This is a genomic window from Aerolutibacter ruishenii (assembly GCF_007830115.1).
Classification (GTDB): Bacteria; Pseudomonadota; Gammaproteobacteria; order Xanthomonadales; family Xanthomonadaceae; genus Aerolutibacter; species Aerolutibacter ruishenii.
Genome location: NZ_VLKP01000008.1, coordinates 1 through 193,433, shown reverse-complemented (window position 1 = coordinate 193,433; position 193,433 = coordinate 1). Strand labels below are relative to the sequence as shown.

187 protein-coding genes, 2 pseudogenes and 1 riboswitch are annotated in these 193,433 nt (G+C 67.1%); of the genes and pseudogenes, 99 read left to right on the top strand and 90 right to left on the bottom strand.

Features of this window, described 5'->3' with window-relative positions; genetic code table 11:
• The 4 genes from IP93_RS10770 to grxD form a co-directional block, all read right to left on the bottom strand.
• On the bottom strand, window positions 1–227 hold a 227-nt coding region (locus IP93_RS10770; RefSeq protein WP_144815540.1), incomplete at its 3' end, for a transposase family protein.
• A gap of 246 nt (window positions 228–473) precedes the next feature.
• Window positions 474–1,070 (bottom strand): MarC family protein, encoded by a 597-nt coding sequence (locus IP93_RS10765; protein ID WP_144815538.1) that lies wholly within the window; start codon window positions 1,068–1,070, stop codon window positions 474–476.
• Window positions 1,071–1,150: 80 nt separating this feature from the next.
• Window positions 1,151–1,873: an SDR family NAD(P)-dependent oxidoreductase gene (locus IP93_RS10760; protein WP_144815536.1), complete on the bottom strand. Its 723-nt coding sequence runs from the start codon at window positions 1,871–1,873 to the stop codon at window positions 1,151–1,153.
• 11 nt (window positions 1,874–1,884) lie between these two features.
• Entirely contained in the window at window positions 1,885–2,205 is a 321-nt protein-coding gene (grxD, locus tag IP93_RS10755) for a Grx4 family monothiol glutaredoxin (protein WP_144815533.1), read from the bottom strand.
• 157 nt (window positions 2,206–2,362) lie between these two features.
• Between grxD and sodB the strand changes: the two genes are divergently transcribed.
• A complete protein-coding gene (gene sodB, locus IP93_RS10750; RefSeq protein WP_144815532.1) occupies window positions 2,363–2,941 on the top strand; it encodes a superoxide dismutase [Fe] in 579 nt (192 codons plus the stop codon).
• A 124-nt stretch (window positions 2,942–3,065) separates the two neighbouring features.
• Here the strand turns inward: sodB and IP93_RS10745 are convergent, their stop codons facing one another.
• From IP93_RS10745 to purE, 4 genes are all read right to left on the bottom strand, one after another.
• Window positions 3,066–3,422: a HepT-like ribonuclease domain-containing protein gene (locus tag IP93_RS10745; RefSeq protein WP_144815529.1), complete on the bottom strand. Its 357-nt coding sequence runs from the start codon at window positions 3,420–3,422 to the stop codon at window positions 3,066–3,068.
• Entirely contained in the window at window positions 3,419–3,709 is a 291-nt protein-coding gene (locus tag IP93_RS15935) for a nucleotidyltransferase family protein (protein WP_144815527.1), read from the bottom strand. Before IP93_RS15935 ends, IP93_RS10745 begins: the two co-directional genes overlap by 4 nt.
• Window positions 3,710–3,792: 83 nt before the next feature.
• A complete protein-coding gene (locus IP93_RS10735) occupies window positions 3,793–4,935 on the bottom strand; it encodes a 5-(carboxyamino)imidazole ribonucleotide synthase (RefSeq protein ID WP_144815573.1) in 1,143 nt (380 codons plus the stop codon).
• An 88-nt stretch (window positions 4,936–5,023) separates the two neighbouring features.
• A complete protein-coding gene (purE, locus tag IP93_RS10730) occupies window positions 5,024–5,533 on the bottom strand; it encodes a 5-(carboxyamino)imidazole ribonucleotide mutase (protein ID WP_144815524.1) in 510 nt (169 codons plus the stop codon).
• 56 nt (window positions 5,534–5,589) lie between these two features.
• Between purE and IP93_RS10725 the strand changes: the two genes are divergently transcribed.
• Both IP93_RS10725 and nadC read left to right on the top strand, forming a co-directional pair.
• Window positions 5,590–5,859, top strand: a complete 270-nt coding sequence (locus tag IP93_RS10725; protein WP_144815522.1) for a Trm112 family protein — start codon at window positions 5,590–5,592, stop codon at window positions 5,857–5,859.
• Entirely contained in the window at window positions 5,856–6,773 is a 918-nt protein-coding gene (gene nadC, locus IP93_RS10720) for a carboxylating nicotinate-nucleotide diphosphorylase (RefSeq protein WP_144815520.1), read from the top strand. Before IP93_RS10725 ends, nadC begins: the two co-directional genes overlap by 4 nt.
• Window positions 6,774–6,815: 42 nt before the next feature.
• Here the strand turns inward: nadC and IP93_RS10715 are convergent, their stop codons facing one another.
• Entirely contained in the window at window positions 6,816–7,592 is a 777-nt protein-coding gene (locus tag IP93_RS10715; protein WP_144815517.1) for an FHA domain-containing protein, read from the bottom strand.
• A 75-nt stretch (window positions 7,593–7,667) separates the two neighbouring features.
• Between IP93_RS10715 and IP93_RS10710 the strand changes: the two genes are divergently transcribed.
• Window positions 7,668–8,003, top strand: coding sequence for a DUF3301 domain-containing protein (locus tag IP93_RS10710; RefSeq protein ID WP_144815514.1), 336 nt, complete (start codon window positions 7,668–7,670; stop codon window positions 8,001–8,003).
• A gap of 7 nt (window positions 8,004–8,010) precedes the next feature.
• Here the strand turns inward: IP93_RS10710 and IP93_RS10705 are convergent, their stop codons facing one another.
• From IP93_RS10705 to IP93_RS10680, 6 genes are all read right to left on the bottom strand, one after another.
• The gene (locus IP93_RS10705) at window positions 8,011–8,541 is read right to left on the bottom strand and encodes a ClpXP protease specificity-enhancing factor (protein ID WP_144815513.1); all 531 of its coding nucleotides are present in this window, start codon (window positions 8,539–8,541) and stop codon (window positions 8,011–8,013) included.
• Window positions 8,542–8,603: 62 nt separating this feature from the next.
• Complete coding sequence (locus IP93_RS10700) at window positions 8,604–9,239, bottom strand: glutathione S-transferase N-terminal domain-containing protein (RefSeq protein WP_144815510.1); 636 nt, start codon at window positions 9,237–9,239, stop codon at window positions 8,604–8,606.
• A gap of 169 nt (window positions 9,240–9,408) precedes the next feature.
• Window positions 9,409–10,176 (bottom strand): cytochrome c1, encoded by a 768-nt coding sequence (locus tag IP93_RS10695; protein WP_144815507.1) that lies wholly within the window; start codon window positions 10,174–10,176, stop codon window positions 9,409–9,411.
• Window positions 10,169–11,428 carry a cytochrome b gene (locus IP93_RS10690; protein ID WP_144815505.1) on the bottom strand — a complete coding sequence of 420 codons (1,260 nt, stop codon included), beginning with the start codon at window positions 11,426–11,428 and terminating at the stop codon, window positions 10,169–10,171. The genes IP93_RS10695 and IP93_RS10690 overlap by 8 nt, the downstream gene beginning before the upstream one ends.
• 3 nt (window positions 11,429–11,431) lie before the next feature.
• Window positions 11,432–12,058 (bottom strand): ubiquinol-cytochrome c reductase iron-sulfur subunit, encoded by a 627-nt coding sequence (gene petA, locus IP93_RS10685; RefSeq protein ID WP_144815503.1) that lies wholly within the window; start codon window positions 12,056–12,058, stop codon window positions 11,432–11,434.
• Window positions 12,059–12,261: 203 nt separating this feature from the next.
• Window positions 12,262–13,188 carry a lytic transglycosylase domain-containing protein gene (locus tag IP93_RS10680; RefSeq protein WP_144815500.1) on the bottom strand — a complete coding sequence of 309 codons (927 nt, stop codon included), beginning with the start codon at window positions 13,186–13,188 and terminating at the stop codon, window positions 12,262–12,264.
• Window positions 13,189–13,345: 157 nt separating this feature from the next.
• Between IP93_RS10680 and miaB the strand changes: the two genes are divergently transcribed.
• Window positions 13,346–14,764 (top strand): tRNA (N6-isopentenyl adenosine(37)-C2)-methylthiotransferase MiaB, encoded by a 1,419-nt coding sequence (gene miaB, locus IP93_RS10675; protein ID WP_144815497.1) that lies wholly within the window; start codon window positions 13,346–13,348, stop codon window positions 14,762–14,764.
• Between the two features lie 175 nt (window positions 14,765–14,939).
• Here the strand turns inward: miaB and IP93_RS10670 are convergent, their stop codons facing one another.
• Window positions 14,940–16,586 carry an amidohydrolase gene (locus tag IP93_RS10670; RefSeq protein WP_242006842.1) on the bottom strand — a complete coding sequence of 549 codons (1,647 nt, stop codon included), beginning with the start codon at window positions 16,584–16,586 and terminating at the stop codon, window positions 14,940–14,942.
• Between the two features lie 148 nt (window positions 16,587–16,734).
• On the opposite strand from IP93_RS10670, the gene IP93_RS10665 reads away from it, so the two are divergent.
• The 7 genes from IP93_RS10665 (at window position 16,735) to IP93_RS10635 (ending at window position 24,155) form a co-directional block, all read left to right on the top strand.
• Window positions 16,735–17,721: a PhoH family protein gene (locus tag IP93_RS10665; protein ID WP_144815492.1), complete on the top strand. Its 987-nt coding sequence runs from the start codon at window positions 16,735–16,737 to the stop codon at window positions 17,719–17,721.
• Window positions 17,722–17,749: 28 nt separating this feature from the next.
• The gene (gene ybeY / locus IP93_RS10660) at window positions 17,750–18,235 is read left to right on the top strand and encodes an rRNA maturation RNase YbeY (protein WP_144815490.1); all 486 of its coding nucleotides are present in this window, start codon (window positions 17,750–17,752) and stop codon (window positions 18,233–18,235) included.
• Window positions 18,236–18,367: 132 nt separating this feature from the next.
• Complete coding sequence (locus tag IP93_RS10655) at window positions 18,368–19,225, top strand: CorC family transporter (RefSeq protein ID WP_144815488.1); 858 nt, start codon at window positions 18,368–18,370, stop codon at window positions 19,223–19,225.
• 166 nt (window positions 19,226–19,391) lie between these two features.
• Window positions 19,392–20,654, top strand: a complete 1,263-nt coding sequence (locus tag IP93_RS10650) for a lipoprotein N-acyltransferase Lnb domain-containing protein (protein ID WP_144815485.1) — start codon at window positions 19,392–19,394, stop codon at window positions 20,652–20,654.
• A gap of 88 nt (window positions 20,655–20,742) precedes the next feature.
• A complete protein-coding gene (locus IP93_RS10645; protein WP_144815483.1) occupies window positions 20,743–21,735 on the top strand; it encodes a magnesium and cobalt transport protein CorA in 993 nt (330 codons plus the stop codon).
• Between the two features lie 120 nt (window positions 21,736–21,855).
• On the top strand, window positions 21,856–23,925 hold the full coding sequence (locus IP93_RS10640) for a carbon starvation CstA family protein (RefSeq protein ID WP_144815480.1): 2,070 nt from the start codon (window positions 21,856–21,858) through the stop codon (window positions 23,923–23,925).
• A complete protein-coding gene (locus IP93_RS10635) occupies window positions 23,925–24,155 on the top strand; it encodes a YbdD/YjiX family protein (protein WP_144815478.1) in 231 nt (76 codons plus the stop codon). The genes IP93_RS10640 and IP93_RS10635 overlap by 1 nt, the downstream gene beginning before the upstream one ends.
• Window positions 24,156–24,195: 40 nt before the next feature.
• Here the strand turns inward: IP93_RS10635 and IP93_RS10630 are convergent, their stop codons facing one another.
• On the bottom strand, window positions 24,196–25,467 hold the full coding sequence (locus IP93_RS10630) for a diguanylate cyclase (RefSeq protein WP_144815476.1): 1,272 nt from the start codon (window positions 25,465–25,467) through the stop codon (window positions 24,196–24,198).
• Window positions 25,468–25,601: 134 nt separating this feature from the next.
• The gene (locus IP93_RS10625; protein ID WP_144815473.1) at window positions 25,602–27,668 is read right to left on the bottom strand and encodes a S9 family peptidase; all 2,067 of its coding nucleotides are present in this window, start codon (window positions 27,666–27,668) and stop codon (window positions 25,602–25,604) included.
• Between the two features lie 176 nt (window positions 27,669–27,844).
• Between IP93_RS10625 and IP93_RS10620 the strand changes: the two genes are divergently transcribed.
• A complete protein-coding gene (locus IP93_RS10620; protein ID WP_425480045.1) occupies window positions 27,845–29,422 on the top strand; it encodes a peptide MFS transporter in 1,578 nt (525 codons plus the stop codon).
• 104 nt (window positions 29,423–29,526) lie between these two features.
• Here IP93_RS10620 and ssb read toward each other — a convergent pair whose 3' ends face one another.
• The gene (gene ssb / locus IP93_RS10615; protein WP_144815469.1) at window positions 29,527–30,006 is read right to left on the bottom strand and encodes a single-stranded DNA-binding protein; all 480 of its coding nucleotides are present in this window, start codon (window positions 30,004–30,006) and stop codon (window positions 29,527–29,529) included.
• 175 nt (window positions 30,007–30,181) lie between these two features.
• On the opposite strand from ssb, the gene IP93_RS10610 reads away from it, so the two are divergent.
• Window positions 30,182–31,183 (top strand): polyprenyl synthetase family protein, encoded by a 1,002-nt coding sequence (locus IP93_RS10610; protein ID WP_144815466.1) that lies wholly within the window; start codon window positions 30,182–30,184, stop codon window positions 31,181–31,183.
• Between the two features lie 24 nt (window positions 31,184–31,207).
• Here the strand turns inward: IP93_RS10610 and IP93_RS10605 are convergent, their stop codons facing one another.
• From IP93_RS10605 to IP93_RS10590, 4 genes are all read right to left on the bottom strand, one after another.
• Entirely contained in the window at window positions 31,208–31,990 is a 783-nt protein-coding gene (locus IP93_RS10605) for a dienelactone hydrolase family protein (protein ID WP_144815464.1), read from the bottom strand.
• A 63-nt stretch (window positions 31,991–32,053) separates the two neighbouring features.
• Window positions 32,054–33,454 (bottom strand): UDP-N-acetylmuramoyl-L-alanine--D-glutamate ligase, encoded by a 1,401-nt coding sequence (gene murD / locus IP93_RS10600; protein WP_144815462.1) that lies wholly within the window; start codon window positions 33,452–33,454, stop codon window positions 32,054–32,056.
• On the bottom strand, window positions 33,435–34,874 hold the full coding sequence (murL, locus tag IP93_RS10595) for a UDP-N-acetyl-alpha-D-muramoyl-L-alanyl-L-glutamate epimerase (RefSeq protein ID WP_144815567.1): 1,440 nt from the start codon (window positions 34,872–34,874) through the stop codon (window positions 33,435–33,437). Before murL ends, murD begins: the two co-directional genes overlap by 20 nt.
• 11 nt (window positions 34,875–34,885) lie before the next feature.
• Window positions 34,886–37,480 (bottom strand): bifunctional aspartate kinase/diaminopimelate decarboxylase, encoded by a 2,595-nt coding sequence (locus tag IP93_RS10590; protein ID WP_144815459.1) that lies wholly within the window; start codon window positions 37,478–37,480, stop codon window positions 34,886–34,888.
• A gap of 166 nt (window positions 37,481–37,646) precedes the next feature.
• Between IP93_RS10590 and IP93_RS10585 the strand changes: the two genes are divergently transcribed.
• Window positions 37,647–38,528: a PhzF family phenazine biosynthesis protein gene (locus IP93_RS10585; protein ID WP_144815457.1), complete on the top strand. Its 882-nt coding sequence runs from the start codon at window positions 37,647–37,649 to the stop codon at window positions 38,526–38,528.
• 3 nt (window positions 38,529–38,531) lie between these two features.
• Here the strand turns inward: IP93_RS10585 and IP93_RS10580 are convergent, their stop codons facing one another.
• Entirely contained in the window at window positions 38,532–39,206 is a 675-nt protein-coding gene (locus tag IP93_RS10580) for a glycine zipper 2TM domain-containing protein (RefSeq protein ID WP_144815454.1), read from the bottom strand.
• Between the two features lie 128 nt (window positions 39,207–39,334).
• A complete protein-coding gene (locus IP93_RS10575; protein WP_144815453.1) occupies window positions 39,335–39,772 on the bottom strand; it encodes an OsmC family protein in 438 nt (145 codons plus the stop codon).
• Between the two features lie 222 nt (window positions 39,773–39,994).
• On the opposite strand from IP93_RS10575, the gene fusA reads away from it, so the two are divergent.
• On the top strand, window positions 39,995–42,058 hold the full coding sequence (gene fusA / locus IP93_RS10570; RefSeq protein WP_144815450.1) for an elongation factor G: 2,064 nt from the start codon (window positions 39,995–39,997) through the stop codon (window positions 42,056–42,058).
• Between the two features lie 64 nt (window positions 42,059–42,122).
• On the opposite strand, the gene IP93_RS10565 is transcribed toward fusA, so the two are convergent.
• Both IP93_RS10565 and IP93_RS10560 read right to left on the bottom strand, forming a co-directional pair.
• Window positions 42,123–42,584, bottom strand: a complete 462-nt coding sequence (locus IP93_RS10565) for a GNAT family N-acetyltransferase (protein WP_158636327.1) — start codon at window positions 42,582–42,584, stop codon at window positions 42,123–42,125.
• Window positions 42,585–42,624: 40 nt separating this feature from the next.
• Entirely contained in the window at window positions 42,625–43,635 is a 1,011-nt protein-coding gene (locus IP93_RS10560) for a hypothetical protein (RefSeq protein ID WP_144815446.1), read from the bottom strand.
• A 110-nt stretch (window positions 43,636–43,745) separates the two neighbouring features.
• On the opposite strand from IP93_RS10560, the gene IP93_RS10555 reads away from it, so the two are divergent.
• From IP93_RS10555 to IP93_RS10540, 4 genes are read left to right on the top strand one after another with little or no spacing between them, the layout of a single operon-like run.
• Window positions 43,746–44,087 carry a helix-hairpin-helix domain-containing protein gene (locus IP93_RS10555; protein ID WP_144815445.1) on the top strand — a complete coding sequence of 114 codons (342 nt, stop codon included), beginning with the start codon at window positions 43,746–43,748 and terminating at the stop codon, window positions 44,085–44,087.
• Between the two features lie 56 nt (window positions 44,088–44,143).
• Window positions 44,144–44,710: a YceB family lipoprotein gene (locus IP93_RS10550; protein ID WP_144815442.1), complete on the top strand. Its 567-nt coding sequence runs from the start codon at window positions 44,144–44,146 to the stop codon at window positions 44,708–44,710.
• A gap of 1 nt (window position 44,711) precedes the next feature.
• Window positions 44,712–45,398: a hypothetical protein gene (locus IP93_RS10545; RefSeq protein ID WP_144815441.1), complete on the top strand. Its 687-nt coding sequence runs from the start codon at window positions 44,712–44,714 to the stop codon at window positions 45,396–45,398.
• A 6-nt stretch (window positions 45,399–45,404) separates the two neighbouring features.
• Window positions 45,405–45,920, top strand: a complete 516-nt coding sequence (locus tag IP93_RS10540; protein WP_242006841.1) for a PIN domain-containing protein — start codon at window positions 45,405–45,407, stop codon at window positions 45,918–45,920.
• 14 nt (window positions 45,921–45,934) lie between these two features.
• On the opposite strand, the gene IP93_RS10535 is transcribed toward IP93_RS10540, so the two are convergent.
• The 3 genes from IP93_RS10535 to IP93_RS10525 all read right to left on the bottom strand — a co-directional run bounded on the left by IP93_RS10535 (window position 45,935) and on the right by IP93_RS10525 (window position 49,941).
• Window positions 45,935–48,205, bottom strand: coding sequence for a DUF5916 domain-containing protein (locus IP93_RS10535; RefSeq protein ID WP_144815563.1), 2,271 nt, complete (start codon window positions 48,203–48,205; stop codon window positions 45,935–45,937).
• Window positions 48,206–48,450: 245 nt separating this feature from the next.
• Entirely contained in the window at window positions 48,451–49,281 is an 831-nt protein-coding gene (locus IP93_RS10530) for a 3-hydroxybutyrate dehydrogenase (protein ID WP_144815438.1), read from the bottom strand.
• A 126-nt stretch (window positions 49,282–49,407) separates the two neighbouring features.
• On the bottom strand, window positions 49,408–49,941 hold the full coding sequence (locus IP93_RS10525; RefSeq protein ID WP_144815436.1) for an SET domain-containing protein: 534 nt from the start codon (window positions 49,939–49,941) through the stop codon (window positions 49,408–49,410).
• 88 nt (window positions 49,942–50,029) lie between these two features.
• On the opposite strand from IP93_RS10525, the gene IP93_RS10520 reads away from it, so the two are divergent.
• From IP93_RS10520 to IP93_RS10475, 10 genes are all read left to right on the top strand, one after another.
• Window positions 50,030–51,046: a VIT1/CCC1 transporter family protein gene (locus IP93_RS10520; RefSeq protein ID WP_144815433.1), complete on the top strand. Its 1,017-nt coding sequence runs from the start codon at window positions 50,030–50,032 to the stop codon at window positions 51,044–51,046.
• 76 nt (window positions 51,047–51,122) lie between these two features.
• Complete coding sequence (locus IP93_RS10515) at window positions 51,123–51,737, top strand: cytochrome C (RefSeq protein WP_144815431.1); 615 nt, start codon at window positions 51,123–51,125, stop codon at window positions 51,735–51,737.
• 168 nt (window positions 51,738–51,905) lie between these two features.
• Complete coding sequence (locus tag IP93_RS10510; RefSeq protein ID WP_144815428.1) at window positions 51,906–52,364, top strand: SUF system Fe-S cluster assembly regulator; 459 nt, start codon at window positions 51,906–51,908, stop codon at window positions 52,362–52,364.
• Between the two features lie 16 nt (window positions 52,365–52,380).
• Window positions 52,381–53,847 carry a Fe-S cluster assembly protein SufB gene (sufB, locus tag IP93_RS10505; protein WP_144815425.1) on the top strand — a complete coding sequence of 489 codons (1,467 nt, stop codon included), beginning with the start codon at window positions 52,381–52,383 and terminating at the stop codon, window positions 53,845–53,847.
• Window positions 53,848–53,849: 2 nt separating this feature from the next.
• Window positions 53,850–54,044: a tautomerase family protein gene (locus tag IP93_RS10500; RefSeq protein WP_144815423.1), complete on the top strand. Its 195-nt coding sequence runs from the start codon at window positions 53,850–53,852 to the stop codon at window positions 54,042–54,044.
• A gap of 10 nt (window positions 54,045–54,054) precedes the next feature.
• A complete protein-coding gene (sufC, locus tag IP93_RS10495) occupies window positions 54,055–54,819 on the top strand; it encodes a Fe-S cluster assembly ATPase SufC (RefSeq protein ID WP_144815420.1) in 765 nt (254 codons plus the stop codon).
• Between the two features lies 1 nt (window position 54,820).
• Window positions 54,821–56,122 carry a Fe-S cluster assembly protein SufD gene (gene sufD / locus IP93_RS10490; protein WP_144815418.1) on the top strand — a complete coding sequence of 434 codons (1,302 nt, stop codon included), beginning with the start codon at window positions 54,821–54,823 and terminating at the stop codon, window positions 56,120–56,122.
• Between the two features lie 2 nt (window positions 56,123–56,124).
• The gene (locus tag IP93_RS10485; protein ID WP_144815415.1) at window positions 56,125–57,399 is read left to right on the top strand and encodes a cysteine desulfurase; all 1,275 of its coding nucleotides are present in this window, start codon (window positions 56,125–56,127) and stop codon (window positions 57,397–57,399) included.
• Between the two features lie 82 nt (window positions 57,400–57,481).
• Window positions 57,482–58,129 (top strand): GNAT family N-acetyltransferase, encoded by a 648-nt coding sequence (locus tag IP93_RS10480; protein WP_242006840.1) that lies wholly within the window; start codon window positions 57,482–57,484, stop codon window positions 58,127–58,129.
• A gap of 162 nt (window positions 58,130–58,291) precedes the next feature.
• Window positions 58,292–58,615 carry a Rieske (2Fe-2S) protein gene (locus IP93_RS10475; RefSeq protein WP_144815413.1) on the top strand — a complete coding sequence of 108 codons (324 nt, stop codon included), beginning with the start codon at window positions 58,292–58,294 and terminating at the stop codon, window positions 58,613–58,615.
• Window positions 58,616–58,681: 66 nt separating this feature from the next.
• Here the strand turns inward: IP93_RS10475 and IP93_RS10470 are convergent, their stop codons facing one another.
• The gene (locus tag IP93_RS10470; protein WP_144815410.1) at window positions 58,682–59,449 is read right to left on the bottom strand and encodes an oxygen-binding di-iron domain-containing protein; all 768 of its coding nucleotides are present in this window, start codon (window positions 59,447–59,449) and stop codon (window positions 58,682–58,684) included.
• Between the two features lie 281 nt (window positions 59,450–59,730).
• Between IP93_RS10470 and IP93_RS10465 the strand changes: the two genes are divergently transcribed.
• Complete coding sequence (locus IP93_RS10465) at window positions 59,731–61,926, top strand: TonB-dependent receptor (RefSeq protein WP_144815407.1); 2,196 nt, start codon at window positions 59,731–59,733, stop codon at window positions 61,924–61,926.
• Window positions 61,927–61,995: 69 nt separating this feature from the next.
• Window positions 61,996–62,664 carry a PepSY-associated TM helix domain-containing protein gene (locus IP93_RS10460; protein WP_158636326.1) on the top strand — a complete coding sequence of 223 codons (669 nt, stop codon included), beginning with the start codon at window positions 61,996–61,998 and terminating at the stop codon, window positions 62,662–62,664.
• Window positions 62,665–62,714: 50 nt separating this feature from the next.
• Here the strand turns inward: IP93_RS10460 and IP93_RS10455 are convergent, their stop codons facing one another.
• A complete protein-coding gene (locus tag IP93_RS10455; RefSeq protein WP_144815403.1) occupies window positions 62,715–63,365 on the bottom strand; it encodes a HutD/Ves family protein in 651 nt (216 codons plus the stop codon).
• 155 nt (window positions 63,366–63,520) lie between these two features.
• A complete protein-coding gene (locus tag IP93_RS10450) occupies window positions 63,521–63,820 on the bottom strand; it encodes a ComEA family DNA-binding protein (RefSeq protein ID WP_144815400.1) in 300 nt (99 codons plus the stop codon).
• Between the two features lie 193 nt (window positions 63,821–64,013).
• On the opposite strand from IP93_RS10450, the gene IP93_RS10445 reads away from it, so the two are divergent.
• Complete coding sequence (locus IP93_RS10445; RefSeq protein ID WP_144815398.1) at window positions 64,014–65,507, top strand: M20 family metallopeptidase; 1,494 nt, start codon at window positions 64,014–64,016, stop codon at window positions 65,505–65,507.
• Window positions 65,508–65,640: 133 nt separating this feature from the next.
• Here IP93_RS10445 and cysN read toward each other — a convergent pair whose 3' ends face one another.
• Genes cysN through IP93_RS10430 form a run of 3 tightly spaced genes read right to left on the bottom strand, consistent with a single transcriptional unit; the run spans window position 65,641 to window position 69,323 of the window.
• Window positions 65,641–67,545 (bottom strand): sulfate adenylyltransferase subunit CysN, encoded by a 1,905-nt coding sequence (gene cysN / locus IP93_RS10440; RefSeq protein WP_144815396.1) that lies wholly within the window; start codon window positions 67,543–67,545, stop codon window positions 65,641–65,643.
• A gap of 56 nt (window positions 67,546–67,601) precedes the next feature.
• Window positions 67,602–68,510 (bottom strand): sulfate adenylyltransferase subunit CysD, encoded by a 909-nt coding sequence (gene cysD, locus IP93_RS10435; RefSeq protein WP_144815557.1) that lies wholly within the window; start codon window positions 68,508–68,510, stop codon window positions 67,602–67,604.
• Window positions 68,511–68,570: 60 nt separating this feature from the next.
• Entirely contained in the window at window positions 68,571–69,323 is a 753-nt protein-coding gene (locus tag IP93_RS10430) for a sulfite exporter TauE/SafE family protein (protein WP_144815394.1), read from the bottom strand.
• Window positions 69,324–69,482: 159 nt separating this feature from the next.
• Here IP93_RS10430 and IP93_RS10425 point away from each other — a divergent pair, with 159 nt between their 5' ends.
• Genes IP93_RS10425 through IP93_RS10415 form a run of 3 tightly spaced genes read left to right on the top strand, consistent with a single transcriptional unit; the run spans window position 69,483 to window position 73,895 of the window.
• Complete coding sequence (locus IP93_RS10425; RefSeq protein ID WP_144815391.1) at window positions 69,483–71,378, top strand: assimilatory sulfite reductase (NADPH) flavoprotein subunit; 1,896 nt, start codon at window positions 69,483–69,485, stop codon at window positions 71,376–71,378.
• Window positions 71,379–71,391: 13 nt separating this feature from the next.
• On the top strand, window positions 71,392–73,143 hold the full coding sequence (cysI, locus tag IP93_RS10420) for an assimilatory sulfite reductase (NADPH) hemoprotein subunit (RefSeq protein WP_144815388.1): 1,752 nt from the start codon (window positions 71,392–71,394) through the stop codon (window positions 73,141–73,143).
• Window positions 73,140–73,895: a phosphoadenylyl-sulfate reductase gene (locus tag IP93_RS10415; protein WP_144815386.1), complete on the top strand. Its 756-nt coding sequence runs from the start codon at window positions 73,140–73,142 to the stop codon at window positions 73,893–73,895. Before cysI ends, IP93_RS10415 begins: the two co-directional genes overlap by 4 nt.
• Window positions 73,896–74,008: 113 nt before the next feature.
• Here IP93_RS10415 and IP93_RS10410 read toward each other — a convergent pair whose 3' ends face one another.
• A complete protein-coding gene (locus IP93_RS10410) occupies window positions 74,009–74,992 on the bottom strand; it encodes a LysR family transcriptional regulator (RefSeq protein WP_144815383.1) in 984 nt (327 codons plus the stop codon).
• 246 nt (window positions 74,993–75,238) lie between these two features.
• Between IP93_RS10410 and cysG the strand changes: the two genes are divergently transcribed.
• The 4 genes from cysG to murU all read left to right on the top strand — a co-directional run bounded on the left by cysG (window position 75,239) and on the right by murU (window position 79,719).
• Window positions 75,239–76,699 (top strand): siroheme synthase CysG, encoded by a 1,461-nt coding sequence (gene cysG / locus IP93_RS10405; protein ID WP_144815381.1) that lies wholly within the window; start codon window positions 75,239–75,241, stop codon window positions 76,697–76,699.
• Window positions 76,700–76,800: 101 nt separating this feature from the next.
• Window positions 76,801–77,784: a cysteine synthase A gene (gene cysK, locus IP93_RS10400; RefSeq protein WP_144815379.1), complete on the top strand. Its 984-nt coding sequence runs from the start codon at window positions 76,801–76,803 to the stop codon at window positions 77,782–77,784.
• Between the two features lie 154 nt (window positions 77,785–77,938).
• Complete coding sequence (locus IP93_RS10395; protein ID WP_144815376.1) at window positions 77,939–78,994, top strand: aminoglycoside phosphotransferase family protein; 1,056 nt, start codon at window positions 77,939–77,941, stop codon at window positions 78,992–78,994.
• Window positions 78,991–79,719, top strand: a complete 729-nt coding sequence (gene murU, locus IP93_RS10390; protein ID WP_144815374.1) for an N-acetylmuramate alpha-1-phosphate uridylyltransferase MurU — start codon at window positions 78,991–78,993, stop codon at window positions 79,717–79,719. Before IP93_RS10395 ends, murU begins: the two co-directional genes overlap by 4 nt.
• Window positions 79,720–79,764: 45 nt before the next feature.
• Here murU and hda read toward each other — a convergent pair whose 3' ends face one another.
• The 3 genes from hda to IP93_RS10375 are packed head-to-tail and all read right to left on the bottom strand — an operon-like array spanning window position 79,765 to window position 82,703.
• Complete coding sequence (hda, locus tag IP93_RS10385; protein WP_242006839.1) at window positions 79,765–80,451, bottom strand: DnaA regulatory inactivator Hda; 687 nt, start codon at window positions 80,449–80,451, stop codon at window positions 79,765–79,767.
• Window positions 80,452–80,477: 26 nt separating this feature from the next.
• Window positions 80,478–81,620 (bottom strand): AI-2E family transporter, encoded by a 1,143-nt coding sequence (locus IP93_RS10380; protein WP_425480044.1) that lies wholly within the window; start codon window positions 81,618–81,620, stop codon window positions 80,478–80,480.
• 12 nt (window positions 81,621–81,632) lie between these two features.
• A complete protein-coding gene (locus tag IP93_RS10375) occupies window positions 81,633–82,703 on the bottom strand; it encodes a DUF2066 domain-containing protein (protein WP_144815367.1) in 1,071 nt (356 codons plus the stop codon).
• A gap of 186 nt (window positions 82,704–82,889) precedes the next feature.
• On the opposite strand from IP93_RS10375, the gene purM reads away from it, so the two are divergent.
• From purM to IP93_RS10355, 4 genes are all read left to right on the top strand, one after another.
• A complete protein-coding gene (gene purM / locus IP93_RS10370) occupies window positions 82,890–83,963 on the top strand; it encodes a phosphoribosylformylglycinamidine cyclo-ligase (protein WP_144815365.1) in 1,074 nt (357 codons plus the stop codon).
• Window positions 83,964–84,045: 82 nt separating this feature from the next.
• Window positions 84,046–84,711 (top strand): phosphoribosylglycinamide formyltransferase, encoded by a 666-nt coding sequence (purN, locus tag IP93_RS10365; RefSeq protein WP_144815362.1) that lies wholly within the window; start codon window positions 84,046–84,048, stop codon window positions 84,709–84,711.
• Entirely contained in the window at window positions 84,708–85,478 is a 771-nt protein-coding gene (locus IP93_RS10360; RefSeq protein ID WP_242006838.1) for a DUF3108 domain-containing protein, read from the top strand. The genes purN and IP93_RS10360 overlap by 4 nt, the downstream gene beginning before the upstream one ends.
• Window positions 85,479–86,171: a DUF3108 domain-containing protein gene (locus IP93_RS10355; protein WP_144815360.1), complete on the top strand. Its 693-nt coding sequence runs from the start codon at window positions 85,479–85,481 to the stop codon at window positions 86,169–86,171.
• 214 nt (window positions 86,172–86,385) lie between these two features.
• Here IP93_RS10355 and murA read toward each other — a convergent pair whose 3' ends face one another.
• The gene (gene murA, locus IP93_RS10350) at window positions 86,386–87,663 is read right to left on the bottom strand and encodes a UDP-N-acetylglucosamine 1-carboxyvinyltransferase (RefSeq protein WP_144815358.1); all 1,278 of its coding nucleotides are present in this window, start codon (window positions 87,661–87,663) and stop codon (window positions 86,386–86,388) included.
• A gap of 110 nt (window positions 87,664–87,773) precedes the next feature.
• A complete protein-coding gene (locus IP93_RS10345) occupies window positions 87,774–88,013 on the bottom strand; it encodes a BolA family protein (protein WP_144815356.1) in 240 nt (79 codons plus the stop codon).
• Window positions 88,014–88,175: 162 nt separating this feature from the next.
• Between IP93_RS10345 and IP93_RS10340 the strand changes: the two genes are divergently transcribed.
• From IP93_RS10340 to IP93_RS10265, 16 genes are all read left to right on the top strand, one after another.
• On the top strand, window positions 88,176–89,192 hold the full coding sequence (locus IP93_RS10340; RefSeq protein ID WP_144815353.1) for a KpsF/GutQ family sugar-phosphate isomerase: 1,017 nt from the start codon (window positions 88,176–88,178) through the stop codon (window positions 89,190–89,192).
• 27 nt (window positions 89,193–89,219) lie between these two features.
• Complete coding sequence (locus IP93_RS10335; protein ID WP_144815351.1) at window positions 89,220–89,801, top strand: KdsC family phosphatase; 582 nt, start codon at window positions 89,220–89,222, stop codon at window positions 89,799–89,801.
• Entirely contained in the window at window positions 89,798–90,367 is a 570-nt protein-coding gene (lptC, locus tag IP93_RS10330) for an LPS export ABC transporter periplasmic protein LptC (RefSeq protein ID WP_144815348.1), read from the top strand. The genes IP93_RS10335 and lptC overlap by 4 nt, the downstream gene beginning before the upstream one ends.
• Window positions 90,348–90,881, top strand: a complete 534-nt coding sequence (lptA, locus tag IP93_RS10325; RefSeq protein ID WP_144815346.1) for a lipopolysaccharide transport periplasmic protein LptA — start codon at window positions 90,348–90,350, stop codon at window positions 90,879–90,881. Before lptC ends, lptA begins: the two co-directional genes overlap by 20 nt.
• Entirely contained in the window at window positions 90,881–91,600 is a 720-nt protein-coding gene (lptB, locus tag IP93_RS10320) for an LPS export ABC transporter ATP-binding protein (RefSeq protein WP_144815343.1), read from the top strand. Before lptA ends, lptB begins: the two co-directional genes overlap by 1 nt.
• 50 nt (window positions 91,601–91,650) lie before the next feature.
• Window positions 91,651–93,060 carry an RNA polymerase factor sigma-54 gene (locus IP93_RS10315; protein ID WP_144815341.1) on the top strand — a complete coding sequence of 470 codons (1,410 nt, stop codon included), beginning with the start codon at window positions 91,651–91,653 and terminating at the stop codon, window positions 93,058–93,060.
• A 148-nt stretch (window positions 93,061–93,208) separates the two neighbouring features.
• Window positions 93,209–93,538, top strand: coding sequence for a ribosome hibernation-promoting factor, HPF/YfiA family (gene hpf, locus IP93_RS10310; protein ID WP_144815339.1), 330 nt, complete (start codon window positions 93,209–93,211; stop codon window positions 93,536–93,538).
• A gap of 3 nt (window positions 93,539–93,541) precedes the next feature.
• Entirely contained in the window at window positions 93,542–94,018 is a 477-nt protein-coding gene (locus IP93_RS10305) for a PTS sugar transporter subunit IIA (RefSeq protein WP_144815336.1), read from the top strand.
• Between the two features lie 9 nt (window positions 94,019–94,027).
• Window positions 94,028–94,978 carry an HPr(Ser) kinase/phosphatase gene (hprK, locus tag IP93_RS10300; protein ID WP_144815334.1) on the top strand — a complete coding sequence of 317 codons (951 nt, stop codon included), beginning with the start codon at window positions 94,028–94,030 and terminating at the stop codon, window positions 94,976–94,978.
• Entirely contained in the window at window positions 94,975–95,853 is an 879-nt protein-coding gene (gene rapZ / locus IP93_RS10295) for an RNase adapter RapZ (protein WP_144815331.1), read from the top strand. The genes hprK and rapZ overlap by 4 nt, the downstream gene beginning before the upstream one ends.
• 92 nt (window positions 95,854–95,945) lie before the next feature.
• Complete coding sequence (locus IP93_RS10290) at window positions 95,946–96,338, top strand: PTS sugar transporter subunit IIA (RefSeq protein WP_144815329.1); 393 nt, start codon at window positions 95,946–95,948, stop codon at window positions 96,336–96,338.
• Between the two features lie 10 nt (window positions 96,339–96,348).
• Window positions 96,349–96,618 carry an HPr family phosphocarrier protein gene (locus IP93_RS10285; protein WP_144815326.1) on the top strand — a complete coding sequence of 90 codons (270 nt, stop codon included), beginning with the start codon at window positions 96,349–96,351 and terminating at the stop codon, window positions 96,616–96,618.
• A 13-nt stretch (window positions 96,619–96,631) separates the two neighbouring features.
• Entirely contained in the window at window positions 96,632–98,341 is a 1,710-nt protein-coding gene (ptsP, locus tag IP93_RS10280) for a phosphoenolpyruvate--protein phosphotransferase (protein WP_144815324.1), read from the top strand.
• Window positions 98,342–98,353: 12 nt separating this feature from the next.
• Window positions 98,354–99,286, top strand: coding sequence for a 2OG-Fe(II) oxygenase (locus IP93_RS10275; RefSeq protein ID WP_144815322.1), 933 nt, complete (start codon window positions 98,354–98,356; stop codon window positions 99,284–99,286).
• Window positions 99,287–99,441: 155 nt separating this feature from the next.
• Entirely contained in the window at window positions 99,442–100,803 is a 1,362-nt protein-coding gene (mgtE, locus tag IP93_RS10270) for a magnesium transporter (RefSeq protein WP_144815319.1), read from the top strand.
• 80 nt (window positions 100,804–100,883) lie between these two features.
• Window positions 100,884–101,258 (top strand): DUF488 domain-containing protein, encoded by a 375-nt coding sequence (locus tag IP93_RS10265; protein ID WP_144815317.1) that lies wholly within the window; start codon window positions 100,884–100,886, stop codon window positions 101,256–101,258.
• Window positions 101,259–101,267: 9 nt separating this feature from the next.
• Here IP93_RS10265 and IP93_RS10260 read toward each other — a convergent pair whose 3' ends face one another.
• Genes IP93_RS10260 through IP93_RS10250 form a run of 3 tightly spaced genes read right to left on the bottom strand, consistent with a single transcriptional unit; the run spans window position 101,268 to window position 103,257 of the window.
• A complete protein-coding gene (locus IP93_RS10260) occupies window positions 101,268–102,218 on the bottom strand; it encodes an aspartate carbamoyltransferase catalytic subunit (RefSeq protein ID WP_144815314.1) in 951 nt (316 codons plus the stop codon).
• Window positions 102,215–102,694 carry a Holliday junction resolvase RuvX gene (gene ruvX / locus IP93_RS10255; protein ID WP_144815311.1) on the bottom strand — a complete coding sequence of 160 codons (480 nt, stop codon included), beginning with the start codon at window positions 102,692–102,694 and terminating at the stop codon, window positions 102,215–102,217. The genes IP93_RS10260 and ruvX overlap by 4 nt, the downstream gene beginning before the upstream one ends.
• A complete protein-coding gene (locus IP93_RS10250; RefSeq protein WP_144815308.1) occupies window positions 102,691–103,257 on the bottom strand; it encodes a YqgE/AlgH family protein in 567 nt (188 codons plus the stop codon). The genes ruvX and IP93_RS10250 overlap by 4 nt, the downstream gene beginning before the upstream one ends.
• A gap of 40 nt (window positions 103,258–103,297) precedes the next feature.
• Here IP93_RS10250 and IP93_RS15930 point away from each other — a divergent pair.
• Window positions 103,298–103,477, top strand: a pseudogene (locus IP93_RS15930) (DNA-3-methyladenine glycosylase I); the annotation flags it as partial.
• A gap of 7 nt (window positions 103,478–103,484) precedes the next feature.
• On the opposite strand, the gene IP93_RS10240 reads toward IP93_RS15930, so the two are convergent.
• Window positions 103,485–104,615: a PilT/PilU family type 4a pilus ATPase gene (locus IP93_RS10240; protein ID WP_144815304.1), complete on the bottom strand. Its 1,131-nt coding sequence runs from the start codon at window positions 104,613–104,615 to the stop codon at window positions 103,485–103,487.
• 75 nt (window positions 104,616–104,690) lie between these two features.
• Window positions 104,691–105,728, bottom strand: coding sequence for a type IV pilus twitching motility protein PilT (locus tag IP93_RS10235; RefSeq protein WP_036136993.1), 1,038 nt, complete (start codon window positions 105,726–105,728; stop codon window positions 104,691–104,693).
• A gap of 162 nt (window positions 105,729–105,890) precedes the next feature.
• Between IP93_RS10235 and IP93_RS10230 the strand changes: the two genes are divergently transcribed.
• The 3 genes from IP93_RS10230 to IP93_RS10220 all read left to right on the top strand — a co-directional run bounded on the left by IP93_RS10230 (window position 105,891) and on the right by IP93_RS10220 (window position 108,007).
• Window positions 105,891–106,553, top strand: a complete 663-nt coding sequence (locus IP93_RS10230) for a YggS family pyridoxal phosphate-dependent enzyme (RefSeq protein WP_242006843.1) — start codon at window positions 105,891–105,893, stop codon at window positions 106,551–106,553.
• Window positions 106,550–107,380, top strand: a complete 831-nt coding sequence (proC, locus tag IP93_RS10225; protein WP_144815302.1) for a pyrroline-5-carboxylate reductase — start codon at window positions 106,550–106,552, stop codon at window positions 107,378–107,380. Before IP93_RS10230 ends, proC begins: the two co-directional genes overlap by 4 nt.
• A gap of 132 nt (window positions 107,381–107,512) precedes the next feature.
• Window positions 107,513–108,007 (top strand): DUF4426 domain-containing protein, encoded by a 495-nt coding sequence (locus IP93_RS10220; RefSeq protein ID WP_144815300.1) that lies wholly within the window; start codon window positions 107,513–107,515, stop codon window positions 108,005–108,007.
• Here the strand turns inward: IP93_RS10220 and IP93_RS10215 are convergent.
• From IP93_RS10215 to IP93_RS10205, 3 genes are all read right to left on the bottom strand, one after another.
• Entirely contained in the window at window positions 107,982–108,809 is an 828-nt protein-coding gene (locus IP93_RS10215) for a cobalamin-binding protein (protein ID WP_144815298.1), read from the bottom strand. The two genes, IP93_RS10220 and IP93_RS10215, sit on opposite strands and share 26 nt — an antisense overlap.
• Before the next feature lie 120 nt (window positions 108,810–108,929).
• Window positions 108,930–109,526: a pyridoxamine 5'-phosphate oxidase gene (pdxH, locus tag IP93_RS10210; protein ID WP_144815550.1), complete on the bottom strand. Its 597-nt coding sequence runs from the start codon at window positions 109,524–109,526 to the stop codon at window positions 108,930–108,932.
• 97 nt (window positions 109,527–109,623) lie between these two features.
• Window positions 109,624–109,827, bottom strand: a complete 204-nt coding sequence (locus tag IP93_RS10205; RefSeq protein ID WP_144815296.1) for a dodecin family protein — start codon at window positions 109,825–109,827, stop codon at window positions 109,624–109,626.
• Window positions 109,828–109,962: 135 nt separating this feature from the next.
• Here IP93_RS10205 and IP93_RS10200 point away from each other — a divergent pair, with 135 nt between their 5' ends.
• From IP93_RS10200 to hemE, 4 genes are all read left to right on the top strand, one after another.
• On the top strand, window positions 109,963–110,505 hold the full coding sequence (locus IP93_RS10200; RefSeq protein WP_144815293.1) for a shikimate kinase: 543 nt from the start codon (window positions 109,963–109,965) through the stop codon (window positions 110,503–110,505).
• Window positions 110,502–111,608: a 3-dehydroquinate synthase gene (gene aroB, locus IP93_RS10195; protein WP_144815290.1), complete on the top strand. Its 1,107-nt coding sequence runs from the start codon at window positions 110,502–110,504 to the stop codon at window positions 111,606–111,608. The genes IP93_RS10200 and aroB overlap by 4 nt, the downstream gene beginning before the upstream one ends.
• A 27-nt stretch (window positions 111,609–111,635) precedes the next feature.
• Window positions 111,636–111,890 carry a WGR domain-containing protein gene (locus IP93_RS10190; RefSeq protein ID WP_144815288.1) on the top strand — a complete coding sequence of 85 codons (255 nt, stop codon included), beginning with the start codon at window positions 111,636–111,638 and terminating at the stop codon, window positions 111,888–111,890.
• 166 nt (window positions 111,891–112,056) lie between these two features.
• Window positions 112,057–113,136, top strand: coding sequence for a uroporphyrinogen decarboxylase (gene hemE / locus IP93_RS10185; protein ID WP_144815286.1), 1,080 nt, complete (start codon window positions 112,057–112,059; stop codon window positions 113,134–113,136).
• 45 nt (window positions 113,137–113,181) lie between these two features.
• Here the strand turns inward: hemE and IP93_RS10180 are convergent, their stop codons facing one another.
• Window positions 113,182–116,736 carry a hybrid sensor histidine kinase/response regulator gene (locus IP93_RS10180; RefSeq protein ID WP_144815284.1) on the bottom strand — a complete coding sequence of 1,185 codons (3,555 nt, stop codon included), beginning with the start codon at window positions 116,734–116,736 and terminating at the stop codon, window positions 113,182–113,184.
• A gap of 193 nt (window positions 116,737–116,929) precedes the next feature.
• Between IP93_RS10180 and IP93_RS10175 the strand changes: the two genes are divergently transcribed.
• The gene (locus IP93_RS10175) at window positions 116,930–117,616 is read left to right on the top strand and encodes a YceI family protein (protein ID WP_144815282.1); all 687 of its coding nucleotides are present in this window, start codon (window positions 116,930–116,932) and stop codon (window positions 117,614–117,616) included.
• Window positions 117,613–118,164, top strand: coding sequence for a cytochrome b (locus IP93_RS10170; RefSeq protein ID WP_144815280.1), 552 nt, complete (start codon window positions 117,613–117,615; stop codon window positions 118,162–118,164). Before IP93_RS10175 ends, IP93_RS10170 begins: the two co-directional genes overlap by 4 nt.
• Here the strand turns inward: IP93_RS10170 and IP93_RS10165 are convergent.
• A complete protein-coding gene (locus tag IP93_RS10165) occupies window positions 118,161–118,400 on the bottom strand; it encodes a glutaredoxin family protein (RefSeq protein WP_144815277.1) in 240 nt (79 codons plus the stop codon). The two genes, IP93_RS10170 and IP93_RS10165, sit on opposite strands and share 4 nt — an antisense overlap.
• Window positions 118,401–118,526: 126 nt before the next feature.
• Between IP93_RS10165 and IP93_RS10160 the strand changes: the two genes are divergently transcribed.
• Complete coding sequence (locus IP93_RS10160; RefSeq protein ID WP_144815274.1) at window positions 118,527–119,909, top strand: L-serine ammonia-lyase; 1,383 nt, start codon at window positions 118,527–118,529, stop codon at window positions 119,907–119,909.
• Window positions 119,910–120,208: 299 nt separating this feature from the next.
• Here the strand turns inward: IP93_RS10160 and IP93_RS10155 are convergent, their stop codons facing one another.
• From IP93_RS10155 to metX, 3 genes are read right to left on the bottom strand one after another with little or no spacing between them, the layout of a single operon-like run.
• A complete protein-coding gene (locus tag IP93_RS10155) occupies window positions 120,209–121,303 on the bottom strand; it encodes a homoserine dehydrogenase family protein (protein WP_144815272.1) in 1,095 nt (364 codons plus the stop codon).
• A complete protein-coding gene (locus IP93_RS10150; protein WP_144815270.1) occupies window positions 121,300–122,490 on the bottom strand; it encodes an O-succinylhomoserine (thiol)-lyase in 1,191 nt (396 codons plus the stop codon). The genes IP93_RS10155 and IP93_RS10150 overlap by 4 nt, the downstream gene beginning before the upstream one ends.
• Entirely contained in the window at window positions 122,487–123,527 is a 1,041-nt protein-coding gene (gene metX, locus IP93_RS10145) for a homoserine O-succinyltransferase MetX (protein ID WP_144815268.1), read from the bottom strand. Before metX ends, IP93_RS10150 begins: the two co-directional genes overlap by 4 nt.
• A 76-nt stretch (window positions 123,528–123,603) precedes the next feature.
• A riboswitch (SAM riboswitch) is annotated at window positions 123,604–123,719 on the bottom strand.
• 118 nt (window positions 123,720–123,837) lie between these two features.
• Between metX and IP93_RS10140 the strand changes: the two genes are divergently transcribed.
• Both IP93_RS10140 and IP93_RS10135 read left to right on the top strand, forming a co-directional pair.
• Window positions 123,838–124,947, top strand: a complete 1,110-nt coding sequence (locus IP93_RS10140; RefSeq protein ID WP_144815265.1) for an NHL repeat-containing protein — start codon at window positions 123,838–123,840, stop codon at window positions 124,945–124,947.
• A 2-nt stretch (window positions 124,948–124,949) separates the two neighbouring features.
• Window positions 124,950–125,882: a peptidoglycan DD-metalloendopeptidase family protein gene (locus IP93_RS10135; protein WP_144815264.1), complete on the top strand. Its 933-nt coding sequence runs from the start codon at window positions 124,950–124,952 to the stop codon at window positions 125,880–125,882.
• 27 nt (window positions 125,883–125,909) lie between these two features.
• On the opposite strand, the gene IP93_RS10130 is transcribed toward IP93_RS10135, so the two are convergent.
• Entirely contained in the window at window positions 125,910–126,788 is an 879-nt protein-coding gene (locus tag IP93_RS10130) for an HDOD domain-containing protein (protein WP_242006837.1), read from the bottom strand.
• Between the two features lie 9 nt (window positions 126,789–126,797).
• On the opposite strand from IP93_RS10130, the gene IP93_RS15925 reads away from it, so the two are divergent.
• The 3 genes from IP93_RS15925 (at window position 126,798) to trhA (ending at window position 129,688) form a co-directional block, all read left to right on the top strand.
• A complete protein-coding gene (locus IP93_RS15925; RefSeq protein WP_242006836.1) occupies window positions 126,798–127,034 on the top strand; it encodes a hypothetical protein in 237 nt (78 codons plus the stop codon).
• Between the two features lie 215 nt (window positions 127,035–127,249).
• Window positions 127,250–128,854 (top strand): peptide chain release factor 3, encoded by a 1,605-nt coding sequence (locus tag IP93_RS10125; protein WP_144815259.1) that lies wholly within the window; start codon window positions 127,250–127,252, stop codon window positions 128,852–128,854.
• 132 nt (window positions 128,855–128,986) lie between these two features.
• Window positions 128,987–129,688, top strand: coding sequence for a PAQR family membrane homeostasis protein TrhA (trhA, locus tag IP93_RS10120; RefSeq protein ID WP_242006835.1), 702 nt, complete (start codon window positions 128,987–128,989; stop codon window positions 129,686–129,688).
• Window positions 129,689–129,705: 17 nt separating this feature from the next.
• On the opposite strand, the gene IP93_RS10115 is transcribed toward trhA, so the two are convergent.
• The 3 genes from IP93_RS10115 to mtgA all read right to left on the bottom strand — a co-directional run bounded on the left by IP93_RS10115 (window position 129,706) and on the right by mtgA (window position 131,936).
• Window positions 129,706–130,134 carry a CBS domain-containing protein gene (locus tag IP93_RS10115; RefSeq protein WP_144815257.1) on the bottom strand — a complete coding sequence of 143 codons (429 nt, stop codon included), beginning with the start codon at window positions 130,132–130,134 and terminating at the stop codon, window positions 129,706–129,708.
• Window positions 130,094–131,119: a glycosyltransferase family 2 protein gene (locus IP93_RS10110; protein WP_144815255.1), complete on the bottom strand. Its 1,026-nt coding sequence runs from the start codon at window positions 131,117–131,119 to the stop codon at window positions 130,094–130,096. Before IP93_RS10110 ends, IP93_RS10115 begins: the two co-directional genes overlap by 41 nt.
• Before the next feature lie 82 nt (window positions 131,120–131,201).
• Window positions 131,202–131,936 (bottom strand): monofunctional biosynthetic peptidoglycan transglycosylase, encoded by a 735-nt coding sequence (mtgA, locus tag IP93_RS10105; protein WP_242006834.1) that lies wholly within the window; start codon window positions 131,934–131,936, stop codon window positions 131,202–131,204.
• Window positions 131,937–132,046: 110 nt separating this feature from the next.
• Here mtgA and hslO point away from each other — a divergent pair, with 110 nt between their 5' ends.
• The 4 genes from hslO to IP93_RS10085 all read left to right on the top strand — a co-directional run bounded on the left by hslO (window position 132,047) and on the right by IP93_RS10085 (window position 137,850).
• Window positions 132,047–132,979, top strand: a complete 933-nt coding sequence (gene hslO, locus IP93_RS10100) for an Hsp33 family molecular chaperone HslO (RefSeq protein ID WP_242006833.1) — start codon at window positions 132,047–132,049, stop codon at window positions 132,977–132,979.
• A gap of 161 nt (window positions 132,980–133,140) precedes the next feature.
• Window positions 133,141–133,980, top strand: a complete 840-nt coding sequence (locus IP93_RS10095) for an XOO1806 family protein (RefSeq protein ID WP_144815545.1) — start codon at window positions 133,141–133,143, stop codon at window positions 133,978–133,980.
• A 253-nt stretch (window positions 133,981–134,233) separates the two neighbouring features.
• Window positions 134,234–137,110 (top strand): TonB-dependent receptor plug domain-containing protein, encoded by a 2,877-nt coding sequence (locus IP93_RS10090; protein WP_144815246.1) that lies wholly within the window; start codon window positions 134,234–134,236, stop codon window positions 137,108–137,110.
• A gap of 80 nt (window positions 137,111–137,190) precedes the next feature.
• Window positions 137,191–137,850 carry a putative 2OG-Fe(II) oxygenase gene (locus IP93_RS10085; RefSeq protein ID WP_144815244.1) on the top strand — a complete coding sequence of 220 codons (660 nt, stop codon included), beginning with the start codon at window positions 137,191–137,193 and terminating at the stop codon, window positions 137,848–137,850.
• On the opposite strand, the gene IP93_RS10080 is transcribed toward IP93_RS10085, so the two are convergent.
• The 5 genes from IP93_RS10080 to IP93_RS10060 are packed head-to-tail and all read right to left on the bottom strand — an operon-like array spanning window position 137,819 to window position 143,457.
• Window positions 137,819–139,396 carry a tetratricopeptide repeat-containing sulfotransferase family protein gene (locus tag IP93_RS10080; protein WP_144815241.1) on the bottom strand — a complete coding sequence of 526 codons (1,578 nt, stop codon included), beginning with the start codon at window positions 139,394–139,396 and terminating at the stop codon, window positions 137,819–137,821. The two genes, IP93_RS10085 and IP93_RS10080, sit on opposite strands and share 32 nt — an antisense overlap.
• Entirely contained in the window at window positions 139,393–140,427 is a 1,035-nt protein-coding gene (locus IP93_RS10075; protein ID WP_144815239.1) for a hypothetical protein, read from the bottom strand. The genes IP93_RS10080 and IP93_RS10075 overlap by 4 nt, the downstream gene beginning before the upstream one ends.
• Complete coding sequence (locus tag IP93_RS10070; RefSeq protein WP_144815237.1) at window positions 140,424–141,011, bottom strand: 2OG-Fe(II) oxygenase; 588 nt, start codon at window positions 141,009–141,011, stop codon at window positions 140,424–140,426. Before IP93_RS10070 ends, IP93_RS10075 begins: the two co-directional genes overlap by 4 nt.
• Window positions 141,012–141,014: 3 nt before the next feature.
• On the bottom strand, window positions 141,015–142,823 hold the full coding sequence (locus tag IP93_RS10065) for a phosphoenolpyruvate carboxykinase (GTP) (RefSeq protein WP_144815234.1): 1,809 nt from the start codon (window positions 142,821–142,823) through the stop codon (window positions 141,015–141,017).
• A 43-nt stretch (window positions 142,824–142,866) separates the two neighbouring features.
• Window positions 142,867–143,457, bottom strand: coding sequence for a TetR/AcrR family transcriptional regulator (locus IP93_RS10060; protein ID WP_144815233.1), 591 nt, complete (start codon window positions 143,455–143,457; stop codon window positions 142,867–142,869).
• A gap of 247 nt (window positions 143,458–143,704) precedes the next feature.
• Between IP93_RS10060 and IP93_RS10055 the strand changes: the two genes are divergently transcribed.
• Window positions 143,705–146,173, top strand: coding sequence for an acyl-CoA dehydrogenase (locus IP93_RS10055; protein ID WP_144815230.1), 2,469 nt, complete (start codon window positions 143,705–143,707; stop codon window positions 146,171–146,173).
• Between the two features lie 82 nt (window positions 146,174–146,255).
• Window positions 146,256–146,744 carry a hotdog fold domain-containing protein gene (locus IP93_RS10050; RefSeq protein ID WP_144815228.1) on the top strand — a complete coding sequence of 163 codons (489 nt, stop codon included), beginning with the start codon at window positions 146,256–146,258 and terminating at the stop codon, window positions 146,742–146,744.
• Window positions 146,745–146,749: 5 nt separating this feature from the next.
• Here IP93_RS10050 and IP93_RS10045 read toward each other — a convergent pair whose 3' ends face one another.
• Window positions 146,750–148,087, bottom strand: coding sequence for an NTP/NDP exchange transporter (locus IP93_RS10045; RefSeq protein ID WP_242006832.1), 1,338 nt, complete (start codon window positions 148,085–148,087; stop codon window positions 146,750–146,752).
• A gap of 130 nt (window positions 148,088–148,217) precedes the next feature.
• Here IP93_RS10045 and IP93_RS10040 point away from each other — a divergent pair, with 130 nt between their 5' ends.
• Both IP93_RS10040 and chrA read left to right on the top strand, forming a co-directional pair.
• Window positions 148,218–149,810 (top strand): GMC family oxidoreductase, encoded by a 1,593-nt coding sequence (locus tag IP93_RS10040; protein ID WP_144815543.1) that lies wholly within the window; start codon window positions 148,218–148,220, stop codon window positions 149,808–149,810.
• A gap of 345 nt (window positions 149,811–150,155) precedes the next feature.
• The gene (gene chrA / locus IP93_RS10035; RefSeq protein ID WP_144815222.1) at window positions 150,156–151,412 is read left to right on the top strand and encodes a chromate efflux transporter; all 1,257 of its coding nucleotides are present in this window, start codon (window positions 150,156–150,158) and stop codon (window positions 151,410–151,412) included.
• Window positions 151,413–151,443: 31 nt separating this feature from the next.
• On the opposite strand, the gene IP93_RS10030 is transcribed toward chrA, so the two are convergent.
• Window positions 151,444–151,674 carry a hypothetical protein gene (locus IP93_RS10030; protein WP_144815220.1) on the bottom strand — a complete coding sequence of 77 codons (231 nt, stop codon included), beginning with the start codon at window positions 151,672–151,674 and terminating at the stop codon, window positions 151,444–151,446.
• A gap of 339 nt (window positions 151,675–152,013) precedes the next feature.
• Between IP93_RS10030 and IP93_RS10025 the strand changes: the two genes are divergently transcribed.
• From IP93_RS10025 to IP93_RS09970, 12 genes are all read left to right on the top strand, one after another.
• A complete protein-coding gene (locus IP93_RS10025) occupies window positions 152,014–153,156 on the top strand; it encodes a TolC family protein (RefSeq protein WP_484456014.1) in 1,143 nt (380 codons plus the stop codon).
• Entirely contained in the window at window positions 153,153–154,391 is a 1,239-nt protein-coding gene (locus IP93_RS10020) for an efflux RND transporter periplasmic adaptor subunit (protein ID WP_144815215.1), read from the top strand. Before IP93_RS10025 ends, IP93_RS10020 begins: the two co-directional genes overlap by 4 nt.
• 10 nt (window positions 154,392–154,401) lie before the next feature.
• Window positions 154,402–157,611, top strand: coding sequence for an efflux RND transporter permease subunit (locus tag IP93_RS10015; RefSeq protein ID WP_144815212.1), 3,210 nt, complete (start codon window positions 154,402–154,404; stop codon window positions 157,609–157,611).
• Between the two features lie 98 nt (window positions 157,612–157,709).
• Window positions 157,710–158,375 carry a HupE/UreJ family protein gene (locus IP93_RS10010; RefSeq protein WP_484456015.1) on the top strand — a complete coding sequence of 222 codons (666 nt, stop codon included), beginning with the start codon at window positions 157,710–157,712 and terminating at the stop codon, window positions 158,373–158,375.
• A gap of 18 nt (window positions 158,376–158,393) precedes the next feature.
• Window positions 158,394–159,053: a transmembrane anchor protein gene (locus IP93_RS10005; protein ID WP_144815208.1), complete on the top strand. Its 660-nt coding sequence runs from the start codon at window positions 158,394–158,396 to the stop codon at window positions 159,051–159,053.
• Window positions 159,054–159,130: 77 nt separating this feature from the next.
• Window positions 159,131–159,373, top strand: coding sequence for a hypothetical protein (locus tag IP93_RS10000; RefSeq protein WP_144815205.1), 243 nt, complete (start codon window positions 159,131–159,133; stop codon window positions 159,371–159,373).
• 61 nt (window positions 159,374–159,434) lie between these two features.
• A complete protein-coding gene (locus IP93_RS09995) occupies window positions 159,435–160,772 on the top strand; it encodes an MFS transporter (protein WP_144815202.1) in 1,338 nt (445 codons plus the stop codon).
• A 97-nt stretch (window positions 160,773–160,869) separates the two neighbouring features.
• Window positions 160,870–161,514, top strand: coding sequence for a hypothetical protein (locus tag IP93_RS09990; protein WP_144815200.1), 645 nt, complete (start codon window positions 160,870–160,872; stop codon window positions 161,512–161,514).
• Window positions 161,515–161,775: 261 nt separating this feature from the next.
• Complete coding sequence (locus IP93_RS09985) at window positions 161,776–162,381, top strand: hypothetical protein (RefSeq protein ID WP_144815198.1); 606 nt, start codon at window positions 161,776–161,778, stop codon at window positions 162,379–162,381.
• A complete protein-coding gene (locus IP93_RS09980) occupies window positions 162,371–163,696 on the top strand; it encodes a 7-cyano-7-deazaguanine synthase (RefSeq protein WP_144815194.1) in 1,326 nt (441 codons plus the stop codon). Before IP93_RS09985 ends, IP93_RS09980 begins: the two co-directional genes overlap by 11 nt.
• A gap of 33 nt (window positions 163,697–163,729) precedes the next feature.
• Window positions 163,730–164,920: an XRE family transcriptional regulator gene (locus tag IP93_RS09975; RefSeq protein ID WP_144815191.1), complete on the top strand. Its 1,191-nt coding sequence runs from the start codon at window positions 163,730–163,732 to the stop codon at window positions 164,918–164,920.
• Complete coding sequence (locus tag IP93_RS09970; protein WP_144815188.1) at window positions 164,917–165,453, top strand: hypothetical protein; 537 nt, start codon at window positions 164,917–164,919, stop codon at window positions 165,451–165,453. The genes IP93_RS09975 and IP93_RS09970 overlap by 4 nt, the downstream gene beginning before the upstream one ends.
• Window positions 165,454–165,469: 16 nt before the next feature.
• Here the strand turns inward: IP93_RS09970 and mobF are convergent, their stop codons facing one another.
• From mobF to IP93_RS09955, 3 genes are read right to left on the bottom strand one after another with little or no spacing between them, the layout of a single operon-like run.
• Complete coding sequence (gene mobF, locus IP93_RS09965; RefSeq protein ID WP_144815185.1) at window positions 165,470–168,160, bottom strand: MobF family relaxase; 2,691 nt, start codon at window positions 168,158–168,160, stop codon at window positions 165,470–165,472.
• Between the two features lie 3 nt (window positions 168,161–168,163).
• A complete protein-coding gene (locus tag IP93_RS09960) occupies window positions 168,164–169,927 on the bottom strand; it encodes a type IV secretion system DNA-binding domain-containing protein (protein ID WP_144815182.1) in 1,764 nt (587 codons plus the stop codon).
• Window positions 169,924–170,331, bottom strand: a complete 408-nt coding sequence (locus IP93_RS09955; protein WP_144815180.1) for a hypothetical protein — start codon at window positions 170,329–170,331, stop codon at window positions 169,924–169,926. Before IP93_RS09955 ends, IP93_RS09960 begins: the two co-directional genes overlap by 4 nt.
• A 293-nt stretch (window positions 170,332–170,624) precedes the next feature.
• Here IP93_RS09955 and IP93_RS09950 point away from each other — a divergent pair, with 293 nt between their 5' ends.
• Window positions 170,625–171,692, top strand: coding sequence for a hypothetical protein (locus IP93_RS09950; RefSeq protein ID WP_144815178.1), 1,068 nt, complete (start codon window positions 170,625–170,627; stop codon window positions 171,690–171,692).
• Window positions 171,693–172,068: 376 nt separating this feature from the next.
• The gene (locus IP93_RS09945; protein WP_062351793.1) at window positions 172,069–173,406 is read left to right on the top strand and encodes an ISL3 family transposase; all 1,338 of its coding nucleotides are present in this window, start codon (window positions 172,069–172,071) and stop codon (window positions 173,404–173,406) included.
• 94 nt (window positions 173,407–173,500) lie between these two features.
• Here IP93_RS09945 and merA read toward each other — a convergent pair whose 3' ends face one another.
• The 3 genes from merA to merT are packed head-to-tail and all read right to left on the bottom strand — an operon-like array spanning window position 173,501 to window position 175,843.
• Window positions 173,501–175,195 (bottom strand): mercury(II) reductase, encoded by a 1,695-nt coding sequence (gene merA, locus IP93_RS09940; protein ID WP_144815175.1) that lies wholly within the window; start codon window positions 175,193–175,195, stop codon window positions 173,501–173,503.
• A 7-nt stretch (window positions 175,196–175,202) separates the two neighbouring features.
• Window positions 175,203–175,481 carry a mercury resistance system periplasmic binding protein MerP gene (gene merP, locus IP93_RS09935; RefSeq protein WP_028839823.1) on the bottom strand — a complete coding sequence of 93 codons (279 nt, stop codon included), beginning with the start codon at window positions 175,479–175,481 and terminating at the stop codon, window positions 175,203–175,205.
• 11 nt (window positions 175,482–175,492) lie between these two features.
• Window positions 175,493–175,843 (bottom strand): mercuric ion transporter MerT, encoded by a 351-nt coding sequence (gene merT / locus IP93_RS09930; RefSeq protein ID WP_144815173.1) that lies wholly within the window; start codon window positions 175,841–175,843, stop codon window positions 175,493–175,495.
• Between the two features lie 71 nt (window positions 175,844–175,914).
• On the opposite strand from merT, the gene merR reads away from it, so the two are divergent.
• Window positions 175,915–176,376, top strand: a complete 462-nt coding sequence (gene merR / locus IP93_RS09925; protein ID WP_062351790.1) for a mercury resistance transcriptional regulator MerR — start codon at window positions 175,915–175,917, stop codon at window positions 176,374–176,376.
• A 54-nt stretch (window positions 176,377–176,430) separates the two neighbouring features.
• Here merR and IP93_RS09920 read toward each other — a convergent pair whose 3' ends face one another.
• The 18 genes and pseudogenes from IP93_RS09920 to IP93_RS09850 form a co-directional block, all read right to left on the bottom strand.
• Entirely contained in the window at window positions 176,431–176,721 is a 291-nt protein-coding gene (locus tag IP93_RS09920) for a hypothetical protein (RefSeq protein WP_144815171.1), read from the bottom strand.
• Window positions 176,718–177,053 carry a hypothetical protein gene (locus tag IP93_RS09915; protein WP_144815168.1) on the bottom strand — a complete coding sequence of 112 codons (336 nt, stop codon included), beginning with the start codon at window positions 177,051–177,053 and terminating at the stop codon, window positions 176,718–176,720. The genes IP93_RS09920 and IP93_RS09915 overlap by 4 nt, the downstream gene beginning before the upstream one ends.
• 299 nt (window positions 177,054–177,352) lie before the next feature.
• The gene (locus tag IP93_RS09910) at window positions 177,353–178,303 is read right to left on the bottom strand and encodes an ArdC family protein (RefSeq protein WP_158636325.1); all 951 of its coding nucleotides are present in this window, start codon (window positions 178,301–178,303) and stop codon (window positions 177,353–177,355) included.
• Window positions 178,304–178,355: 52 nt separating this feature from the next.
• Window positions 178,356–178,577 (bottom strand): hypothetical protein, encoded by a 222-nt coding sequence (locus IP93_RS15660; protein WP_158636324.1) that lies wholly within the window; start codon window positions 178,575–178,577, stop codon window positions 178,356–178,358.
• 92 nt (window positions 178,578–178,669) lie between these two features.
• Window positions 178,670–179,140 carry a JAB domain-containing protein gene (locus tag IP93_RS15920; RefSeq protein WP_144815162.1) on the bottom strand — a complete coding sequence of 157 codons (471 nt, stop codon included), beginning with the start codon at window positions 179,138–179,140 and terminating at the stop codon, window positions 178,670–178,672.
• A gap of 170 nt (window positions 179,141–179,310) precedes the next feature.
• Window positions 179,311–180,177 carry an ArdC-like ssDNA-binding domain-containing protein gene (locus IP93_RS09900; RefSeq protein WP_158636323.1) on the bottom strand — a complete coding sequence of 289 codons (867 nt, stop codon included), beginning with the start codon at window positions 180,175–180,177 and terminating at the stop codon, window positions 179,311–179,313.
• Entirely contained in the window at window positions 180,140–180,376 is a 237-nt protein-coding gene (locus IP93_RS15655; protein ID WP_158636322.1) for a hypothetical protein, read from the bottom strand. The genes IP93_RS09900 and IP93_RS15655 overlap by 38 nt, the downstream gene beginning before the upstream one ends.
• Before the next feature lie 91 nt (window positions 180,377–180,467).
• Complete coding sequence (locus IP93_RS09895; protein ID WP_144815157.1) at window positions 180,468–182,090, bottom strand: DUF5906 domain-containing protein; 1,623 nt, start codon at window positions 182,088–182,090, stop codon at window positions 180,468–180,470.
• A gap of 696 nt (window positions 182,091–182,786) precedes the next feature.
• On the bottom strand, window positions 182,787–183,308 hold the full coding sequence (locus IP93_RS09890) for a hypothetical protein (RefSeq protein WP_144815156.1): 522 nt from the start codon (window positions 183,306–183,308) through the stop codon (window positions 182,787–182,789).
• A 114-nt stretch (window positions 183,309–183,422) separates the two neighbouring features.
• Window positions 183,423–184,085: an ankyrin repeat domain-containing protein gene (locus IP93_RS09885; protein WP_144815153.1), complete on the bottom strand. Its 663-nt coding sequence runs from the start codon at window positions 184,083–184,085 to the stop codon at window positions 183,423–183,425.
• A gap of 136 nt (window positions 184,086–184,221) precedes the next feature.
• Entirely contained in the window at window positions 184,222–184,476 is a 255-nt protein-coding gene (locus IP93_RS09880) for a hypothetical protein (protein WP_144815150.1), read from the bottom strand.
• The gene (locus IP93_RS15650; RefSeq protein ID WP_158636321.1) at window positions 184,473–184,628 is read right to left on the bottom strand and encodes a hypothetical protein; all 156 of its coding nucleotides are present in this window, start codon (window positions 184,626–184,628) and stop codon (window positions 184,473–184,475) included. The genes IP93_RS09880 and IP93_RS15650 overlap by 4 nt, the downstream gene beginning before the upstream one ends.
• Window positions 184,629–184,742: 114 nt before the next feature.
• Window positions 184,743–185,513 carry a hypothetical protein gene (locus IP93_RS09875; RefSeq protein ID WP_144815147.1) on the bottom strand — a complete coding sequence of 257 codons (771 nt, stop codon included), beginning with the start codon at window positions 185,511–185,513 and terminating at the stop codon, window positions 184,743–184,745.
• Between the two features lie 11 nt (window positions 185,514–185,524).
• A complete protein-coding gene (locus IP93_RS09870; RefSeq protein ID WP_144815145.1) occupies window positions 185,525–188,317 on the bottom strand; it encodes an ATP-binding protein in 2,793 nt (930 codons plus the stop codon).
• The gene (locus IP93_RS09865) at window positions 188,295–190,025 is read right to left on the bottom strand and encodes a DUF262 domain-containing protein (RefSeq protein WP_144815142.1); all 1,731 of its coding nucleotides are present in this window, start codon (window positions 190,023–190,025) and stop codon (window positions 188,295–188,297) included. Before IP93_RS09865 ends, IP93_RS09870 begins: the two co-directional genes overlap by 23 nt.
• A gap of 54 nt (window positions 190,026–190,079) precedes the next feature.
• On the bottom strand, window positions 190,080–191,408 hold the full coding sequence (locus tag IP93_RS09860) for a coiled-coil domain-containing protein (protein ID WP_144815139.1): 1,329 nt from the start codon (window positions 191,406–191,408) through the stop codon (window positions 190,080–190,082).
• A gap of 24 nt (window positions 191,409–191,432) precedes the next feature.
• Window positions 191,433–192,803 (bottom strand): DUF1156 domain-containing protein, encoded by a 1,371-nt coding sequence (locus IP93_RS09855; protein ID WP_144815136.1) that lies wholly within the window; start codon window positions 192,801–192,803, stop codon window positions 191,433–191,435.
• Window positions 192,804–193,133: 330 nt separating this feature from the next.
• Window positions 193,134–193,433, bottom strand: a pseudogene (locus tag IP93_RS09850) (hypothetical protein); the annotation flags it as partial.

Below are 193,433 nucleotides of genomic sequence, written 5' to 3'. Positions count from 1 at the left end.
CGCAGGCGCGGTAGCCGCAACTCAACCGGATCTCCGAACACCGGCAGATCCCGAACCCGGCGCATTGTGCGGTCGTGGATCGCTTCAACCCGGCCGCCACACCCCATGCAGGTTCGCGCCACTCCAGGTTCTGGTGCCAGCTCCACCACCAGCCAGCGCAGCGCCCCACGCATCTCGTGACGCCACTCCCCAACCCGGTAGCCCACCCAGCCACCCAGCTGGGCCATACAATCCCCTTCGGCCACGGCCGACCCCTGTTTGTAGTCTCGACAACCACAAATTAGCCGGGTCGGCCGTGCGCCTCTCCCTCAGTTGGGAGAAGAACCATTGATTGGCTGCCCCACCCCGCACGCGAACGCACGGGTTAATGACAGATTAACATACTGATCCGCATGTGTTTCTGTTTCATGACTTGCGTCAAGAAAGTTGCATGACCGTCTCGCGAACCGGCGCGATGGCTGGGATCAAGGCGTTCAGGGCGCCGAAATCTGCAGGTAGGTGCCCAGCCCGTCCAGGAACATCTGCACCGAGATGGCCACCAGCAACATGCCCATCAGCCGCTCCACCGCGGTCAGCACCCTCGACCCCAGCCACTTGTACAGGTAGGTGGCCGACATCAGGATCGCCGCCGTCGCGCCCCAGGCGATGATCAATGCGAGGCTCCAGTCGCCCAGCCGCGCGGGCTCGTTGCTGCCCATCAGCATCACCGCCGCCATGCCGGAGGGCCCGGCCACCAGCGGGATGGCCATCGGCACGATGAAGGGTTCGCCCTCGGGGATCTCGCCCATGAGGCCTTCCGGCGGGGGGAAGATCATGCGGATGCCGATCAGGAACAGCACGATGCCACCGGCGATGGAGACCGACTCCTGGCGCAGGTGCATCAGTTCCAGGGCGTACTTGCCGCCCCACAGGAACGCCATCAGCACGCCCAGCGCGATCAGCAGTTCGCGCGCCACGATGATCCGCTGCCGGCGCGCCGGGAGCCCGCGCAGCAGGCTCAGGAACACCGGTACGTTGCCCAGCGGGTCCAGGATCAGGAACAGCAGCAGCGCGGCGGAGGCGATCGTCATCGGCGGGTGGCTCGTGCTGTCGGGTCGGGAGGTTCAACGCCGCGCCTGGCGCAGGCGGGCGGGTGCGGCTGGGGTCCCTTTCAGGGCCGGGGAGCCCAGACCGTGCCTCGGTGGGCCGCCCCTTCGGCCGACAACAGCGTGACACACGCATCGGCATAGGCAACCGGGTCGCGGGCCAGGCGGTCGTTTTCCTCCACGTAGGCCTTGCTGCGCAGCGGCGTGCGCATCGGGCCAGGCTGCAGGCCTGCCACGCGCACCGGGGAGTTCGCCAACTCGGCGTGCAGCATGCCCACCAGCGCCGAGAGGCCATGCTGGGCCAGGCCGTAACCGCCCCAGTAGGCCTGGCCGACGCGGGACAGGTCATCGACGGTGAACACCAGTGCCGCATCGGGCGCCTGGGCCAGCAGCGGCAGGCAGGCCTGGGACAGCCACCAGCGCGCGGTCAGGTTGACGTGCAGGGCACGGGCGAAGGCGGCCGGGTCGGTCTGCAGCAACGGTGTCAGGCCGCGGAACTCGGCGGCGCAGTGCAGCACGCCGTCGAGGCGGCCCAGTTCCGACTCGATGCGCCCGGCCATCTCGGCATAGTCATCGGGCGAGGCGCCTTCCAGGTCCAGCGGGTACAGCAGCGGCTCCGGGCCTTCGGCGGCAAGTGCGTCGTACAGGCGGTTGAGCTTGGGCACCTTGCGGCCCAGCAGCACGACGGTGGCACCCGCGCGTGCGCAGGCCAGCGAGGCGGCGCTGCCCAGCCCACCATGCGCACCTGCGACCAGCGCTACGCGGCCGGCCAGGGCGGCTTCGGTCATGGGGGCGGCACTCACTGGGTTTGGGTTTCGCTGACCATGCGCGCCAGCTCACCCGACTCGGCCAGTTCCAGGGTGATGTCGCAGCCGCCGATCAGCTCGCCGTTGATGAAGAGCTGCGGAAACGTGGGCCAGTTGGAGTAGCGCGGCAGGTTGGCGCGGATTTCCGGATCTTCCAGCACGTTGACGGTGTGCAGGTGGGTGGCGCCGGCGGCCTGCAGCGCCTGCACGGCGCGGCTGGAAAAGCCGCACATCGGGAACTGCGCGGTGCCCTTCATGAAGAGCACGATCGGGTGGCCTTCGACTTCCGCCTTGATGCGGTCCATCACGGACATGGTGCGACTCCTGCAAAGGTGCGTTGCCGGATTTTGACGTTCAGGCAACGATGCATGGGGATAGAATGCCCATTCTAATCGTTCTCACCCCTGCGGACCCGGGCCTCGCCCGCTCCGCGTCCCCAACCGCCAGCCCCTGCTGCAAGGAGCAAGCCCCATGGCCATCGAACTGCCTGCCCTCCCCTACGATCGCACCGCGCTCGAGCCGCACATCTCGGCCGAGACGATCGATTTCCACTACGGCAAGCATCACCAGACCTACGTGACCAACCTCAACAACATGATCGCGGGCACCGAGTTCGCCGACATGTCGCTGGAGGACATCATCCGCAAGTCGCAGGGCGGCATGTTCAATAACGCGGCGCAGATCTGGAACCACACCTTCTACTGGAACTGCCTGTCGCCCAATGGCGGCGGCGAGCCGGTGGGCAAGCTGGCCGACGCCATCAACAAGGCGTTCGGTGATTTCGCCAAGTTCAAGGAAGAGTTCACCAAGGTGTCGGTCGGCACCTTCGGCTCGGGTTGGGGCTGGCTGGTGCAGCGCGCGGACGGTTCGCTGGCGCTGGTGAGCACGTCCAATGCCGCCACCCCGCTGACCGGTGAAGACACGCCACTGCTGACCTGCGATGTGTGGGAGCACGCCTACTACATCGATTACCGCAATGCCCGCCCGAAGTACGTCGAGGCGTTCTGGAACCTGGTCAACTGGGACTTCGTCGCGTCGCAGATGAAGTAAGCGAAGGCGGATGTCCGATGCGCGAACGGCCGGTTTCCCCGGCCGTTTGCATTTGTATGGGTGTCTGACTCCAGCTTCCATCGCCCGGCACACGCGCCAATGAAGTTGGGCCCAGCGGGCCGTTCTACGGCGTGAATCCCCTGGCGGTGTCATCCAACTGCACCCGCAAGCCTGGCAAGGCCGACTGCACCGTCTCCCACACCACTTCAAGGTCCACCTCGAAGTAGCCGTGGGCGATCCTGTTTCGCATCCCTTTCATGCTGCGCCATGGGACCGCACCATGCTGCCTTGCAAACTCACCGTGGTCCTGCAGCACCTTGGCTGCAATCTCACCCAGCACCATGAGGTTGAGGATGACGGCTTGCTGGGTACGCTTGTCCGCCATGAAGGCGTCCTTGGTCATGCCATCCACATATGACATGGCCAATCGGATGGCTTCACTGGACTGCGCAAGGTAGTCCGCCAGCCGATCTTGGGTCATACCGGAACCGCCTCCGCAAGCACCTCAGCACGGAATTTCGGGGGGAGGTCACCCGGGGTTCGCACATCCACAGGAACGCCAAGGAGTTCCTCCAACTCCACCTGCAACCCTCCCAGGTCGAGCAAAGTCGCCCCAGGCAATGGGTCGACGAGTAGGTCGAGATCACTGCCGTCGGCGTCGACCCTGTGCAACACCGATCCGAACACACGCGGATTTGCGACACGAAAGCGGTGCGCTGCCAACCGTATCGCAACGCGGTGGTTGTCCAATACCGCGGAGGGCTTCATGGCGCTGCCATTGGCGAGTGGGTCATGGGGATATCCTGCGGCCGCGGCCACCGAAGGTCAAAAGCTGGGCGATGCAACGCTACTCACCCCTGGAGGCGTACCACCACCGGCGCAACCTGGGTCTCGCGCCCTAGCGCCACACCAGCCCGTTCCAACACCGCAATCAACTCCTGCGCCGAATCCGCGCGCAGCGTGGCATGGCCCACCTTGCGGCCTTCGCGCGGCTGCTTGCCGTAGTCGTGCCAGTGTCCGCCGGGCTCGCGCAGCACCGCGTTGGCATCGGGCATGGCGCCAATCCAGTTGAGCATGCAGGCCTGGCCGACCATGCGGGTATCACCCAACGGCAGCCCGAGCACGGCTCGCAGGTGGTTCTGGAACTGGCTGGTCTCGCTGCCTTCGATGGTCCAGTGACCGGAGTTGTGCACGCGCGGCGCCAGCTCGTTGGCCAGCAGTTCGCCGTCGCGGCAGAACAGCTCCAGCGCGAGGACGCCGACGTAGTCCAGTGCCTCAGCCAGCTTGCGCGCATGGCTGATGGCGGTGGCGGCCATCGCGTCGTCCACTGTTGCCGGGGCGAGGCTGGCGGACAGCACGCCGTCCACGTGCCAGTTCTCGGTCAGCGGCCAGGCGCGGAACTCGCCATCGCGGCCGCGCACGGCCACCACGCTCAACTCGCGCTCGAACGCGACGAAGCCTTCCAGGATCAGCCCGACCTTGGCGGCCTGCGCACCGAGCGCGTCCCATGCCGCCGCGATGTCGGCCGGTGACTTGATGCGGAACTGGCCCTTGCCGTCGTAGCCCAGGCGACGGGTCTTGAGGATGCACGGCGTGCCGATCTCCGCCACGGCCGCGTCCAGCTGCTCGCGGGTGTCGATGACGGCGAACGGCGGCACGGGGATGCCCAGGTCGCGGAACAGGGTCTTTTCGGCGAGGCGGTCCTGCGCCGTGGCCAGCGCGCGCGGGTTGGGGAACACCGGCACGCGGCTGGTCAGCCACTGCGCCGACTCGGCAGGGACGTTTTCGAAATCGAAGGTGGCCACGTCCACGCGCGAGGCGAACTCGGCCAGCGCGGATTCGTCGGTGTAGTCCCCCACCACCATCGGCGCGAACTGGCCGGCGCAGGCGTCGGCCACGCTGTCCATGACCAGGAAGCGCAGGCCCAGCGGCGCACCGGCCAAGGCCATCATGCGCGCCAGTTGACCGCCTCCGAGGATGCCAACGGTGGTCATGCGGGAATCGGGAGTGCTCATCGATTGGAATTCGGGTTTGCGGTTGGGGCGCGGGGGGCGTGGCGGCCATGACGGCCGCACGGGCCCGTCAGCGGCGCGGGTCGTCGTTGCCGGCGACGTCGTCGGTCTGCTTCTGGCGGAAGGCGGCCAGCGCGGCGCCGATACCCGGGTGTTCATGGGCCAGCATGGCCGCGGCGAACAGCGCCGCGTTGGCCGCGCCGGCATTGCCGATGGCGAAGGTGCCCACCGGGATGCCGGCCGGCATCTGCACGATCGACAGCAGCGAGTCCATGCCGTTGAGCGCCTTGCTCTGCACCGGCACGCCCAGCACCGGCACGGCGGTCTTGGACGCCAGCATGCCCGGCAGGTGGGCGGCGCCGCCGGCCCCGGCGATGATCGCGCGCAGGCCACGCCCGGCGGCGCTTTCAGCGTAGGAGAACAGTACGTCGGGCGTACGATGCGCGGATACCACGCGCACCTCGTGGGGCACGCCAAGCGCTTCGAGCTTGGCCGCCGCATGCTGCATCGTCTCCCAGTCGGAGCGCGAGCCCATCACGATGCCGACCAGCGGCGCGGAAGCGTTCTCAGGGGGGGTCATGGCTGGCCCTTGCGGCAAAACGGTATTCTACCGGCCTTCCGCCAGAGCTTCACCGTATGGACCGCAAACTGCTCGACCTGCTCGTCTGCCCGGCCACCCGCCAGCCGCTCGCCCTGCTCGACAGCCGTGGGCTGCAGGCACTCAATGCCGCCATCCAGGCCGGCGGTGTCGTCCGCGGCGACGGCGCCCCGCAGGCCGAGGCCGTGCGCGAGGCGCTGGTGACGCGCGACCACAAGACCGTTTACCGGGTGGATGACGGCATCCCGGTGCTGCTGGTGGAGGAAGCCATCGCCACGGCGCAGGTCCCGGACTTCCCGGCGGCATGACCGTGTCGCCATCCGGCCACGACACGCGCCACGACGCCGCGGGCCCGGCAGGCGCAACGAGCATCGTGCCGCCGCCGGCCACTGCGGTGGAGGCCGACGTGGCCGCTGCCCTGGCCGAGGACCTGGGCCAGGGCGACGCCACCGCCGCGCTGCTGCCCGATGCCGCCGACCATGCGTACCTGCTGTGCAAGGAGGACGCCGTGGTGTGCGGGCGCCCGTGGTTCGATGCCTGCCATCGCGCCCTGGACCCGGACGTGCGCATCCACTGGTACGTGGCCGAAGGCGACCGTGTGCGCAAGGGCACGGTGCTGGCCACCCTGCAGGGCCGGGCGCGCGCGCTGGTGAGTGCGGAACGCGCCTCGTTGAACTTCCTGCAGACCCTGTCGGGAACCGCAACGGTCACCGCGCGCTACGTGGATGCGGTGCGGGGCACGCGTGCGCGCATCCTGGATACCCGCAAGACCCTTCCCGGCCTGCGCCAGGCCCAGAAGTACGCGGTGCGCGTGGGCGGCGGCAGCAACCACCGCATGGGCCTGTACGACGCGGTGATGCTGAAGGAAAACCATGTCCGCGCCGCGGGCTCGCTGACCGCGGCGGTGCACGCCGCACGCGCGATGCATCCGGCCCTGCCCCTGATCGTGGAAGTGGAAACGCTGGCGCAACTGGAAGAAGCCCTGGCCGTGGGCTGCGACCGCATCCTGATCGATGACTTCGACGCGGCCACGCGACGCGAGGCGGTACGCATCAATGCGGGCCGCATCCCGCTGGAGGTCTCGGGCGGCGTGGACCTGGAAGGCCTGCGGGCGATCGCCGAGGACGGCGTGGACTGCATCTCCATCGGCGCGCTGACCAAGCACCTGCACGCGATCGACCTGTCGCTCAAGCTCGGGCCGCCCCCCGGCGCCATCGCCTGAGGCGATGGCGTCGCAGGCGCCGCACGCTCCCTGGTCGCGCCCTCAGCGGAGTGCGAACGCGACGGCCACCGCGGCCACCACCAGGACGATCGCCGCCACGACCCATCCACGGCGCGAGGGCGCCGCCGTCGACTTCGCTTCGTGGCTGGCCTCCGGCTGCCCGTAGGCGACCAGTTGGAAGCGCATCGTGTCGAAGCCGATCTCGTCGCCCACCCGTGCCTCGCCGCGCAGCACGCGGTTGCCATTGATGAAGGTGCCGTTGCTGGACCCGACATCCTCGACCTGGACCTCGTGTTCGGTGGCCAGCAGGCGCGCATGCGCGCGCGAAAGCCCCGGCTCGTCCAGGCGCAGCGAGCATTCCGGGCCACGGCCCACGGTGACGGTGCCGGCCAGCGGAATGCTGCGGCCGAAGGCGCGACCCGCGGTGCCGCGCAGGACGAACTTCGGCGTCACCGGACGCACGGCCGTAACGCCCGGGTCATCGTTGGCGGACGATCCGGCGTGCCAGGGGTCGGAAAGCTTCCGCACGGCCGCCGCCGGTTCGATCGCCGCCAGGCGCGCCTGCACGCCATGGAAGGCCACTGCGTCGCCGGCACGCAGTGAGATGAGACCATCCACCGCCCGGCCATTGACGGTGACCTCGCCCGATTGGGGCACCTCAAGCATCACGCCGGTGCCGGTGACGTGCAGCAGGCAATGCTGCGGCCGGACACCGGGCACGTTGATCACCACATTCGCTTCTGGATCCGAGCCTACCCGGTTGACCCCGGGCCCCAACAACACCTGTGGGTGCTCCCCTCCTGGAAAGACCAGCTTCATCGCGTTGCAGTCCCCTCTCTGTCGATTGCCGTGCGGTGCTTGCGACGCGGTCGCCACGGCTGCACATTAGTGCACATGCCGACTCTAGTCATCCTGATGATCGCGACTGCGATTGTCGTCTCACTCTGGAATGCGAACCGCGCGGCCGCCGAGCGCGCCGAGGCCGCGGGTCGCGACGCTTGCCGCGCTGCCGGCGTGCAATGGCTGGACCAGAGCGTCCATGCCATCGGCTGGCGGCTCTACCGCCGGGAGAGCGGCTGGCTGGGCATGGAGCGCACGTTCCGCTTTGATTACTCGATCCACGGGGACGACCGCCACATCGGTCGCATGGTGCTGCGTGGCGACCGCCTGGTGTCTTTCACCGGCCCGGTGAGCGCGACCCCGGTTGCGATGCCGCCACAACGCAACTGAGCGCGGCTTACTTCACCACGCGCAGGAACGGACCGCCGGGACGCGGTTTGGGCGCATCCGGCCCCCTCGGGCCGTCGTCGTCGCCTTCGTCATCCGCGGCGCCATGGTCGGGCACGGCGCTCAGGCCAGGACGTCCCGCCGTCGTCGAGCGCGGTGACGCCTGCTGGTCGCCGGACTCCTCTGTGACCTCGTCGGCATCGTCCGGCAGCATGTCTTCCGGCAAGGCCATGCCCTGCCCGGTTTCGCGCGCGTAGATCGCCAGCACGGCACTGACCGGCACGGAGACCGCTTGGCTCACGCCGCCAAAGCGGGCGCTGAAGCGGATCGTTTCGTTGTTCATCTCAAGCCGCGCCACTGCCCGTTCGGCCACGTTGAGCACGATGCGTCCGTCCTTCACCGCATGCTGCGGCACCTGCACGCCGGTGCGCGTCGCGTCCACCAGGAGGTGGGGCGTCATGCCGTTGTCCGCGATCCATTCGTACAGAGCCCGCAACAGGTACGGGCGGTGGCTGGTCATTGGCGGAAACTGATCGGTCATGCATGCAGTGTAACGTCGCGGCCCCGGAGCGGCGACGCCTGCCTGCCACACAAGCCTTCGCGTCAGCCCGGCAGGTCGCGCAGCCGGCGCTCCTGCTCCGTCAGGCTGCGGGCGAAACCAGGACCGCGGAAGATGCGGTTGCCGTAATCCTCGATGGCCTTGCCATCCTTCGGTAGCGGCACACCCAGCGCATTCAGGCGCCAGATGATCGGCGCCATGGCGCAGTCGGCCAGGCTCATTTCGGGGTTGAGGAAGAACTTGGAGGCCTTGAACAGCGGCACCGAGGCGGTGAGCAGTTCCTTCAGGCGTTTGCGGCCTGCGTCGGCCTGCGCCTTGTTGCCCAACTGGATGGCCTGCACCTGCGGCACCCAGTCAACTTCCAGCCGAAGCATCGCCAGGCGCAGACGTGCGCGCGACAACGGGTCCACCGGCATCAGCGGCGGGTGGGGGTAACGCTCGTCGAGGTACTCACTGACGACGCTGGCGGCATACAGCACCAGCTCGCGCTCCACCAGCGTGGGCACCGAGTGGTATGGATTGAGGTCGACCAGGTCTTCGGGCGGGTTCTGCGGGTCGACCGGCACCAGGTCGTAGGTGACGCCCTTGGCGGCCAGGACCAGGCGCACGCGGTGGGACAGCACGCAATCCGTCGCTGAGAACAGGGTGAGGGCATTACGCATTCGTGGGCTAGCCGCCATCATCGACCTCGCTGTGGACCGGGTTCCACCGGTCTCAGGACGCCACCCACCCCGTGTGGGCAGTCATCAGCCCTTGAGACTAACGCTTTTTCCACATTTGCCACATCCCCCTCCCTTGGCGCCAGATGTGCAAAGGCCCGCTCGAGGCGGGCCTTTGCGCTGGACGGCGTCAGTGCTCGACGTCTCGCCAGTATTCCTTCTTGACCAGCCAGAACAGGAAGGTGAGGACCGCCAGGAACAGGATCACCCACACGCCGAGCTTCTCGCGCTTGAGGGCGGCCGGCTCGCCGGCGTACTCCAGGAACGCGGAAATGTCACGGGCGGTCTGGTCGAACTGTGCGGCATCCTGCACGCCCGCCTGGGTGACGGCCAGGCCCAGCACCGGGCGCTCGCCGGTGGCGTCGGGCTTGCCGAACTCGGCATGCTGCAGGCCCTGCAGCTCCCACAGCACGTTGGGCATGGAGGCGTTGGGGAACAGCTTGTTGTTCCAGCCCAGCGGACGGGTCTCGTCCAGGTAGAACGACTTGAGGTAGGTGTACACCCAGTCGCTGCCGCGCACGCGGCTGACCAGACTCAGGTCCGGCGGCAGTTTGCCGAACCACTGGTTGCCCTGCGCCTCGGTCATGCTGACCTGGATCTGCTCGCCGAACTTGGCGCCGGTGAAGTTGAGGTTCTTCATCACCTCGTCTTCGGTCAGGCCCAGGTCCTCGGCCATGCGCGAGTAGCGCAGGTACTTGAGCGAATGGCAGCCCGAGCAGTAGTTCATGTACAGCTGGGCACCACGCTGCAGCGAGGCACGGTCGTTGAGGTCGGTACCCGCCTGCTGCAGGTCACCGCCGGCGGCCGCGAAGGCCGAGACCGAGACCAGCAGGCCGGCGGCGAACACCGCCAGCTTGTGCAACGGGTTCACCCGCTTGGAAACAGTTGCGTTAGTCATGCATCGTCACCCGTTCCGGCACCGGCTTGGTCTTGTCGAGCTTGGTCCACAGCGGCATCGTGATGAAGAAAGCGAAGTAGTAGAAGGTCAGCACGCGACCCACCTGGGTCTCGACCGGGTCGGTACCCGGGCCGGCGCCGATCTTGCCCAGCCAGATGAAGCTGAAGGCGAAGGCCAGCAGCAGGGCCCAGGACAGCAGGCCGCGGTAGCGATAGGACTTGACCTTGGAGCGGTCCAGCCACGGCACCGCGAACAGGATGGCGATGGCCGAGAACATCACGATCACGCCGCCCAGCTTGTCCGGGATCACGCGGAGCATCGCGTAGTACGGGGTGTAGTACCACACCGGCTTGATGTGGGCCGGGGTCACCAGGCGGTTGGCCTCGGTGAAGTTGTCATGCTCCAGGAACCAGCCACCGAACGCCGGCGCGAAGAAGATGACGAACGCGGCCAGCATCAGGAAGAAGCCGACGCCCACCAGGTCCTTGACCGTGTAGTACGGGTGGAACGGAATGGCGTCCTTGGGCTTGTTGGCATCCCAACGGTTGCCCTTCGGGCCCTTCTTGATGTCCACGCCGTCCGGGTTGTTGGAACCCACTTCGTGCAGCGCGCCCAGGTGCAGCACGACCAGCAGCAGCAGGACCAGCGGCAGCGCGATGACGTGCAGCGCGAAGAAGCGGTTGAGCGTGGCGTCGCCGGGCAGGTAGTCGCCCATGATCCACTCGACCAGGCCGTTGCCGATGACCGGGATCGCGCCGAACAGCGAGATGATCACCTTGGCGCCCCAGAACGACATCTGGCCCCACGGCAGCACGTAGCCCATGAAGGCTTCGGCCATCAGCACCAGGTAGATCAGCATGCCGAGGATCCACACCAGCTCGCGCGGCTTCTGGTACGAGCCGTACATCAGGCCGCGGAACATGTGCAGGTACACGACGATGAAGAACAACGACGCACCGGTGCTGTGCATGTAGCGGATCAGCCAGCCCCACTCCACATCACGCATGATGTATTCGACCGACGAGAACGCTTCGGCCGCGGACGGCTTGAAGTGCATCGTCAGGAAGATGCCGGTGACGATCTGGTTGACCAGCACCAGCAGCGCGAGCGAGCCGAAGTAGTACCAGAGGTTGAAGTTCTTCGGCGCGTAGTACTCGGTCATGTGCTTGCGGTACGCCGGCATCATCCCCGGCGCGCGCTCGTTGACCCAGTCCATCACGCCGCACGCGGCGCGTGTAATCATGTTAGCCATGGCTTATGCGGCCCCCGTGCTGTTTGACTGCGAGGGATCGACGCCGATGATGATGGTGTTGTCATCGGCGTAGTGGTGCGGCGGCACGACCAGGTTGGTCGGCGCGGGCACGCCCTGGTAGACGCGGCCAGCCATGTCGAACTTGGACTTGTGGCACGGGCAGAAGTAACCACCCTTCCACTCGGTGTCGAACGGCTCGGGGCGGATCTCGGCCTTCATCTCCGGCGAGCAGCCCAGGTGGGTGCACAGGCCGACCAGCACGGAGATGTCCGGCTTGATGGAGCGCAGCTCGCCCTTGATGTACGCCGGCTGCTGGTCCAGGTTGTCCGACTTGGGGTCGCGCAGGTGGCTGTCGAGGGTCGGCAACGCATCCAGGATCGCCTTGGAACGCTTGACGATCCAGATGGGCTGGCCGCGCCACTCGAAGATCAGGCGCTGGCCTTCGGCCAGGGCGCTGATATCGGCGGTCACCGGGGCACCGGCCAGCTTGGCACGGGCGCTCGGGTTCCAGGACTTGATGAACGGCACCGCCGCAAAGCCGACCCCGACCGCACCGACCACTGCCGTGGTCGCGGTCAGGAAGCGGCGGCGTCCCGTGTTTACAGGATCGTTGACCCCTTGGTTGGCCATTCGGCACTCCGCAAAGCTTAGTAACGAAGTTTCACCACAGGGCCGCCGCCACTGGCGACGGCTCGCGGCTCAAAAGACGGGGAAGTGTAACGGAACGGTGAACGGCAGGACAATCGGCGGCGGACCTGCGGGTCTCATCGGGGCGAACGCCATCACATATCCCGGGCCACGGGACCCTGTCGCCCGAGGCTCCGGGCACTGGATTATTGCAGGCCGCCCGCGCTCCGATAGCGGTCGGCGAGCACTCCGACCCGCTGCACGTAGCGTTGGGTCTCGCTGTAGGGGGGCACGCCCTTGTACTTGTCGACCGCGCCCTCGCCGGCGTTGTAGCCCGCCGCCGCCAGGGTCAGGTCGCCCTTGAAACGCTTGAGCAGCCAGGCCAGGTACTGGACCCCACCGTGGATGTTCTGCGATGCATCGAAGGCATTGCCCACCCCGAAACGGCGCGCCGTGGCGGGCATCAGCTGCATCAGGCCCTGCGCGCCCACGCGCGACAGCGCATTGGGGTTGAAGGCGGACTCAGCATGGATGATGGCCCTGACCACGGCTTCGTCCACCCCGAACTTGCTGGCTGCCGCGCGGATCTCGTCACGGTAGGCCTGGGTGTTGAGCCGGACCGAGCCGAAGTTCACGCCCGGCTTTGCGCCGCAGGCGTAGCACGTCTCGATATAGCTGTACTTGATCGTGCGGACCGCCAAGGCCTGCGTGTCGCCGCGGGGGGGGCGGCTGGAGTAATGGCGAACGCCGTCCTGGACATAGGCGTAGACCTGCCCGCGGACCACCCGGCCACCCCCGGAAGACGACCGCTTCGAGGCCACCGGCGGCGGGGGCGAGGACAAGGTGGAGCTGGCAATGGCGATTTCGGCGGGGGTTGCCACCTTGGCCGGAGACCCGATGACGGGGTTGGCTGGCGTCGCACTGCCGACCGAGACCGGCTGTGGCGCTGGTGTGCGCCGGCCCCGCGCCCGGGCGGAGTGGGAGCCCACGGCGGTGCATGCGGCGCCTGGAATGCGCTTGCTGACGTAGCTGCGGCCGCCGTCGGCGGTCTCGCAGCGATACACGGTGCCGGCCACCGCAGGCGCGGTCGCAAGCAAAGTGATCGTCCCCAGTGTCAGGAAAATCCCCTTCATCGGTGTGAGTGTCCCCCGTCCAGTGGGTATTTGCCAAGTCATTGATCCGAAAACGGGATGCAGTGCCGGTTCAGGCCGCCGGGCGGGTCCGACGGCAACCGGCTAAACTGATCGACCCTCCGGCGCGGATTAACCGCCGCCCCTCCCGGACCTGACCATGACCGACACCGCCCTCCCCGACCCGCCCACGGCCGTCGCTGCCCCGACCGCTTCCGCCCCCGCCCTGCCGGCCCGCGGCAAGCTGTTCATCGAAACCCACGGCTGCCAGATGAACGAGTACGACTCGGCGCGCATGGCCGACGTGCTGGCCGCCGCCGAGGGCCTGGAACTGACCGACGACCCGGCCGAGGCCGACGTGGTGCTGGTCAACACCTGCTCTATCCGCGAGAAGGCGCAGGACAAGGTGTTCAGCCTGCTGGGCCGCTGGAAGCAGCTCAAGCAGGGCGACAAGCCGGTGCTGATCGGCGTGGGCGGCTGCGTGGCGTCGCAGGAAGGCGAGGCCATCGTCAAGCGCGCGCCCTACGTGGACCTGGTGTTCGGCCCGCAGACCCTGCACCGCCTGCCCGAGCTGATCCAGGCCAAGCGCGAGACCGGCAAGCCGCAGGTCGACATCTCCTTCCCGGAGATCGAGAAATTCGACCGGCTGCCGGAGCCGCGGGCCGAAGGCCCGAGCGCGTTCGTGTCGATCATGGAAGGTTGCAGCAAGTACTGTTCGTTCTGCGTGGTGCCCTATACCCGCGGCGAGGAGATCAGCCGACCGTTCGAGGCCGTGCTGGTGGAGGTGGCGGAACTAGCCGCGCAGGGCGTGCGCGAGGTGACGCTGCTCGGGCAGAACGTCAATGCCTACCGCGGCCCGATCGCGACCGAGGACGGCGCCGAACCGGAGCTGGCCGACCTGGGCCTGCTGATCCGCGCCATCGCCGAGATCGAGGGGCTGGACCGCATCCGCTTCACCACCTCGCACCCACTGGAGTTCAGCGATTCGCTGATCGAGGCCTACCGCGACGTGCCCAAGCTGGCCAACTTCCTGCACCTGCCGGTGCAGGCGGGCAGTGACCGCATCCTGTCGGCGATGAAGCGCGGTTACACGGCGCTGGAGTTCAAGCAGAAGATCCGCAAGCTCCGCGCGGTGCGGCCGGACATCTCGATCTCGTCGGACTTCATCGTCGGCTTCCCGGGCGAGACCGAGGCGGACTTCGAGAAGACGATGAAGCTGATCGAGGACGTGGGCTTCGACCAGTCGTTCTCGTTCATCTACTCGCGCCGCCCGGGCACGCCGGCGGCGGACCTGGAAGACACGGTGACCAGCGAGGAGAAGCATGCGCGCCTGTCGCGCCTGCAGGCGACGATCAATGCCCATGCGGCGAAGATCTCGCAGGCGATGGTGGGCAGCACGCAGCGGGTGCTGGTGGAAGGGCCGTCGAAGAAGAATCCGAACGAGTTGACTGGCAAGACGGAGAACATGCGTTCGGTGAACTTCCCGGCGCCTTCGCGGCTGGTGGGGCAATTCGTGGATGTGGTGATTACCGAGGCGCTGAGCAATTCGCTGCGGGGGCGGGTGGTGTTGGCGGATTGAGTCTCGGGCCCGGGGCTGGGCTCACGGGGACGTTGCTTTTCCCTCGGTCGGGGCTCCTGCCCCGACTCGGGCGCGCGCCATCCATGGCGCGCTTGTCGCAACGCCCCCGTGAGCCCATCCCCTCGGAGACTCAATCAACGGTGGATGAGATCAAAAGCAGCAGCGCGAGCGCCTGTCAGCGCGTGGCCTGGTAGACGGGGCGGCCATCCACGTACGTGGCCTGCACGTCCAGGGTGCGCAGTCCGGCAGGTGGGATGGCCAGCGGATCCTGCTTCAGCACGATGAAGTCGGCGCGCTTGCCCGGCACCAGGCTGCCCACGCGCGCTTCGGCAAAGCCGGCATAGGCGGCGTCCAGGGTGAAGCCGCGCAGCGCCTCGAAGGCGGTCAGCTTGTCTTCGGGGTGCCAACCGCCCACGGGCAAGCCGTCGCCATCCGCACGGGTCGTGGCGGCATACAGTCCCAGCCGCGGGTCCACCGATTCCACCGGAAAATCCGAACCGAGCGCCAGGCGTGTGCCGCTGTCCCGCAACTGGCGCCATGCGTAGGCACCCACGATGCGGGCGGGGCCGACACGGTCCTCCGCCCATGGCATGTCGCTGGTGGCGTGGGTGGGCTGCATCGAGGCGATGACGCCCAGTGGCGCCAGCCGCGGCAGGTCCGTCGGCGACAGGATCTGGGCATGCTCGATGCGCCAGCGATATTCGGCGGGTTGGGTGCTGCCCAGTGCCTTGGCGTAGGCATCGAGCACCTCGCGGTTGCCGCGATCGCCGATGGCGTGGGTGGCGACCTGCACGCCGCAGTCGCGGGCCTTGGTCGTGACCCGGTCGAGCTCTTCCGGCTTCATCAGCAGCAGGCCGCTATTGGCGTGGTCGTCGCTGTACGGCTCCAGCATGGCGGCGCCGCGACTGCCCAGCGCGCCGTCGGCAAACAGCTTGAGTGCGCGCATTTCGAGCCGGCCACCCGCGTGCCGATACAGGCCGTTCCTGCACAAGGCGTCCAGGGCGGCGCCATCGCCGTCGGCCATGGCGTATACCCGCAACGGCATGGCCTTGCGGTCAGCCAGGCGCTGGTAGGCCTGCAACTGGGTCAACGACACGCCAGCGTCATGCACGCCGGTGAGGCCGTGCTCCACCGCGGACTGCATGCCGAGCACCAGCGCGCGCTCGGTGGTGGTGGCGTCCATCGCCGGCATGGCCGACTCGACCAGGTCCATGGCGGCATCGATGAACAAGCCCGTGGGCGCACCCTGGGCGTCACGCAGGATCTGGCCACCGTCGGGCTGCCAATCACCGCGCAGGTCACGCTTCACGATGCGCATCGCCGCGGTGTTGCCCCATGCGGCATGGCCATCGACTCGGCTCAGCCACACCGGGCGATCGGGGAAGGCCGCGTCCAGGTCGGCGGCGGTCGGGAAATGCTTCTCCGGCCAATCGTTCTGGTCCCAGCCACGACCGAGCAGCCAGGCGCCCGGGGGCAGATCGCGGGCGAAATCACGCAGGCGCTGCAGCACGTCGGCCTTGCTGCGGGTGTCGACCAGGTCGGCGCGGAGCCTGGCCAGGCCCAGGCCGGCCACGTGGCCATGCGCGTCGATCAGGCCGGGCGCCACGGTGGCGTTGCCGACATCGATCCGCGTTGCCTTGGGGTATTGCTTGAGCAGGGCCGCGGTTTCGCCCAGGGCGAGGATGGCGCCACCGTCGTCGAATGCCATCGCTTGCGCACGCGGGCGCGCGGTGTCCATCGTGTGGATCCGGCTGGCGGTCAGCACGGTGACCTTGGCCGCCTGTACCGGCATCGACGCCGCGACGATCGACAAGGCGATCACTTGCCCGAGCCGTGAGTGCCTGAATCCGTGCATTGCCACACCCCGCTGAACAGTAAGATCGCCGCACTTTGCGAAAAACCCGCGACAGGCGCAAGCTGACCGCCTGCGGGCGCCGCCCCACGCGCCCGCTCCCCCTTCTGCATCGACGATGTCCTCGCGAACCACTTCCGAATTCACCTTGGACCCGCCCGAGGCCGAGCGCCTGGCCAATCTCAGCGGGCCGTTCGACGGCCACCTGCGCATGATCGAGTTGCGCCTGGGCGTGGAGATCGCCAACCGCGGCAACGTGTTTCGCGTGGTCGGCCCGCAGGCCGCGGTAGGCAAGGCCGAGCGCCTGCTGCGCGAGCTGTGGACCGATGCCGCCAACGAGACGCTGGACGAGCCCGCGATCCACCTGCGCCTGGCCGAGGCCGACGCCGACCGCATCGCCGAGCAGGACATCGAGCCGCAGGAAGTAGCCATCCGCACCAAGCGCGGCACCATCCGCGGACGCGGCGCCAACCAGGCCAAGTACCTGCACGCGATTGCCGTGCACGACATCAATTTCGGCATCGGCCCGGCCGGCACCGGCAAGACCTACCTGGCCGTGGCCAGCGCGGTGGAAGCGTTGAACGAAGGCCGCGTGCAGCGCCTGATCCTGGTGCGTCCGGCGGTGGAGGCCGGCGAGAAGCTCGGCTTCCTGCCCGGCGACCTGACGCAGAAGGTGGACCCCTACCTGCGCCCCCTGTACGACGCGCTGTACGAGATGCTGGGCGTGGAGAAGGTGGTCAAGCTGCTGGAGAAGAGCGTCATCGAGATCGCGCCGCTGGCATACATGCGCGGACGCACGCTTAACGATGCGTTTGTCATCCTCGACGAGGCGCAGAACACCACGATCGAGCAGATGAAGATGTTCCTGACCCGCATCGGCTATGGCAGCACCGCCGTGGTCACGGGTGACATGACCCAGATCGACCTGCCCCGCCACCAGAAGTCGGGACTGAAGGACGCGCTGGACGTGCTGCACCACGTCAAGGGCATCAGTTTCACCTTCTTCGAGGCGCGCGACGTGGTGCGCCATCCGCTGGTCGCGCGGATCGTGGAGGCCTACGATTCGCGCGACGAGAAGAACGCGCAATCCGGCACTTCGCCCTGACCCCCTCCGCTGATCCCGGATCGATGCCATGACTGTTGGTCCCACCCGTCTCGACGTTTCCATCAGCTACGGTCTGCCGCGTGCCGGCATCCCGTCCGCCACCAGCTTCCGCAAGTGGGTGGCCGCGGCGCTGGAAGGGCGCATCCGCGAAGCCGACCTGGCCATCCGCGTGGTCGACACCAAGGAGGGGCAGTCGATGAACCACCATTACCGGGGCAAGGACTACGCCACCAACGTGCTCAGTTTCCCTGCGGAGCTGCCCGAAGGCCTGCCCGAAGGCGTGAAGCTGCCATTGCTGGGCGATCTGGTGATCTGTGCGCCGGTGGTGGCTCGGGAAGCCCGTGAACAGGGCAAGGCGTTGGCGGCCCACTACGCCCACATGACCGTGCATGGCGTGCTGCACCTGCTGGGCTGGGACCATGACGACGAGCGCGAGGCCGAATGCATGGAGCAGTTGGAGCGCGAAATCCTGGCCGCCCTGGGCATCGAGGACCCGTACGCGGTCGCCGGCTGAATTCGCCGCCCACGACGGCGTCAGGGCCACGGCCCGGCAATGGCGACCCTTGGGGTTTCACCGATTCGCCCACCAACCGGGGTAGACTTCCTGAACGACCCCCACCCCCCAGGGGGCGCCTGACCATGCCCCATGTCCGAGGACGACAGTAGTCATTCCCACGCGCCGGAGCGGCGCTCCTGGCTCGAACGCATCAGCTCCGCGCTGTCCGGCGAACCCACCACCCGCGAAGACCTGGTCGAACTGCTGCGCGATGCCCAGGCCGACGGCCTGATCGCCGCCGACGCGCTGCGGATGATGGAGGGCGCCATCGCCATGTCGGACCTGACCGTGGGCGACGTGATGATCCCGCGCTCGCAGATGGTCTCGCTGCCTGCGGAGGCGCCGCTGCTGGACATGATGAAGCTGGTGGTGGAGTCCGGGCACTCCCGCTTCCCGGTGCACGGCGAGGAAAAGGACGAGATCCTCGGCATCCTGCTGGCCAAGGACCTGCTGCGCGGGGTGGTGACCGACCACGGGCCGCGCACGATCCACGAGCTGCTGCGGCCGGCGGTGCTGATACCCGAATCCAAGCGCCTGGACGTGTTGCTGCGCGAGTTCCGCCAGTCGCGCAACCACATGGCCATCGTCATCGACGAGCATGGCGGCGTGGCCGGCCTGGTGACCATCGAGGATGTCCTGGAGCAGATCGTCGGCGACATCGACGACGAGCACGACGATGCCGAGGACCCCAACGCGCTGATCGCGGCGCAGGCCGACGGCCAGTTCGTGGTGGATGCGCTGACGCCCATCGGGGATTTCAACGAGCGCTTCAAGGCCGAGTTCAACGATGACGAGTACGACACCATCGGCGGGCTGGTGGTGGCCGCCATTGGCCACCTGCCGGAGGCGGGCGAGGAACTGACGCTGGGCCGCTTTGCGTTCCGCGTGGCCAGTGCCGACGCGCGCCGCATCCATGCCTTCCACGTGGGCGTGCTGGGTGGTGACTGATGTGGGTGCCCGCGTCGCGGGCCACCGGGCGATCACAGGGTGGGCTGTACGCCTGCGCGCGGGGCTCGTCGCCGCGCTGCTGGGGTTGGCCATGCACGGGGCTACTGTGGCGACACCGACAGGGGGACGCACTGACGCGCCCGCGCTGAATGCGTCGAATGCCCCGATGGCCAGCACCGATGACCAGGGTCGGGCCGCCGTGCCATACCCCGCGTTGACGGGCGACGTTGCGGGCTCGCCTGGTGACGACGGCACCTCGGGCCGCCCTGCCCCGCCGCAACCATCCGGCACGCCCTCCGCCGCCGGGATTGCGCTGCCCCATGGTGGTCCGGCACCGGAGATCGGCGTGATGACGATGCTCCCGGGCGAGATCTTCTGGGAACGTTTCGGACACGACGCCATCGTCGTGGTCGACCCGGCCACACGGGAGGCCACGTCGTACAACTTCGGCTTCTTCGACCTGGACGAACCTGATTTCACCTCGCGCTTCATCCGCGGTGACATGCGCTACCGGCTGGTCGCGCTACCGGTCGACCAGGACCTTGCGGTCTACGAAGCCGAAGGCCGCGGCGTCAGCATCCAGTGGCTGGACCTGACGGCGGAGGATGCCCGGCAGTTGGCCGTCGCATTGGCCGAAAACGCGCGTCCGGAAAACGCGCGCTACCGCTACGACTACTTCCTCGACAACTGCTCCACCCGCGTGCGCGACGCGATTGACCGGGCCTTGCACGGTCGCCTGCGGAGCCAGTTGGAAGGCCGTTCGCAGGGCAATACCCATCGCGGCGAGGCCATGCGCCTGGCGTCGCCGGATTTCTGGATGTGGCTCGGGTTCGATGTCGGCCTTGGCCCGGCGGCGGACAAGCCATTGCCGTTGTGGGATGAGGCCTTCGTGCCCATGCGCCTGTCGACGGCGCTGCGCGACGTTACCCACCCCGATGGGCGGCCCGTGGTGCGACGCGAACACGAAGTGCTGCCCCACCGGCTGCAGCCGGAGCCACGGGAACGGCCGCAACGCTGGTGGTTGTGGGCACTTTGCGGACTGGCCATCGGTGGCGCGCTTGCGTGGGCCGGGCGGCGCCATCCACGCGTCACGACGGCGTTGGCGGTGCCCTTCTGGACCCTGTGCGGCGTGGTGGGAACACTGTTGCTGTTCCTGTGGTTCGGCACCGCGCATCGCTTCGCGTGGGGTAACCACAACCTGTTCCTGCTCAGTCCGCTGGCGTGGCTGCTGTTGCCCGGTGCCGTTCGCCTGCTCCGCGGGCGCCCGCCCGGCACCTGGTTCAACCGGGCATTGGCGCTGGTGGCCGCAGTAGCCGCCATCGGCCTGTTTGCCCATTGGCTGCCCTTGGCTCCGCAGCGCAACGCGCATTGGATCGCCCTGCTGCTGCCGGTCCACCTCGGGCTCCTGGCGGGGCTGCGGCGACGCTAGGGCCCTTGCGAAGGGGGCCCAGGCCAAGTCGACCATTTCGGGTTGCGCGCAACTTGTATGAGCGCGCGACAACCGCCACCATCCGGCCATGAGCCGTGCCGACCTGCCCAAGTGCGTCATCAATTGCGTCGCCTACGACCGTGAAGGTGCGCGCCGCGACATTACGCTGGACGCCATCAGCGAGGTGCTGGCCGTCGATGACGGCAGCTTTGTCTGGGTGGGACTCTACGAGCCCAGCGAGGACATCCTCGACAAACTGCAGGAAGAATTCGACCTGCATGACCTGGCCGTGGAGGACGCGCACAAGGCGCACCAGCGTCCCAAGCTGGAGGCCTACGGCAGTTCGCTGTTCATCGCCATCCACACCGCGCAGACGGTGGACAACCGCATCCGCTTCGGCGAAACACATCTGTTCGTGGGGCCGCGCTACCTGGTGACCGTGCGCCATGGCGCCTCGTCCAGCTATGCGGCGGCGCGCGCGCGCATGGAGCGCGAACCGGACCTGCTGCGCCACGGTCCCGGCGCGGGGCTGTATGCCGTGCTCGACATGGTGGTCGACAACTTCATGCCGATCATCGATGGCTTCAACCACGAGCTCAACGAGCTGGAGCAGGACATCTTCGCCAACGAGTTCCATCCCAATACGGTGCGCGAGCTGTACGAACTCAAGCGTGAGCTGACCCGGCTGCGCATGGCGGTGTCGCCACTGCAGGACATCCTTGGCCAGCTGGCCCGGTCGCGCGGCGGCCTGGTCGACGACGAGATCCAACTGTACATGCGCGATGTGCTCGACCACGCCGTGCGCATCAACGAGAGTACCGACACCCTGCGCGAGATGCTGACCGCGGCGCTGAGCGTGAACCTGTCGCTGGTCACCGTGCACCAGGGCGAAGTGGTGAAGCGGCTGGGTGCGTGGGCCGCGCTGCTGGCCGCGCCGACGTTGATCGCGAGCTGGTATGGCATGAACTTCGTTCACATGCCTGAATTGGGTGGCCGCTGGAGCTACGCGATCCTGATCGGCGTGGTGGCGGTGACCTGCCTGGTGCTGTACCGGATGTTCAAGCGCGCGCGCTGGCTGTGACAGCGCTCCCTCCGACATTGGTCGGCGGGTAGACCAAAGTTGCACGGTTTATGCCGCAGTGCGGATTGACCCCTCGCGCGCACGGGGTGACCCTTCCGGGGTCCATTGGGAGACTTTTGCATGAAGGGTGGAATCGCCAGGTTGGCCTGGGCGGCGTTGGCCGTGCTGGGTGCCGTGTGTCTGGGAGTAGTCGCGCTTCGGCGCGGGGAGCAGATCAACGCGCTGTGGATCGTGGTTGCGGCGATGTCGATCTATCTGGTCGCATACCGCTACTACAGCCTGTTCATCGCCAACAAGGTGTTTGGGCTGGACCCGACCCGTGCCACCCCGGCGGTGATCCACAACGACGGCCTGGACTACGTGCCCACCAACAAGCACGTGCTGTTTGGCCACCACTTCGCCGCGATCGCCGGCGCGGGCCCGCTGGTCGGACCGGTGCTGGCCGCGCAGATGGGCTACCTGCCCGGCACGCTGTGGCTGATCGCCGGCGTGGTGCTGGCCGGCGCGGTGCAGGACTTCATGGTGCTGGTGGTGTCCAGCCGCCGCGACGGCCGCTCGCTGGGTGAACTGGTGCGAGAGGAAATGGGTCAGGTGCCGGGCACCATCGCGCTGTTCGGTGCGTTCCTGATCATGATCATCATCCTGGCGGTGCTGGCGATGATCGTGGTGAAGGCGCTGCAGGGCAGCCCCTGGGGCATGTTCACGGTGATCGCGACGATCCCGATCGCGATCTTCATGGGCATCTACATGCGCTATATCCGCCCGGGCAAGATCGGCGAGATATCGATCGTCGGCCTGGTCCTGCTGCTGGCCGCGATCTGGTACGGCGGCGTGGTCGCCGCGCACCCGGTCTGGGGCCCGGCGTTCACCTTCACCGGCACCCAGATCACCTGGATGCTGATCGGCTACGGCTTCGTCGCCGCGGTGCTGCCGGTGTGGCTGCTGCTGGCCCCGCGCGACTACCTGTCGACCTTCCTCAAGATCGGCACGATCCTCGGCCTGGCGGTGGGCATCTTCATCACCATGCCGGAGCTGAAGATGCCGGCGCTGACCCAGTTCACCGACGGCACCGGCCCGGTGTGGAAGGGGTCGATGTTCCCGTTCCTGTTCATCACCATCGCCTGCGGCGCGGTGTCCGGCTTCCACGCGCTGATCAGTTCGGGCACCACGCCCAAGCTGCTGGCCAACGAGGGCCACGCTCGCTACATCGGCTACGGCGGCATGCTGATGGAGTCGTTCGTGGCGATCATGGCGATGGTCGCGGCGTCGATCGTCGATCCGGGCGTGTACTTCGCGATGAACAGCCCGGCCGCGGTGATCGGCACCGACGTGGCCAACGCCGCAAAGGTCGTCTCGGAGTGGGGCTTCGTGGTCACCCCGGAGATGCTGACCACGGTGGCCGCCGACATCGGCGAGAGCAGCATCCTGTCGCGCGCCGGCGGCGCACCGACGCTGGCGGTCGGCATCGCCCAGATCTTCCATTCGGTGATCCCGGGCGAAGGCATGATGGCTTTCTGGTACCACTTCGCGATCCTGTTCGAAGCGCTGTTCATCCTCACCGCGGTCGACGCGGGCACACGCTCGGGCCGCTTCATGCTGCAGGACCTGCTCGGCAACTTCGTGCCGGTGATGCGCAAGACCGACTCGTGGGGACCGAACCTGATCGCCACCGGCGGCTGCGTGGCGCTGTGGGGCTACTTCCTGTACCAGGGCGTGACCGATCCGCTGGGCGGCATCAACATGCTGTGGCCGCTGTTCGGCATCGCCAACCAGATGCTGGCCGGCATCGCGCTGATGCTGTGCACCGTGGTGCTGTTCAAGATGAAGAAGGACCGCTTCGCCTGGGTGTCGATCGTGCCGACAGTGTGGCTGCTGGTGTGCACCATCTCGGCCGGCTTCATCAAGATCTTCGACGCCAACCCGGGCGTGGGCTTCCTGGCCCAGGCCAACAAGTACCGGGCCGCGATCAACGCCGGCGAACTGATCGCGCCGTCCAAGGATTTCGGCGGCATGCAGCAGATCATGGTCAACAACTACATCAACGCCGGCCTGACGGCGCTGTTCCTGTTCGTGGTGCTGGCGATCCTGGTGTATTCGGTCAAGTCGATCATGGTCGCCCGCCGCAACCCGGCACGCACCGACCGCGAGACCCCGTACGTCGCCCTCAAGCCGCACGAGATGAACCTGTGATGGCCACCACCGGCACCGCCCTGGTCCCCGCCGGCGAGCACCAGCAGCTGCGCCGCGTGTGGCGGCGACTGGTGCAGACCGCGCGGCTGTGCTGTGGAATCCCGGACTACGACAACTACGTGCGGCACTTGATGGAGAAGCATCCGGAACGCCCCATCCCCGACTACGCCACGTTCTTCCGGCAACGGCAGGACGCGCGCTATGGAGGCGGCGGATTCCGCTGCTGTTGAGACACACGGGGCCCGGGAAACCGGGCCCTTCTCATGGCGGTCAGCCCGGGCAGTCCACGGGGAGTCGTACCTCGACCCGGTTGCGTCCGCTGGCCTTGGCGACGTACAGGCAGCGATCCGCCTCGGACATCATCGCCGACAGGCTTTCTCCGCTCAGGCATACTCCGATGCTCACCGTCACGGTGATGTGGCGGCCGTCCGGCAAGGGAATGCACGTGGCCTCGATCGAGGCGCGCAACCGTTCGAGCGATGCCACGGCCTCGTCGGCGGACAGGCCCGGTGCGATCAGCACGAACTCCTCGCCACCGAAACGCGCCGGCAAGTCCTGGGCTCGCGCATGGCGCGTGACCGCGCCGGCCACGGCCTGGATCGCGATGTCACCCACATCGTGGCCGTAGGTGTCGTTGACGTGCTTGAAGTGGTCGATGTCCAGCATTGCCACGACAAGCCCCTGCTTGCGCGCGCCGGAAAACATCTGGACGCCGCGATCGAAGAAGTGGCGCCGGTTGGGCAGGCCCGTGAGGAAGTCCCTGGTGGCAAGGTCGTGCAGCGTGCCGATCAACTCAAGGTTGTCCACGTTCTGCGAAACGCGGCAAAAGAACTCCTCGCGCGACCAGGGTTTGTGCAGGAAATCATTGGCGCCGTTTTTCAGGAACTGCGCCACCAACGACTGGCTGTCGCTGCCGGACACGCCAATGATCGCCAGGTGGTCGCGGGCATGCAGGGCGCGGATGCGCCGCACCAGTTCCAGTCCGTTCATGCCCGGCATTTCGAAGTCGGTGATGAGCATGCGGACGCGGGGATTGCTGGCGATGACACGCAACGCGGACTCGCCGTCGGCCGCCTCCAGGACATCGAAGCCATACAGCTTCAGCATCGACGTCGCCAGCGCGCGCGCCGCCTGCGAGTCGTCAACCACCAGTGCGGCGATGTGCCGATTGCGCTCAAGGCGTCGCGCAAGCCACACCAGGTAATCGACGCTGTCCGGCGTGTTCTTCAGTACGCAGTCGACGATGTTGCGTCCCAGCACGCGCTGGCGGACTTCATCGTCATACACGCCGGACACCACGACGGTCGGGACACCGGTCCCGGCAAAGTAGTCGAGGATGGCATCCGAATCGGCGTCCGCCAGCACCAGGCCGGTGAGCGCAAGGAAATAGCGCCCCGGGTCAAGCAAGTGCCGTTGCGCCTCGGCCAGCGTACCCGCGACCGTCACGGGCAGGCCCAGGCGCTCGCCCACCCGCGTCGCGACCATCCGTGCAAAGGACGGTGAGTTGTCCACCAGCAGGATGCCCGGGGCGGCCAGGGGCATGGGCTGGGTGTCGGGGGCGACGGGCACGATCACGTGGCGTCCGGGGCAGCGGGGGGCTTGGCCCCATCAACGGCCGACGCGGCGAAAACTGAAGCCTGGCCCGGGCGACCGCCCGGACCAGGCTTTTCAATGGATTACTGGCCGAGGTGCTTCTTCAGCCAGGCATTGACCGTGTCATGCCACTGGATGCTGTTCTGCGGCTTCAGCACCCAGTGGTTCTCATCGGGGAAATACAGGAACTGCGAGTCGATGCCCTGGCGCTGCAGCGCGGTGAAGGCGGCGATGCCCTGCTCCACCGGGATGCGGAAGTCCTGCTGGCCGTGGATCACCAGCATCGGCTTCTTCCAGTCCTTGACGTGGTTGACCGGGTTGAACTGCTCATAGCTCTTCGGCACGTCGTACGGCGTACCGCCCTGCTCCCATTCGGTGAACCACAGCTCCTCGGTGGCGTAGCCCATCATGCGCTGGTCGAACACGCCGTCGTGGTTGACCAGGCACTTCCACGGCTGGTTCCAGTTGCCGGCGATCCAGTTGACCATGAAGCCGCCGTAGCTGGCGCCCAGCGCGCAGGCCTTGTCGCCGTCGATGAAGTCATACTTCTTCTGCGCGGCGGCCCAGCCCTTCTGCAGGTCTTCCAGCGGGCGGTCACCCCAGTGCTGGCTGATGGAATCGGTGAAGGCCTGGCCGTAGCCGGTGGAGCCGTGGAAGTCGATCATCACCGCCACGTAGCCCTGGCCGGTGTAGGTCTGCGGGTTCCAGCGGTAACTCCAGCCGTTGCCGAAGCTGCCCTGCGGGCCACCGTGGATCAGGAACGCCACCGGGTACTTCTTGCCTTCCTCGTAATTCCACGGCTTGACCACATAGCCGTAAACGGTGTCGCCGTTCCAGCCCTTGAAGCTGAACTGCTCGAAGTCGCCGAAGGTCACGTCCTTGAGCATCTCGCCCGCGCTGGGCGTGACGGCGCGCAGTGGTGCGCCGTTGATGCCGCCGGTCATGACCTGGTCGCCGCTCTTGAGGCTGTTGCGGGTGAAGGCCAGGGTCGGGCCGGCCAGCTGCACCGAGCCGATGGAGCCGTCGCCGACCAGTTGGGTCACGCCGCCGCTCGCCACGTGCACCGCGAACAGGGGATGCTGGCCCATGTCACCGGCCGGCGTGTAGATGGTCTGGCCATCGGCGGAGAGCGTGATGCTGTCGGCCGAGCGGTCCCACTTGGGTGCGATCTCCCTACGCTTGCCGCTGGCCAGGTCCAGTTCCATCAGCGCGAAGCGGTCGGCCTCGAAGCCGGGTCGCTTCATGGCGCGGTAGTACAGCTTGTGTCCGTTGCGCGCGAACACGGCACCGGTGTCCCATGCCGGGTTCCCGGCGGTGAGGTTGCGCGCCTTGCCGCTGCCATCGGCGTTGACCTGGTACAGGTCGAAGTTGGTGGACCATGGCTCGGCACGATCGGCCACGCGCGCGCTCAGCACCAGCGTCTTGCCGTTGGGCGCCCAGGTGTATTCGCTGCTGTCGCCAAACGGACGCGACGGCACGTCGCCCAGCACATCGCCCCCCACCAGGGTCGCAGCGGTCACCGCCGACTTGCCCGCCGCCGGCAGCGCGGCCACGAACACGCGGTTGAGGCGACCGTCGTTCCACGCATCCCAGTGGCGGATGAACATGCGGTCGAACACCTGCCCGGTGCTCTTGCGCTCGCCGGCCTTGTCCATGCGCTGCCTGGTGCACGCCAGGTCCGTACCGCAATCCACGAACGCCTCGGTGTTGAACGCCACGCGCTTGCCGTCAGGCGAGAGCTGGAACCCACCCACGTCGGCCGGAATGTCGGTGACCTGGCGGGGCGTGCCACCCGCGGCAGGAATCGCATACAGCTGCGATGAGCCGGACTTGCCGCTGAGGAAGTAGACGGTCTTGCCATCCGGCGAGAAGGCCGGGGAATTGACGTTCCATCCGTCCGGCGTCAGCTGCTTGGGCGGGGCGGCATCGCGTGCAAACAGGTCCTCGATCCACAGCGAGGTGGAGGACTTGTTGGCCGGCAGGTCGGCCACGCGCTTGGCGAATACCACCATGCGGCCGTTGGGGGACAGGGCTGGGGAGGACACCCGGTCCATGGCCGCGAGGTCGCGGACATCGAGACCACGCGGGGCGGCGTTGGCGGACAGGGCGGTTGCGACCAGCAACGGCAGGAGTGCGTGGCGAAGCTTCATGGGGCGTGGGTCCCAGACAGGCGAAAACGCGATGGTAGGCCCTCGCGACCCGCCTTCGCAAAGCGGACACACGATGCTGCAACTGCAGCAAAGCGGCGCGCGCGAGGACTGGGCAGCGCGCGGAGCGCCAGTAGCCTCCGGCTATACTCGCGCGATTGCCTGGCCCGGAGTTCCGCGTGACCGCCACCACCGCCGCATCCCTGCCCTCAACGGGCGAGTTCATGGGCCATCCCAAGGGCCTGTACGTGTGCTTCCTCACCGAGATGTGGGAGCGCTTTGCCTTCTATGGCATGAAGGCGTTGCTGTTCCTGTACCTCACCAAGCACCACCTGTTCTCCGACACCGATGGCTACCTGCTGCTGGGCACCTATGCCGGCCTGGCGTACGCATTGCCGTTACTGGGCGGCCTGCTGGCGGACAAATACCTGGGCATGCGCAAGGCCGTGGTGTTCGGCGGCGTGCTGCTGGTGCTGGGGCAACTGGGCATGGCGTACACCGGCCATGCGGCTGCCGGCGTGCAGGGGGCGGGACAACAGGATGCATTCGCGGTGCAGGTGATGTACTTCTCGCTGGCGCTGATCGGCGTGGGCGTGGGCTTCCTCAAGCCGAACATCTCCACCATCGTCGGCCGGCTGTACGCCCCCAACGACCCGCGGCGCGACTCGGGGTTCACCATCTTCTACATGGGCATCAACGTCGGCGCGTTCCTGTCGTCGCTGATCGTGGCGTGGATCGGTGAGAAGATCGGCTGGGGCTACGGCTTCGCCCTGGCAGGCGTGATGATGGCGCTGGGGCTGGTCCAGTTCATGTGGGGCCGCAAGCACCTGCTGGGCCATGCAGAGCCGGCAGACCCGGAACTGCTCAGGGCACCGGTGTTTGGCGGCCTGTCGCGCGAATGGGTGATCTACCTTGGCGGCCTGCTGCTGACCGTGGTGGTGTGGCAGGTGCTGCAGACCCGCATCGACTTCGGTCCGTTGTCGGCGCTGTTCGGCGGCCATGAGGTCACCCTGACCGAAGTCGTGGCCGTGCTGCTGGGCGCGGCGTTGTACATCTGGTTCATCCGCCTGCTGTTTTCCGGCATCAGCCATGCCGAGAAGGGTCGGATGATCATGCTGATGACCCTGATCACGGTCAGCGCGCTGTTCTGGGGCCTGTACGAGCAGACCTACGGGCCGTGGGTGGCGATGGCCGACCGCGTGATGGACCGCACCACCTTCGGCATCGAATGGACCGCCGGCCAGACCACGGCCATTGGCGCGCTGTTCGTGATCGCGCTGAGTCCGGTTTTCGCCTGGATCTGGCCGCGCCTGGACAAGGTCGGCCTGAATCCGAGCTACCCGGCGAAGTTCGCATGGGGTCTTGTGTTCTGCGGCCTGGCGTTTGGCGTGCTGGCGTTCGCCGCGGGCAACGCCGGGGATAGCGCGACGGTCAGCCTGTGGTGGATGATCCTGGCCTACTTCGTACTGGTGCTGGGCGAGATGGTGCTGTCGCCGGTGGGCCTGGCGGCGGTGACGTCGCTGTCCATCCCGCGCGCCGTGGGCATGATGATGGGGGCATGGTTCCTGTTCTCGGCCTTTGGCGAAATCATCGCCGGCCGCATGGGCACGTGGGCGCAGATCGCCCCCGAGGCCAGCCGTGCGGAGGCGCTGGCGGTGTACGGCGGTGTCTTCAGCAAGATGATGTGGATCGGTTTGGGCGCGGGCGTGCTGTTGTTCCTCGCCACGCCGCTGCTGAAGCGGCTGGTGCGGGACTGAGCACCGCTTCGACTGCGATGACTGATGTGAAAACGGCGCCTGTCACGGCGCCGTTTTCCATTGGAACTCCTTGTTACCGGAGTCCACGTATTCAGACGTAGCTTTTAAAAAGGAATATCGTCGTCCGCGAAATCATCGGCGAAGTTGGCCTCGCGGGCCGGCGGGGCCTCGCGGCGCGGCGCGGACTCCTGGCGCATCGGCGGACGCGACGGGCGCTCGCTGCGCTCCGCACGTGGTTCACCACGGCCTTCGCCAGTGCCGCCGAGCATCTGCATCTCATCGGCCACCACGTCGGTGGTGTAGTGCTTTACCCCGTCCTTCTCGTAGGAGCCGTACTCAAGCCGGCCCTCGATATAGACCTGGCGTCCCTTGCGCAGGTATTCGCCGGCGATCTCGCCCAACCGGCCCATCAGCTTGACCCGATGCCATTCGGTCTTTTCCTGCTGGTTGCCGTCCTTGTCCTTCCACGCGCGGGACGTGGCCAGGCTGATCGTGGTGATGGCCATGCCGCCCTGGGTGTACTTGGTTTCGGGATCGTTACCGAGGTTGCCGACCAGGATGACCTTGTTGATGCCACGTGCCATGAATGTTGTCCTGTTATCTGGTTGTCACCGGCATGCCCGGTGACCGCCATTGCAGTATACCCGTCGGTCCGGCGCCATCGGACGGCATCCCGGTACTGGGTAGGAATCGGGCGCGACCGGCCCGGGACCCTGCCCACGGCCTATAATTGGCGCCCCATTCCCGCCACCAGATTCCATGCACGCAGACACTCCGGCCCCCACTCCCGCCCTCGACCTGAATGGCGTCCAGGCCCTGGCGCGGGAGGACATGGCCGCGGTGGACGCGTTGATCAGGCAACGGCTGGCGTCGGACGTGGTGCTGATCAACCAGGTGGCCGAGTACATCGTCAGTGCCGGCGGCAAGCGCCTGCGGCCGATGCTGCTGCTGTTGGCGGCGGGCGCGTTGGGCCATCGCGGGCCGGACGCCCACCAGCTGGCGGCAGTGGTGGAGTTCATCCACACCTCGACCCTGCTGCATGACGACGTGGTGGACGAATCCGACCTGCGCCGCGGCCGCAAGACCGCCAACGCGGTGTGGGGCAACGCGGCCAGCGTGCTGGTGGGCGACTTCCTGTACTCGCGCAGCTTCCAGCTGATGGTGGAACTTGAGAGCATGCCGGTGCAGCGCATCCTGGCCGACACCACCAACCGCATTGCCGAGGGCGAGGTGCTGCAACTGTTGCACGTGCGCAACCCCGACACCGACGAGCCCGCGTACCTGCGGGTGATCGAGCGCAAGACGGCGGTGCTGTTCGCCGCGGCGACGCGCCTGGGGGCATTGTTGGCCGGCGCGGACGAGGCGATGCAACAGAGGCTGCACGACTATGGACTCAACCTGGGCCATGCGTTCCAGATCGCCGACGACGTGCTCGACTACGCCTCCGATGCCGAGACGCTGGGCAAGAACCTGGGCGACGACCTGGCCGAAGGCAAGGCCACGCTGCCGCTCATCCACGCCATCCGCCACAGTGACGAAGCCACCCGCCAGGTGCTGCGTGCCGCCATCGAGAACGGCGACACCTCGGCGATGCCGGCGGTGATGGCGGCGATCCACGCCACCGATGGGCTGGGTTACAGCCGCCAGCGCGCCCGCGACTATGCGGCCCTGGCCGAGCAGTCACTCGACGGGCTGGACGACAACGATTACGTCGCCGCGCTGCGCGGGTTGGCCCGCTACGCGGTCAGCCGCGACCACTGAGGCGTCACGGGCGGACCCGGTACCTCACCGCGCCACTGAGAACCGTTCGACCAGGAAGTCGCGCATCATCCGCTCCGAGCGGGTGGCCGCACGGGGGTTGTACATGCAGCCCGGCCGGTTGGCATGCGGCAGCGCGAAGCAGTGCACCGCACCGCTGAAGTTGACGAACTGCCAGTCGGCGCCGGCGGCATTCATTTCCTTCTCGAAGCCGGCGATGTCGCCCGCCGTGCCCTTGTCGTCGGCCCCGTTGAGCACCAGCACGCTGGCCTTCAGCGTGCCGGGCGCCGCGGGGAGCGACGTGGAGAGGCCACCGTGGAAGCTCACCACGCCGGCAAGATCGGCGCCGCTGCGCGCGAGTTCCAACACCGTGGAGCCGCCGAAGCAGTAGCCGAATGCGGCCATGCGCGCTGTATCCATCGGCGCCTTGCCGGCCTGCGCGCGCAAGACCTCCAGCGCCCTGGTGGCGCGCGCCCTCAGCGTACCCGGGTCGGCATAGAGCCGGGTCACCAGCTCACGGGCCTCGGCGTCATCCTTGGGCCGCACGCCCTTGCCGTACATGTCGGCCACCAGCACCACGTAATCACGCCCGGCGATGTCGCGGGCCTTGGCCACGTTGGGCGGGGTGATGCCACGCCAGTCCGGCACCATCAGCAATCCTGGGCGTTTGGTGGCCACTGCGTCGTCGTATACGAGCACACCGCTGAAGCGGTCCTTGCCCACGCTCCATTCCACCGGCTCCTCGACCATGGCGGCACGTGCAGCGGGCATCAGCAGCAGCGCAAGGACAGCAGCGGCAAGGCGGGACATGGCGGCACTCCGGCTGGACGGTGCGCCGAGCATACGCCGCGGCGCATTCGCGCGCCGTTGACGTCAGGCGATGCCCAACCCCGGAATCGTGCTGATGCTGTCCGGGTCGAACCCGCCCAGTTGTGCGAAATGGCGGCCGCGGGCCACGTAGTCGCGGTACGGACCAAAGCTGGGTGCGCCCGGGGACAGCAGCAACACGCCGTCATTGCCCAATACGGTCCGGGCCTGCGTGATCGCCATGGCCAGATCGTCAGCGGCGGACAGCGCAAAGCGGCCCTCACCGGACAGCGGCGCCAGCAACTCGTGGATGCGCGGGCCGTTCTGCCCCATCGTCACGATCGCCTGTGGCGCGCCATGTCGCATCGCCTCGGCGAAGGCGTGCCAGTCCACGCCGCGGTCATGGCCGCCGACCAGGATCGCCACGCGGCGGCTTCGGAAACAATCCAGTGCCGCCAGGCTGGCGAAGGGCGTGGTGCTGATCGAATCGTTGACCCAGGTGAGGCCATCGCGCACGCCCAGGGTCTGCAGGCGGTGCGGCAGTGGCTTGAAGTCGGCGGCATGCGGCGCGAGCGCTACCGCATCCAGGCCCAGCGCCTCGATCGCCGCCAGCACCGCGCACAGGTTGCCGCGGTTGTGGCGCCCCGGCAGCGGCAGCGCGGCAGTGTCCATCACCTGCCGGTCACCGCGGTACAGCACGTCTTCGCGCAGGTGCCAGCCCTCGGCGTGGCCGAAGCAGCGCACGTCGCTGTCGGGCAGTGACAACCCCGCCAGATGCGGGTCGTTGGCGTTGATGATTGCGATCCTGGGCCGCGCGCCGGTCAGCAGGCGCAGCTTGTCCTCGACATAGCGCGCTTCGCCGCCGTGCCAGTCCAGATGTTCGGGGAAAATGTTGAGCACCACCGCCACGTCCGGGCGCGCGCCGCTGTCGGCCACGTCGCCGGTCTGGTAGCTGGACAGTTCGATGGCCCGGTAGGCCGGCACCGGCGACTCTGGCAGCTCCAGCAGCGGCAGGCCGATGTTGCCGGCCAGTGCGGTGACATGCCCGCCGGCGCGCAGCAGGTGCGCCAGCAGCGAAGTCGTGGTGCTCTTGCCCTTGGTGCCGGTGACGCAGACCGTGTTGGTCACGATGCCATCGGGCCCGGCGTGCTCGGCAAACCACAGCGCGGTGCCGCCGATGAAGCGGGTGCCGCGCGCGCGTGCGGCCACCGCTTCGGGCTTGTAGGGACTGATGCCGGGCGATTTCACCACCACGTCGAAGGCCGACAGGCGCTCGGCGGTCGCGGCGGTTTCAACCGCCAGCCTCGGGTCGCCCAAGGCCTGGGCGTTGGCGACTTCCTCGTCGGCGCAGAACAGGGTCAGCGGCAGGTGCGGCAAACGCCCGCGCAGCGCGCGGTAGGCGGAGTGGCCTTCACGGCCCCAGCCCCACAGCGCGACGCGTTGGCCATCAAGCTGCGAGATGCGCACGCAGGCGGCCCCACAGCTTGGCGGGGATGCGGTGCTCGTCGTCGATCACGAGCAGCGGCTCGATCGCCAGTTCGGTGGCGTCGAGCTGCGGCAGGATCTCGCGCGCGAAACGCTTGACCAGTGCGTCCTCCCGCCATTCGGGACGCGCCGCCAGCGCGGCCATCGCCGCACGCGACTCCTTGCCCTCGCCCACGCACTCGAACGGCTTGTGGTCCTGGTACTCCAGCAGCGCGTCGTAACCCGCGGTCTGCGCCGGATCGTCGAGCAGGTTGCGGCCAAAGATGCCCACCAGCCGCGGCTTGGGCATGAACGGCGCCAGCGCCAGGAACACGAAGTGGCACTTGGGGCACACGCCGCACCAGCGGTTGGCCGGGCGTTCGCCGAGGATGTGGAAATTGCGGTTGCAGCTGCTGAAGTGCGCGTCGTAGCGGTCGGTGCGGGCGAACTGCCGCGCCACCGCAAGCTCACTGAGCGGACGCAGCAGCGAGTAGTAGTGCAGGTCGGCGGCGACGTGCTGCTCGATGTACCCGCCGAAGGCCGACTCGAACGCCCAGCCCTTGGACCACTGGTGGTTCACCTCGCCGGTGCCTTCGATCAGGCTGCCGTAGCTGGCCGAGCGCTCGTTGGAGAACACCACCTGGTCCACGCCGTGCAGCAGCGCGGCCAGCACCAGGATCGCGGAGTTCACCGCGGTCACCGGGATGTGGCCGTTCCAGGCGCCTTCGCGGTTGTAGTCGAACAGTTGCGGCGCCAGCGCTCGGCCGAGGTTGAGCGTGGGCAGACCGGTGCGTTCGGCGCAGGCCTTGATCAACTGCGAGCCGCCGATCCAGGTCACCGTCTGGTCGATGCCCAGCGCACGCAGCGCCTCGATGCTGACCAGCGAGTCTTTGCCGCCGCCGATGGCGACCAGGGCGTGTTCGCGCAGGCCCAGCGCGGGCGCTCCAGCGGACGAAGCCGCAGCATCATCGGCGACTGCGGCTTGGGATGCTGCTGCGGACGCGGACGCGGGTCCGGACGCATCGCCAGTCGCCAACACCGCATGCGGGAAACGAATCTTCCCGTGCAGGTTAAGCCCATTGCGGTAGGCGAACTCGCCCAGCCCATGCACATACACCGACTCCAGCAGTGCCGCGGTATCGGCATCGATCGCGTACGACTCGATGCGGATCTCCTCCGGCACCGCCGCCTTGTAATAGCTCACGCCGGTGATCAGGTGCAGCAACTGCAGCGCGCGCTGCACCGCCGTGGCGCGGGCGCCATCGAGGGTGAATGGCGCGCCCGGAATGGTGACGGTCTCCACCAGCTCCGGACCATCGTCGAAGGCGTACACCAGCCGCGCGACGCCCGTCGCCGCATCCAGTTCGCAACGCACGAACCGGAACGCCTTGATGCCGTCACGCTGGAACCGCCACTCGCCCATGTCCACACCCATCACTCGGTTTTTCCCAACACCTGCTCGGCCGGCAGGGCCCGCAGATTGTAAGTGTTCGCCATCGCCATACCGTAGGCGCCCGCGTCGGCCACCAGCAGCACGTCGCCTTCGGCGGTCGCGGCCGGCAGCAGGCGGGCGCGGCCCAGCACGTCGCCGGTCTCGCAGATCGGGCCGACCACGTCGAACACCTGCCTGGCCCCGTCATCGAGGCGGCTGAGGTTGTGGATGCCGTGGTAGGCCTCGTACATGGCCGGCCGCACCAGCGCGTTCATGCCGCCATCGGCGCCCACCCGGCGCACGCCGTCCTTCTCCACCACCTGGGTGACGGACAGCAGCAGCACGCCGGCCTCGGCCACCAGGTAGCGGCCCGGCTCGATCACCAGGCCGAAACGCGGGTATTCGGCCTTGATCTCGTCCAGTCCGGTGCGCCACGCGCCCAGGTCGAACACCTCGGCATTGGGCGTGTACGGAATCGGCAGGCCACCGCCGATGTCGATGAACTCGATGGTGCCCACGCTGTCGGCCAGCCCGGCGAGGTTGGCGTACACGTCGCGCCAGTGGCGCGGGTCGTCGATGCCGCTGCCCAGGTGCGCGTGCAGTCCGCCGATGCGCACGCCCAGCTTGTTGGCCTCGCTGACGAACGCGTCGAAGCGCGCCACCGGCAGGCCGAACTTGGCGGCGACGCCGCCGGTGCGCACCTTCTCGTGGTGGCCTTCACCGTGGCCCAGGTCCAGGCGCAGCCACAGCGTGCGACCGCGGAACGCCTCGGGCCAGCGCTGCAGCGCCTCGATGTTGTCCAGGGTGACATTCACCCCGCGCGCGAACGCCGCTTCGTACTCGCGGCGCGGCGCGAAGCTGGGCGTGAACAGCACGCGCTGCGGCGCCATGTTGGGCACCACGCTGAACACGTGGTCGAGCTCGGCCTGCGACACGCATTCCAGGCCGAAGCCTTCCGCCACCACCGCCTTGAGGATGGCCGGGTGCGGGTTGGCCTTGATCGCATAGAAGCAGCGGTCGATGGCGGTGATCGACGCCAGCGCGCGGGCACGGGCACGCACGGTGTCCAGGTCGTACACGTAGCGCGGCGTCCCCGCCTGCGCGGCCTGCAGCAGCGCCTCGCGCTGCCTGGACCACCACGGCGTCTCGCGTAACGGCTTGCCGTGCGCGATCTCCTTCCAGCTGGGGCCGAACACATTGGCGTCCTGCACCGGCATCGCGCCGCAGCGGATCAGCTCGGCATGCAGCTGCGGCAGCAGGCCGTCGGCATCGGCCTCGTCGATGACGAAGGTCAGGTTGAGGTCGTTGGACGACTGCGAGATCAGGTGCACGCGCTCGCGGCCGAAGGTGGCCCAGATGTCGGACAGCTTGTGCAGCAGCGAACGCATGCCGCGGCCGACCAGGGTGATGGCCGCGCACGGCGCGATCACCTTGACCCGGCACACTTCGGCCAGGTCCTCGGAAAGCGCGGCCAGCACGTTGCTGTTGACCAGGTTCTCGCTGGGGTCCAGCGACACCGTGACGTTGGTCTCGGACGAACCGATCAGGTCGATCGACAACCCGTGGCGCTTGAAGCGCTCGAACACATCGGCCAGGAAGCCGACCTGCTGCCACATGCCGATGCTTTCCATCGACACCAGCACGATGCCGTTGCGGCGGCTGATGGCCTTGACGCCCGGCACGGTCGCGGCCAGCGCGTCGATGCGCGTGCCCAGTTCGTCGGGGCGCTCGGTGTCGAGGATGGCCATCGGCACGCCGGCGTCGCGGCACGGCGCGATGGAGCGCGGATGCAACACCTTGGCGCCGGTGGTGGCGATTTCCTGCGCCTCGGCATAGTGCAGGCGCGAGAGCAGGCGCGCATCGGGCACGTCGCGCGGGTTGGCGCTGAACATGCCCGGCACGTCGGTCCAGATCTCCACGCGCGCGGCCTTGAGCAGCGCGCCGAAATACGCGGCCGACGTATCCGAACCGCCACGACCGAGGATGGCGGTGCCGCCATCGCCATGCCGCGCGATGAAACCCTGGGTGATCAGCATGGCCGTGGGCTGCGCGGCGAAGCGCTCGGCGAAGCCCGCATCGGCCTGCGTGCGGCAATTCACCGACAGCCGCCCCGACCATTCGCTCTGGTTGGGTAGCGCGACGGCGTCCAGCCACTGGCGCGCGTCGCACCAGCCGAAGTCGTGGCCCTGCGCGCGCAGGTAGGCCGCACCGATGGTGGACGACAGCAGCTCGCCCTGCCCCAGCACCTCGGCCTGCCAGTCCAGCGCACGGCGGGCCGCGCGCGGATCGGCGGCCAGCGCCTGCAACGCCGCAAGGCGCTCGCCCAGTACCGCGTCCGGGTCCAGTTCCAGCTCGGTGCAGAACGCGCGGTGGCGCTCCACCAGTCCGGCGATGCGGCCGTCGATGCCGTCGCCATTGGCAATGGCCTGCAGCTCGTTGGTCACGCCCGACAGCGCCGACACCACCACCAGCACCCGCGCGTCGTCCCCGGCCATCCGTTTGGCGGCAATGCGGCCGATGTTGTCCCAACGGTTGCGGCGGGACACCGAGGTGCCACCGAACTTGAGTACAACCCAACGCTGCGATTGCGCCAACACGGTCTTTCGATCTCCGGGGAAAGGGCGCGTATTGTCCCCCGAAACCGCCGGGCGATGTTGGGCGGTTGCACCGGCAACCGCGGCGGCAAGTCCTGCGGCGAAAGCCTAGAATGCCCCGCTCGCCCGGCTGTTGCGGGCGGGCGCCCTCCCCCAGGATGTTCCCCCGATGACGCTTCGCCGCTACGTCCAGTTGGACGTGTTCGCCGACCGGCCCGGTGCCGGCAACCCGCTCGCCGTGGTGCTCGACGCCGAGGGCCTGGACGACGCCACCATGCAGGCCATCGCCCGCTGGACCCGGCTGCCGGAAACCACCTTCGTGTTCCCGCCCACCCAGCCGGGCGCCAACTACCGGGTACGGATGTTCAGCCCGCGCCGCGAAGTGCCGTTCGCCGGCCACCCCAGCGTCGGCACCGCGCACGCGGTGATGCAGGCCGGCCTGGCCGCGCCGAAGGACGGCCTGCTATGGCAGGAAGGCATCGCCGGCGTGCTGCCGTTGCGCGTGGTGGGCGAGGGCCGCCGCCGCAGCATCGCGGTGCGCACGCCGCGGGCACGCGTGGTGGAAGTAGCCGACGCGACCGATCCGCGCCTCGCGCCGGCCCTGCGCGGCCTGCCGCTGGGCACGCTGCCGCCCGCGCTGGTGGATGGCGGCCGCCGCTGGTGGCTGGCCGAACTTGCCAACGAAACCGCGCTGCGTGCCGCAACCCCCGACTGGGACGCCATCAGCGCCCTCGCCCAGGCCACCGAGTCGATGGGCCTGTTCGCCTATGCCCGCAGCGACGACCCGGTCTACTACTACGCCGTGCGCGCCTTCGTCGGCGCTCCCGCCCGCTTCGAGGATGCCGCCTCGGGCGCGGCCAACGCCACGCTGGCGGCGTGGCTGGCGGCGCGCGACGCCCTGCCCGGCACCGAAGGCCGCTACCGCGTCAGCCAGGGCCGCGAGGTCGGCCACGACGCCATCATCGACCTGCAGGTGGATGCCGAAGGCGAAGTCTGGTCCGGCGGCCGCGTGTGCGACGTGGTCAGCGGCCACATCGCCTGGGAGCACTGAACATCAGTCCGGCCGCACGTCCACGCGCACGCGGATACGGTCGCCGGGGTGGTAGTGGGTGCGGCTGGTGTAGCGGCGGCCACCGTACTCGTACGTCACGTCATACGCGTTGACCGCACGGTCGGTGCTGGCATAGCGCCCGTCCACCGGCTCCGGATCGCAGACCCGGGTGGTGGCGGTGCGCTGGCGATGGCTCTGGTCGTAGATCTGCTTGCCGGCCAGGCCGCCCACCATCGAGCCGATGGCCGAGGTCGCGTAGCGCGCCGAGCCGCCGCCCACCTGGCTGCCGACCACCGCGCCCACCACGCCGCCGATCACCGTGGCCATGGTGCTGCCGGCCTGGGTGCCGCCCTGGCTGCCGGTACGGTAGTTGCCGTACTGGTCGTAATAGCCGTCGCGGCGCTGGTCGCGATAGCCGTCATAGGCGCGATCGTTGCGGTACGGGTCGTAGCTGCCACCGGCGTACACCGGGCTGTCGTAGCAACGCTGGCCGCGCGCCGGGGTGTAGCCGGACTCGAACACCGGATCGACGCGGATCACCCGCGCGTAGTCGGACTGCGACGTGCCCGCATAGCTGTCCGGGTAGTCGCCACGGCCGGCGTCGTAGGACTGGGCCGACGCGGTGCCGACGGTGGCCGCGAGCGCGAAGGCGAGGGACGAGGCGAGAAGGCGGTTCATCATGGCTCCCACACGCCGGGATGGCGTGGAGTGATCCTCGGGCGCGTGCGGTTAAACCCGGCTGAATCCGCCTCACGGCGGCGCGACGCATTCAGGCCTGCGACAGCCAGTCCGCACCGCGCTCCGCGTCAGCTGACCAGCATCGCCGACAGCGTCACCGGTACCGCCAGCGTGCGCGAGATCACGCAGCCGGCCTTGGCCGATTCGGCGATCTCCTCGAACTGCTCGGGGCTGATGCCGGGCACCTTGGCGTTGACCACCAGGTTGACCCCGGTGATCGTCGGGCCGGGGTCCTTGCCCGGTTCCATCGTCACCTCGGCACGGGTCTGCACGTTGTCGGCGGTGAACCCCGCCTTCTCCAGCGTGGCCGACAGCGCCATGCTGAAGCAGCCCGCGTGCGCCGCCGCCAGCAGTTCCTCGGGATTGGTCCCCTTCTCATCGCCGAAGCGGGTCTTGAACGAGAAGTTCTGATGGGCGAACAGCCCGCTCTGCGGCGTGCTCATGTTGCCCTTGCCCGCCTGCAGCCCGCCCTGCCACATCGCTTCCGCGTAACGCTTGAAGGCCATTTCGCCACTCCTTGTCGTGAGGGACACACAGCCTACCGCCGCGAGTGTTAAGCCCGCGCCCCGCCGCCCGACTTGACCCCAGGCCCCCACGGCGTGATCTTTGCCTCCCGGCCCCCGCGCCGGCACCCCGCCATGACCGCCCGCCGAGCGCCCACCGCTCCGGCGCGAAGCGCGGACAGCCATGACGGCCTTCCCACCCTTGTCACAGGGAGAAGTCCGCTCATGTCCTACAGCACAACCTCCATCCGCAACGTGGCCCTCGCAGGCCACCCCGCCGCCGGCAAAACCACCCTGTTCGAAGCCCTGCTGCAGACCGGCGGCACCCTCCAGACGGCAGGTACGGTCGAGCGCGGCAGCACCGTCTCCGACTTCGACCCGATGGAGAAACAGCGCGGCCATTCCATGGATGCCGCCATCGCCAGCATCGACCACGGGGCCGCTTCCGGGCAGCACGTGCACCTCAACCTGATCGACACCCCCGGCTACCCTGACTTCCGCGGCCCCGCACTGTCCGCGCTTGCAGCGGTGGAGACCGTGCTGGTGGTGGTCGACGCCGACCTCGGCGTGGAGTACGGCACGCGGCGCATGCTGGAGTACGCCAAGGCGCGCAACCTGTGCCGCGCCATCGTGATCAACAAGATCGACCACGCCGATGCCGACCCCGCTGGCGTGCTGGCAGTATTGCGCGAGGGCATCGGTGCCGAATGCCTGCCGCTGAACCTGCCCGCCGAGGGCGGCAAGCGCGTGGTGGACTGCTTCGGCAGCAATGCGGGCGACAGCGACCTCGGCCCGGTCGCCGAGTGGCACCAGAAGATCATCGACCAGGTGGTGGAGATCAACGAGACGGTGATGGAACACTACCTGGACCTGGGCGAAGGCGGCCTGTCCGGGCAGGAGTTGCACGACGCGTTCGAGCAGTGCCTGCGTGAAGGCCACCTGGTGCCGGTGCTGTTCTGCTCTGCGCGCAGCGGCGTAGGTGTGAAGGAACTGCTGGACGTAGCCGAGCGCCTGTTCCCCAACCCGGCCGAGGCCAACCCGCCGGCGTTCCACAAGCTCAACGGCCACGGCCCCGAACCGGTCGACGCCCACCCCGATCCGGACGCGCACGTCATCGCCGACGTGTTCAAGATCGTCAACGACCCCTTCGTCGGCAAGCTGGGCGTGTTCCGCGTGTACCAGGGCACGGTGAAGAAGGACACGCAGCTGTTCGTCGATGACGGCAAGAAGCCGTTCAAGGTCGGCCACCTGTTCAAGCTCAAGGGCAAGGAGCACGTGGAGATCGACGAAGCGGTGCCCGGCGACATCGCCGCGGTGGCCAAGGTCGACGAACTGCACTTTGACGCGGTGCTGCACGACAGCTTTGATGCGGACCGGATCCACCTGGCGCCGCTGGACTTCCCCAAGCCGATGTTCGGCCTGGCCATCGAGGCGGCGAGCAAGGGCCAGGAGCAGAAACTCGCCAACGCCCTGCACAAGCTGGCCGAGGAAGATCCGTGCTTCCACGTGGAGCACGAGACCGAAACCAACGAGACCGTGGTGCGCGGCCTGTCCGACCTGCACCTGCGCGTCAACCTGGATCGGCTGAAGGAGCGCTACGGCGTGGAGGTGAAGTCACGCCCGCCGCGCATCGCCTACCGCGAGACCGTGAGCAGCAAGGCCGAGGGCCACCACCGGCACAAGAAGCAGACCGGCGGCGCGGGCCAGTTCGGCGAGGTGTTCCTGCGCATCGAGCCGCTGCCGCGCGGCAGCGGCTTCGAATTCGTCGACGAGGTCAAGGGCGGGACGATTCCCGGACAGTTCCTGCCGGCGGTGGAGAAAGGCGTGCGCCAGGTGCTGCAGCATGGCGCGATTGCCGGCTACCCGATGCAGGACATCCGCGTGATCGTGTACGACGGCAAGCACCACCCGGTGGACAGCAAGGAAGTGGCGTTCGTGGCCGCGGGCAAGAAGGCGTTCCTCGATGCGATCGCCAAGGCGCGGCCGCAGGTGCTTGAGCCGATCGTGGACCTGGAGGTCAGCGCCGCGGAGCAGCACATGGGCGACATCAGCGGCGGACTGGCGGGCAAGCGCGCGCGCATCAATGGGACCGACGCCGCGCGCGGCCACGAGATCGTGGTCAAGGCGCAGGTGCCGCTATCGGAGTTGGAGGGCTACGCCGCGGAACTGAAGTCGGTGACGGCGGGGCGTGGGCGCTACTCGCTGGATTTCAGCCACTACGAGCCGGTGCCGGCGCAGGTGCAGAAGAAGCTCACCGAAGCCTACAAGCCGAGGGTGGAAGAGGACTAGCCGACGTGTGTACTGCCGCCGCCCAAGCGGTGGCAGCACAAGCGATTGCGGCGAGCTGGATGCGTCAACCGACGACATCCGGATCGAACGCCATGGGCAGGAACTGCAGCCCATCGACGGACTGCACCTCAGCCGTGGCCTCGAACCCAAGGCGGCGGTACACCGGAACCGCGGACAAGGTTGCGTTCACCGTGATGCGAGGGCCATCTGCTTCGGCCTGTATCCATTGCCACAACAACCGGCCGATGCCCTGCTGGTGCGCTGATTCACGCACGAACCAGTGGTACAGATGGCTGCGGTCACGCAACGCGGCCACGCCCAGCAGATCGCTGCCACGCACGGCCACGACGTAGCTGAAACGCGGCAATCCGATGCGGTCACGGGTGGCCGCTGGCCCCAGGGCCTCGACAAACGCCACGACGGCCGGTGCGTCCGGATCCGCCACGATATGGTGCAGCAACCCGCGGACCAGGCCACTGATGGCGTCGGCGTCAGCCGCTGTTGCGCGCCGCAACGTCACGTCCACGCCGGCCCCTGGGCGCTGCGTCGCGGGAGGCCGGCACGCGTCAACCATCCGTCCGGCTTCCGAGCGCCTCGCGGAAGCGCGCAGGCTCATCGATCGCCAGATGCACCCGCTCCACGCGCCGGGCGCCAAACAGGGTCTGCAGTTCAGCGCCGTCGCGCAGCACCAGGGTCAGGTTGGCCGACGCCGTGCCCACGAAGCGCATCGCGTGTTTCGCGCGGCGCGGGCGCTGGTTGGAATTCTCGATCGACGCGATGGCCGCGTACGGCACCACCACGTCACCCAGCACGCCGCTGCGGATGTGCAGGCCGTCGCCTTCAAAGGTGGTCGCGCGCAGCAACGTGGCTCGGTATTCGGCATACAGGAAAGCCAACCCGTAGACACTCAGCGCCGACACCACCAGTGCCAGCGTGGGGTTGTACAGGTGCAGCAGCACGTGGGCGATGGGAATCTCGGCGGCCACCAGCACCACGAACGCCAGCTGGTTGGCGGCATTGGCATCATGCCGGGCACCGAGGAACGCCGGCTGCGTAAACTGGAACCGGTCCTGTTTGTGGACGAACAGGTACATCCACATGCGCGCGTCGGCCTGCAGCAGGCGCGCGATGCCTGCGTCCTTGACGCGCTTGAGGATGACGGCATTGACCGCCGTCTCCAGGTTGGGTGCCGCGCGGGCCCTGGCGATGTCCGCCAACACGGTGGTGAGCAGCGTCAGTTGCACGATGACCAGCGCCGCCAGGTAACCCCAGCGCACCTGTTCCAGCCAGCGCCAGGCGTCCTTTTCGCCATCGGGAATGATCCACGCGCCAGCCAGCACGCCGAACGACAGCAGCGCGAACACCGCCAACACCGCCTTCTTCAAGGGCGGCCGGACCAGCAGCAGGTACAGCGCCGGCACCAGCAGGAACACGTCCACCGCCACGGCCCACTCCGGGAACGGCCCGGCGGCCCGTGCCGGGTACTGCGACGCGATCAGGTAGTTGCCGAGGTACACCAGCAGCGCCGAGGCCGCGAACCACGGCAAGGCATGGGGATTGCGCGCGTCTGCGTTCATTGACCGTCCTTGTGGGGGCGTGCCGCCGCCGCATGGCGAAGGCACGCGGGCATTATCGCGCGGTGTCGTGGGCGTAAGCTTGCACCACAGGTCATGCCTCCCCGCCCCCTATGCCCAAAGCCACCCGTGCCGCCGAGGCCCGCCACCTCACCGACATCCCCAACATCGGCCCGGCCATGGCGGGCGACCTGCGCCTGCTGGGCATCGAGTCGCCGATGCAGCTGGACGGGCAGGACCCGGTGGCGCTGTACCTGCGCCTGTGCCGGCTGACCGAGGTGCGCCACGACCCGTGCGTGCTGGACACGCTGATGGCGGCAGTGGCCTTCATCGAGCGCGATGACGCGCGGCCGTGGTGGGCGTTCACCGAGGCGCGCAAGCGCGACTGGCCGGCTGTGGAAGCGCAATTACCCCACCACCTGCGCCGCCCCACCTTGCCCTCTCCGCGCCGCTAACCCACCATTCCCCCCTTCCGCCTAAGGCGGGGACTCCACCTCATCGGGAAATCTCCATGCGCCGTCCGCTGCTTGCCGCCCTGTTCGCCCTGCTCGCCGCCGTGGGCATTGCCGGCTGCTCCACGATCAACGCGGTGGGCGCGCTGCTGGGCAACCAGCTCACCTTCACCCCGCTGCAGTTGCAGGGGTCGCTGGACCGCAACTTTCCCAAGCGTTACGACAAGCTGGGCGGGCTGGTGTCGATGACGCTGATGAACCCGCGCCTGTCCATCCCCCAGGGCAGCAACCGGTTGCGCGTGGACTTCGACGTGGGCGTCGGGGCACTGGGCAGCGACAGTTCGCGCCCCAGTGGTCGCTTCGGCCTGTCCAGTGCGCTGCGCTTTGACCCGTCCACCCGCGGGCTGCACCTGGAACAGCCGGCGCTGGAAAACGTGGACGTGCCTGCGTTTGGCGGCGTGATGAACACCAGCACGCGCCAGATGCTCAATACCTGGCTCACCGACTACGCGCGCACCGAGCCGGTCTACCGCTTCGACAACACCCTGCTGGACCGCCTGGGCTCCCGTCGCGTCGGCACGACGCAGATCCAGAACGGCCTGGTCGTGGTCAACCTGGACAACTGACATGCCCCTGCTCCGCCCCGTTTACCTGCTGCTGGCCTGCGCCCTGCTATCCGCGTGCGGCGGTGACGATGCCGCAAACGCCAAGGGCGCCAACGGTGCGGCGGACGAGGCGCTACCCGCTCCGGCTGGCACGTCCGGCAGCGTCACCGGCATGCCCGACCAGCCCGGCCCTGGCCCGGTGGGTGCGCAGGGGGTGGAACCTGCGCCCGTCTCCGTGGACGCCGACGGCAACCCGCTGCTGCCGGCCGACGCACCGGTGGACGGCGTGCCTGCCGACGGCCTGGCGGTGGACGGTGTACCGGCCGAAACTGCCACCGAACCCGGCCCCACCGAGGCGGTGGGCCTGGTCCGCGACTACTACGCGGCGATCAACCGCGGCGATTTCGCCCGCGCCTATGCGCTGTGGTCCGACGGCGGCCGCGCCAGCGGGCAATCGCCACAGGATTTTGCGGCCGGATTCACCGACACCGTGGGCGTGTCGGTGCAGATCGGTACGCCGGGCGCAGTGGAAGGCGCGGCCGGCTCGCGCTACGTGCAGGTGCCGGTGACGCTGGTCGCCCGGCAGCGCGACGGCAGCGAACGTGCCTTCGCTGGCAGCTTCACGCTGCGTCGCGCCGTGATCGATGGCGCGACCGACGAACAGCGCGCTTGGCGCATTGCCAGCGCGAACCTGCGCGAAGGCGGCTGAGCCGGCGTGGGCACGACCCCGCGCGTGGTGCTGGACACCAACGTCTGCCTGGATCTGTTCGTGTTCGACGACCCACGCGTGGCACCGCTACGCGCGGCGTTGCGCGCTGGCAACGTGGTCGCGGTGACCGATGCCGCCTGCCGCGAGGAATGGCAGCGGGTATTGGAGTACCCCGCACTGGGGCTGGATGCGGCGCGGCGCGAAGTCGCCAGCATGGCGTTTGATGCAGTGGTGCAACTGTGGTCGCAATGCAATGGCACAGGCGAAAGCGCTTGCAGCACCGTCGGCACCATCTCTGCCCCCGGCCGTGACCCCACCGCTGCCGCCTCGCCACGTCTGCCCCGCTGCGCCGACCCCGACGACCAGAAGTTCCTGCAGCTGGCCCACGCCTGTGGCGCACGCTGGCTGCTCAGCCGCGACGACGCGCTGCTGGCGCTGGCCCGCCGCTGCGAGCGCGACGGGCTGTTCGCGATCCTCGCGCCACAGGCGTGGTCGGCCGACGTCCTGATCACGCCGTGCTGATCAGGACACGCTGATCACAGCTCAAAACGGTACGACAACTTCACCAGCAACTGCTCGCTGTCACGCAGGCTGAAGCTGTCACGCCACTGCTCGTCCGTACCGGCGGAGAACTCATCCAACATGTAGCCGCCACGGCCGTACACCACGTACAGGTGCGACAGCGGCGCCAGCTCGTAGCGGTAGCGCACCTGGAATCCGAGGTTGCGCAGGCTGAAATCGGTGACCGGCGCGCCGGTCGGCTCCACCGCCTGCGCGCGGCCGCCGGGCTGCACTTCCACCGCCTGCTTGAGCTCGGCGTCCAGGCCGATGGCCTGCAACTTCACCCGCAGTTCCTGGCGCTGGCCGATCGCCCAGTTCATGCCCGCCGACAGCGACAGCGCGCGCTCGCGATAGCGGCCGACGATGTTGTCGTACTGCCACACCAGCCAGTCGGGGGTCAGCTCCGTCGACAGGCCGGCGAACACGTTGAGCGCGTCGCTGACGTAATAGGTCGGTTCGATGTAGGTGTCCAGGCCCAGCTGCCGATTGCCCGAGAGGCCACCACCGCTCACCGACGCCTCGGCCTTCCATGACCAGTCCCCCTTGCGCGGACGGAAACGCTCCCAGTTGAGGCTGGCGTTGGGCGGGCGATACAACGCGTTGCCGCCGCGGGTCAGCAGGTCATCGTACGAGGCACTGTTGACGTTGAGCTGCGCGAACTCATCACCGCCATCGCGGCGCTGGCTCTGCGCGATGGCGCGGAACTGCCTCTGCAGGCGCAGGCCATCATCGTTGTCGATGCCGATCGCGCGCAGGCGCAGGTCGACGGAGGAATAGGCGCTGTTGGCCGGCAGGTTGGAGAAGCGCCGGCTGACTTGCCAATGACCGTAATTGAGGTCGTTGCGCGACAGGTAGCCGAAATCGTTGATCTCGAACGCGCCGCCGAAGTGCATCGCCAACCACTGCTGGCGCCAGCGCGGGTTCATCTCGTAGTTGACCACCAGCGTGGCGCCGACATCGCGGCTGTCGTCGGCCACCACTGTCGGCACGCCGCCCACTTCCAGCGTGTTGTCATCGCGGATGTCGCTGACCACCGCGTTGGCCACCACCGTGACCTTGTCGCCCGCCTTCCAGCGGTGGTCCACGCCCACCACGCTGGCCTCGCGCTGCAGCCACGGCCGGTCCACGTGGGTGGCCAGCAGCCCCATCGAATGCGCGCCCAGCTCGCGCTGCAGGCGCAGCGCACTGAACGAGCGCCCCGCGTCACCTTTTTCCTCGGCAAGCATCAGGCCGTAATTGGTCGCGCCCAGGCTGCCGTTGAGCTTGACCGCCGCGGCAATCTCGGCCGGGCCATCGCCATCATCCGAGTGGCCGCCGACGCGGCGGGTGTAGATCAGCTGGCTGTTGTCCAGCAGCAGACCGAAGTCGAACACGCCCTGGTTTTCGGTGAAGAACGGGCGCTTGTCGCTGAAGAAGCTCTCCTCGGCACCGAAGTTGATCACCAGGTCGTCGCTCTCCACCTGGCCAAAGTCCGGGTTGACGGTGGCGGTGAGCTGGGTCTGGCCGTTGGGCTTCCAGAAGATGTCGGCGCCGGCATCGAACTGCTGGCCGCCGCCCACCTGGTCGTGCACGCCCACCACGTAAGGGGTCACCGCCAACAGCGACTGGGTGTACGTGGCCACCTCCACCTTCTCGAAATCGGACAGATAACGCGGCCGCACCCAGTTGGCGTTGACCGAGGCCACGCGCTCGCCGGTGGCGCCGATCACCCGGTCCATGTATAGGCCGATGGTCCGGGTGTCGCCGTCGGCCTTGCGCATGGGCGCGATGTACCACGGGATCAGGATCTCCACGCTCCAGCCCGCGTCGTCCTCGGTCACCGCGTGCTGCCAGTTGCCGTCCCAGTCGTTGCGGAAGCTGTTCTCGTTGGTGACGATCTCGTCGGCGATGCCATCGGCCAGCGTGACCATGAAGTTGTAGCCGGTGCGGCCGTCGCCATCGAAGTCCACCCCTACGTTGACCCGGTCCATCGGTGCGCTCTCGTCGCGGCGCGTGCGGTGGCGCGTGCGGGGTGCGTCGGCCGACTGCTGGTTGCGGAAGGCGATGGCCAGCCCTTCGGGGGTGGCCTTCACCCAGGCCTCGGTGGGCTGCGGCGCCGAGCCCCACGACAGCGGTTGGGTCAGGCGGAATTCGGTGACGTGGCGGGCATCCGCCCATTCTGCCGGGTCGATGCGACCATCGATCTCCAGCGCCTGGGCGGGTAATGCGAGGGCGGAGAGGATGGCGAGGGCAAGGCTTGAGCGCATGGCGTGCGGCGGGCCGTCAATGGCAGGAGTGGTGCGCATCGTACCGGTCACTTCGCGTGCTGCCGTCTGGCACAAGTCACGGCAACCTTTTGCCGTTCCGGCGCATCGGACCCGCCCTGCGTGCCGCCAAAACCGCCACGGGCCCGAGCGACGGGTCATTCCCCGCCCTTGCCTCCTTCAGCCCGTACCGGCAGAAGAAGCGTGGCGGGCGTCACCCGCGGTGGGGCAACGTCCCGCCCAAGGGGCTACTGCATGTGCCAGCCGTGGCTGATCACGAAGCTCTGCCCGGTCAGCGCCGCGCTGGGGAATTCGGTGAGGAAGCGCACCGTCTGCGCCACGTCCTCCACCGTGGTGAAGATGCCGTCCACGGTACCGCCCAGCATCACCCGGCTGACTACTTCCTCCTCGCTGATGCCCAGCTCGCGTGCCTGCTCCGGGATCTGCTTGTCCACCAGCGGCGTGCGCACGAAGCCCGGGCACACTACGTGGCTTCGCACGCCACGCTTGCCGCCTTCCTTGGCCAGCGTGCGCGACAGGCCCAGCAGGCCGTGCTTGGCGGTCACATAGGCCGACTTCAGCGGCGAGGCCAGGTGCGAGTGCACCGAGCCCATGTAGATAACCGTGCCGCCGCGCGGCTTGCCGTCGGCGTCCTCGGCGTACATGTACGGCAGCGCCGCCTTGGTGGTCAGGAACGCGCCGTCGAGGTGGATGGCCAGCATCTTCTTCCAGTCGGCGTATGCGAACTGCTCGACGGGATTGACGATCTGGATGCCGGCATTGGAGACGAGGATGTCAATGCCGCCGAACTGCGCGGCCACGCCATTGATGCCGTTGTTGACCGCGTCCTCGTCGGTGACATCCATCGCCAGGCCGACGGCGCGGCCGCCGGCAGCGGCGATCTCGGCAGCGACCGCGTCAGCGCCCGTCTGGTTGAGGTCAGCGATGGCCACGATGGCGCCACCACGCGCCAGTTCCTGCGCGATCGCCTTGCCGATGCCGCTGGCCGCGCCGGTGACGACGGCGACCTTGCCTTCGATCGAACGCGATCCGGTCGAACTCATTCCAACAGAACCCATGGGGGACTCCTCGTGCCGTCCGCCGCGTGGCGGACCCGGTGATGACGGCGCCCATGCTGGCAGGCGCGTGTTACGCCAGTGTCGCGTGTCCGCCCGGCAACGACCATCGCCCTTTGGTACGTGGGCTCAGCCCTGCATCGCATGGCGACGCAGCTTCTCCGCCTTCTCCGCTTCCTGGCGTGCCTTCTTCTTCTCGGACTTGGGCTGCAGCATGGTGCCAGTGCATGCCGGCGAGCCACAGCGGCACGCCCAGATTTCCTTCAGCCGTTTGGTGTGCTTCTCGGCCAGGGTGATGCCGTAGTTGTACGACAGCTCCTCGCCCTTGGCGATGTCGCGGATGGCCTCGATGAACACCCGGTCCTTGCGCCGGTCGTCGCCCTCGTCCTCTTCCAGCACCGCCTCGCAGTTGGGGTCGCAGCTGTGGTTGATCCACTTCGCGGTGCCGCCTTCGAAGTTGGCGTCGATCACGTACTCGTCGTTGATCGTGAACAGGAACGTGTGGCCGGAGTCGGCATCACCGGTGTCGCCGGCATCCACCTCCTCGTGCGTGCGGCGGCGGCCCTTGTACTCGACGACGCGCTCGCCCTTCTTGATGGCGGCGGTGGCGAACACCCCGTTGCCGTGGATGGCGGAACGGCGGGCGGCGATCTTGCTCGGCATGGGCGGGTCCGGTGGGGTAATGGGTTGATTCTCGCCTACGCAAGGCATTTGCCCAAGTCATACACTGCAGCCAGCACAAGGAGGCCCCATGGACGCACGCGCGCACTGGCAGGAAGAGATGCAGTCGGCCTGGCTGTACCGGCAACTGGCGAAGGCCGAGCCGGAGCGGCGGGTCGGCGAATTGTTCACCCAACTCGCCGCCGAGGCCGAAACCCAGGCACGGCAATGGTGGCCCGAAGGCGATCCGGCCAGCCTGCAGCCCGAAGCGCGCGCGAAGCTGGCGGCCGCGCTGGCGCGCAAGGTCGGCCCGCGCCGGATCAAGCCGTTGCTGGTCTCGCTCAAGGTGCGCGGCCTGTCCGCCTATGGCATGGCGCCGCCCGGCCATGCCATGCCGCAAAGCCTGGACGACGTGGGCCGCGGCCACCGCCAGTTCGGCGGCGGCAACCTGCGCGCGGCGGTGTTCGGGATCAACGATGGGCTGGTGTCCAACGCCAGCCTGATCCTGGGCATGGTCGGCGCATCGGCGAGCACCAGCACGGTGCTGACCACCGGCATCGCCGGCCTGCTGGCGGGCGCGATGTCGATGGCGGCCGGCGAGTTCGTGTCAGTGCGTTCGCAACGCGAGTTGTTCGAACACCAGATCGCGCTGGAGCGCGACGAACTGGAGAAATACCCCGAAGCCGAAGCCGAGGAACTGGCGCTGATCTACCAGGCGCGCGGGGTGTCGCTGGACGAGGCGCGCGCCTTCGCCAAGCGGCTGGTGGCCGACCCCAAACACGCGCTGGACGTGCTGGCGCGCGAGGAACTCGGGCTCAACCCGGACGAACTGGGCTCGCCGTTGGGCGCCGCGCTGTTCTCGTTCGGCGCGTTCACCGTGGGCGCGCTGGTGCCGCTGGTGCCGTTCTTCCTCGGCCGGCAACTCCCCTCGGCCGCCTTCGTCGGCGCGGCGCTGGCCGCCGTCGGCCTGTTCGCCACCGGCGCGGCGATGAGCCTGCTGTCCGGGCGCGGGCCGCTGCTGGGTGGGCTGCGGATGCTGGCCATTGGCGGCGGCGCGGGGCTGCTCACCTACTTCATCGGGTCGCTGGTGGGCGGCGGGGCTGGCTGAATGCCCGCTTTGCGCGGCATGTCCGGTACGGCAGAGGCAACGCGTTACCCCGGGTTCACTCCCAGCCTCGTCGCACATGAACAAATACGCTTTCCCTGGCGTCGCGCTCGCCACCACCCTGATCCTGTCGGGCTGCCAGCAGGCGCCCTCCGCCGTGGCCGCCCCGGTCACATCGGCCGCCACCCACACGGCCCCGACCGACGCGGAGCTGCTCGCCCGCGGCGAGTACCTGATCCGCACCTCCGGCTGCAACGACTGCCACACCCCCGATTACGGCCCGCGCCAGGGCCAGGTGCCCACTTCGGAATGGCTGGTGGGCTCGCCGCTGGGCTACAAGGGCCCGTGGGGCACCACCTACGCCACCAACCTGCGCCTGCGCCTGGCGGACATGGACGAAACCCAATGGCTGGACTACAGCGCCACATTGAAGACCCGGCCGATCATGCCGGACTTCGCGGTGCGCGCGATGACTGCCGAGGACCGTCGCGCCCTGTACCGGTTTGTCCGTTCGCTAGGCCCGGGCGGTCAACCGGCGCCTGAATTCGTGCCGCCGGACCAGCCGGTGCAGCCGCCGTACTTCGAACTGGTGATGCCAACCCCGCCGGCCGGTGTCCCTGCCAACACCGCGGCTCCTGCGGTGGGTAGCGTTCCGGCAACCGACGCCGCACCCAAGGCCCCGTCCCGGGGTTGATCCGGCCCGCAATGCCGCATCGGGCCGGCTCCAGGCATTCGCCTGACCGGCCAAGCTGAACCCCATACCGCCCGAGAATGCTCCCTCAGGGCAACCGGCGTCCCCGTGCTTGGCCCCGGGGCGGATAAAACGTACAATTCCGGTACGGATTACTCTTCCCAACCGGCCATGCTCCGCGTCACCAAGCTCACCGACTACGCGACGGTCGTCCTGACCGTCCTCGCCGCCCAGTCCGATGCCGTGCTCAGCGCATCGGAACTGGCCGAGCGCGCGGGCCTGGAGCCGCCCACCGTCAGCAAGCTGCTCAAGCCGCTGGCGCAGGCCGGGCTGGTGGAAGGCTTCCGTGGCGCCAATGGCGGCTACCGCCTGGCCCACCCCGCCGACGCCATCACCCTGTTCGATGTCGTCGAGGCCATGGAAGGACCGCTCGGCATGACCGAGTGCAGCGTCCACGAAGGCAACTGCGGCATCGAAGAGCACTGCGGCATTCGCGCCAACTGGCGGCGGATCAACGATGTCGTGGCCGATGCCCTGCGTGCCGTGACCCTGGCGCAGATGCTGCAACCGCCCACGCCCCCCGCCCCCAATCCAGCGAAGCGCATCGACCTGCGCCTCGCCACCGCTTGAAACAGTAGGCAGCCCCATGGCCACCGAACTCACCGCCACCGCCCCGCTCGAGAATCGTGAGATCCACGAGCAGCTGGGCCGCAAATACTCCGCCGGTTTTGTCACCGATATCGAATCCGATTCGCTGCCCCCGGGCCTGAGCGAGGACATCATCCGCGCGCTCTCCGCCAAGAAGGAAGAGCCGGAGTGGATGACCGAGTGGCGCCTGGCCGCCTACCGGCACTTCCTCACCATGCCCATGCCCAACTGGGCCAAGCTCAACATCGGGCCGATCGACCTGCAGGCGCTGAGTTACTACAGCGCGCCCAAGGGCCCCAAGTACAAGTCGCTGGACGAAGTGCCGAAGGAGCTGATCGACACCTACGACAAGCTGGGCGTGCCGCTGCACGAGCGCGCCAAGCTGGCCGGCGTGGCGGTGGATGCGGTGTTCGACTCGGTGTCAGTGGGCACCACGTTCCGCAAGGAACTGGCCGAGAAGGGCGTGATCTTCTGCTCCATGTCCGAGGCCATCAAGGAGCACCCGGAACTGGTCAGGCAGTACCTGGGCAGCGTGGTCCCGGTGGGCGACAACTACTTCGCCGCACTGAACTCCGCGGTGTTCTCCGACGGCTCGTTCGTGTTCATTCCCAGGGGCGTGCGCTGCCCGATGGAGCTGAGCACCTACTTCCGCATCAATGCCGGCCACACCGGACAGTTCGAGCGCACGCTGATCATCTGCGAGGACAAGGGCCACGTGTCCTACCTCGAAGGCTGCACCGCGCCGCAGCGCGACGAGAACCAGCTGCACGCCGCGGTGGTCGAGCTGGTGGCGCTGGAAGACGCCGAGATCAAGTATTCGACGGTGCAGAACTGGTACCCGGGCGACGAGAACGGCGTCGGTGGCATCTACAACTTCGTGACCAAGCGTGCCGAGTGCCGCGGTGCGCGCAGCAAGGTCAGCTGGACCCAGGTGGAGACCGGCTCGGCCATCACCTGGAAGTACCCCTCCTGCGTGCTGGTCGGCGATGACTCGGTCGGCGAATTCTATTCGGTGGCGCTGACCCACCACCGCCAACAGGCGGACACCGGCACCAAGATGATCCACCTGGGCAAGCGCACCAAGAGCAAGATCATCAGCAAGGGCATCAGCGCCGGGCGCGGGCAGAACACCTACCGCGGCCTGGTCAAGGTCGGCAGCCATGCCGAGGGCGCGCGCAACCACACCCAGTGCGACAGCCTGCTGATCGGCAAGAAGTGCGGCGCGCACACCTTCCCCTACATCGAGGTCAAGCACCCCACCGCCACGGTGGAGCACGAGGCCACCACCTCCAAGATCAGCGACGACCAGATGTTCTACTGCCGTTCGCGCGGGATCAGCGAGGAAGACGCGGTGTCGATGATCGTCGACGGCTTCTGCAAGAGCGTGTTCCGCGAGCTGCCGATGGAGTTCGCGGTGGAGGCCAAGAAGCTGCTCGAGGTCTCGCTCGAAGGCTCGGTGGGCTGACCATGCCGATCGTCCGCATCGAAATGATCGAAGGCCGCGACCTCACGCAGAAGCGCGAGCTGGCCGAGGTGTTCACGCGCGAGATGGCGCGCATCTGCGGCTGCAGCGAAGCCGCCATCCACATCGTCTTCGACGACATCCAGAAGCAGGACTGGGCCATCGGCGGCCAGCTGCTCCACGACAAGATTCCGGGTTGAAACCAACGCCATGCTGAAGATCGAAAACCTCCACGTCTCCGTTGCCGGCAAGGAAATCCTCAAGGGCCTCACGCTGGACGTGCAGCCCGGCCAGGTGCACGCCATCATGGGCCCCAACGGCGCGGGCAAGTCCACGCTGGGCAACATCCTCGCCGGTCGTGACGGCTATGAAGTGACCGCCGGTTCGGTGAGCTTTGAGGGCCGCGACCTGCTGGCACTGGAGCCGGAAGATCGCGCCGCCGCGGGCGTGTTCCTCGCCTTCCAGTACCCGGTCGAGATCCCGGGCGTGAACAACACCTACTTCCTGCGCGCGGCACTCAATGCCCAGCGCAAGGCGCGCGGCGAGGACGAACTGGACTCGATGCAGTTCCTCAAGCTGGTGCGGCAGAAGCTGGCCGTGCTGCACCTGAAGGACGAACTGCTGCACCGCGGCGTCAACGAAGGCTTCAGCGGCGGCGAGAAGAAGCGCAACGAGATCTTCCAGCTGGCGCTGCTGGAACCCAAGCTGGCGATCCTCGACGAGACCGACTCGGGCCTGGACATCGATGCGCTGAAGGCCGTGGCCGACGGTGTCAACGCGCTGCGCACCCCCGACCGTGCGTTCCTGGTCATCACCCACTACCAGCGCCTGCTGGACTACATCAAGCCGGACGTGGTGCACGTACTGGCCGACGGCCGCATCGTCGAGACCGGCGGGCCGGAGCTGGCGCTGGCGCTGGAGGAGCACGGCTACGCGTGGATCAAGGAGCGCATTGCACCGGAGGCGGCGGCCTGACATGAGCGCACTGCTCGACTCCTTTGCCACCGCATTCGACGCGCTGCCCGCGCGCGACGCCGCCGGGCTTGGCGACAGCCGCCGCGCCGCGCTCGACGCCGTGCTGCGCGACGGCCTGCCCCACGCGCGCGCGGAGGCATGGAAGTACACGCCGTTGCGCTCGCTGGAGCGCCGCGCGTTCGCCGCGCCAGCGGAAACCCTCGCAACCTTCGATCCGGCACTGCTGGAAAGCATTCCCGCGCCGCGGCTGGTGTTCGTCAACGGTCGCCTCGACGGCGTGAACAGTGATACCTCGGGCCTGCCGGAAGGCGTGAGCCTGCAGCCACTGTCGGACGTGCTGGCCGGCAACGATGTGCGTGAGGCCAACTTCCTTGCCCGCCGCTTCGACCGTGGCGACGAGATATTCGCCCGACTCAATGCCGCGCTGGCCGACGAGGGCGTGGTGCTTCGCGCGGACACCGATGTCCGCAGCGACACACCGATCCACCTGGTGTTCATCGGCAGCGCACGCGGTGCCGCGGCTGACCAGGCGTGGCACCTGCGCCACCTGATCGAACTGCGCGAAGGCGCGGCACTGACCGTGGTCGAACACGTGCTCGGCGATGGCGCACACAACCACCTCGCCAACAGTCTCACCCACGTGCACCTGGCCAAGGGCGCCAAGCTGCGCCATGCCCGTGTGCAGGACGAGGCCACCGGTGCCACCCTGCTGGCCCGCACCGACGCGGTGCTGGCACGCGACACCGACTACCAGCGCCTGGACCTGGAGCTCGGCGCTGGCCTGTCGCGCCACGAACTCAACGTCGCGCTGCAGGGCGAATCGGCGCAGCTGCACGCCAACGGCGTGCTGCTGGCCAACGGCAAGCGCCACCTCGACACCCGCCTGGGCATCGACCACGTCGCCCGCGACACCGCTTGCGAGCTGACCTGGCGCGGCCTCGGCGCCGGCCGCTCGCGCGCGGTGTTCCACGGCGGCATCCTGATCCGCGAAGGCGCCGACGGCACCGCGGCCATGCTGTCAAACAAGAACCTGCTGCTCAGCGAAGGCGCGGAGATCGACAGCCAGCCGGTACTCGAGATCCACGCCGACGAAGTGCAGGCCGCACACGGCGCCACCGTCGGCCAGCTGGACCAGAACGCACTCTTCTACCTGCGCTCGCGTGGCGTTCCCGCCGAGCAGGCGCGCGCGCTGCTGACCGCCGCGTTCTGCCGCGAGACGCTCGCCGTGTTCGAAGATGCCGTGCTGCGCGAGACGCTTACCGCACGTCTCGACGCCGCACTGGCCCGGATGGAGGCCGCCTGAACATGGGCACGCTGACCGCCCCCGCCGCCATCGCTCCGGTGCACCCGGCCATCGCCGGCGACCACATCGACTGGGCCCGCATCCGCGCCGACTTCCCGCTGCTGCAGCGCGAAGTGCACGGCAAGCCGCTGGTCTACCTCGACTCGGCCAACACCGGGCAGAAACCCGCGGCGGTGATCGACGCGGTGGACGACTTCTACCGGCGTCACAACGCCAACGTCAGCCGCGCCGTGCACGCACTCGGCAGCGAGGCCACCGAGGCCTACGAGGCCTCGCGCCGCAAGCTGGCGAAGTTCCTCAACGTGCGCCACGACGAGCTGGTGCTGTGCAGCGGCACCACCTTCGCGATCAACCTGGTCGCGTACTCGTGGGCACTGCCGCGACTCAAGGCCGGCGACGTGATCGTGGTCACGCGCATGGAGCACCACGCCAACATCGTGCCGTGGCAACTGGTCGCCCAGCGTACCGGCTGCACGATCAAGGTCGCCGAGATCCGCGACAACGGCGAACTCGACCTCGACGCGCTGTACGCCCAGCTCACCCCCGAGGTGAAGCTGCTGGCCGTCACCCACGTCTCCAACGTGCTCGGCACGGTCAACCCGGTGCGCGAGATCTGCCGCGAGGCCCGCAAGCGCGGCATCACCACCGTCGTTGACGGCTCGCAGGCCGCGCCGCACCGCCCGCTGGACATCGCTGCCATCGGCTGCGACTTCTACGCCCTCACCGGCCACAAGATGGCCGGCCCCACCGGCACCGGCGTGCTGTGGGCCCGCAAGGAAACGCTGGACGCCATGCCGCCCTTCCTCGGCGGCGGCGAGATGATCAAGGAAGTGCGCTTCGACGGCACCGTGTTCAATGACGCCCCGCACAAGTTCGAGGCCGGCACGCCCAACATCGCCGGTTTCATCGGCCTGGGCGCCGCGGTGGATTACCTGTCCTCCATCGGCATGGCCAACATCGAGGCGCGCGAGCAGGCGCTGCTAGCCCACGCCACCGAGGAACTGTCGAAGATCGACGGCCTGCGCATCTTCGGCCGTGCCCGCGAGAAGGCGGCTGTGATCAGCTTCCAGATCGAAGGCGCGCATTCGCACGACCTCGCCACGCTGCTCGACCTGGAAGGCGTGGCGGTGCGCTCCGGCCAGCATTGCGCGCACCCGCTGCTGCAGTTCCTGGGCGTGGCCGCCACCTGCCGGGCCTCGTTCGCGTTCTACAACACCCACGATGAAGTGGACGCACTGGTGGCCGCCATCCACAAGACCCGACGCCTGCTCGGCTGACGCCAGCGCCAGTTTCCCCTGCAACTTGCGGGCCAGCCTACCCTCTGCCCTCTTGTCCCCCACTTGTTCAGACGGCTCCACCATGGAATCCAGCAGCGCCAGATCAGACCGCGACACGCAGACATCGGATCACCCGAACAAGCCGATGGCGGGTGGCGACGACACCGCCACGGTGGGCGCCACCGGACTGACACCGTTACCCGCAACGGGCGCACTGACCTTCCGCGCCGCCACGCCTGCCGACGTCGAGGCGCTGGTCGGACTGGTCGAATCCGCCTACCGCGGCGACAGCAGCAAGCAGGGCTGGACCACGGAGGCCGACATCCTGGGTGGGCGGCGCACCGGGGCCGACGACGTGGGCGCCTGCATCGACCGGCCCGAAAGCGTGGTACTCATCGCACAGCGCGATGGCGAACTCCTCGCCTGCGCGCACATCGCCATCGAGGACGGCGCCGGCTACTTCGGCATGTTCTCGGTATCGCCGACCCTGCAGGGCGGTGGCATCGGCAAGGCACTGATGGCCGAAGCCGAGCGCGTGGTGCGCGACGAATGGCAACTACCGGTCATGCGCATGACCGTGATCGACATCCGCGATGAACTGATCGCCTTCTACGAGCGTCGCGGCTACGTGCGTACCGGCATCAAGAAGCCCTTCCCCTACGGCGACGCGCGTTTCGGCGAACCCAAGCGCGACGACCTGCGCTTCGAAGTGCTGGAAAAGTCTCTATAGCTTCCGCACGGGCGCGCATCACGGCCTGAAGGCGGCTACCGGGCGTCCCGGGCACCGAGCGGGTATCGGGGAGCGAATGCCCGGGACACCCGGTAGCCGCCGCCCTGCTGAAGTCGCCCCTGAAGTACCCTTCCCATCAATTCGAATCAGGAACACCACCCCATGGGCGACTGGACCTTCGTTTGCGCCACCTCCCAACTGCTCCCCGGCGAATCGACGGTCGCCTGGGACGGCGACACGCCCATCCTGGTGGTCAACTACGACGGCGATTTCTACGCCATGGAAGACAGGTGCTCGCACGAGGACTTCGAACTGTCCGCGGGCAAGTTCGATGGCGAGGACGCCACCATCGAATGCGTGCTGCACGGCGCCAAGTTCGACGTGCGCGACGGGCGTGCGTTGTGCGCACCCGCCTACGAACCCGTGGTGAAGTTCCCGGTCAAGGTGGACGACGTCGGCATCTGGACCCGCGACGACCGCGAGTGATCGCGGCCCCCGCGCACGCCATGGCTTGAGTTGCTTCGCGACTCGCGTTGCCGCAAGGCCGGCGGATCACACCCTGTAGTCGGCCGGCCCCAGCAGGTCGATGCCGCATTCCAGCCGCTCCAACCAGGCGAGGAACTGGCCGATGGCCTCGCCACGGAAAGGCAGGCCGTGCTGCGGCACGATCATCTGCGGGTCCAGCTTGCGCACCATTTCCACCCACAGGCGCAGCACCCGGTTGGACCCCATGTAACGACGGTGGAAGCCGTCCATCTTCGCCACATGCGTGCCGAAGTCGCGGACGAACCCGTACGCCTCGCCACTGGGAATCAATGACGCGCCCACGTCACCCGAGAACAGGATCCGTGCCTGCGGGTCGTAGAAGCCAAAATTTCCCACCGAATGCAGGAAGTGAGCCGGCACTGCGCGAATCACCGCATTGCCCAACGGGATCAGCCCCCCTTCGTCCGGCAACAGCAGGTAGCGGTCCGCGCCGGTGTTCTTCATGTAGCCCGGCACGATGTGCGGCACGAACCGTCCCCACAGCTTGGAACACACCACCGTGGCCTGGCTGTACAGCAGCCACTTGTCCACCGCACCGATGATGTCCGGGTCCTGGTGCGAGCACAACACCAGGTCCACCTCATTGGGCTTCACGTACGCGGCCAGCGCCAGCATCAACGGGTTGTAGACCAGCGCACCGCCCGGATCGATCACCGCCGAATGCCTGCCGTCCTGGACCAGGAACTGGTTGGCCTGCACGCCGTCGTCGCCGCGCACAAGGTCGCTGAAGGCCACGCAGCGGTGGTCTCCGGACTCGAAAAGCACAAACGCCATGGGGGGGATCGCTACCGGATTTGTGAAAGGGGGCACTCTAGGTGGCGGTGGCGCGCGGCACTTTGATCATTCGCAAATTGCCTCCCGCGACCTTCGTCGCGCCCGACCTCGGCCCCGAGCGGTTTCAAGGCCACCCATCCCGCGATGCATGCCGGTTCGTCGGCCCGTCCAACGGCAAACCAGGTTGACTTGATCGAAATCACGTGCAATTCGTGTTGCGAATCATTATCATTCCGATCGAAACCTGACCCGGCCATCCCGGCCGATACCTGCTCAGAGCAATGAAGCCGCAACTCCTGAAAGGATCTCCCCTCGCCGTCGCCCTCTCGCTCGCCATCGCGTTCCCGGCTGCCGCCGCCGACGAGGGCGAAGGCCACGTCACCGTCGCGACCGCCGCCTCGGCCAACCTGGCCGCCCCCACCGACCTGGACAAGGTGGAAGTGCGTGGCTACCGCGCCGGCTACAACATCGAGGAAACCCGCACCGCGACCAAGACCAACACCGCGCTGATCAACGTGCCGCAGTCGATCACCGTGGTCACCGAGGACATGATCGACGACACGGGCATGCGCGGCCTGGCCGACGTCGTGCAGTACGTGCCCGGTGCAGGCATGGCCCAGGGCGAAGGCCACCGTGACGCGCCGGTGCTGCGCGGCAACACCTCCACCGCCGACATGTTCGTCGATGGCATGCGCGACGACGTGCAGTACTTCCGCGACCTGTACAACAGCGAACGCGTCGAGGTGCTCAAGGGTCCCAACGCCATGATCTTCGGCCGAGGCGGCACCGGCGGCGTGATCAATCGCGTGACCAAGCAGGCCGAGTGGGTCCCGACGCACGAAGCCTCCCTGCAGTTGGGCTCCTGGAACCGCCGCCGCCTGACCGGCGACTTCGGCCAGGCCGTCAATGAGGCCTTCGCCTTCCGCGTGACCGGCCTGTACGAGGACAGCGAAAGCTTCCGCGACGGCTTCGAGCTCAAGCGCTGGGGCATCAATCCAAGCTTTGCCATCAATGCCGGCGAGAACACCCAGATCCGTTTCGACCTGGAGCACTTCGAAGACGAGCGTGTGACCGACCGCGGCCTGCCGGCGTACGCCACGCCGTTCAACGGCCGCCGCTTGCCGGTGGACGCGGACCGTTCCACCTTCTTCGGTAGCGCCGCCAACAGCCCGACCACCCTTGAGCTGGATGCGCTCAACTTGATGGTCGAACACGACTTCGGCAACGCCGTGCTGCGCAACCGCACCCGCTATGCCGACTATGGCAAGTTCTACCAGAACGTGTTCCCAAACGGCGGCGCCCGCGTGTTCCCGGCGACGGGCGAACGGATGGTCGCCATCGCCGCCTACAGCAACGACACCCAGCGCGAAAACCTGTTCAACCAGACCGACCTGACATTTGACCTGCAGACGGGTGCAGTCAGGCACGGCTTCCTCGTCGGCCTCGAGTTCGGTCGCCAGGAGACCGACAACTTCCGCAAGACCGGCGCGTTCCCGTCCAACACCTGCTACAACAGTGCAGGCGCGTTCATCGCCACGACCTCCGCGTTCTGCGTGCCGCTGTCCAACCCGGGCTACAACGGGCCGGTGACCTTTGCCCAGAGCGCCACCGACGCTGACAACCACAGCGTGGCCAAGATCGCCGCGGCTTACGTGCAGGACCAGATCGAGTTCTCGCCGAAGTGGCAGGCCGTGGTCGGCGTCCGTTTTGACCGTTTCAAGGTCGACTTCCGCAACAATCGCAACGGCGCAACGCTCTCCACCACCGACAACCTGTGGTCGCCGCGCACCGGGCTGGTGTTCAAGCCGGTCGAAGACCTCTCGCTGTACGCCAGCTACGGCCTGACCTACCTGCCGCGCGCGGGCGAACAACTGAGCTCGATAACTGTCAGCAATGCCACCTTCGAACCGGAAGAGTTCAAGAACTACGAAATCGGCGCCAAGTGGAACGTGCTGCCACGCCTGGAGCTGAGCGCCGCCGCCTTCCGCCTTGACCACAGCAATGTGATCGTCCCCGGCGCCACCGCGGGCACCTCCATCCTTGTCGACGGCGAGCGTATCGAAGGCGTGGAAATTGGCCTGGCCGGCAACATCACCGACGCCTGGAGCGTGATGGGCGGCTACGCCTGGCAGGACGGCGAGATCCTCACGGCCACCAGCCGCGGCAACCGTCCGGCCAACCTTGCCGAACAGACCGCGTCGCTGTGGAACCGCTACAACTTCAATCAGCGCTGGGGAGCTGGCCTGGGCGCCATCCATCGCGGCGAAGTGTTCGCGCAGACCACCAACGCGGTCACCCTGAAGAGCTTCACCCGGTACGACGCGGCGCTGTTCTACTCGCCGACCGACTACCTCGATCTGCAGCTCAACATCGAGAACGTGTTCGACAAGAAGTACTTCGCGTCCGCGCACAACGACAACAACATCACCCCGGGCGCGCCGCGTGGTTACTACGTCACGGCCAACTTCAAGTTCTGACGGTCGCCACGCCATAGCCGCAGGGCCCGCACCGGCATGCGGGCCCTTTTTCTGATGCCCGGGAATCCGATGAACACCTCCACCTTCACCGCCAGCCTTGCAGCGCCCACTGCCCGCCGCCGCGGCAACACCGCCTACCGCTGGGTCCGCCAGCTACACCTGTGGATCGGCGCCTGGGGTGCATTGGCGGCGGTGATCTACGGGCTGACGGGCCTGGTGATGAACCACCGTTTCGGCGACGACGCGTGGCCGCAAGGCGAAACCCTGGAAAGCGGGCGGGTGGTGCTGGTGGTGCCGGCCGGGGCGCGCGACACCCCGGAGGCCCTGGCCGCATGGCTGGGCTCGGCCCATGGGCTGCAGCCGCAGGTCATCCGCAAGGGCAAGCCGGAGGCGGCGCGCCTGGGCGGCAACGAGGTCCGGCAACCGGCCAAGTGGAACCTGTCCGGCGGCACCGCGTCCAAGTCGTGGTCGCTGGAATACATGCCGGGCAACGCCACCGCGGAAGTGAAACAGTCTCGCCACGCGTTGCTGGCCGGCCTCAACCGCCTGCACAAGGGTGTCGGCGGCGGCTGGGCATGGATCGCACTTGCCGACAGCTTCGCCATCGGCATGCTGCTGCTGGGCCTTTCCGGCATCTGGATGTGGGCCCGCGGCCGAAGTGCCCGGCAGATGGCGGCCAGCGTGATGGGCCTGTCGGTGCTGGTGCTGCTGGTGGTGCTGGGGCCGGCGTTGCTCTGATCCCGGAGGGACGGGGCCACGCGGGCCCCGGGGTTGCCGGCGAAGTGCGGTCAGCCGTCCGCGCGCGGCGACAGGCGGATCATCAGGGCCTCGCCACCGCCATGCAGTACATGGCGCACGCGCGCGTCGCCGGCGCGGATGAGCGCCGTGTCGCCCATTGACAGCGTCGGCAGCTCAGGGGCGCGGTCAAAGGCGGCCTGCCCGGACAGCAGATGCACCGCCCACAGCCCGTGAGGCTCGGTGAAGATCACCATCGGCCCCACCAGCGGGCGATGCCACAGCCCGGCCTCGATGCGGTCACGCCGCCACATCAGGTTGAAGTCGTGGGTGGGGCCGTCGAGCAGTTCGCCGGTCAAGTTGCGTTCACCGGCAAACCGCAGCCGTTCATGCGGTGGGCGCAGTTCGTGGGTTTCGCCATCGTCGAAACGCAGGCGAACGCCGTTGCCGGATAGCAGCACCAGTTCCCGGTCGATGCCCGGAAACGAGGAGAACGCCGCGTCCTGCTCGATCTCGGCAATGGACAAGCGCCAGTCCCACTCGCTCACCGAGTCGCCTGGATCGACGCGAAAGCCTTCATTGGACAGGCCTCCGCGCGCGATCTCCCGCGTCCAGCCGAGCCGGTTGCGCCAACGCTCCCGTCGGTATTCGTTGGCGGGAATAACCAGCACGTGCCCACCCGCCTGCCTGCTGTCGGCCGCCATCCTTCCACTCCACATCGCCAGCCTGCCAGTCTAGCCAACCCCGACAGGACAAACGAACACGAAGATGTCGCCCGGCCGCACGTCCTGTGCGACCGGGCGATGCACTTCCTTGTCCGGGGCGCGCCCCGTTTCCCACACTCCTGTGGCTGGCGGAGTCAACGGCGCCGTGGAGGGGCGACGCCGACAACGATCCGGTCGCGGTTCTTCTCGATGGTCTTCAGGCCGATGCCCTTGACCAGGGCCAGTTGTTCGACGCTGCGAAACGGGCCGTTGGCGGTGCGGTAGGCCACGATGGCTTCCGCCTTGGCCGGACCGATATTGACCAGCACCCGGTCCAGCGTGCCCACGTCCGCGGTGTTGATGTCGACCTGTTCCGTCGCAAGGGCAGGCTGGCAGGCGAGTGCCAGCAGCACCGCCAACAGCAGGCCACGCAGCCGTCCGGTGATGTTCGTCATGCCTCGTCTCCTTTGACCCGCCAGTGCCGGGCTCGAACCTGCGGCGACATGGGCACAGTCTCCGGACCGCCGCACGCGGGCGGAATCGGGGACCGGCGCGGCGCGACCCGGAATCGGGCGCACCGCGCTGTAGGAAAATTCCTACCCCGGCCTGGCGGGTTAAAATGCCCGTTCATCACGCACGAGGGCCGTCATGGACGCCAAGCAGGTAGACCGCTTCGTCTCGAAGAAGTGGGACGACGAGATCGTTCCGCAGCTGGTCGAGTACATCCGCATCCCCAACAAGTCGCCGATGTTCGACGAGCAGTGGGTGGAGCACGGCTACATGGACCAGGCCGTCACGCTGATGGCCAACTGGGCCAACGCACAGGCCATCCCGGGGATGAGGCTGGAGGTGGTGCGCCTGGAAGGCCGCACCCCGCTCATCTTCGTCGAGATCCCGGCGGCCAACGGCGGCAGCGACGAGGACTGCGTGCTGCTCTACGGCCACCTGGACAAGCAGCCCGAAATGACCGGTTGGGACGAAGACCTCGGCCCGTGGAAGCCGGTGCTCAAGGGTGACAAGCTTTACGGCCGCGGCGGTGCCGACGACGGCTACGCGATCTTCGGCTCGCTGGCCGCGATCATGGCGCTGCAGGAGCAGAAGCTGCCGCACTCGCGCTGCGTGATCCTGATCGAAGCCTGTGAAGAGTCCGGCAGCTACGACCTGCCCGCCTACGTCGACCACCTGGCCGACCGCATCGGCAAGCCGTCGCTGGTGGTGTGCCTGGACTCGGGCTGCGGCAACTATGACCAGCTGTGGTGCACCACTTCGCTGCGCGGCCTGACCGGCGGCAACCTGTCGGTGAAGGTGCTCAACGAGGGCGTGCACTCGGGTGATGCCTCCGGCGTGGTGCCGTCCAGCTTCCGCCTGCTGCGCCAGATCCTGTCGCGGATCGAGGACGAGAATACCGGCCGCATCCTGCTGGACAAGCTGCATGCCGAAGTGCCCGCCGAGCGCCTGGCGCAGGCCAGGCGCGCCGCCGAAGTGCTCGATACCGCGGTGTTCGACAAGTTCCCGCTGGTCGACGGCCTCAAGCCGATGGCCGAAGCGCTGGACGAGCTGGTGCTCAACCGTACCTGGCGCCCGGCGTTGTCGGTGACCGGCGTGGACGGGATGCCGCCGCTGGCCTCGGCCGGCAACGTGCTGCGCCCGCACACCGCGGTGAAGCTGTCGTTGCGCCTGCCGCCGACCACCGACGGCAAGACCGCCGGCGAGGTGCTGATGGCGGAGCTGCTGCGCGATCCGCCCAACGGCGCGCAGGTGACGATGGAGCTGGAGAAGGCTTCCACCGGCTGGAACGCACCGGCCATGTCACCCTGGCTGGAGACTGCCATCGACGAGGCCAGCCAGGCGTATTTCGGCAAGCCGGCGATGTACATGGGCGAAGGCGGTTCGATCCCGTTCATGGGCATGCTGGGCGAGAAGTTCCCGGGTGCGCAGTTCATGATCACCGGCGTGCTGGGTCCGCACTCCAACGCGCACGGCCCGAACGAGTTCCTGCACATCCCGATGGGCAAGCGCGTGACCGCGTGCGTGGCGCACGTGGTCGCGGCGCACCATGGCGCCAGCCAGCGCGGCGAGACCAGCGGCGCCGGCGTGGTGGCTGACAGTGGTACGCGCCACGGCGGGCACGGCTGCTGCTGATGCCGTAGTTCCCCGGCTGACCGCTCGTGCAACGCCCGGCTTTCGCCGGGCGTCGTCGATCCGGGACCAAGCGCTCCAACCGCGGCCCAAGCTGCGCCGCAACGCCGGGCGGCAGGCTTGATGAAGCGGAGTCCTAGGCCAGCAGGCGCGCCACCACCAGGTCGGCCAGCGCGTCGGCGCTGGCGGTCGTCGTATCCAGCCGCAGTTCCGGCGCCTGCGGGGCCTCGTATGGCGAGTCGATACCGGTGAAGTTGGGGATCTTGCCTGCGCGCGCCTTGGCATACAGCCCCTTGACGTCGCGCGCTTCGGCCACCGGCAACGGTGTATCCACGAACACTTCGATGAAGTCGCCTTCGGCAAACAGCTCCCGTGCCATGCGCCGCTCGGCACGGAACGGCGAGATGAAGCTGACCAGCACCAGCAAGCCGGCATCGGTCATCAGTCGCGCCACTTCGGCAACGCGGCGGATGTTCTCCACGCGGTCCTCGTCGGTGAATCCCAGGTCCTTGTTGAGGCCGTGCCGCACGTTGTCGCCATCAAGGACGTACGTGTGGCGGCCCATCGCGTGCAGCTTCTTCTCCACGAGGTTGGCGATGGTCGACTTGCCCGAACCGGACAGGCCGGTGAACCACGCGCAGCGCGGGGCCTGGCCCAGGCTGAGCGCCCGTGCGGATTGGTCGATGTCGGCGGGGTGCCAGTGGATGTTGCCGGCTCGGCGCAGGGCGAAATCCAGCGTTCCGGCCGCTACCGTGGCGTTGGTCTGGCGGTCGATCAGGATGAAGGCACCCAGCTCGCAGTTGTCGCGATAGGCCTCGAACGGAATGGGCTGGTCGAGACCGATGTTGCAGTAGGCAACCTCATTCAGCTCCAGATGCTTGGCGGCCAGTCGCGCCTGCGTGTTCACGTCGACCTTGTGCTTGATCTCGGTGACGGTGGCGGTGACGGTACGCGTACCGATCTTCAGCCAGTACGGGCGTCCAGGCAGCAGGCGCTGCTCTCCCATCCACAGCAGGTGCGCTGCGAACTGGTCGGCGACCTCGCACGGGTTCGCTGCGACGGCGATCACGTCACCGCGGCTGATATCAAGCTCGTCGGCGAGGGTCAGGGTGATGGCCTGCCCGGGACCGGCCACTGCCAGATCGCCGTCGGCGGTGACGATGCGCTCCACCACGCTGCGGCGACCGGAAGGCAGCGCGACGACAGCATCGCCGCGACGCACCTCGCCCGCGGCAACGGTGCCGCAAAAACCGCGGAAGTCCTGATTGGGACGATTGACCCATTGCACCGGCAGGCGGAAGCCCACGTCGCCGCGGTCGCGGCTGACATCCACGCCCTCCAGGAACTCGACCACGCTCGGCCCGGTGTACCAGGGCATGGTGCTGGCGTGCGACAGCAGGTTGTCGCCCTTCAGCGCCGACAGCGGCACCGCGGTGACGTGCCCGATGCCCAGCTGCGCAGCCAGTTCGCGGTAGCCCTCCACGATGCGCTCGAACACGCCTTCGTCGTAGCCGACGAGGTCCATCTTGTTCACCGCCAGCAGCACGTGGCGGATGCCCAGCAGCGAGACGATGTAGCTGTGCCGGCGGGTCTGGGTCAGCACGCCCTTGCGTGCGTCGACCAACACGACGGCGACGTCGGCCGTTGAGGCGCCGGTCGCCATGTTGCGGGTGTACTGCTCGTGGCCCGGGCAATCGGCGACGATGAACTTGCGCTTGTCGGTGGTGAAGAACCGGTACGCCACGTCGATGGTGATGCCCTGCTCGCGCTCGGCGGCCAGGCCATCGACCAGCAGCGCGAAGTCGATGTCGTCGCCCTGGGTGCCATGGCGGCGGCTGTCCGAGGCCAACGCGGACAACTGGTCGTCGAACAGGCGCCTGGTGTCGTGCAGCAGGCGGCCGATCAGGGTGCTCTTGCCATCATCCACGCTGCCGCAGGTGATGAAGCGCAGCAGGCCCTTGGTCTCGTGCTGGTGCAGATAGGCGGCGACGGCGGCCGCGGCGTCGGTGTTGGTGTTGGTGTCGTGGTCGATAAGGGGCATGGCACGTGGCATCTGCAGGATCGTCGCGGTGCCCGGAACGGGCGGTTTGCGTCGACTCAGAAGTAGCCCTCCTGTTTTTTCTTTTCCATCGAGGCCGACGGGTCGTGGTCGATGACGCGCCCCTGGCGTTCGGAGGTGGTCGCAACCAGCATCTCGGCGATGATCTTCTCCAGCGTGTCGGCCTCGGACTCGATGGCGCCGGTGAGCGGGTAGCAGCCCAAGGTGCGGAAGCGCACCATTCGCGTCTGCGGCACCTCGCCTTCGCGCAGGGGCAGGCGCTCGTCATCGACCAGGATCAGGGCGCCGTCGCGCTCCACCACGGGCCGCTCGGCGGCGAAATACAGCGAGGGCACCGGGATCCGTTCGCGGTAGATGTACAGCCAGACGTCGAGCTCGGTCCAGTTGGAAATCGGGAACACACGCACCGACTCGCCCTTGTGCACCCGGGTGTTGTACAGGTTCCACAGCTCCGGGCGCTGGTTCTTCGGGTCCCAGCGGTGCTGCGCGGTGCGGAACGAGAAGATGCGCTCCTTGGCACGCGACTTCTCCTCGTCGCGGCGTGCGCCGCCGATGGCGGCATCGAAGGCGTGGAGTTCCAGCGCCTGCTTCAGGCCCTGGGTCTTCATCACGTCGGTGTGCACGGTGGCGCCGTGGGTGATCGGGCCGATGCCCTGGGCCACGCCTTCGGGGTTGATGTGCACGCGCAGGTCGATGCCGGTCTCCGCGGCGCGGCGGTCGCGGAACGCGATCATCTCGCGGAACTTCCAGCCGGTGTCCACGTGCAACAGCGAGATCGGCGGCTTGCCGGGGGCGAACGCCTTGAGCAGCAGGTGCAGCAGCACGGAGCTGTCCTTGCCGATGGAATACAGCATCACCGGGTTGCGGAACTCGGCCGCGACTTCGCGCAGGATGTGGATGCTTTCCGCCTCGAGGCGGTCGAGGTGGCTGAGCGCAGGCGGCGACAGGGATGGCAGGGACATCGGGAGGTTCAAGGGGCAACTCGCGGGATTGGCGTCAATCGTGACTCAAAACAGGCCAAAGTGCTTGAGCAGGGTGCGGGTGCTGAGACCGATGACCAGCAGACCCACCAGCACCAGCAGCGGGCGGGGGTGCACGTGCCGGACCAGGATCGCGCCCAGCGGCGCCGCGGCGACGCCCCCGATGGCCAGGCCGAAGATGATGTCCCAGTGGCCCAGCCCGAGCGTGAGCAGGAACACCAGCGAGGCGGTGAGGGTGACGAAGAACTCCACCGCATTCACCGTGCCCACGGTCAGGCGCAGGGCGTTACCGCGCGCGAGCAGGTTGCTGGAGACGATGGGCCCCCAACCGCCGCCGCCAATGGCATCGATCAGCGCACCGAAGAAGCCCAGCGGCGCCACGTGCGAGGCCACTTCCGCGGGCGGGAAATCGCGGAAGGCCTTGTAGATGATGATTGCGCCCATCAGCACCAGATAGCCGGCAATCCAGGGGCGCAGTGCGTCACCGGGGAGGCTTGCCAGCAGGTAGGCGCCGACGCCGGCCCCCACCACACCCGGCAACAGCAGGCGCTTGAACAGCTTGCGGTCGATGTTGCCGAAGGCGTGGTGCGACGCGGCCGACGCGCCGGTGGTAAAGCACTCGGCGGCATGCACGGTGGCGCTGGATATCGCGGGCGGCACGCCGAATCCCAGCAGCAGGCTGGACGCGGTGACGCCATAGGCCATGCCCAGCGCGCCGTCCACCAACTGGGCGGCGAAACCGATCGCAATGAACAGCAGCAGGTCGGGGGGCAGTTCCATTCCTGGATGTGGGCGTCGGTTCGAGGTGTCCGGCAGTATCGAAGCACACTTCGCCGGCCGGAAATACAGCGAGGGCATAAGCGCATAACCCGTCTTCCTTTCCGCCCGGACAAGCACGTCCCTAGGCTGGCAGCGTCGAAATCCCCCCGCGGTGCCTCCATGTCCGCCTTGCCCGCTTTCTCCGCTCCGCCTTCGCTGTTGTCGCCAGCACAGTCCGATCTGGTCGAAACGCTCACCACCAGCCTCGACGGTGCTGGCCTGTGGTGGCTTTCCGGCTATGCGGCCGGACTGGCGCGCGCCCAGGCCCTGCCCACGACGCGCCCCATGGCCGTGCCCGCGGCCGACGCGCAGCCAGCGCCGACACTGACCATTGTCTACGGCAGCCAGACCGGCAACGCCAGGCGCGCGGCCGAATCGCTGGCGCAGCAGGTCGAAGCGGCTGGCCTGGGCGTGCGCGTGCTGCGCGCGGACACCTACGCCACGCGCGAGCTGAAGCAGGAACGACACCTGATCGTGGTGATCAGCACCCAGGGCGACGGCGATCCGCCGGATGACGCGCGCGGTTTCGTCGAGTTCATCACCGGCAAGCGCGCACCCAGGCTGCCCGAGCTGCAGTTCGCGGTGTTGGGCCTGGGCGATTCCAGCTACCCGCAGTTCTGCGCGGTCGGTCGCGTGCTGGACGAGCGCTTCGCCGCGCTGGGTGCCAAGCGCTGGCTGCCGCGTGGCGATGCCGATCTCGACATCGAAACCGTGGCGACACCGTGGCTGGCGAACGCGCTCACCGTCGCCAGGGAGTCACTGAAGCCCCAGGCGCCACTGGCCACGGTCACGCCCCTGCGCCCGCTCGCGGCGGCCACCAGTGCCTACACCCGCGACAACCCGTTCCACGCCGAGCTGCTGGCCAACCAGCGCATCACTGGCCGCAATCGCGACGGCGCCTGGTCCGACAAGGACATCCGCCATATCGAACTGTCGCTGGAAGGCTCCGGCCTGCATTACCAGGCCGGCGATGCACTGGGCGTGTGGCCGCATAATCCGCCGCAGCTGGTGGATGCGGTGCTCACCACCCTGGCGCTGGATGGTGAGCAGCCCGTCGCCCATGGCGGCACGGACCTCCCGCTGCGTGAATGGCTGTCCAGCCGCCGCGAGCTGACCCGGTTGTCCCGCCCGTTCGTCGTCTCCCACGCGGCACGGGCGAAGGACGCGGCGCTGGATGCGCGTCTCGTACCCGACAACGCGGCCGGCCTCGCCGACCTGCTCGCCCATCACCAGCTGATCGACCTGCTGCGCGCGCATCCAGCGCCGTGGTCGGCCGAAGCGCTGGTGGCCAGCCTGCGCCCGCTGGTGCCGCGGCTGTATTCCATCGCGTCCAGCAGCAAGGCGGTGGGCGATGAAGCCCATCTCACCGTCGCGCACATCGAGTACCGCGTGGAAACGGGTACAGATGACGATGGCACCGACGGCCTGCGCTGGGGGGCGGCGTCCAGCTTCCTCGCGCGGGCCGCGGAAGGCGAGCGCATCCGGGTATTCATCGAACCCAACGAGCGCTTCCGCCTGCCGACCGACGGCAGCCGCGACGTGATCATGATCGGTCCCGGCACCGGCGTGGCGCCGTTCCGTGGCTTCCTGCAGGAACGCGACACCACCGGCGCCACTGGCCGCAACTGGCTGTTCTTCGGCAACCCGCACGCACGCACCGACTTCCTGTACCAGTCGGAATGGCAGGACGCGCTCCGGCGCGGGCGGTTGCATCGACTGGACCTGGCGTTCTCGCGTGATGCGCTCCGCGCCATCACCGCCGACGACGCCAGCGCCGCGCCCGCCCGCAAGACCTACGTGCAGGACCGTCTGCGCGAACACGGCGCGGAGGTCTTCGCCTGGCTGGAGGGCGGCGCGCACCTGTACGTCTGCGGTGACGCCACCCGCATGGCCAAGGATGTGCATGCCGCGCTGCTTGCCCTCATTGCCGAACACGGTGGCCGCTCGGCCGAGGACGCTGCCGAGTACCTCAACGCGCTGCAGGCGCAGGGCCGCTACGCCCGGGACGTTTATTGATGAGCACGTACTGATGAGCACGCATTCGGTTGAAGACATCAAGCTCGCCAGCCGCCGGCTGCGGGGATCGCTGCTGGAATCGTTGGCCAACCCGGTCACCGGGGCGCTGGCCGACGACGACACCGCGCTGATCAAGTTCCACGGCAGCTACCAGCAGGACGACCGCGACATCCGCGAGGAGCGCCGCCTGCAGAAGCTGGAACCGGCGTACTCGTTCATGATCCGCACCCGCACGCCAGGAGGCGTGGTCACGCCGGAGCAATGGCTCCAACTTGACCGGGTCGCCACCACCTACGCCGAACGCGGGCTGCGCATCACCACCCGCCAGGCCTTCCAGTTCCATGGCGTGATCAAGTCCGAGCTGAAGCCGACCCTGCAGGCGATCAACGCGGCGATGATCAACACCATCGCCGCCTGCGGCGACATCAACCGCAACGTGGTGGCCGCGGCCAACCCGCACCTGTCGCGCGCGCATGCCGCGGTGCACGCGCAGGCCGCGGCGATTTCGACCGCGCTGCTGCCGCGCTCACGCGCCTACTACGAGATCTGGCTGGACGAGGAGAAGGTCGCCGGCAGTGGTGAAGAGGAGGAGCCGGTCTACGGGCCGACCTACCTGCCGCGCAAGTTCAAGATCGGCTTCGCCATACCGCCCTTCAACGACATCGACGTCTTCGCCCAGGACCTCGGGTTCACCGCCGTCCTCGAGCAGGGTGAGTTGCTGGGCTACAACGTCAGCGTGGGCGGCGGACTGGGCGCGACCCACGGCGATCCCGACACCTATCCGCGACTGGCCAGCGTGCTCGGCTTCGTTCCCGCCGACCGCGTCCAAGCGGTAACGGAAGCCGTGGTCACCACACAGCGCGACTGGGGCGACCGCACGCAGCGCAAGCGCGCACGACTCAAGTACACGCTGGACGAGCGCGGCGTGGATGCCTTCAAGGCCGAAGTGGAACGGCGCGCCGGACTCGCGTTCGAACCGGCACGGTTGGCCCACTTCCAGCACAACGGCGATCGCTTCGGCTGGGTCCAGTCCGAAGACGATCCCGCGCGCTGGCACCTTACCTTGCGCATCATCGCCGGCCGGATCTGGGACCGCCACGGCGCGAGCCACCTCACCGGGCTGCGCGAGATCGCCACGCTGTTGCGCGATGCCGTGGCAGGCAGCGAGGCGACGACCAGCGCATCCCTGCCGCCGCCGGAATTCCGCATGACCGCCAACCAGAACCTGGTCATCGCCAACGTGCCCGACGCATTGCGCGAGAAGCTGGCGGCACTGGTGGCGCGACATCGGCTGGACATTCATGCCACTGCATCGCCCACCCGGCTCAATGCCGTGGCGTGCGTCGCGCTGCCCACGTGCGGCTTGGCGATGGCCGAGGCCGAGCGCTACCTTCCCGATTTCATCGACCGGCTGGAAGCGCTGCTAGACCGCCATGGCCTGCGCGGGATGCCCATCAACGTGCGCATCAGCGGCTGCCCCAACGGTTGCTCCCGCCCTTACCTGGGCGAGATCGCGCTGGTGGGCAAGGCCCCGGGCCGCTACAACCTGATGCTCGGTGCCGATCACCGCGGCCAGCGCCTGAACACGCTGTACCGTGAGAACGTCGACGAGGCCACCATGCTCGCCGCGCTGGACCCGCTGCTGGGCGACTTCGCCGCGCAGCGCGCGCCGGGCGAACACTTCGGCGACTACCTGCTGCGTGCCGCCGTGGTCTCGGTGCCCGCCAGGGACATCCGCACCATCGACGTCGCGGTGGTCGCATGAGCCCGCCAGATCCGATCACCGCCGCCGAGTCCCCGCGCGCGCTGGACGAACTCAACCGCTGGCTGGGCACGCAGAGTGCGCAGGCGCGCGTGGCGTGGGCGCTGGACGCGCAGGCTGGCGAGCATGCGCTGTCATCGAGCTTTGGAGCGCAGGCGGCCGTTTCGCTGCATCTGGTGACGCGGCAGAAGCCTGGCATCCCGGTGATCCTGGTGGATACCGGCTACCTGTTCCCGGAGACCCACGCCTTCGCCGATGAACTGACGCAGCGGTTGGACCTCAACCTCAAGGTCTATCGCCCGCGGCCGGACGCCGCGTGGGATCACGCGCGGGTGACCCGCCTGGCGGAGTTGGGCGTGGATGGCATCAGCCGTTACAACCAGGCGCACAAAGTGGAACCAATGCAGCGCGCGTTGCGTGAGTTGGGCGTGCGCACCTGGATCGCCGGGTTGCGCCGGCAACAATCGGCCAGCCGCGGGCGCATCGACTTCCTCGAACTGCGCGATGGGCGCTGGAAGCTGCACCCGTTGGCCGACTGGACCGACCGCGACGTGTGGCAGTACCTGCAACGCCACGACCTGCCCTACCACCCACTGTGGCACGACGGCTATGTCTCCATCGGCGACACGCACTCCACGCGCCGCTTGGAGGCCGGCATGAGCGAGGAGGACACGCGCTTCTTCGGACTCAAGCGCGAATGCGGGCTGCATGAAAGCTGGGACACGGACCAGGCGCTCACCAGCCAGGCGGCATGAGGGCTGCGTGTGGCTGGCAACACAGCCACGCGCAATGTATCCGTACGTTGGCTCCAGCAAGTCCCGGCGGCGGGCAGCCCCGCTTGGCTGCACCGGGTACGGCATGGCCGGCGTCACACCGTGATCGGCTGGCTCAGCTCGGTCCAGGTGGGCGGCGTCGGCCAGTGCGCTTCCTGGTTGCCAGCGAGCACTCGACGCAAGTCATGGCGATCCAGCTGCGGCGCCAGCGCATGCAGCAGTTCCAGCGTGTAGTCGCGCAACACGCGTTCGCGCGGCAGCACCGCCCATGCGACGCACTCGGGTATGGCCGCTGGTGCGGTCAACGCGCGCAGGTCGGCATCGTCCTGCGCGCTGACGGCCATCTCCGCCAGCAGGCCCACGCCGAGGCCAGCCCTGACGTAGGTCTTGATCAGGTCCGCATCGCGCGCGGTCATCGCCAGTTGCAGCTCCAGTCCGGCTGCGACGAACGCGCGGCGCAGCGACGACTCGGGGCGGATCGAGGATTCATAGCTCACGAGCGGATAGGCCGCCAGCTGCGCCAGCCCTGGCGCGGACTGTTCGGCCAACGGGTGGTCCTTGGGCACCAGCACCTGGCGGTGCCAGCGGAACAGCGGCACCGCGATGCCGCCTTCGGGCACGTCGCCGGCGGTGCTGATCAGCGCCAGGTCGGCCTCGCCGCTGGCCAGCAGCGCAAGCACTTCGCCGTCGGCGGTGGGCTGCAGGTGCACACTGACCTGCGGATAGGCCTGCTTCACCTGCGCGATGGCCGGTGGCAGCACGAAGCGCGCCTGGGTGTGGGTGGTGGCCAGCACCAGCCGGCCCTGGCCGTCGCGACGCTGGTTGGCCGCGTACGAGCGGATGTTGTTGGCCTCGGCCAGCAGCCGGCGCGCGTGCTTGATCACCTGCTCGCCACCGGGCGTTACCGCGTCCAGGCTGCGCCCCTTGCGCGCGAACAGCAGGAAACCGAGTTCGTCCTCGAGCTGCTTGAGCTGCTTCGACAGCCCCGGCTGGGTGGCATGCACGCGTTCGGCCGCGAGGGTGATGTTGAGCCCCGAGTCGGCGATGGCGACCAGGTAGCGGAGCTGGGTGAGGGTCATGAGAGCGGTGTCCTGGCAGATCGTGGATCGGAACGGGGAGCAGACGACGGCCACGGGCGACACGGCAGGAGGGCTGGGCGGTTCATAATTCATCTCTTCATTTTGATGAAACGATTCTAACCCTACGCCGCCAACGCCATCCGGTCCAATGCTTATGCATTTGAGGAATAAGGCAAGACTCGGATGTCATTTCCCCCCACGGACGCGGGTGCTTAGCGTCGAAGACCCCGCTTCCACCCTGTTGCCATGGCCACCCCGCTGTTTCCGCTGTTCATCGATTTGTCCGGACGCACCGCCGTGGTGGTCGGCGGCGGCAGCGTGGCGCGGCGCAAGGTGGGTGCCCTGTTGGAGGCCGGCGCCAAGGTCGTCGTGGGCGCCCCCGTGCTCGAGCCGGGCCTGGCCGAACTGGCCCGGCAGGGAACCATCCGTCACCTCGCCGGCACGTTCGACCCCAACTGGCTCGACGGTGCCTGGCTGGCCTTCGCGGCCACCGACCTGCCGGCAGTGAACCGTGCGGTGGCCGTGGCCGGCGAAGCACGCCGCATCTGGGTCAACGTGGTCGACGACGCGGCGCTGTCCAGCGTGCAGGTACCGTCGCGGGTGGAGCGAGGCCCGCTGCAGATCGCAATTTCCAGCGGTGGCGGCGCGCCCATGCTGGCCCGCCACGTACGCGAGCAGCTGGAGACGCAGTTCGACGAGTCGCTCGGTGCATTGGCCCATCTGCTTACCCGCCTACGCAGCACCATCCGCGAACGGTTGACCGACCTCGGCACGCGCCGCCGCTTCTTCGAGCGCCTGTTGAAGGGCGATGTACCCACCCTGCTGCGTCGTGGCGACACCGTGGCCGCCGAACGCAGCCTGCTAGCACAGCTGACCGAAAGCGCTCGCCAGGCCGAAGGCGTTCCCCCGGCGGGCCGCGTCGCCCTGGTTGGGGCCGGCCCCGGCGACGCCGGTTTGTTGACCTTGCGCGGCCTGCGCCTGCTCAACGAGGCCGATGTGATCCTGCACGACCGGCTGGTCAGCCACGACGTGCTCGCACTCGCCCGCCGCGACGCCGAGCGCATCGAAGTGGGCAAGCAGGCCGGCCACCACCATGTCACCCAGGATGGCATTCACGCGCTGATGCTGGAACATGCGCGCGCCGGCAAGCGCGTGGTGCGACTCAAGGGCGGCGATGGCTTCGTGTTCGGCCGCGGCGGTGAAGAGTTGGAGTTCCTGCATTCGCACGGCATCGCCTTCGAAGTGGTGCCGGGCATCACCGCGGCATTGGCCTGCGGTGCCTACGCCGGCATCCCGCTGACGCACCGCGACCACGCGCAATCGGTGCGTTTCGTCACCGCACATGCCAAGGACTCCGCCGACGCCATCGACTGGGCGTCGCTGGCCGCCGAGCGGCAGACGCTGGCGGTCTACATGGGCGTCGCTGGCCTGCCGCAACTTCGCGAGCGATTGCTGACCCACGGGCGCGATGCCGCCACGCCCTTCGCGCTAATCGAAAACGGCTCGCGCCCTGAACAGCGCGTCATCGTTGGCACACTCGAACGCCTGCCGCACCTGGCCGAAGAACATGCCGTGCAATCGCCCGCGTTACTGGTGCTGGGCGAAGTAGCCGCACTGGCAATCCGTCTGCACTGGTTCGGTGCCGCGCCGGTGGGCGATCAGCTGGGTGCCGGCCATCTCGACGAACAGCTGGAGCGGGCCGCGTGAATCCCCAGCCTCCCCGCCTCCGATGTTGAGCGCGAACCGTATTTCGCCGCCGCATACGCCAGTACGCCGCTGACCCCACAGCCTCTTTCGAAGGACACCCCATGGCCCTCTACGACAGCATCCTCGACACCGTCGGCAACACGCCGATCGTCCGCCTCAACCGCATCGCGCCCAAGCACGCCGCCCTCTATGCCAAGGTCGAAGCGTTCAATCCGGCCGGCTCGGTCAAGGACCGCCTGGCACTTGCGGTCGTACTCGACGCCGAGCGCCGCGGCGTGCTCAAGCCCGGCCAGACCATCGTCGAAGCCACCTCCGGCAACACCGGCATCGCCCTGGCCATGGTCGCCGCCGCGCGCGGTTACCCGTTCGTCGCGGTGATGACCGAGACGTTCTCGATCGAACGGCGCAAGCTGATGCGCGCCTACGGCGCCAGGGTCATTCTCACCCCCGCTGCCGAGCGCGGCACCGGCATGGTGCGCAAGGCCGCCGAACTGGCCGAGAAGCACGGCTGGTTCCTCGCCAACCAGTTCGAGAACCCGGCCAACCCCGCCTACCACCGCAGCACCACCGGCCCGGAAATCCTGCGCGACTTCGCCGGCAAGCGTCTGGATTATTTCGTCAGCGGCTGGGGCACCGGCGGCACCATCACCGGCGCCGGCGAAGTGCTCAAGCTGGCCCGCCCGGAGCTGAAGATCATCGCCACCGAGCCAGCCGGCGCGGCACTGCTCTCCGGCAAGGAATGGCAGCCACACAAGATCCAGGGCTGGACCCCGGACTTCATCCCCGGCGTGCTCAACCGCGGCATCGCCGACGAGATCCTGCCGGTGGACGACACCCTGGCGCGCGACACCGCCCGCCGCCTCGCCGCGGAAGAAGGCCTGTTCGTCGGCATCTCCGCCGGAGCCACCGTGGCCGCCGCGCTGCGCGTGGCCGAGTCCGCGCCGGAAGGCTCGGTGCTGTTGGCGATGCTGCCCGACACCGGCGAGCGCTACCTGTCCACGGTGTTGTTCGAAGGCGTCAACGAAGGCTCGGACGACGAGTGGCTGGCGTCGCTGGAATCGACCGCTCCCGCGAAGGCTGCCTGATTGCGCCAAACCCGCCTGAATCCGCCCCGGCCCGCCCGGGGCGATTGCATCTGGCTCCCTGACGCCGCTCCCGCGTGAAGGCCGACAGCCCGCATCCCGCGCCGGCTGCGCTACGCTTTGCAGTTGTGCAGCCCCCGCTGCCGCCGGAGCCTTCATGAGCCATACCGACAGCGCGCCCATCGCGCGCGACACCGCCCGCCTCGACTGGGCCTGCACCGTCACCGGCGACGCCAACTTCGACCTGCACCGCGCCTCCATGGACGCCGGCTTCCGCAGCTACTGGCGCGGCGCCGTCGCGCCCGGCAGCATGCCCGGCACCAATGCCGCCAGCGTCATCGTCATGGACTCGCCGCCGGACAAGGAAGACGTGCGCCCCTGGCTGCGCGTCCGCGACCTGCTGCAATCAGGCGGCGTGCGCGTGCCCAACGTGCTGGCGCGCGACGAGGACGCCGGTTTCCTGCTGCTGGAAGACCTCGGCGCCGACACCTACCTGCATGTGATCGGCCTGCACAACGCCGACGCGCTGTTCGACGATGCCATCACCCAGTTGCTCAAGCTGCAAGCCATTCCCTGCCCGCCCGGACTGCCCGTCTACGACGAGGCCCTGCTCGCGCGCGAGCTGCGGCTGTTCGACGGGTGGTACCTCGGCCACCACCTCGGCCTGTCGCTGGACTGCGGCGACATGGACCGGCTCGACCTGGTCTACCGCCGCCTGATCGACGTCGCCCTGGCGCAGCCGCAGGTACTGGTGCACCGCGACTTCATGCCGCGCAACCTGATGCCCGTCGCCAACGGTCCCGCCGTGCTCGACTTCCAGGACGCGGTGCGCGGCCCGATTGCCTACGACGCGCTCAGCCTGTTCAAGGACGCCTTCCTCAGCTGGCCCGAGGCCAAGGTCGATGGCTGGCTGGACCACTACCACGCCCGCGCCACCGCCGCCGGCCTGCCGGTTCCAGACCGCGCCCGCTTCCGTCGCGACGCCGACTGGATCGGCGTGCAGCGCCACCTCAAGGTCATCGGCATCTTCGCCCGCCTCTGGCACCGCGACGGCAAACCCAAGTACCTCGCCGACGTGCCGCGTTTCTTCACCTACCTCGACGCCGTGCTGCCGCGCTATCCGGAACTGGCGCCGCTGGCCGAAGTCATCGAACAACGCGTCAAGCCGGCCCTGGTCGAACTGGCGCGCGGCCAGGAAGGCATGGGCGGATGAAGGCGCTGATCCTCGCCGCCGGACTGGGCGAGCGGATGCGCCCGCTGACCAACACCACGCCCAAGCCGCTGCTGCTGGCCGGCGGCAAACCACTGATCGCCTGGCATATCGAGAAGCTCGCGGCGATGGGCGTGCGCGACATCGTGGTCAACACCAGCTGGCTGGCCGAACGGTTCCCGGAAACGCTGGGCGACGGCGCGCACTGGGGCGTGCGCCTGCATTACTCCTACGAAGGCCCGACGCCGCTCGAAACCGGCGGCGGCATGTGGCACGCGCGTACGCTGCTGGGCGATGCCCCGTTCCTTGCTGTCAACGGCGACATCTGGACCGATATCGACTTCGCCGCCCTGCCGCGCGAACCGGCCGGCGATGCGCACCTGGTGCTGGTCGACAACCCTACGCACCACCCAAACGGAGATTTCATCCTGCGCGACGATGGCCATGTGCACGACCACGTCGAAGGCAGCTCCTCCCTGGCTGCACGCCTTACGTTTGCGGGGATTGGCGTCTACCGCGCCTCTCTCTTCGACGACTGGCGCACCACCATCGGCGATGAGCCTGGTGCGGACGAAACGCCGCCGCGCTTCAAGCTCGCACCGCTGCTTCGAAATGCCATGCAGGCCGGCCGTGTCAGCGGCTGCCACCACCGCGGCCCGTGGACCGACGTCGGCACGCCGGAGCGGTTGGCGCAGCTCGATGCGGCGTTGCGGGCAACCGCCACCTGAGCACGTTCTGGCGCGGCCCCGCTCCGTGCAGCGCCGTCGCCGTGCTCAGTCCGCGCCCAGCACCTGCCGCAGGAACGGCACCGTCAAACGCCGCTGGGCCGCCAGCGATGCGCGGTCCAGGCGGTCCAACACACCGGTCAGCCCCACCAGGTCGCGGTCCACGCGCTTGAGCAGCCAGTCCAGCGCCGCCTCCTCCAGCACCAGTCCCCGGCGCTGCGCGCGCTGGCGCAGCACCTCGCGACGGCCGGTGTCGTCCAGCGGTGCCAGCACGAGGCGCGTGCACTGCTGCAGGCGTGACCGCAAGTCAGGCAACGCCAGCCCCAGCGCATCGGGATGGCCCTGCGCCGCGTACAGCACCGTGGTGCCCGCAGCCCGCGCGCGGTTGTGGGCATCGAACAGCGCCACCTCGTCGTCGCGATTGCCGGCAATGCGCTCCAGCCCGTCCAGCGCCAGCAGATCGTTGCCTTCCAGCGCCTGCAACGCCTCGCGCAGGCGCCCGGCCGCCGCCCCCAGCGGCAGGTAGGCCGCTCGGCGCCCGACACCTTCGGCCGCGGCACAGGCCGCCAGCAGCAAATGGGTCTTGCCCACGCCCGGCGGCCCCGACAGGTACAGCCAGTCACCGCCCTCGGTCGCTGCAGCCTGCACCAGCGCGGTCACGCCCGGCTCGGCCGTCACGTAGGTGTCCAACCGCTGGTCCGGCGGGTAGCGCAGGGCCAATGGCAATTGCGGCACGGCGGGCCCACTTCCTCCGGACACGCTCACCCCTGGCCGTGCTCCGGCGGATGCGTGTGGTGCGCCGTCGCCTCCAGCACGATGGCCGACTGCGTGCCGGCATACAGCCGGCTGGCCACGTAACGCTCATGCGCGAAGCGCAGCAGCACGTTGATCACCGCCGCCAACGGCAGCGCCAGCAGCATGCCCAGGAAGCCGAACAACTGGCCACCGGCCATCACCGCGAAGATCACCGCCACCGGATGCAGCCCTATGCGGTCGCCCACCAGCTTGGGCGTCAGCCCGTAGGTCTCGATCACCTGGCCGATGCCGAACACCGCCAGCACCCCGGCGACATGCTGCCAGTCGCCGTATTGCACCAGCGCCGCGATGCTGCCAAGGATGATGCCGCTGGTCGGCCCCAGGTAGGGAATGAAGGTGAACAGGCCCGCGACGATACCGATCAGGATGCCCAGGTCCAGCCCGACCGCCCACAGCCCCAGGCCATACATCACGCCCAGGATCAGCATCACCAGGAACTGACCGCGCAGGAACGCGCCGAGGACGTCGCTGGTGTCGCGCGCAAGGCGCGAGGCCGTGCCCAGGTGGTCACGCGGAATCAGCGCCGCGATGCGTTCCACCAGCACGTCCCAGTCGCGCAGGAAGAAGAAGGTCAGCACCGGCAGCAGTGCCGCATTGGCCACCATCGTCAGCAGCGCGAAGCCCGATCGCGACATGTAGCCCAGCAGCGTGGTCGCCACGCCGCCCGCGCGCTCCCAGTTGCCGCGGATCAGCTCGAACAGGTGGCTCAGGTCCAGCCACTGGGTGATTTCCAGCCCGGTACGCGCCTCCACCCACGGCAACGCGGTCAGCATCAGCCAGTCGCGATAGGTTGGAAGCGACTCCCACAGCGTCAGCACCTGGCGCTCGATGGTGGGCACCAGCAGCACCAGCGCCACCAGCAGCAGCACGATCATGCCAGTGAACACCAGCCCGACCGCGAAGTTGCGCGAACGGCCGCGCGCCTGCAGCTTGTCCACCAGCGGATCGCCCAGCCAGCCCAGCAACGCGGCCAGCACGAACGGAGTCAGTACCGGCGCCAGCAGCCACAGCAGCCAGCACACGACCGCGGCCATCGCCGTCCACTTCAGGCGACGGAAGAACTGCGCGATTTCCTGGATCGGATCCATGTCAGTCATCGGTCAGCGCACCCGGTACGCGGCTTCATCGCCTTCCTCGGCGAGCAGCACGTCGTCGCGGGCCACCGCGCGGCGGAGCCCCGGCAGGCCGGTCGACAGCTCGAGGTCGAAGGCCACGCTGCCCGGCACGGCGCGCACGGGCGTGATCCGCCCCACCACCGTCAGCTTCTCCAGGTAGCCCACCAGACGGATGTAGGCATCGGCACTGCCAATTCCATTGAAGGTCACCTGATAGGTGCCCGCCGGCCCCATGCCCTTGCCGGTGCCTCGTTTGGCGTAGCGCCGCACCAGCGCGTTGGCCGCACCGTCGGCACCCGCGGCCATTACCCGGCGTGCGTCGGCATGCTTCTCGGTCCAGCGCGACAGGACCTTGCCGCCGTCGACGAAGATCCAGTCGGCCTGCCAGCCTTCCTTCACCCGGTACAGCTTGCCCACCAGTTGCATCGGCGGGCTGTAGCGCGCCGACGCACGGGCCACCGCAGCGGTGTCGCCACGCCAGATCGCGCCCACCACGGCCTGTTCGGCGGCGGTGGCGGCCGGCAGGCCCAGCGCGAAGCCACGATCCTTGGCGCGATCCAGCGCCGGACGCGTCGCGTTGGCCTGCGGCAGGCCGGCCAATCGCGGCCCCGACCCGTCGTCGATCGCCAGCCACAGCACCGGCTTGGGCCGCGGCATCGGCCAGATCGGCAGGCCAACGATGGCCGCCAGTTCATCCACTGCTTCCGGGTCGAAGCGCACCACCAGCACCGTGCCGAAGGTGGGCGCGCCACGCGCGGATACCCCTTCGTCCTGTCGGTAGTCGTAGCTCTCCACCAGGTCCCTGGCCGAGGCCAGCTCCTGGCGCATGCCCGGGCGCGAGGCCACCGCGTTGTCGCCCGACAGCCGCGCCAGCACCTGCACCAGCGCGCGCACGAAGGCGTTGTTGCGCTCGGGCTCACCCTGGCCATTGACCCTGACCTCGGCGGCATACGGTCCTTCGGCCCGCGCACGGTCGCCTTCCACGCGCTGCGCGGCGGCACCGAACGCCATCGCCAGCAACGCGATGGCCCAAAACAGTCGGATTGCGCGGAGCATCGCCTTCCCTAGGTGGCTGGAATCGTCGGGAAATGGTGCCCCACGCCGGGTGATCCGTCCATTGACGGCAGTCGAGGGCCCAGGGGAGCCGCCAACCGGGTACTCCCGCACTGGCTACGCTCCACCAACCCGGCGCCGCACCCGAGTGACGCTTATCCGCCAATCCCGGCCCAGCCGGCTGCTAAAATGCCCGACTTCCCCACCGCCACCGCCGAGCCCGCCGTGACGAGCCCCACCCCGCTTACCTACCGTGACGCCGGCGTCGACATCGACGCGGGCAACGAAGTCGTCGAACGCATCAAACCAGCCATCAAGCGCACCCTGCGCCCTGAAGTGCTGGGCGGCGGCATCGGTGGCTTCGGCGGCCTGTTCGACCTGTCGGGCAAGTACAAGGAGCCGGTCATGGTTTCCGGCACGGACGGCGTGGGCACCAAGCTGATCCTGGCCAAGCAGTTGGGCCGCCACGACACCATCGGGCAGGACCTGGTCGCCATGTGCGTCAACGACGTGCTGGTGCAGGGCGCCGAGCCGCTGTTTTTCCTCGACTACTTCGCCACCGGCAAGCTCGACGTGGCCACCACGGTGGACGTGGTCGGCGGCATCGCCAAGGGCTGCGAGATCGCCGGTTGCGCGCTGATCGGCGGCGAGACCGCCGAAATGCCCGACATGTACCCGCCGGGCGAGTACGACCTGGCCGGCTTCACCGTCGGCGCGGTGGAGAAGTCCCGCCTCATCGACGGCAGCAAGGTGCGAGAGGGCGACGTGCTGGTCGGCATCGCCTCCAGCGGCCCGCACTCCAACGGCTACTCGCTGGTCCGCAAGATCCTCGCCCGCGCCGGCAACCCGTTCGACCTCGACGTCGGCGGCGTGAAGCTGGCCGACGCGCTGATGGAACCCACCCGCATCTACGTCAAGCCGGTGCTGGAACTGCTCGCCCGGCACGACATCCACGCCATGGCCCACGTCACCGGCGGTGCCCTGGTCGAAAAGATCATCCGCGTGGTGCCGCAGCCGCTGGGCCTGGCGATCGACACGTCGGCCTGGCCGCTGCCGCCGGTGTTCGACTGGCTGCAGCGCGAAGGCAACGTGCCGCGCGAGGAGATGTGGCGCACCTTCAACTGCGGCATCGGCTTCGTGCTGATGGTCGCGCCCGGTGACGTCGCGGCGATCGGTGCCGACCTCGACCGCCTCGGCCTGGCGCATTGGCAGATCGGCCAGGTCACCGCAGCGGGTACCGGCGAGCGCCTGCGCATCCGCTGATGCCTGGGCCCAGGACCTGCTGCCGGGCCGCGGACGGTCGCCCCGCACGCGCGCCCATCACCGCTTCCAGGGAGGCGGGTTGATGTCCGCTTTGCGACTGGCCGTGCTGGCCTCCGGCCGCGGCAGCAACCTGCGCGCCATCCTTGAGGCGATCGCGCGCGGCGAGCTCGATGCCCACGTGGCCGGCGTGTTTTCCGACCGGGCCAAAGCCACCGCGCTGGAACACGCGCGCGCCACCTGCGTGCCCGCCACCGCAATCAGCGCCAAGGACTACCCCACCCGCGAGGCGTTCGATGAAGCGATGTTCAGCCTCGTCGACGCCGTTCATCCCGACCTCATCGTCTGTGCGGGATACATGCGGCTCATGAGCGCCGACGCCGTCACCCCCCGTGCAGGGCGGATCATCAACATCCACCCCTCCCTGCTGCCCGCCTTCAAGGGCCTGCACACGCACCAGCAGGCGCTGGACGCGGGCGTGGCCGAACATGGTGCCAGCGTGCATTTCGTCACCGCCGAACTGGATGGCGGTCCGGTGATCGCCCAGGCCCGCGTGCCGGTGGTGCCCGGCGACGATGCCGAACGCCTTGCCGCGCGCGTGCTGGAACGCGAGCACCCGCTGCTGCTGGCCACGCTGCGCGAACTGGCCGCCGGCAGGATCGGACTCGGCCCCGACGGCGTGCAACATGACGGTGCGATCCTGGCATCCCCCCTGCAACTGACCGCCGACGGCCACCTCGCCCCGCCATGACCCGGATCCGACCGATCACCGTCTTCGCGGCCCTGATCGTCCCGCTGTCCAGCGCCATCGCGCAGCCCGCCACACCTGCCGCCGCTCCTGCCGCCAGCGAAGCCCAGGCCCCACTGGAACCCTTCGTCGCCCAGTACAAGGTCTACAAGGGCACCCGCGAACTCGGCGACGCCACCCTGCAACTGGTGCGCCAACCCGGTGACCGCTGGCGCGTGGACCTGTTGATGCGCGGTGCCGGCGTGTTCAGGATCGCCGGCGTCCATGCCGACCAGAGCACCGTTTTCGACGTGTCTGCCACGGGCAAGACTTACCGCCCGCTGACCCAGGCCACGGTGCGCCGGCTTGCGTTCACGCGCCGGCAAACCATCGGACTCTACGATTGGAATTCACGCAGCGCCCATTGGACGGGCGACGTGAAAGCGTCCCGCTCACGTCCCGTGGCCTTGCAGCCCGGTGACATGAGCGGCCTGTTGATCAACCTCGCGGTGATCCGCGACGCAGCCCCCGGCAAGGCCCTGCACTACCGCTTTGTCGACGATGGCCGCGTGCGCGACCACCAGTACCAGGTCGCCGGCGACGTGGAGAGCATGGGCGCGGGCGACATGCGGTTCGACACGCTGCGGGTGGGCCGCACCGGCCACGCCCACGGCGATGAAACGTTGCTATGGGTGGCCGACGGGGTTCCAACGCCGGTCCGCATCCTGCAACGCGAGAACGGCCAGGACACCTACGACCTGCGCCTGGTGGAGTACAAGGGAATCCAATAGATGACCAAGACGTTTGCCAAGTCGAAGCTGTACCGGATCACGCTGGCGGTGGCCGCCCTGCTCGCCAGCGCGTCCGCATGGGCGCTCGAGCCGTTCACCGCCGAGTACGAGGCCAGCTACATGGGCATGCAGGCCAACGGCCGCATGACCCTCACCCAGGCCGGCGAAGGCAAGTGGCGCTACAACCTCAGCATCCAGAACCCGCTGGCCAACCTCAGCCAGACCACGGTGTTCCAGGACGTGGGCGGGCAGTGGCGCCCGCTGTCGGGCACCGACAGCAGCAAGGTGCTGGTCAAGAGCTCGGTCAAGAACGCCGCCTATGACTGGTCGCGCGGCGTGGCCACCTGGTCGGGCGACGTCAAGCCCGAGCGCGCCGGCCCGGTGAAACTGCAGGCCGGCGACATGGACGCGCTGCTGGTCAACCTGGCGCTGGTGCGCGACGTGCTGGCCGGCAAGCCGCTGGTCTACCGGCTGGTGGAGAACGGCAAGGCCAAGGTCATGAAGTACACCGTGGCCGGCAAGGAGCAGATCACCGTGGGCGGCAAGCCGCAGCAGGCCACCAAGGTGGTCAACACCAGCGGCGAGCGCCAGACGATCGCCTGGGTGGTGGATGGCATGCCGGTGCCGGCGCGCATCCTGCAGCGCGAGAAGGGCTCGGATGCGATGGACCTGCGGGTGAGTGCGGTGCGGTAAGTCGGGTCTGGGGCGGAGCGGGGCTGCGCTGTATTGCTCCCGCGCTCCGTCCGCGCAATCCTGCGCGGAGTCGCGCCGCGGGCCATCCTTGGCCCGCTTGTCCGCAATACAGCGCAGCCCCGCTCCTTTCTCCATCGCACCGGCGCATGGAGCAACAAGAGCCAAAACAAAAAGCCCCGAAACCGGGGCTTTTTGCGTTCGCTGCCGTGGTGTCTCAGCCGATGCGGCGGATCTTCGCCCCCAGCCCCGACAGCTTCTCCTCGATGTTCTCGTAGCCGCGATCGAGGTGGTAGATGCGGTCGATGGTGGTCTCACCCTCGGCCACCAGCCCGGCCAGGATCAGCGACGCCGAGGCGCGCAGGTCGGTGGCCATCACCGGCGCACCGCTCAGTTTCTCCACCCCCCGCACCACCGCGCTGTGCCCGTCCACGTGGATGTCCGCGCCCAGGCGCACCAGCTCGTTCACGTGCATGAAGCGGTTCTCGAAGATCGTTTCCTTGATCACGCCCACGCCCTCGGCCACGCAGTTCATCGCCATGAACTGCGCCTGCATGTCGGTGGGGAACGCCGGGTGCGGCGCGGTGGTGAGGTTCACCGCCCTGGGCCGCTTGCCGTGCATGTCCAGGGTGATGCGGTCGCCGTCGCAGGTGATCTCCGCACCGGCTTCGCGCAGCTTGTCCAGCACCGCATCCAGGGTGTCGGGGCGCGCCTTGCGCGCCGTGATGCGCCCGCCGGTCATCGCCGCGGCCACCAGGAAGGTGCCGGTCTCGATGCGGTCGGCCACCACCGCGTGCTTGCCACCATGCAGGCGCTCCACGCCGTGGACCACGATGCGCGGCGTGCCCTCGCCCTCGATCTGCGCCCCCATCGCGCGCAGGCATTCGGCCAGGTCCACGATCTCCGGCTCCATCGCCGCGTTCTCGAGGATGGTGGTGCCTTCGGCCAGGGTCGCCGCCATCAGCACGTTCTCGGTGGCCCCCACGCTGACGATGTCGAACACGTGGCGCGCGCCCTTCAGGCGTGCGGCCTTGGCCTTGATGAAGCCGTGCTCGACCACGATGTCCGCGCCCAGCGCCTGCAGGCCCTTGATGTGCAGGTCCACCGGCCGCGAGCCGATGGCGCAGCCGCCGGGCAGCGACACCTCGGCCTCGCCGTACCTGGCCAGCAGCGGCCCCAGCACCAGCACCGACGCGCGCATGGTCTTGACCAGTTCGTAAGGCGCGACGTGGCTGTTGACCGTGCGCGGATCGACCACGATGCCGCTCTCGCTGCCGGTGCCGATGGTGCCCTGGTCGATGGTGATGCCAGCGCCCAGCCCCGCCAGCAGCTTGGCGGTGGTGACCACGTCGTGCAGGTGCGGCACGTTGCTGATCTCCACCGGCTCGTCGGCCAGCAGGGTGGCGCACAGGATGGGCAGCACGGCGTTCTTGGCGCCGGAGATCTGCACCTCACCGTTCAGCGGGCGTCCGCCCTCGACAACAATCTTCTGCATGGATTCCTCGACTCGCGGAACAGGTGGGGACGGACGGCCAATGGAGGTGGGCCGGAGCAGCCAGGGAGGCCGCGCGGATCCCGCGCAACCGCCCCGGGCCGCAACACGACTCAGCCCGATGCGCCGGCCTCGTCCGGCGTCATCGTCTTCAGCGCCAGCGCATGGATCTCGCCGCCCATGCGCTCGCCCAGCGTGGCGTAGACCAGGCGGTGGCGGGCCAGCGGCAGCTTGCCGCGGAACGCCTCGCACACCACGGTCGCCTCGAAGTGCACGCCGTCGTCGCCGCGGACATCGGCACGGGCGCCGGGCAGGCCTTGTTCGATCAGGGCGCGGATGGTGTCGGGATTCATGGGGGAGCCACCTCGGACTAATCAAAAGGGCGGTCGCATGGCACGGAACGCAGGTCCCGGCCATGTCGCCCCAAGGTCGGCCCCGGAGCGTGCGCCGGGCGTTTCCCGGCCAGACCGCATAGAATGAACCGATTAGCCTAGCGGAAAGGCCCCCACTCCGAAATGGCAACCGTGCCTTCGTCCAGCCCCACCCCCACCGACGCCCCCGAGGCCAGCTCCCTCGCCGCCAGCGGCCGTCGAGTCTTCGCCGTGGAGATCGACGCGCTTGCCGCCGTCGCCGCGCGCCTGGACGGCGAGTTCAGTGCCGCCTGCCGGCTGATGCTGGAGGCGCGCGGCCGCGTGGTCTGCACCGGCATGGGCAAGTCCGGGCACATCGCGCGCAAGATCGCCGCCACCCTGGCCTCCACCGGTACGCCATCGTTCTACGTGCACCCGGGCGAAGCCGCGCACGGCGACCTGGGCATGATCACCGACGCCGACGTGGTGCTGGCGCTGTCCTACTCGGGCGAAAGCGACGAGATCCTGCTGCTGCTGCCGGTGCTCAAGCGCCAGGGCAACAAGCTGATCGCCATGACCGGCCGCGCGCAGTCGTCCATGGCGCGCGAATCCGACGTGCACCTGGATGTCAGCGTCCCCGCCGAGGCCTGCCCACTGGCCCTGGCCCCCACCTCCAGCACCACCGCCTCGCTGGCGATGGGCGATGCGCTGGCCGTGGCCCTGCTGGAGGCGCGCGGCTTCACCGCCGAGGACTTCGCCCGCTCGCATCCGGCCGGTGCGCTGGGGCGGCGCCTGCTGCTGCACATCACCGACGTGATGCACATCGGCGATGACATTCCGGCCGTCGGACCCGATGCCACCATCACCGAGGCCCTGGTCGAGATCAGCCAGAAGCGCCTGGGCATGACCGCGGTGGTCGACGCCGAACGGCACCTGTTGGGCCTGTACACCGACGGCGACCTGCGACGCAGCCTCGACGACCCGGGCCTGGACATCCGCACCACCCGCATCGCCGAGGTCATGACCCGCTCGCCCAGGACCATCGATGCCGGCGCACTGGCGGTGGAAGCCGCACAACTCATGGAAACCCACAAGATCAGCGGGCTGCTGGTGGTCGACGCCGACCAGCGCGTGGTCGGCGCCCTCAACATTCACGACCTGTTGCGCGCACGGGTGGTCTGATCCCGACGACGCCGGACACCCACCCCCATGCCCTATTCCCACCTCAACGACTACCCCGCCCCAGTGCGTGAACACGCGGCACGGGTCAAGCTGGCCTGCTTCGACATCGACGGCACCCTGACCGACGGCCGCCTGTTCTTCGACAGCGAAGGCCGCGAACTCAAGGCGTTCCACGTGCACGACGGCCAGGGCCTGGTGCTGCTGCGCAAGGCCGGTATAGCAGTAGCCTTCGTCACCGCGCGCGCCAGCACGATTGCCGAGCATCGCGCGCGCGAGCTGGGCATCGTCGAAGTGCATACCGCGGTGGCCGACAAGCTGGCCTGCGTGCGCGACATCGCCGCGCGGCTGGGCATCGGCCTGGACGACGTGGCCTTCATGGGCGACGACCTGCCCGACCTGCGCGTGATGCAGCAGGTGGGTTTTTCCGTGGCCCCCGGCAGTGCGCACCCGTGGGTGCGTGAACGCGCGCACTGGCGCACCAGCGCCCCGGCGGGCAACGGCGCGGCACGCGAGTTCTGCGACCTGGTGCTGGCCGCCCAGGGCAAGGCCGAGGCGTTGCTGTCCACCGTGGTTCGCGTGGACGGCCTTCGCGTCGAGGGCAATGCGTGAGTTGGCGTACCGCCGCCACCTGGGTGTTGCTGGTCGCCGCCATCCTCAGCACGTGGATGGTCTGGCGCCAGCGTGACACGGACTCCGGGCCCATCCGGACACAGTTCCGCCCGGATTACGTCCTCAAAGGCCTGGAGCTGGTCGCCCTGGACGACCAGGGGCGCGAGGCTTTCGCCATGCGCGCCCCGCGATTGACCCGGGACCCGTCGGCCCGTTCGATGGACATCCAGACGCCGATCTTCGTGATTCCCTCGCGACCGGGCCAGGGCGGCACACCATGGGAAATACGCTCGGTGAGTGCCTGGGTAGCCCCCAAGGGCGAGGAGATCCGCCTGCGCGGCCAGGTCCGCGCCGACACCCAGGACAAGCAGGGTCGTCCGGTAAGCATCGCCACCGAAGAGCTGAACGTCTTCCCCGGCACGAAACGTGCCACGTCCGACGCGAAGGTCGCCATGACCCAGCCCGGATTTATACTGAGCGGCCGTGGGCTCGACGCCCAACTTGATGCCAAGCGCATCGTTCTCGAATCCGACGTCAAGGCCCGATATGAAAGGACTGCCCGCTAACCGGCTGGCCACCCTGCCGGCATTCGTGCTGGCCGCCGCGCTTGCCTTGCCGCAGGCGGCCCTGGCGCGCTCGTCCGACCGCAACCAGCCGATGGACATCGACGCCGGCCATGTCGACCACAGCCTGGACGACAGCAAGCCGGCCACGCTGTCGGGCGGCGTCACCATCACCCAGGGCACGCTGGACATCCGCGCCAGCACCGCCGTGATCACGCAGCGCGGCGGCGACCCCACCCGCGTGCTGCTCACCGGTGCCCCGGTCACGCTCAAGCAGCAGATGGACGATGGCACGCCGATGACGGCCACGGCCAACAGGATCGACTACGATCTCACCACCGAGATCGTGGTGTTCACCGGCAACGTCGACATCCGCCAGCCGCGAGGGACGCTGGGCGGGCAGCGCGTGGTGTACAACATGCGCACCAACCAGGTCACCGGCGGCGAACCCGGCAAGAGCCGGGTCAAGATGCGGATCCTGCCCAGGGGCGCACGCGGCAACGGGAGCGGCACCTGATGCTGGTTGTCAGCGGACTGCGCAAGTCCTACCGCTCGCGCCAGGTGGTCAAGGACTTCAGCCTGACCCTGGATGCCGGCGAGGTCGTCGGCCTGCTGGGCCCCAACGGCGCAGGCAAGACCACCTGCTTCTACATGATCGTCGGCCTGGTGCCGGCCGATGCCGGCGAGATCAAGCTCGACGGCCGCGACATCACCCACGAGCCGATGTACGTGCGCGCCAAATACGGCGTGGGTTACCTGCCGCAGGAACCGTCGGTGTTCCGCAAGCTGACCGTGGCCGACAACATCATGCTGGTGCTGGAGCTGCGCGATGACCTGGACCGTGCCGGCCGCGAGCGCGAACTGGCCAACCTCCTGGACGAATTGCAGATCAGCCACGTCGCCGACCAGCGGGGCGCCAGCCTGTCTGGCGGCGAGCGCCGCCGCGTGGAGATCGCGCGCGCGCTGGCCGGCCGCCCACGCCTGATCCTGCTGGACGAACCGTTTGCCGGGGTCGACCCGATCTCGGTCGGCGAGATCCAGCGCATCGTCACCCACCTCAAGAACCGCGGCATCGGCGTGCTCATCACCGACCACAACGTGCGCGAGACCTTGGGCATCTGCGACCGTGCGTATATCCTCAGCGATGGCGGCGTGCTCGCGCAGGGGGCTCCGGACGCGCTGCTGGCCAACCCCGACGTGCGTCGCGTCTATCTGGGCGAAACCTTCCGCCTGTGACCGGATTGCCAGCGACCGTCGGCCCTGCCGCGGTATGTTGGTGATCAACCATGAAGCCTCGCCTCCAAGCCTCCCTCGGACAGCACCTGGTGATGACGCCGCAGTTGCGGCAGGCCATCCACCTGCTGCAGCTGTCGACCGCGGAACTGGAGGCCGAACTGGCCGCGGCGGTGGAAAGCAACCCGCTGCTGGACTGGACCGACGACCAGGCCCCCACCCCGGACGCGGGTGCGAACGATGGCGCTCCGGAGCCTGCGGAGCCGCCCAACCCCGCGGATGACTGGGGCATGGCCGAAGGCGAGACCTGGTACGAGCGCATCGGCCCTTCCGACATCGACGACGACTCGCCTGCCGCCGAACAGGTGGCCGGCAACGAGAGCCTGCACGACCACCTGCTGTGGCAACTGCACCTGAGCCCGCTGCCCCCGCGTGACCGCCGCATCGGCGTCGCGCTGATCGACGCGATCGATGACGACGGCTACCTGCGCGAAGACCTGGAGGCCTTCGTCCAGTCGCTGGCCCCTGGAATGGACGCCAGCGTTACCGAAGTGACCACGGTCCTGCACCAGATCCAGCGCTTCGACCCGGTGGGCGTGGGTTGCCGCTCCCTGGGCGAATGCCTGCTGCTGCAATTGCAGAACCTGCCCGACGACACCCCGGGCATGGCCCTGGCCCGCCAACTGGCCGAAGGCCCGCTGGAACGCCTGCCCAGGATCGGCATCGAGGGCCTGGCCGCCGAACTCAGGCTGGACACGGCCGACGTGGAACTGGCCGTGCAGCTGCTGCGCTCGCTGGACCCCAAGCCGGGCGCGCAGATCGGTGGCGTCGACAACGACACCTACGTCAGTCCGGACGTGGTGATCTGGCGCCACCAAGGCATCTGGCGCACCGCGCTGGCATCGGGCACGCGCCCCGGCCTGGCCATCCACCGAGGCTACGAATCCATGATCCGCCACGCCAGTTCTGCCGACGCCAGCTACCTGCGCGGCCGGCTGCAGGAAGCGCGCTGGCTGCTGCGGAGCGTGGAGGCGCGGGGCGACACCCTGCTCAAGGTCACCCGCTGCCTGATCCACCAGCAGGCGGCCTTCCTGGAGTTCGGCGACAGCGCCCTGCGTCCGCTGACCCTGCGGGAAGTGGCCCAGGAGGTGGGATTGCACGAATCCACCGTGTCGCGCGCCATCGCCCGCAAGTACGCGCGCACGCCCCGCGGCACCATCGCGCTGCGGGCCTTTTTCGCGTCGGGCATCGAGACCGACGCCGGCGGCGAGGCCTCCAGCACCGCCAGCCAGGCCAGGATCCGCCAGCTGATCGAGGCGGAGAACCCGCGCAAGCCGCTCTCCGACGCCCGCCTGGCCGAATCGCTGAAAGCCGGCGGCATGCCGGTCGCGCGACGCACCATCGCCAAGTACCGTGAAGCGATGAACATTCCCTCCTCGCAGGATCGCGTGCGGGTCTGCTGATCCGCCGCATGCCACCATGCTGTCGCCGCTTGGCGGCCCGCCAATTGACGGCAATCAAGGCACGCACCGGCCAAAGCTTGAAACTGGGGCCAACACATCCCAGACATGAGATGCTGTCCCCACCGTTCCACTGTGAAGGAGGTTCCCTATGCGCATCGAAGTCCACGGTCAGCAGATCGAAGTCACCCAGGCCCTGCGTGACTACGTGGAATCAAAGCTGGAACGGCTCCCGCGCCATTTCGAACAGCCGCTCGAGGTGCGCGTGCTGCTGAATGTCGACAAGGTCGAACACTGTGCGGAAGCGACCATCAACATCGCCGGCAAGGCCCTGCACGCCGATGCCACCGGCGTGGACATGTATGGTGCGATCGACCTGTTGGCCGACAAGCTCGACCGGCTGCTGATGAAGCACAAGGAAAAGCAGGTCGACAACCACCGCCGCGCCGAGGGCATCGCCCGCAGTGCCGATTTCGGCTGACGGATGCCGCTGCATGACATGCTCACCGTTGACCGCGTCGCACGGCTGGCCTCGGCCGGCAGTCGCGATGCGGTGATCGAAGCCGCCGCACGGCTCCTGGCCGGTGCGGCGGCCTCCTCCGGCGAGATCACCCTGATCCGCGACAGCCTGCGGGCCCGGGAAGCCCTGGCGAGCACGGCTATCGGCCATGGCGTTGCCCTGCCGCATGGGCGCCTGGCCAACCTCGAGGACACGCGCTGCGCGTTCCTGCAATTGACCCCTCCCGTCGAGTTCGGCGCCCTGGACGGCCAGCCGGTCGACCTGGTGGTGGCCATGGCGGTCCCCGAACATTTCGTGCAGGAACACCTGCACCGCCTGGCCGAAGTGGCCCAGCGTTTCTCCGACCCGGCCTTCCGCCAGACCCTGCGCGCGGCCGGCTCCCCCGAGGCGCTTTACCGGCTGCTGGTGGCCGACCGCCCCGTGGCGCCTGAGTGCCGTTAGGATGGGCTGATGACCACCCGCATCAGCGCCAACGAACTCTTCGACCAGCAGCGCGAGCGCCTGGGCCTGCGCTGGATCGCCGGCCAGTCCGGTGGCGGCCGCGTGCTGGAAGCCGGCGATACCGTGGCCCGACGCCCGTCGCTGGCGGGCTACCTCAATGCCATCTACCCCAACAAGGTGCAGATCCTGGGCACCGAGGAACTGGCGTGGCTGGACGGGCTGGACCCGCGCCAGCGCTGGGAGACCATCGAGAAGATCATCCACTTCCGACCGCTGGCGCTGGTGGTGAGCAAGAGCCAGGACTGTCCGGATGACCTGCGGCTGGCCGCCGAGGAGTCGGAGACGCCGCTGTGGTGCTCGCCGCGCCGCGGACATGAACTGCTCAACCTGCTGCAGTACCACCTGGCGCGCGCACTTGCGCCGCGGATCACCATGCACGGCGTGTTCATGGAGATCTACTCCATCGGCGTGCTGATCACCGGCGAATCCGGTTCGGGCAAGAGCGAACTGGCGCTGGAGCTGATCACCCGTGGCCACCGCCTGGTCGCCGACGACGCACCGGAGTTCACCCAGATCGCCCCCGACGTGCTCGACGGCACTTGTCCGGACATGCTGCAGGACCTGCTGGAAGTGCGTGGCCTGGGCGTGCTCAACATCCGGCAGATGTTCGGTGACACGGCGGTCAAGAAGAACAAGTACCTTCGGCTCATCGTCCACCTGACCAAGCCGATGACCGACCCGCTGCCCAGCGGCCTGGAACGCCTGACCGGCGACAACAGCACCCGCCGCATCCTCGACCTGGACGTGCCGACCACCACCCTGCCGGTGATGCCCGGCCGCAACCTGGCGGTGCTGACCGAGGCCGCCACGCGCCTGCACAGCCTGCGGATGAAGGGCATGGACCCGGCGGCGGCCTTCATCGCCCGGCACAGCAATTTCCTGGAACGGGGCGAGGCATGAACGCGGTGGCGGCGCCGATGCTGGTCATCGTCAGCGGCCTGTCCGGCTCGGGCAAGTCGGTGGCGCTGCGCACCTTCGAGGACCTGGGCTACTACTGCGTCGACAACCTGCCCATCGAGATGCTGCCGCAGTTCGTGCGCAGCGTCAGCAGCGGCGAGGATGCCCCGCCCAAGCTGGCGGTGGGGATCGACGTGCGCAACCGCGGCGGCGAGCTGGCCAAGGTGTCCGGCTGGCTGTCGGCCGTGGGCGAGCTGGGCCTGGACCCGCGCCTGATATTCTTCGAATGCCGCGACGAGGTGCTGCTGCGGCGCTACGCCGACACCCGCCGCCGCCACCCGCTCAGCCACCTGGGCCTGCCGCTGGCCGAGGCCATCGACCGCGAGCGCGACCTGCTGCGCCCACTGCGCCAGATCGCCGACCGGGTGATCGACACCAGCGACCTGAACGTGCACCAGTTGCGCCGGCATGTCATCACCGAATTCGAGATGGGTGACGACAAGAAGCTGTCGCTGCTGTTCGAATCCTTTGCCTACCGCCACGGCGTGCCGGCCGATGCCGACTTCGTGTTCGACGCGCGCGCCCTGCCCAACCCGCACTGGGACGCAGTGCTGCGGCCCTTGTCCGGTCGCGACGCGGGGGTGCGTGACTATCTGGACCGGCAGGCCGACGTGGAAACGTTCTTCGGACAGGTCAGCCAGTTCCTCGACACCTGGCTGCCGCGCATGAACGCCGACACCACCCGCAGCTACGTCACCGTCGCATTCGGCTGCACGGGCGGCCGCCACCGCTCGGTGTACCTGGCCGAACGCATGGCCGCACGCGCGCGCGCCAACGGCTGGGACGAAGTCGCCGTGCACCACCGCGAACTGGATTAGTCCCACCCGCGTCACACCCGCCGGGGACAATGCATCCCGGATCCACGCTGCCCGCTTTCGGGCCGCGCCCCTGCTCTGTTAAGTTTCCAGCCATGGCCGTCGGAATCCTGCTCATCACCCACCCCGGCATTGGCAGCGCGCTCGTCGCGGTGGCCACCGGACTGCTGCGCACGCTGCCGCTGCGCACCGAGGCCTTCGAGGTGCCCTTTGGCGGCGACCCGGACGAACTGCTGCCGCAGGCCAGCGCGGCGCTGCGTCGCGTGGATGGCGGCGCCGGCGTGCTGGTGCTGACCGACCTGTACGGCGCCACGCCCAGCAACCTGGCGGCCAGGGTCGCGCGGCTGGGCACGCCGGTGCGCCGGGTGTCGGCGGTCAGCCTGCCGATGCTGTTGCGGGTGATGAACTGTGCCGAGCTTGAGCTGGACGAATTGCCCGCGGTGGCATCCGCGGGCGCCCGCAACGGCGTGATCCTGGACGACGCGTGAGGCCCCCCGCATGATCGAGCGCGAACTGACCGTCAGCAACCGCCTGGGCCTGCATGCCCGCGCCACCGCCAAGCTGGTGCAGCTGCTGTCGGCCTACAAGAGCAACGTGACCCTCACCGCCAAGGGCCGCGAGGTCAACGCCAAGAGCATCATGGGGGTGATGCTGCTGGCTGCCGGCCAGGGCACGCTGGTCAAGTTGCGCGTGGACGGCGAGGACGAAGGCACCGCGTGCGACGCAGTCGCCTCGCTGTTCGAACGCCGTTTCGACGAAGACAGCTGAGCGGAGGCCGCGGATGAGGCAGGTGTTCCAAGGACTGGGGGCGTCGCGCGGCAGCGCACTGGGACGCGCCCGGGTCCGCCTGCCGCACGCACTGGAAGTCGCCGAGGAGCACGTCGGCGCCGACGAGGTCGAGGGCGAACTGGCGCGACTGCATGGCGCCATCGACCAGGTGCGCACCGGGATGCACGCCCTGCGCGAACGCCTGCACGGCGCGCTGGCCCATGAAGTGGGCGAGTTCCTCGACCTGCACACCCTGCTGCTCGACGACCCCGAACTGCTGCAGGGCCTGGATGCGCTGATCCGCACCGGCCGCTACACCGCCGACTACGCCCTCCGCCTGCAACGCGACCGCATCGTCAGCGTGTTCGAGGCGATGGACGATGACTACTTCCGGACCCGCGTGGATGACATCGACCAGGTCATCGGCCGCATCCATGCCGCGCTGCACCGCCACGTGACCGACATGGCGGGCGTGGCCGGCGAGATCCTGATCACCGACAACGTCGCCCCGGCCGAGTTGGCGCAACTGCAGGCACAGGGCGTGGTGGCGATCGTCACCGCCGGCGGCAGCACGCTGTCGCACAGCGCCATCCTCGCCCGCAGCCTGCACCTGCCGCTGGTGGTGGGCGCGACACAGGCGCTGCAGAAGGCCAACGACGGCGACGCGCTGATCGTCGATGGCGGCAGCGGCCTGGTCGTGCTGGAGCCCGGCCCGGACGACCTGCGCGAGCACCGCACCCGCGAACGCAGTTACATCCGCGAGCGCAAGGAGCTGCATCGCCTGCGCCGCGAGCCCACGCGCACGCGCGACGGCCATGACATCCAGCTGCAGGCCAACGCCGAATCGCGCGAGGACGTGGCCGAGGCGCATGCACTGGGCGCGACCGGCATCGGCCTGTACCGCACCGAGTTCCTGTTCCTGCAGCGCCATGAGCTGCCCGACGAGGAAGAGCAGTTCCGCGCCTACCGCGACGTGGTCTTGGGCATGAGCGGGCGACCGGTGACCATCCGCACGCTGGACCTGGGCGCGGACAAGGCCGACCGCACCGGGCTGGCATTGCGCGACGAACCCAACCCGGCGCTGGGCCTGCGCGGCGTGCGCCTGTCGATGGCGCGCACCGGCCTGCTCGACACCCAGCTGCGCGCCGCACTTCGCGCCTCGGGCTATGGTCCGCTCCGCATCCTGGTGCCGATGGTGACCTCGCGCGAGGAGATCGCCGCGGTGCGCACGCGCATCAAGCTGCTTGGCCGCGAACTGCGCACGCAGGGCTACGAGATCGCCGACTACGTGCCGCTGGGCGCGATGATCGAAGTGCCGGCCGCCGCGCTCGCACTGCCGGGCTACATCGGCAAGGTCGATTTCCTGTCCATCGGCACCAACGACCTGGTGCAGTACCTGCTGGCCGCCGACCGCAACAACGAGGCGCTGGTCGACCTGTACACGCCGCTGCATCCGGCCGTGATCCGGCTGCTGCGCGACGTGATCCGCCTGGCCCACGCACGCGGCAAGTCCGTGGCGGTGTGCGGCGAGATGGCCGGCGACCCCGCGTTCACCCCGCTGCTGCTCGCGTTGGGGCTGACGGAGTTCAGCCTGCACCCGGGTACGCTGCTGGAAGTGCGGCGCCGCATCCGCGAGTGCGACCTGGCGGGGCTCAAGGCGCGCGCGCCTTCGTTGATGCGCGCCCGTGACCGGGCCGACATCGAAGCCTGGCTTTCCACCTGACACCGGAACCCAATGCCCGCTCCCGCATCGCCGAATCCCGCCTTGGTCAACCCGCATGCCTGCCTTCAGGCCGATGCGATCCGCAACACCTTCGAGCACGCCCGCCCATTCGCGCACTGTGTCATCGACGACTTCCTCACCGAGGACTTCGCGCGGTCGCTTGTGGATGCGTTCCCTGCGTTTTCGGACGGCAACGCGACCAGCGAGAATGGCACGGTCGGCGGCAAGGCCACCATCGAACGGATCGCCGGCCTCGCAGAGCCTTTCGCCGAGCTTGATCGCCTCGTCCAGTCACGCCCGTTCCTGGACTTGGCCAGCCGGTTGACCGGAATCCCCGACCTGCTCTACGACGTCGATTATTTCGGTGGCGGTACGCATGAGAATCGCCACGGCCAGAGCCTCGACACCCACATCGACTTCAACCGGCACCCGCGCACGGGCTGGCACCGGCGCCTGAACCTGATCGTCTATCTCAATACGGACTGGAAGCCCGAGTGGGGCGGCACGCTGCAGCTTCGCGGTGATCCACATGGCGCATCGCCCACGGAAACCGTCAATATCGTGCCGACGTTCAACCGCTGCGTGATCTTCGAGACCACCGAACACAGCTGGCATGGGTTCGACCCGATCACCCTTCCGGCGGAACATCGCGAGCTGGGGCGAAAGTCGGTCGCGCTGTACTTCTACACGAAGGAGCGTCCGGCGGAGCAGACGGCCCCCCGGCATTCGACCGTTTACGTCGATCGGCCACTGCCGCCACACATCGTGCCCGGTCGCACGTTGTCCGACCGCGACCATGCGGAGCTGCAGGAACTGCTGGCGCGCCGCGACGGCCACATCCGTCGCCTCTATCGGGACATTTCGGATCTCCAGGCAAACCTGGACAGGACGTTCGTGGGGCAGATCGGCGGCCTGGCCCGCAGGGTCCTCGGTCGCCTGCGGTGAAGGTGGGCTAGGCAGTCCACCCCACCCGAGCGATAATGCGCGCATGAACGCATGACGCCCGGTCGCATCCGTCGTCGCCCACCCAGGGCGATGGTTGCGGCTCCGCGCCGGAACCGGCCACGGCCGCCTCCCCGAGACCGCCCACGGAGCGCCGCATGGCCGAAGCCATCCGCCACGACAAGACCGCACGCCAGCTGCGACTGCTGTCGGACGCACTCGACAGTGGCCGCCTGGGTCCGGTCAAGCGGCTGGTCAACACCCTATCCCCCGCCGAGATCGGCAACCTGCTGGAGTCGCTGCCGCCCGGCAAGCGCACGGTCGTCTGGGGCCTGGTCGACCCGGAGGACGACGGCGAGGTGCTGCTGCACGTGGGCGAGGACGTCCGCGAGAACCTCATCGCCGACATGGACCCGGACGAAATTGTCGCGGCGGTCGAAGACCTGGACATCGACGACCTAGCCGACCTGGTCGAGGACCTGCCCGACACCGTCATCGACGAAGTGCTCAAGTCGATGGACCGCGAGAACCGCGAGCGGCTGGAGCAGGTGCTGTCGTACCCGGAGGACACCGCCGGCCGCCTGATGAACCCGGACGTGGTGACGGTGCGCACCGACACCACCGTGGACGTGGTGCTGCGCTACCTGCGCCTGCGCGGCGAGCTGCCCGACCACACCGACCACCTGTACGTGGTCAGCCGGCGCCACCAGTACCTGGGCCGGCTGGCGGTGACCGCGCTGCTGACCCACGAGCCCGGCACCCCGATCAACAAGCTGATCGACGACGAGCAGCCGGCCATCGACGTGGGCGAGACCGCCACCGAAGTCGCACGCCAGTTCTCCGACCACGACTGGATCAGTGCGCCGGTGGTGGACGACAACAACATCCTGCTCGGCCGCATCACCATCGACGACGTGGTCGACATCATCCGCGAGCAGGCCGAGCACCAGGCGCTGGGCGCCGCCGGCCTGGACGAGGACGAGGACCTGTTCAGCCCGGTGCCGCGCGCGTGGCGCCGGCGCCTGATGTGGCTGAGCATCAACCTGGGCACGGCGTTCCTGGCCGCCAAGGTGGTGGGTGTCTTTGCCGACACCATCGACCAGCTGGTCGCGCTGGCGGTGCTGATGCCGATTGTCGCGGGCATGGGTGGCAACGCCGGCACGCAGGTGCTGGCGCTGATGGTGCGTGGCCTGGCGCTGGGCCAGGTGGGCGCGTCCAACATCCGCACCTTGCTGTGGAAGGAGGCGCGCGTGGCCCTGCTCAACGGCCTGGTGCTGGGCACGGTGCTGGCGCTGATCGTGCTGGCCTGGTTCCGGGACATCGGCCTGGCGCTGGTGATCTTCATCGCCTTGACCGCCAACCTGCTGTTCGCCGCGCTGGCCGGGGTGATGGTACCGGTCACGCTCAAGCGCGCGGGTTACGATCCCGCGCTGGCCAGCAGCATCTTCCTCACCACCGTAACCGACGTGATGGGGTTCTTCACCTTCCTCGGGTTGGCGACGCTGCTGCTGGTGCGTTGAAGCGTCCTCCGCCATCACGCCACCTTCCCGCGTAACCCGTACGCTGGAGGCAGGCCCGTGCAGGGCTGGAGGTACCCACGATGGACGTCAGGACGAAACGGGTCTACGAGCCCGCCGCGCACGATGACGGCGTGCGGGTGCTGGTGGACCGGGTGTGGCCGCGCGGCATCCGCAAGGAGGATGCCCATGTCGTTGAATGGCTCAAGGACGTGGCGCCGAGTACCGCGCTGCGGCAATGGTTCAACCATGATCCGGAGCGCTGGGACGCGTTTCGCGAGCGCTACGCCGAAGAGTTGGAAAGCCACCCGGAGGATCTTGCCGCGTTGCGGGCACTGGCACATGGCAAGCGCCTGACGCTGGTGTATTCGGCGCGCGACACCGAGCACAACCAGGCGGTGGTGTTGCAGCAGCTGCTCACGGGCAGGCGCGGTGCGGCGCGGAAACGCCTGCACTGATCCGGGCTGTCAGCCCGCCAGCAGCGCCTCCAGCACCGCCATGCGCGCCGCCACGCCGTTGCGCACCTGCGTGAGGATCAGCGATTGCGGGCCATCGGCAACCTCGTCGGTGATCTCCACGCCGCGGTTCATCGGCCCCGGGTGCATCACCACCGCGTCGGACGCGGCGCGGCGCAGGCGCGCGGCGGTCAGGCCGTAATCGCGGTGGTAATCGTCCAGCGAAGCGACCAGACCTTCCTCCATCCGCTCGCGCTGCAGGCGCAACATCATCGCCACGTCCACGCCTTCCAGCGCGGCATCCAGGTCATGGGTGACGGTGCAGCCGGCCAGCGTGCCGTCATCGGGCAGCAATGACGCGGGGCCGCAGACGCGGATGTCGATCGACTGGCCTTCGCCCACACCCAGCGTGCGCAGTGCATGCAGGTCCGAGCGCGCCACGCGCGAATGCTTCACGTCGCCGACGATGGCGACCTTCAGTCGTGAGAAATCCGCGCCCTTGGCCTGGCGCAGGGTCAGCATGTCCAGCAGCCCCTGCGTGGGGTGGTTGCTGCGGCCATCGCCGGCGTTGAGCAGCGCGGTGCCGGGGTTGGCGGCGGCGGCCAGTTCGGCCACGGCGCCGTCCTGCTTGTGGCGCACGATGAAGCCGCGCACGCCCATCGCCTCCAGGTTCTTCAGCGTGTCGCGCGCGGTCTCGCCCTTGCTGGTGGACGAGGACGAGGCGTCGAAGCTGAGCACGTCCGCACCCAGCCGCTGCGCCGCCAGGGTGAAGCTCATGCGGGTGCGGGTGGAGGGCTCGAAGAACAACGTGCACACCGCGATGCCGGCCAGCGCACCGCGTGCGTCATGGCCTTCGGCGAAATGCTGGGCGCGGTCGAGCAGCGCGGTGAACTGCGCGCGCGGCATGCCATCAAGGGTCAGCAGGTGGCGCAGTGCGCCGGCAGCATCGGTCTGTGCAGTCATGCGGAAGGCAGGTCGGAAATCGGGGTGGCGTCGTCCGGTGCGGCGAGCCAGCGTTCAATGATGACGGCCGCGGCCACCGCGTCGAGCGCCTCGGCGTCGCGGCGGCGCTTGCGGCCTTCGGCGCGGTCGCTGGCGAAGCGCTGGGCGGCCTCGATGGAGCTCAGGCGCTCGTCCACCAGCGCGACCGGCAGCTTGCTGCGCACCTGTATCTCACGGGCGAATGCGTGCGCACGCTGGCGGATGGGCTGGTCGCCGCCGTCGAGTGTCATCGGGTCGCCGACCACGAGGCCATCGGGCCTCCACTCCTTGAGCAAACGTTCAATCGCCGGCCAGTCCGGACCGTTGGCATGCACGTCCACCACCGCCAGGGCACGCGCACCGTGGCCAAACGCGCTGCCCACGGCCACGCCGATGCGGCGGGCACCCACGTCGAAGCCCAGCACCGTGCCATCGCGGCGGATGCCAGCGTCGCTCATGCGTGCCCGGCGTAATCGGCCAGGTGGGCGAAATCGACGCCGATGCGGCCCGCGGCCGCGTGCCAGCGCGCTTCCAGCGGCAGCGTGAACAGCAGTTCAGCGTCCACCGGACCGGTCAGCCACTCGTTATCGGTGAGTTCCTGCTCCAGCTGACCCTGGCCCCAGCCGGCGCAACCCAGGGCGACGAGCGCGTGCGCCGGACCTTCCCCCTTGGCCATCGCCTCGAGGATGTCGCGCGAGGTGGTGAGGAACAGCGTGTCACTGACCTGTAGCGAGGAATCCCATCGCATCCCACCGTCGTGCAGCACGAAACCGCGCTCCGGGTGCACCGGGCCGCCGGCCAGCACGATCTGCTCGGCCATATCCGGGTCGTGGGCCTCCAGGCCCATCTGCCCGAGCACGTCGCCGAGCGTGTACTCGGACGCCTTGTTGACCATGATGCCCATCGCGCCGTCGTCGTCATGCTGGCACACCAGCGTGATGCTGCGCGCGAAGTTGCCGTCGGCCAGCGCCGGCAACGCGATCAGCAGCTGGTTGGTAAGGGGCGTGGGCATCAGCGACATGCGCCTATTCTAACTCGGGGCGACATTCCGGTCGCGCGCCATGTCCAGCTACTGCGATTTCGCTCCGCGCCACCCCCTGCATGGCCCCTGCCACGACACCGGGCATGACGTTCCGCATCGCGACAAAGCGGTGCTGTTCGAACGCCTGGTGCTGGAGACCAACCAGGCTGGCCTGAGCTGGGAAACGATCCTCGGGAAGCGCGACGGTTTCCGCGTGAACGGGCGCCTCAGCGCACCTCGGCCAGGTCCACGCCATCCAGGCCGGCGGACAGGGTCTTGGCGTCGCCACCCTGGGCCAGCTTGATGCGCAGGCGCACCTCGTTCTGGCTGTCGGCGTAGCGCAACGCATCCTCGTAAGTGATCTCCCCGGCCTGGTACAGCTCGAACAGCGCCTGGTCGAAGGTCTTCATGCCCAGCTGCACGGACTCCTTCATCACTTCCTTGAGCTTGTGGATCTCGCCGTCGCGGATGTAGTCCTGCACCAGCGGAGTGCCCAGCAGGATCTCCATCGCCACCCGGCGGCCCTTGCCGTCCGGGGTCGGGATCAGCTGCTGCGCGACCACGCCCTTGAGGTTCAGCGACAGGTCCATCAGCAGCTGGCTGCGGCGGTCCTCGGGGAAGAAGTTGATGATGCGGTCCATCGCCTGGTTGGCGTTGTTGGCGTGCAGCGTGCACAACACCAGGTGGCCGGTTTCGGCGAAGGCGATGGCGTGGTCCATGCCCTCGCGGGTACGCACCTCGCCGATCATGATCACGTCCGGCGCCTGGCGCAGGGTGTTCTTCAGCGCCGCCTCCCAGCTGTCGGTGTCGATGCCGACCTCGCGCTGGGTGATGATGCAGCCCTCGTGCTTGTGCACGAACTCGATCGGATCCTCGATGGTGATGATGTGTCCGGTCGAGTTCATGTTGCGGTAGCCGATCATCGCCGCCAGCGACGTAGATTTGCCGGTACCGGTGGCGCCGACGAAGATGATGATGCCGCGCTTGGTCATCGCCAGCGTCTTGATGATCGGCGGCAGGTTGAGCTCCTCCACCGTCGGGATCTTGGTCTCGATGCGACGCAGCACCATGCCGACCTGGTTGCGCTGGTAGAAGCACGACACGCGGAAGCGGCCCACGCCCGACACGCCAATGGCGAAGTTGCACTCGTGGGTCTTCTCGAACTCCTCGCGCTGCTGCGGGGTCATCACGTTCAACACCAGGTCGCGGCTCTGCTGCGGCGTCAGCGCGGTCTGGGTGATAGGCGACAACTTGCCGTGCACCTTCATCGACGGCGGCATGCCGGCGGTGATGAACAGGTCCGAGGCCTTCTGGTGGGCCATCAGCTTGAGGAACGAGGTGAAATCGATGGTGCTCATGCGGTACTCCCCCGCCGCGCGCCCCGCGGGCGCCACGGCCTAGAAATCAATCGATCGCGGCGGCAATGCACGCAATCACTCGAACAGTCGCTTGTCCTTGGCGTACTCGCGCGCCTGCGGGCGCAGGATCAGGCCGCGCTTGACCAGGTCCTGCAGGTGCTGGTCCAGGGTCATCATGCCCGCGGCCTGGCCGGTCTGGATGGCCGAGTACATCTGCGCCACCTTGTCCTCACGGATCAGGTTGCGGATGGCCGGGGTGCCGACCATGATCTCCCACGCCGCGGTACGGCCACCGCCCACCTTCTTCAGCAGCGCCTGGCTGATCACCGCGCGCAGCGACTCCGACAGCATCGAGCGCACCATCGGCTTCTCGCCGGCGGGGAACACGTCGATGATGCGGTCGATGGTCTTGGCCGCCGACGAGGTGTGCAGGGTGGCGAACACCAGGTGGCCGGTCTCGGCTGCGGTCAGCGCCAGGCGGATCGTCTCGATGTCGCGCATTTCGCCGACCAGGATGTAGTCCGGGTCCTCACGCAGCGCGCTGCGCAGCGCCTCGTTGAAGCCGTGCGTGTCGCGGTGCACCTCGCGCTGGTTGATCAGGCACTTCTGCGAGGTGTGCACGAATTCGATCGGATCCTCGACCGACAGCACGTGGCCATATTCGTTCTTGTTGATATGGTCGATCATCGCCGCCAGCGTGGTCGACTTGCCCGAACCGGTCGGGCCGGTCACCAGGATCAGCCCCTGCGGCTGGTCGATCAGGTCCTTGAAGATCTTCGGGCAATTCAGATCCTCCAGGGTCAGCACCTCGGAGGGAATGGTACGGAACACCGCACCCGCACCGCGATTCTGGTTGAAGGCGTTGACGCGGAAGCGCGCCAGCCCGGGGATCTCGAACGAGAAGTCGACCTCGAGGAACTCCTCGTAGTCACGGCGCTGCTTGTCCGACATGATGTCGTACACCAGCGCGTGCACCTGCTTGTGCTCCAGCGCCGGGATGTTGATGCGGCGGACGTCGCCGTCCACCCGGATCATGGGCGGAAGGCCCGCGGACAGGTGAAGGTCCGATGCCTTGTTCTTGACCGAAAACGCCAACAGTTCGGCGATATCCATGCGTGCTCCCCCGCACTGCTTTGGAACCGGTCGCGCGACCGGCAAGTTGGAACGATACTACCCCTTGCGAAGCAGTATAGACCTGTACCTGTGTCGCCAATTCATCCCTTGGACGAAACCACCGACGCGCTGGCGCATGCCCTCCGGGATGTGCGCCAGCAAGTGGACAACGCGGCCCGTTCAGCAAACCGGCCAACACCACGGCTGCTGGCGGTCAGCAAGACCCAGCCCGCTGCCCGGATTGCCGCACTGGCGGCCGCCGGCCAGCATGCGTTTGGCGAGAACTACGTGCAGGAAGCGGCGACCAAGATCGCGGAACTGGGGCCATTGGGGCTGGAATGGCACCTCATCGGCCATCTGCAGTCGAACAAGGCCAAGGATGCGGCGACGCTGTTCGACTGGGTGCAGACCGTGGACCGGGACAAGCTGGTCACCGCACTGGCCCGCCATCGCGACGCCGCGCGTCCGCCGCTGAACGTGCTGGTGCAGGTCAACATCGATGACGAAGCCAGCAAGCACGGCTGCCAGCCGGACGAAGTTGCGCCACTCGCCGCAGCCATTGCCGCCGAGCCGCGGCTGCGCCTGCGCGGACTGATGGCCATCCCCACGCCCTGGCCGGACCTGGAGCGCCGCCGCTCGGCCTTCGCCCAGGTGCGCCGGCTGTATGACGGCATGCAGGCCACCCACCCCGGAGTGGATACGCTGTCGATGGGGATGAGCGAGGACCTGACCGTGGCCATCGCCGAAGGTGCGACCATGGTGCGCGTGGGCACCGCGTTGTTCGGGCGCCGACCGGCCACAACCCAACCGCAGGATGCCCCATGAACCAGCCCGACACCTCCACCCTCGCCTTCATCGGTGGCGGCAACATGGCCCGCAGCCTGATCGGCGGCCTGGTGGCACGCGGCACCGATCCGGCCACGATCCGCGTCGCCGAGCCGGTGGATGCACTGCGCCACGCGCTGCAGCAGGCCTTTGGCGTGCACACTTTCGACCAGGCCGCGGATGCGGTGCAAGGGGCCGACACCTGGGTGCTGGCGGTGAAGCCGCAGGTCATGCGCGGCGTGTGCGAAAGCCTGGCGGCGCAAGCCCAAGCCACCCGGCCGCTGCTGGTGTCGATCGCCGCCGGCATCACCACGGTGCAGCTGGATCGCTGGCTGGGCGGCGACCTGGCCGTGGTGCGCACCATGCCCAACACCCCGGCGCTGCTTGGCGCGGGCGCCACCGGGCTGTTCGCCAATGCCGCCACCGGCTACGGCGGTCGCGCGCGTGCCGCCGCCCTGCTCGGCGCGGTGGGCGCCACCGTGTGGATCGATGACGAGGCATTGATGGATGCGGTGACCGCGGTGTCCGGCAGTGGCCCGGCCTACGTGTTCCTGCTGGCCGATGCCATGCAGCAGGCTGGCGAGGCGCAGGGGCTGGACCCCGCCGCGGCCCGCGTGCTGGCAACCCAGACCCTGCTCGGCGCGGCGCGCATGCTGACCGAAGGCGAGGAGCCGGCCGATGTGCTGCGTGCCCGCGTCACCTCGCCGGGCGGCACGACCCAGGCCGCCATCGAGAGCTTCGAGGCCGGCGGCTTCCGTGCGCTGGTGGCGCGGGCGATCGCCGCGGCGACCGAACGCGGGCGGCAGTTGTCAGCCGCCAACGACTGAGAGCGGCGTTCCTTCACGACACCCGTTCCACGGGGCCCCCACCGCCGGCACCCTTACCTGCCACCCAGCGCCCGCGCCCGCGTCCGCTGGCCCTACCATCTGCCAAGCCATCGCCCCGCGCAGGAATCCATCATGAGCCCGTTCGCTCCACGCATCGCCCTCGCCACCTGCCTGTTGGCCCTTGGGCTGTCGGCCTGTGGCGGCGGTGGTGGCACCGGCCAGCCATCCGCGCCCTCACCACCGAATGCACCGCAGGAGGCGATCAGCCGCATCGGCGACGTCACCATCCGCGCCAGCGTCGTGCAGACCTCGACCCTGCCCGAAGCCGTGGCCATGCAGTACGGCATCGCCCGCAGTGATCGCGTGGCGTTGCTGCTGGTGGGCGTGCGCCAAGGGCCGGAGGCGCAGGAAACCGCGCTGCCGGCCACGATCACCGCGACCGCCGTCGACCTGCGCGGCCGGCGCCAGGACATCCCCATGCGCGAGCTGCGCACCGGTGACCTGTTGGACTACGTGGGCACCACCGATATCGACCTGCCGGACACGGTGCGCTTCGAACTGGCCATCGTGCGCGAAGGCGGCGCGCAGTCGACCATGCAGTTCAGCCGCGAGTTCTACCCGCGCTGACCGCAGCGGGCGCGTCTCCACGCGCCCACGCCTGGATCACGGCCGCGATCTCGCGCACGCCGTCGGTCAGCGCCGCCGGGCCCGGCTGCAGGATCGCGGGCGACTTGATCTCGTGCAGCCAGCCGTCGCGTACGGCGGGGATGGCGTCCCAACCGGGGCGCGCGGCAACCTTCTCCGGGCGGAACTTCTTGCCGCACCACGAGCCCAGCACGATGTCCGGCGCACGCGCCACCACGTCGCCGCCATCGGCCAGGATCCGGCCCTTCGCCAGCGGCTCGGCGGCGCGTTCGGGGAAGATGTCGTCGCCACCTGCGACCCGGACCAGCTCGGACACCCAACGAATGCCGGTGATCAGCGGCTCGTCCCATTCCTCGAAGTACACCTTGGGCCGGCACGGCAAACGCGCGGCCTCGTCGGCGATGGCGTCCAAGCCGCGCTGCAGTTCATCGGCATAGGCATTGGCACGCTCACTGGCGCCGACCAGCGCGCCCAGCCGGCGGATGTACTCGAGGATGCCGTCCACGCTGCGGTGGTTGCTGATCCACACCTCCACGCCATGACGGATCAGCTCGGCGGCGATGTCGGCCTGGATGTCGGAGAAGCCGACGACGAAGTCCGGCTGCAGATTCAATATCTCGCCGATCTTCGCGCTGGTGAAGGCGCTGACCTTGGGCTTTTCCTTGCGCGCGATCGCCGGGCGCACGGTGAAGCCACTGATGCCGACGATGCGGTGCTGCTCACCGAGCGCGTACAGCGTCTCGGTGGGTTCCTCGGTCAGGCAGACGATGCGTTGCGGTCCCATCGCACCATTGTGCCGAAGGCCTCGGCGGCGTGATAGCGCAAGGATCAGGATCGCACCCGGCCGACAGGTGCAAACCACGAAAGGGCGCGGGCATGAGGCCCCGTCTTCCGCGTCCCTTGATCAGGGATACAACATCCGCTTCGACCACTGCCCGGCGGCATCGACTTCGTACTGCTGACGCTCGTGCAGGCGGAAATCGGCGCCGTACCAGAACTCGATGGCCTCGGGCTTGACCCGGAACCCGCTCCAGCGTGGCGGACGCGGTACGTCGCGGCCGGCGAACTCGCGCTCGGCGTCGGCCAGGCGCTGCTCGAAGGTGTCGCGGTCGGGCAGGATCTGCGACTGCTTCGACGCCCATGCGCCCAGTTGGCTGCCGCGCGGCCGCGAGGCGAAGTACGCATCGGCCTCGGCGTCGCTGACGACCTCGACCGCACCTTCGATCCGCACCTGCACGCCATTGCGCACCCGCGGCCAGTGGAACAGCAGCGCCGCGTGCAGGTTGGCCTGCAGTTCGCGGCCCTTGCGACCGTCCATATGGGTGTAGAACACGAACCCGCGGCGGTCGCGCGCCTTGAGCAGCACCACCCGCGCCGACGGCCGCCCGTCCGGCGTGGCGGTGGCCATGGTCATGGCCGTGGGGTCCGGTTCGCCGGCCGCGGTGGCCTCGGCGAACAGGGTGTCGAAGGTGGCAAGGGCTTCGTCGAGCAGATCAGGCATGTCCATGGCGTGCATTGTGCGGCATCCCTGCCGGCCCGCGCCTGATCCGGATCAACCTGCGGCGGGCGGCGCGCCGGGGCGTCGCCCGCGCCGGGCGTCATTCGACCACGAACGAAACGCGCAGGTTCACCCGCCATTCGGTGACGTTGCCGTCGTTGTCGGTCACCACCTTGATCTCGTTGACCCAGGCGCCCTTGATGTTCTTGACCGACTCGGCGCACTTCTTCAGTCCGCTCTTGACCGCGTCCTCCATGCTGCTCTTGGACGAGGCGTTGAGTTCGATGACCTTGGCGACGGACATGGCATTGCTCCTTTGTAACCCGCGATCGGGATGACACGGGGACTTCGACCCTAGGAGCGGGCGCGTTAAGACGGCGCAGTCGGTTTCGACCGCAACCGGTCCGCCAGCGTCACTGCAGGCGCCTACAATGCAGGCATGAATCCCGCCGCCAACCTCGTCCTCGTCGGCCCAATGGGCGCGGGCAAGACCACGCTGGGCCGCGCCTTGGCCGCACGCCTGGGCCTGCGCCTGCAGGACGTGGACAGCGCGGTGGAACAGGAGGCCGGGGCCAGCGTGACCGAATTGTTCGCGCGCGAAGGCGAAGCGGGCTTTCGCGCCCGCGAGAAGGCGATGCTGGCCCGGCTGCTGAAGGGCGAAGGCGTGTTGATCGCCACCGGTGGCGGCGCGGTACTGGACGCCGACAACCGCCAGGCGATGCGGGCGCGCGCATTCGTGGTCTACCTGCCCGTGGACGTGGCCACGCAGCTGGTGCGGTTGACCGGCGACGGCAGCCGCCCACTGCTGGCCCGCCCCGATCGCGAGCAGGTACTGCACGACCTCGCCACCGCGCGCTCCCCGTTGTACCGGGAGGTGGCGGACCTCGTTTTCGACACCCACGGGCTTGCGGCTGACACGGCCGCCAACCGGCTGGTCGACCGGTTGGCCAACCACTGGACACGCCAGGGAGCAACCGCATGAACACGGTCCGCACGGTCAAGGTAGGCGGCGACTACCACTACACCATCGCCATCGGCGCGGACCTGCTGGCCGATGGCGCCCGGCTGGCCCACATGCTGCGCGGCCGCCACGCGCTGGTGGTCAGTGACGGCAACATCGCGCCGCTGTATGCCGACCGGGTGGAAGCCGCGCTGCGTGCCGCGCGCCCGGACCTGGTGCTCCAGCGCTTCGTGATTCCGCCTGGCGAGCAGGAAAAGACCCTGGCCCGCTTCGGTGAATGCCTCGAGGCACTGGCCTCCCTGGGTGCCACGCGGGACGCCACGGTGCTGGCGCTGGGCGGCGGCGTGGTCGGCGACCTCGCCGGTTTCGCCGCCGCGTGCTGGATGCGCGGCATCGACTGCGTGCAGTTGCCCACCTCGCTGCTGGCCATGGTCGACTCGTCGGTGGGTGGCAAGACCGCAGTGGACCTGCCGGCAGGCAAGAACCTGGTCGGCGCGTTCCACCCGCCCCGCGCGGTGATTGCCGACACCAGCACGCTGCGCACCCTGCCCGACCGCGAACTGCGCGCGGGCCTGGCGGAGGTGGTGAAGTACGGCGCGATCTTCGACGCGCATTTCCTGCATTGGATCGAGGGCCACGCCGAAGCCCTGCTGGCGCGGGACGAGGCCGCGCTGGCGCACGCCATTGCCCTGTCGTGCGAATACAAGGCCGATGTAGTGGCGCGCGACCCGTTCGAGCACGGCGATCGTGCGATGCTCAACTTCGGCCATACCTTCGGCCACGCCATCGAATCCGAACAGGGCTATGCCGGCACCACCGGCGAAGGCCTCAACCACGGCGAAGCGGTGGCCGTGGGCATGGTGCTGGCGGCGCGGCTGGCCACGGCACTGGGCATGGCGCCCACCGAGGACGCGGACCGGCTGCAGGCACTGCTGCAAAGGCTGGGCCTGCCCACCGCGATACCAGTGGGATTGGCACCGGAGTCCCTGCTGGCCCGCATGCGCCTGGACAAGAAGGCCGATGCGCGCGGCCTGCGCTTCGTGCTCTGGACCGGTGCGGGCAAGGCCTGCATCACGTCAGGTGTGGACGAGGGCGCCGTGCTGCGCGTGCTGACCCACGGCTGAGCCAAGCTGCGGCTACAATGGCAGGCCATGCGCCTGCTCCTGCAACAACGGCCCGACGGCCACGAAGCCCCGCGCTACGTGCAACTGATGCTGCAACCCGACCTGCTGGGCGGGTGGACGCTGGTGCGTGAGTCCGGCCAGATCGGCGGGCGCAGCCAGCTGCGCCGGGACCAGTTCCTGGACCAGGACAGCGCGCTGGCGGCACTGGAGAAGGCGCGCGACCAGCACCTCAAGCGCGGCTACCAGCTGATGTTCACCCAAGGCGCGGACGCGCCGCGGTGAGCCTTGCGGTGACGACCCGAACCACCGCGGACGCCATGTCTGGCACCGCCCACCTACTGCATGCCGCTGTGCACGCAACGCGCCGGCTTCGCTCCCCCGTTTCCCGCGCAGGTGCTGCCCGCACCTCGCCACCACCCGTGCGCCCCAAGCGCCTGAGGATCCCCGCATGACCGTTTTTGCCACGCTGACCAACGACCGCTTCCTCCGCGCACTGCGCCGCGAGCCGGTCGATTGCACGCCGGTGTGGCTGATGCGCCAGGCCGGGCGCTACCTGCCGGAGTACCGCGCCAGCCGCGCTGCCGCCGGCAGCTTCCTCGGCATGGCCAAGAACCCGGAACTGGCCTGCGAGGTCACGCTGCAGCCGCTGCGCCGCTTCCCGCTGGACGCGGCGATCCTGTTCTCCGACATCCTCACCGTGCCCGACGCGATGGGCCTGGGCCTGTACTTCGTCGACGGCGAAGGCCCCAGGTTCGAGCGTCCGGTGCGCAGCGCCGCCGACATCGCCCGACTGGCCGTGCCCGACATGGGCACGGAACTGCGCTACGTGATGGACGCAGTCAGCCTGATCCGCCGCGAACTCAACGGCAGCGTGCCGCTGATCGGCTTCTCCGGCAGCCCGTGGACGCTGGCCTGCTACATGGTCGAAGGTGGTGGCAGCGACAACTACGCCAAGGTGAAGTCGTTGGCGCTCAACGACCCTGCCGCGATGCACCGGCTGCTGGAGATCACCACCGACGCGGTGATCGCCTACCTGTCGGCACAGCGCGCGGCCGGTGCACAGGCGCTGCAGGTGTTCGACACCTGGGGCGGCGTGCTGTCGCCGGCGATGTACCGCGAATTCTCGCTGCGCTATCTCAAGCGCATCGCGCAGGAACTGCCGCGTGGCGAAGGCGTCGACCGCACCCCGCTGATCCTGTTCGGCAAGGGCAATGGCGCCTACGTCGAGGAACTGGCCGCCACCGGCACCGAGGGCGTGGGCATCGACTGGACCGTGGACCTGGGCGATGCCGCGCGTCGCACCGGCGGCAGGGTCGCGCTGCAGGGCAACCTGGACCCGGTGACCCTGTACGCCTCGCCCGAGGCCATCCGCGGCGAAGTTGGCCACGCCCTGGACAGTTACCGCGACGGCAACAATGGGTCGCGCGAAGGCCACGTGTTCAACCTTGGCCACGGCATGTCGCCGGACATGGACCCGGAGCACGTGGCGGTGCTGGTCGACGCGGTGCACGAACTCAGCCGCCGCTGAGCGAACGCGGACAAGGCGACGGGCGGCCCCGCCTGCCGCCCGCGCTCAGGCGACAACGGCCGACCGGGGCGCCACCTCCGCCAGTACCGTGGCAAGCATCGCGCCGGTTACCGGCTTGCGCAGGAAACGACTGAAGCCCGCTTCCATCGCCTGTGCAACCGCGGCCTCATCGGAGCGCGCCGTTACGGCGACCAATGGCAAACCGAACCCCTGCTCGCGCAACTGGTGCGCCAGGCTCAGCCCGTCCATGCCGGGCAGATCCAGGTCCAGCAGCGCGACATCGAAGGCATGCGCCAGCGTGGCGGTGAGCGCGGCCAATGCGTGCGGTGCGTGCAACACGCGGTGGCCTTGCGCCTGCAGCAGGCCCGTCATCACCTCCGCCACGGTGGCGTCGTCCTCCACCAGCAGGATGTGCAGCGCCCCTGAAGCAGCGGGCAAGGCGGCAGCCCCCGGGAGTGGATCCAGGCTTGCCGCAGCCGTCAGGACGACAGTCTGCAATGGCAGTTCCACCGTGAAGCGCGCCCCCTCTCCCAGCGCACCGGAGACACTGATCCGCCCACCCATCTCGGCCGCCAGTTCCTGGCAGATGGCCAGACCCAGGCCACTGCCGCCGTAACGTGCCGCCGTGCGTGCGCCATCGGCCTGCTCGAACCGCCGGAACAACCGTGCGGCCTGCTCTTCACTCAGGCCCGGCCCGGTGTCCCAAACCTCCAGCACCAGGCCAGACGGGGACAGCATCCCCACGCCCAGCGTCACGCTGCCGCGCTCGGTGAACTTGATCGCGTTGGCCAACAGATTGGTGAGAATCTGGGCGATGCGATTGGCATCGCCCAGCAGTGCGGCGGGCAGATCCGCGGCCACGCGGAGGTTGAAAGCCAACCCCTTCTGCCTCGCCAGTGGCGCCATCAGGGCCACGGTCTCGTCCACCAGTGCGCGTGGATCGAATGGCTGCGGGTCCAGCGCCAGTTTGCCGGACTCGATCCGCGCCAGGTCCAGCGCATCGTTGACCAGTCGCAGCAGGCGCTCGCCCGCACGCCGGATGGCGTCGGCGTAACCACGCTGCTGCGGGTCAAGTGCGGTGCCCAACAGCAATTCGCTCATGCCAAGCACGCCGGTCATCGGCGTGCGGACCTCGTGCCCCAGCGTGGCAAGGAAGCGGGTCTTGGCCAGCGATGCCTGTTGCGCAAGTTCGCGCTCCTGCCGGGCCAGTTGCCATTCATGGCGCCGACGCACGCGACCGCGGTAGGCGGCGGCAATCCACCACAGCAGCAACCCCGCCAGGCCCAGCCCACCCGCCAGGGCAGCGGGAGTCCTCCACCAGGGCGGAGCCACGCCAAAGGCGATCCGCTGCACCGGCGACCACAGGTTGTCCGCATTGCGCGCCTGCATTTCCAGTTCGTACTCGCCCGGTTCCAGCGAGCTGAACACGCGTTCACCGCGCATGTCCACTTCGACCCAATCGCGGTCGTAACCACGGAGCCGGAAACGGTAGACATGGGTCTGTGCATTGTTGAACGAGAGCAGGCGCGCGGCGACGCGCAGGTCGCGATCATCGTGGGCCAGCCCGAAGCCGCCTTGGCTGGGCAACCGGTGCAGCCCGGCGTCGTTGCGCACGTCGATGCCTTCCAGCACCAGGCGCGGCGGCAACGTGGACGGCCGCACCACGGCCGGATCGAACAGCACCAGGCCCTCGGGCGTACCCGCCATGATGCGCCCGTCACCCGGACGCGGGACCGGGGGGCTGCTGAACTCCTGGCTGGGCAGGCCATCGGCAACGCCAAAGACACGTGCGCTGCGCGCCTGGGGATCGACACGGATGATGCCGCGCATGCTGGTCAACCAGACGATGCCGGCGGCATCCAGGGTGATGCCGTTGGTCACCACCTGCGGCAATCCACCGCGCGCATCCAGGCGCCACGTACGTTCGTAACCCCCCGCGGTTTTTCGATAGCGTTCGACGGCATCGTTCCGGGCAACCCAGAGCTGCCCATCGGCCGCCCACGCCACGTGGCGCGTGTCGGCGGGCATGCCTGCGACGCGCTCAAGCCGCTTGCCCCCGGCATTCCACGCAAGCACACCGTGCCTGCCCAGCAGCCACGGACGCCGATCCGGGTCCAATGCCAGCGAAACAAGCTGGACGTCGGCAGGCAGCCCCTGGCCGTCGCCGGGAAGCAGGGTGTGCACCACGCGTCCTTGCGCATCACGCGCCTGCACGCCAGCGGCCTCGGTCGCGATCCAGAGGGTGCCTTCGCCATCTTCCACCATGGCGATGGGTTCGGAGGCCAGTGGCGCCACCGCCGGGGACGAAGCACCATCCCAGCGTTGCAGCGTTCGCGTTTCCGGATCGTATCGGACAAGCCCCGCGAAGTAGCTGACCCAGACCCGCCCATCCCCAGCCTCGAGCACTGATCCCAGGATCAGGCCCTTGCCCACGTCCGTGAGCACATGCTCGACCCGCCCGGTTTCAGGATCGAACCAGTCCAGCACGCCACCCGTGCCCACCAGCCACATGTGTCCATCACGCGAAGGCGCGACACCCAGCACGCTCGCGTTGGCCAGCGAGGCGGGATCCTCCAGGCGGCGCGGCAGCACCGAGAATTGGCGCCAGTTGGGCGACAGGTACCACATACCGTTGCTGCTGCTGGCAAACCACAGCCCCCCCTCATGGTCCTCGTAGGTCTTCACCCATGGCGGACGCACGCTGCCTCGGCTGGAAAGGCTGTAGAGCGGCACCACGGACAACGCACCATCATTGTCGCGGCCCAATCCTTGCGGAATGTCGAGCCAACGGCTCCCGTCGCGATCGCGATGCAGTACGTGCAGCACCTGGTCGCGGCCGTAAGGGCGGCTGTCCACCCGGCCGTCGGGGTGCCTCACCGCCACCCCCTGGCTGGTGCCGACCCAGAGCGTGCCGTCTGGCTCCACGGTCATCGCATTCACCCGCGAAGAACCGAGCGATGCCTCCGCGAGCCGCACGAAGCCCCGCCCGGTCCAACGCGCGACGCCGGCCTTCGTCCCGACCCACAGCGTCCCATCCGGCGCCACCAGCACTTTCGATACGCTCTGGTGCGGCACGCTGCGCGGATCGCCTGCAACCGGCATGAATCGCACGGCGCGTCCCGCTCCGTCCAGCCGGTACAGCCCGTGGTCGGCGGTGCCGAACCACACGTCTCCGTTGGCGGTGGACGTGACCGTCCAGATGTCGTTGCTGGCCATCCCCGGGGTGTTGCCCGTGTCGAAGTAGCGGAACTCCTGCCGTGCCTCGTCCAGCAGGGCCAGCCCCGCCATGCGCGTGGCCACCCACACGCGGTTCCGGGCATCCACGTGGATGCTCCAGACGAAGTTGTCGCGCAGGCCCTGTTCGATGCGCCAGACCTGGTAATCCAGTCCGTCAAACCGCGCCAGGCCGTCACTGGTCGCGATCCACAGGTAGCCGTGGTGATCCTCGGCAATGTCGTTGATCCGGTTGGACGGCAATCCGTCGGCCACGGTCAGCTGGCGCAGTCGAGGCGTCTCGGGGAGTCCGGCGACCGCCGCAGGCGTGGCCATCGCCAACAGCAGCCACAGTGCCGCCCACAGCCCTTTGCCACGTCCCTGCATTGCCCCACCTCCGTTCGCGCCACGGTCTCGTCGCCACCCCGGCGGCATGCCACCGCGATTCCCCGTCGCAAGGCTGGGCGATCCACGCACGGCATGCAAGTCCGCACCCGCCCGGCGGCGGTCACCCCGGGGTGCCCCCGACTCCGGCGCACGCGCCTACAATCAGCCTTCCACCGCGACCACTGGACTGCCCATGCCGCTGACCAGACCCTGTTTTGTCGCCGCCGTGGCGGGAACCCTGATGGCTGCCAGCAGTGCGCGCGCCGCGGAACCGGAGGCGTACTCCCTTGACCCGGTGCACACCCGGGTGATGGTGGCGGTCGAGCACGCGGGGTTCTCGCGGGCACTGGGCATCGCGTCAGGCAGCACGGGCAGCGTCTGGTTCGATCCGGAGGATCTTGCCGCCACGCGTTGGGACATCTCGCTGCCGCTCACCCGCCTGGACTTTGGCGACGCGAAGTGGAACTCGGCCGTCCAGGCGGCCAACCTCCTCGATGCCAGCCGCCATCCCGAAGCGCGCTTCGTATCGACCGGCGTCACGCCGGTGGATGCGCGGCATGCGCGCGCGTGCGGCGACCTGACCGTGCGGGGAACCACGACGCCGCTCTGCCTGGACGTCACCGTGAACGCGGTCAAGCGGCATCCGCTGCCACCGTTCCGACGGACCGCAGGTTTCTCGGCCACCGGCACGCTCAGTCGCAGCGCGCTGGGGATGGCGGCATGGCCCAGCCTCATCGGCGACAGCATCGAACTGCGCATCGAAGCCGAGGCCGTGCGCGCGCGCAATGACGAACCTGCCTCCGCGCCCGATGCCGCAGCTCCGCCGAAGGCGACCGGTGGCACCCCCAGCCCCATCGGCCCCCCGGAGCCGCGCCCATGAGCCTGGGGAACACGCCCGAACGCTGGGGATGGGTCAGCCAGATGCTGCACTGGGTGATCGCGTTGTTGATCGTGGCGATCGCCATCATCGGCCTGACCATGGTCGACCTGCCCAATTCACCGCGGAAGATCTCGGTCTACGCCCTGCACAAGTCGCTGGGTTTGACCGTGCTCGCGCTGGCCACCGTGCGCCTGGCATGGCGCCTGTATGCGGGCGCGCCGCGCCCCGTGCCGGGCGTGCCCGCCTGGCAACACAGGACCGCTTCGGTCACGCACACCGCACTGTACCTGCTGATGTTCGCCATGCCGCTGACGGGCTGGTGGTTCAACTCGGCGGCCGGCTACCCGCTGCAATGGTTCGAGGCCTTCAACCTGCCCCCACTCGTGCCGGAGGATAAAGTCCAGCGGGCCTTGGCGGGGCAACTGCACGAGGCCGGCTTCTGGTTGTTGCTGCTGCTGGTGCTGGCCCATGCCGGTGCGGCGCTCGTCCACCACGTCGTCCAGCGCGACGACACCCTGCGGCGCATGCTGCCGCGACGCCGTCGCTAGCCCAGGAATCGCCGCAGCCCGTCCTGGTCGAAGGGCCAGTCCAGTTCGGTGCCACGCGCATCCCGCAGCACCGGAACGCGGTCGCCGTAGCGTGCCTCCAGCAAGTCGTCGCCATCGATGAACACGCTGTCGAACTCGGGCACGCGCGCCTGCGCCAGCTCCGCCAGCGCCAGATCGCAGAGGTGGCAGTCGTCACGCTGGAACAAGGTCAATCCATGCAAGGCGGGCGTGTTCATTTCGATGCGAGTCCGTATGGGCCAAACAGGACGCCGCAGCCCTCGAGGCAGCCCCGGCCCGCGTAGCATAATGGGTTGCCTGCGGCCGGAGGCCGCCCCCCATGCACCGTTGGTTTGGAGATTCCCGTGGCAGTCAGCAGTTTCGACCTGTTCAAGATCGGCATTGGCCCCAGTTCCTCGCATACGGTGGGGCCGATGCGCGCCGCGGCGCGCTTCGTCGAGCGCTGGCTGGTCGAGAATGGCGATCTCCCGCGTACCACCCGCATACGAGCCGAGGTATTTGGTTCGCTGGCCCTGACCGGTCGCGGCCACGGTACCGACAAGGCGGTGCTGATGGGGCTGGAAGGCCACATGCCGAACCTGATCGACCCTGACATCATTCCCCCTGCGCTGGAACGCATCCGCGCAAGCAAGCGCATCCGCCTGCACGGCGAGCATGAGATCGGCTTCGACGAGAAGCACGACATGATCATGAACAAGCGGCAGAAGTTGCCATTCCACACCAATGGCATGCGCTTCACCGCCTACGACGCCGCCGGCGAAGTGATCGCCACGCGCGACTATTACTCGGTGGGCGGTGGTTTCGTGGTCAACCAGGACGAGGCCGCCGAAGACCGCATCGTCGCCGACGAAACCGAACTGCCCTACCCGTTCCACTCGGGAGACGAACTGCTGGCACGTTGCGCCGAGAGCGGGCTGAGCATCGCCGAGCTGATGTTCGCCAACGAGCAGGCCTGGCGCACCCCGGACGAGATCAATGCCGGGCTGGACGAACTCTGGGCGGCGATGTCCGCGTGCGTGGCACGCGGCATCCGCGAGGGCGGCACCCTGCCCGGCGGCCTCCACGTGGTTCGCCGTGCGCCGGGCCTGCACGCCGAGTTGTCCTCACGCCCGGAAGCGGCGATGCGCGACCCGTTGACCACGCTGGACTGGGTCAACCTCTACGCGCTGGCGGTGAACGAGGAAAACGCCGCCGGCGGCCGAGTGGTGACCGCGCCCACCAACGGTGCGGCGGGCATCATCCCATCGGTGCTGCACTACTACGACCGCTTCTGTCCCGGCGCCAACATCCAGGGCGTACGCACGTTCCTGCTGACGGCCGCGGCCGTGGGCATCCTCTACAAGGAAAACGCCTCCATTTCCGGCGCCGAAGTCGGCTGCCAGGGCGAAGTGGGCGTCGCATGCTCGATGGCCGCCGCGGGCCTGACCGCGGCGATTGGTGGCACCTGCAGCCAGATCGAGAACGCGGCCGAAATCGGCATGGAACACAACCTCGGCCTGACCTGCGACCCGATCGGCGGTCTGGTGCAGATTCCGTGCATCGAACGCAATGCCATGGGCTCGGTGAAGGCGATCAACGCCAGCCGCATGGCGATGCGCGGCGATGGCAAGCACAAGGTGTCGCTGGACAAGGTCATCAAGACCATGCGCGACACGGGGCGCGATATGCAGGACAAGTACAAGGAAACGTCGCGTGGCGGGTTGGCGGTGAACGTTATCGAGTGCTGAGGTTGTTGGGCAATGCTTCGTTGTGGGGCCCGTGTCCTGCGGGGGCATTGCTCCAGCGCTCCGTCGCGGCATCCTGCCGCGAGTCGCGCCGCCGGCCATCCATGGCCGGCTTTTCCGCAATACCCCCGCAGGGCACGGGCCTCGGCTCTTCATTGCCCGGGTTTCGGAGGGAGAAGCAAGGCCGGGAAAAATGCGAAGGCACTCGGCGCATGCGACGAGTGCCTTTCTGTTTTGCGGCGTGGGCAGGGGATCGTCTGGGGATGGTGCGTCACTCAGAGGCTCGGACCCAGTCCAGGGCATCAACCCAGAATGCGTAGCACGTCGTCCAGCAAACCTGCGGCAGTCACTTCGGCGCCCGCGCCCGGCCCCTGGATCACCAGCGGCTGGCGGCTGTAGCGGTCCGACCAGATCGCCACGCGGTTGTCGGTGCCGGCACCACCCGCCAGCGGGTGGTCGCCAGGCAGGGATTCCAGGCCTACGCGCACCTTGCCATTCTCCAGGCGGGCGATGAAACGTAATTTCTCGCCATTCCGGTATGCCACGGCAAAGTGGTCGCGTAGTGGCTGATCGAGCTGTGGCAGCGCGGCGTCCACGTCCGCCTTGGGTAGCTGCGCCAGCGCGGCGGGCACCAGCGAGCTCACGTCCACGTCATGCGATTCCAGTTCCACGCCAGCGGCGCGGGCGAGGATCACGATCTTGCGGCGCACGTCCTCGCCGGACAGATCATCGCGGGGATCGGGCTCGGTGTAGCCCGCTTCGCGCGCCTCGCGGACGAAACCGGAAAACGCACGCAAGCCGTCGTAGTGGTTGAACAGCCACGCGAGCGAACCGGACAGCACGCCGGCGATGGCATGGATGCGGTCACCACCCGCGCGCAGCTCACGGATCGAGCGGATCAAGGGCAAACCCGCTCCCACGGTGGCACTGTCGCCGTAACACGTGCCGCCTTCGGCACAGGCGGCACGAATGGCCTGCCAACGCGCCAATGACGTGCCCTGCCCCAGCTTGCACGCAGTGACCACGTGGATGCCTTGCGAGAGCCAACGTGCATGGTGCGCCGCCACGTCTTCGCTGGCGGTGGCGTCGACCACGAGCCGCGGGCCGTAGCCGCCCTGCAGCACTGCCTCCACGGCCGACAAACGACCGGGCTGGCCCTCGTGCTGCAACAGGTCGGCCACGCCTTCCGGCAACAGCCCGAACCGACCGCCCAGCGCATGGCGTGAATTGGCTGCGTACACCAGCGACAAGCGGGCACCCAGCGGCGTGCCGGACCACGAGGCCAGACGCTCCAGCACCGCACGCCCGACCGTGCCGGTGCCGAGCAACGCGACACGGGCCGGCGCACGGGCCGCCTGCGGCGAAACAGCTGCCAACTCAGCGACGACGGCGCTCATCGCGCGGCGCGTTTGTCGATGTCGGCCACGGCCAGCGCGCGGTCGAGCGCAGCCGCAATGTCGGCCACCAGGTCATCGGCATGCTCGATGCCCACCGACAGGCGCAGCAGGCCATCGCCAATACCCGCAGCCGCACGCGCTTCCGCGGTCATCGCCGCATGGGTCATGGTCGCCGGGTGCGCGATAAGGCTCTCCACGCCGCCCAGCGATTCGGCCAGGGTGAAGCACTGCAGGCCATCGATGAACGCGCGCACCGCGGCCTCCCCACCTTCGATCTCCACGCTGAGCATGGCGCCGAAGCCGTGCTGCTGGCGCGCTGCCAACGCATGGCCCGGATGCGACGCCAGCCCCGGGTAGTGCACGGTGCGCACCGCGGGGTGGGCGTCCAGCAGCGCGACCAGCGCCTGGGTGTTCTCCTGGTGCACGCGCAGGCGCGCATCCAGCGTGCGCAGGCCACGCAGGGTGAGGAAGCTGTCGAACGGCGAGCCGGTAATGCCCAGTGCGTTGGCCCACCACGTCAGCTGCTGGTGCAGCTCGGCCTCGCGCGCGACCACGGCACCGCCGACCACGTCGCTGTGGCCATTGATGTACTTGGTGGTCGAGTGCACCACCAGGTCCGCGCCGAACTGGATCGGCCGCTGCAGCGCCGGCGAGAGGAAGGTGTTGTCGACCACCGCAATCGCACCGGCCGCGTGTGCGGACTCGATCACGAAGCGCAGGTCGGTGATGCGTAGCAGCGGGTTGGACGGCGTCTCGATCCACACCACCGCCGGGCCCTGCGCCAATGCATCGATCAGCGCGCGCGCGTTGGTCAGGTCCACCGTCAGCAGCTCGAACAGGCCCTTCTGCGCCAGCGCGTTGAACAGGCGCCAGCTGCCACCGTACGCGTCGTGCGGCACCACCAGCTTGTCGCCCGGCTTCAGGCATGCGTGCAGTACCAGGGTGATCGCGGCCATGCCGGTGGCGGTGATCACTCCGCCCGCACCGCCTTCCAGCTCGGCCAATGCCTCGCCCAGCAGGTCGCGGGTGGGGTTGCCGCTGCGGGTGTAGTCGTAGGTGCGCTTCTCGTTGAAGCCGGCGAAGCTGAAATTGGACGACAGCACGATCGGCGGGGTCACCGCGCCAAAGGCCACGTCACGGTCGATGCCGGCGCGCACGGCCGAGGTACACACGTTGCGGTTGCTCATGCTGCTTGCTCCAGTTGTTCGGCCAGCGTGGTGCGGAGGATCCGGGCGATCTCACCCTCCTCCTTCAGGAATGCGTCGTGGCCGTACACCGAACGCAGCACGCAAAGACGGGTTTCGCCACGGAGTTGCTCGACCAGCGCATGGGCGTCCTGCAACGGCACCAGGCGGTCTTCCGCCACGGCCACCACCGTCACCGGCAGGGCGATGCGCCGGGGATCGACCGCCTGCAGGTCGATGGACTCCGACAGGCGCAGGAAGGCGGTGGCCGAAGTGCGCTCCACATACTTCTGCCCGCAGTGCGCCAGATACGCCTCCGCGCCGACGCGCACGCGGCCGTCGACGACCTGCGGCGCGCCAAAGCGCGCGTCGAACTCCTCCGGGCTTCGATAGCTCAGCACCGCCAGCTGGCGTGCCAGGGCCACGCCATGGGCCTCGTCGCACTGCAACGCTCCCAGCGCCACGGCCTGCCGCTGCAGCGCGCGCCAAGCGCTGGAGAACGGATGCGCCCGATGCACGCCGCTGATCGCCACCAGTTGGCCCAGACGCGCCCCATGGCGCTCTGCGAACTGCAGCCCCACCATCGCGCCGTAGGAGGCGCCCACGAACGTCTCCACGCGCTCGATCTGCAGCGCCTCCAGCAGCGCTGCGATGGCATCGGCCTGGTCGACCGGGTCGATGACCGTGTCAAGGTCGCCCGCCGCGCCGATCCAGTCGAAGGACAGCACGCGATGCTGTTCCGGATCGATGGCCCGGCCCGGACCGACCTGTTCCTGCCACCAGCCCGCTTCGGGAAATGCCGCGCTGGCGGCCACATGCCGGTGCGCGGAAATACCGCCAGCAACGAACACCACTGGCAAGCCCGCCTCACCCAGCAACTCGTAACGCACGGTCACGTCGCGCGTGCCGGCATGGCGCATCGCCAGCCGCAGCGCGAACTCGCCGCGCACGGCCGGGATGGCCACGGGGGAAGGGACAAAGGTGATCGCGGCGGTATTGCAGGCGATCGGGACAGTCGTGGCGGCTGTGGTCAGGCTCATGGCGGCATCCAGGGAATCAGGGCCATCGAGCTGACAGTGCTGCCGGCCATCCGCGGGAATCCACGGGGACTGGACGCAACCATCTTCCGGCGACGCAGGGTCACCGCAGGAATTGGCACCTTCGCACTGCTCGCACAGTGCTGGGTTGCCCCGGCTTCTAAGGGCCTGTCCCTCAGCCGGTCTCGATGGATGGCGCCATTCTGGTTCCCGGCCAGATGCTTGTCAATCGCTTTATCCGCATAGAGCGATTTTTCATAAGGATGCGCGAGGGGCACCCCGAACCAGCCCGTCCACGCTTACACTCCGGCGCATGCATCGACGTACATTCCTGACCGCCCTGCTGGCGGCCACACTCACTGCCTGTTCAACCACGCCGGTCCGCACTTCGTCCGCCACCAGCGACACGGCGCGGCACGTAGCCACGCCCGAGGCGAAAGTGATTCCCGAATCCTTCGTTTCCGCGGAAATCCGTGGCGAGGAGCTCGATTCGCTGGCGACCTGGCCGGCCGAGGATGGCCACACCTGGCTCATCGCCACCGCCAAGACCTCGCACCGCCTGCTGGTGTTCGACGCCGACAGTGGCGCGCTGCTGCGCACCTTTGGTTTCCTGGGAAAGGGTACCGGGGAGTTCCGTCGACCCAATGGCGTCGCCGTGCATGGCGACCTGCTGTTCGTGGTGGAACGCGACAACCGTCGCGTGCAGACGTTCCGCCTGCCGGGCTTCACGCCCGCCGGCACGTTCGGCACCGGCCAACTGCGAAGCCCGTATGGGCTGTGGGTGCAGGAAATCGCCCCGGGTGAGCTGGAAGTCTTCGTCACCGACAGTTTCATGTACGGCGAGCGCTATGACGTGGTGCCGCCCTTCGAGGAGCTGGACCAGCGCGTCCGTCGCTTCCGCGTCACCGTGCCAGAGGACCGGCCGGTCCAGGCCCGCTATGCCGGTTCCTTCGGCGACACACACCCGGACACGGCACTGCGCATGGTCGAATCCATCGCCGGCGATCCCGCCAACGGCCGCCTGCTGATCGCCGACGAGGATCGCCGCCACCATTCCACGCTGCGCGAGTACACGCTGGAGGGCCGCTACACGGGCCGGCAGTTGCCCGAGTCAAGCTTTGGCGCCGAAGCCGAGGGCATCGCGCTGTGGCAGTGCCAGGGCGACGCGGGCTACTGGATCGTCGTCGACCAGTTGGCGCCGCGCGCGGTGTTCCACGTGTTTGACCGCAACACGCTCAGGCCCGTGGGCAGCTTCCGCGGCGAAGTGACCGCCTACACCGACGGCATCGCGCTCCACGCCGCGACCACCGCCGCATTCCCTACGGGTGCATTGTTCGCCGTACACGACGACAAGGCCGTCGCCGCGTTTGACCTGCAGGAGGTCGCACGGGTGTTCGACCTGCCTGCAGGCTGCACACGCTGACCATGGGCGGCCTGCGCAGCCTGCTGCTCTTTGCATCGGGCCTGGCACTCGCCAGCGGCACCTGCCCGGTGCACGCCGCCAAGGTCTACAAGTGGACCGACCGCAATGGCGTCACCCATTACGGCGACCATGTGCCGCAGAACGCCGCGGCAACGCAGTCATCGCGGATCAGCGTGATCCCGGTGCGGGCCGAGCCGTCGGCCATCGCGCGCCTGCGCGTGGAGCGTGCGGGCGAGCGCTACCTGGCATGGGCAGACAACACCCTGAGCGGCCCGATCGAAGTGGCACTGGACTTCAACCGGGCCGACAACGTCGCCGGCAGCCCCCACCTGCCCATGCGCAAGGTGATCCCGCCGCGCGGCACGTTACTGGTCAGCACCCTCAGCGTGAGCGACCCGTCCCGCGGTGGCGACTTCGAACTGGCCATGGAGAGCGTGCCGGGGGATCCCGCCGCGCGACCGCGAAACGTGGACTACCTGCTGCCCCTGCGCCAGAGCCAGTTCCGCATCGACCAGGGCTTTGGCGGCAGCTTCAGCCACTCCGACCCGCAGAACCGCTACGCCGTGGATTTCGCCGCGCCTGTGGGCACCCCGGTGCTGGCCGCGCGTGCGGGCCTGGTCATGCAGGTGGAGTCGGATTTCGAGAGGGCAGGCCTGAACCAGGAAAAATATGGCGGCCGAGCCAACTTCGTCCGCATACTGCACGAGGACGGCAGCATGGGCCTGTATGCCCACCTCAAGAGCGAGGGCGTGCAGGCAAGGGTCGGCCAACGCGTGGTCGCCGGCCAGCAGATCGGGCTGTCGGGCAACACCGGTTTCACCACTGGACCGCACCTGCACTTCGTCATCCAGGTCAATCGTGGGATGCGCCTGGAATCGATTCCTTTCAGGATGACCGGGCCGCAAGGGCCTTTGCGCATTGCCGGCAACCGGTGACGCGCCTCGCGGCGACGACCGAACGCATCACCCAACCGCCTGCTGCGCCGGAGGCTCGACCAGGTCACGCCACTGCGGCAATCGTTCGAGCATGCCCACCGATCGCAGGTATTGCTCGTCGACTTCAGTCTCCGCCACCAGCGCCGCGGCGACATGTACCGCGCCCGCCACCCAGAAGCCCGTTGCACGCAGCTTGGCCGGTCGGTGGTGGTAAGCCACCGCCTCCACGATCGGCATCGGCAGGCCCCACAGGCCCAGCAGGTATGCACCTGCCTCGGCATAATGCGGTCCGGCCTCGCCGCCTGCCGCCGACGAGATCCCCGGAAGCAGGCGCCCCACCTCGGCCAGCAGGCCTGCGGTCGCGGCCAGTTCCGCGCTGGGGCCAGGCAACAGGCGCCTTGCCACGTTGGATGTGCGCAACGCCCGGTCCTGCATCGCCTCTCGCGTTGCACTGTTGCCGAACTGCGGCACGCCGAACGCTTCGCTGGCCAGAACCAGGCGCAACAGCGTCTGGTGTCCCAGGCGCACAACCGCCGAGCGCATGTCGCTGATCTCGCGCCCGCCTGAGAAATATGCCGAATTGCACAGCCGCAACACCTTCGCGGCGACCGCCGGGTCCTGCGAAAGTACCTGGGCGATCGCGTTGTTGCTGGCATCCGGATCGCGCAGCATGCGCGTCAGTTCCAGATAGAGCTTCGGCGGTGGAGGCAACGAACTGACCCGCCCCACCGCTTGCATCAACGCTTCGTTGCCCAGCAGTTCGCGAAGCTCGTCCACGCTTTCCACTGCAGCGACCAGCTCGCCGGGATCGAGCGGGCGACCCAGCACGCGATGCGCCACGTCCATTTCCTCCACGACCTGCAGTCCCGTTCCCCCCGGCACCGCATCGAGCAACAGGATCCGCACCGCCTTGGGATGCTGGGCAGCAACCTGATGGAGCAACTGGAGCCCGTCAACACCGCCTGGATTCAGACCGCACACAAAGGCATCAACCTGCTGGCCGGCGGGTTCCACCGGGGAGCCCGCCGGTTGCCACTCAACCTGCCACTCCAGGCCGAAGTCACCCAGGACTTCATTGAACTCCTGCGCTCGCCCCGCATCCTCACCGACAATCACAATGCGCACTTCGGTCCCTCTCTTCTGCAGGCATGATGCGTACGATAACGGTAACGGCGAAGCCGCATCCGACTTGAACGCCCGAACCGGCTGGATGCCGGAACTGGGCTGGCGCCCACAGTTCCGCGCTCGCACCCTTGACGGGCCAGCTCCACATCCGCCCGGGGCCAATCCCGCCTGCCCGGTTATACTTTGGCGCTTTCAGCCCATTCTGCTTGCGCCCCCCATTCGGCGGCGCGCCCATGCCCGCCATGTCCGAAGTTTCCCTCGAAGCCCTGCGTCGCCGCACCTTCGCGATCATCTCGCACCCCGACGCCGGCAAGACCACCCTGACCGAAAAGCTGCTGCTGTTCGGCGGCGCGATCCAGATGGCCGGCTCGGTCAAGGGCCGCAAGGCCGCGCGCCACGCCACCTCGGACTGGATGGCGCTGGAGAAGGAGCGCGGCATCTCGGTGACCTCGTCGGTCATGCAGTTCCCCTACGAGGGCCGCATCGTCAACCTGCTCGACACCCCCGGCCACGCCGACTTCGGCGAGGACACCTACCGCGTGCTCACCGCGGTTGACAGCGCGCTGATGGTCATCGACGTGGCCAAGGGCGTCGAGGAGCGCACCATCAAGCTGATGGAGGTGTGCCGCCTGCGCGACACGCCGATCATGACCTTCATCAACAAGCTCGACCGCGAGGGCAAGGACCCGATCGAGCTGCTGGATGAAGTCGAGAGCGTGCTGAAGATCCAGTGCGCGCCCATCACCTGGCCAATCGGCATGGGCCAGCGCCTGAAGGGCGTGGTGCACCTGGTCACCGGCGAAGTGCACCTGTACGAACAGGGCCGCAACTTCACCCGCCAGGACTCCACCATCTTCCCGTCCATCGACGACCCGCGCGTGGAGGCGGCGATCGGCGCGCCGGCCATGGCTGAGCTGCGCGAGCAGCTCGAACTGGTCGAAGGCGCCAGCCACCCCTTCGACATGGACGCCTACCTGCGCGGCGAACAGACCCCGGTGTTCTTCGGCTCGGCGGTGAACAACTTCGGCGTGCAACTGCTGCTGGACTTCTTCGTCGAGCACGCGCCGGCGCCCAAGCCGCGCGCCACCACCACCCGCGAAGTGCAGCCGACCGAGGACAAGCTCACCGGTTTCGTCTTCAAGATCCAGGCCAACATGGACCCGCAGCATCGCGACCGCGTGGCGTTCATACGCATCTGCTCGGGCAAGTTCACCGCCGGCATGAAGGCCTTCCACCCGCGCAGCGGCAAGGAAGTGAAGCTGGCCAATGCCCTGACCTTCATGGCCAGCGACCGCGAGATCGCCGAGAGCGCGTTCCCGGGTGACGTGATCGGCATCCACAACCACGGCACCATCTCCATCGGCGACACCTTCACCGAGGGTGAGAACATCGCCTTTACCGGCATCCCCAACTTCGCCCCCGAACTGTTCCGCCGCGCCCGCCTGCGCGACCCGCTCAAGCTCAAGCAGCTGCAGAAGGGCCTGGCCCAGCTCAGCGAGGAAGGCGCAACCCAGTTCTTCAAGCCGATCATGAGCAACGACCTCATTCTCGGCGCCGTGGGCGTGCTGCAGTTCGACGTGGTCGCCTACCGGCTGAAGGACGAGTACGGCGTGGATGCCAGCTTCGAGCAGGTGCAGGTGGCCACCGCGCGCTGGATCCGCTGCGACGACGCCAAGAAGCTGGAGGAGTTCCGCGACAAGAACGCCCTCAACCTCGCGCTCGATGCCGCTGGGCAACTGGTGTACCTCGCGCCGACACGGGTGAACCTGCAACTGGCGCAGGAACGTGCACCCGCGGTGACGTTCATGGCCACGCGCGAGCACGCGCACGCGGTTGGCATCGACTGATATCGAGTTGGAAACGGGCGCCCGGTCCACGCGGCGGGCGCCTTCGGCGGTATGCTGCGCGGAACCCCACGATGGCGCCCAAGGCGTCGCGATTGGAGCCACTGCTCCTGCGCTTTCCGGAACGCTGCTCCCATGATGCCCAGCCACATCCATTCAGCCTCGCCGCCACAGGCGTCGGCCAGTGATGAACTGCTGGCCCGCCAGCGCCACCTGCGCGAGGAACTGGCCAACGCCTGGACCCACGGCGTGGGCGCCGCGGCGTCACTGGCGGCCGGCGGCATCCTGATCACCTTGGCCGCGATGCGCGGCGACGGCTGGCAACTGGCCAGCGCGATCGTATTCGGCGTGGCGCTCCTGCTGCTGTACACCGCCTCCACCCTTTATCACGCCATCCAGCACCCGGTGGCGAAGGGGCGGCTGAAGGTCTTCGACCACTGCGCCATCTACCTGCTGATCGCCGGCACCTACACCCCGTTCACCCTCATTGGTTTGCGCGGCCCGTGGGGATGGGCACTGTTCAGCACGATCTGGGCCCTGGCGATCGGGGGCGTGGTGTTCAAGCTGTTCTTCACCGGCCGGTTCAAGCTGCTTTCGACCGCGCTCTACGTCGCGATGGGCTGGCTCGTGATCGTGGCGATCAAGCCTCTGCTGCAGGCCCTGGACGACTGGACGTTCGGCTGGCTGATCGCCGGCGGCGTCGCCTATACCCTGGGTACGGTGTTCTACCACCGGCCCAACGTGCGCTTCTCGCACGCGATCTGGCACCTGTTCGTCATCGCCGGCAGCGTCTGCCATTTCATCGCGGTGACGGCGCAGGTGCTGCCGCACGGCTAAATGCGTGGGGACACGCGTCAGGACGTGATGTACCGCTGCAGCTGGTCCAGCTCGACCTGCTGGTCCTCGATCACGGCCTTCACCAGATCTCCGATTGACACCAGCCCCACGAGGTCCTGTCCGCGCATCACCGGCAAGTGGCGGATGCGACGGTCCGTCACGATCGCCATGCAGTAGTCGACCGTGTCCTCTGGACGGACAGTGACCAGTTGCGAGGTCATGATCGCCGATACCGGCGTGTCGGCGGACGCGCGCCCCTGCAACACGACCTTTCGCGCGTAGTCGCGCTCGGACACGATCCCCACCAGCCGCGCCCCCTCCATGACCAGCAGCGCGCCGATGCTGCGCTCGGCCATCAGCCGCACCGCGTCAATGACCGGTGCGTGGGGCGCAATGGAATAGATGTCAGCCGATTTCGCTTCCAGCAGGTGCCGAACGGTACGCATGACCGACTCCTCCGACGGGGCTTGGCTCCGAGGATACTCCTGTCTCCGGTCGCCAGCTGTCCACCAGGTACAGCGGCCGCTGCTTGGACTCGTCGTAAAGGCGCCCGAGGTACTCGCCGATCACGCCCAGCGCGATCAGTTGCACCCCGCCCAGGAACAGGATGACCGCCATCATGCTGGGCCAACCGGTGACCGGATCACCCCATAGCAACGCCTTCGCCACCACCCAGAGGCCATAACAGAAGGCCACCAGCGCAGTGAGCAGACCCAGGTAGGTCGCCAACCGCAGCGGCGCGGTGGTGAAGCTCGTGATCCCCTCCAGCGCCAGGTTCCACAGCCGCCAGAAATTGAACTTGCTTTGCCCCGCATTGCGCGCCTCCCGGTGGTACGGCAGCGCGAAACGGTTGTAACCCACCCACCCGAACAGGCCTTTCATGAAACGGTTGCGCTCGCGCAACTGCTGCAATGCGGCCAGTGCGCGCGGCGACAACAGGCGGAAGTCGCCCGTGTCGGCCGGGATCGGCGTCCTCGAAAGCCGGCCGATTACCCGATAGAAAAGGTGCGCGGTGGCGCGCTTGAGCCAGCCCTCGCCGTCCCGCTCCAGGCGCGTGCCATGCACGTCGTCGTACCCCTCGCGCCACTTGGCCACGAACTCGGGAATCAGCTCCGGCGGGTCCTGCCCGTCGGCGTCCAGGATCAGTGCCGCCCCCCGCTCCACCCGGTCCAGGCCTGCGGTGAGCGCCAGTTCCTTGCCGAAGTTGCGTGACAGCCGCAGCAGCGCCACCCGACCGTCGGCAGCTGCAAGCTGCTGCATCACCGCCCACGTACCGTCACGGCTGCCATCGTCGACGTACAGCACGCGGCAGGCGAGGTTGGCATCCGCCTCCAGCGCATCCATCACCGCCAGCAGGCGTGGGTGCAGCAATGGCAGGCTCTCGGCCTCGTTGTAGGCCGCGACGACGATGGTCAGATGATCCCGGGTCATGCGGGGATGTTACCCGCGCCTCCCGGCAAACGCCCATTGCGAAAACCGCGACCCGCGTCGGGACGCGACGACCACCCCGGCTTCAATCCAATTCACGCAGGTACGCGGCACCACCGATGTAGCGCATCTGCCGCTGGATCGCCCGGCTCCGCCGCTGCACGTAGGGTCCCGGCCGGGCAATGCTGTAGCGGCGCGGACTCGGCAACACCGCCGCCATGCGCGCTGCTTCTGCCGGCGCCAACCGCGATGCGTTCTTGTTGAAGAAGGTGCGCGCCGCTGCCTGGGCGCCATACACGCCATCGCCCAGTTCGACGATGTTGACGTACACCTCCAGGATGCGGTGCTTGGGCCACAGGGCCTCGATCAACAAGGTGTACCAGGCCTCCACGCCCTTGCGCACCCAGCGGGAAGGCCGGCTGCTGCCCTGCCACAGGAACAGGTTCTTGGCTGCCTGCTGGGTGATGGTGCTGCCACCGCGCACCCTGCGCCCACGCGCATTGCTCTTGTGCGCTTTTTCGATGGCTTTGAGGTCGAAGCCGAAGTGCTCAGCGAACCGCTGATCCTCCGCCGCCACCATGGCCAGGGGCACATGTGCGGAGATGTCCTCCAGGTCTCGCCAGTCGTACGCGACGCGGAACCGCCAGTCGCCCTCGCCCCAAGCCTCCAGTTGCCTGGCCACCATGAACGCACTGAAGGGCGGGTCCACGAACCGCAGCACCACTACCTGCAACACGGTTGCCAGCACGAACAACAGCGGCAACGCGACCAGCCAGCGCCGCCACCGCAACCGCCTCGGTCGCGTCGACGTTCCTTTCACCGCACCCCCCACATCTTGCACAACCAAGGCATCGCCCCCATGTCCGCGCCATCTGTCCCGCGCGCCAATCCGCATTATCCGCGATGCGCGCCCCCAGCATGAGCGCCCCCATGACCGACCCCGCTTCCTCCCCCGACGACCGCGACCAGCTCACCCGCTTCCTGATCGAGGATGCCGGGGTCCGCGGCGTGCTCGTGCACCTGGACGAAACCTGGCAGCAGATCCGCCAGCGCGCCACCGGCAGCCCGCAGGAAGGGGTGATACCGCCCGCCTCGGCAGTGGCGCTGCTGGGCGAAGCATCCGCGGCCGCCGCACTGTTCACCGGCCATGCCAAAGTCGAAGGCCGCCTCTCCGTGCAGTTGCGCAGCCAGACCGTGCTACGCACGCTGTTCGCCGAATGCACGGCGGCGGGCACCCTGCGCGGCATTGCCCAACTAAGTGGCGACGGCCCGGTCTCGCGCGACCTGCGCGCGTTGGGTGACGACGCGATCCTGGCCATCACGATCGAGAACCCCGCGTTTGGCAACCGCGAGCCAATTCGCTACCAGGGCCTGGTGGCGCTGGACACCGACTCGCTGGCCGGTGCGTTCGAAGGTTACTTCCGCCAGTCCGAACAGCTGCCCACGCGCCTGCTGTTGGCCGTCGACGACCAGCGCGCGGCGGGGCTGATGCTGCAAAAGCTGCCCGGGGACGAGGGAGACGCCGAGGGCTGGAACCACGTGGGCGCCCTGTTCGACACCCTGGGGCCGGACGAACTGCTGGCGTGCGACACGTCGACGCTGCTCACCCGCCTCTTCCACCAGGAGGACGTCCGCCTGCTGGGCTCGCGACCTTTGCGGTTCGCCTGCTCCTGCTCCCGCGAACGGGTGGAGTCGATGCTGGTCTCGCTGGGCGCCGACGAGGCCCGCGCGGCCGCGGCCGATGGTGAGGCCAAGGTACGTTGCGAGTTCTGCGGGGAAGAGTATCGTCTCAGCTCCCACGAGATCGAGAACCTGCTGGACGCGGCCCAAGGCACCCATGAGGCGCCCGAACGCCCCCAGTAGTGTGCCGCAGCGGCAGCAAGTGCCCATTCTGTGACGGCGTGATTGTTAAGGAAGTATAAATTCGTTAAAGTCTGGCTCCAGACTTAGGGGAACTTCGTCGATCCGCACCGGTCGATACGTACACCATGTATCCGCGCCTGCTGCCACTGTCGCTGACCCTGATGCTCGCCTTGGGCGTGGCCACGGGCGCGCACGCGCAGTCCAAGGCCCGCACCCCGGCCCAGGGTGAAAAGGCCGCGGTCCTCCCCGTATTGAACAATGCTAGCGGCAAGGTCGAGGCTTACCTGCTGCTGGAGCCTACGACGACTCCCGTCGCCGGTGCCCGGTGGCGCGTTGGCCAATCCTCGCTGGACGCCGCATTTGGCCTGGAGACCGGCGATACGCTCGGGCTGGTCTGCGACCGCAAGACCGGCCTATCCAACGCCATCGGCAACCTGGCCAACCATTGCATGCTGGCGTCCCTCGACCAGGACCGCAGCGGGCGTGGCAGCCGCCAAGGCACCGTGGGAGCCACCCTGACCCGCGCGGCGGGCCGCATTGGCGTGGCGCTGGGCACCGGGCGCGACTCGCTCCCGGCGTGGCTGACGCCCAATGCCCGGTCCAGCAAACTCGAGCAGAACACCCTGACGGTCTACGGCCAGAAGCACATCGGGTCGGAAGCCACGGTCTCCATTGGCGGCACGTGGGCACGCGCCACGCTCATTCCGGTCGGCCAGGCCAGCACGGAACTGGCCGACCAGTGGACCACCCGGTCGTTGACGATCGGCGCGGGCAAGGGCGCCTTCAGCGCCAACATCATCGGCCGCGTGGTTGAAACCCCAAGCCAGCCCGGCCATTGGGAAGGGCTCGGCGTGGGCCTGACCTGGCGCACCCCATGGAGCGGCCAGCTGACCGTCGGTGCCGAGAACGTGGTGACCCGCGGCCGGAATCCGTTTGCCCCCCGCAACCAGGGCGACAATGAAGGTACCGTGCCGTATGTGCGGTACGAGCAGGACCTCTGACGAGATTTTCACGCTGGCGGCACCGCGATAAATTGCCAGACGGGCATGGTGAGGGTGCGCACACACCCTTAAGCCATTGAATTTCAAAGCAAACAAGGCCGCCCGTGAGGGCGGCCTTCGCATTTGTTAACGACACTTTAATTTTCGCTCCAAGGGGGCTACTATCCGGACGGCCTTGCCGGATTTGGTGTCTTTCTTGACTCCACTGGTGAGGTTCCCATGGGAATTACCAAGCCTTCACTTGGAGAGAGAGATGACCTTTAAGACCAACAAGCTGCGCGACGCGATTTCCTTCGCGCTCGTCGTCGGCACTGCGGGCACCGGCGTTGCGTTTGCGCAGGAAGCCCAGCAGGAAGAGACCACCACCCTGGATCGCATCGAAGTGACCGGCTCGCGCATCAAGCGCGCCGAAGTCGAAACCTCGCAGCCGATCTTCACCCTCGACCGCGCCGACATCCAGGCCCAGGGCCTGACCTCGGTCGGTGACGTGATCCAGAACATCACGTCCAACGGCTCGACCCTCAACACCACCTACAACAACGGCGGCAACGGCGAAACCCGCGTCAGCCTGCGCAACCTCGGCTCGAACCGCACCCTGGTGCTGGTCAACGGCCGTCGTTGGGTCGGCGGCACCGGTCTCGGTGGCGCGGTCGACCTGAACACCATCCCGACCGCCATGGTCGAGCGCATCGAAGTCCTGAAGGACGGCGCCTCGGTCATCTACGGATCGGACGCCATCGCCGGCGTGGTCAACGTGATCCTGCGCGACAAGTACCAGGGCGCGGAAGCCAATGCGCACTTCGGTCAGTTCGACAAGGGTGACGGCACCCGCCAGTCGTACGACATCACCATCGGCACCGCCGACGACCGCTTCAGCGCCATGTTCGGCGCCGGTTACGTCAAGGAAGAGCCGGTCATGGCCGGCGACCGCGAGATTTCCTCGGTTCCCGTGTATGGCACCGGCACCTCGTTCGGCAGCTCCACCTCGCCGGACGGCCGCTTCGCGGTCTGTAACGGCACGGTGAACCCGGTCTCGGGCGCGTGCTCGGGCACCCAGACCCGTCCGGACGGCTCGGCCGGTCAGTTCACGTACAACTCGGGCTCCACGCCCAATGCGTGGCGTCCGTTCCTGATCCCGGCGGACATCTACAACTTCGCCCCGGACAACTATCTGGTCACCCCGCAGGAGCGCATCTCGATCTTCGGTCGCGCTTCGCTCAACCTGACCGACGACGTCAGCGCCTTCGTCCAGGCGACCTACAACAACCGCAAGTCGGAGCAGCTGCTCGCCGCAATGCCGATCGTGCTGGGCACCGGCCCGGGCGCTGGCGTCCAGGCCCGCACCGTGCACATCAGCGCGGACAGCATCTACAACCCGTTCGGCCGTCCGGTGTCGCGCATCCAGCGCCGCGCCGTGGAGACCGGTGGTCGCTCCTTCAACCAGAACATCGACACCTACGCGTTCACCGGTGGCCTGGAAGGCAGCTTCGAGTTCGCCGACCGCTTCTTCTCGTGGGATGCGGGCATGGTGTACGGCCGCAATGACCAGTCCGACACCACGTTCGGCCTGTTCAACGTTGCCGCGCTGAAGGCCGCTCTCGGCCCGTCCGAGATCCGCAACGGCGTGCCGGTGTGCGTCACCTCGCTGGGTGGCAGCATCATCCCGGGCTGCGTCCCGATGAACCTGCTGGGCGGCGTCGGCTCGATCACGCCGGAAATGCTGGCCTACACCTCGTTCGAAGCGCACGACAACTTCGGCTACGAGATGAAGCAGTACTTCGCCAACGTGAGCGGCGAGATCTTCGAACTGCCGGGCGGCATGTTCTCGTTCGCGGCTGGTGTCGAGCGCCGCGAGGAGTCGGGCTTTGACGCTCCGGACGCCCTGATCTCGGCCGGCCAGACCACGGGCAACGCCCGTACCCCGACGGCTGGCGGTTACAGCGTCGAGGAAGCCTACCTCGAGTTCGCGATCCCGCTGCTGCGTGACGTCGTGCTGGCCAAGGAGCTGGAGTTCAGCATCGCCGGCCGTTACTCGGACTACAGCAACTTCGGCGACACCACCAATGCCAAGTTCGGCTTCAAGTGGCGTCCGATCGAAGACCTGATGATCCGCGGTAACTGGTCGGAAGGCTTCCGCGCCCCGTCCATCGCCGAGCTGTACCAGGGCGTGTCCGACTCGTTCCCGCAGATTGCCGACCCGTGCTCGACCACCTTCGGTGGCGGCTACAACGGCCTGACCGCGGAACAGAAGGCCCGCTGCCACGCGCAGGGTGTGCCGGTCGGTGGCTATGACCAGGGCAACTCGCAGATCCGCATCAGCACCGGCGGTAACCCGAACCTGCAGCCGGAGAAGTCCGAGACCCGCACCCTGGGTCTGGTGTGGAACCCGGGCTTCATCGAAGGCTTCGACATGTCGCTGGACTGGTGGAAGATCGAGCTGACCGACGCCATCTCCGGCTTCGGTGGCCAGACGATCCTCAACCGCTGCATCCGTGACGGTGAGACCGCGTTCTGCGGCAACTACACCCGCGGCGCCGGTGGCAACATCGACTTCCTGCTGTCCTCGGGCGTGAACTTCGCCACCACCGAGGTGGAAGGCTACGACATGACGGTCAACTACCGTCTGCCGGAAACCTCCTTCGGCAAGTTCAGCTTCACCTGGGACAGCACCTACATGTCCCACTTCGAGAACAACAGCGACGGCAACAACCTGGTCGGCGAGTACTACGACCGTGACAACTACTGGCGCATCCGCAGCAACCTGATGGCCCGTTGGGAAATGGGCGACTTCGGTGCCACCTGGGCTTCGCGTTTCTACTCGAACCAGACCGAAGACTGCCAGTTCATGGTTGACTACGGCTTCGGCGACCTGTGCTCGGATCCGGACCGCTACGTCGAGGACGAAGATGGCAACCCGGTGAACGCCGCCGAGAACCGCATCGGCAGCGTCACGTACCACGACATCACCGGTTACTGGAAGGCGCCGTGGAACGCCCGCATCACCCTGGGCGTGAACAACGCGTTCGACAAGCAGCCGCCGGTGTCGTTCTCGACGTTCGCCAACAGCTTCGACCCGCAGTATGAAATCCCGGGTCGTTACATCTACCTGCAGTACAACCAGAAGTTCTAATCTGGCTGAACGAGGTATTCTGCTACGGCCCCGAAAGGGGCCGTAGTTTTTTCCGGACCCCCGCCACGTCAGTCACCACCATGACCGTCGAGATCTACCCTGCCTTTTCCGTCCCCTTCGGCCAACGGCGACATCCGAACGCCGAAGCGCTCAATGGGGAACTCAAGCAGCTCCTGCTGGCCCGGGAAGCGGAGGGCACGCGCTATGCCAATCCCCATCCGTCCCTGAAACAGCAACGCGGCGTGTTCGAGAGCGACTTCGAGCTGTTCTCCTGGCCGGAGGCGTGCGTGCAGGAACTGAAGCGCTTCTGCTGGGAGTCCCTGGGCCAGGCCATTGCCGAGCTCAACGGTTACGGCGCGCGTGAAATGGCAGCGCTGCAGATCTACTCACACACCTGGTATCACGTCACCCGCAAGGGCGGGTTCACGATCCTGCACACCCATCCCATGGCGTCGTGGTCGGGGGTGTACTGCGTGGATCCCGGCACGACGCCAGAGGACTATCCCGAATCGGGCGTGCTGCGCTTCCACAACCCGCATCATTACAGCAACTATTTCATGGATGCCGGCAACGCCAAGCTGCGTGCACCGTACCACCACGGCACCTGGAGCATCCGCCTTCAGCCGGGGCAGCTGGTGCTGTTCCCCTCCTGGGTGCAGCACGAGGTGCTGCCCTTCCATGGGGACGACGAGCGCATCACCGTCGCATTCAATTGCTGGTTTGGCAGCAAGGATCCCTGAGGCCTTCGATCATGGGGCCCAGCCAGGCTTCGTAGGGCCTCCAGGCCTCGCGTCGCTGCGTACTGATCCCACCACGAACCTGTGCAACGCTGGCGGTCGCCACGTCGCCGCCTTCACGCTGCACCTCGACCATGGCCGGACGGTAGTCCAGCCCACAGAAATCCGCGATCCGACGGGCCTGCACTTCGGGCTCAAGCACCAGTTTCCGGTAGTCCACGTCCAGCATCCGCCCGGGTAGGACGTCGCGCCAGTGATCCATCAGGCGACGGTAGCCCTTGTAGTACCCCACCAGTTCATCCTGGCGGTAGGAATACGCGGCGGCATCCGAGAACAGGGTGCGCAGATTCGAGAAGCACGTATCCATCGGGTCGCGCTGCATGTGCAGGAACCGGGCCGACGGCACCGCCTTGGCGATGAACCCCATCAGCAGGAAGTTGGCCGGCAATTTCTCGGTGAACCATCCCTTGCCCCGCGACAGCCATCGCGACGCGTCGGCGTATCCGCGCCCGACGGCGGCGTAATCGCACTCCCGGGCCCGGCGCAGCAGCTCGCCGTCCAGCGGACCGCTCGTGGCATGGTCAGTGGCCCGACGCATCTGCTCTGCGAAGGCGTAGGTCTCACCCGCGTCCGCAACCTCGTCATGGCCGGCCAGGATACGCTCGAGCAGCGTCGTGCCCGAACGGTACATGCCTACGATGAAGATGGGCGTCGCGCCCTGCGAGGCCTGCCCGCCCGAAGTACAGAAGGTGCGATCGCAGAGCTCGGCCAGCCCAGCGAGAAGACGCTCGCTCTCGCCGGCATCAAACTTCACCAGGCTGCGTTTGATCGCATTGCCCTTTTCCAGGGCTATCCATGCCTCGGCGTAGTCGCCCAGGTCATGCAACTCCTTGTGGAGGGCGTACTGGAGGTAGACCTCGCCCATCCCGCCGGGCGTCGCGGACCGCAGCTGTCGTCGAAGCAGGTCGACATGGTTGGAGGTCGCGGTCTGGGTGCGCAGACCCGCGCGCATCCACGAGCACTGGAACAGGCGCGGGTCCAGTGTCAGGCCGCGCGCATAGTCCTCGTCCGCCAATTCGAACTCACCGGCAAAGGCCCGCAGGTTGCCACGGACGTAATGGGAGGCCGCGTGCCCGGGAGCCTTCTGGATCGCCTTTTCCACAAGCGCCCTGGCCTGGGAATTCGCACCGATGGAGCTGAGCATGACCGCGGCCTCGGCCATCGCCTGGGCCGGCGCATCCGCCGCGAACCGTGGGTGAGCGAGGCATTCGCAAAGCGCTTCGTATTCGTTGAAGTGCCGAAGCCGGCGGGCCAACCCGAACAGGAGCGGAGCGGCCTGTGGGGAGGCATGGAATGCGGCCATCGTGGCCGCAAGCGCTTCCCGGTGGCTGCCAAGTCGCCCTGCAACTTGCGACATTCCCAGCAGCGAGGGCACATGTCTCGGCGCCTCGGCCAGCGCTGCGGCATAGGCACGCCGGGCCATCGCGAGGTTGCCCGACGCCACCGCGCGCTCACCCTCCTGCCAGTGCCGGTCGGCCTGTCCGCTCACAACGCGAACTCGGCCGATGCGAGGTCGACGGCGCCGGGGCGCACATGCGGCAGGATCTGGGCTTCCACCCACTGCATAGCGGCGGCCAGTTCGCCGGCATACGCGTGCCTGAGCATCTGTGACTCCTTTTCCCGGTCCCGCGCGTTGAACGCTCGCCCCGGCGCCTTGGCATGCTGGCCGGCGATCTGGATGGCGCGAGACCGCACGGTTCCGGCGTCATGCCCGATTCGCGTCCACGCAAGGAATGCTTGCGCCACTTCCGGCAACGATTCGAGCAGCCGATGCATGTCCACGATGCGAAGCCGATCTGGATGGGCCAACGCAATATCCAGCAGCACTTCGCGCTGCAGCGCCCACTGCAGCCCGACCGCGGCCAGCAGCGACGGCGGAGCAAGCGCCGCTTCGGGATAGTTCGGCGCGGTACTGGCCACGCCCAGCAGCCGTTTGCACAGCTCCGGCACCATGAACAGCGTTTCGCGGGGCTTCTTGAAATGGGAGACCAGGAAATCCTCGAGCGAGGACGTAACCGCGACGGCCCGCGCGCCCGGAACCGCGGTCATCAGGTCTGCCGCGATGTTCAGCGCACCATGCGTGGGCTTGACCACGATCCCGCCACCCGGCATCCACGGGCGCGCGAGCAGCTCCGTGCACGTCTTGACCCATGAGCCCAGCGTCAGCCCCTCTTGGCGGGCATCGGCCAAGCGTCGCAACACCAGCGGCTCACGGTAGACCATGGTGCGCGGGTGATCGTGCAGTGCGCGGGACAGCAGCGTCGAGCCACAGAACGACGTATGGAAGAGCCAGGCAGGCGGCGGCACTTCGTCCAAGTGGCTTGGGACGTCTGCCGCACCAAACGGCAGGGATTGCCTCAGGTCTGCCGCGATACGCGTGTCCATGAAGGTGGAGCGCTCCACCACGTCCGGCTCGATCCGCAGCATCGCGATCCGCCCACCGCGAACGTCCAGGTCAGCGGCGAACCATGCCGGGTTCGACCAGTCGACCGCGGCCCGCACTGCGCCCACCGCCGTCATCGGGTGATCCGCTCGAACTTGATCGCAAAGGTGTAGCGCGGCTTGTAGCAGATCCGGCTGGGAGGACGCCCCGCATGGAGGATCGCCCCATCGAACACCACCAGGCGCCCCGGACGTGGCCGCGCCGCCGCTACCAGTTCGCCGTGCTGGTCATAGAAGACCGTCTCGCCGCCCCACTCGATGTCCCACTCATCGCAGATGTACCAGAGGGCCGTCAGGTCGCCCATGCCCGGCAGGCAGTCAGTGTGGGTGAACAGCATGTCACCGTAACTGGCGACATTGGTGTAGGCCCGGTAAGGCCGGAAGGTTTCCCCGGTCTGGGCGAAAGATTGCGTGGCCCGCATGCTGAGCTCGAAGATCGGCTGGCGCACCAGGGCCTCCAACCTCACTTCGTTGACCCAGTGCTTGTATCCCACCGTGTCCGGGCGGGCCACCTCGGTCCGGGTGAAGCCCGCCTTGGAAAGCGCTTCAAAATGCGCGCCCGCGCTTTCCAGGTAGCCGTCGAACACCTTCAGGCGCAGGCCGTCGATCAGCACCTCGCGCGAGGGCACCAGCGGCGGCGAAGCGGCGTCCGAGCCTTGCATGCGTCAGTCGGCCAACAGTCCTGCGATGCGCTGCTGCTCATCCTTCAGCGCCTGCGGCATGCGCGGGCCGTACTCGTCCAGGTATTCGCCGATGCTGGCGAATTCAGCCTCCCACGCGGCGCGGTCGAAGCCGAACAGCTTGGCCTTGGCCTCCTCGTCCAGCGTGATGCCGTCCAGATTGAGCGCGCCTTCCGCAGGCAGCGCGCCGATCGGCGTCTCGACCGCGTCGGCCTCGCCCTTCACGCGCTGGATCATCCACTCCAGTACGCGCAGGTTGTCGCCAAAGCCCGGCCACAGGAATTTGCCGTTGTCGCCCTTGCGGAACCAGTTGACGTGGAAGACCTTCGGCAGCTGGGCGCCTTCCTTGTCGAACGACAGCCAATGGCTGAAATAGTCGGCGAAGTTGTAGCCGCAGAACGGCTTCATCGCCATCGGGTCGCGGCGCATCACGCCAACCGCACCGGTGGCGGCGGCGGTCGTTTCGGAGCCCATCGCGGCACCGACGAGAACGCCGTGGGTCCAGTCACGGGCCTCGAACACCAGCGGCACCAGCGATGCGCGGCGCCCGCCGAACACGATCGCCGAGATCGGCACACCCTGCGGGTCCTCGGCCATCGGGGAGTACGACGGGCACTGCTTGGCACTCACGGTGAAACGCGAGTTGGGGTGCGCCGCGGGACCCTTGGCCGGGTCGTACGGGTTGCCGCGCCAGTCGATCACCGGCGTCTGGCCATTCTCAAGACCTTCCCACCACGGCTGGTTGTCGGCGGTGACGCCCACGTTGGTGAAGATGGTGCTGCTCTGGATCGACGCCAGCGCGTTGGCGTTGGAGTTACGCGACGTGCCCGGGGCCACGCCGAAGAAGCCGGCCTCCGGGTTGATCGCGTACAGGCGGCCGTCGGCGCCCGGGCGCATCCAGCAGATGTCGTCGCCGATGGTCCACACCTTCCAGCCGGCGTTGCGGTAGCCCTCCGGCGGGATCAGCATGGCCAGGTTGGTCTTGCCGCAGGCCGACGGGAAGGCCGCGGCAACGTAGTGGGTTTCGCCCTGCGGGTTCTCGATGCCGAGGATCAGCATGTGTTCGGCCAGCCAGCCTTCCGACTTGGCCTGGTGCGACGCGATGCGCAGTGCGTGGCACTTCTTGCCCAGCAGCGCATTGCCGCCGTAGCCCGAGCCGTACGACTTGATCGTCAGTTCCTCGGGGAAATGCATGATGAAGCGGCGGTTCGGGTCCAGCTCGCCGATGGAGTGCAGGCCCTTCACGAACGTGCCCTCGCGCTCGATGCGCGCCAGCGCCGGGGCGCCCATGCGGGTCATGATGCGCATGTTGGCGACCACGTACGGGCTGTCGGTGATCTCGACGCCGCAACGCGACAGCGGCGAATCGATCGGGCCCATGCAGTACGGGATCACGTACATGGTGCGGCCCTGCATGCAGCCATCGAACAGCGCGTCCATCTCGGCATGGCCCTCTTCCGGCGCCATCCAGTTGTTGTTCGGGCCCGCGTCCTCGTGGTGCGTGGTGCAGACAAAGGTCAGGTGCTCCACGCGGGCGACGTCATCCGGGTGCGAGCGGTGCAGGTAGCTGCCCGGATGGGTCTCTTCGTTGAGTTTGTGCAGGGTGCCATCGGCCAGCATCCGGGCGGTGAGCGCCTCGTTCTCGGCATCGCTGCCATCGCACCAGTGGATCGCGGCCGGACGGGTCAGCGCCGCGACCTGGGCCACCCAGTCGTTCAACGCCGGCAGGCGGCTGCCGCCGGCCCCTCCTTCGACGGTTGCGGAGAAGGAAAGGTCTTGGGTGGATGCGTTCACGGATACTCCTCCGGCCCTTGCGGGCGGAACTAACAGGAAAAATTCAGGCGGCGGGGATGAGCGTGGCCATCATGTGCTCGACATAGGCCTCGAACTCATCGTGTTGCATGCGGGTCTGGTGCAGCTGCAGGTTGAGCTGCAGGAACCCGACGTAGGCCGAATAGGCCAGGCGCGCGCGGTGCTGGGCGTCCGTTCGGGCCAATCCGGCCTGGCGGAACGCGGCGGTCAGGTAGTCCAGGCGGCGCTCGGACACCCGGCCGATGACCGGCTGGACGGCAGGGTTGTCCGCCGCCTTGAGCAGTTCGGAATAGATGACGTGCGACTTGAACTCGTGCGCGACCATTTCGAACAGGGCACGCAGGCGCTGGCGCGGGTCCGGCACCGCTTCCAGCTGGCCCCAGACGGTCTCCAGTTCCAGCTTTTCCCAACGCTCCAGCGCGGCGACCAGCAACGCATCCCTCGACGGGAAGTGCCAGTAGAAGCTGCCCTTGGTGACGCCAAGGCGACGGGCCAGCGGTTCCACCGCCACGGCTGCGACACCCTGCTCGGCAATCATGTCCAGCGCGGCCTGGGCCCAGTCGTCGGCGCTCAGGCGCCCGCTGCGCTCGGGCTTGCTCAATTCAGCATCGTTCATCTGACAATTCTAAACGGTCGGCTTGGGCCAAAGCAGTATTGCAGTGCACCATCGGACCAGTTGACAGGGGTAAATCGGCGATTCCATACTCGGTCGTATGGTACTTGTTTGATGCCAGCGTTTGAATGAGTGAGGGCGGCCTGCGGTTGCACCCCTCTCCTTTCGGACCCACATTGGACCTGTGCCGCCGGACCTTCACATCGACCCTGTCTGAAGCAGCGGGCCAGCCGCCCGCCGGAGCACCACGATGAGCATCGCCGTACCTTTCCTCGCCTTCCTGCTGGTTGGCGCGATCGCGGCCTACCACCGCCTTCGCCTGGCTGTCTGGGCGGCACTGACCGCCGCGGTCCTCGTGGCCTGCTGGTTGCTGGGTGCCAACGGCACCGCCACCGTGGTCGCGGGTGCCCTCGTCGCGCTGATCGCGGTGCCACTGCTGCTGCCGCAGATCCGCCTGCCCTTCATCACCAAGCCGCTGCTGGGCTTCTACACCAAGATCCTGCCGCCGCTTTCGGAAACCGAGCGCGTGGCGCTGGAAGCCGGCACGGTGGGCTGGGAAGGCCAGCTGTTCTCCGGCAAACCGGACTGGGACGTGCTCGCCAACCAGCCCAAGCCGACACTGCGCCCGGACGAACAGGCCTTCCTCGATGGCCCGGTGGAAGAGCTGTGCCGGATGACCAATGACTGGCAGATCACCCACGTCGACGCCGACCTGTCGCCGGCGATGTGGGACTACATGAAGAAGAACAAGTTCTTCGGCATGATCGTGCCCAAGGAGTACGGCGGGCTGGGCTTCACCGCGCTGGGCAACCACAAGGTGATCCAGAAGCTGGCCTCGATCTCGTCGGTGGTCAGTTCCACGGTGGGCGTGCCCAACTCGCTGGGCCCGGCCGAGCTGCTGATGCACTACGGCACCAAGGAGCAGAAGGACTACTACCTGCCACGCCTGGCCGATGGCCGCGAGGTGCCGTGCTTCGCGCTGACCGGCCCGTGGGCCGGCTCGGATGCGACCTCGATCCCGGACTACGGCATCGTCTGCATGGGCGACTGGAACGGCGCGCGCGTGGTCGGCGTGAAGCTGACCTTCGACAAGCGCTATATCACCCTGGCCCCGGTCGCTTCGCTGATAGGCATGGCCTTCCGCATGTACGACCCGGACGGGCTGGTTGGCGACAAACAGGACATCGGCATCTCGTTGGCCCTGCTGCCGCGCGACACCGCCGGTGTCGAGGTCGGTCGCCGCGCAATGCCGCTCAACAGCCCGTTCCAGAACGGCCCGGTGCGCGGCAAGGACGTGTTCATCCCGCTGAGCCAGCTGATTGGCGGCGAGGCGATGGCCGGCAAGGGCTGGCAGATGCTGGTGGAGTGCCTGTCGATCGGCCGCTCGATCACCCTGCCCTCCACCGCCAGTGGCGGCTCGAAGATCGGCGCGATCGCGACCGGCGCCTACGCGCGCATCCGCAAGCAGTTCGGCCTGTCGATCGGCCGTTTCGAAGGCGTGGAGGAAGCGCTGGCGCGCATCGGCGGCAACGCCTACACGGTCAGTGCGCTGGCCGAAGCCTCGGCGGCGGCGGTGACGCGCGGCGAGCTGCCGGCGGTGCCGTCGACCATTTCCAAATACCACTGCACCGAGATGGGCCGCGAGCTCGCCAAGGACGTCATGGACGTCATCGGCGGCAAGGGCATCATCCTGGGGCCACGCAACTTCGCGGGCCGTGCGTGGCAGGCATCGCCGATCGCGATCACCGTGGAAGGCGCGAACATCATGACGCGCTCGCTGATGATCTTCGGCCAGGGCGCGATCCTGTGCCATCCGTGGGTGCTGAAGGAGATGAAGGCGGCGACCAACCCGGATGCGTCGGCGCGCCTGCGCGATTTCGATTCGGCGCTGTTTGGCCATATTGGTTTCGCCATCTCCAACGCGGTGCGTTCGCTGTGGTTCGGCCTGAGCGACGCCAAGGTCGGTGCGGCGCCGGGCGATGCCTACACCCGTCGCTACTACCGCAAGCTCAACCGCTACTCGGCGGCGCTGGCGTTGATGGCCGACACCTCGATGCTGCTGCTGGGCGGCAAGCTCAAGTTCAAGGAGTCGCTGTCGGGCCGCCTGGGCGACGTGCTCAGCAACCTGTACATCGCCAGCGCGCTGCTCAAGCGCTACGAGGACGAAGGCCGTCCGGCCTCCGACCAGCCGCTGCTGGCGTGGTCGATCCACAATGCGGTGTTCAAGATCGAGAACGCGTTCTCCGGCGCGTTGCGCAACTTCCCGATCCGCCCGGTCGGCTGGCTGCTGTGGGCGCTGGTGTTCCCGCTCGGCCGCCGTGCGCAGTACCCGAGCGACCGCCTTTGCCACAAGGTGGCCTCGTTGCTGATGTCGCCCAACGAGGCGCGGGACCGTCTGGCGGTGGGCGTGTTCACCACGCCGTGCGAGAACAACCCGGCCGGCCGCATCAACAGCTACCTGCCCAAGGCCATCCTGGCCGAGCCGGTGGAGCGCAAGTTCATCAAGGCACTGAAGAACAGCGACATCGAGGCCCACGACTTCGCCACGCAGCTGGACGAAGGCGTGCGCGAAGGCTGGATCACCGCCGAGGAACGCAAGCTGCTGGAGGAACTGCGCGAGCTGACCATCGACACGATCAGCGTCGATGACTTCGATGCGGAGGAATTGCGGTCGGCGGGTTACCGGCCACAGCACGAGCCGGGACGCGCGGCGGCGTAAACGGTCGCGCCACTTGCACAACGGCGGGCTCTGACCCGCCGTTGTTGCGTCAGATCGCTGCTAATCAGAAAAGGCCCTGGACATGCCGCCAGTACTCGCCCTGTTCCGCCGCATCACCCGTTGGCCGGGGGGCCACTGGCTGTTCTCCCGCGCGGTCTGCCTCAAGGCACCGTATTTCGCCACCATCGCGCCTCGTTTCGTGACGCTGGAGCCCGGGCGCTGCGAGGTGCGCATGCGCGACCGCCGGCGCGTGCACAACCACCTGGGAACCGTGCACGCGATCGCGCTGTGCAACCTGGCGGAGCTGTCGGCAGGCGTGATGACCGACGCCTCGCTGCCGACCGGCATGCGCTGGATTCCCAAGGGCATGAGCGTGGAATACCTGAAAAAAGCCAAGGGCACGATGCATGCAGTGGCCATACCCGACCGACCGCTGGTCGACGCGGACACCGGCTACGACGCGCCGGTGACGGTGGCGATCCGGGATGAGGCGGGCGACACGGTGTTCCGCGCGCGCATCGCCATGTGGGTGTCACCCCGTCCGCCGCGTACCGAAGCGCGGGCTGGCTGATTCCCTCAGGTGGCCGTAGGCGCGCCCACCACGGCCGGGGGCTGCTCCCGGACCACCCGCCATGCGCTGAACAGGAACAGGCCCGCCACGCCGACGCCGGCGGCGAACACGGTCGCCGAGCCGAATGCCGCCAACCCCTTGTGCAGCCACACGAAACTGAGGTCTCCACCGCGATACACCACCGTGTCGATCACCGCCTTGGCCTTGTAGCGCGACTCCCGGTCCACCCGGGTGTAGATGGTTTCCCGCGCCGGCTTGCCAAGTGAGAACTCACTGGACCGCGTCAGCACCTGCACCGCAGCCACCAGCATGGGCAACGGCGATGCCGCCAACAAGGCGAATCCGAACATGATGGCGATGCCCGGCAACAACAGCGCCGGCGCGATGCCGTACCGACGCAGCAGCCAGCGGGTAACCAGCAGCTGCGTGATGATGGTCAGCGTATTGATGGCCAGGTCGATGTTGGCGTAATAGGCCGTACGGGCCTCGTCGGCGATGAAATTCGCCTTCGCGATGGCCGCCTGCTCGTTGTACAGCAGCGTGCCCACGCCCACGCCGAAGAACATCAGCATCGCCAGGGCGCGCAGCAGCGGATCGGACAGGACCAGCCGGATGCCCGCCATTACCGAGCCGCCCATCGCGGCCTCGCCGCTCGCCTCGCCGCGCGCCTGTTCGCTGCGCAGGGCCCAGGGTCGCAACTTCATGATGCACAGCAGGCAGGCCGCCAGGAAACCGGCGGAAATCAGCAGCAGGTTGTCCACGCCGACGCGCTCGGCCAGCACGCGCGTCAGCACCGGGCCAACCAGCGCACCGATGGTGCCGCCCGCGCCGATGTAGCCGTAGTAGAGCTTGGCCTGCGCGTTGTCGAACACGTCGGCCATGAAGCTCCAGAACACGCTCACCGCGAACAGGTTGAACACCGCGGTCCAGACGAAGAAGGCGGCGCCGCGGCCGCTCCATTCCCGGTCGAACATCCAATGGAAGCCGAGCAGGCAGGCGATGAACACCAGGTACACCGCCGGCAGGAACACACGCCGGGGAAAACGCGAGACCAGCGCGCCATACAGCGGCTGCAGCACCACCATCGCCACGAAGGTGATGGAGAACAGCACCTGCAGGGTCAGGCCGGCCAGGTCCCAGCCAGCGCCCGCGGCCCAGGACACGAACCACTGCGGAAACACGTCGGCGACGTTTCCCGAGGCTCCCATCGCGTCGCGCACGGGCCTCAGCACGTAATACCCGCACAGCAGGCAGAAGAAATAGAGCAGCGACCACCACAGCGGCGGCGATTCGGCCAGTGCGGCACGGAACCGACCGGGAGCCGAAGGTTGGGCAGGACGCACGGGGGGGATGACCTTGGAGTGGCTGGCGCCACGGTAGCGGATCAGGGCAGCATGAGGAACCCCTGCCGCGCCGAGCATTTGCTCTACCCCCGGCACCTAGCCTCGTGTGAAGACGCCTGCGGACCTGCGTGTGTACGACTACATCATCATTGGCGCCGGCTCGGCCGGCTGCGTGCTTGCCAACCGCTTGAGCGAGGACCCGCAGGTGAAGGTCCTGCTGCTGGAAGCGGGCCCCCGCGACTGGCATCCCTTCATCCACATGCCGGCGGGTTTGGCCAAGCTGGTGGGCAAGAAGGGCGTCAACTGGGACTACGACACCGCAGCGGTGCCTGCGCTGGACAACCGGACCCTGTGGTGGCCCCGCGGCAAGGTCCTGGGCGGATCCAGCTCGATCAACGCCATGTGCTACATCCGCGGCTTGCCGCTCGACTATGACGAGTGGGCCGCCGCGGGCGCCACTGGCTGGGACTGGGCGTCGGTTCTGCCCTACTTCCGCCGGTCGGAACACAACGAACGCGGCGCCGACGCGCTGCATGGCGGCGACGGGCCATTGCATGTGTCCGACCTGCGCTACGCCAACCCGCTGTCGCGCGCCTTCATCGAGGCCGGGGGCCAGGCGGGGCATCCGCTCAACCGTGACTTCAACGGTCCGCGGCAGGAGGGCTTCGGGCTCTACCAGGTGACGCAGAAGGATGGCGCTCGTTGCTCCAGCGCGGTGGCCTACCTGCATCCGGTACGCACGCGGCAGAACCTGCGCGTGGTGACTGGCGCACTGGTCAACCGCATCACCTTCGACCCCGGCAGCGGGGCGCCGCGCGCGAATGGCGTGACCTACACCGCGCACGGCAAGGCGTTCCACCAGGCAGCCGGCCGTGAAGTACTGCTGTCAGGTGGCGCGATCAACTCACCGCAATTGCTCATGCTCTCGGGTATTGGTCCCGCTGGCGAACTGCGCCGCCATGGCATCGACGTGCGCGTGGACGTACCCGACGTGGGCGGCAACCTGCAGGACCATCTGGACGTCTGCACGCTGCGCCACGCCACCCAGCGCATCACCTATGACCGACTCAGCGACCTGAAGGTCGCCTTCGACTACTACCTGCGCGGCCACAGCGGTCCGGGCAGCAGCAACATCGCCGAGGCGGGTGCCTTCATCCGGTCGCGGCATGCGCCCGACGAGCGCCCGGACATCCAGATGCACTTCGTGCCGGCGATGCTGGACGACCATGGCCGCCATCGGCTGCAGGGCGATGGCTACACGGTGCATGCGTGCTTCCTGCGACCGCGCAGCCGTGGCCGCTTGACTTTGGCCAGCGGCTGGGCCGGAGACAAGCCACGCATCGATCCCAACTACCTTGGCGATGCCGACGGCTTCGACCTGAAGATGATGGTGGAATGCGCACGCGTGTCGCGTGACGTGTTGGCCCAGTCGGCGTTCGATGCCTATCGCGGCGCGCCCATCTTCCCTGCACGGGACGACCTGGACGATGCGGGGCTGGAGGCCTTCATCAGGGCGAAGGCCGAGAGCGTCTACCACCCGGTGGGCACATGCCGGATGGGCAGCGATGCCAGGTCGGTGGTGGATCCGCGGTTGCGCGTGCGTGGCGTGGACGGGTTGCGCGTGGTGGACGCCTCGGTGATGCCAACACTGGTCGGTGGCAATACCAATGCGCCCACCATCATGATCGCGGAGCGCGCTGCGGACCTCATCAAAGCAGGTTGAATCTGCATTATCCTGCCATTTCTTCGCTTTTTCTGTAGCTGACAGATAGGCACCGGCCACCTTTTCAACCCCGGCAAAACCCCAAGAAACGCACACCTGTCTTCCAATAATCTTCCAACGCATCTTCCAATCAGTCGAAGTCGCTTGGCCTCCTGTCTGTGAGACCAGGTCGACTCGGGCAAGCCCGAACGAATGCACCGCAGGGCGAAATACCGTGAAGCAGGCAGCGATTGCGTCCGATCACGCCCGTGCCGTGCTGGGATACCAAACCAGATCAGTCTCTTGTCGGATCACCGACTATGCGCAGACTGGTAGCATCCGCTTGCCTCATGCGGATTGGCCGCGATGCAGCCTTCGCCTTCCAAGAACGAAAGCGCCTCTGTTGAGACGGTAAGCGGGGTTCCATATCTGCCGCTCACTGGCTTGTTCTTGCGCTTCCTACGCTTCGGCGCCCTGGCATGGGGTGGCCCGGTCGCCCAGATCGGAATGATCCGCCACGAGTTGGTCGAGCAGGAACACTGGATCAGTAAAGAACAGTTCAACCGGGTGTTGGCCGTGTACCAAGTACTACCAGGCCCGGAAGCACACGAACTGTGCGTGTATTTTGGATATCGGTCGCGCGGACGGCTCGGTGGTCTGCTGGCCGGTCTGGGCTTCATGCTGCCCGGCTTCTTCCTGATGTTCGCGTTGTCCTGGCTGTATGTCCGGCACGGTCTGCAGCTGGAAGGATGGACTTCGGTGTTCAACACCGTGCAGGCGGCGGTAGCAGCCCTGATCGTCCGCGCCATTGTCCGTATCGGCGGTCATGTGCTGGAAGACCGATGGCTGTGGATGGTCGCTGCGGTGGCAATGCTGGCGCAACTCGCCAACGTGCATTTCGCCATCGTCCTGGCCGCGGGTGGGCTGGTCTATCTGTGCGCGCGCGAGCACCGCAAGGCGCTTGCCGGATGGCTTCTGAGCGCCGCAGTGGCGCTTGTGCTGGTGAAGGTGTGGAACGAAGACGCCCTGACGGGCCTGCATGCGTTAGCGAGCCGCGAGGATGAAAGTTCGGCATTGGTCGCGGGCACCGTGGGGGCTCCTGCGTTGTTCTGGTCCGGGTTGAAAGCCGGGTTGCTGACCTTCGGTGGGGCCTACACGGTGATCCCGTTCCTGCAGCGTGATGCCGTCAGTCAAGGGGCTTGGATGAGCAATGGCCAGTTCCTGGATGGCTTGGCGCTGTCCGGTCTGCTGCCCGCACCGCTGGTGATCTTCGCCACCTTCGTTGGCTATGTCGGTGGTGGGCCATGGGGTGCGGTCGCGGTGACCGCTGGGGTATTCCTGCCTGCGTTTGCTTTCACGTTACTCGGGCATGACGCCATGGAACGCTGGGTGCACCGTCCCCGCGTAACCGAGTTCCTCGCAGGGGTGACGGCCGCGGTGGTGGGCCTGATCTCAGGTACCACACTTGCGTTGTTGCTTGGCAGCATCCGGAGCATGCATGGAGTGCTAATCTTCGCAGTCGTTCTGGGACTGTTGTTCTGGTCCAAGGCGCGCTGGCTCGTTCCGGCAGTGATTCTCGGCGCAGCGTTGTTCGGCTGGGCGATACGCGCCCTGGGCGGTTAGCCGTTGGCGCGGCAGCCGCCATGCCTGTAGGCTAATAAGTACCATGCACCGCATTCGCCGCCACCGCAGCCTTCTGCGCATCGCCTTGTTGGCGCTGGTGGCGTTGGGCGTACTGATGCAGCCGGTGCTGCGTTCCGTGGGCGATCTCCATGACCTGGAGCACACCATGGCCCTGCAGTCCGATCATGGGCATTCGCATCATGACGGACACGAAGCGCCCCCGGGAGAGGACGAAGCGCCCGGCAACCCACAGGGTCTGCATGGCTTGCTGCACCAATACGGTACCGTCGGCTCCATGGCATTGCTGGAACCGGCGTCGCTGCTAGCCTCGGCCCCAGTGACGGGTGAGCCGCCTGATCGCACTCATGTGCCCGGACCACCTGCTTCCCGCCTGACGTCGCCCTTCCGACCTCCGATCGCCTGACAACGCCCGCAGCCGCATGGCTGCGACATGCCTTGCGTTGTCTTTCGATCCTTTCGGAGGTTTACCGTGAACTTGCGTTGTCTGCTGGTTCTGGCCGTAGCCGGAGCCTGCGGCGCTGTCCCCTTGTCGGGGAGCGCCGCCGAACCCTTGCGCCTGCAAGACGCCATTGCTCGTGCGATGGCAGGAAATCCCACTCTGGTCGCCGAACAGGCACAACTGCAGGCCATCCAGGCCAGGGCGCAGCGTGAAGCCTTGCCCACGCCCTATACGGTGGGCGCTGATCTGGAAAACGTGGTCGGTACAGGTGCCCTCAGCGGCCTCAAATCAGCCGAGACCACCCTGCGCATAGGGCGCGTGCTGGAACTGGGGGGCAAGCGCCAGGCACGCGAATCCCTCGGCGCTGCGGAGATCGACCAGCAGCAGAACCAGGCCGAGTCCGCCAGGATCGCGTTGGCCAGCCGCACCGCCGAACGCTTCATCGAAGTCATTGCCGACCAACACCGACTCGCTTTCGCCCAGGATCGGGTGAAACAGGCCGAACGCACGCGTCGCGAAGTCGCCACCTGGGTCAAGGCAGCGCGCAATCCGGAGTCCGACCTGCGCGCCGCCGAGATCGCCGTGGCCGAGGCCGAGCTGGAACGCGAGCATGCCGAGCACGAGCTGCTGAGTGCGCGGATGACACTCGCTTCGAGTTGGGGATCGCTCGACCCCGACTTCGGGGAAGCACTCGGTAACTTCGATGCCCTGCCGGCTGTGGAGCCGTTCGAGTCGCTGGCCAGCAAGCTGCCGATGACGCCAGAACAGCGGGCGAGCCTGTTCGAGGCACGCACAATCGAGGCGCGTCGCCGAGTCGCCGAAGCCGCGGCCAAGCCGGACATCACCGTCAATCTTGGCGTGCGTCGGCTGGACGCGCTGGACGATCAGGGCCTGGTCCTGTCGGTGTCGATGCCGCTGGGCAATCGCAAACGCTCGGCCTACTCGGTGGCCGAAGCGGACGCCCAACTTGCCGCGTTGAATGCGCGCCGGGATGCGCAGCGCTACGAGCGCCATCAGGAACTGTTCGAACGCTACCAGGAACTCGGGCACGCACGGCTGGAAGCCGACAGCCTGCGCAAGTCGATGATCCCGAAGGCCGAACAAGCGGTGGCCTTCACCCGCCGCGGTTTCGAGGCCGGGAACTTCTCCTTCCTCGCTCTGACGCAGGCCCAACGCACCCTGTTCGAGCTGCGCGAGCGCAGCACCGAGGCCCTCGCCCGTTACCACACCCTGCTGGTTGAGGTTGAACGCCTCACCGCCGTTGCCCAGGACGCCACGCCATGATCCGTATCGCAACTGTCACGTTGTTCCTCGCACTGCTGGCCGCCTGCGGCCGTGGCGAGAACGCCCCATCACCCGCATCCGAAGGCGAGGCCGCCGCACCCGCAACCGGCGAATACGAACGCGGTCCGCACCGCGGGCGCATGCTGCGCGATGGCGACTTCGCGCTTGAAGTGACCATCTTCGAGACGAACGTGCCCCCGCAGTACCGCCTCTACGCCTACCAGCACGACAAGCCGCTACCCGCTGCCAGCGTGCAGGCCACGATCCAGCTCAAGCGCCTGGACGGTGAGGTCAATGACTTCACCTTCAAGCCGGAGAACGATTACCTCACCGGCAACGGCGAGGTCACCGAACCGCATTCGTTCGATGTGGAGGTGAAGGCAGAGCATGCCGGCAAGCCGCATCGCTGGGCGTTCGCCTCGTACGAAGGCCGCACCACGATCCCGGCAGCGGCCGCGACCGAAGCAGGCGTCAAGGTCGAGCCTGCGGGGCCGGCTGTTGTCCGCGACACGATCCGGCTGATGGGCACGGTGGCACTCGATGAGAACCGTCATGCGGAGGTCAAGGCGCGCTTTCCCGGCATCGTTCGCTCGGTGCATGTCCAGCAAGGTCAGCGCGTGCGCCGCGGCCAGACCCTGGTGGTAGTGGAAGGCAACGACAGCATGCGCAGTTATCCGGTGACTGCCCCCTTCGACGGCGTAATCCTGGCGCGCAACACCAATGTCGGCGACGTGGCCGGCAGCAACACGCTGGTGGAACTGGCCAACCTGTCCGAGGTCTGGGTGGAACTGCGCGCGATCGGCGCGGATGCCGAGAAGCTCGCGGTCGGCCAGGAGGTCGACATCAACTCGGCCACCGGTGACAGCAAGACCAATGGGAAGATCCAGACCTTGCTGCCGTTGGCGTCAGGCCAGAGCGTGGTGGCCCGCGCCACCATCGACAACGCCGAAGGCCGCTGGCGCCCGGGTATGACCGTGTCGGCTGAGGTCATCGTCGGTGCGCGCGACGTGCCGTTGGCGGTGAAGGAATCCGGCCTGCAGCGTTTCCGCGACTTCACCGTCGTCTTCGCCCAGGTCGGCGAGACCTACGAGGTGCGGATGCTGGAACTGGGCGAGCGCGACGGCGTGTACGCCGAAGTGCTGGGCGGGCTCAAGCCGGGGACACGCTACGTCGCCGAGCAGAGCTTCCTGATCAAGGCCGACGTCGACAAGTCCGGCGCCAGCCACGACCACTGAGGAGACCGCCATGCTTGAACGCATCATTCGCGCGGCGATCGCACATCGCTGGCTGGTCCTGCTGCTGGTCCTGGGAGTCTCCGCGCTCGGGTTCTGGAGCTATGGCCGCCTGCCAATCGACGCGGTGCCCGACATCACCAACGTCCAGGTGCAGGTCAACACCGAAGCGCCCGGTTACTCGCCACTGGAAGCCGAGCAGCGGGTGACCTTCCCGGTCGAAACCGCCCTAGCCGGCATGGCCCGGTTGCAGTACACGCGATCGATCTCGCGCTACGGCCTGTCGCAGGTGACCGTCGTGTTCGAGGACGGCACCGACATCTACTTTGCCCGGCAACAGGTGGCCGAACGCCTGCAGGCGGCCAGCTCGCAATTGCCAGAAGGCATCGAGCCCACGCTCGGGCCGGTGGCAACGGGTCTTGGCGAGATCTTCATGTACACCGTCGAGGCTGAGGAAGGCGCGACGAAGGACGACGGCCAGCCATGGACACCCACCGACCTGCGCACGTTGCAGGACTGGGTCATCCGCCCGCAGCTGCGCAACCTCAAGGGCGTCACCGAGGTCAACACGATCGGTGGCAATGTCCAGCAGTACCACGTCACGCCGGATCCGGCGAAGCTCATCGCCTACAACCTGACGCTGAACGACCTGTTGCGCGCCATCGAACGCAACAACGCCAGCACCGGCGCCGGCTACATCGAACGCGGCGGCGAGCAGAACCTGATCCGCATTCCCGGCCAGGTCGGCGACGAGGAAGGGCTGCGCGGGATCACCGTGGCGATGCGCGATGGTTTGCCGTTGCGCATCAGCGATGTAGCCGAAGTCCACATCGGCTCCGAACTGCGCACCGGCGCGGCCACCAAGGATGGGCACGAAGTCGTGCTCGGCACTGTGTTCATGCTGATCGGCGAGAACAGCCGCGAGGTGGCGGTCCGCGCCGCCGACCGGCTGAAGGAGATCGACGCCACCTTGCCCGAAGGCGTGAGCGCTCGCTCGATCTACGACCGCACGCGGCTGGTCGATCGCAGCATCGCCACGGTCCAGAAGAACCTGCTGGAAGGCGCGCTGCTGGTCATCGCCGTGCTGTTCCTGCTGTTGGGCAACATCCGCGCCGCCCTGATCACCGCCGCGGTGATCCCGGTGGCAATGCTGATGACGATTACCGGCATGGTGCAGAACCGGGTCTCGGCCAACCTGATGAGCCTGGGCGCGCTCGACTTCGGCCTGATCGTCGATGGCGCGGTGATCATCGTGGAGAACTGCCTGCGCCGCTTCGGTGAACGCCAGCACACACTCGGGCGCCTGCTGACCCGTGAGGAGCGCTTCGATCTGGCAGCCACCGCCAGCGCGGAGGTGATCAAGCCCAGCCTGTTCGGCCTGTTCATCATCGCGGCGGTGTACCTGCCGATCTTCGCTTTGAGCGGGATCGAGGGCAAAACCTTCCACCCGATGGCCATCACGGTGGTCATGGCGCTGACCGCGGCCATGGTGTTGTCGCTCACCTTCGTGCCGGCGGCGGTAGCCCAGTTCGTCTCGGGCAAGGTGGAGGAGAAGGAGACCCGCGTAATGCGGGCGATGAACAGGATCTACGCACCCTTGCTGCAGAAGGCGCTTGCGATGCGGGCCCTGGTCGTGGCCTGCGCGGCTGTTCTGGTTGTGCTTTGTGGGTTGCTAGCCACGCGCCTGGGCACCGAGTTCATCCCTAACCTGGATGAAGGCGATATCGCCTTGCATGCGCTGCGCATTCCGGGCACCAGCCTGACCCAGGCCATCGGGATGCAGGAGCAGCTCGAATCGCGGATCAAGCAGTTCCCGGAAGTCGACAAGGTGGTCGGCAAGCTCGGCACCGCCGAGGTCGCCACTGACCCGATGCCGCCCTCGGTGGCCGACACCTTCGTGCTGCTCAAAGATCGCAAGGACTGGCCGGATCCGCGCAAACCGAAGGAGGTCTTTGTCGCCGAGCTTGAGCAGGCCGTACGCGCGATCCCCGGCAACAACTACGAGTTCACCCAGCCGGTGCAGATGCGCATGAACGAGCTGATCGCCGGCGTCCGCGCGGAGGTGGCGATCAAGGTATTCGGCGACGATCTGGAAGAACTCGCTGGCATCGGCGATCAAATCGAGGCGGTGGCCAAGACGATCCCCGGCAACGCCGACGTCAAGCTTGAACAGGTGACCGGTTTGCCGCTGATGGTGATCACCCCGGATCGCGCGGCCTTGGCGCGTTACGGCCTTGCGGTCGCCGATATCCAGGAGACCGTGGCCGCTGCCATGGGCGGTGCGAACGCCGGGCAGCTGTTTGATGGCGACCGGCGCTTCGACATCGTGGTACGGCTGCCGGAAGCCGAACGCCAGGATCCTAAGGCCCTGGCCGCCTTGCCCATCGCGCTGCCAGCAGGCAGTGGCGGCGTGGACGAGGCATCGGTCGCACATATCCCGGGCGTCGTACCCCTGAGCGCGGTGGCGAAGATCGAGGTCGAGCTGGGCCCGAACCAGGTCAGCCGCGAGAACGGCAAGCGGCGCGTGGTGATCACCGCCAACGTACGCGGCCGCGACCTGGGTTCGTTTGTGGAGGAACTGCGCGCGAAGGTCGCCGACGAGATCGAGTTGCCGTCCGGCACCTGGGTCGAGTACGGCGGCACGTTCGAGCAGCTGATCTCGGCCAGCCAGCGATTGAGCGTCGTGGTGCCCGTGGTGCTGGTCATGATCTTCGGCCTGCTGTTCATGGCGTTCGGCTCGGGCAAGGACGCGGCCATCGTGTTCAGTGGCGTCCCGCTGGCACTGACCGGCGGTGTGTTGGCGCTGTGGCTGCGCGGCATCCCGTTCTCGATCTCGGCCGGCGTCGGCTTCATCGCGTTGTCGGGTGTGGCTGTGCTCAACGGCCTGGTGATGATCACCTTCATCCGCCGCCTCCGCGAGCAGGGCGATCCGCTTCACGAGGCGGTGATCGATGGGGCCTTGACGCGTCTGCGGCCAGTGCTGATGACGGCGCTGGTGGCCAGCCTGGGCTTCGTGCCGATGGCGCTCAACGTCGGCACCGGTGCCGAGGTGCAGCGCCCGCTGGCCACCGTGGTGATCGGCGGGATCATCTCGTCGACCTTGCTGACCCTGCTGGTGTTGCCGGCGCTCTACCGCCTCATCCATCGCAAGGATGTCGATGCGCCGGACAGCGCACGCACGTCACCTGACGGAGCCAATCCGCTTCAGGCGCCCGGCCAATGACTTCCATCACGACAAGGCTCCCTCGCATGCAACATCGTCTCCGACTATCGGCGCCCGGATCCCGGGCGCCCTGGCTGCACCACCGATACACATTTTTCATTGCGGTGGCGGTCTTGCTTCTCGCACTTGCCGGCGACGCCTTTGCCCACGCCGTGGCCGAAGGCGACAAGGGCTACATCCAGGAGATCTCCGGCGTCCACCTGATCCCCTTCATGTACCTCGGTGCCAAGCACATGGCCACCGGCTACGACCACATCCTGTTCCTGCTGGGCGTGATCTTCTTCCTGTACCGGATGAAGGACATCGCGTTGTACGTCACGCTGTTCGCGATCGGGCATTCGACCACCATGCTGCTCGGCGTCTACTTCAACATCGGCATCAACAGCTACCTGATCGACGCCATCATCGGGTTGTCGGTGGTGTACAAGGCGCTCGACAACATCGGCGCGTTCCAACGATGGTTCGGCTTCCAACCCGATACCAAGGTCGCCACATTGGTCTTCGGTCTGTTCCACGGCTTTGGCCTGTCGAGCAAGATCCTCGACTACAGCATCTCGCCAGATGGGCTAGTCCCGAACTTGCTGGCGTTCAACGCGGGTGTCGAGATCGGACAACTGCTCGCACTGGGTGCCGTGCTGATCGCCATGAGCTACTGGCGCCGGACGCCGAGTTTCTGGCGCCATGCCTATACCGCCAACGTCGCCATGATGTGCGCCGGATTTGTGCTGATCGGCATGCAGCTCACCGGCTATTTCGTTTCCTGATCTCTGGAGCATTCACCCATGTACAACACACCACTCCCCAATGCTACCGACCTGCCTTCGGCACGAAAGCTGCTGCGCTCGACCCTGATTGCCCTGGCAGTCGCCATTGTCCTGCTCATCACCGTCGTGCTCCCGGCCGAATATGCCATCGATCCCACCGGTATCGGCCGGATGCTGGGCCTCACCGAGATGGGCGAAATCAAGACACAGCTGGCCGAGGAAGCCGCGGCGGATGCCGCTCTCGACGCGGCCGCTGCCGGTGAAACCTCCGTGCCTGCCATCGGTGCGGTGCCAGCATCAGCACCGGTCACCGCCGCGGCAACGGCTACGACTTCCACACCAGCCAACGCCAAGCCTGCGCAAGACTGGCAGGATGAGATGCAGGTCGTGCTGCAACCCGGGGAGGGCGCCGAGATCAAACTGGCGATGACGGCCGGGCAGCGCGCCCAGTTCAGCTGGACGGTTCAAGGCGGCGTGGTGAACTTCGATACCCATGGCGATGGCGGCGGACAATCCATCAGCTACGAGAAGGGCCGCAGCGTCGCCGCCGATGACGGCGAGGTCGAAGCCGCCTTCGACGGCAACCACGGCTGGTTCTGGCGCAACCGTGGCGATGCCCCCGTGACCGTTGTTGTCCGCGTGCGCGGGCAGTATTCCGGCATCAAGCGCCTTGTTTGATCCACCGGGCGCCCCGGCGCCCTTCATATCATTTCTCGCGGTCCTGTCTGCCGCGATTCATCATGAGGATCTGCGTCATGAATATTCGCACCTTCGCACTGGGTCTGTGCCTCGCCGTGTTGCCCTTGTCGGCGTTCGCCCACAAGGGCGGCCATAGTGACGATGACAAGCCCTTGGCCAAGACCTGTGAGCAACTCGCCAACTCGCAGCGCTACGCTATCGATCCTGCCTACCCGGAGATCAAGGCCCTCAAGGCCAAGTGCGACGCCAAGAAGAAGACCTCGCCCAAGCCCGAAGAGGCACCCGTCAAGCAGCCCTGACCGAGCGAGCGCGCTGTGGCATCACGCCGCAGCGCTGCTCATCCGCTCACCGGACACCGCCATGATCGAGATCCTGCGCTACCCCAGTTTCCGCTCGCTCTTCCTTGCCCAGGTCATCGCCCTGGTGGGGACGGGCCTCGCCACCGTTGCGTTAGCGTTGCTGGCTTACGATCTGGCCGGTGACCAGGCAGGTGCCGTGCTCGGCACGGCGTTGGCGATCAAGATGACGGTGTACGTGCTGCTGTCGCCCGTGGCAGCGGCGCTCATTCCTCGCACACGTCGAAAGGTCGTGCTGATCGCTCTGGACCTGGTGCGTGCCGGCGTGGCGCTGTGCCTGCCGTTCGTCACCGAGATCTGGCAGGTCTACCTGCTTATCGCTCTCCTGCAATCAGCGTCCGCCTGCTTCACGCCGCTGTTCCAGTCGCTGATCCCCGAAATCCTACCTGAGGAGCGCGACTACACGCGCGCCCTGTCGCTCTCGCGCCTGGCCTACGACCTGGAAAGCCTGCTCAGTCCATTGCTCGCCGCCGCGCTGTTGACGGTGATCAACTTCCACGGTTTGTTCGCCGGCACCTCGCTGGGCTTTGTGCTCTCCGCGTTGCTGGTGCTTGGAACCCGCTTTCCGGCCGTAGTCGATGCGCGTACCGGCGGAAGCCCGTACGCAAGGGCGATCCGCGGCATGCGCATCTACCTGCAAACTCCACGGCTGCGCGGCTTACTTGCGCTCAACCTGGTCGCAGCAGCAGGGGGCGCCATGGTGTTCGTCAATACGGTCGTGATCGTACGAACGGTGCTGGGTGGCGGGGATCGAGAAGTGGCCTGGGCACTGGCGGCGTTCGGCGGTGGCTCGATGTTCGTCGCGCTGTTGCTACCGAAACTGCTGGACCGCGTACCGGATCGCAGGGTGATGCTCACGGCGGCAATCGCGATGGTGATCAGCCTGAGCGCCACTGCTGTCCTGTGGTTGGGGTCAGGAGACCGGATCGGCTGGCCGGTATTGATCCCCGCATGGCTCCTGCTCGGCATGGCCTACGCCGGTCTGGTAACACCAGGTGGCCGGCTCTTGCGCAGGTCAGCTGTTTCCGATGACCTGCCGTTCCTGTTCGCCGCCCAGTTCTCTCTTTCGCATGTGTGCTGGCTACTGGCATATCCGTTGGCGGGATGGGTCGGCGCAAAGATGGGCCTGGGAACAGCCCTAGTGGCGCTCGCGTTGCTGTCCATGCTTGGGTGTGCGACAGCCGTTCTGACTTGGCCAAAGCAAGATCCAAGCTCTGTGCCGCATCGCCACGAAGATTTGCCACCCGATCATCCGCATCTGGCGGAGCATGCTAAGGCGGACAATGGCGAGCATGAGCACCCCTACATGATCGATGAAATCCATGAGCGTTGGCCACGCTGATCTGTTTTGGGAAGCCACCCCTTCAAACCGCTCAAAACCACCCGAAACAGGCGCGCCTGCTATGGCATGATCCGGTGACACCGGCTCATCACTGCCTATGGACCACCGCACAGACAAGCAGGCCGCGCTGGACGACACCGGCGCCTGGATCCTCAAGAAGCTCGAAAAGCGGTTCGGGGAAGAGCGCCTGGGGTTGAACACGCAGGAAATCGGCCAGGTGCTGGACTCGGTGATGGGTCCCGCCTACGACGACAAAGGCACCCCAACACCCCAGCGCCAGGATCCGGCCGAAGCGGCTCGCCGCCTGATTGCCCAGGGCGTCATTCACAACGGTCGCCACGGCAAGATCGAAGTCGGCAAAGGTGGCCGCTTGTCCGTCCCCCTACCTGCGCTGGCGGCCAGCCTAGCCTCGATGATGATTGACTCCGAGGGAGAGGAAGCCGACTGGGTCATGGGCGAGCACGATGCACCCGTACCCAAGCCACCCGTCATCACGCAGACCCGCGGTCCTCGTTCGCTCGGCTTCATGATCGCAGGCCTCGATACCCCAGTTGCGGAAGGCGAGCGCGTCTTCCGTTGGGCGCCGCCACCGGCCCCATCCTTCGATCCCACCCCGGAAGAGGACGCGCTTCTGGCCGGCGTGCTGGAGTCGCTGGAAGAGATCGCCGAACAGCACTTCGAGGCGCGCGCCCAGTTGCGGCGTGAAGCATTGCAAGCATCCCTTGCCGGTCATCGCCCATAGCGACATCGCAGGATCGAGTGCTTGACGGCACCGGATCGCGCCCGATGATGAAGTTGCGGCCGCGTTCTCCCCTTCGCGATCGCATGGGCTTCTATGCTGCCCGCGCCTTCGGTTCGCCGAAGGCGTCTTAGCACCCCGCTAATGCCGTTTAGAGAATGAATCTCGCAACAACATGAGATTTTACATTTTTACCTAATATCACTTTCGATATTTGACATTATCGCCAAAAGGGCTGTAGCCTACCCATGAGGAGGCTTGACCATGGCTGAGAACGAGACCCTGGATTTCGGGCACAAGAGTCGATGGCGCAGGAGTCGAAACCTCCTTCGCGATCCTGCTAGCACGCTCGACCAGTTCATCCGCACTGCCGCTGATGACTGCCAAGAGGCGATCCGCCTCCTGCCGGCAGTTCTGCGGAAAGGCACGGCGCTGCTCGCTCTCGTCCGCGCGCTGGAGGCGGGATCCACCGTCGCGATTCAGGAGGCCGTGGCTACCTTCAAGGAGAAGCGCCTGGCCAACATCGTTCTTGCCGCGCTTCGATGCACCCCATCCGGCGACAAGACGGAGCTGGCTCGAAGTGCCGCCGAAAGCATCATCGAAACCCTGATCGATCAGATCGCGGCAAGGTCGAAGCGCGAAAAACGCTTCATCTCTAACCTCGAACAGACCGAGCTCCGCAATGCCCTAGGGAAGGAGTTTTCGCCGCACCTAACCTTGCTGAGCGAAACCATTGAAGCCTCCCTGCGGGGGAACCCGGTTCGCCTCGTGAGGAAGGCCTTCCCTTCACAACGAATGGCACCGCGGGACGTCGCGCGGATGTCGCTGGTTGTTCCCGCCAATCCTCAGGAGCGTCCAAGTGTCCGCTGATCCCACTACCATCCGGGTGCGATACGACGCTGGGCACGTCATGCTCTCTGGCGCTGTAGAACAAGAGCTTGTGATCACCGCACAGACCATGCTCAATCAGCTTCTGGAAACGGCAAGCCAGCGATCCACCGATTCAATCGCCATTGCGACCGGGGCCTACGCCATTGATCGAGTGATCAAGCGCACTTCTGACATCAACAACGAGTGCGGCATCAGGACCTTCCGCGTCGTGTTCGAAGTGGCGGACGCAGCATTCTGGTCAGCGCCAGATATCACCGAGATGCTGACCGACATCCTTTGGCACCTCACCGGAGACACTTGGCTCGTCTCGTTCTCACAGCGAGATATGCTCTATCAGACGTCGTCAGTGCAGCGACTTCTAGGACTGAAAGATCCTCGTCCTACTCGCGCTGCGTTGTATAGCGGCGGACTGGACTCGGCAGCTGGGCTGGCCAATCAGGTGATTAGCACCGATGAGACCTACATACTGCTCACGGTCGGGCATCACCCATCAATCCGTTCAAGCAGTCTCCATCAGGTAGCCACTCTTCGAAACCTGCTTCACCCCAAGCCACTCCATCACGCGTCCTTCATAGTCAAGTTCAACGGTGGTGTCGCGGGGAAAATGAAGGCCCAGGAAACGTCGCAACGCGTCCGAGGCCTTTTGTTCTACACGACCGCTGCGGTTCTTGCAGAGGCATGCGGGATTGAGGAGATCGAAGTCTTTGAGAACGGCGTTGGCGCGATCAACCTGCCTCTAACTGAAGGCGGCATGGTTGATGGCCTTTCCACGCGCGGCGCCCACCCCGGCGTTCTCGCCAAGATTGGACAACTGCTGAGCAAAACCCTCGACAAGCCGATCCGTTTCTCACTTCCATTCCTTCATTCCACCAAGGCCGAGATGCTACGAACGCTCGCAGACCGTGCCCATCTGCCTGACTGGCTGAAGCTATCTCGGTCCTGCATCCATTCGTCGTTGCGCATTTCAGGCAAACGGCACTGTGGGCAGTGTGCCGCCTGCATTGAACGCCGACAGGCGTTTCGCGCCGCCGGCATTACGGAGGACATCCGTGATTACGACTTTGACCTGTTTGGTGGCGCCACGCCGAAGGAACCTGGATACCTACTGACCTATCTCGAGAATGCGCGCTGGTGGATCACCGAACACCCCAGGGTTCGAAGCAGGCTGGAGCGCCATCGCATTCTTTCCGACATGACCCAGCTTCCACTCGCATCCATAGAATCCCTCCTCATGAGGCACGCCAAAGAGTCTCTGGACACGTACGGAGATCTTGATCTCCGCGATGCCGCATAGCGGATCTTCAACCGAAAGCCATCCGCCAATCTTATGAACGCCCTTATCCAACGCCTCATTTCAGCCAGAAAAGCCGCAGGCATCTCGCAGGCTGTAGCTGCAGAGCGGCTGAGTATCAGCCGTCCCACCTTCATTGCCATTGAGAAAGGAACGCGCGACGTAAAGCCGGAAGAGCTGATGACGCTCGCGAAGCTGTACAACACCTCTCTCAATCGCTTGATGCGCCAGAACGCACCACCTACGCAAGTTGCGCCTCATCTACGCGCGGTTGTCGAACGCGAAGGCGAAGATGCAGGCCTGGACTGTGCCATCGCGAAGCTGACGGAGTTTGTTGACGACTACATGTTCCTATTGGACAAGGTCCAGGGGCATGCCATGCCGACGCCACCACCTCAGCCCGCCCGCTCCCCACTCCCCGTCGAGCGCTTCGCCGAACGGCAAGCGATCGAGCAGCGGCATCGGCTCGGGTTTGGCGACCGCGAACCTATTGGCTCACTAAGGAAGACGCTGGATGAAATCGGCGTGCATGTCTTCATTGACGGGCTCGACTCGAAACTCGCAGGCCTCTATGCCTACATAGAGAACTTCGGCTACTGCATTCTCGTCAACCGCCGCCACCCCCAAGCCAGGCGCCGCTGGACCATTGCCCACGAGTACGGTCATTTCCTATTCGACCGGGACCGCCGCGGCGTGGACTATGCGGAACCCATGCAGAGGAAGCCGGAGAATGAGCGCTTTGCCGATGCCTTTGCCATGCACTTCCTCATGCCGAGCGAAGGCGTGCAGCGTCGCTTTCACGACACCTATCAACAGAAGGGAGATGTCAGCGTTGGCGACGTACTAAGGATCGCCGACTACTACGGCGTTTCGCTCATGGCCATGGTCCTGAGACTGGAGTCGCTCGGACTGATACGGCGCAACAGCTGGGATGCGATCAAGGCTTCCGGTGCCAAGGTTCGCGACATCAGAGCCGAGTCCGGTATCGAGGAAATCGGTGACCAGGACTCAGTGGAGATATTCCCGGACCGCTATCTTATGCTGGCAATCGAGGCATGGTCATCCGAAAAGATTACGACCAGCCAGTTCGCAAAGCTGATGCGGAAATCCATTGTTGAGGCAAGGGAGTTCGCCTACACGCGATCCCAACAGGAAGATGACAATCAATCGATCATCGAGTTTAGCCTCGGCGACTCGCTACTCCATCGGGAGCAGCCGACCGCATGACGCGCTACTGTCTGGATGCCTGCTCCATCATCAACTTGTTCTGTGGGTGGGGTGGCATCCAGGAACTTCACTCTTTCGGAACCTACTGGTCTACTACGACAACCGCCCTCGGCGAGTTCAAAGACGTCAGGGTTCAGCAGACGGACGGCACGATTGTGCGCGTGCCTCTCAGCCATGGGCTGCTCCTCGGACAATACCCTCTGACTGTCCACACTGAGTTCCATCCGCTGGAAGTAGCGACCGCGACGAACCTTAGTGCACTGATCGATGATGGTGAGGCAGAGTGTTTGGCGATTGCCAAACACCGTGAGCTGATCTTCGTCTCCGACGACGGTCCCGCGATACTCGCAGCCGAAGGACTTGGGGTGAGGACCGCATCCTCCCTCGATCTGATCATTGCTTGGTCGGAACTTGACGCTTCCCGCCCCGCACGCCTGACCGAAATCATCGAAAGGATCGAGGTTTTGGCACGGTATGTGCCTCCTCGCAGTCATCCCCGCAAGGAGTGGTGGGACAGGCTTCGTTGCCGTTGATAAGCCAGCTTCGCCCTTATCGACAGAAGCCGATGTCGAAGTCCGGTTGCACCAGTGGGCTGCCCTGCTGAATAGCATTCTGCTTCGTTCGATCCAGCCCCAGCTTCATCCTCGCCACCTCCAGATCCTGCTCCGCGCCATATAGCCGGTAGTGGTGTGTCATGCGAGTGAACGCCACCAGCATGGTCTGGTTGTCGGTCTGCTGCGGGTTCACGTAGTGGAACACCGCCGGCTGGCCCTGCCCCTGGCTCTTGTGGATGGTGTCGGCATATCCCTGATTGAAGTGGTTGAACGCCTGGGTACGGACGACAACGCTAAATGCCTCGCGGTCGCCACGCGCCTGGATGCGCAAGCGCAGATCGTGGCCACCGTCGTTGGCACGGATGGCGACGACTTCGGTCAGGTCGCCGTTGGTCAGTCCCAGGTCCGGTGCGTTCTCGGTGATCCGGATCCGGTCGCCCCGAGCCAGCGTCAGTTGCAACGCCCGCCCGCCCTGGCGACCCATGACCTGGAACTCTTCACCTTCGAGCATGCCCCGGTCGCGCAGCCCTGAACGCAGACGCTGCGCGATGGCCTGCCCGTCCTCGTGTGTGTGGACCAGCACCAACCGGCGGTCGATGCCGTACTCGCTGTCGAACCAGTCCAGAGCCAGCGCGTCCATCGCCTGTTGGCGGGTGTCCCAAGCGTCGATCTTGTTGCTAGCTTCCAGCTGTTGCCAGATCTGCTGGCTCTTGGCTTGCGTCTGTGCACTCGACTTCGCGTCGGCGTCATGGCTCAGTACGACCCGCCCGGTGACATCGCGATCATAGAACAGCATGGCCAGGTCCCGGTCTTCGACACGATGCTGCCGCCGAACTTCGGTCAGTTCGGCCTGACCCAGCCGCTGCGCCAACAGTGCCATTCCGGAGCCTGCGCCGATGGGTTGAAGTTGTTTCAAGTCGCCGGAACAAAGCAATCGACCACCTGCCGCATCGACGCAGCGCATCAACTGGCGCACCTGTTCGGTGTGAACCATGCCGGCCTCGTCGAGCACTACCACGCAGCGGTCGTCTAGCACGATGCGCCCCAGCTCAATCCGCTTCAACAGCATGGCCAACGATAGCGATGCAATCCCACTCTCGGCCTCGAGCTTCTGTGCTGCGCGTGTCGAAACACACGCACCCAACAGTCGTTGGCCATTGGCCTCGAAGGCGCGCTTGTAGAGATCGGCCACCGTGGTCTTGCCGGCACCGGCGACGCCTGCCAGCACGGCGTGACCGCCGCTCTCGCAGCACACGTGGAGAACCGCAGCACGTTGTTCACCGCTGAGCACGAACCCCTTCTCGGCCTGGTAGTCGGCGATGACGGCATCAACTACTTCCACAGGCACGCGCTGTGCCTGCTCATCGCGTCGCGCGTCGGCCCTCTGCTGGACTTCCTGCTCCCAGTCCACCATCCAACGTGCCGACCAGCGCGAGCGTGTATGCCGACGCGGCAGTTTCACGCCACGGTCGGCTACCGCAATCGGTGGCGGCGCAATCTCACACATGACGGCTTTCAGGCGGGCGATGTCGGCGGCCAGTTGTTCCGGCCCGACACCCGCACGGGCCTGCGACACAGCCACCAGCAGGTCTTTGTCCTCGACGATGGCCTCGTGTTCGTGCAACCGGCGCAGGATGTCGTCGTCGCTGCGCGGTGGCGCGTTCGTATCAGCCAGCGCCTTCAACGCCTCCACCTCCACCAGCTGGTCCATCTGCGCCAGCAGTCCCTGCCAGTGCGCGAACATCTCCGCTGGGGAGGGTTCGTCCTTGTGCTTGCGGGTCGTTCGCCAGGCATCGTGATGGTTCATGCCCTCGTCCATCGCCGCACGGATCTCCGCGTCGCGCGAGGAGAAGTGCCGGATCGTGGCCTCTTCGATCCCGGCCACCTCCCAAGTCCGCACGCCGGTGTCCTGTCCATCCAGATCCCGGACGACGTTCTGCGCCAGGCCGTAGCCCAGTTCGCGCAGCCCCTGGGCCAGGTGCGCCTTGTAGAGGGCATCGGCCGCGTGCTGATGCGCGAACAGTTCAATGGGATCGAAGGTAGCCCACTGACCATCGGCACCCAGTCCGACGCCATAGATCAGGTTGTGAGTGTGCAGTTGGGGGTCTGTGTTTCTGTTGGCCAAGTGGTCGCAAGCAGTGATGACCAGCCCATGTACCGGCAGCACTTCGCGCCCGCCCTTGCAGCGCCGTGTCTCCACCAGGCCCTCGACAAAGGCCAGGGTCGCGTCCACCGCGCGACGATGCGCGGCCACGATCCGGCCGCGCTCCTCCACTTCGGCCAGTGCCATCAGCACGGACACGCTCTTGGGTGCCGAACAGGTCAGGTCGAACCCGACCCGATGGCCGCCGCGCCATTGTTCGACCGGTTGGCCATCGGCGCCGATCACTGGCTGGCCATGGCGATCCCGCTTGATTGTGCGTTGGGCCTGCGCGCCCGCATTGCGGCACAACGCGGTACCGTCGGGCGCGAATCCGCGCGCCAGTTGCTGCATCTGCTCACGGGTCGGCTCCCCATCGAGCCCCAGCGCCTGCGCCCCCTTGCCACGCCAGCGCATCGTCAGTTCCGCCGTGCCCGCCTCGCCCAGGTAGTAAGTCGTCAGCCGTTCGGTGTCGAGCAGGTAGTCGAGCACGGCGTCGCCGCGTGCGTTGTTGCCCTGGGCGGTGAGTGCCTGGACGGTGATCATCCGTCAGGCCTCGAACGGCATATCCAGCTGCCGCCGGATCCGGTCCAGCTCCTGCGGATCCAGTGCGCGCCCCTCTTCACCTGCGGCACCGGTCGCGTTGTTGCGTGGTGCCAGCATCGGGCCACGCTCGTTCATCCACTGCGCCTGGATCTGTCCGGGACGCCGCACCTTCATCGGCTGGCCCGGGAACGCAAGCAACAGAAGGTCGTCCTGTTGCTGCACGATGGCACGGATCGCATAGCCCGGCGGAGCTTTCGTCTTCACCGGCCCCAGCTCACTGGTCAGCTGGTGCGGATACACCACCGGCGCGCCATCGGTGTGGACGACCGCGCCTTCCTTGTAGTTCATCGAGGCCAGCTTGTGGGTGCCCATCAACTTGGCCAACTGCTCGCGGGTCTCGCCCATGCCGACCCGACAGATGATCTGGGTGCCGACCATCGAGGTCAGTGCCTTCACCTGGTTGTCGCCGTAGAGGTCGCGCAACTGGGCGAGGTCCTGGACGCAGGCCACGACGACCACGCCCTTGCTGCGCCCCTTGTCCACCAGCGGTGCGAACTGGATCTTGCCGATGGACGACAGCTCGTCGAACACGAAGCCGATGAAGCGGCCGCGCTCGTCATCGGGCAGCCCCGGCGAAATGATCTCCGGCACCGCAGCATTCACCAGCGCGGAGATATACGCCGCGGTCAGCGTGGCATCGGGTCCACCCTGGACAATGATCTGGCGTGGCCCCGCGTAGTCGTCGCGCACCCAGTCGGTGATGGCGAACCAGCGCTTGCCGATCTGCGGCCAGGCGCGCGCGAGGTCATCGACCACGCGCGTGTACGAACCCAAGGTGGCGAGGATGTTGAAGCTGGTCTGGCTCTGCGGGTTGGACAGCAAGCCGAAGGCCTTGCGGTAGTTCACCTCCAGGATCGGCACCAGCTGCTCGGCCTGCAGCGTCAGCCGCTGGGCGAGGTCGGGCCAGGTCCAGGCCTCGGGCTTCTCGTTCTGCAAGGAGATCAGCGCGCCGGTCAGCACCTGGCGCGCAGCCAGCGTCCAGAACTTGCCCGAGCCGGTGTCCTCCGGGATCAGGCTGTCGGCGAACACCGCAGCCTGGGTCGGCGTGCGCACATCGCGTGCCACATGCCACACCCGCGAACGTGCATCGAACGGCGACACGATGCTCATGTTCGGAAAGTAGGACCCAAGATCGCCCTTGATGTCGTACACGAACACCTTGTCGCGGCGCTTGTAGATCTGCCGCAACAGACCGAGCAACAGCTGGGTCTTGCCCGAGCCGACCCCGCCATACATCAGCAGGTGCCGCGACAGTTGCGCCTTGGACAGCACCAGGTCCGGATGCAGCGCCAGGTGCCCGGGATCCGCCGCGCGCTCGCGCACCGGCAGCGAACGGCGCCGCGCCTCGCGGATCGCCGCTTTGCCTTCGAGCAACTGCGGACCGGACACCACCCAGACGTTCTTGCGCGGGATCAGGCCCAGCCAGGCGAGCCCGCCACCCAGTCCCACGCCCAGCAGCACCGACACGGCCAGCCCGCACCAGTCGTGCAGCCATTGCGGATTGTCGATGCGCGAGAAGAACGCCGGATCCAAGGCAAGGACGCGCCACAGGTCGGCCCAGCCCAGCAGCCCCACGGTCAGCGGCACGAACCCGACCAGGAAGCCGAGTGCGCCATAGGCGGCACCCTGGTCCCAGCGCCGTACCGGAATGTCCGGCGCAATGTGCGGCCCGGGTTGGCCCCAGCTGTCGTAGATGGCCGGCTTCATCGCCCACCACCCGCGCGTTCGCCCACCGCCTGGACGGCATGGGCGACCGCAATCTGGATGGCCTTGGCCTGACGTTCGAGCAACCCGGTCTGGAACGTCTGCGCGACCTGTGCCTGCTGCTCGATGAACTCGCGCACCTGCTTGCGCATGACGCGGTTCTCTTCGGTGTTCTGGTTGGCATGGCTGCGCAGGTCGTAGCGCATATCCTCGCGCATCGCTTCCAGTGCTTCGACGAACGGCGCCAGCTGGTCCCGCACACCATCGGCCTTGTCGATGACTTTCTCGATGGCCTGCGCCATGAACTCCGACAGCGACAGTCCCGAGCGCAGCGCGGCCGTCACGATCCGCGCCTTGCGGGTTGGCTCGATGTAGATGAAAAGTCGCTCGCTGCGCTTGCGGGTCATGCCAGCACGTTATGGCGCAGCCACTTCACGTCAATCGCGCCACGACGGCGCTGCGTACTCCTTCGTATTCCTGGGAATGGTGAGGTTTCAGGTGGCTGTCGCGCCGCTGCCACGCCGTTGCCGCAAACGGTTGCCAGTGCTGGCGTTCGCGCTCGCCACAACGCATTCGCGCCGTCGTCCGGTCATTACCCTGGTGCGTGGTGTCCATGGTTCGCTTGGCCTTCACGGCGCTTCGGGGTGCTCGTCCATCCGGTCGCCCTGGCCAAGTCAGCTCGCGTCCCTAGGCTGGTGCCATGCCACCGCCCGCCACCGACCTGTCCACCTTCGTTGCCGCCATCGCCGCGCGGGACCGTCTGCGCCATGTTGCGCTGCCCATGTTTGTGCGGCGGCGCCTGCACGCCCACCCGGGCCAGGCCTGTCCGTTGTGCGCGGCTCCCTATGACCTCGCCCAATCACGTGGCGCACGGCTCCCGGTCGTGGCCACGCTCATCCATCCGGCCCTCGGGGGTCCCACCACGCCCGACAATGCTTTCCTCTGCTGCCGTCGCTGCCAGCAGCTACGCGCGGCAGCGGACCTGGTGGCCTCGGTCGCCATACCGGACCCACTGCGCGCCCAGCGCACCGCCGTCCTGCTGGCCAGCCACAACCATCTGCTGCCGTTGTCGCCTCATACACACCCGACCGATTTCGCGCAGGCGCTCGCGCGTCGCCACCACCATCCCCGTTCGCGCGTGTTCGCCGCGCAGGGTGAGGACGGCCGTTGTCTCATCGGCGTGTCCTCCCGCTTTGGCGACACGCAGTCCACGGGGCTGGCCCGCCTGCTGGCGCGGTTGGCCGGCGCCATCGTCCACCAGGATCACCGGCTTACCATCCATCACGTCGAGGACAAGGCCTTTCGCACGCTGGTCTGGCAGCTGATCGACGCCAATACCCTGGTGGTGGCGCTCGCCCACCTGGCGCAGCCCCGCGACTTTCTGGACTGCTGGTGGATCACGTCGGCGTCGCCGTCGGCATTGCGCCTGCGCCAGGTCGGCATCACCGTGCCAGACCCCGCCAGATCCCAGTCGGCAACGACGCCCCACCGGCTTACCGCAGGCGCCCGCGAACGATTGCAAGCAGAGCATCGTGTCGTTCGCCGCCAGGCGAACATACTGCGGCAAGCGATCAACGATCAACACAAGACGCACTGGCTCGATGGATTGGAAGGCAACACCCAGGACGAACAGCGCCTGCTGGATGGATTGCTCACCGCCGAAACCCAAGCGGCGGAGCTGCACCGTCAACTCAAGGCATCACGGGATGCGCTGGATCCTCGTCGAACGGCTCGCCCCCTGAAGCGCCATCGACCTTGGTCTCCTTGAACCACCACTGGCACACGCCGCCACGGAACCGCCGACCGGTAATGGGATGGTGGGTCAGTTCCATCGGCTCGACCCGCCACCCGTGAACCCGGTGCGAACGCACGTCCCGACTCCCGTCGTGACTGCGCCAGCGAACCGCCCCGGGGAGTGTGTAAACCTGGCTCATTGCAACCTCCTGCGTTAGTGAATGGTCAGGTTCCCATCCCCCGGCAGGGGCGTGTAGGGCAGTTTTTTTGGGTATCCGGAATCTGGTGTGGGTTTCAGGGTTTATGGCTGTTGTAGCTCTCATTTCAAAAGACGGATTCTAGTGTTGGAACCGAGAACGAGCATGCTAAGCTAGAAACCGGATTTCAGTGTGGGCTCGCCCAGGTGTTGAGTGACCGATTTTCTGCAGTTGCGTAGCCTCAATACACTTGAAGTCGTAGGCGATGACGAGCGCTATGTCGTCAAGGCTGAAGGCGTTGCGCCAGTGGCAACCTGCCCGCTGTGCAAGGTCGGACGTTTGCACGGTCACGGCTCACAAGAGCAGTCGTTTCAGGATACGCCGACGCACGGCAAGCCGGTCGTGGTGTTCATCCAGCGCAGGCGATATCGCTGCATCTCGTGCAATAAGACGCTCTTCGAGCCTGTCGCCGATCTCGACAGCAAGCGTCAAGCCACGGCCCGCCTGGTGCGTTATATCCGTAAAGAGAGCTTCACCAAGACCTTCGCGGCGCTGGCGCGCGAAGTGGACTTGGACGAGAAGACGGTCCGCCACGTCTTTGACGACTTCATCGAGGAGTTCGAGGCCAAGGTCCGGTTCCGGACGCCCCGCATCCTGGGGATCGACGAGCTCAAGATCATCGGCCAGTACCGGGCGATGATCACCAACATCGAACGCAAGACGGTATTCGACCTCCGGCCGAGCCGGGCCAAGGCCGACCTGTTGCCCTATTTCCGCAACCTGCGGGACAAGGACACCATCGAGTGGGTGGCGATGGACATGTACCACGTTTACAAGCAGGTGGTGCGTGCCACGCTGCCGCAGGCGCGGATTGTGGTCGATCGTTTCCATATCCAGCGGATGGCCAATGACGCGCTGGAGAAGCTGCGCAAGCGCATTCGCAAGGATCTGCCGGCTCGGCAGCGCCTCAAGCTCAAGGATGAGCGCTTCCTGTTGCTCAAGCGGCAGCACGATCTGAAGGGCGCAGACATGACACGGGCCCTGGAATGGTTCCGCCAGTTTCCCCAGCTCGGGGAGGCGCACGCCCTCAAGGAAGGCTTCTTGTCGATCTGGGATCACAAGAGCCGTCCGGAGGCTGAAGCGGCATGCGCGACGTGGTTAGGCAACATTCCACCGGAGCTGGCGGCCACGTTCAAGGATCTGACCACCGCCGTGCACAACTGGCACGACGAAATCTTCTCTTACTTCGAACAACCCATTACCAATGCCTATACTGAATCCGTCAACCGACTGGCCAAAGACATGAACCGCATGGGCAGGGGCTACAGCTTCGAGGTGATTCGGGCGCGGATGCTCTACAACGAGAAGGCGCGCAAGGACGGGGCCGTAGTCGAGACCGTAGATGTCGATGATGACCAGGTATCAACGAACTTCGAGTTCCAGCGAATGACGATGGCATCGATCCGCAAGAAGCAGGTCAGACGCGTGGTCGAATATGGACCTTACATTCCGACGTTGGTGCGGCTGCTCGAAGAGGGGTATTTCGAGTAAACCTTGACCCATCGCACAAGCCCCGAAGCTTCAACCTGGGTGTTTGGCTCAACGGATGAAGCTGAGCATTTGGGCCTGAACGCTCAGCACAGCACTACCCCGCGCAGCAGGACAGTTGCTTCACATCCTTGGTGAAAGTCTGCGCTGCGAGCTTCAGTCCCTCGACCATGGTCAGGTAAGGGAACAACTGGTCGGCCAGCTCCTGCACCGTCATCCGTGCCCGGATGGCGAGCGCGGCCGTCTGAATCAGTTCGCCCGCCTCGGGGGTCACCGCCTGCACACCGAGCAACCGGCCAGTGCCGGCTTCCGCGACCAGCTTGATGAAGCCACGTGTGTCGAAGTTGACGAGCGCCCGGGGCACGTTGTCGAGTGTCAGCGTGCGGCTGTCGGTCTCGATGCCGGCATGGTGTGCTTCGGCTTCGCTATAGCCCACGGTGGCGACCTGGGGATCGGTGAACACGACCGCCGGCATCGCCGTCAGGTCCAGCGCCGTGTCGCCGCCGGTCATGTTGACCGCGGCGCGGGTACCGGCCGCCGCTGCGACGTAGACGAACTGCGGCTGGTCGGTGCAGTCGCCCGCGGCGTAGATGTGCGGTGTGCCGGTGCGCATCCCATTGTCGATGATGATGGCGCCCTGCGCGTTGACCGCGACACCTGCCGCGTCGAGATCCAAGGCGCGGGTGTTCGGTGTGCGGCCGGTGGCGACCAGCAGTCGGTCAGCGCGCAGTTCGCCGCGCCCGGTCGTGAGCACGAATGCTCCGCTTGCAAAGGCCACCTCACTGGCCTGCGTGTGCTCCAGCACTTCGATGCCTTCGTTGCGGAACGCGGCCGTGACGGCTTCACCTATAGTGGGATCTTCGCGGAAGAACAGCGTGTTGCGCGCCAGGAGAGTCACCTTGCTGCCGAGTCGGGCAAAGGCCTGCGCGAGTTCGACCGCCACCACCGACGAACCGATCACCGCCAGCCGCTCGGGAATACGGTCGCTGACCAGCGCCTCGGTGGAGGTCCAGTAGGGGGTGCCCTGCAAGCCGGGGATCGGCGGAATCGCCGGGCTGGCGCCGGTGGCGATCAGGCAGCGGTCGAAGGCGACTGCGCATTCGCCGCCTTCTGCCAGTTGCACGTTCAGATGGCGGTCGTCCAGGAAGCGGGCGTCGCCGCGTAGCACGGTGATGGCGGGAGTGCTGGCCAGAATACCTTCGTACTTGGCGTGACGCAGTTCGTCGACGCGCTCCTGCTGCTGCGCCAGCAAACGCTCGCGCAGGATCGCCGGCGAAGCGGCCGCAATGCCGTCGTCGAACGGACTCTCGCGCCGTACATGGGCGATATGCGCGGCACGGATCATGATCTTGGACGGTACGCAGCCGACATTGACGCAGGTACCGCCGAGGGTGCCTCGCTCGATCAAGGTGACGCGCGCTCCTTGCTCGACGGCTTTCAGCGCCGCCGCCATCGCCGCGCCGCCACTGCCAATCACAGCGACGTGCAATGCCGGCTCTGCATCTCCGCGCTTCGGCTCGCCGTTTAACCCGCCCAGCGTCTTGTTCAACAGGTCCGCAGGCTTGCTCGGCATGTCGGCAGCCTGCGCCCGGTAACCGAGTGCAGACACGGCGGCGACCAGCGGTGCCATCTCCAAATCGGCGCCCGCATCAGCCGTGATTTCAGCCCGCCGTTGCGGATAGGACACCGCTGCCGAACGCACACCGGGCACCTTCTCCAAAGCTTGCCGGACGTGCTCGGAGCACGCCCCGCAGGTCATGCCATCGACGTGCAGTGTGATCGCCTCGGTCATGGGACGATCACTTCTTGACCGTGGAAGGGTAGCCTGCGTTCTCGGTGGCTTTGGTCAAGGCGGCTGGCGTCGTCTTGGTGTCGTCGTAAGTCACCACCGCTTCCTTGGGCTCCCAGGTCACCTTGGCTTCAACGACGCCTTCGACCTTGGACAACGCCTTCTTGACCGTGATCGGACAGGTGGCGCAGGTCATGCCCGGTACCGACAGCGTGACGGTTTTGGTGGCGGCCCAAGCTGGAGCGCTCAGGGCTACAGTCAAAGCGAACAGTGCGACAAATTTCTTCATGACAGTCTCCTTCAGTAGAACAGGGGCATGACGTAGGGGAACGCGAGGGCGATCAGTACCAGGGCGGACACGATCCAGAAAATCACCTTGTAGGCTGTTCGCACCTGGGGCACGACACACACGTCGTCCGGTGCACAGGCGCGGGCGGGCCGGAAGATGCGGCGCCAGGCGAAGAACAGCGCGACGAGCGCGGCGCCGATGAAGATCGGCCGATACGGTTCGAGCGCGGTTAGGTTGCCGATCCAGGCGCCAGAGAAGCCTAGCGTGATCAGCACCAGCGGGCCGAGGCAGCAGGTCGAGGCAAGGATGGCGGCCAAGCCGCCGGCAGCCAGTGCACCGCGGCCGTTGCTAGGTTTTGCCATGAGGGTCTCCTTCCGGGACTTTGCGTGATGCGCTAACGTTACTTCCGTAGCCAAGTACGGAGTCAAGCGCCATGATGAACATCCCGGAAACCCTGACCATCGGGGCCTTCGCCAAAGCAGCCGGGGTCAACGTGGAGACCATCCGGTTCTATCAGCGCAAGGGCTTGCTGCTGGAGCCGGATCGGCCCATCGGCGGCATCCGCCGCTATGGGCCGACGGACGTGGACCGGGTGAAGTTCGTGAAGTCCGCTCAGCGCTTGGGCTTCAATCTGGACGAGGTTGCGCAATTGCTCAAGCTGGAGGACGGCACCCATTGCCACGAGTCCGCCGACCTCGCGGCAGCGCGGCTGGCGGATGTGCGCCTGCGGCTGGCCGATCTCCAGCGCATGGAGTTGGCGCTATCCCAATTGGTCAAGGCATGCAGGTCGAGCCAAGGCAAGGTGACCTGCCCACTGATTGCTTCCTTGCACCGACATGCGCCAGCAGGAAAAACCCACACTGAAGGCTTGAAACGGACGAGCCTGCGAAACTAGAAACCTACAAGCAAGAACAGTCAGACAAGCAAGTGCTTTAGCTGTCGTCCCACACTAAAATCCGGATACCCGTTTTTTTGCGCTATCGCCTGCGCCGAAACGACGCGCATAGGCCAGCAGCCACACCCGCCCGGCGTGGTCGCCGTCATGAAATGCAATCTCCTGCGCCCAGCGCTGCACCGGCCAGTCGCCACCGAACGGCACGCGCCGCGCATAGGTCCTGGCCAACCACAGCAACTGCATCCGGTCGTCATCGCTGGATCCGGGGAACGGCTCGACCGCACACACGGTCGGCGACACCCGCCGCACGTGTCCTGGCGCCAGCGGCAAGCGAGCGCGCGTCATGTCCGCTCCCACTTGCCGGCTTCGGTCAGGTACTCGATGTCCCAGCACTGGCCGATGGGCGCGCCGACCATGACCAGCGGCTCACGCAACTTCTGCCGGTTGATCGGCCCGACGTACAGTCCGGTGTACAGCGTGCGCCCGTTGCGTCGCATCCGGAACCGCAACCGGTCCGGCGCCGCTTCGATCCGCTGTCGCACCTGCGCCCGATCCGGACCGGCCGGATCGTGCGTGCGGAAGCAACCGCGCTGGCTGCCATCGACATAGTCGCGGGTGATCATCCAGCTGGCGAACGCTTCACCCTGGACGGTGATGGTCTGGTGTTCCATGGTCATTACCTCGTGGTCACGCCAGGGACACGCCCCCGGCGATGTCCCTGCTGGTGACCGGCCGCCGGCAGTCGTCGTGCCGTCAAGGGAACAAGCCGCGGACGCTGGCGCGGCCCGCAGCGCAGCGAGGACACGGGCGAACGCGGCGACCCTTGACGGAACCAGCGACGACGAACGGCACCCGCTGCATGGCAGCGCTCGGCGCGGTGCGGCCCAGCGACCCAGCCCGCAGGGCCGAACAGCGTTCGGTCGCCACGCGACGCCGGGCGCGATGGCCAGCCGCAGGGTGGCCAGGCCCCGCCCCCCTAGAAGGAAATCCCCATCTCCGGCATCGACCGGACCACCGGCACCGGCAACGCCTCCGGCGCCAACGCCTGCTCCGGCTCCACCACCAGCGGCGCATGCCGATAGCGCTCTATCTCCAGGAAGTCGCACACCTTCTCCGCCGACGCCGCGGCCTGGTAGAGATAGCCCGGCTCCTCCTGGGCGATCTTGATCCACATCGACAGATACGCCGCATGCTGCGACACGTCATGCCCGATCCCCAGCTCCACGGCCAGAATGTGGCTTGCCGTTTCGGCGACCATCTCCTCACGTGCATACGACAGCGAACCGAACGCGCCGGACAGATCCCGATTGAGCCGCGACGGATGCCCGGTCCAATGCGCCAGCTCGTGCAACGCAGTGGCCAGATACGCCTCGTACGACACGAACCGCTCCGGATGCGGCAAGCCGATCCGATCCGAACCGGGCGCGTAATGCGGCGAAGCGGTCCCATGCACGATCTCGGCACCGGAGCCGCGCAGCAGTGCCTCGCACTGCGCATTGCGTTGCTCCGGTGCCAGCGCTTCCCTCGACGGCGCCGCAGGCATGCCGTCGATCTGCTCGGCATTGAACACGTTGAAGAAGAACGGACGCGGCTTCGAGGACATGATCACGCCTTGCCCCTCCTCCTTGTCCGGAAAGATCACATACCGAAGCGGCACCGACTTCGCGCCCTTGCGTACCTGCGCGCCGATGGCCTGCGCCTGCTTGTAGGTCAGCCAGCGCCGGTCCTCATAGCCGTCCACCATGCCGGCGATCCACAGCATCACCATGTTGCCGCCGCGATAGGGCTTGCCCGTGGTCGGGTTGTACGGCAATCCGTTGACCAGCGCCGGATCGCCGGGTTTCAGGAACGGCAGGAACGAATGCCCCTTCTCCATCTCGGCGATCAGCACGGCCGCCTGTGCCTGGGCCATGTCGGCGTACTTCATGATCTCCTCCTCAACAACGACACGGCATCCTCCCGGTTCCAGGGCAAGCGGTTCAGGGCAACTTTTCTGCGCTACCGGATCGGCGTGCCCACACGATTCGCACCTCGCGACCACGCTCCAGCGCCAGCCACACCAGCTGCAGCGCCTGCTCGATGTCGTAGCCGCTGTCCTCCGGATCGCCGTCCTCGATGCGCAAACCTTCCGCGCACTCGACCACGCGCAGGCGAATGCCCGCGTCCCATGCGTCCTCTCGTGAAAGCGCGCTCTCGTGCATGGCGAACTGAAACCTGAAGTCCGCTCCACCATAGGAACGCAACGCAGCCCGGCAAGGCCGGGACTGCGAACCACAGCAGCAGAACGGCTGGGTCATACCCAGCCGAGCGCCGCCATCGAGGTGTAGCCGGTGGTGCCGACCACGAAGTGGTCCAGCAAACGGATATCGACGAGGGCGACCGCCGACCGAATGCGCGCAGTCAACGCACGGTCCGCCGCCGACGGGTCCAGGCAGCCACTGGGGTGGACGTGCCCGAGCATGATCGCCGCCGCGTTGTGCGCCAGCGCCCGCTGGATCACCACGCGTGGATGCACCTCGCAACCATCGACCGTGCCTGCGTGAAGATCCTCGAAGGCAATCAGCCGATGACGCGTATCCAGGAACGCCACCGCGAAGATCTCGCGTTCGTGCGCCCCCAGGCGCATCTGGAACAGCTTGCCGGCCGTGGACGGGTCGGACAGCGCGGTCTGCTCACTGATGCGGTTGTGGCATCGGGTCAACAGGTCCTCGGCACGCAGCAGGATCTTCTGCTCGGCATCACTGAGAGGGACGGGAAAGCGCATGAGGTGTCTCCTGGCTCGCCGGATTGGCGTGCGTGGGACGACACCGGGGCAAAAGGCGACGACGCACCGCAGGGCGCAACGCAGTGGAGCAGCCCGCAGGGCTTGCGTCGGCGACCGCCCCGGTAGCGTGCCCATCGCCGCCTGGCGAGCCGGGAGCCACCCGCGACCGTCTAGAACGGGATGTGCGCCGCCTGCTCCATGCCCTTGACCTGTTCCTTGTCCAGCGCCTTGGCACGCGCGCGACGCTTGGCCGGCTCGGCGGCAGGTTTCACGTCCGGCGCAAGTTCACGACGCGGGACCTTGTCGAACACCAGTGGCTCGATGCCGATGTCCTTCAAGGCCTTGTGGGCATCGTTGATGGCGTTCTCCACCTCGCGCCAGTGCGGTCGTACCTCGGCGTAGGGTTGCAGGCGCTGCGTCATTGCAGGATCGACCTCCCGCGGCAGTCCCAGCCGCGCGCACGCGGTCAGCTGTGCCAGCTCACGACGCAATGCCGCCTGGGCACGGGCCTGCTCGTTGTCGCCCTCGGGGAAGCGTTCGACCAGCACCTCGCGCAACCGCGCCACATACTGCTCCGGCTTCGGTGTGCGCTTGCGTGGCGGGATCAACGCATCCAGCCCGGCTTGCCGGATCGCCTGCGCGTCCGCGGCCAACGTGCCTTCGTGCGGCAACGACACCCCCGACACCTGGTCGCCGTTGAACACCGTCATCAGCACATGCTTGTAGTCGCCCTCCTTGCCGATCCAGGACAGGATCTTGGTGCCGATCTCGCCGCGTTTGACGGACCCGCCGCAGGCCTTGGCCTGATCGAAGGTCAACCACAGCGGTGAGGTGTAGCCGAGTTCGGTCGCCGCCATCATCAGCTGGAGGGCGTTGTCGCCCTGGAACGGGAAGCCGGACACGCCGCGAGGCTCGCCGCCGATCTGTGGCAACGGTGCCTGCGGGTCGTCCCACTGCTGGAAGACGGGGTTGGTGGTGTTGGCGATCTGCTCGTAGAAGCTATGCGCCTGCTGCTGTCGGTAGGTTGGAAGATCCATGCGGAGACACCTCGATAAAGACTTTGTGCCCCTTGCGTAACGCCCTGCGCACCAACGCCAGACACTCGCCCACCGACACCAGTTCATCGTGCTCGGGCATGAACGCGTCAGACAGGCGGATACGCATGTCGTCCTCACTCTTGCGGATCACGAAACGGTCGGCAGCCAGCAGGATCTCGGTATCGGTGAACATGGTCATGGCCCTTCTATGCTGCGAACCAGGGTAAGCAGCCGCCCGGCCTGCGCAAGCCGGGCACTGCGAAGCGATGCGTGAAACGCGCCTGACCACGTCAGGCGCTCAACCCTCCCAACACCAGCAGGCGTTCCAACTCCACCTGCTCGGCATCGGTGAAGCGGTACTCGCGCTGCTCGCACGCGACACCCATGCCAAAGGGATCCTCACCGGCCACCACCGTGCACCGCCCTTCGGCCTCCGCCTGCGCCAGGAGCGCATCGCGTTTGGCACTGGCCACCTCGGCCGGCGTGATGGCCAGGCCGCGGATCAACTGCGTCCGCACTGAACCTTTGCGTCCACGCACCTCGCGCACGCCACCGTTGCGGATGTCCGGCCGCCGCTTGAACCGCTTCCAGAAGCTCTCGCGCTCGTACACGAACAGGTGCGCGTCCTCGGCGTACTTGCAGTAGGCCTCGTAGATCTCGCCCTTGGTATGCTCCACCCCTGCCGCCGGCACGATCTCGCAGGCCTCGAACCAGGTCTCCATGCTGTCGTTGTCGGTGTGGATCTGCCGCGACATCGCCTTGACCGCCTCGGGCAGCGCCGCGCCGGACAGCGGACCACCGCGCTTGAGCAGGCGCATCAACCCCTCCACGATCCAGCCCAGGAACAGCGTCCCCTCCTGTTCGAAGATCTTGCGATCCAGGTCCGGCGTCGAAGTACCACGCGCCCGTGCCGACCCCGGCCACGGCACCACCACCAGGCGGCGACGCACGCCATCGCTGTCATCGCGGATCAACGGCTCCTGGTTGGAGCAGATGATCCAGTAGGCGGTGGACTGGTACTTGAACGAGGGCCGATGCTTCGGGTTCACCGACACCGGATCGTTGGAGATGATCGACTTGAACTCCTTCTCCGCCCAGCGTCCCTTCTGCTCGACCTCGTCCACCAAGACGAAGGTGGCCCCAACCAACGGTTCCAGATGATGCGGATCGGCCAGCTTGTGCAGATCCAGCGTCGCCGACTTGCTGTGGAAGCGCAGCAGCAACTTGCTCAGAACACCTTTGCCGGCACCTCCGTCCCCAAACCACCAGGCCGAGCCTTGCCAGACATTAGGCACAAAGGACAGCGCACACTGCTCCTGAACCAGCTCCCGGACTTCAAGGTCCGGCAGCGACGTGGCCAGATAGCGCCCGAACAGGCTGGTCGGCGGAAACGTCATGGGCAAGAAATCCTGACCGTGCGCCACACCAGCCGATGCCTGGATCTGGTGGGTCAACCCGAACTTGCGTTCCGGCGCCTCCAGCCTGCTGCGCTGCGGGGTGATGTGAAGATAGCCGTCCAGCAGCGGGAACACCGCATGACCGGGATCTTCCACGCGCATCGGACGCTTCTGGTGCAGCAGTCCGGTCAGCGTCTTCCAGCAATCGCGGGCGCGACTGCTCGACAGCTCGTCCGGAAAGAAGCGGTTCATCCAGTCCGTCGCCCGGGCATAGCCGTCGTTCTCGCTCATCAGCTCCCAGTAGGCATCGTTCCAGCGACGCACCAGCGTGCTGTTGTCCAGGCGCTCGGCCGCGAACTCGCCGAACGCACCCCGCATGGCGCTGTCGCACCACACCTTGATCGGGTTCTCACGCTTCTTCTTGCCGCCAGTGTTCGGAGCAGGAGTGGCCGTTGCGGCTTGCGCCGCTGCTGCCGCTGCACCGAACGAAATGACGTTGTTCCCACTCGCAGGCACGGCTTGACTGCCGGGCGTTGCGCTCGTATCTTGCTGCTGTGACATAGGTAAATCCTCATGTTGCGGTCTCCGCCAGGAAACCAGTGATTGACGAGACCCCGCCGCGCCAACGGCGGGGTTTTGCTTTATGCGGCTCTCGCCGCGAGATGCGCCCACACCAAGCGACGCAGGTACTCCGACAACGACACACCTTCCCGCTTCGCCAGTAGCCTTAGCTGCGAGCGATCCTTCACGCCCAACCGGATCCCGGTGTGGACCAGCCGGTTCTTGGCTGGCAACGCTGGCCGTCCTGGCCTGCCGGTTGAATGCGACGATGACTGCGACATCTGATCCCTCCCGTGGGTGATGCCCCGAGCTAAGCAGGCATCGGAAAAACGTCAACGCAGGCGAACACGAAAACTGCGAACCCGAACTGCAGAACAACCCATCGACTTCACCTGCACCGGTCAAAGGTCAAGGCAGGTCAAACCCACTGAAACCAACCCCGCCCCGTGAAAAACCCCTGAGAAATACGCTCCAGGTCAAAGGGTCAAAGGTGTTTCCAATCTTCCGAACCTGTGCCGTTCGCTCTGGCGGTTGCCATGACAACCGCCACCACTGCGGCACTTGGCGCGAAGGCCTGGCCACCTTGACCCTCTGACCCAGCCCGATGAACACAGGCGCCATAAGGGTCAAGGCATGGGACGGGGGTCGGCATCACGCCGCCGCCTCGTAGCCGACTTCGCCCTCGTCTGCCAGCACACGCGCAGCGAGATCGACCAGGTACGGGTCGTCTGGATCGAACAGGCTCCCGCTCAACCTGTCGCGCTCCACGTCCTCCCAATCCGCATTCGGGTGAGCGACCAGGTAGGCCTCCATGAACATCGACCAGCGGTCCTCGATGCATTCATCGGCGTGCTCCTGCGTGGTCGTGGAAGTGGAGCCAGACGCCTCCAGGGTTCTCCATGCAGCGCGGCGACGCATGTCTGCCTGGCACGCCGTCGTCTTCGCAATCCCGGACTGGTGAACGAGCCTGATCTCCACCATCACGAACTCAGCGAGTGCCTCGACGTTGGTGAAGCCGTCGTCGTAGACCGGCTGGTACAACAGCACCATCGCACGACGATGCACCTCGTCTGCCCATTCCTCGGCCCTACCCGGAAACTCCTTCCGGAACTTCTTCATCACCAGCGCCACGGTCTTGGCGACAAGGTTGTCTTTGTGGTCATTCAAAATCATCGTCATCCTCCTCGTTGGTTGAAATGCTTGTTCTGACTCGTGCTTCGCACGATATCGACCGGGCCGGCTGCCAATCAGGGCAACTTTTCTGCGCAATACGTTGCCCGTGGTGCATCACATGGCCCTCCTGATTTCGTCGTTGACGCCTTCTCGACGCCGCCTGGCAGTGCTCGCCTTCCTGGTCAACTCATGCCGCGCGATCCGTGCCCAGGTGAGTGGCATGTGTTCGCGAAAGCGCTTGGCATAGGCGCGGGCGCACCATTTCTCCGGCGCATGCGCGTCGATGTCCGCCCCCTGCTCGATCAGGTACAGCGACAACGCGTCGTCCGCCCTCCGGCACGCCTCGATCAACGGCGTGGTGTCGTTCTCTCCGAAGCAGTTCACCGATGCGCCGTAGGACTCGATCAGCAGCTTCTGCCAGCCCATGGGCCGACCCTGGCAGGTCGCTTGGTCCAGCCATTGCTCCTTTTGCGCCGGATCGACGAGATGGCCAACTCGCGCCAACGACACCATGGCCTCATACCTGCCGTAGTTGAACGCGATCCTGAAGACCACCGGCTCGGGCACACAACCAGCATCGAGCATGGCCTCGACCAGCTCGGCGTACCCTTCCCGTGCCGCGTAATACATGGCGTCGCCGAGCTGAGCGCCGCCGGCATGGAAATGCCGAAACAGCACCAGCCTTTCGTCGGCCGTGAGGTAGGCGTGGTCGCCCTGGCACAGGCTTTCCAGCCTTGCCGTGGCTTTCTCGGGCAACATCGTCTTAGCAATCGTCATGGTCGTTCTCCTCAGTGATTGAAATGCTTGTTCGTCCTCGTGCTTCGCACGTTATCGGTCGGATCAGCAGGTGCTCAGGGCAACTTTTCTGCGCTATGGCCGGTGGGTGGGCAGGAACCCACCCACCGGCAACCGCTCATGCCGCAAGCGAGTGGCATGCACGGGCCGCGTCTTTCAGCGACCGCGCCACGCGCCGAAAACAGGCCCGCGTTTCCATCGGCGTGCGATGCCTGCCGGCACTGCCGGCGACCGTGGCGGTTGCCAGGTAGCCCGACAGCGACACGCAGCAGGCGATCCGCCCACGACTGCTCCTGGCCATCCGTTCGACCGTCAGGCCTTCGGACTCCGCCATCGCGCGTACTTCCCGGCGCCACTTCATGTCCGCGCTCATGCCGTCACCTCCACGAAGTCGCGAACAACCGACGGCGTGCCCAAGTCGCCAATCAGCAACATGGCCGTGAGTGCATGGCAGGGACAGGCACGAACAGGCATCGTGCTGACCGGGTTTGCGGCCTTGGCCGCGAGGTTCTTGCAGTGCTTCATTTGACGCTCCGTTGTTGGGGAGTCGTCATTTCAATGTGCACGGTGATCCCGTATCAGGTGATCTTTTTTGCCCTATCCAGAAAGCGAAAGCCCCGCACTGGGCGGGGCTCTGCTCTAGAAGATCCGATCCTTGTCTGGCGTTCTTGGCCGGCCTGGCTTGGTATCCGCAGCGACCTTCGAAAGCACCATGTTCTTCAACTCGTAGACTAGCGCCTGGCTGGCAAGCTCGAAGCGAGTCATCCACACAACGCGCTCCTTGGCGTCCACCCACTTGCGCCGCAGTGCCTGTTCGAGGGTCAGGCTCTGGATGCTCAACCGCTCCGGATGCGCCATGGCCTTGTCGAGCAGTGCACCAGGCATTTCCGACACGTTGCCCACCACGGCCCCACCGTTGGTGGTCATCCACATCATGGTCGCCCGCAGGGCTGCACCTGCACTGATGGATGCCGCAGCCCCCGCGTTCTCATAGACCTTCTTCACGGCCTGGTACGCCGCGATCTTTCGCCACTTCTTGTCCCAGTCTAGGATTTTTCCCTGTGGCGCCGTCCGACTGCGCCCCTTTTTCTGAAAGGGGTTTTCCGGTGGCTCGTTCTTGCGGCGCCATCTACCCTCGGTTCGGGTCAGTCGCAGCCAGAAGTCCGCCATCGTGGTTTGCAACTCCGCCTCAGCATCCAGTGCATCCATGCTGGAACGGACCTGCTTCTTGCCCACGGCATCCTGACGGAACGTCTTCCCCAAGCCCTTGAAGTAGTCACGGGCCTGATCGAAGCCATCTTCTTCGTAGTCCTTTGCCGACTTCTTGTCGAACCGACTCGGGTACTTCGGATAGCTCTCATACTCGGCGATCAGTTCGGCCTTACTCGCCTTCTTGGCTGGCTTACCCATCTACTCGCTCCTCAATCAAAATCCGCCGACGAAATCCCCAGCACGCGACTGTTCTCCTTCGCCGCACGCACGGTCGTTTCGTCGAAGCCACGGCTGTCGCTGGCCTCGATGTCCACCTTGATGACCACGTTGGTGCCATGGCGGGCGCTGAACAGCTCGACCAGTTCCTTCATGATGTTGGCGAACTTCAACGACGCGCCGACAGGATCCAGCTCCGCTGACGCCCAGAAGTGCGTGGGCATCGTCGCTTTTGGTCCTGGCGGCGGGGGCGGATCCGGGTCTGGATTGGGGTTGGGATCCGGATCGGGGTTCGGGTTGGGATCGGGCGGAAGTGGCGGCGGCGGGCGCGTAGCCTCTTCGTAAGCCGCAGCCTTGCCCGGTTCGATCAGCAGCGCGACTTCAATGAACGGCGACGTCGCCTGTCCGAAGGTGAACCCGAGATAGCGGTCGCCCTCCTTGCCGCTGGCCAGGCCGAAATAGTCGTGGCTGGATGCGCCGGCCGCGATGGCCTGGGACATGACGTGCGAGTTCTGCAAGCGCGGCAGGTACAGGTAGCTGCACGACTTCTGCCACACGTCCAGCGCCTTCACGTCCACCACGCCGTCCTTCCAGAACCACGCCTTGAGCAGGTAATGGAGGTTCACCGGCGCCCACTGGGCGATCACCCACTCGTTGTCGGCGAGCACCCGGTCGATCTCCTTGCCCAGCCCGACGGCGGCCGGGTTCAGCGCCTGCGCCTCCCACTCGATCTCGCCCACCGTGCCGTCCTTGCGGCTGACGGTCTGGGTCGGCGCCACAAGCCACTTGTAGGTGTCGCGCACCAGGCGCAGCACGGTGTCGCGGGTCTGCTCCCTGTTCTGGGTCACCTGCTTAGCCTGGATGTTGTCCAGGGTGATCCGTGTCTCCTTGAGATCGGTTTCGATGCTGCGCCAGGCCAGCAGCGCACGCACCGTTTCCTTCAGGTGGCTCACCTGGTCGGCGTCCGCCGCCAGGAACAGCAACCGGTTCTGCTTCACGCGTGGCTGGCCACCGCGATCACGCAGAATGGCCGCCGACGCATCGCGTGCCGGATTGGGACCGGCACCACGGGTCCAGCCGGTGTTGGGCGATAGCACCACCAGGCGCAGGTCCCACTCGTCCGGTACGTCCGCGGCAGGGGTGAAGATGTGGTGGTGCGCGATGGAGCCGCCCCCCAGCACCTTGCGCAGCACGTCCGCCACTTCGTCGAACACCTCCGGATCCTGGAAGCGCCGCTTGCGGTCCTCCATCTCCCGTCGCAGGTTGGGCTTCACGTCCAACCACCAGCGGTTGTTGCCCTCGTTGAGGAAGGTCAGCCGCGTCTTCAAGCGCGACAACGCGTCCTTGAACACGTGCGGGGCCTGACCCGGCTGGACACAGCTCAGGATCAACCGCTCGGTCTCCACGCCGCGCGCCATCTCGTTGCCAGAGACCGGCGCGCTGCCCAGGAAGATACTGCGGGTGATCCGCCGACAGGCCTGCACCGAACCAAACCTGGCCTCCTGGGTCTCCAACAGCGCAGGCTCGCTGCGCTCGCCATCGACGTCGCGCGAGAGCACGGGGTCCCAGCCCACCGGCAGGTTGCTGGTCAGCTCGGCGCTCACTTCCGCGTCGTACAGCGGCAGGCTGCCCGGCAGGATCAGCAGGTCCTTGTTGTCGCTCTGCCACAGACGGTGGATCACACGGGCCATGAGTTTCAGCACGCCACGCGTGCGCTGGAAGTTCGGCAGCGCCGACCAATCCTGATACAGGCGTTCGAACACTTCCGGATGGATCGGGTACGCCGAACGCAGGCGGTCGTAGTAGCGGCCCTCCTGCGTCTCTCCAGGCAGGTCATCGGCATGCTTCACGTACCAGTCGGCGAAGGCGCGGCACACCGTGTCGCGGGTATCCTGATCGCGGATCTCGGTGAACAGGCGGCGGCGCACGATCTCGAACGACTCCTCAGTGCTGACCGGCTTCCAGATCGCCTGGACACGGGAGAAGTAGTGTTCCAGCGCGTGCAGCGCAGCGATGCCACGCTCGCTGCCGGCTTCGCGCTCGCTCTCCGGCAACGAGGCCAGCAGCACCGCCTGTGGTGCGGCCTTCAAGGCCTCAGTCAGTGCCTGGATGAAGGTGAGGTTGGCATCGTAGGTGCCGCCGGAGAGCGACTTGCCCTCCTCGAACTGGCGGACATACGCCACCAGCTCGTCGATCAGGATCACGCAGGGTCCGGCCTTGCGGATCAGCTCAGCCAGCAGATCCTTGCCGGGGTTGGTACCGGTGGCATCGGCATCGGCCAGGGCCGCATAGGCTTCGGCGCCACCCAGTTGCCAGGCCAGCTCGCCCCACAGCGTGCGCAGGGTATGGTCATCCACGCGCCGCGGCATGCTGGGCGACAGCTTCACGCCATCCAGTACCACTACCTTGGCAGCGGGTAGGTCCAGGACGCCCGCGGCATCAAGCAAGGGCGGAATGCCGGCCAGGTCGCTCTTGGGCGCCTGGCCGCGGACCATGTGCATGACCGCCAGCATGGTGTGGGTCTTGCCGCCGCCGAACGCGGTCTGCAACTGGATGACCGGATCACCACCCTTGCCTGCCAGCCGCTTGGCCACCGACGTGAGCAAGGCGCCCATGCCTTCGGTGATGAAGGTGCGCTGGAAGAACAGCACCGGGTCCTGATACTCCGGCGTGGCCGAACCGTCATGGACGCGGGTGATGTCCGCCGCAAACTCGGCACGCACGAAGGTGCCGCGATGGACATCCTCGTGAGGGATGGCGACTTCACGCCAGGGCTTCAACGACATGGTCCTCTCCCACGGTCTGACTGCTCTGCAAATAGGGTTTGAAGCGTTCCAGGATCAGCGCCTTGCGCGCCTCGATGAAATCGCGGAAGTTCGCTGACTTCCACAGTTCCGGATCCTTTGGGATCAGGTGTCGATCGAGGAAGCCAGGATCGTCCTTGAGCTGCTTGGGTATCCAGGTTTCCGGCAGTTCCCCCGACTTGCCCTGGAAGCCATTCTCCTTGGCCGTCAGCAACGCCAGATTGGCGATCTGGTGTTGCTCGTCGGCCCAGTACATCTTGCGCGAACGCCCGGTCTGCGGGTTCAGTTCCTTCTGGCTGTTGAGGAAGCTCTGCGGAAAAATGTGGTCCTGCTGCGGCAGGTTGTCTTCCAGCGCTGGTTCGTAGTCGAAGGTGCGGTACCAGAGATTGAAAATCAGGTGCGACTGCGGCTTGCCGTAGCGGGTTCCGATGATGGTCTCCGGCGTCACTTCCAGGCTTCGGCCATCGCTGCGGATGATGTGGAAGATCTCATCCAGCTCGAAGGCCTTGCGCTCGTCGATGGACTTCACGCACCGGTCGATCAGGTTGTCCGGTGTGCCACTGAACGCGCCGGTGAGCATCGTCCGCAACACGTAGTCCTCGCGGCCGGTCGTGGCATTCCACTGGTCGGGGTACGTGTAGCGCAGGTAGATCAGCGGGATCAGGCCCAGGTAGGACGGAACCGCCTTGTCGCTCTTCAGGAAGGTCTTCCCGTGCAGGAAGTCCCTGACGGCCTTGATGGCATCTGAAAGTTCAGTCCAGTTCTTGACGAACGCTTCGCGGACTTCCGGCTTGCGGAACTTCGTGACCTCGTACTTGGCGCCCTGCCCGAGCATGACCAGGCAGGACTTGAGGACAAAATCGCGGTCGAACCCGTAGCCGGTCCGGTTCAGCTCCTCCAGCAGCTCCTCCATCTCCTCGTCGGCCAGCGCCCATTCCGACGCCAGCAGCGAGAACAACAGGTCGGACTTGCCCAGCTTGGTGCCGCCGGAGTTGGCGCGAATGAAGATCTCCACCACGTCTTCCGTGGTGTAGGCGTCGGGGTCATCGACGCCGTCCAGCAACTGGTAGCTGATGTTCTCGTCACTGATGAACTCGTGCTGGGCGCGGGCAATGTTCTTCTGGACGCGCTTGGCGTCGTCATCGGACAGCCCGGCCGGTCCCGCCGCGCAAACATCCTGGGCCACCTCCATCGCCAGCTTGCGGCCGCGCGACATGTCCTTGAGCACGTCCTTGAACTTGACCCAGGGCCACTGCGCACTGGCCGCCGGCAGGAAGCGGAACCGGTAGCGAATGTCTTCCGGCGAGGCCTTGGCGCCGCTCAGTACGTCGAAGTGCAGCTCCTTGCCGTTGTAGCTGCCGGCCAGGCCGATGATCAGGCTCTGCAAGCGCTGCTGCCCATCCAGGACCATGCCCTTGGCATCCGCGTTCTCCATCACGTAGGCATCGGACACCTTGAGGCTGTCCTTCCAGTCGGTGATGAACTTGCGATGCTTCACCTTCTCCCGCGTGCGCCAGACCAGCAGCGTACTGATCGGGTACTCACGCATGATCGAGTCGAACAGCTTCTCGATCTGCTCCTCGCTCCACACGAACGGACGCTGGATGTTCGGCAGCCACAGTCCGCCGTTGCTCTCGGCGTCGTTGAGCGCGCGGACGATCTTCCAGATGGTATTGCGTTCGTTACGCATGCGATTTCATCCCTGTAGGACAGGAGGCGGATGGAACGCATGTCATCGTGCCACTCACAGACATGCGACCAGCTCCTCGTTCTGGATGCGGATGGGAGGAAGCGTCGGCTTCTCGTGGGCCAGATAGACGGCCGTAGGCGTCTTGCCGTTGGTTTCGATCAGCAACCGGCTCGTTGAACTGCGGTCGTCCGCGACCGCTTGAACCCGCTCAATGATGGTCGCGCACCGCTTGGCGCCCTTGCTCAACGCCTCTTTCCCGGACTTGGCCTCGTTCCGAACATGCGTACGTCGCTCGGCAATGGTCTCGTCAGACGTAAAGCGCGCGTCGATCTTCTCGCAGTCGGCGTCCAACGCCCCGCTCAACTGTTTCTGTACCCTCGCGACCTGGGCCATGAACTGCTGGATCTGCTGCATCCGGCTTTCCAGCATCTTGCTTCGGTCGGGGTAGAGCGAACACAGGTACCAGTTGGCCAGACGCACTTCTGCGCATGCCACAAGTTCGGCGGCACGCGCTGCCAGCGCCTGATGCTTGGCCAGTGCGCTCTGGTACTCACCCTCGCAGCCGACGGTGTCCCGCTCCAGTTCGCTCTTCGACTCACGCTCGATCTGGCGCAGCAGCGTAGTTCCGGCCTGTTCCAACTGGATCTCGAAATCCTCCAGCTTGTCGCGCGTGCGATCGAGGAACTCCCCCTGCTGCATGGCTTGACGTGCGCTGTGGATGTACTTGAGAGCGCCGTCGATCAGGGCCGCCCGCTCCTCCTCCAGCATGGACTGGATGCCGGCAATCTTGTCTTCCACTCGCTTGAGGGTGGCGCTGATATCGGCCAAGTGCTTCTGCGCCACGGCGACAGAAGCTAGTTGCCAGATAGCCGCTGCATTGGCCACGTTCTGCAAGGCCTTGGGCTCGAACAACCTGGCGTTTTGCTGGACACCGTTCGCGCCCATGGTCATTGCACGGAGACCATTGCCGTCCGCCGCGGCCACGAGTGGTCCATTGATCACCACCTCCATCAGCTGACGACTGCCGGCCATGCCTGCCGTTGCCATGGAGGGCGCCACCTGCATCAGCGGCTCCAGCGCGCGACCGAATGCGGACGGCGCGTGCCTGGACAATCCCGCGATCTGCTTGCTCCCTTCGGCCTCATCCAACATGGTCATGGCAAACACCGGCTCGTCATCGACGGCCAGCACAAGCCGTGTCGGTACTTCCGGCTCTTCCGGTACTGCCAGTGCTTCCACTTCGACCGGCTGCACGACCACAGGCAATGTCGGCAGCTCGATGGCTGGAAAGGCGACCTGGCCACCACGTCGTTTCCGAACCACCGCGAGCACGGCCACCAGCAAGATCGCTGCGCCGCCCAGAATGACCCACGTCATGTCCATCTCACTCCCCCTGTAAGTGCGCCATCAGACGTCCAGGCTCCCCTGCACGTTGATATGCCCCGTGTCATGGCTGGCCGCTTCGATGGCATGCCAGGCGGTGATCAGTTCGTTGTAGGCTCGGGCTTCTTCCGGCAGGCGCTTGCGCTCGGCGCACGCGTTGTAGAGCCAGTAGGCCAGGCGGCGGATGTCGCCAGACTTCTCCGGCATACGGGCCAGCAGCATGCCGGCGGTGCTCTCGCCGCCTGCGTTGTAGGCGCGGATCAGCTGGTGCAGCGCTTCCCACACCGGGGTGCGGTTGTCGGACTGCGGGTCCCAGTCCGCCGGGTATTCGTCCGGCTTCAACAGGCGAACCTTGCCGCCATCGGAGGCCAGCACGCCGGCATGCTTCACCGCGTCCACGCTGGTGGCCTTGGCGCGGGCCAGCACATCGGCGTTGCCGAAGGCGCCAGTGCCGAAGCCGACCTCGTCGAACCAGCCCAGGCAGAAGTTGGTGTCGGCGTCGAAGGTCTCGCCGCCCAGCACTTCGTCCACCTGGCGGTTGATCAGCGTCAGTGCAGTCTTGACGCTCATCGGTTCACCGTTGCTTTCCAGCACGGCGGCGTACTGGGAGAACACGCCCATGCCGGGGCCGATGGCGGCCTGGGCCAGGTCCACCGGCGCGATGGGCGACGCGCCATCGGCGCCGCCGAGCATGGCTTCGAGCGCCTCGCTCAGCACTTCTTTCAACTCGCGCTGGAACTCGCGACGCGGTATCTGCGGTGCGTCGTCAGGACGACGACGGCAGACGAGGATGATGCTGGAAGCGAGCGCGTTGGTTCCGCTGCCGATCATGCGGTTGCCCAGCTCAGTCCGCATGGGCCAAGTGCCGTGAATGGCGAACCCAGCTCGCAGCACTGCCTCGATGAAAGTCTCCCAGCCTGTCGATGCGGTACCGTCGCTACCGGTATCGGATTGCTTGAAGGCGTAGTAGATCGAGACCGGAAACGCACCATGCGCTCTATCGGCGATGTTGTGCATTGCTGCGGTCATTCCATCGAGGAAGAACTTCTCCGCCCCTTCCTTACCACCATGCCTGCCAGGCGTAGCAACAAGCTCATCAGCCTTCGGCACGCTCAGCGTGGCAAAAAGAGATGGGTAAGTGTTCCGCAGCGATCTCCTAAGCCATGAATAGAAGAAGTCCGAAAGATCTGCGTAAAAAATATTGTCGTAGTAAGGGGGGTCAGTCGATACAACCTTCCCCGCGCTTACCTCTTGTGTTTGAGCATCCTTTTGAAGGGCTAAGCCACTACCCAGCGCCGGCAGTCTTTCGACTGCTGGAACGATCCACACGAAAGAGCTATCCCAACTGCCACCAGACTCACTAAACGGATTTACTTCACCGAAGTCCCACGCCATCGGTATCGCTTGCCGCGCGAAAAGATTTCGGATGGATGCCGTTCTAGCTGAGCCGCCAGTCGATGTCTTAGTACCTGAAGGGCCAGCGTCCCATGTACAAAGGGCGTTATTGCGATCTGAGAACTTGCTCAGGGCAAGGGCGAGGTAGGTAGCCAATGCATCTGAGTAAGCAGCCGCGCCACTTCCATCTTGACTTAGGCTCACCCCATCATCAGACCAACCCGCCGACCGCGCATCCAGCAGAACCCTCTCCCTGACATCGTCAATGAGTTCAGAGAACGTATTGAGGCGGAACGTGTCAACACTTTCCCAACACTCGTTGCGAGATTTCTATGTAACAACTTCGGGTAGCCCGGTGTCGACCGGGGTGGGGACGATGGTCAGTGCGCCGGAGGTAGCCAGCAGTTGCGAGGCATGCATGGCGAGGTCGGGGTTGATGTGCACGGCGGCGGGCGGCAGGGCGACGGTGGGCGCGCCTTTGACGTAGCGCTCGGGGTGGCGTGTGTAGTGCTCGGTGAGCGCCTGCTGGCGGACGGCGGCAACGGTGGGCACGCGGTCATGGAAGAGGTCGGCAGGTGTGAACAGCGCCAACCCTTCGTGCGGACGATCGTTATAGTGAGTGACGAACCG

What these genes read in the sequence shown, in the direction of transcription:
- IP93_RS10765 (WP_144815538.1), bottom strand. Translation starts at nt 1,070, where the DNA reads ATGACGATCGCCTCCGCCGCGCTGCTGCTGTTCCTGATCCTGGACCCG.
- IP93_RS10760 (WP_144815536.1), bottom strand. Translation starts at nt 1,873, where the DNA reads ATGACCGAAGCCGCCCTGGCCGGCCGCGTAGCGCTGGTCGCAGGTGCG.
- grxD (WP_144815533.1), bottom strand. Translation starts at nt 2,205, where the DNA reads ATGTCCGTGATGGACCGCATCAAGGCGGAAGTCGAAGGCCACCCGATC.
- sodB (WP_144815532.1), top strand. Translation starts at nt 2,363, where the DNA reads ATGGCCATCGAACTGCCTGCCCTCCCCTACGATCGCACCGCGCTCGAG.
- IP93_RS10745 (WP_144815529.1), bottom strand. Translation starts at nt 3,422, where the DNA reads ATGACCCAAGATCGGCTGGCGGACTACCTTGCGCAGTCCAGTGAAGCC.
- IP93_RS15935 (WP_144815527.1), bottom strand. Translation starts at nt 3,709, where the DNA reads ATGAAGCCCTCCGCGGTATTGGACAACCACCGCGTTGCGATACGGTTG.
- IP93_RS10735 (WP_144815573.1), bottom strand. Translation starts at nt 4,935, where the DNA reads ATGACCACCGTTGGCATCCTCGGAGGCGGTCAACTGGCGCGCATGATG.
- purE (WP_144815524.1), bottom strand. Translation starts at nt 5,533, where the DNA reads ATGACCCCCCCTGAGAACGCTTCCGCGCCGCTGGTCGGCATCGTGATG.
- IP93_RS10725 (WP_144815522.1), top strand. Translation starts at nt 5,590, where the DNA reads ATGGACCGCAAACTGCTCGACCTGCTCGTCTGCCCGGCCACCCGCCAG.
- nadC (WP_144815520.1), top strand. Translation starts at nt 5,856, where the DNA reads ATGACCGTGTCGCCATCCGGCCACGACACGCGCCACGACGCCGCGGGC.
- IP93_RS10715 (WP_144815517.1), bottom strand. Translation starts at nt 7,592, where the DNA reads ATGAAGCTGGTCTTTCCAGGAGGGGAGCACCCACAGGTGTTGTTGGGG.
- IP93_RS10710 (WP_144815514.1), top strand. Translation starts at nt 7,668, where the DNA reads ATGCCGACTCTAGTCATCCTGATGATCGCGACTGCGATTGTCGTCTCA.
- IP93_RS10705 (WP_144815513.1), bottom strand. Translation starts at nt 8,541, where the DNA reads ATGACCGATCAGTTTCCGCCAATGACCAGCCACCGCCCGTACCTGTTG.
- IP93_RS10700 (WP_144815510.1), bottom strand. Translation starts at nt 9,239, where the DNA reads ATGGCGGCTAGCCCACGAATGCGTAATGCCCTCACCCTGTTCTCAGCG.
- IP93_RS10695 (WP_144815507.1), bottom strand. Translation starts at nt 10,176, where the DNA reads ATGACTAACGCAACTGTTTCCAAGCGGGTGAACCCGTTGCACAAGCTG.
- IP93_RS10690 (WP_144815505.1), bottom strand. Translation starts at nt 11,428, where the DNA reads ATGGCTAACATGATTACACGCGCCGCGTGCGGCGTGATGGACTGGGTC.
- petA (WP_144815503.1), bottom strand. Translation starts at nt 12,058, where the DNA reads ATGGCCAACCAAGGGGTCAACGATCCTGTAAACACGGGACGCCGCCGC.
- IP93_RS10680 (WP_144815500.1), bottom strand. Translation starts at nt 13,188, where the DNA reads ATGAAGGGGATTTTCCTGACACTGGGGACGATCACTTTGCTTGCGACC.
- miaB (WP_144815497.1), top strand. Translation starts at nt 13,346, where the DNA reads ATGACCGACACCGCCCTCCCCGACCCGCCCACGGCCGTCGCTGCCCCG.
- IP93_RS10665 (WP_144815492.1), top strand. Translation starts at nt 16,735, where the DNA reads ATGTCCTCGCGAACCACTTCCGAATTCACCTTGGACCCGCCCGAGGCC.
- ybeY (WP_144815490.1), top strand. Translation starts at nt 17,750, where the DNA reads ATGACTGTTGGTCCCACCCGTCTCGACGTTTCCATCAGCTACGGTCTG.
- IP93_RS10655 (WP_144815488.1), top strand. Translation starts at nt 18,368, where the DNA reads ATGTCCGAGGACGACAGTAGTCATTCCCACGCGCCGGAGCGGCGCTCC.
- IP93_RS10650 (WP_144815485.1), top strand. Translation starts at nt 19,392, where the DNA reads ATGGCCAGCACCGATGACCAGGGTCGGGCCGCCGTGCCATACCCCGCG.
- IP93_RS10645 (WP_144815483.1), top strand. Translation starts at nt 20,743, where the DNA reads ATGAGCCGTGCCGACCTGCCCAAGTGCGTCATCAATTGCGTCGCCTAC.
- IP93_RS10640 (WP_144815480.1), top strand. Translation starts at nt 21,856, where the DNA reads ATGAAGGGTGGAATCGCCAGGTTGGCCTGGGCGGCGTTGGCCGTGCTG.
- IP93_RS10635 (WP_144815478.1), top strand. Translation starts at nt 23,925, where the DNA reads ATGGCCACCACCGGCACCGCCCTGGTCCCCGCCGGCGAGCACCAGCAG.
- IP93_RS10630 (WP_144815476.1), bottom strand. Translation starts at nt 25,467, where the DNA reads ATGCCCCTGGCCGCCCCGGGCATCCTGCTGGTGGACAACTCACCGTCC.
- IP93_RS10625 (WP_144815473.1), bottom strand. Translation starts at nt 27,668, where the DNA reads ATGAAGCTTCGCCACGCACTCCTGCCGTTGCTGGTCGCAACCGCCCTG.
- ssb (WP_144815469.1), bottom strand. Translation starts at nt 30,006, where the DNA reads ATGGCACGTGGCATCAACAAGGTCATCCTGGTCGGCAACCTCGGTAAC.
- IP93_RS10610 (WP_144815466.1), top strand. Translation starts at nt 30,182, where the DNA reads ATGCACGCAGACACTCCGGCCCCCACTCCCGCCCTCGACCTGAATGGC.
- IP93_RS10605 (WP_144815464.1), bottom strand. Translation starts at nt 31,990, where the DNA reads ATGTCCCGCCTTGCCGCTGCTGTCCTTGCGCTGCTGCTGATGCCCGCT.
- murL (WP_144815567.1), bottom strand. Translation starts at nt 34,874, where the DNA reads ATGGGCGAGTGGCGGTTCCAGCGTGACGGCATCAAGGCGTTCCGGTTC.
- IP93_RS10585 (WP_144815457.1), top strand. Translation starts at nt 37,647, where the DNA reads ATGACGCTTCGCCGCTACGTCCAGTTGGACGTGTTCGCCGACCGGCCC.
- IP93_RS10580 (WP_144815454.1), bottom strand. Translation starts at nt 39,206, where the DNA reads ATGAACCGCCTTCTCGCCTCGTCCCTCGCCTTCGCGCTCGCGGCCACC.
- IP93_RS10575 (WP_144815453.1), bottom strand. Translation starts at nt 39,772, where the DNA reads ATGGCCTTCAAGCGTTACGCGGAAGCGATGTGGCAGGGCGGGCTGCAG.
- fusA (WP_144815450.1), top strand. Translation starts at nt 39,995, where the DNA reads ATGTCCTACAGCACAACCTCCATCCGCAACGTGGCCCTCGCAGGCCAC.
- IP93_RS10560 (WP_144815446.1), bottom strand. Translation starts at nt 43,635, where the DNA reads ATGAACGCAGACGCGCGCAATCCCCATGCCTTGCCGTGGTTCGCGGCC.
- IP93_RS10555 (WP_144815445.1), top strand. Translation starts at nt 43,746, where the DNA reads ATGCCCAAAGCCACCCGTGCCGCCGAGGCCCGCCACCTCACCGACATC.
- IP93_RS10550 (WP_144815442.1), top strand. Translation starts at nt 44,144, where the DNA reads ATGCGCCGTCCGCTGCTTGCCGCCCTGTTCGCCCTGCTCGCCGCCGTG.
- IP93_RS10545 (WP_144815441.1), top strand. Translation starts at nt 44,712, where the DNA reads ATGCCCCTGCTCCGCCCCGTTTACCTGCTGCTGGCCTGCGCCCTGCTA.
- IP93_RS10535 (WP_144815563.1), bottom strand. Translation starts at nt 48,205, where the DNA reads ATGCGCTCAAGCCTTGCCCTCGCCATCCTCTCCGCCCTCGCATTACCC.
- IP93_RS10530 (WP_144815438.1), bottom strand. Translation starts at nt 49,281, where the DNA reads ATGGGTTCTGTTGGAATGAGTTCGACCGGATCGCGTTCGATCGAAGGC.
- IP93_RS10525 (WP_144815436.1), bottom strand. Translation starts at nt 49,941, where the DNA reads ATGCCGAGCAAGATCGCCGCCCGCCGTTCCGCCATCCACGGCAACGGG.
- IP93_RS10520 (WP_144815433.1), top strand. Translation starts at nt 50,030, where the DNA reads ATGGACGCACGCGCGCACTGGCAGGAAGAGATGCAGTCGGCCTGGCTG.
- IP93_RS10515 (WP_144815431.1), top strand. Translation starts at nt 51,123, where the DNA reads ATGAACAAATACGCTTTCCCTGGCGTCGCGCTCGCCACCACCCTGATC.
- IP93_RS10510 (WP_144815428.1), top strand. Translation starts at nt 51,906, where the DNA reads ATGCTCCGCGTCACCAAGCTCACCGACTACGCGACGGTCGTCCTGACC.
- sufB (WP_144815425.1), top strand. Translation starts at nt 52,381, where the DNA reads ATGGCCACCGAACTCACCGCCACCGCCCCGCTCGAGAATCGTGAGATC.
- IP93_RS10500 (WP_144815423.1), top strand. Translation starts at nt 53,850, where the DNA reads ATGCCGATCGTCCGCATCGAAATGATCGAAGGCCGCGACCTCACGCAG.
- sufC (WP_144815420.1), top strand. Translation starts at nt 54,055, where the DNA reads ATGCTGAAGATCGAAAACCTCCACGTCTCCGTTGCCGGCAAGGAAATC.
- sufD (WP_144815418.1), top strand. Translation starts at nt 54,821, where the DNA reads ATGAGCGCACTGCTCGACTCCTTTGCCACCGCATTCGACGCGCTGCCC.
- IP93_RS10485 (WP_144815415.1), top strand. Translation starts at nt 56,125, where the DNA reads ATGGGCACGCTGACCGCCCCCGCCGCCATCGCTCCGGTGCACCCGGCC.
- IP93_RS10480 (WP_242006840.1), top strand. Translation starts at nt 57,482, where the DNA reads ATGGAATCCAGCAGCGCCAGATCAGACCGCGACACGCAGACATCGGAT.
- IP93_RS10475 (WP_144815413.1), top strand. Translation starts at nt 58,292, where the DNA reads ATGGGCGACTGGACCTTCGTTTGCGCCACCTCCCAACTGCTCCCCGGC.
- IP93_RS10470 (WP_144815410.1), bottom strand. Translation starts at nt 59,449, where the DNA reads ATGGCGTTTGTGCTTTTCGAGTCCGGAGACCACCGCTGCGTGGCCTTC.
- IP93_RS10465 (WP_144815407.1), top strand. Translation starts at nt 59,731, where the DNA reads ATGAAGCCGCAACTCCTGAAAGGATCTCCCCTCGCCGTCGCCCTCTCG.
- IP93_RS10460 (WP_158636326.1), top strand. Translation starts at nt 61,996, where the DNA reads ATGAACACCTCCACCTTCACCGCCAGCCTTGCAGCGCCCACTGCCCGC.
- IP93_RS10455 (WP_144815403.1), bottom strand. Translation starts at nt 63,365, where the DNA reads ATGGCGGCCGACAGCAGGCAGGCGGGTGGGCACGTGCTGGTTATTCCC.
- IP93_RS10450 (WP_144815400.1), bottom strand. Translation starts at nt 63,820, where the DNA reads ATGACGAACATCACCGGACGGCTGCGTGGCCTGCTGTTGGCGGTGCTG.
- IP93_RS10445 (WP_144815398.1), top strand. Translation starts at nt 64,014, where the DNA reads ATGGACGCCAAGCAGGTAGACCGCTTCGTCTCGAAGAAGTGGGACGAC.
- cysN (WP_144815396.1), bottom strand. Translation starts at nt 67,545, where the DNA reads ATGCCCCTTATCGACCACGACACCAACACCAACACCGACGCCGCGGCC.
- IP93_RS10430 (WP_144815394.1), bottom strand. Translation starts at nt 69,323, where the DNA reads ATGGAACTGCCCCCCGACCTGCTGCTGTTCATTGCGATCGGTTTCGCC.
- IP93_RS10425 (WP_144815391.1), top strand. Translation starts at nt 69,483, where the DNA reads ATGTCCGCCTTGCCCGCTTTCTCCGCTCCGCCTTCGCTGTTGTCGCCA.
- cysI (WP_144815388.1), top strand. Translation starts at nt 71,392, where the DNA reads ATGAGCACGCATTCGGTTGAAGACATCAAGCTCGCCAGCCGCCGGCTG.
- IP93_RS10415 (WP_144815386.1), top strand. Translation starts at nt 73,140, where the DNA reads ATGAGCCCGCCAGATCCGATCACCGCCGCCGAGTCCCCGCGCGCGCTG.
- IP93_RS10410 (WP_144815383.1), bottom strand. Translation starts at nt 74,992, where the DNA reads ATGACCCTCACCCAGCTCCGCTACCTGGTCGCCATCGCCGACTCGGGG.
- cysG (WP_144815381.1), top strand. Translation starts at nt 75,239, where the DNA reads ATGGCCACCCCGCTGTTTCCGCTGTTCATCGATTTGTCCGGACGCACC.
- cysK (WP_144815379.1), top strand. Translation starts at nt 76,801, where the DNA reads ATGGCCCTCTACGACAGCATCCTCGACACCGTCGGCAACACGCCGATC.
- IP93_RS10395 (WP_144815376.1), top strand. Translation starts at nt 77,939, where the DNA reads ATGAGCCATACCGACAGCGCGCCCATCGCGCGCGACACCGCCCGCCTC.
- murU (WP_144815374.1), top strand. Translation starts at nt 78,991, where the DNA reads ATGAAGGCGCTGATCCTCGCCGCCGGACTGGGCGAGCGGATGCGCCCG.
- IP93_RS10380 (WP_425480044.1), bottom strand. Translation starts at nt 81,620, where the DNA reads ATGGATCCGATCCAGGAAATCGCGCAGTTCTTCCGTCGCCTGAAGTGG.
- IP93_RS10375 (WP_144815367.1), bottom strand. Translation starts at nt 82,703, where the DNA reads ATGCTCCGCGCAATCCGACTGTTTTGGGCCATCGCGTTGCTGGCGATG.
- purM (WP_144815365.1), top strand. Translation starts at nt 82,890, where the DNA reads ATGCCCGACTTCCCCACCGCCACCGCCGAGCCCGCCGTGACGAGCCCC.
- purN (WP_144815362.1), top strand. Translation starts at nt 84,046, where the DNA reads ATGTCCGCTTTGCGACTGGCCGTGCTGGCCTCCGGCCGCGGCAGCAAC.
- IP93_RS10360 (WP_242006838.1), top strand. Translation starts at nt 84,708, where the DNA reads ATGACCCGGATCCGACCGATCACCGTCTTCGCGGCCCTGATCGTCCCG.
- IP93_RS10355 (WP_144815360.1), top strand. Translation starts at nt 85,479, where the DNA reads ATGACCAAGACGTTTGCCAAGTCGAAGCTGTACCGGATCACGCTGGCG.
- murA (WP_144815358.1), bottom strand. Translation starts at nt 87,663, where the DNA reads ATGCAGAAGATTGTTGTCGAGGGCGGACGCCCGCTGAACGGTGAGGTG.
- IP93_RS10345 (WP_144815356.1), bottom strand. Translation starts at nt 88,013, where the DNA reads ATGAATCCCGACACCATCCGCGCCCTGATCGAACAAGGCCTGCCCGGC.
- IP93_RS10340 (WP_144815353.1), top strand. Translation starts at nt 88,176, where the DNA reads ATGGCAACCGTGCCTTCGTCCAGCCCCACCCCCACCGACGCCCCCGAG.
- IP93_RS10335 (WP_144815351.1), top strand. Translation starts at nt 89,220, where the DNA reads ATGCCCTATTCCCACCTCAACGACTACCCCGCCCCAGTGCGTGAACAC.
- lptA (WP_144815346.1), top strand. Translation starts at nt 90,348, where the DNA reads ATGAAAGGACTGCCCGCTAACCGGCTGGCCACCCTGCCGGCATTCGTG.
- lptB (WP_144815343.1), top strand. Translation starts at nt 90,881, where the DNA reads ATGCTGGTTGTCAGCGGACTGCGCAAGTCCTACCGCTCGCGCCAGGTG.
- IP93_RS10315 (WP_144815341.1), top strand. Translation starts at nt 91,651, where the DNA reads ATGAAGCCTCGCCTCCAAGCCTCCCTCGGACAGCACCTGGTGATGACG.
- hpf (WP_144815339.1), top strand. Translation starts at nt 93,209, where the DNA reads ATGCGCATCGAAGTCCACGGTCAGCAGATCGAAGTCACCCAGGCCCTG.
- IP93_RS10305 (WP_144815336.1), top strand. Translation starts at nt 93,542, where the DNA reads ATGCCGCTGCATGACATGCTCACCGTTGACCGCGTCGCACGGCTGGCC.
- hprK (WP_144815334.1), top strand. Translation starts at nt 94,028, where the DNA reads ATGACCACCCGCATCAGCGCCAACGAACTCTTCGACCAGCAGCGCGAG.
- rapZ (WP_144815331.1), top strand. Translation starts at nt 94,975, where the DNA reads ATGAACGCGGTGGCGGCGCCGATGCTGGTCATCGTCAGCGGCCTGTCC.
- IP93_RS10290 (WP_144815329.1), top strand. Translation starts at nt 95,946, where the DNA reads ATGGCCGTCGGAATCCTGCTCATCACCCACCCCGGCATTGGCAGCGCG.
- IP93_RS10285 (WP_144815326.1), top strand. Translation starts at nt 96,349, where the DNA reads ATGATCGAGCGCGAACTGACCGTCAGCAACCGCCTGGGCCTGCATGCC.
- ptsP (WP_144815324.1), top strand. Translation starts at nt 96,632, where the DNA reads ATGAGGCAGGTGTTCCAAGGACTGGGGGCGTCGCGCGGCAGCGCACTG.
- IP93_RS10275 (WP_144815322.1), top strand. Translation starts at nt 98,354, where the DNA reads ATGCCCGCTCCCGCATCGCCGAATCCCGCCTTGGTCAACCCGCATGCC.
- mgtE (WP_144815319.1), top strand. Translation starts at nt 99,442, where the DNA reads ATGGCCGAAGCCATCCGCCACGACAAGACCGCACGCCAGCTGCGACTG.
- IP93_RS10265 (WP_144815317.1), top strand. Translation starts at nt 100,884, where the DNA reads ATGGACGTCAGGACGAAACGGGTCTACGAGCCCGCCGCGCACGATGAC.
- IP93_RS10260 (WP_144815314.1), bottom strand. Translation starts at nt 102,218, where the DNA reads ATGACTGCACAGACCGATGCTGCCGGCGCACTGCGCCACCTGCTGACC.
- ruvX (WP_144815311.1), bottom strand. Translation starts at nt 102,694, where the DNA reads ATGAGCGACGCTGGCATCCGCCGCGATGGCACGGTGCTGGGCTTCGAC.
- IP93_RS10250 (WP_144815308.1), bottom strand. Translation starts at nt 103,257, where the DNA reads ATGTCGCTGATGCCCACGCCCCTTACCAACCAGCTGCTGATCGCGTTG.
- IP93_RS10240 (WP_144815304.1), bottom strand. Translation starts at nt 104,615, where the DNA reads ATGAGCACCATCGATTTCACCTCGTTCCTCAAGCTGATGGCCCACCAG.
- IP93_RS10235 (WP_036136993.1), bottom strand. Translation starts at nt 105,728, where the DNA reads ATGGATATCGCCGAACTGTTGGCGTTTTCGGTCAAGAACAAGGCATCG.
- proC (WP_144815302.1), top strand. Translation starts at nt 106,550, where the DNA reads ATGAACCAGCCCGACACCTCCACCCTCGCCTTCATCGGTGGCGGCAAC.
- IP93_RS10220 (WP_144815300.1), top strand. Translation starts at nt 107,513, where the DNA reads ATGAGCCCGTTCGCTCCACGCATCGCCCTCGCCACCTGCCTGTTGGCC.
- IP93_RS10215 (WP_144815298.1), bottom strand. Translation starts at nt 108,809, where the DNA reads ATGGGACCGCAACGCATCGTCTGCCTGACCGAGGAACCCACCGAGACG.
- pdxH (WP_144815550.1), bottom strand. Translation starts at nt 109,526, where the DNA reads ATGCCTGATCTGCTCGACGAAGCCCTTGCCACCTTCGACACCCTGTTC.
- IP93_RS10205 (WP_144815296.1), bottom strand. Translation starts at nt 109,827, where the DNA reads ATGTCCGTCGCCAAGGTCATCGAACTCAACGCCTCGTCCAAGAGCAGC.
- IP93_RS10200 (WP_144815293.1), top strand. Translation starts at nt 109,963, where the DNA reads ATGAATCCCGCCGCCAACCTCGTCCTCGTCGGCCCAATGGGCGCGGGC.
- aroB (WP_144815290.1), top strand. Translation starts at nt 110,502, where the DNA reads ATGAACACGGTCCGCACGGTCAAGGTAGGCGGCGACTACCACTACACC.
- IP93_RS10190 (WP_144815288.1), top strand. Translation starts at nt 111,636, where the DNA reads ATGCGCCTGCTCCTGCAACAACGGCCCGACGGCCACGAAGCCCCGCGC.
- hemE (WP_144815286.1), top strand. Translation starts at nt 112,057, where the DNA reads ATGACCGTTTTTGCCACGCTGACCAACGACCGCTTCCTCCGCGCACTG.
- IP93_RS10180 (WP_144815284.1), bottom strand. Translation starts at nt 116,736, where the DNA reads ATGCAGGGACGTGGCAAAGGGCTGTGGGCGGCACTGTGGCTGCTGTTG.
- IP93_RS10175 (WP_144815282.1), top strand. Translation starts at nt 116,930, where the DNA reads ATGCCGCTGACCAGACCCTGTTTTGTCGCCGCCGTGGCGGGAACCCTG.
- IP93_RS10170 (WP_144815280.1), top strand. Translation starts at nt 117,613, where the DNA reads ATGAGCCTGGGGAACACGCCCGAACGCTGGGGATGGGTCAGCCAGATG.
- IP93_RS10165 (WP_144815277.1), bottom strand. Translation starts at nt 118,400, where the DNA reads ATGAACACGCCCGCCTTGCATGGATTGACCTTGTTCCAGCGTGACGAC.
- IP93_RS10155 (WP_144815272.1), bottom strand. Translation starts at nt 121,303, where the DNA reads ATGAGCGCCGTCGTCGCTGAGTTGGCAGCTGTTTCGCCGCAGGCGGCC.
- IP93_RS10150 (WP_144815270.1), bottom strand. Translation starts at nt 122,490, where the DNA reads ATGAGCAACCGCAACGTGTGTACCTCGGCCGTGCGCGCCGGCATCGAC.
- metX (WP_144815268.1), bottom strand. Translation starts at nt 123,527, where the DNA reads ATGAGCCTGACCACAGCCGCCACGACTGTCCCGATCGCCTGCAATACC.
- IP93_RS10140 (WP_144815265.1), top strand. Translation starts at nt 123,838, where the DNA reads ATGCATCGACGTACATTCCTGACCGCCCTGCTGGCGGCCACACTCACT.
- IP93_RS10135 (WP_144815264.1), top strand. Translation starts at nt 124,950, where the DNA reads ATGGGCGGCCTGCGCAGCCTGCTGCTCTTTGCATCGGGCCTGGCACTC.
- IP93_RS15925 (WP_242006836.1), top strand. Translation starts at nt 126,798, where the DNA reads ATGCTGGGCAGCAACCTGATGGAGCAACTGGAGCCCGTCAACACCGCC.
- IP93_RS10125 (WP_144815259.1), top strand. Translation starts at nt 127,250, where the DNA reads ATGTCCGAAGTTTCCCTCGAAGCCCTGCGTCGCCGCACCTTCGCGATC.
- trhA (WP_242006835.1), top strand. Translation starts at nt 128,987, where the DNA reads ATGATGCCCAGCCACATCCATTCAGCCTCGCCGCCACAGGCGTCGGCC.
- IP93_RS10115 (WP_144815257.1), bottom strand. Translation starts at nt 130,134, where the DNA reads ATGCGTACCGTTCGGCACCTGCTGGAAGCGAAATCGGCTGACATCTAT.
- IP93_RS10110 (WP_144815255.1), bottom strand. Translation starts at nt 131,119, where the DNA reads ATGACCCGGGATCATCTGACCATCGTCGTCGCGGCCTACAACGAGGCC.
- hslO (WP_242006833.1), top strand. Translation starts at nt 132,047, where the DNA reads ATGACCGACCCCGCTTCCTCCCCCGACGACCGCGACCAGCTCACCCGC.
- IP93_RS10095 (WP_144815545.1), top strand. Translation starts at nt 133,141, where the DNA reads ATGCTCGCCTTGGGCGTGGCCACGGGCGCGCACGCGCAGTCCAAGGCC.
- IP93_RS10090 (WP_144815246.1), top strand. Translation starts at nt 134,234, where the DNA reads ATGACCTTTAAGACCAACAAGCTGCGCGACGCGATTTCCTTCGCGCTC.
- IP93_RS10085 (WP_144815244.1), top strand. Translation starts at nt 137,191, where the DNA reads ATGACCGTCGAGATCTACCCTGCCTTTTCCGTCCCCTTCGGCCAACGG.
- IP93_RS10075 (WP_144815239.1), bottom strand. Translation starts at nt 140,427, where the DNA reads ATGACGGCGGTGGGCGCAGTGCGGGCCGCGGTCGACTGGTCGAACCCG.
- IP93_RS10070 (WP_144815237.1), bottom strand. Translation starts at nt 141,011, where the DNA reads ATGCAAGGCTCGGACGCCGCTTCGCCGCCGCTGGTGCCCTCGCGCGAG.
- IP93_RS10060 (WP_144815233.1), bottom strand. Translation starts at nt 143,457, where the DNA reads ATGAACGATGCTGAATTGAGCAAGCCCGAGCGCAGCGGGCGCCTGAGC.
- IP93_RS10055 (WP_144815230.1), top strand. Translation starts at nt 143,705, where the DNA reads ATGAGCATCGCCGTACCTTTCCTCGCCTTCCTGCTGGTTGGCGCGATC.
- IP93_RS10050 (WP_144815228.1), top strand. Translation starts at nt 146,256, where the DNA reads ATGCCGCCAGTACTCGCCCTGTTCCGCCGCATCACCCGTTGGCCGGGG.
- chrA (WP_144815222.1), top strand. Translation starts at nt 150,156, where the DNA reads ATGCAGCCTTCGCCTTCCAAGAACGAAAGCGCCTCTGTTGAGACGGTA.
- IP93_RS10030 (WP_144815220.1), bottom strand. Translation starts at nt 151,674, where the DNA reads ATGCAGACCCTGTGGGTTGCCGGGCGCTTCGTCCTCTCCCGGGGGCGC.
- IP93_RS10025 (WP_484456014.1), top strand. Translation starts at nt 152,014, where the DNA reads ATGGCAGGAAATCCCACTCTGGTCGCCGAACAGGCACAACTGCAGGCC.
- IP93_RS10020 (WP_144815215.1), top strand. Translation starts at nt 153,153, where the DNA reads ATGATCCGTATCGCAACTGTCACGTTGTTCCTCGCACTGCTGGCCGCC.
- IP93_RS10015 (WP_144815212.1), top strand. Translation starts at nt 154,402, where the DNA reads ATGCTTGAACGCATCATTCGCGCGGCGATCGCACATCGCTGGCTGGTC.
- IP93_RS10005 (WP_144815208.1), top strand. Translation starts at nt 158,394, where the DNA reads ATGTACAACACACCACTCCCCAATGCTACCGACCTGCCTTCGGCACGA.
- IP93_RS10000 (WP_144815205.1), top strand. Translation starts at nt 159,131, where the DNA reads ATGAATATTCGCACCTTCGCACTGGGTCTGTGCCTCGCCGTGTTGCCC.
- IP93_RS09995 (WP_144815202.1), top strand. Translation starts at nt 159,435, where the DNA reads ATGATCGAGATCCTGCGCTACCCCAGTTTCCGCTCGCTCTTCCTTGCC.
- IP93_RS09990 (WP_144815200.1), top strand. Translation starts at nt 160,870, where the DNA reads ATGGACCACCGCACAGACAAGCAGGCCGCGCTGGACGACACCGGCGCC.
- IP93_RS09985 (WP_144815198.1), top strand. Translation starts at nt 161,776, where the DNA reads ATGGCTGAGAACGAGACCCTGGATTTCGGGCACAAGAGTCGATGGCGC.
- IP93_RS09975 (WP_144815191.1), top strand. Translation starts at nt 163,730, where the DNA reads ATGAACGCCCTTATCCAACGCCTCATTTCAGCCAGAAAAGCCGCAGGC.
- IP93_RS09970 (WP_144815188.1), top strand. Translation starts at nt 164,917, where the DNA reads ATGACGCGCTACTGTCTGGATGCCTGCTCCATCATCAACTTGTTCTGT.
- mobF (WP_144815185.1), bottom strand. Translation starts at nt 168,160, where the DNA reads ATGATCACCGTCCAGGCACTCACCGCCCAGGGCAACAACGCACGCGGC.
- IP93_RS09960 (WP_144815182.1), bottom strand. Translation starts at nt 169,927, where the DNA reads ATGAAGCCGGCCATCTACGACAGCTGGGGCCAACCCGGGCCGCACATT.
- IP93_RS09955 (WP_144815180.1), bottom strand. Translation starts at nt 170,331, where the DNA reads ATGACCCGCAAGCGCAGCGAGCGACTTTTCATCTACATCGAGCCAACC.
- IP93_RS09950 (WP_144815178.1), top strand. Translation starts at nt 170,625, where the DNA reads ATGCCACCGCCCGCCACCGACCTGTCCACCTTCGTTGCCGCCATCGCC.
- merA (WP_144815175.1), bottom strand. Translation starts at nt 175,195, where the DNA reads ATGACCGAGGCGATCACACTGCACGTCGATGGCATGACCTGCGGGGCG.
- merP (WP_028839823.1), bottom strand. Translation starts at nt 175,481, where the DNA reads ATGAAGAAATTTGTCGCACTGTTCGCTTTGACTGTAGCCCTGAGCGCT.
- merT (WP_144815173.1), bottom strand. Translation starts at nt 175,843, where the DNA reads ATGGCAAAACCTAGCAACGGCCGCGGTGCACTGGCTGCCGGCGGCTTG.
- merR (WP_062351790.1), top strand. Translation starts at nt 175,915, where the DNA reads ATGATGAACATCCCGGAAACCCTGACCATCGGGGCCTTCGCCAAAGCA.
- IP93_RS09920 (WP_144815171.1), bottom strand. Translation starts at nt 176,721, where the DNA reads ATGACGCGCGCTCGCTTGCCGCTGGCGCCAGGACACGTGCGGCGGGTG.
- IP93_RS09915 (WP_144815168.1), bottom strand. Translation starts at nt 177,053, where the DNA reads ATGACCATGGAACACCAGACCATCACCGTCCAGGGTGAAGCGTTCGCC.
- IP93_RS09910 (WP_158636325.1), bottom strand. Translation starts at nt 178,303, where the DNA reads ATGAAGTACGCCGACATGGCCCAGGCACAGGCGGCCGTGCTGATCGCC.
- IP93_RS15660 (WP_158636324.1), bottom strand. Translation starts at nt 178,577, where the DNA reads ATGCACGAGAGCGCGCTTTCACGAGAGGACGCATGGGACGCGGGCATT.
- IP93_RS15920 (WP_144815162.1), bottom strand. Translation starts at nt 179,140, where the DNA reads ATGCGCTTTCCCGTCCCTCTCAGTGATGCCGAGCAGAAGATCCTGCTG.
- IP93_RS09900 (WP_158636323.1), bottom strand. Translation starts at nt 180,177, where the DNA reads ATGGATCTTCCAACCTACCGACAGCAGCAGGCGCATAGCTTCTACGAG.
- IP93_RS15655 (WP_158636322.1), bottom strand. Translation starts at nt 180,376, where the DNA reads ATGACCATGTTCACCGATACCGAGATCCTGCTGGCTGCCGACCGTTTC.
- IP93_RS09890 (WP_144815156.1), bottom strand. Translation starts at nt 183,308, where the DNA reads ATGATTTTGAATGACCACAAAGACAACCTTGTCGCCAAGACCGTGGCG.
- IP93_RS09885 (WP_144815153.1), bottom strand. Translation starts at nt 184,085, where the DNA reads ATGACGATTGCTAAGACGATGTTGCCCGAGAAAGCCACGGCAAGGCTG.
- IP93_RS09880 (WP_144815150.1), bottom strand. Translation starts at nt 184,476, where the DNA reads ATGAGCGCGGACATGAAGTGGCGCCGGGAAGTACGCGCGATGGCGGAG.
- IP93_RS15650 (WP_158636321.1), bottom strand. Translation starts at nt 184,628, where the DNA reads ATGAAGCACTGCAAGAACCTCGCGGCCAAGGCCGCAAACCCGGTCAGC.
- IP93_RS09875 (WP_144815147.1), bottom strand. Translation starts at nt 185,513, where the DNA reads ATGGGTAAGCCAGCCAAGAAGGCGAGTAAGGCCGAACTGATCGCCGAG.
- IP93_RS09870 (WP_144815145.1), bottom strand. Translation starts at nt 188,317, where the DNA reads ATGTCGTTGAAGCCCTGGCGTGAAGTCGCCATCCCTCACGAGGATGTC.
- IP93_RS09865 (WP_144815142.1), bottom strand. Translation starts at nt 190,025, where the DNA reads ATGCGTAACGAACGCAATACCATCTGGAAGATCGTCCGCGCGCTCAAC.
- IP93_RS09860 (WP_144815139.1), bottom strand. Translation starts at nt 191,408, where the DNA reads ATGGACATGACGTGGGTCATTCTGGGCGGCGCAGCGATCTTGCTGGTG.
- IP93_RS09855 (WP_144815136.1), bottom strand. Translation starts at nt 192,803, where the DNA reads ATGGCGTGGGACTTCGGTGAAGTAAATCCGTTTAGTGAGTCTGGTGGC.